The sequence below is a fragment of the Streptomyces sp. GB4-14 genome (assembly GCF_022696125.1).
GTDB lineage: Bacteria > Actinomycetota > Actinomycetes > Streptomycetales > Streptomycetaceae > Streptomyces > Streptomyces werraensis.
The window spans coordinates 4,718,303-4,944,714 of the sequence record NZ_RZHO01000002.1 but is presented as its reverse complement, the minus strand read 5'-3'; the positions used below and the strand labels follow the sequence as shown (position 1 = coordinate 4,944,714).

The window sequence follows — 226,412 nt, the reverse complement described above, 5'->3', positions numbered from 1 at the left end:
GCGGCCGGGCACGCCCGGCACGGCGGCGACGCCGTCGGCGGCGGCCTGCGGGTCGAGTCCGGCGGCGGCCAGCGCGACGATCGCGGCCAGGGAGTTCGCCACGTTGAACGGGCCGGGCAGCGGCGAGCGGGCGGTGATCCGCTCGCCCTCCGGGCCGGCCACGGTGAACGTCGAGTCCAGCGGGCCGACGTGGACGTCCTCGGCGCGCCAGTCGGCGTCCGGGTGGCCCTCGGCGGAGTAGGTGACGACCGGGACGCCGGCCTCCTTCACCAGGCGGCGGCCGTACTCGTCGTCCACGTTGACCACGCCGAGCCGGCTGCGGGCGGGCGTGAAGAGCTGCGCCTTGGCCTGGAAGTAGTCCTCCATCCCGGAGTGGAACTCCATGTGCTCCGGGCTGAGGTTGGTGAAGACGGCGATGTCGAAGACGCAGCCGTCGACCCGGCCGAGGACCAGGGCGTGGCTGGAGACCTCCATGGCCACGGCCTCGGTGCCGCGCTCGCGCATGACCGCGAACAGCGCCTGGAGGTCGGTGGCCTCGGGCGTGGTGCGCTCGGACTTGATGCGCTCGTCGCCGATGCGCATCTCGACCGTGCCGATCAGTCCGGTCCTGCGGACGGTCCGCAGACCGCCCTCGACGAGGTAGGCGGTGGTGGTCTTGCCGGAGGTGCCGGTGATGCCGATCTGGAGCAGATCGCGACCGGGGTGGCCGTAGATGGTGGCGGCCAGTTCGCCCATCCGCGCCCGCGGGTCGTCCACCACCAGCGCGGGCAGCCCGGTCGCGGCGACGCGTTCGGCGCCGGCCGGGTCGGTGAGCACCGCGGCGGCGCCGAGTCCGGCGGCCTGGGTGACGAAGTCCGCGCCGTGGGCGCGGGCGCCGGGGAGCGCGGCGTACAGGTCCCCGGGCCGGACGGCGCGCGAGTCGTGGGTGATGCCCGTGACCTCGGCGGCCTGCTCCGGAGCGGGGACACCCAGCTGACCGGCGAGTTCCGCGAGGGTCGTGGCGGAGACCCGGTCCGGACGGGGCGGTCCCGGATATGTCACGGGTTGGCCCTTCTGGGTGGTTTGGGACTGATCAGCGTGTGGCACGGCGGTGAGCGTACCGGGCGTACCGCTCGGCGGGCCAAGCGAGGGGCCGCGGGGGCTCTGGTTCCCGGGGTCGGGGGTGATCGTTGTCACGAGGTGGTTCCTGGTGGCTCGGTGCTCGGTACGGGGTCAGGGCTTGAAGGTGACCGGCAGGGCGGCGGGGGCGGCTCCGGTGGGCGGCACCTGGAGGCTCTTCAGGGAGAACTCCATGACCTCCTTGAAGACGGGTCCGCAGATCTGGCCGCCGAAGTAGCTGCCCTGGGTGGCGTTCTGGATGACGCAGTAGACGGTGATCCTGGGCTTGTCGGCTGGGGCGAACCCGGCGAAGGACGAGGTGTAGCCGTGGTACTTGCCGGTGGCCGGATCCACGCGGTTCGCCGTACCGGTCTTGCCCGCGACCCGGTACCCCGGAATCCGGGCTTTGGTACCGGTGCCCTCCTCGTCGTCGACGACCGACTCCAGCATCTGCGCGAGGGTTTTCGCCGTCTTCTCGCTGACGACCCGTGTCTTCTCGGGCTTGGGGGCGGGTGTGAAACGCCCGTCGGGTCCCTTGGAGCCGCGGACGAGGGTGGGCTCGATACGGACGCCGCCGTTGGCGATGGTCGAGTAGACGGAGGCGGCCTGCATCGCGTTGACGGACACGCCCTGGCCGAAAGGAATCGTGTACTGCTGCGAGGTGGACCACTGGTCCGGCGGGGCCAGGATGCCCTTGGTCTCGCCCGGGAAGCCCAGCCCGGTGTGGCTGCCGAGGCCGAACTTGCGAAGGTAGTCGTACAGCACCTTGTTGGCCTGGCCCTGGGTTCTGCCCAGCTGGCCGGTGGCGAGGATGGTGCCGATGTTGCTGGACTTGGCGAGGACGCCGTTGAGCGTCAGGTACCAGGTCGGGTGGTCGATGTCGTCCTTGAACAGCCGGTCGCCGCGGTGCAGCCGGTTGGGCACCACGACATGGGTGCCGGGGGTGGCGGCGTTCTCCTCCAGCACGGCCGCCATGGACAGCACCTTGGCCGTGGAGCCCGGCTCGAAGGCGTCCTGGAGGGCCGCGTTGCCGAGCGTCCTGGGGTCGGCGTCGGACAGGTCGTTGGGGTCGAAGCCGGGGGCGTTGGCCATGGCCAGGACCTCGCCGGTGCGGGTGTCCTGCACGATGACGTAGCCGCGGTCGGCCGCGGACTCCTCCACCTGCCTGCTGATGGCGTTCTGCGCCGCCCACTGGATGTCGCGGTCGATGGTGAGCTCGATGTCGTCGCCGGGCACGGCCGGGGTCTCCGTGGAGCCCGCGGTGGGCACCAGACGGCCGCCGGACTGGGCGTAGCGGATCTTGCCCTCCTCGCCGGCCAGCCGGTCCTCGAGCTGGAGCTCGACGCCGCCGCTGCCCTTGCCCTCGGCGTTGACCCAGCCCAGTATCCCGGCGGCGAGCTCGTTGTTCGGGTACACCCGCTTGCTGGTCGGCACGGAGAAGATGCCGGCCAGCACGTTCACGGTGGACCCGTCGGTCTCGGACTTGGTGGCGAGGGCGGACCTGAGGTCCTTGATCTGCTTCCAGACCTGCGGGGTCTGCCGCCCGGCCAGCTTCACGTAGCGCAGCGACGGGTTGTCCGGCCGCAGCTTGCGGACCAGGTCCTCCTGGTCGGCGCCGAGGATCGGGGCGAGCAGCGCCGCGGCCTGCTCGGGCCCGTCGTCGATCTTCAGCTCGTCCGGGGCGAACATCGTGGGGTCGGCCGTGATGTCGTAGGCGTCCTCGCTGGTGGCGAGGGCCACGCCGTTGCGGTCGGTGATCTCGCCGCGTTCGGCGGCCAGCACCTGCCCCACGTAGCGGTTGCGCTCGGCCTTGCCGGCGTACGTGCTCGCGTCGACGGCCTGGACCTGCACCAGGCGGACGACGAACGCGAGCATGACGAGGGTCAGGCCGACGCCGACCAGGCGGAGCCGGGGGCGCGGGCTGCCCAGCCGGATGGTCTTCGGGGCGCCGGGGCGCGGTCCGCCGGGCCTGCGGGCCGGGCGGGCGCCGGGGCCGGGGCCGGTGCGGCCGCGGGCGGCCGGGCGGACGGGCCGGGCGGGTCCCGGCACCCGGCGGCGGGGCGGTTGCCTGTCGGACACTTCCGTCACCTGCCGGGGGTCGGGGCGTGCGGGGAACGGGGGGCGGACTGCGGCGACGGCGGGGCCGTCGCCGTGGCCAGCGCCTCGGGCGCGAGGACGAGGGGGGCGCGGGCCGGGGAGGCCTCGCCGGGCACACCCTTGACCTTGCCGTCGGGGCCGAGGAAGGCGGGGTCGCCGCCGGGCACCATGCCGAGCTCGCGGGCGCGGCGCTGGAGGGCGTCGGGAGCGGAGTAGGCGTCGATGTCGCGCTGCAAGGCCTGTTCCTCGTCCGTGAGCTCCTTGGTCTCGCGCTGGAGGTCGTCGAGGTGGAACGCGCCCTCGCTGAGCGCGGAGTTCAGCACCAGCAGGCCGATCAGACCGCCGCCGAGGAGCAGGACCACGAGGAGCACGAAGGGGGTGCGGGCCGCCTGGGCGCGGCCGGTGGGCAGGAGGTGCGCGAGCCGGGCCGCCCGCCCCCGCAGCTCGGGCCGCCCCTTCAGTTCGGGTTTACTGGTCACTCACGCTCCCCTGAGTTCGCTCGTCCCGTCCGTTCACCCGGCCGTCACCAGTCTCCTGGCCGGCCCGTGCCTCACCCGTGCCTCACCGGAGCCGCCTCACCCGACGTCCTCCCGGATGCGCTCCGCGCCGCGCAGCCGCGCGGGAGCCGCACGGCGGTTCTCGGCGATCTCCTCCTCGGTGGGAAGTTCGGCACCGCGCGTGAGCAGCTTGAGCCGCGGCTGGTACTGCTCGGGGACGACCGGCAGGCCGGGCGGGGCGGTGGTCGCGGCTCCCGCCGCGAACACCTGCTTGACCAGCCGGTCCTCCAGGGAGTGGTAGGACAGCACGGCGATGCGGCCGCCGACGTCCAGGGACTTCACGGCCGCCGGGACGGCGCGCTCCAGCACCGACAGCTCGCCGTTGACCTCGATCCGCAGGGCCTGGAAGGTGCGCTTGGCCGGGTTGCCGCCGGTGCGCTTGGCGGCCTGCGGCAGCGCGTCGCGGATCAGCTCGACCAGACGGGCGCTGGTGGTGAAGGGCTCCTTCTCGCGCTCCCGGACGACGGCGGCCACGATCCGCTTGGCCTGCTTCTCCTCGCCGTAGGCGCGCAGGATGCGGACCAGCTCGCCGGGCGGGTAGGTGTTGAGGACCTCGGCGGCGCTGACGCCGGCCGTCTGGTCCATGCGCATGTCGAGGGGGGCGTCCTGGGCGTAGGCGAAGCCGCGGTCGGCCTCGTCCAGCTGCATCGAGGACACCCCGAGGTCGAACAGGATCCCCTGCACGCGAGGGATGCCGAGCCGGCCGAGGACGTCGGGAAGCTCGTCGTAGACGGCGTGCACCAGGGTGGCCCGGTCGCCGAACGGGGCGAGCCGCTCGCCGGACAGGCGCAGCGCCTCCTTGTCGCGGTCCAGGGCCACGAGCCGGGCCTCGGGGAAGCGGCTGAGCAGCGCCTCACTGTGGCCGCCGAGGCCGAGCGTGCAGTCGACGACCACCGCGCCGGGCCGCTCCAGGGCGGGCGCCAGCAGGTCCAGGCACCGCTGGAGCATCACCGGGACGTGTCGGCCACCGCCCTCCCGTCGCCCGCCACCGCCCTTGTTCGGAAGCGCTTCGCGCCCGTTCACTTCGGCCCTCTCAGATCCGGCGTGACGCTCACGCACCGCCGGTTCCCCGCCCTCCCCGGTGAGGGGGCGGCCGGCGCCGGAGGCGTCGGCCGGGCGGCGGCGGGAGAAGGCCGAGCCGTACGTACGCGCCGCGCACGCGGGGAGATCCCCCGGTCGGCGCCGGGGGATCCGGGGGAGTCACTGCAGCGGGCGGTCTCACCTCCCGCTTCGCGTCACTTTAGTCCACGGTCCGGCCCGGTCAATCAACCGGACTGCGCGTCGTGGCCCGCGCGGGTCAAGAGGCGGATCGGGCACATCACCCGTAGGCAGGGGGTCACACCACTCCTGTGGGTTACCTCACACCCAGCGCCGTCGGCGTTCTTTGTCCCCTCTCACAACGGGCTCGGCGCCTTCCTGACCAGTACCGTCAGGAGTATGACGACTTCTGCATCCGTACCCGCGGGTTCCGGGAACGCCGCCGTCGGCTCCGGCACCGTGACCGACCGCCTGATCGAAGCCAACGCGCGCTATGCCGCCGCGTTCGCCGATCCGGGCATGGACGCGCGCCCGGTGCTCCACGTCGCCGTGGTGGCGTGCATGGACGCCCGCCTCGACCTGCACGACGCGCTCGGCCTGTCGCTCGGCGACTGTCACACCATCCGCAACGCCGGCGGTGTGGTCACCGACGACGTGATCCGCTCGCTGACCATCAGCCAGCGGGCGCTGGGTACCCGCAGCGTCGTCCTCATCCACCACACCAACTGCGGTCTGGAGTCCCTCACCGAGGAGTTCCGGCACGAGCTCGAGATGGAGGTGGGACAGCGTCCGGCGTGGGCCGTCGAGGCCTTCCGGGACGTGGACCAGGACGTCCGCCAGTCGATGCAGCGGGTGCGGACCTCGCCGTTCCTGCTGCACACCGACGACGTGCGCGGGTTCGTCTTCGACGTGAAGACGGGTCTGCTGCGTGAGGTCGACCCCGCCTGACCGGCCCCGTCCCGGGCCGGCCGTACCCGGAGAGCCGTCGAACGTCGTAAGAGCTGACATATCGCTGTCAGTTGTCCACAGGCGAGTGACACGAAACGGTAACGGCGGCAAGAATGCGGAAGTGGTGTCACGCGGAACTGTTCCCTCGTGACATCCGTGATTCGGGGTGGGCCGGTCCGCGGGGTACGGGATCGGCCGGCACATTTGGGGAACCCCCCGCTCATCGCGGAGCGTGGGTAAGGCCGAGGAGGGCCGGGTGACGACCTATGACGATCGTGCAAGCCATGGGGGCGCCCCCGACCGGGCATACGGGGCGGTCGGGGAGGACCTGACCGCCGTCGTGGAGCGCGTGCGTGGTGCGGTGGAAGGCGTGATCGAGGGGAAGCCCGAGGTCGTACGGCTTTCGCTGACCGTGCTGCTCGCCGAGGGACATCTGCTCATCGAGGACGTCCCGGGAGTCGGCAAGACGATGCTGGCGAAGGCACTGGCGCGGTCGATCGACTGCTCGGTGCGGCGCATCCAGTTCACACCGGACCTGCTGCCCTCGGACATCACCGGTGTGTCCATCTGGGACCAGCAGCGCCGTGACTTCGAGTTCAAGCCGGGCGCGATCTTCGCGCAGATCGTCATCGGCGACGAGATCAACCGCGCCTCGCCGAAGACGCAGTCCGCGCTGCTGGAGTCGATGGAGGAGCGCCAGGTCACCATCGACGGCAAGACCTACGAACTGCCCAGCCCCTTCATGGTGGTGGCGACGCAGAACCCGGTCGAGATGGAGGGCACCTACCCGCTGCCGGAGGCCCAGCGCGACCGCTTCATGGCCCGCGTGTCGGTCGGCTACCCGAGCGCGGAGGCCGAGCTGCAGATGCTCGACGTGCACGGCGGCGTCTCCCCGCTGGAGGACCTCCAGCCGGTGGCGCACGCGCACGACATCGTGAAGCTCATCGAGGCGGTGCGCGGCGTGTACGTGGCCGAGCCGATCCGGCGGTACGCCGTCGACCTGGTCGCCGCCACCCGCACGCACCCCGACCTGAGACTCGGCGCGTCGCCGCGCGCGACGCTGCACCTGCTGCGGGCGACGAAGGCGGCGGCGGCCCTCGCGGGCCGTGACTACGCGCTGCCGGACGACGTGCAGGCGCTCGCCATGGCCGTGCTCGCCCACCGTCTGCTGCCCACCGCCCAGGCGCAGCTCAACCGCCGCACCGCCGAGCAGGTGGTGCAGGAGATCCTGCAGCGCACCACGGTGCCCGCGGCGGCCGGCCAGCCCGCCGGGCTCGGCCTGGGCCGCGGAGGCTACGGCCGGCAGCCGTCCCGGAGGCTGTGATGAGCACCGCCGGCGCGGTCCACGCCGACGACGACCGGGGCGACCGGAGCGGGCTGAGGACCGCCCTGGCGGGGCTCACCACCCGGGGGCGCTCCTTCCTGGCGGCCGGGATCGCGGCCGCGGTCTGCGCGTACGTGCTGGGGCAGAGCGACCTGCTGCGGGTCGGCCTGCTGCTGGCGGTGCTGCCGCTGGTGTGCGCGGCCGTGCTCTACCGGACCCGCTACCGGGTCGCGGGCAGCCGCCGCCTCTCCCCCGGCCGGGTGCCGGCGGGCACCGAGGCGCGCGTGCACCTGCGCATGGACAACGTCTCCCGGATGCCCACGGGCCTGCTGATGCTCCAGGACCGGGTGCCCTACGTGCTCGGCCCGCGCCCGCGGTTCGTGCTGGACCGGATGGAGGCGGGCGGACGCCGTGAGGTGTCCTACCGGGTCCGCTCCGACCTGCGCGGCCGCTACCCGCTGGGCCCGCTCCAGCTGCGGCTGTCCGACCCGTTCGGGATGTGCGAACTGAACCGCTCGTTCTCCTCGTACGACACGCTCACGGTGACGCCCCGGGTGGAGGCGCTGCCACCGGTGCGGCTGAGCGGCGAGTCCAAGGGGTACGGCGACGGGCTGCAGCGCTCGCTGGCGCTGGCCGGCGAGGACGACGTGATCCCCCGCGGCTACCGCTACGGCGACGACCTGCGCCGCGTCCACTGGCGCTCCACCGCCCGCTACGGCGAGCTGATGGTGCGCCGCGAGGAGCAGCCGCAGCGCGCCCGCTGCACGGTGCTGCTGGACACCCGCGCCATCGCCTACGAGGGCGCCGGGCCGGACTCGGCGTTCGAGTGGGCGGTGTCGGGCGCGGCCTCGGTGCTGGTGCACATGCTGGAGCGGGGCTTCTCGGTGCGGCTGGTGACGGACACCGGCGACTCGGTGCCCGGAGAGGGCGCCGACGGCTTCTCTGGGGTGCACCAGGAGTCGGCGGACGCGGCCGGGCTGATGATGGACACGCTGGCCGTGGTGGACCACTCCGACGAGGAGGGCCTGTCCCGCGCCTACGACGTGCTGCGGTCCGGCAGCGAGGGCCTGCTGGTGGCGTTCCTCGGCGACCTGGACGACGAGCAGGCCGCCGTGCTGGCCCGGATGCGGCAGCGCAGCGGCGGCGCCGTCGCGTTCCTGCTGGACAGCGACGACTGGCTGCGGGAGCCGTCCGACGTGCCCGGCCCCGACGCGCGGCCGGGCGAGGAGCACCTGCGGATGCTGCGCGAGTCGGGCTGGACCGCCGTGGGGGTGCCGCGGGGCGCCTCGCTGGAGCGGCTGTGGCGGCAGGCGGACCGTGAGCGCTCGGGCCTGGTGGCGGCGAGCGGTGGGGAGGGACCGTGATCAGCTCACTGGCCAGGCTCACCGTGCGCGCGTGGGCGGCCACCCTGCTGGCGGCCTGCGCCCTGCTGCCGCTGGTGGAGTCGACCGCCTGGATCCTCCAGGCGGCGCTGCTGCTGGGCGTGCAGGCGGGCGTGGGCGCGGCGGCGAGGCGGGTGCCGCTGGCGCGGCCGCTGACGGTGACGGCGCAGGTCGTCGTCACGCTGATGCTGCTCACGCTGCTGTTCGCGCGGGAGCACGCCGTCGCCGGGCTGATACCCGGCCCGGACGCGCTGCGCTTCTTCGGGCAGCTGCTGGAGCAGGGCGGCCAGGACGTCAACCGGTACGCGATACCGGCGCCGCTGAGCGACGGCATCCGGCTGATGCTGGTCGGCGGGGTGCTGGTCATCGGCCTGCTGGTGGACGTGCTCGCGGTGACCTTCCGCAGCGCGGCCCCGGCCGGACTGCCGCTGCTCGCCCTGTACTCGGTGGCCGCGGGCCTGACGGACAACGGCATCGAGTGGCTGTGGTTCCTGCTGGCCGCGGCCGGTTATCTGATGCTGCTGCTCGCCGAGGGCCGGGACCGGCTCTCGCAGTGGGGCCGGGTGTTCGCCGGGCCGCCCCGCGGCCGGAGCCGGGAGATGCCCGGCGCGCCGGCGCCGGCCCGGTTCGGGCACCGGATCGGGGTGGTGGCGCTGGGCATCGCCCTGGTGGTGCCGCTGGCGCTGCCCGCGATGGACGGCGGCCTGCTCGACCCGAACGGCCGGGGCGTGGGCGCGGGCGTCGGCGGGGGCGGCACGATCTCCGCGGTGAACCCGCTGGTGTCGCTGCGCGACTCGCTGAACAACGACGACGACCGCGCGGTGTTCTCGGTGCGCACCGAGATGGAGAACACCTCGGACCTGTATCTGCGCATCGTGTCCCTGGACGACTTCGACGGCACCACGTGGAAGCCGTCGAAGCGGGCGATCACCCAGGTGCCCGAGGGCTTCCCGGCCCCGCCGGGACTCGGCCCGGACGTGGAGTTCACGGAGGTCGGCACGTCGGTCTCGGTCGCGAAGTGGTACGGCCAGACGTGGCTGCCGATGCCGTACCCGCCGAGCCGGGTGAGCGTGCAGGGCGACTGGCGGTACGAGCCGGTCGGTATGACGCTGGTCGGCGACCACGGGCAGAACACGCGCGGCCTGACGTACGAGGTGCGCAGCCTGGACGTGCGTCCCACGGCGGAGCAGCTGGCCGAGGCCCCTGAGCCGCCGGCCGATCTGCTGCGCGAGTACACCGACCTGCCCGACTCGCTGCCCTCCGTGGTGGCCGAGACCGCCCGTGACGTGACGGACGGCGCCAAGAGCGACTACGACCGCGCGGTGATGCTGCAGGACTGGTTCACGCTGAGCGGGGAGTTCCAGTACGACACCCAGGTCGACGTCGGCAGCGGCTCGCAGGCGGTCGCCCGCTTCCTGAAGGACAAGCGGGGCTTCTGCGTGCACTACTCGTTCGCGATGGCGTCCATGGCGCGGTCGCTGGGCATCCCGGCGCGGATCGCGGTGGGCTTCGCGCCCGGCACCCCGCAGGCCGACGGCACCGTCTCGGTCGCGATGCGGGACGCCCACGCCTGGCCCGAGCTGTACTTCGAGGGCGTGGGCTGGACGCGGTTCGAGCCGACCCCGACCCGGGGATCCACGCCCGACTACACCGTGCAGGACGTCGAGGACAACGGGCCCGCGGATCCGGCCCGGCCCTCGCAGGCCGCGCCCGCCGACCCGTCGGCGCAGCCGTCGCAGAGCACCGACTGCCGGGCGGACGGCGGTGACCCGGGGTCCTGCGAGAGCGAGTCGCCGCAGGCGGCCCTGCCGACGGACGGCGACGGCCCGAAGTGGCACGTGGTGCTGCTGTGGGCGCTGGCCGGACTGCTGGTGCTGGCCCTGCCGCTGTCGCCGCTGCTGTGGCGGACGCGGATGCGCGCGGTCCGGCTGGGCGGCCACGGCCGCACGGAGGAGGACATCGCTCCGAGTGTGCTGGCCGCCTGGGAGGAGCTGACGGACACGGCCTGGGACCACGGGATCGTGCCGGACGAGTCGCTGACCCCGCGCGGGGCCGCCGACCGCATCGTGCGGACGGGCGGGCTCGAAGGGGACGCGGCGGCGTCGGTGCGGAGGCTGGCGGGGGCGGTGGAGCAGGTGCTGTACGCGCCTCGGCCGCTGCCGGCTGAGGGGCTGGCGGAGGATGTGTGGCGCGCGTCGGGGGCGTTGCGGGACTCGGCGTCCCGGGCGGGCCGTCTGCGGGCGGTGCTGGCGCCGCGGTCGGCCGTGCGGGTGGTGTGGGCGGTGTCCGACCGCTGGGTGTCCCTCCGGGACCGTGTGGTCGCCCTCCGCCCTGACTGGCATCTGCCTACGCGCCAGCGCGGCTGAGGTCTCACCGGCGGCCGCGGACCGCCCCGGGCCGTCCGCGCGGTTCCCCGCGCCCTTGAAGGCGCCGGCAGCGACAGCGCCCCGTAGGGGCGCGGGGAACTGCGCGAGAAACCACGACGTGCCCGCAGACACAACTCGGGAACGCGTGGAACACACCCCAGGGGCGCGGGGAACTGCGCGAAGAAACCGCCATGCACCCGCAGGGTTTCGCAGGGACGACTCAGGGGTGCCCACCCGTGCGGGTGGACACCCCTGAACCGAAGACTACGCAGGCCTCAGTGGCCGCCGCCCTGCTCGTCGCGCCGACGCTGCCACCGCTCCTCGATGCGGTCCATCATCGAGCGCCGCGCTCTCCCCTGGCGGCCCGCCCGCGGGGCGGCTGCCGCCCCCGGGGCCTGCTCACCCGGCTTGGGCGCCTTGCGCCACCCGGTCACCGCGAGTACGGCGCACCCCAGCATCACGAGGAAGCCCACGACGCTGAGCCACACCTGCTGGGCGACCATACCGGCCATGAGGAGCGCAATACCTACGAGGAAGCCCGCGACCGCCTGGTAGACCCGTCGCCGGGTGTACGTACGCAGCCCGCTTCCCTCGAGCGCCGTCGCGAACTTGGGATCTTCGGCGTACAGCGCTCGCTCCATTTGCTCGAGCATGCGCTGCTCGTGCTCCGAGAGCGGCACGGAGTCCTCCTCATCGTGCAGTCGCCGGGGCGACCCGGGGGGTCCCTTCAGGATAGGCAGGGAATCGCCCCCGTGAAACCCGCCCCTCTGCGCCAATTGCCGACCGGTGTCCGCCATCACGCACCGGTCCGCTGAGGCTGTCATTCCCCGGCGGCCGACCCGTCATGCCGGGCGGTCTCCCTCGATCATACGGCTCCGAGCCGCCATTCGGGGGGCCTGTGGCACAGTCCATGCGCCCCGGGGCCGCCGGGCGCGCCGCTGATCAGCGCCGTGTCACGGCGGCCGCTCAGGCCCCGGCGGCCTCGCCGGCCTCACCGAGCACATGAAGCTGCGTGGCGACGGAGTGGAACGCGGCGAGCTCGGCCGCGGCGGCCTCCAGCTTCAGCAGCGCCTCCATCGCCCCGGGCTCGGTGTCGACCAGGACGCCCGGGACGAGGTCGGAGAAGACGCGGACCCCGTGCACCGCGCCGACCTCCAGGCCCGCGCCGCGCACCAGTCCGGTGAGCTGCTCGGCGGTGAAGCGGCGCGGTACCGGGTCGCCTTCGCCCCATCGGCCGTTCGGGTCACCGAGGGCCTGCCGGGCCTCCGTGAAGTGGCCGGCGAGGGCACGGGCGAGGACCGCGCCGCCCAGGCCCGCGGCGAGCAGGCTGAGGACGCCGCCGGGGCGCAGGGCGGCCACCGTGTTGCGCACGCCCTCCGCCGGGTCGTCGACGTACTCCAGGACGCCGTGGCACAGCACGACGTCGTAGCCGCCGCGCTCGGCGACGTCGAAGAGGCCGCGGGCGTCGCCCTGCACGCCGTGCACCCGCTCGGCGACGCCCTCCTCGGCGGCGCGGCGCTCTAGGGCGAACAGGGCGTTGGGGCTGGGGTCGACGACGGTCACCCGGTGACCCAGCCGGGCCAGGGGAACGGCGAAGTTGCCGCTGCCGCCGCCGGTGTCGAGGACGTCCAGGGCCTGCCGTCCGGTGGCCTTGACCCTGCGTTCCAGGGCGTCCTGGAGGACGTCCCAGACAACGGCGGTACGGAGAGCGGCGCGGGGGCGCATCGGGTCCGACACGGTGGTGACTCCTCGGCGGGGCACCGCCTGGGGTGGGGCGGGGCGATCGGGTTTCAGGCGCTGTCCACCCTATGGCCTGCGCCGCGGCCCGCCGTCACCCGGTGGCCTCCGGGTCAGCCCGCGTCGGGCAGGCCGCCGCGCGGGGCGGTGTCCGGGCCGTCGTCCTGGTCGGGGCGGGGCTGGGGCAGCACCGGCTGGAGCACCAGCATCCGCTCGACCAGGCGCAGGAACATCGCCACGTCCCGGATCAGGTCGTCGGCGTCCCGGACGGTCGCCGCGCCCTGGATGCCCGCCTCGGCCCTGGCACGGCGCCGGGCCCCGGAGGCGAACAGGGCGCTCCACTCGGCGAGTTCGGGCGCGATCTCCGGGAGCACCTCCCACGCGCTTCGTATCTTCGCCCGGGCCCGGGGCGAGGTCTCGGGCCTGCCCCGGGCGGCGAGCACGGCGGCGGCGGTGCGCAGGGCGGCCAGGTGGGCCGTCGCGTAGCGCTCGTTGGGGGTGTCGAGGACGGCGGCCTCGTCGAGTCCGGCACGGGCCTGGGCGAGCAGGTCGAGGGCGGCGGGCGGGGCCGCGGCGCGGCGCAGCACCGGGTGGATGTCGCCGGCCGGGCCGTTGTTCAGTGAGGGGGCAGGGCCGGCTGCGCGGCGCCGACGGGCGGCGGCTGCGGACGAGTGGGCCATGACGAACCTCCTGTCGTCTTCGTGACGGCACGCCATGAGGCAAGTGCCGTATGTGCACATCGTGCGGTATGGCACTGACAATCCGTTCTGACCTGCGGCGTTGCCTCGTCCGCCCGTTCGAGCTAACTTTTGCACTGACCAGTCAGTTCAAAAGATGTTCCCGCACGTTCAGGGGGATTCGTGGACGATCCGAGCGGACTCGCCGTCGTGGCCGACGGCCTCGGCCTGAAGGGACCACGGGGGTGGGCCTTCCGCGACGTGTCGGCCGACGCCGGGCCCGGCGCGCTGATCGCGGTGGCCGGGCCGTCCGGCACGGGCCGCACCTGTCTGCTGCTCACGCTCACCGGACGCATGAGGCCGACGGAGGGGCGGGCCGTCGTCGGCGGTCTTGAACTGCCCCGGCGCATGGCCGCCGTGCGGCGTCGCAGCGCCCTGGCGCACGTGGCCGGGGTGACCGACCTGGACCCGGCGCTCACCGTGGCCGAGCATCTGCGCGAGCAGGAGCTGCTGCGGCGGCGCTTCGGGGGCGCGCTCCCCCGGCCCCGGCAGTTGCTGCGGCCGCGCGCCGAGCGGCGGCGGGAGCGGCGCCGGCACATCGACGGGGCGCTGGCCACCGCCGGGCTCGACCTGTCCGCCCTGCCCAAGGGCGGGCGGACCGCGGTGCGGGACCTGGAGCGGCTGGAGGCGCTGCGGCTGTCGCTGGCGCTGGCGTTGCTGGGGCGTCCCCGGCTGCTCGGGATCGACGACGCCGACCTGAAGCTGTCGGCCGGCGAGCGGCAGGAGATGTGGGAGCTGCTGCGGTCCGTCGCCGGCACGGGGGTCACGGTGCTGGCCGTGTGCAGCGAGCCGCCGTCCGACGCGGTGGTCGTCCGCACGGGCGCGGACCGGTCCGGCGGCACGGGGACCGACGGGCCCGCCGCCAGCACCGGCGACGGCACCGACGCCTCCCACGCCGGCGACGAGCCCGGCGACTCCCCCGCCGGCACCGGCACGGAGACCGGCGTCGCCCCGGCGGCGGACCCGGCCCGTACCGCGGACGGCCCCGACGCCGTCCCGCACGAGACCGGTGAGTCCGACGAGGCCGTGGCCACCGGCCGGGCCGCCGGCGCCGAGTCCGCCACCGACGGGTCCGCCGACCGGGCCACCCACCACGGAAAGGAGGCCGCCGACGATGCGATCGCCGCGACTGGCCGCTCTTGAGCTGCGGCGCTTCGGCCGCGGCACCCTCCCGCGCGCCGCGCTCGTCGCCCTGCTGGTGCTGCCCCTGCTCTACGGCGCCCTGTACCTGTGGTCGTTCTGGGACCCGTACGGCCGTCTCGACCGGATCCCCGTGGCCCTCGTGAACGCGGACGAGGGAGCAACGGCGAACGGCAAGCGGATCACGGCCGGGGACGACATCGCCGAGGGCCTGCACGACAGCTCCGCCTTCGACTGGCGGGAGGTGGGCGAGGAAGAGGCCCGGCGGGGGGTCGAGGACGGCACGTACTACCTGTCCCTCACCGTGCCGGCCGACTTCAGCCGTCGTATCGCCTCCAGTTCGGGCGACTCGCCCGAGACCGGCGCCCTCCAGGTGCGCACCAACGACGCGAACAACTACATCGTCGGGCAGATCTCCCGGACGGTCTTCGGCGAGGTGCGGCGGGCCGCGTCCACCAAGACCTCCCGGTCCTTCCTGGACCAGATCTTCGTCTCCTTCTCCGACCTGCACGGAGAGACGGTGAAGGCGGCCGAGGGCGCCGACAGGCTGAACGGCGGCATCGGCAAGGCGGAGGAGGGCTCCAAGGACCTCGTCGACGGGCTGAAGGACGCCCGCGCGGGCAGCGGCAAGCTGGCCAGGGGCCTGAAGGACCTGCACAAGGGCGCGGGCACCCTGGAGGACGGCTCCGGGAAGGTCGCGGACGGCACGCGCCGCCTCGCCGAGAAGGTGAACGCGCTGAACGCGGAGGCGGGCCCGTTCCTGAAGAAGAACGAGAAGGCCATCGGGGAGACGGCAGGCTTCGTCGCCGACACGGCGGGACAGCTGCGGGACGACCTGGACGCGCTGACGGAGAAGGCGCCCGCCGCCGCGAAGGACGCCCGTGAGGCGTCCGGCACCCTGGACACGCTCCACCGCGAGCGCTGCGAGGACGCCGGCGAACCCGACCCGGCCTGCCCGGAGCTGAAGAAGGCCAAGGAGGCGGCGGCGACCGCCTCGTCCGTCGCGGACGACGTCAGTGACCTGGTCACCGGGCACCGCGCGGACCTGAAGAAGCTCGACGGGCACCTCGCCACCCTGGAGAAGCAGGCGCGTGCGCTCGCCGGCCGCGCCCCGCACCTCTCCGAGGACCTCGACGACGCCGTCAGCCGTATCAACAAGCTCAACACCGGCGCCGGCAAGGTCGCGGCGGGGGCGAAGAAGCTCAACAAGGGTCTTGCCACCGCCGAGACGGGCGCCCGGGACCTGGACAAGGGCGTCGGCAGGCTGAAGACGGGCGCGGACGACCTGAGCGGCGGACTCTTCAAGCTGGTCGACGGCTCCGAGGAGCTGGCCGGCGGTCTGCACGAGGGCGCCGGGCAGATCCCCGACTACGACGAGGCCGAGCGCGACGAGCGCACCGAGGTGATGGCCGACCCGGTGCGGCTGGTCTCCCGCGACCTGCACAAGGCGCCCAACTACGGCACCGGTTTCGCCCCGTACTTCATCCCGCTGTCGCTGTGGGTGGGCGCGATGGTGGCGTACATGCTGATCGCGCCGATGAACCGGCGGGCGCTCGCGGCGGGGGCGTCCGCCTGGCGGATCGCGCTGGCGGGCTGGCTGCCGGTGGTGGCGATCGGGGTGCTGCAGACGGTGGCACTGATGTCGGTGCTGCACTGGGGGCTCGGGCTGCAGATGGCGCGGGCGGCCGGGACGGTGGGCTTCCTGTTCCTGGTGACGGCGTGCTTCGCGGCGCTCGTGCAGTGGCTGAACGCCCGCTTCGGCGCGGCCGGCCGGATCCTGGTGCTGGCGCTGCTGATGCTCCAGCTCACCTCGGCGGGCGGCACGTACCCCGTGCAGACCAGTCCGGGCTTCTTCAACGCGCTGCACCCGTTCCTGCCGATGACCCATGTCGTGGAGGCGCTGCGGCGGCTGATCTCGGGCGGCGGGCTCGGGCCCGTGTGGACGGCCTGCGCGGTGCTGGCGGCCTTCACCGCCGGCGCGCTCGCGCTGACCGCGCTGTCGGCCCGCCGCCGGCAGGTGTGGACGCTCGACCGGCTGCACCCGGAGCTGAGCCTGTGAACCGGCCGGCCGGAGCTCCTGTGAGAATCGGGGCCATGGAACGCAGCAGCACCACGCCGGGCGGCAGCGCCCGCCGCGAGGCCACCCGGCAGAAGCTCTACGAGGCGGCCGTCACGCTCATCGCCGAGCAGGGGTTCTCCGCCACCACCGTGGACGAGATCGCCGAGCGGGCGGGCGTCGCGAAGGGCACCGTCTACTACAACTTCGCGAGCAAGTCGGTCCTCTTCGAGGAGCTGCTGCGGCACGGGGTCGGCCTGCTGACCGCCTCGCTGCGGGAGGCGGCCGAGCGGACGGAGCGGGAGGGCGGCAGCAAGGTCGACGCCCTGGACGCCATGATCCGGGCGGGGCTGGTGTTCATCGACCGCTACCCGGCCTTCACCCAGCTGTACGTGGCGGAGCTGTGGCGCACCAACCGGGCCTGGCAGTCCACGCTGATGGTGGTGCGGCAGCAGGCCGTGGCGGTGGTCGAGGGGGTGCTGCGCGAGGGCGTGGCGGCCGGGGAGTTCAGCGAGGAGATCGACGTGCCGCTGACGGCGGCCGCGTTGGTGGGCATGGTGCTGGTGGCGGCGCTGGACTGGAAGTCGTTCCAGCCGGAGCGGTCCCTGGACGACGTGCACGCGGCGCTGTCGCGGCTGCTGCAGGGCCGGGTCAGCGGCCGCGGGTAGTCCGCCGGGCGCCGGACACGCGAAGGCGCCGGTCGGTCGGTGGCCGCGTCCCCCGCGGGCCACCGGCCGGGCCGGCGCCTCCCTGTTCCCCCGTGTCCCCCGTGATCCCCCGTACGTCCCCCCGTTGAACCCCCGTTGCGGTCGTTCCCCCGGGTCCCCCGTGCCTCGCTCCCGCCGGCGGCGCCGGCGGAAGGAGCGGATCGCGGGCCGGTCCCCGCTCCGGCGCCCCGTGTCGCCGGTGCCGTGGGCCCGGGCCCCCTCTCCGTGGTCTCCACTCTCCCGTTCCCGCTGGTCCGGGCCCATCCGCCGCCGTACTCATCTCGCCGGCTAGGTACCTGTACTCACGCCTGCGCACCCGGGCCCACCACGGCCTGCGCCCGCACGGTCACGCCACGGGGGCGCGGATACTCGGGAACGAGCCCCTGCCGGCGGCGGATAAAGTCCCTGACATGGCACGGATTGCGGTGATCGGCGCCGGCGCGGGCGCGCTGGCGGCCGCCGCCCGGCTGGCCGTCGCGGGCCACCGGGTGGCGGTGTACGAGCGGACGGAGACGTACGGCGGTGCGCTGCGCCGCCGGGAGCGGGATGGGTTCGCCTTCGACACCGGGCCCGGGCTGCTGCCGCTGCCGGCCGTCTACCGGGACCTGTTCGTGAAGACGGGCCGGGAGCCGTTGGAGGAGTGCGTCGAGCTGGTGCAGGCCGACCCGTCGTCGCACCACGTCTTCGCCGACGGCACCCGGGTGTCCCTGCCGAACGCCTCCCGGGCGGGTGTGGTCTCCGCCGTGGAGCAGGCGCTGGGCGCGGACGCGGCGCGGCGCTGGGGCGACTTCCTGGTGCGGGCCCGCGAGGCCTGGGACCGGGCTCGCCGCCCGCTGCTGGAGGAGCCGCTGTGGCCCAACTGGCAGGTGCTGGCCGAGCGCGAGCCCTACCCGGCGGTCCCGCACCGGCGGCTGCTGCGCCTGCGCAGGGCGGCCACGCTGTCGGAGGTAGGCGACTGGGAGCTGCGCGACCCGCGGCTGCGGGCTCTCCTCGAGAGCCACGCCCTGGCGTTCGGCCTGGACCCGCGGGCCACTCCGGCGAGCGCGGCGGTGCTGCCGTACATGGAGCACGCTTTCGGCACCTGGTACGTGCGCGGCGGGCTGCGGGAGCTGGCGCGGGCGATGTACGAGCGGTGCCTGGCCCGCCGGGTGGAGTTCCACTTCGGCGTGGAGGTCACCGCAGTGCGGGAGAAGGACGGCCGGGCGGCGGGCGTGGAGCTCGCCGACGGCACGGCGGTGGAGGCGGACCTGGTGGTCGCGGGGGTGGGCCCCGGGCTGCTGGAGCGGATGTGCGGCACGCGGCCCCGCGGGGAGGGCGAGGCGCCCGCCCGGCGGGAGGGGGCGAGCCGGACGACGGTGCTGCTGGCACTGCGCGGGGCCCGCCCGGAGGGCACCCCGCACCGGACGGTGGTGCACACCCGGGACCGTACGGCGGAGCTGGACGCGCTGTCAGGCGGCGGACTGCCCGCCGAGCCGACGGTGACGGTGCTGCGGCCTGACGACCCGGCGCTGGTCCCGGACGCCGCGCACGAGGCGGTGACGGTGACGGCGGTGACGCCCGCGGGGGCGGAGGGCGTCGAGGAGTTCGCGGAGCGGATGGTGACGGCCGCCGCGCGGGCGGTGCCGGATCTGCGGGACCGGCTGCTGTGGCACGAGGTGCGCACGCCTCAGGACGTCGCGCGGGAGACGGGCGCGGAGGGCGGCGCGGTGCCGGCGCCGGCGCTCGCCGCGGCGGACGGCCGGTTCCTGCACGCGTCCAACACCACACGGCTGCCGGGGCTGTTCACCGTCGGCGGCTGGTCGCACCCCGGCGGCGGCCTGCCGCATGCCGGGATGTCGGGGGCGCTGGTCGCCGGACTGATCGTGGAGGGGCCGGAGTTCCGCGGCTCGCAGTGAACGCGGGCCGCGGCGCGGGCGGTTGAGGAGACCCTCGGCCGTCCGTGACCGCCCGCCCGCTCAGTAGCGGTACTGCTCGTCGTACCCGTTGCCCTGGGTGCCCTGCTGCCGGCCGCCGTCCTGGTACGGGTACTGCTGCTCCGGCGGGAGCTCGCCGCCGTACGGGTCGTCGGCGCTGCGCTGCTGCGGCACCCACAGACCGCCGGCGGGGGTCTCGCCGCCGTAACCGCCCGTCGCGTAGGGGTCCTGGGCCGTGTAGCCCTGCTGGGCGTACTGCTGGTCCGTGTAGCCCGTGTCGTACGTGCCGCCGCCGTAGGTGGTGTTTCCGATGTACGGGTCGGAGTACGCGGCGTACTGCTGGCCGGTGTCGTAGCCCTGCTGCTGCCCGTAACCGGAGTAGTCGTAGGCGTAGTTGGGGTCGGCGGTCTCCGCGGCCGCGGCGTACTGGTCCTGGCCCGCGTACTGGTTCTGGTCCGCGTACTGGTTCTGGCCCGCGTAGCCCTGCTCACCGTAGACGCCGTAGGAGCCGGTGTCGTCGGGCAGGGGCTGCGGCTCGTAGACGGCGGTGGACTCCGCGGCCGTCTGACGGTCGGCGGCGGGCGTGAAGACGTCGTCGCGGTCGTAGTCGTCGTCGGCGCCGTAACCGGCCGTCACGGGGCCGGTGTCGGACGCGTCGGCGCGGTCGCCGGACGCCTCGAGGTCGGTGACCTCCAGGGTCGGTTCGTCGCGACGCCTCTTCACGGCGGACAGCATCGGCGCGTTGACCGCCCAGCCGGCCTGGAAGCCGCGGCGGAACGACAGCGTGACGTAGGTCTGCCCGACGGCGAAGGCCGCGGCACCCAGTCCGATCACCACCACGGACGGGATCAGCACGCCGAACACGACGCCGAGGAACCCGACGAAGGCGAGCAGCCGCCAGCGCAGGCGCGCCTTGTACTGCAGCAGCACCTCACCCAGCAACCACAGCGCGACGATGCCGAACGCGATGTAGAGGACCGTCCAGCCCATGTACGCCCCTCTCCCAGTGGTCGTTACGCAGTGTGTCGTATGCGCGTGCGACCGGTCTAGGCCTGCGGCGGGTGGTGCAGACCCAGGTTCTCGTAGATTTCCAGCGTCGCCGTGGAGTTGTTGAGCGTGATGAAGTGCAGACCGGGCACTCCTTCGGCCAGCAGCCGCGCACAGAACTCCGTGGCGAAGTCGATACCGATGGAGCGTACCGCCGCCGGATCGTCCTTCGCTGTGAGGATCCGCTCTTTCAGGGCGTCGGGGAACACCGCATTACTGAGCTTTGGCAACCGTTCCAGCATCTTCACGCTGGTCACAGGCATGACCTCGGGAATCACAGGCGTGTCGCAGCCCGCCGCGTCGACTCGGTCACGCAGCCGCAGGTACGACTCGGGCTGGAAGAACATCTGGGTGATCGCGTAGTCCGCGCCGGCCCGGCACTTGTCCACGAAGTGGGCGACGTCGGTGTCCCAGTCCGCGGACCGCGGGTGCATCTCGGGGAAGGCGGCGACGCCCACGCAGAAGTCGCCCGACTCCTTGATGAGACGCACCAGTTCGGCCGCGTAGGTGAGGCCCTGGGGGTGCGGGACCCACTCGCCCATCGGGTCGCCGGGCGGGTCGCCGCGCACGGCCAGCATGTTGCGGATCCCGGCGTCGGCGTACTGGCCGATGATGTTGCGCAGTTCGGCGACGGAGTGCTCCACCGCCGTGAGGTGCGCGACCGGGGTGAGCGTGGTGTCGGCGGCGATCTGCTCGGTCGCCTTCACCGTGCCGGCCCGGGTGGAGCCGCCTGCGCCGTAGGTGACGGAGACGAAGCTGGGCGCGACGGCCTCGATCCTGCGGAGCGCGTTCCAGAGGTTCCGCTCGCCCTTCTCCGTCTTGGGGGCCCAGAACTCGAAGGAGTACGTCGTCTTCCCGCCGGCGAGCATGTCGCGCACGGTGCGTGCGCGGTCCGTCCTGGTGGATGCGGTTCCGAGGGCCATAGGGGCAGCGTAGCCACGGGTGGACGGCTCCCCCACCAGAAGCGGGATATTTGTCTGATTTGCCGACTTGCTGTCCACAGTGTGGACAAACTTGAGACGCCGGGGCCGGGCGCCGGTGACGCCGGTCAGCCGGCGTCCGCGGCCTCGCGTACGCGCCTGGCCAGCTCGGCGGCCGCGGCGGCCGGGTCGTCCGCCTCGGTGAGGGCGCGGACCACGACCACCCTGCGGGCTCCGGCGTCCAGCACCTGGTCGAGGTTGGCGAGGTCGATGCCGCCGATCGCGAACCACGGGCGGTCGGTGCCGAGCCCGGCGGTGTACCGGACGAGGTCCAGGCCGGGCGCGGGGCGGCCGGGCTTGGTGGGGGTGGGCCAGCAGGGTCCGGTGCAGAAGTAGTCCACGCCGGGCTGGACGGCGGCCGCGGCGGCCTCGTCCTCGGCGTGCGTGGAACGGCCGATCAGTGGTCCGTCGCCGAGGATCGCGCGGGCGGCGGGCACGGGCAGGTCGCCCTGACCCAGATGGAGGACGTCGGCGCGGGCCGCGTGGGCGACGTCGGCGCGGTCGTTGACCGCGAGCAGTTTGCCGTGCCGGGCGCAGGCGTCGGCGAGGACCGCCAGGTGCTCCAGCTCCTCGGCGGCCTCCATGCCCTTGTCGCGCAGCTGCACGATGTCCACGCCGGCGGCGAGGACGGCATCCAGGAACTGGGGCAGGTCGCCTTGGCGCCTGCGGGCGTCGGTGCAGAGGTAGACGCGGGCGTCGGCGAGGCGGTCGCGCGGGCTGTCGGTCGCGGCGGTCATGGGTTTCCCCCGGGGTCGATCGCGTCGGCGGGGCCGGACGAACCCGCGCCGTCGGCGGCCCCGGCCCGCCCGTCACGGCCCGAGCCCGCCGCCCGGAACCCTATGCGGTGCCTGTCGGCACGCGAGCCCCGGGAGCGGCGGCTCGCCGCCTCCGGGCGGGTCGGGGCTGTCCCCTGCGGGTGCACGGGGGCTGGGCGCGCAGTTCCCCGCGCCCCTGAGGGTGTCACCTGGACGTCCCTCGGGCCGTGCGGGCTTCGGCGGCGCACGGCCCGTCGGCTGCGGGTGCATGGGGGCTGGGCGCGCAGTTCCCCGCGCCCCTGAGGGTGTCACCTGGACGTCCCTCGGGCCGTGCGGGCTTCGGCGGCGCACGGTCCGTCGGCTGCGGGTGCGCGGGGTTGAGCACGCAGTTCCCCGCGCCCCTCAGGGAGTGGGGGCGCCGCGTCCCTGAGGGGTTACGGGAACGTCGGTCAGACCGCGAGGGCCTGGGCCCTGCGCTTCACCTCCGTGCCGCGGTTCTCCGCGAGGGCCTGCGCGGGCGTGCCCGGCAGGCTGGGGTCGGGGGTGAAGAGCCACTCCAGCATCTCTTCGACCGTGAAGCCGTCGTCCCGCAGGAGCGTCAGGGTCCCGGTCAGGCCCTTGACGACCTTGTCCCCGTCGATGAAGGCGGCGGGGACGTGCAGCGCGCGGTTCTCACCCCGGCGCACGGCGATGAGCTGGCCCTCCTTGACCAGCTGCCGGACGCGCGTCACCTCGACGCCGAGCTTCTCGGCGATGTCGGGGAGGGTGAGCCAGGCGGGGACGAGAGCATCGATCTTTGCGTCAATCTCGGTCACGGGACAAGCCTGCCACCTGGCACCGACAGTCGGAAGCCAGCCCCGTCCCACCACGCGGGCGAGTCGGTCAGACCGTCGCCGACTTCAGCGGCCGCGCCGGGTCCGCCACCCGCTCCGGGTCCAGCGCGGCGCCCGACTCGATCAGCCGCCTCCCCTGCGCCAGGTCCCGGGGCCGCCCCACCGCGAGCAGCGCGACCAGCCGGCCTCCGCGCAGCCAGCACACGCTCCACGCCGGGCCGGCCGGGCCGCCGCGCCACACCGTGCGGTCGGCGTCCGCGTGGTGTCCGGCGTACTGCACGAACCGGCCGAACTGCTCGGACCAGAAGTACGGCACCGGGTCGTACGCCTCACGCTCCTCAGGCCCGCCGACGATGTTCGCGGCGACCGTGCGCGGCCCCTGGAGGGCGTTGTCCCAGTGGTGGACGAGGAGGCGCTCGCCGTAGCGGGCGGACGGGAAGGACGCGCAGTCGCCGACGGCGTACACGTCAGGCAGGGAGGTCGCCAGGTGCGCGTCGGCGACGACCTCGCCGTGCGTGCCGAGGGCGATCCCGGACCCGGCCAGCCAGGCGGTGGCGGGGCGGGCGCCGATGCCGACGACGACCGCGCCGGCGGGCAGCCGGGTGCCGTCGTCGAGGAGCACGGCGCCGGGCTCGACGCGCGCCACGCGCGCGTGGGTGCGCAGCGTGACGCCGGCCTCCGCGTACCAGCCGGTCATCGGCGCGGCCACCTCCGCGGGCAGCACGCCCGCCAGCGGCCGTTCCTCGGCCTCCACGACGGTGACCGCGCAGCCCGCCTCCCGGGCGGCCGTGGCGAACTCCGCGCCGATCCAGCCGGCGCCGACGACCACGATGTCGTGCCGGCCGGCGAGCACGGGCCGCAGCCGTTCGGCGTCGTCCAGGGTGCGCAGCAGGTGCACGCCGGGCACGCCCTCCGCGCCGGGCAGCCGCAGCGGTTCCGCGCCGGTGGCGATCACCAGCACGTCGTACGGGACGGGCCCGGCCTCCGTGTCCAGCTCGTGGTCGCCGGGGCGCAGGCCGGTCACCTCGCAGCCCAGCCGGAGCTCGATCCCGAGCTCTTCGAAGTCCACGTCGAAGGCGGAGCTCTCGGCGGTGCCCAGCAGCACCGCCTTGGACAACGGCGGCCGGTCGTACGGCTGGTGGGGCTCCGCGCCGATCAGCGTCACCTCGCCGGCGAAGCCGCGCTCCCTCAGCGCCGCCGCGGTCTGCACACCCGCCATGCCCGCGCCCGCCACCACGACCCGGCGTGGCGCGGCCCCTCCCGGTTCCTGCGTCTGCTCGCTCACCCGCTCACCATAGACACCCGTGCCCGCCGCGCCGGACCGCTGCCGCGCGGGGTCCCTTACGGGTGCGGCACGGCGCGGGCTAGGGTGGCTCGCGTACACGCACTCGCGGGAGCCCGGACGCACCGGGCTGAGAGGGAGGCTGGCGGCCTCCGACCGTACGAACCTGATCCGGGTCATGCCGGCGAAGGGAGGGGCTGGACGCCCATGTCGCCCACGCGTACCGCAGACGTCCTCGTCGTCGGGGGCGGGATCATCGGTCTGGTGACGGCCTGGCGGGCCGCGCAGGCCGGTCTCGCCACGACGGTCGTGGACCCCGAGCCGGGCGGTGGCGCCGCCCGGGTGGCGGCCGGGATGCTGGCCGCCGTCACCGAGCTGCACCACGGCGAGCAGACGCTGCTCGGCCTCAACCTGGCTTCGGCGCGCCGCTATCCCGACTTCGCGGCCGAGCTGTCCGACTGCACCGGCCAGGACCTCGGCTACCGCCGCTGCGGCACCCTGGCCGTGGCGCTGGACGCCGACGACCGCGCCCATCTGCGCGAGCTGCACGCCCTGCACGAGCGTTCAGGGCTGGACTCGCAGTGGCTGACCGGACGCGAATGCCGGCGCCTGGAGCCGATGCTCGCGCCGGGTGTGCGCGGCGGGCTGCGGGTGGACGGCGACCACCAGATCGATCCGCGCCGGCTGGCGTCCGCGCTGCTGACCGCCTGCGAGCGGGCCGGCGTCACGCTGCACCGCGCCCGGGCCGAGCGGCTCGTCGTCACCGGCGGCCGCGCCGCCGGCGTGGTCACGGCGGACGGCGGCGAGCTGGGCGCGGAGCAGGTGGTGCTGGCCGGCGGCAGCTGGAGCGGGCGGCTGGCGGGCGTCCCAGCGGACGTACTGCCGCCGGTGCGGCCGGTGAAGGGGCAGGTGCTGCGGCTGACGATGCCGGACCGCCCCGAGCCGTTCCTGAGCCGCACGGTGCGGGCGGTGGTGCGCGGCAGCCATGTCTACCTGGTGCCGCGCGAGAGCGGCGAGCTGGTGATCGGCGCGACCAGCGAGGAGATGGGCTGGGACACCACGGTCACCGCGGGCGGCGTCTACGAGCTGCTGCGCGACGCCCACGAACTGGTGCCCGGCCTCACCGAACTGCCGCTCACGGAGACACTCGCGGGACTGCGCCCCGGCTCCCCCGACAACGCGCCGCTGCTCGGCCCGACCGGCCTCGACGGGCTGCTGCTCGCCACCGGGCACCACCGCAACGGTGTGCTGCTGACGCCCGTCACGGGCGACGCCATGGCGCGGGTGCTGACCACCGGCGAGCTGCCCGACGAGGCCCTCCCGTTCACCCCCCGGCGCTTCGGCGCCCCCGTCCTCGCGGAGCAGTCCGTATGAACGCCCCGGTCACCACGGTCACCGTCACCGTCAACGGCGAGCCGCGGGAGTTCCCGTCCGGCACGGCCCTCGACCTCGTCGTGAGGTCGCTCACCGCGGCGCCCTCCGGGGTGGCCGCCGCCGTCAACGAAACCGTCGTCCCGCGCGCGCAGTGGCCCGCCACCCCCCTGTCCGAAGGGGACCGGGTGGAGGTCCTCACCGCCGTCCAAGGAGGCTGACCATGGCCGACGATCCCCTTGTTCTCGGTGGCCGGACCTTCACGTCCCGGCTGATCATGGGCACCGGCGGGGCGCCGAGCCTCGACGTGCTGGAGCGGGCGCTGGTGGCGTCCGGCACGGAGCTGACGACCGTCGCGATGCGGCGGGTGGACCCCTCGGTGCAGGGGTCGGTGCTGTCGGTGCTGCGGAAGCTGGGCGTGGAGGTGCTGCCGAACACGGCCGGCTGCTTCACCGCGGGGGAGGCCGTGCTCACCGCGCGGCTGGCCCGGGAGGCGCTGGGCACGGATCTGGTGAAGCTGGAGGTCGTGGCGGACGAGCGCACCCTGCTGCCGGACCCGGTGGAGCTGCTGGACGCGGCGGAGACGCTGGTCGACGACGGGTTCACGGTGCTGCCGTACACCAACGACGACCCGGTGCTGGCGCAGAAGCTCCAGGACGTGGGCTGCGCGGCCGTGATGCCGCTGGGCTCGCCGATCGGCTCGGGCCTCGGCATCCGCAACCCGCACAACTTCGAGCTGATCGTGGAGCGCGCGGGGGTGCCGGTGATCCTGGACGCGGGCGCCGGCACGGCGTCGGACGCCGCGCTGGCGATGGAGCTGGGCTGCGCGGGCGTGATGCTGGCGTCCGCCGTGACCCGTGCCCAGGAACCGGTGCTCATGGCGTCCGCGATGCGGAGCGCGGTGGAGGCGGGGCGGCTCGCGCGGCGGGCCGGGCGCATCCCCCGGCGCCACTTCGCCCAGGCGTCCTCGCCGGTCGAGGGCCGGGCCGAGCTGGACCCGGAACGGCCCGCGTTCCGATGACGGACGAACGGGTTCCGGGTGCGCTCCCGGCCCGCGCGCCGGTCGCCCTTCGGACGCGGTCGGGTAACACAGGTCACAGGTCCGCTCCAACGGCGGTTGAACGGGCCGGGGCTGTCGTCGCGGACTCGTAGACTCGCTGCGTGGACACGACCCTTCAGGACCCGCTGGTCGGGCAGGTGCTCGACGGCCGCTACCGCGTCGAGGCGCGGATCGCCGTCGGCGGGATGGCCACGGTCTACCGGGCCCTGGACACCCGTCTCGACCGCATCCTCGCGCTCAAGGTGATGCACCCCTCGCTGGCCTCCGACGCCGGCTTCGTGGAGCGCTTCATCCGCGAGGCCAAGTCCGTCGCCCGGCTGGCCCATCCCAACGTGGTCCAGGTGTTCGACCAGGGCGCCGACGGGGGGTACGTCTATCTGGCGATGGAGTACATCCCGGGCTGCACCCTGCGGGACGTGCTGCGGGAGCGAGGGGCGCTGCAGGCGCGGGCCGCGCTGGACATTCTGGAGCCGGTGCTGGCCGCGCTGGGCGCCGCCCACCGCGCGGGGTTCGTGCACCGCGACATGAAGCCGGAGAACGTGCTGATCGGGGACGACGGCCGGGTCAAGGTCGCCGACTTCGGACTGGTCCGCTCGGTGGACACGGTCACCAACAGCACGGGCACGGTGCTGGGCACCGTGGCGTACCTGGCCCCGGAGCAGATAGAGCACGGCACCGCCGACCCCCGCGTCGACGTGTACGCCTGCGGCATCCTGCTCTTCGAGATGCTGACCGGCGAGAAGCCGCACGACGGCGACTCCCCCGCGATCGTCCTCTACAAGCACCTGCACGACGACGTGCCGCCGCCCTCCGCGGTGGTGCCCGGTCTGGCGCCGGCGCTGGACTCGCTGGTCGCGGCGGCGACCGCGCGCGACGCCGAGGTCCGCCCGGCCGACGCGGTGGCGCTGTTCGCCCTGACCCGCGAGGTGCGCGGCCGGCTCACCGACGAGCAGCTCGACGCGATGCCCCCGCAGGCGCTGTCCGCGGAGCACGACAACGCCGACGACCGCACCAGCGTCATCCCGCGCTCCCTCACCGTGCCGCGGCCCCTCCCGGTGAACGAGGACGACGACGGCGCGGACCGGGCGCACCGCACCAGTCGCTTCCGGTCCCCTCCCCCGCTGCCGCCCCGGCGCCGCACGGCGCTGCACCGCGGCCCGGCGGCGATCGTCGTGGCCGTGCTGCTGGTGTTCGGCCTGGGCGCGGGCATCTGGTACATCAACTCCGGGCAGTTCACCAAGGTCCCGCCGGTGCTGTCGAAGACCGAGCAGGAGGCCCGTGACCGGCTCGCCGAGACCGGACTGGACGTCGGCGAGGTCAAGGAGGAGTACAGCGACACCGTCGAGCGGGGCAAGGTGATCAGCACCGACCCGGCGGCCGGCGCCCGCGTCCGCGGCAGCGCCTCGGTGTCCCTGACCGTGTCGAAGGGCCCGCAGACCGTGCGGGTGCCCGACCTGGACGGTTACCGGCTCGACGAGGCCCGGTCGCTGCTGGAGGACGAGGGCCTGGAGCCGGGCATGGTGACCCGCGAGTTCAGCGACTCCGTGCCCAGGGACGCGGTGATCTCCACCGAGCCGGGCAAGGGCACCAAGGTCCGTGCGGGCACCGCGGTGAAGCTGACGGTGAGCAAGGGCAGCCCCGTGGACGTGCCCGACGTGACCGGCGACGACCCGGAGGACGCGCGCGCGGAACTGGAGGAGGCCGGGCTGAAGGTGGAGATCGCCGACGGTCGGGTCCACTCCGAGCACGACGCGGGCAGGGTCGCCCGGCAGGCCCCGGGCGCCGGCGGTGAGGCCGCGGAGGGCGACACCGTCACCCTCACGCTGTCCAAGGGCCCGGAGATGGTCGAGGTGCCGGACGTCGTCGGCGACAGCGTGGACGAGGCACGGGACAAGCTGGAGGGTGCCGGGTTCGGGGTGAAGGAGGACCGCGGTCTGCTGGGCCTGTTCGGCGACACGGTCAAGGACCAGTCGGTGGACGGCGGCGAGACCGCGCCCAAGGGCTCGACGATCACCCTCAAGATCAGGTGACGGAGGGGGCCGTCCGGGTGACGCACGCGTCCGTGACACCCTTGACGGGTGAAGAGTCACCCGTCCGGCCCCGCCCGCAACCCGATCGGCAGCCACGTCCCCGTGGCCGGCGGTCTGCATTCCGTCGGTCTGTCCTACGCCCGTGACCTGGGCGCGGAGACCGTGCAGGTCTTCGTCGCCAATCCGCGCGGCTGGGCCACCCCCGCCGGCAACCCGCTCCAGGACGAGGCGTTCCGCGCGGCCTGCGCCGAGGCGTCGATCCCGGCGTACGTGCACGCCCCGTACCTGATCAACTTCGGGTCCCACACCCCGGCGACCGTCGAGCGGTCGGTGGAGTCCCTGCGGCACTCGTTGCGCCGTGGCCGGGAGATCGGCGCGCTGGGCGTGGTCGTGCACACCGGCAGCGCGACCGGCGGACGGCAGCGCGCGGTGGCGCTGAGGCAGGTACGGGAGCACCTGCTGCCGCTGCTGGACGAGCTGACCCGTGACGACGACCCGTACCTGCTGCTGGAGCCGACCGCGGGCCAGGGCGCCTCGCTGTGCTCCCTGGTGGAGGACCTGGGGCCGTACTTCGAGGAGCTGGACGCCCATCCGAGACTCGGCGTCTGCCTGGACACCTGCCATGTCTTCGCGGCCGGGCACGACCTTGCCGGACCCGGCGGCGCGCACCGCACCCTGGACGAGCTGGCCTCGACCGTCGGCGCGGGGCGGCTGAAGCTGATCCACGCCAACGACTCCAAGGACGTCGTCGGCGCGCACAAGGACCGCCACGCGAACATCGGCGCAGGACACATCGGTGAGGACCCGTTCCGGGCGCTGATGACGCACCCGGAGACCGCGGGTGTGCCGCTGGTGATCGAGACGCCCGGCGGCAAGGAGGGGCACGCGGCGGACGTGGAGCGGCTGAAGAAGCTCCGCGACGGCTGAGCGCCGGCGGGGCGGGTCAGAGCTCGGGGCCGTCCCCGGGCTCCTCCTGGTAGGAGTAGCGCTGCTCCTTCCAGGGGTCGCCGACGTTGTGGTAGCCGCGCTCCTCCCAGAAGCCCCGGCGGTCGGCGGTCATGTACTCCACACCCCGGACCCACTTGGGGCCCTTCCAGGCGTACAGGTGCGGCACGATCAGGCGCAGCGGGAAGCCGTGCTCGGCGGTGAGCAGCTCGCCGTCCTTGTGGGTGGCGAAGAGGGTGCGGTCGGACGTGAAGTCCTCGAGCCGCAGGTTGGAGCTGAAGCCGTACTCCGCCCACACCATCACATGGGTGACGTCCGGTGCGGGCGGGGCGATCTCCACGACCGTGCGCGCCGGGATCCCGCCCCACTCCGCGCCAACCATGCTGAACTTCGTCACGCAGTGCAGGTCGGCCTCGACCGTCGTGTACGGCAGCGCCGTGAACTCCTCGTGGGTCCAGCAGTGCTTGCCGCCGTCGGCGGTGGCGCCGAAGACCCGGAACTCCCAGCGCTCGGGGCGGAACTTGGGGACGGGGCCGTAGTGGGTGACCGGCCAGCCCTTCTGGAGCCGCTGTCCCGGCGGGAGCTGGAGATCCGCCGCTCCTCGTGTCGCGCGCTCCCCCGATTCGCGTTCCGCCGGCTGACCCATGTCTCCATCCTGACAGACCGGTGGCCATGCTCCTGAACCGGGCCCCGCACATACGGACATTCATGGCCTGAACGGGCTAAGTATGGGATTACTTACTAAGTCCAGACTTACTGGACGATCTTTCGCACCGGTGCAATCATGCGCCCCGACCCGCACATTCCCCCCACGCGGAAGGAGCCGTGCCATGCAGGGCGATCCCGAGGTCATCGAGTTCCTCAACGAGCAGCTGACCGCCGAGCTGACGGCGATCAACCAGTACTTCCTGCACTCCAAGCTCCAGGACCACAAGGGCTGGCACAAGCTCGCCAAGTACACCCGCGACGAGTCCTTCGACGAGATGCGTCACGCCGAGCTGCTCACCGACCGGATCCTGCTGCTGGACGGCCTGCCGAACTACCAGCGGCTGTTCCACGTCCGTGTCGGGCAGACCGTCACCGAGATGTTCCAGGCCGACCGCGAGATCGAGCTCGAGGCGATCGACCGGCTCCGCCGGGGCGTCGAGGTCATGCGCAACAAGAACGACATCACCTCGGCCAACATCTTCGAGGCCATCCTGGCCGACGAGGAGCACCACATCGACTACCTCGACACCCAGCTGGAGCTGATCGACAAACTGGGCGAGGCGCTCTACCTGTCGACGGTGATCGAGCAGACCCAGCCGGACCCCTCGGGCCCCGGGACGCACGGGTTCACGACGCCCTGACGGCGCCGGGGAGCCGCCTAGGCGGCTTCCGGGACCTCCGCCGCGACCTCTGCCACGAGCGGCTGCCCGCCCTGGTCGATGACCTGCCGCCGGGGGCAGGCGCCGCGGCCGAGCAGCGCCTGGATGCGCCGGACACAGCCGCCGCAGTCCGTGCCGGCCTTGCAGGCGGAGGCGATCTGCCGGGGCGTGCAGGCACCGGCTTCCGCGTGGCTCCTCACCTGTTCCTCGGTCACGCCGAAGCAGCTGCAGACGAACACGCGGGTCACCTCCCGACGAAGATCTGGGTCGTGCCGTACCGACCCTCTGTCGGTGAGGCTAACCTAACCTTACCTGCGCACTTCGAAGGCGAAAAAGGGGGGTGGGGCGTGATCCCGTGTGAGACACGCCCCACCCCCGACGGCTGCCGGCCGGACCGGCCGGTCACTGGTCCCGGTACATCTCCGCGACCAGGAACGCCAGGTCGAGCGACTGGCTGCGGTTCAGCCGCGGGTCGCACGCCGTCTCGTAGCGCTGGTGCAGATCGTCGACGAAGATCTCGTCGCCGCCGCCCACGCACTCGGTGACGTCGTCGCCCGTGAGCTCCACATGGATGCCGCCCGGGTGGGTGCCCAGCTCCTTGTGGACCTCGAAGAAGCCCTTCACCTCGTCGAGCACGTCGTCGAAGCGGCGGGTCTTGTGCCCGGACGCGGCCTCGAAGGTGTTGCCGTGCATCGGGTCCGTCACCCACGCCACGGTCGCGCCGGACGCGGTCACCTTCTCCACCAGCTCCGGGAGCTTGTCGCGGATCTTGTCCGCGCCCATCCGCACGATGAACGTCAGCCGGCCGGGCTCCCGCTCCGGGTCGAGGCGGTCGATGTACTGCAGCGCCTCCTCGGCCGTCGTGGTCGGGCCGAGCTTGATGCCGATCGGGTTGCGGATCCGCGAGGCGAACTCGATGTGCGCGTGGTCCAGCTGCCGGGTGCGCTCACCGATCCACACCATGTGCGCCGACACGTCGTACAGCTGACCGGTGCGGGAGTCCACGCGGGTGAGCGCCGACTCGTAGTCGAGCAGCAGCGCCTCGTGCGACGAGAAGAACTCGACGGTCTTGAACTCCTCCGGATCCGCGCCGCAGGCCCGCATGAAGTTCAGCGCCTGGTCGATCTCCCGCGCCAGCTGCTCGTAGCGCTGGCCGGACGGCGACGACTTCACGAAGTCCTGGTTCCAGGCGTGCACCTGGCGCAGGTCGGCGTAACCGCCGGTGGTGAAGGCGCGCACGAGGTTCAGCGTGGACGCCGACGCGTGGTACATCCGCTTCAGCCGCTCGGGGTCCGGGATCCGGGCCTCCTCGGTGAACTCGAAGCCGTTGACCGAGTCGCCCCGGTACGTCGGCAGCGTCACGCCGTCGCGGGTCTCGGTCGGCTTGGAGCGCGGCTTGGAGTACTGCCCGGCGATCCGTCCGACCTTCACCACGGGCACGGAGGCCGCGTAGGTGAGGACGGCGCCCATCTGGAGCAGCGTCTTCAGCTTGTTGCGGATGTGGTCGGCGGACACGGCGTCGAAGGCCTCGGCGCAGTCGCCGCCCTGGAGGAGGAACGCCTCTCCCTTGGCGACGGACGCCATCCGGGCGCGCAGCTGGTCGCACTCGCCCGCGAAGACGAGCGGCGGATACGACTCGAGGTCCGCGATCACTGCGCGCAGAGCCTCGGGGTCGGGGTACTCGGGCTGCTGCGCCGCGGGCAGGTCTCGCCAGGTGTTGCCAGCGCTCGCGCTGGTCTTAGCGTTCACGGTCACGCATCCCACATTACGGGGTCGGAACGGCCGTCCATCCCGACGCCCAGCAAATGAGACAGGGTCCGCACCGGTGCGCGATGCGCTATGGTCGGGGCCATGTTCGCGCACTCGACCCGCACCTGGTGGTGGACCGCTCATCCGGCGGCCCACTGACTGCGCGTACGCACCGACTTCGCGAAGGCCGCCCGAGGGGCGGCCTTCGGTGGTTTCCGGGGCCGTTCCTCACCGCTCACGACAGCGACGAAACGAGGAACGCCCCATGGACCTGGCACGGCTCCCGCACGACGACCGCCCCTTCGCCCTGCTGCGCCGCCGCACCCCCGGCCACGACCACGACACGGTGGAGCTGCTGATCGGCCCGGTCACCTCCCACGACCGTCTGGCGGACCTGCCCGACGAGGGTCTGGCCCTGGTGCCCTTCCGGCAGATCCGCGAGCGCGGCTTCGACGTACGCGACGACGGCACCCCGCTGCTGGTGCTGACCCCCGAGGAGCGTCACGAGATCCCGCTCGACGAGGTCCTGGCGGCGCTCCCGGCGCACGACGTGCGGGTCGAGGGCGGCGGCTTCGACGTCGGCGACGAGGAGTACGCGCGGATCGTCGGCCGGGTCCTCGACGAGGAGATCGGCCGCGGCGAGGGCGCCAACTTCGTGATCCGCAGAACGTACGAGGGTGAGATCCCCGGGTTCGGGCGGGCCGACGCGCTCGCGCTGTTCCGGCGGCTGCTGGAGGGCGAACGGGGCGCGTACTGGACGTTCGTCGTGCACACCGGGGAGGAGAAGGGGCCCGAAGGGCCTTCCCCGGAAGGGCGGGGGCGGAAGACGGGTGGGCGGACGCTGGTGGGCGCGAGCCCCGAGGTGCATGTGCGCGCGTCCGGCGGGACCGTCGTGATGAACCCGATCAGCGGGACCTACCGCTACCCCGCCGAGGGCCCCACCCCCGAGCACCTGCTCCGCTTCCTCGCCGACGGCAAGGAGATCGAGGAGCTGTCGATGGTCGTCGACGAGGAGCTCAAGATGATGTGCACGGTCGGCGACATGGGCGGCGTGGTGATCGGCCCCCGGCTGAAGGAGATGGCGCACCTCGCGCACACCGAGTACGAGCTGCGCGGCCGGTCCTCGCTGGACGTGCGCGAGGTGCTGCGGGAGACGATGTTCGCGGCGACCGTCACCGGCTCACCGGTGCAGAACGCCTGCCGGGTGATCGAACGGCACGAGGCCGGCGGGCGCGGCTACTACGCGGGCGCGCTGGCCCTGCTCGGACGGGACGAGGGCGGCGCCCAGACGCTGGACTCCCCCATCCTGATCCGCACCGCCGACATCGACGCGGCCGGACGGCTGCGGGTGCCGGTCGGCGCCACGCTGGTGCGCGGCTCGGACCCGGCCGGCGAGGTGGCGGAGACCCACGCCAAGGCCGCGGGTGTTCTGGCCGCGCTGGGTGTGCGCGCGGGGCGGCCGCGTGCGGAGGCCGTGCGGCCGAGGCTGGCGGACGACCCGCGGGTGCGGGCCGCGCTGGACGGGCGCCGGGCCTCGCTCGCGCCGTTCTGGCTGCGGATGCAGGAGCGGTCGGACGCGCTGACCGGGCACGCGCTGGTCGTGGACGCGGAGGACACCTTCACCGCGATGCTCGCCCATGTGCTGCGGGCGGCCGGACTCGACGTCACCGTGCGCCGCTACGACGAGCCCGGACTGCGGGAGGCGGCCCTCACCCACGAGGGCCCGCTGGTGCTGGGCCCCGGCCCCGGCGACCCCTCGGACACGGACGACCCGAAGATGCGGTTCCTGCGCGGGCTGACCGCCGAGGTGATCGCGGCCAGCCGGCACGGCGTGCTCGGCGTCTGCCTCGGCCACGAGCTGATCGCGGCCGAGCTGGGCCTGGACATCGTCCGCAAGGAGGTGCCGTACCAGGGGGCGCAGACGGAGATCGACCTGTTCGGGCGGCCGGAGACGGTCGGCTTCTACAACAGCTTCGTCGCGCACTGCGACGACGAGGCCGCGCGGGAGCTGGCCGCCCACGGCGTCGAGGTGAGCCGCGCGGCGAACGGCGAGGTGCACGCGGTGCGGGGCCCCGGGTTCGCGGGTGTCCAGTTCCACCCCGAGTCGGTGCTGAGCCTGGACGGGGCGTCCGTGGTGCGGGAGCTGGTGGGTCAGCTGCGCGGCACCAGCACGTTCTCGGAGCGGCGGCCGGCGGTGTAGTCGAGGACGTTGTCGACCGTCGTCGCGACGATCTGGGTGACGGCGTCCACGGTGTAGTACGCCTGGTGGGACGTGACCAGGACGTTGGGGAAGGTGACGAGGCGGGCCAGCGTGTCGTCGTCGACGGCCTCCAGGGACTTGTCGAGGAAGAACAGGCCCGCCTCCGCCTCGTACACGTCCAGGCCGACGCCGGTGAAGCGGCCGGCGCGCAGTTCGTCGACGAGGGCCGCGGTGTCGACCAGGCCGCCCCGGCTGGAGTTCACCAGGATCGCGTCGTCCCGCATGGACTTCAGCGCGGTCGCGTCGATCAGGTGCCGGGTGCTGGGCAGCAGCGGCACGTGCAGGCTGACCAGGTCGGACTCGGCGAGCAGGCGCTCCTTCGGGACGTACGTCATGCCCAGCTCGCGGCAGGCCGGGTTCTCGGCGACGTCCCAGCCGAGCAGCCGCATGCCGAAGCCGTGGGCGATGCGGGCGAACGCCTCGCCGATCTTCCCCGTGCCGAGCACACCGGCGGTGCGGCCGTGCAGGTCGCGGCCCATCAGCCCGTCGAGGCGGAAGTCGAAGTCGCGGGTGCGGGTGGAGGCGCGGACGATGCGGCGGTTGACCGCCATGGCGAGGGTCCAGGCGAACTCGGCGACCGAGTACGGGGAGTAGGAGGAGACGCGGGCGACGGTGATGCCGAGGCGTTCGGCGACGTCCAGATCGACGTTGTTGAAGCCGGTGGAGCGCTGGGCGACCATCCGGGTGCCGCCGGCGGCGAGGTTCGACAGGACGTCGGCGCCGAGGTCGCAGTTGACGCTGGTGGAGATGATCTCGTGGCCGGCGGCGATGGGGGCGGTGTCGGTGTTCAGGAAGACGTCGAGGGTGCGGACGGGGTGGTGGGGGGCGAAGGCGCGCTCGACGAGGGGCTTCTCGTCTGCCTGCACGCCGAAGGCGAGGATCTCCACGGGCCCCTCCGGGGGTTTGCGGCGGTCTGCTTCCCTGCGGGGAGCTTACGGGGCCGTCGGTGAGCTCGACGTGGGCCGAAGGGCCCTCGGTGTCGGCGCGAGGGCCGGGGGGGGTGCGCGGCCCGGCGTTCGCGGGGTGCCGCCGCGGGCAGTCGGGGGCGCGGGGAACCGCGCGACCAGCCCCGACGGGCTGCACCCGGCGGACGACCGTGCGAGGCACCCCATGAGCCGCGGGCAGGGCGCTGACGCCGAGGCTCCGCGGGGTGCCGCCTGCGCCCACCCGTGCCGCCCTGAGCGGCACGACTGCCCGCAGCCGCCGGCGCCCTGCGCGGCCGGCGCTACCCGAAGAAGACGCCCACCTCCTCGTAGAGGGACGGCGGAACCGTCTTCAGCCGGGCTGTCGCGTCCGCCATCGGGACGCGGACGATGTCCGTGCCCTGAAGGGCGACCATCGTGCCGAAGTCTCCGTCGCGGACGCAGTCGATCGCGTGGAGGCCGAAGCGGGTGGCGAGCCAGCGGTCGTACGCGCTGGGCGTGCCGCCGCGCTGGACGTGGCCCAGGACCGTGGTCCTGGCCTCCTTCCCCGTGCGTTTCTCGATCTGCTTGGCGAGCCATTCGCCGACCCCGGACAGCCGGACGTGTCCGAACGCGTCCAGGGACTGGTCCTTGAGCACCATGTCGCCGTCGCGCGGCACCGCGCCCTCCGCGACGACCACGATCGGCGCGTACGAGGCGCGGAACCGTGAGGTCACCCACGCGCACACCTGGTCGACGTCGAAGGGGTGCTCGGGAATGAGGATGACGTTGGCGCCGCCGGCCAGGCCCGAGTGGAGCGCGATCCAGCCGGAGTGGCGGCCCATCACCTCGACGACCAGGACCCGCATGTGGGACTCGGCGGTGGTGTGCAGCCGGTCGATGGCCTCGGTGGCGATGCCGACGGCGGTGTCGAAGCCGAAGGTGTAGTCGGTGGCGGACAGGTCGTTGTCGATGGTCTTCGGCACGCCCACGCAGGGGACGCCGTACTCGTCGGCGAGGCGGGTGGCGACGCCGAGGGTGTCCTCGCCCCCGATGACGACGAGGGCGTCCACGCCGAGCGCGGCGAGGTTGTCCTTGATCCTGCGGATGCCGTCCTGCTCGTTGAGCGGGTTGGTCCGTGAGGAGCCGAGGACGGTGCCGCCGCGGGGCAGGATGCCGCGCACGGCGGGGATGCCGAGGGGGACGGTGACGCCGTCGAGGGGCCCGCGCCAGCCGTCCCGGAACCCGGTGAACTCGTAGCCGTACTCCTGTACGCCCTTGCGGACGACGGCCCGGATGACGGCGTTGAGCCCGGGGCAGTCGCCGCCTCCGGTCAGTACTCCGACCCGCATGGAAGTGTCCCTTCGCCATGGTCGACGCAATGCCGTTCGTTCCCACCTGGCACGGTAAGGGTGACTGGGGTCACATCGACATGGCCGGGACGGTAAATACCGGGAAGCGTCCGGGTGTTGGGACGGGACCGAGCGGGACTACTCGTCGTCGAGGCCGCGCTCGATGGCGTACCGGACGAGTTCCACGCGGTTGTGGAGCTGGAGTTTTCCGAGGGTGTTCTGGACGTGGTTCTGCACGGTGCGGTGGGAGATGACGAGGCGTTCGGCGATCTGCTTGTAGCTCAGGCCCTTGGCGACCAGGCGCAGCACCTCGGTCTCGCGCTCGGTGAGCCGGGGCGCCTTCTGCTCCTCGCCGCCGGCGGCGGGAGCGGCCGGTTCGGAGGCGAGGCGGCGGTACTCGCCGAGGACCAGTCCGGCGAGGCCCGGGGTGAACACCGGGTCACCGTCGGCGGTGCGGCGCACGGCGTCGCGCAGTTCCTCGGTGGAGGCGGACTTCAGCAGATAACCGGTGGCGCCGGACTTCACGGCCTCCAGGACGTCGGCGTGCTCGCCGCTCGCGGAGAGCACCAGCACCCGGACGGCCGGGTCGGCGGCGACGACCTCCTTGCACACCTGCACGCCGGGCTTGCCGGGCAGGTTGAGGTCGAGGACGAGGACGTCGGGCGCGGCGGCCTTGGCGCGGCGCACCGCCTGGTCGCCGTCGCCGGCCGTGGCGACGACCTCGAACCCGGACTCGGAGAGGTCGCGGGCGACGGCGTCCCGCCACATCGGGTGGTCGTCGACCACCATCACCCTGATCGGTGTCGTCCCGGTCATCGCTGTTCCGCCTTCCCCCGCGGGTCGTTCGTCTGCTGACGGTGCTTCGGCACCCGGAGTTCGACCTCCGTGCCCTGTCCCGGCACGGAGATCACGTCGGCGCCGCCACCGAGGTCGCGCAGCCGGCCCCGGATGGACTGGGCCACACCGAGCCGCCCCTCCCCCTCGGCCTGGGCGAGCCGTCCTTCGGGGATGCCGGGGCCGTCGTCGCGGACGGTGACGATCACCTCGTCCGGCTCGTCCTCGACCAGGATCCAGGCGCGGGCGTGCTCCCCGGCGTGACGGCGGACGTTGTCCAGGGCGGCGGCGACGGCGGCGGCCACCTCGCGCGCGGCCTGCGGGGCCAGCGGCACGGGCGCGCCGGGTTCGGCGAGGCTGACCCGGGACCCGGCGTGCGGGGCGAGCAGGGACCGCAGATCCACCGGCCCGTCGTCGTCCGGCTCGTCCACCTCCACGCTGCGTACGACGGCGCCCTGGGCGGCGTCCTCGCTGGCGCGGGAGACGGGGACGAGGCCGCCGGAGACCAGGGTGCGCAGCGCCACCTCCTGCTCGCCGGCCAGGCGGCCCAGCTCGGCCGCCTCGCCGCCGATGACGGCGCCGCGCCGCTGCACCATCGCCAGCACCTGGAGCACGCCGTCGTGGATGTCGCGGGCGAGGCGCTCCCGTTCCCGGGTGGCGGCCTCGATCTCCAGGGCGCGGGCGAGGGTGCGTTCGGAGGCGCGGGCGACCTCGACGACGTAGCCGATGGCGATGGAGGCGACCCAGACGAGGACGACGTTGTGCACGGTGTCGCGGGCGGGGGAGCCGCGCTCGACCATGTTGGCGACGGCGACCAGGGTGGAGGCGAGGGCCGCCCAGCGCCAGCCGCCCTTGACGGCGAAGGCGAGCACGGACCCTGCGGTCCATATGGACGGCAGGGTGGGTCCGCCGTCGTGGACGCGCTGGGCGGCGTCGGCGAGCGGGGTGATCAGGATGCCGGTGAGCGCGACGGTGAGGTCGGCGGCGAGGAACGGCTTGGTGCAGGCGGCGGCGCTCGCGACCTTGGGGAGGGTGGCGAGGGTCCACGCGCCGAGCACGACGAAGTAGGCGACGGCGAGCCAGGGGCGGGTGAACCCGTCGTGGGCGGCGGCGAACAGCCCGATCGCGTAGATCATGGTCAGGACGCGGTAGCCGGCGAGCGCGCGCCACAGCGGCTGCTCGACCGACATGCGCATGACTCTGTCGCGCTGGGCCATGTTCCCCCCACTCCCCCAGGTGCGTGCCGGGCCCGGCTACCGCTCGGACGGTCCCCCGGACTGTCCCCGGTCCGCCTGCTCCATGGCCGCCTTGACCTTCTCCGCCTGCTCCTTGTCGGCCCGGGCGACGGCGGCCCTGGCGGCCTTCTCCGCTTCCTTCTCGGCCTTGGCCGCCTCGGCGAGCTGCCGCTTCATGGCGGTGGCGTACATGTCGACGTACTCCTGGCCGGACAGCTTCATGATCTCGTACATGACCTCGTCCGTCACCGCGCGGAGCACGAAGCGGTCGTGCTCCATGCCCTGGTAGCGGGTGAAGTCGAGGGGCTTGCCGATCCGGATGCCCGGACGCATCAGCTTGGGCATGACCTGGCCCGGTGGCTGGATCTTCTCCGTGTCGATCATGGCGACCGGAATGACCGGCGCCCCGGTGGCGAGCGCCACGCGCGCCAGGCCGCCCGGCTTGCCGCGGTAGAGGCGGCCGTCGGGCGAGCGGGTGCCCTCGGGGTAGATCCCGAACAGCTCGCCGCGCTCCAGCACCTCTATGCCGCTCCTGATCGCCGCCTCGCCGGCGCCGCGCGCCCCGGAGCGGTCCACGGGGAGCTGGCCGACGCCCTTGAAGAACGCCGCCGTCATCCTGCCCTTGACGCCCGGGGTGGTGAAGTACTCCGCCTTCGCGATGAAGGTGACCTTGCGGTCGAGCACCGCGGGGAGGAAGAAGGAGTCCGAGAACGACAGGTGGTTGCTGGCCAGAATGGCGGGGCCCTCGGCGGGGATGTTCTCCAGGCCCTCCACCCAGGGCCTGAAGGCGAGCTTCAGCGGCCCTCCGATGGCGACCTTCATCGTGCCGTACAACAACCGAGTGCCTCCTGTGCGTGTTGGTCAGACCATATCCCGGAGCGGCGCCGAAGGGCCCGACGGCCCTGGTCGGTGTCAGTGCCGTCGCGTACGGTGAAGGTCCTGCATTCCCCGTGCCGGCCCCCGCCGTCCGAGACGACGTGCCGGACCGTCCACGAGTCCCAGGAAAGTCCCAGGAACAGGAGGCCGAAGGTGCCGCTGCTGACGGGAGCCGAGCCGTTCCGCCACGAGGGCGGGGAGACCGCCGTCCTCCTCTGCCACGGCTTCACCGGTTCGCCGCAGTCCATGCGCCCGTGGGCGGAGCATTTCGCCGAGCGCGGACTGACCGTGTCGCTGCCGCTGCTGCCCGGGCACGGCACCCGATGGGAGGATCTGCGGGTGACCGGCTGGCAGGACTGGTACGCGGAGGTGGACCGCGAGCTGCGGCTGCTGCGGGACCGCTCCGCGCGGGTGTTCGTGGCCGGGCTGTCGATGGGCGGTGCGCTGGCGCTGCGGCTGGCTGCGCTCCACGGTGACGCGGTGAGCGGGGTGATGGTGGTCAACCCGGCGAACAAGGTGCACGGGGTGGCGGCGCACGCCCTTCCGGTGCTGCGTCATCTCGTCCCGGCGACCAAGGGCATCGCGAGCGACATCGCCAAGCCGGTGACCCGGGAGCTGGGGTACGACCGGGTGCCGCTGCACGCGGCGCACTCCCTGCGGAACTTCTTCCGGCTGGTCGACCGTGAGCTGCCGCAGGTCACGCAGCCGCTGCTGCTGATGCGCAGCCCGCAGGACCATGTGGTGCCGCCGGCGGACTCGGCGCGGATCCTGTCCCGGGTGTCGTCGGCGGACGTGACGGAGGTCCTGCTGGAACAGAGCTACCACGTGGCGACGTTGGACCACGACGCGGAGCTGATCTTCCGGGAGAGCACCGCGTTCATCGGCCGGCTCGCACCCGGCGCCGTCAGGGAGCCCGGTCTCGGCAAGGAAGGGACGACCGCAGGTGGCTGAGCACGACTCGGACCGTGAAGGCCGCGAGCCGGAGGAGAGGGGCGTCCCCTTCGACGAGGCCGCCGCGTGGGAGGCGATCGTCGCCGGGTACGGCGAGGAGCCGCCGGACCCGCCGGGCGCCAAGCCGTTCAAGTCGGTGGAGGACCTGGCGCTGCTGGAGCCCGAGACCAACGACGAGGACGGTACGGACGCCGTCGGGACCAAGGCGCCGCCGCGGAAGGCGGAGGAGGAGCCGCCGGCCAGGCCGCTGGGCGGCTCGGTGGCGTTCGCCCCGGGGGTCGGGCCGCGTGACTACAGCGTCGCGGAGCCGGCGGAGGAGGACCTCGACGAGAGCGACGAGGGGCACTTCGTGCCGCCGGAGCCGCCGCCGCTGCCGGAGGCGGACGTGACCTCCAGGTTCGCCTGGCTGGGGGTGCTGGGCGCCCCGGTGCTGCTCCTGCTGGCGATACTGCTGGGCTGGGAGATGACCTGGTGGCTGACCACCGCGTGCATCGGCGGCTTCCTGGGCGGCGCGGTCACGCTGGTGATGCGGATGCGCACGGACGACGAGGACGACGACGACCCGGGCCGCGGCGCGGTGGTCTGACCGCCGTCACACAGCCGCCGGGACCTTGAGGGCGGCCAGCACGGGCAGATGGTCGGTGGCCGCCCTCAGGTCCCCCTCGGTGACTCCGGGCTGGCCGTAGGGGACGCCGCAGCCCAGCACCTCGACGCCGTCGGTGACGAACAGGGCGTCGATGCGTTTGGGTGGTGCGCTGCGCACCCAGGTGTGCTCGCCGCCCCAGGGCGCGGCGGTGCGGCAGTCCGTCAGGGTGCCGGCCAGCCGCCGGAAGGTGCGCCCGGACGGCTCCTCGTTGAGGTCGCCGCCCGCGACGGCGTGGTCCACGCCCATCCCGGCCACCCGGTCCAGCAGCATGCCGCCCTGCTCGTGGCGCTCGCCCTTCTCCAGGGAGAGGTGGCAGCTGAGCACGCCGAGCCGGGCGCCGCCGAACCGTACGACGGCGGTGGCGAAGCCGCGCCGGTGCTGACCCGGGGTGAGCGGCAGCAGGACGTCCTCGGTCCGTTCGACGGTGGCGCGCAGGGAGCACAGCAGGGCGGGCCCGGCGGCGGTGGCGCCGCCGGAGAGGACGACCAGTCCGGAGTCGGAGGCGAGCCGGGCGAGTTTCTTGCGCCAGCGGAAGAAGCGCGGCGCCTCCTGGAGCAGCACCAGGTCGGGCGCGCAGGCGCCGATCACCCGGGCGAGGGCGGCGGTGTCGTCCTTCATCGAGCGGATGTTGTAGCTGAGCACCCGGACGACGGCCGAGCCGTCGGCGTCGGTGCGGGACCCTGGCAGCAGCTCGGTCGTCGCCATGCGGATCAAGATACGCCGCGGGCGCCTCCCGGGAACGGCGACGCCCGCCGTTCCCCTGCGCGGGGTCGGGCGGGCGCCGCCGAGTGCCGAGGGGGCCGTCACATGATCGGGTCGGGCTCCCGGGCCAGGTCGGCCGCGCCGACCAGGCCGGCCTTGTTGCCGAGCTGGGCGCCGAGGACCTCGGCGACGGGACGCCAGTTCCCGCCGACGAGCCAGCGCCGGTACGACTTGCGGATCGGGCCGAGGACCAGCTCGCCCTCGTCGGAGAGGCCGCCGCCGACGATGAAGGCGGACGGGTCGAACAGGGAGGCCAGGTCGGCGAGGCCCGCGCCGACCCAGCGGGCCAGCTCGCGGTAGGAGTCGACGGCCACCCGGTCGCCCTGGCGGGCGGCCATGGAGACGTGCTTGCCCTCGATGCCCTCCGGGGAGCCGTCGCCCAGGGAGAGCAGCGTCTGGGCCTGCTCGGGGGTGGCGTTGGCGCGCTGCTTGGCGTAGCGGACGAGGGCGCGGCCGGAGGCGTACTGCTCCCAGCAGCCCTGCGAGCCGCAGCCGCACAGCAGGCCGTCCGGCACCATGCGGATGTGGCCGAACTCGGCGGCGACGCCGAAGTGGCCGCGGCGCAGCTTGTTGCCGATGATCACACCGCCGCCGAGGCCGGTGCCCAGGGTGATGCAGATGACGTTGCGGTGGCCCTTGCCCGCGCCGAACTTGTACTCGCCCCAGGCCGCCGCGTTGGCGTCGTTCTCCACCACGACCGGGAGGCCCACGCGGGCCTCGACCTTCTCCTTGAGCGGCTCGTTGCGCCAGTGGATGTTGGGGGCGAAGTAGACCTCGGAGCGCTGGCGGTTGACGTATCCGGCCGCGCCGATGCCCACGCCGACGATGTCGTGTCCGGCGCGCGCTCCTTCCACCGCGGAGGCGATGGCGTCCACGATCTCCTCGGGCGTGCCCGGGGTCGGCACCTTGTGGGTCGAGAGGATGGTGCCTTCCTCGTCGACCACGCCGGCCGCGATCTTCGTGCCGCCGATGTCGACGCCGATGGTGAGTCCCATGAATCCCTCAGTTTCGGTCGAGCCCCGCTACGCCAACGGTACCCGAGGTGACGGGCGCGCCGTCCCTGTGTCCGCAGGCCGGGCGGCCCGCAGCGGCCGAGGGGGTCCGGGCGGCGCTCAGTCCAGGTCGATGCGCTCTCCGGGGCCGGTGCCGGGGTCGTCGCCGGGGTCGTCGCCGGGGTCGCGGCGCTCTTCGGGGTCGCGCGGCGGGGTGTCGCGCGCCGTCCAGCGGCGCTCCTGGTCCTGCACGGCGGAGCGGTAGGCGGCGAGGAGTTCGCTGCCGGCGGCGGCGAGGTGGTCGAAGACGTCCGGGTTGCGTTCGATGACGGGTTCGACGGCGGCCTTCGCCTGCTGCACGACCTGGCGGACGACCTGCTGGGCGGCGGGTCCTGCGACCCCGCCGAGCAGCGGCGGCCGGAGGTCGGAGAGTTTGTCGGCGACCGCGTCGACGAGCTTCTTGAACTCTTCGGCGGCGGAGCCGGGGGGCGGGCCGTGGCGGGCGCGGCGGCGGGCCCGCTCGGCCTCGAGATCCTCGGCGGCCGCGGTGGCCCAGGCGTCGTCGTGGACCTCGGAGGGGGCTTCGGCGGGCGCCTCGGCGCGGGCGTCCCGGGCGTCGTCGGCCCGCTTGCCGAAGGTCTCGTCCCCGGCCTCGTTCCCGGTGTCGTCGGGCGGGGGGAGCTGTTCGCTCATGACGGACTCCTTGACTGCGGGTGGCCCCCTCGACGGTACCCGAACGGCCGTCCTGGCTTCACCGGGTGCGCGGCCAGAGCTCCGGATCGGGCCGGAAGCGGATGCGCAGCTCGCCCTCGCGCAGGGCGGCGCCGTCGACGGTGCAGCGGCGCAGCGCGGAGGGCAGCGGGACGACGCGGCGGAACGGCCCGGCAGTGACGGTCAGTTCGTCGCCGCGGCGGACGAGGTCGAGGGTGTCGCGGCGGGCGCCGGGCAGGGGGAGGTGCCAGACCAGGACGCCGTCCTCGGCGGTCCGGTCGGCGACCGGCCAGCGGACCGGGTCGGTGAGGGCGGGGGCGGCGGGGGTCGCGAGGACGGCGAGGTCGTCGGCGCCGCGCGGGTCGTGGCCGAGGTGGGCGACGGCATGCACGGTGTGCTCCTCACGCCATGCGTCGAGCGCCTTGCGCTGCTGGGCGACGGGCCCGGCGAGCCAGCCGGCCGCCTCGCTCTCCGGCAGGACACGGTTGGCGACGACCGCGTCCAGGCGCAGCCCGCGCAGGGCGGCGCCGAGGGCGGCGGTGCGCAGGGCGTCGGCGCCGGCGGGTCCCGGTTCGGCGACCAGGCGCAGGGCGGTGCCGCGATCGGCGAGGAGGGCCTCGACGGCAGCGAGCTGCAGGTCGAGGCGGGCGGCCGTCTCGTAGATCCACTCCGCGGGCATGGGGACGCCCGCGAGCCGCCCGAGCACCGGGCGCAGCGCGCGGGCGGCCTGCCGCTCGGGCGGCAGCAGGCGGCGCAGGACGCGCCGGAGCTCCTCGGGCAGGGCGAGCAGGGCGAGCGCGCGGGGGATGGCGGGCAGATCGACGACGAGGAGGTCGTAGGCGTCCTCGGAGGCGGCGGCGTCCCGCAGGGCGCGCAGCACGGCGAGTTCCTCGGCGCCGGGAAGGGGACCGGTCTCCTCGGGCACCAGACGGGAGGCGCCGAGCAGGTCGAGGGCACCGCCCGCGCGCTCCTGCAGCGCGGCGAGGTCGGCCCGGAACCCCGCGTCGGGGTCGACCCGCCGCACGGTGAGCCCGGGCGCGTCCGCGTCCCCGAGCACCGCGCCCAGGGTGTCCGCCGGGTCGGTCCCGACCAGCAGGGTGCGGGAGCCCTCACGGGCGGCGGCGAACGCGGTGGCAGCGGCGATCGTGGTACGGCCGCTGCCGCCGGGGCCGGTGATCAGGAGGGTACGCATGGAACCGCACGCTACCGGCCGCCCGTGCGCCCGGGACGCGAGCGTCGGCGTACCCGGCCCCTCCTGCGGCGCGGGGCACCGCTCGTGCCGGCGGACCGCACGGCAACGGAACGGCGCCGGCCGTCCCGGGGGCTCCGCCCCGGACCCCGCTCCCGGACACCGGGCGTCCTACTTCGCGCCGGACTCCACGCGCTTCTTCAGGCCCGCCAGCGCGCGGTCGATGATGACCTTCTCCGCCTTGCGCTTGATCATGCCGAGCATCGGGATCTTGACGTCGACGGTCAGGCGGTAGGTGACCTCGGTGGTGTCCGCGCCGGCGGGGGTGAGGACGTAGGTGCCGTCGAGGGAGCGGAGCATCTGGGACTTCACCAGGGTCCAGGAGACCTCGTGCGGGCCGCTCCAGGTGTACGCCAGGGTCTGGTCGTCCTTGATCGCGCCGGCGTCCATGACCAGGCGCACCTGCTCGGCGCGGCCCTCGGCGTCGGTCTTGAGGACCTCCGCCTCCTTCACCTCTCCCGTCCACTCGGGATAGCGGGCGAAGTCGGCGATCACCCCCATCACGTCGGCCGGTGCCGCCTCGATGGTGATGCTCGAGCTGGTGTGTTCCGCCATCGCCGTGGCTCCTCCAGATGCGGGCCGGTAGGTCGTCCTCGCCGTGCGTGGGCCGGACAGCGCACGCGCGTGCAGCGGAAGGCTACCGCGCACCGCGTGTACCGAGATCACCCGACCTGGGCGTCGGCGTCCGGGGGCGTCTCAGAACTCCAGCGCCCAGGGCCGGCCGGTGGACGCGAAGTGCCCCACGTTGACGCATTCGGTGGCGCCGATCCTCATCCGCCGCACCAGCGGCTGGTGGACGTGTCCGAACAGCGAGTAGCGGGGCCGGGTCCGGCGTATCGCCTCCAGCAGCGCCGTGCTGCCGCGCTCGAAGCGGCGGGCGACGGTGTCGTAGACCAGCTCCGGGACCTCCGGCGGGATGTGCGTGCACAACACGTCGACCTCGCCGACCGCTTCGATCTTCGCGGCGTACTCCTCGTCGTCGATCTCGTACGGCGTGCGCATCGGGGTGCGCAGGCCGCCGCCGACGAAGCCGAACGTCCAGCCGCCGATCTCCACCCGCTGCCCGTCGAGCACGGTGGTGCCGGGCCCGGCGTACTCCCGCCACAGGGGCGGCACGTCGACGTTGCCGTAGGTGGCGTACGTAGGAGTGGGGAAGGCGGCGAACAGCTCCGCGTACTGTTTGCGCACCGCCGTCTCGATCGCCGTCGCGCGGTCGACGCCGATGCCCGCCCACAGCCCGCGCTGGAAGTCGCGCGCCTCCTCGAAGCGGCGGGCGGTGCGCAGCTCCACGATGCGGTGGGCGTTCTCCGTGCCGAACAGGTCGGGGAAGATGCCGCGCGAGTGGTCGGCGTAGTCGAGGAACAGCACCAGGTCACCGAGGCAGACCAGGGCGTCGGCGCCCTCCTTGGCGCGGGCGAGGCCGGCCGCGTTGCCGTGTACGTCGCTGACCACGTGGACGCGGGTGCGCGGGCCGCCGCCGGGTGAGGATGCCATGGCGATCAAGCCTAATCGTGTGCGGCGTACGTGAACAACGGCAGCCCTACCTGCGGTTACTGGCTCGCTGGTTCGGCTGTGGACTACTGTGCGCAATGAAACACCAACCTGTGTGACGCAGCGAACATCTGGCAGGGCCCCCTGTCGTGACAGCCATACCGGCGGGTAACGTCCGGGCAGTCCAGTCGTGCTCGGGATTTCAACCAGTGAATTCGCGAGCACCCGCCCGAGCCTTGGACCGCACCGTCGCATCGCACAACGTCGTGGCGCCGGCGCCCTAAGAGGAGCAGCAGTCTTGCGCGAGTTCAGCCTTCCGGCCCTGTACGAGGTCCCCGCGGACGGCAATCTGACCGACATCGTCCGCAGAAACGCCGCGCAGCATCCTGATGTCGCCGTCATGGCCCGCAAGGTCGGTGGGACGTGGCAGGACGTGACGGCCACCACCTTCCTCGCGGAGGTGCGGGCCGCCGCCAAGGGCCTGATCGCGGCGGGCGTGCGGCCCGGCGACCGGGTCGGACTGATGTCCCGCACCCGTTACGAGTGGACGCTGCTCGACTTCGCGATCTGGAGCGCCGGCGCGATCACCGTGCCGGTGTACGAGACCAGCTCGGCGGAGCAGGTCGCGTGGATCCTCGGCGACTCCGGCGCCACCGCCTGCCTGGTGGAGCTCGACTCCCACACGGCGACCGTCGAGTCCGTGCGCGACCGGCTGCCCGCGCTGAAGAACGTCTGGCAGATCGAGGGCGGCGGCCTGGACGAGCTGGGCCGCCTCGGCGCGGACGTCGGCGACGACACGGTCGAGGAGCGTTCCTCGGCCGCCAAGGCCGACGACCCGGCAACCATCGTCTACACCTCCGGCACCACCGGCCGCCCCAAGGGCTGCGTGCTCACCCACCGCAGCTTCTTCGCCGAGTGCGGCAACATCGTGGAGCGGCTGCGTCCGCTGTTCCGCACCGGCGAGTGCTCGGTGCTGCTGTTCCTGCCGCTCGCCCACGTCTTCGGCCGGCTGGTGCAGATCGCGCCGATGATGGCGCCGATCAAGCTCGGCTGCGTCCCCGACATCAAGAACCTCACCGACGAGCTGGCCGCGTTCCGCCCGACGCTGATCCTCGGTGTGCCGCGGGTCTTCGAGAAGGTCTACAACTCGGCGCGCGCCAAGGCGCAGGCGGACGGCAAGGGCAAGATCTTCGACAAGGCGGCGGACGCCGCGATCGCCTGGAGCCAGGCGCTGGACTCCCCGTCGGGTCCGTCCTTCGGCCTGAAGGTCAAGCACAAGGTCTTCGACAAGCTGGTCTACGGCAAGCTCCGCGCGGTGCTGGGCGGACGCGGCGAGTACGCCATCTCCGGCGGCGCCCCGCTCGGCGAGCGCCTCGGCCACTTCTTCCGCGGCATCGGCTTCAGCGTGCTGGAGGGCTACGGCCTGACCGAGTCCTGCGCGGCCACCGCCTTCAACCCGTGGGACCGCCAGAAGATCGGCACGGTCGGCCAGCCGCTGCCCGGCTCGGTGGTGCGCATAGCGGACGACGGCGAGGTGCTGCTGCACGGCGAGCACCTGTTCAAGGAGTACTGGAACAACCCCGGCGCGACCGCCGAGGCGCTGGCCGACGGCTGGTTCCACACCGGGGACATCGGCACTCTGGACGAGGACGGCTACCTGCGGATCACCGGCCGGAAGAAGGAGATCCTGGTGACGGCCGGCGGCAAGAACGTCGCCCCGGCGGTCATCGAGGACCGCATCCGGGCGCACGCGCTGGTCGCGGAGTGCATGGTGGTCGGCGACGGGCGGCCGTTCGTGGGCGCGCTCGTCACCATCGACGAGGAGTTCCTGGGCCGCTGGTGCGCCGAGCACGGCAAGCCGGAGGGGTCGACGGCGGCGTCGTTGTGCGAGGACCCGGATCTGCTGGCGGCGATCCAGGCGGCGGTGGACGACGGGAACGCGGCGGTGTCCAAGGCGGAGTCGGTGCGGAAGTTCCGTATTCTTCCGGCGCAGTTCACGGAGGAGTCGGGGCACCTCACGCCTTCGCTGAAGCTGAAGCGGAATGTGGTGGCCAAGGACTACGCGCACGAGATCGAGGCGATCTACGCCAAGTGATGTGCGTGCAGCAGCGCCGACCGGGGTGCTTGCGCCCGCCGTCGGCGGATGCCGGTTCGTGGGGGCCGGTCGCGCAGTCCCCACGCCCCTGAAGCGAAAAGCCGCCCTTTTCGAGGGCGGCTTTCGCGTTACAGCAGGGTCTTCAACTCGTCGGCGAGAAGGTCCCAGCGCCATTTCTCCTCGACCCATTCCCGGCCGCGGCGGCCCATGCTCGCGCGGAGCTCGGGGTCGGCGAGGAGCGTGGTGACGCGGTCGGCCGTGTCGGCCGGGGACGTGCCGGGGACGACCCAGCCCGTCTCGCCGTCGAGGACTGCGTCCGGGGCGCCGCCCGAGTCTCCGGCGACGACGGGGAGGCCCGTCGCGGACGCCTCCAGGTAGACGATGCCGAGGCCCTCCACGTCCAGGCCGCCGCGCCGGGTCCGGCAGGGCATCGCGAAGACGTCGCCGGCGCCGTAGTGGGCGGGCAGTTCGGACCAGGGGACGGAGCCGGTGAAACGGACGGAGGCGGCGACGCCGGTGTCGGCGGCGAGGCGGCGCAGGTCCTTCTCGTAGGGGCCGCCGCCGACGATCAGCAGGACGGCGTCCGGCTCGGCGGCGAGGATCGCGGGCATCGCCCGGATCAGCGTGTCCTGGCCCTTGCGCGGCACGAGACGCGAGACGCACACGACCACCGGGCGGTCGGTCAGCCCGAGCCGCGCGCGCACCTCGTCCCCGCCCGAGCCGGGGTGGAAGGTCTTCTCGTCGACCCCGGGCGGCAGTTGCACCATGCGGGCGGCGGCCTGCGGGGTGAGGGCGCGGGCGATCCGGGAGCGGGTGTACTCGCCCAGGTAGGTGATCGTGTCCGTGGACTCCCCGATGCGGCGCAGCAGCTGCCGTGCGGCGGGCAGCTGGGCCCAGCCGGCCTCGTGGCCGTGGGTGGTGGCCACGATCCGCTCGGCACCCGCCCGTCGCAGCGCGGGCGCCATCAGGCCGAGGGGCGCCGCCGCCCCGAACCACACCGAGGTGCAGCCGTGCTCGCGCAGCAGGCCCACGGCCCGCCGGGTGGCGGCAGGGGTGGGCAGCAGCATCGTCGTGCGGTCGCGGACGACGGTGAAGGGCTGCTCGGCGTCGAAGGCCGCGGTCGCCTCGAGGCCCTCCCGGTTGCGCTTCCAGGTGGAGGCGTAGACGACGACGCGCTCCGGGTCCAGGCGCAGCGCCATGTTGTGCAGGAAGGCCTGGATGCCGCCGGGACGGGGCGGGAAGTCGTTGGTGACGATCAGGGTCTTGTGCATCGCCGCCGACCCTACCGAACGGCTGTCGCGCGTCCGCCACGGCGCTGCTCGGTGGCATGGGCACCGGCTTCCGGGACATCATGGCCCCTCATCGACCGCACACCGGACGGGCAGGAATCACGTGGAACCGAGGGCCGCACGGGGGTCTCTGGCAGGGCTGCTGGGGATCTGGGGCGCGACGCGCGCGGCGCTGCTGCTGTGCGTGCTGAAGGTGGTGGTCTTCCCGGGCCCGGACGTCACCAGCGACGTGTCGGTGATCTACCGGGGCTGGTACGACGTCCTCGTCACCGGAACGTTTCCCCAGGACGACGTGACCTGGCAGTACCCGCCCGCCGCGGCCCTGGCGGTCCTCTCCCCCGCCGTGCTGCCGTTCCTGGAGTACGCCACGGCCTTCTTCGTACTGGCGCTGGCGGCCGACGCCGCGGCGCTGGCGCTGCTGCTGCGCGGGGCGCGCGGCACGGGCCGCTCACGGCGCGGGGCGTGGCTGTGGGTGGCGGGCGTGCCGCTGCTCGGTCCGACGGTGTACGCCCGCTACGACGTGATGGTGACCGCGGTCGCGGTGGCCGCGCTGCTGGCGGCCGGCCGGCACCCCCGCGCGGCGGGCGCGCTGATGGCGTTCGGGGCGCTGCTGAAGGTGTGGCCGGCGCTGCTGCTGCTCGCGGTGCGCAGGCGGGCCGCGTGGGCGTCGGCGGCGGTGACGGGCGTGGTGGTGGCCGGGCTGTTCGCGGTGCTGATGCCGGGCGCGTTCGCGTTCCTGGGCTTCCAGCGGGACCGGGGCACGGAGGTGGAGTCGCTGGGGTCGCTGGTGTTCCACGTGGCGCGGCACCACGGCTGGGACGGCGAGGTGCTGCTGAACTACGGCTCGGTGGAGTTCCTCGGCCCGTACGTGAGCTGGGTGTCCACCGGGGCGCTGTTCCTGACCGGGGCCGCGCTGGCCTGGCTGGTGCTGTGGCGGCTGCTGGCGACCCGGTTCGCGCCGCACACCGGGGCGGACGCGGCGTTCACGGCGGTCCTGCTGTTCACGGTCACCAGCCGGGTGATCAGCCCTCAGTACATGGTGTGGCTGGTGGGGACGGCGGCGGTCTGCCTGTGCTTCCGGGAGAGCCGCATGGGCCGCCCCGCGGCCCTGGTGCTGGCCGCGTGCCCGGTCACGGTGCTCGAGTTCCCCGTGTGGTTCGGCCACGTGGTGGCGAGCGACGCGCTGGGCATCACCCTGCTGACGATCCGCAACGGCCTCCTGGTGGCGGCGTCGCTCCTGGCGGCACGCGCCCTGTGGTGCGCGACGGTGCCGGGCCGCCGCGAGATCCCGACAGCTCCGGGCCCCTCCCGGCCGGAACGCACACCGGTGTCGTCCTAGCGCCCCGAAGGGGCGCGGGGAACCGCGCGACCGGCTGAGGACGGCCCGCACCCGCCGACGAAACCCCACGTCACCGCAGCGCACCCCGCACGAAGTCCCGCCACTGGAGGGTGAACTCCTCCGGCGTGACGCCGAGGACGCGGCTCATCGCGTCCTCGACAGCCCCCTCCCGCTCCCGGTGCGCGCCCACGGCGCGATAGAACGCCCCCAGCCGCTCCTCCCCCCACCGCTCCGCGATCATCCGGCACGCCAGCCAGCTCCCCTCGTACGCACGCGCCAGCCCGTCCGCGTCGCCGGTGAAGCCGAACTCCTCGTCCTCGGGCAGCGCGTCCGGCACCTCGCCCCGCCCGACGGCGTGCGCGAGTTCCGGCGCGGCCTCGGCGGGGGTGCGGCCCGCGCCGCGGTAGCCGACCCAGTCGGCGTACCCCTCGGACAGCCACAACGGCGTCGCGGCGGAGGTGTGGGCGCGGGTGGCGACGTGCGCGGTCTCGTGCGTGAGGACGACCTGCCGTCCGGAATCGCCGAGCAGCCCGAAGGCGTCCGGGTTGACGATCACCCGGTCCGCGGGCGCCGTAGGCCCGCCTCCGGTCGCGCCGGTGGTGACGGCCGCGATGCCCCGGTAGGAGGACGGGGGCGAGCCCAGGAGGCCGGCCATGCCCTCCAGGGTCTCCGGGACGAGGACCACGACGCTGCGGGCCCACCGAGAGCCCCAGGCGTCGGAGACGGCGGGCACGGCGCGGTCGGCGAGGTCGGCGTAGTCGCGCAGCGTCTCCTCGGACTGCCCGACGCCCAGCACCAGGCTGCGCTCGCCGCGTACGGCCTGCGCCCTGCCCTGGTCCCAGAGCTGCTGGCCGGACTTCTCGGCGGGGCGGTCGGACTCCACCGACCATTGGCCGTCGCGGTCCCGGCTGAGGCTCAGGGTGCGGGCGGTGACGACCGGGGAGCGGTCGTGGCCGTCGACGCGGTAGCTCAGGTCGGCGGCGGCGGTGGCCCGGTCGCCGGTACGGTCCAGGGCGGTGACGCGGTACGACCAGTCGGCGAGGGGCACCGCGCGCAGGTTGTCGAAGCCGTCGCGGGTTCCGGTGCGGGCGAAGGCGGCGGCGTCACGGTCGAGGACGGCCTCGGCGCGCCGGTCGAGCAGCGCCTGCACCTCCGCGCGGGCGGCGTCCACGGCGGGGCCGCCGCCGCATCCCACGAGGGCGGCGAGCAGCAGGCACAACGCCGCCACCGCCGCCTGGGACACCCGCGTTCGACCGGCCACCATTCCGAGGGTACGGGCGCGGGCCCGCGGAGGTCAGACCCTGGTGACCGAGGAGACCGGCATCATGCCGACCGGGTCGTAGCGCACGGGCGCGCCGGGGTAGGGGGCGTGGATCACCTGGCCGTTGCCCATGTACATCGCCACGTGGGAGGCGTCGGAGCGGTAGAGGACCAGGTCGCCGGGGCGGGCCTCGGACAGCGGGACCTGCCGGCCGGCGTCACGCTGGGCCTGCGAGGTGCGCGGCAGCGCGACCCCGGCCTGCGCGTACGCCCACTGGGTGAGCCCGGAGCAGTCGAAGCCGGAGGGGCCGTTGGCGCCCCACACGTAGGGCCTGCCGAGGGCGGAGCGGGCGGCGGCGACGGCGGCGGCCGCGCGCCCGGAGGCCGGGGCGCCGGCGGGGCCGAGCAGGTCGGTGCGGCCGGAGCGGGAGGCGCGGTCCCAGGCGGCGCGCTCGCCGGCCGGGAGGGAGCCCAGCAGTCGGCGGGCCTCGGCGAGCTTGCGCTCCACGGTGCGTTTGTGGGTGGCGGCGGCCTCGCGGCTGCGTTCGAGGGCGCCGAGGCGTTCCGACGCCTCGGCGCGGTCCTGGGACAGGGAGCGCAGGGTGCCGCGGAGCTTCCTCAGTTCGGCGGTCTGGTGGACGCCGAGCCGGTCGAGGACGGAGGCCTTCCGGAGGTAGTCCTCCGGGTCCTCGGAGAGCAGCAGGGAGAGGGTGGGGTCGAGGCCGCCGGAGCGGTACTGGGAGCCGGCGAGCGAACCCAGCGCCTCCCGCATGGTGTTGACCCGCTGCTGCTTGCGGGCGATGCCGTCCTGGGCGTCGGCGATGTCCCGGCGCAGGGCGTCGGCGCGCTCGTCGGCCGCGTTGTAGGCCTCGGTGGCCTTCTCGGCCTCACGGTAGAGGCGGTCGACCTCGGCCCGGGTGTCCTCCTGGGGCGCGGCCGTGGCGGGTACCGCGCCGAGGGCGGTGGCGGCCGCGGAGAGCAGGCCCAGGGCGAGGGCGGTGCTCCGCTCGGACCCTGAGGACGGTGCGGTACGGCGATGGGACCCCACGGGAAGTCGCGCTCCTTCCGCTGGCGGACAGGGAAACGCGGCAGACAGTAGCCGTCGGGGCGGCCCGCGGAGCCACGGCCAGGGCGGCACGCACGGTGACGCCCCGCCGTTGACCTGGGTCGCGGCGGGGCGTGGAGGGGGTGCGGGGCCGTCGGGAATCCCCCGAACGGGGGCACCCGGGGCGGTGTCCGGTCGGGCGGACGCCGGTCGGGTCAGACGCGGACGCCGAACATGAAGGGGCCGCCGATGGTGTTCATCGACTCGTAGCGCACGACGGTTCCGGTGCGGGGGGCGTGGATGATCTGGCCGTTGCCCGCGTAAAGACCCACGTGGTGCAGGTCGTTGAAGAAGAAGACCAGGTCGCCGACCTTGAGCTGGTCCACCGAGTAGATCTTGGTGCCGGCGCCGGTCTGGGCCTCGGAGGTGCGCGGGATGCCGACGCCGGCCTGCGCGTACGCCCAGGAGGTCAGGCCCGAGCAGTCGAAGGAGGACGGGCCGGTGGCGCCGTAGACGTACGGGGTGCCGAGCTTGCTCTGCGCGGCGGCGAAGGCGGCGGCGGCGCGGCCGGAGCCGGCCGGGACGTTGACCGAGAGGGCGTCGCGCTCGCTGGCGCGGGTGGCGCGGTTCTGCTCCTCGGCGAGCTGCGCCTTCTCCGCGGCGGTGAGGCTGTTGAGCAGCTTCTGCGCGGAGGCGAGCTTCCCCTGGACTTCCTTCTTCTTCTTGCCGAGTTCCGCCCGGGTGGAGGACAGGTCCTTCAGCTTCTCGGCGGCCTCGGCGCGCTGCTGGGCCAGTTCGCGCTGCTTCTCCTGGATCTTCTTCAGCGAGTCGACCTGCTGGGCGCTCAACTGGTCCAGGGTGGACGCCTTGTCGAGGTAGTCGTCCGGGTCGGCGGAGAGGAAGAGCTGGACGGAGGGGTCGATGCCGCCGCTGCGGTACTGGGCGCTGGCCATCGAACCGAGGCCGTCGCGCAGGTCGTTGAGCTCCTGCTGGCCCTTGGCGACGTTGTCCTGGATGGTGGAGATCTCCTTCTGGAGCTTCTCCTGCTTCTCCTTGGCCCCGTTGTACTTCTCGGTGGCCTGCTCCGCCTGCTCGTAGAGCTTGTCGACCTTGGCCTTGACCTCGTCCTTGCTCGGCTTCTCGCCGGGGGCCGCGTTGGCGGCCTGCGAGCTCATGACGACGGCAGCAGCGGCGGCGGTGGTGAGCACAGTCACGCGTGCGCGGCTCGGCTGCTTGGGACGACGGTGGGACGCCACGGAGACGAGCTCCTTCTCGAGAGTGATCGCGCGAGCGAGGGTTCGAAGGCAGACCCTAGTGATTCTCTTGTGATCAGTTCAAATCCCCGGGCACAAAATCTCCGCTACAGCGCGTTTATTACGTGACAACTCACCTGCAGTGACGCTGTCTTGACGCTACGTTGCGTGACGGTTCCGTCAATTCAGGCATTACCCCTGTACGTTGCACGAGGGACGGATGCGCATCAGATACTAGGAAAGCCTTTTGAGGAGCACGGCGGATGCGACGGGGCGCGCGCCGGCGCGTGCGACCCCGTCGGCGACCTCGCGGTCGGTGGAGGCGACGATGACCGGCCGCCCCGGCGGCTCGGCGCGCACGAGCTGGCGGATGAGCTCGTCGGCGGTGACGCCCGGCTTGGAGAACAGCACCCGCACCCCGCGCGGCGGCGCCAGCAGCACCGGCGCGGCCAGTTCGGCGCCGTCGAAGACACAGGTGACCTCGGCGCCGGTCTGGGCGGCGAGCTGGGCCAGCTGGCCGAGCAGCCGCAGCCGCTGCTTCTCCAGCGGCATCTGCGGATAGCCGGTCTTGGTGACGTTGTAGCCGTCGACGACCAGATGCGCCTGCGGCAGGGCGAGGAGCTGGTCGAGGACGGCCGGGTCGTCCTCGGACAGCGCGCGGGCGGCGATGTCCTTGGGGGTCATCCGGCCCGGCTCCAGGGCGTCCACGGTCTCCGCGGGCCGCACGGACACGGGAGGCAGCGCCAGTTCGCGCCGGAGCCCCTGGGCGGCGTCCAGCACGGTGTCGAGCAGCAGCCGTACGCGCATGTCCTCGACGCTGCGGCCCTCGCGGGCGGCGCGGCGGGCGGCCTCCAGGGCGGCCTCGGTCTCGCCGAGCCGGGCCTTGAGGCGCCGGGTCTCGCTCTCGGCGGCGGACACCTGGGCCTGGCCCTCGGCGCGCACCGCCTCCATCTCGCCGCGCAGCTTGCGCAGGGCGGCCTCGCCGCGCTTGACGTCGGCGAGGGCGGACCGCAGCTTGCGGTGCAGGGAGTCGGTCTCCTTCTTCGCCGCGTCCAGATCGGCGCGCAGCCGCTCGGTCTCGGCGCGGGTGTGCTCACGGGCACGGTCCAGTTCGGCGCGCAGCCGCTCCAGCTCGGCGCGGGTCTCCTCGTCGGCGCGCTCGGCGTCGGCGCGCTGCGCCTCCTCACCGGCGGCGGTGACCAGCTTGACCCAGCCCGGCGGGCGGAGCACGTAGGCCGCGGCCGCCACGTCGAGCGGGTCCGCGGCCGGAGGCGGGGAGCCGGAGTCGAGGGCGCCGGTCAGTTCCGGCTCGGTCTCTCTGAGCTTCTCGCCGATCCGCTGCCGGAACAGCGGATCCGTCTCCAGCGCCGCCGCCATCGCGTTGCCGGCGAACTTGGCGCGGCGGTTCGGGGTGAACCGGGCGTACTGCCGCAGTTGCGCGGGGAGCTCGGCGACGGTGAGACCGCCGAAGCCGTCCGCGACGATCTGGACGACCTTGCGGCGCACCCCGTCGGGCAGCGGACGGTCGAGCACCTCGGCGGCGCCGTCCTGCGGCCCCCCGCCTGTGGTCTCCACCATCCGTCACACCCCAATGCCCGTGTGCGGCCCCGTCCGCGGGGTCGCCGTCAGCGGGGCCTTCCCCCACTCCCGACGTCGCCCGAGCGGGAGGGGCCCCCTTGTCTCAGGAACCGGCGCCCGGCCTGTCCACGAGTTCCACCTGGTCCACGGCGTTGCACCAGCGGCACCGCACCGACTCGATCGTCTCATCGAGCACCTCACGCTCCTCGACCTTGGGCTCTCCGGCCAGATCGAGGTGCACGTACTCGACGACCTTCGACGAGCGGGTGACGTCGAAGCGGGTGAGGTTGCCGCACAGGGTGCAGCGCCACCGCGTCGAGTCGGTCGGCAGGGGAACCGTCATCGTGGCTGTTCGCCTTTCTCCAGTGTCCTTGACGCACCGGGCGGCCGGTGCGTGTGGCTCGTAACCCTACGGCCTGCCGGGCCCGCGCCGCCCGCCCGTCCACGGCGGCGAGGCGATCCGCACGGTTGCGTCCGGTTACGTCATGCTCTGTACCCATGATCCGCAACTGGACCGCTGCGGCCGCCGGGGCGCTGAGGACCACGCCCGCCCCGGTCACCCGCACCCTGATCGTGCTGTGCTGCCTGGTCTTCCTGATCGGGCCGGCCTCGGGGCTGCACCCGGCGCACGGCTCCGGTGAGGAGTTGCTCGCCGCCCAGCGGGACTACTTCCGCCGCTGGGGAGTGATCCCCGCAGACCTGTTCGACGGGTCCCCCGCGGCCGTCCTCACCCCCGTCACGGCGCTCTTCGTGCACGGCAGCTGGGTGCATCTGCTGGGCAACATGCTGTTCCTCCACGTGTTCGGGCCGATGACCGAGGCACGGATGGGCCGGGTGCGGTTCGCCGTCTGCTACGCCGGCTGCGGCTACCTCGCCCTGCTGGGGTACGCGGCCGTCAACGCCGGCTCCGAGCGGTCCCTGGTCGGGGCCTCGGGGGCGATCTCGGCGCTGCTCGGGGCGTTCCTCTTCCAGTTCCCCCGCGGGCGGGTCACCAGTCTCCTGCCGTTCGCCTTCTTCCTGCCGGTACGGCTGCCCGCGTGGGCGGTGCTGCCGTTCTGGGCGGCCCTGCAGTGGGCGGCGGCCGGGCGCACGCCGGAGGGCGGGCCCGGGGTGGCCTATCTGGCGCACCTGATGGGCTTCGCGCTGGGGTTCGGCTGCGCGTGGGTGTGGCGCGGCGGGGCGACTACAGTGAAGTCCGCCCCTGCTCCGGCCCCCGAGGGAGAGAACCAGCCGTGATCACCGCGATCGTCCTCATCAAGACCAGCGTGGACCGGATCCCCGAGATCGCGGAACAGATCGCCGCGCTGGACAGCGTCAGCGAGGTCTTCTCCGTCACCGGCACGTACGACCTGATCGCCATGGTGCGGGTGCGGGAGCACGAGGATCTGGCCGAGGTCATCCCCGGCAGGATCAGCAAGATCCCGGGTGTGGAGGGCACGGACACGCATGTGGCGTTCCGGACGTACTCCCAGCACGACCTGGAGGCGGCGTTCGCCATCGGGCTGGACAACTGACCTTCCGGGGCCCCGCCCCGGACCCCGCCCCTCGAACGCCGGAAGGGCCGGTCCCATCCCGTCCGGCGTTCGCGGAGGGGGCCCGCCAGGGCCGGAGAAGGGTCAGGCGCGTCCCGAGGTGTCGGGCACGCACCGGCCGTCCACCGTCCGGTACTTCCACCGCGCCCCGTCCCGCACGAGCTCCCGCACCGCCCGCACGAACCGTGCGACGTGCTCCTCCGGCGTCCCGGCCCCGAAGCTGACCCGGATCGCGTTGAGCGCCCCCGCCTCCGGCGCCCCGCACTCCCCCGCGCCGCCCGTGTCGCCGCCCAGCAGCCTCCGCACCAGCGGGTGCGCGCAGAACAGACCGTCCCGTACGCCGATGCCGTACTCCGCGGACAGCGCCGCCGCGAAGTGGGAGCTGTTCCAGCCGTCGACCACGAAGGACAGCACCCCCACGCGCGGCGCGTCGTCGCCGAACAGGGACAGGAACCGTACCTCCGGCACGTCCGCCAGCCCCTCCCGCACCGCGCGCACCAGGGCGTCCTCCCGCGCGGCCAGCGCGTCGAACCCGGCTTCGGTGAGCGCCTTGCAGGCGGAGGCGATGGCGTAGGCGCCGATGACGTTGGGCGAGCCGGCTTCGTGGCGGGCGGCGGTCTCGTGCCACCGCACGTCCACTCCCCCGTCCGCGCGCCGGGCGACCGTGCGGCTGGCGCCGCCGCCGGCGAGGTAGGGCTCGGCCTCGCGCAGCCAGTCGGCGCGGCCGGCCAGCACTCCGGAACCGAAGGGGGCGTACAGCTTGTGCCCGGAGAAGGCGACCCAGTCGACGTCGAGGTCGCGCACGCCGACCGCGCGGTGCGGGGCGAGCTGGGCGGCGTCCAGCACGATCCGGGCGCCGTGCGCGTGCGCGGCGGCGGCGAGTTCGCGGACCGGCCACAGTTCGCCGGTGACGTTGGAGGCGCCGGTGACGCAGACCAGCGCCGGCCCGTAGGGGTCGCGGTCGGCGAGGGCGCGCTCCAGGGTCGCGACGGCCTGCGCGGGGCTGTCGGGGGCGTCGAGGACGGTCACCCGGCCCGCCCGCTGCCAGGGCAGCAGCGCGGCGTGGTGCTCGGTCTCGAAGACGAACACCTCGCAGCCGTCGGGCAGGGCGGCGGCGAGCAGGTTGAGGGAGTCGGTGGTGGAGCGCGTGAACACCAGGTGATCGTCGGCGCGGCAGTCCAGGAACTCGGCGACGGTACGGCGGGCGTTCTCGAACAGGTCGGTGGAGAGCTGGGAGAGATAGCCCGCGCCGCGGTGGACGCTGCCGTAGTACGGGGCGTAGGCGGCCACGTCGTCCCAGACCCGCTGCAGGGCGGGGGCGCTGGCGGCGTAGTCGAGGGCGGCGTAGGTGACCTCGCCGCCGGTGACGAGGGGGACGGCGACGTCCCGGCCGAGGACGGGCAGCGGGGCGCGGACGGACGGCTCGGCGGCGACGGTGGCGGCGGCGGCAGGCATGACGGGACTCCCGGAGGGCAGGGCGGATCCTCGCGCGGGCGGACGGCACGACGGCGGCGCTCCGGCGCGGAGGTGAAGAGTGGAAGGGGATGCGGAGGCGGGGCTCGACGCCCTAGCGCATTCGCTTGCTCACAGAAGACTCCTCGACGACCAGGACCCCTGGTGTGCGAGGGGTCCGCGCTTGCCGTGAGCCCTGCTGCTCACGGCCTGGTCCTCACCCGGGGCACCCCGCCACGGACGGAGGGTTGCCGGACAGCCGGCCGGGGCCTGATGGCTGTCACTCATGACCTGAGAGGGAACGTAACCGAGGCGACGGCCGCCCCGCAACCCGTATCCGGATGGCGGGACGGCCGTACGGCGCCTACGCGTTGGTGACGGCGACCCAGCGTTCGAGGACGCGCCTGGCGGCGCCGGAGTCGATGGACTCGGCGGCCTGCTCCATCCCGGCGCGGAGCTGCTCGGTGAGCGTGCCGGCGCCGGGCTCCAGGGCCACCAGCGCCGCCGCGGAGTTCAGCAGCACCGCGTCCCGTACGGGGCCCCGCTCGCCGTCCAGCAGCCGGCGGGCGACCTCGGCGTTGTAGGAGGCGTCGGCGCCGCGCAGCGCCTCCACCGGGACCAGCTCGATGCCGACGTCGCGCGGGTCGAAGGTCTCCTCGGTGACCTTGCCGTCGCGGACCACCCACACCTTGGAGGTGCCGGTGGTGGTCAGCTCGTCGAGGCCGTCGTCGCCCCGGAACACCAGGGTGGAGTTGCCGCGCCCGGCGAACACCCCGGCCATGATGGGCGCCATCCGTGCGTCGGCGACGCCGACGGCCTGCGCCCGGACCTTCGCCGGATTGGCGAGCGGGCCGAGGAAGTTGAACACGGTGCGGACGCCGAGCTGGCCGCGGGCGGCGGCCACATGGCGCAGCGCCGGGTGGAACCTCACCGCGAAGCAGAAGGTGATGCCGGCCTCCTCGGCGACCTCGGCGACCCGGCGCGGGGTCAGGTCGAGGTTGACGCCCAGCTTCTCCAGCACGTCGGAGGCGCCGGAGGCGGAGGACGCGGCGCGGTTGCCGTGCTTGACGACCTTCGCACCGGTGCCGGCGACCACGATCGAGGACATGGTGGAGATGTTCACCGTCCTGGCGCCGTCGCCGCCGGTGCCGACGATGTCGACGGTGGCGCCGGGCACCTCAATGACGTTGGCGTGGTCGTAGAGCGCCCGCACGCAGCCGGTGATCTCGTCGACGGTCTCGCCCTTGGCCCGCAGGGACACCGCGAACCCGGCGATCTGCGCGTCGGTCGCCTCGCCGCGCATGATCAGGTCCATCGCCCAGGCGGCCTCGTCGGCGGTCAGGTCCCGGCCGTCCAGGAGGGTGTTCAGCAGGGCGGGCCAGGAGCGGCCCGCCGCGGTGTCGCCTCCAGCGGGGGTCACAGCGCTCATGGTCGCTCCTGACGGTCGTAGCGGGTCCTCGGGGACCGGACGGGTCCCGCACCCACCCTATCCAGCCGCGAGCACGGCGAAGGGCCCCCGTCCGCAGAACGGACGGGGGCCCTTCGCTGTCGTGTGGCGACGTGTGGAGAAGCTCCGGGGATCAGTGGTGGCCGTGGCCGCTCGTGATCTCCTTGTACTCCTCGACGGTCGGCTTCGGAATCTGCGACTCCTCGCCGTAGAAGCCCTTGCTGAGCTTCGCGCGCAGCTTCTCGCTGGCCTTCACCTTGCGCCGGACGCCGTTCTCGTCGACCTCCGGACCGAGCTCGAGCGGCTTGGGCTGCTCGTGCGCGGTGAGGGTGTACAGCTGCTCCTGGCTGAGCGGCTCGTGGACCTCGATGAACTCACCGTGCGGCAGGCGCTTGATGATGCCCGACTCGCGGCCGTGCAGCACCTTCTCCTTGTCCCGGCGCTGCAGGCCGAGGCAGATCCGCTTGGTGACGACGAACGCCACGACCGGGGCGACGAAGAACGCGATCCGGACGAACCAGGTGATGGCGTTGATCGACAGGTGGAAGTGCGTGGCCCAGATGTCGTTGCCGCCGCCGATGAGGAGCACGAAGTACAGCGTCATCCAGGCGACACCGAACGCGGTGCGCGTCGGGGCGTTGCGCGGGCGGTCCAGGATGTGGTGCTCGCGCTTGTCGCCGGTGACCCAGGACTCGATGAACGGGTACACCGCGATGGCCACCAGGACCAGCGGGAAGATCATCAGCGGGATGAACACGCCCAGGACGAGCGTGTGACCCCAGAAGTTGATCTCCCAGCCCGGCATGACACGGACCAGGCCCTCGGAGAAGCCCATGTACCAGTCCGGCTGGGCGCCGGTGGAGACCATGTCGGGCCGGTAGGGGCCGATGGCCCAGATCGGGTTGACCGTGGCGATCGCGGCGACGGCCGCGATCACACCGAAGACCAGGAAGAAGAAGCCTCCGGCCTTGGCCATGTACACCGGCAGCAGCGGCATGCCGACCACGTTCTTGTTGGTCTTGCCGGGGCCCGGGAACTGCGTGTGCTTGTGGTAGAAGACCAGGATCAGGTGCGCCACCACGAGGCCGAGCATGATGCCCGGCAGCAGCAGGACGTGGATCGAGAAGAACCGGGCCACGAAGTCGTCGCCGGGGAACTCGCCGCCGAAGAGGAAGAACGACAGGTACGTGCCGACGATCGGCACGGACAGGATCGCGCCCTCCATGAAGCGGATACCGGTGCCGGAGAGCAGGTCGTCCGGGAGCGAGTAGCCGGTGAAACCGGTGAACATGCCGAGGACGAGCAGCAGGAAGCCGAACAGCCAGTTGATCTCACGCGGCTTGCGGAACGCGCCGGTGAAGAACACGCGCATCATGTGCACGAACATGCCGGCCACGAAGATCAGCGCGGCCCAGTGGTGGATCTGCCGGATGAGCAGACCGCCACGGACGTCGAAGCTGATGTCCAGCGTCGACTTGTACGCCTCACTCATCAGCTGGCCCTGCAGCGGGACGTAGCTGCCGTGGTACTCCACCTCGTTCATCGACGGGTGGAAGAACAGGGTCAGGTACACACCCGTGAGGATGATGATGATGAAGCTGTACAGGCAGATCTCACCCAGCATGAACGACCAGTGGTCGGGGAAGATCTTGCGCATGTTGGCCTTGGCCAGGGAGTAGATCCCCAGCCGGCCGTCGGCCCAGTCGGCGACCCGCTCGCCGGCCGGTGCCTTCCCGCGGGCGCGGGAATCGGTGCTGGTCGTAGTACTCATCCGCGCTCCCAGAAAGCAGGGCCGACGGGCTCTTCGAAGTCGCCGAGCGCTTCGAGGTAACCCTCGTCGTTCACGCCGATGCGCAGCTGAGGCAGCGGGTGACCGGCGGGACCGAAGATCACCTTGGCACCGTCGGCGAGGTCGAAGGTGGACTGGTGGCAGGGGCACAGGGCGTGGTGCGTCTGCTGCTCGTACAGGGAGATCGGGCAACCGACGTGGGTGCAGATCTTCGAGTAGGCCAGGATGCCCTCGTGCGACCACTCGAGCGCGCGCTTGTCCTTGATGTCGTCCGGCTGGATGCGGACCAGCATCAGGGCGGCCTTGGCGATCTCGTTCTGGAAACCGTGGTCGTGCTCCTCCAGGCCCTCGGGCTTGGCGAAGGTCAGCGAACCCACGATCAGGTCCGACGGACGCAGCGGCTCGTTGGTGTTCATGTTGACGAGCAGCTTGCCCTTGGACCACAGGGTGTGGCGCAGCTTCGTCCCGGGCAGCGGCCCGAGGTCGCGCAGCAGGACCACACCGGAGAGCGGGACCAGGGCGAGCGCGCCGAACATGGTGTTGCGGATCAGCTTCCGGCGGCCGATCACCGACTCCTTGGCGCCCTGGCGGAAGTCGTCCATGACCTTCGCGCGGACCTCGGGGGCGGCCTCGATCGGGTGACGCTCGTCGGCCAGCTCGTGGTCCGACATCAGCGTGCGGGCCCAGTGGACCGCGCCGGCGCCGATGCAGAACAGGGCGAGGCCGAGCGTCATGCCCAGCGCGAAGTTCAGCGCGCTGATGTGGCCGAGCGGCCAGATGTAGACCGCCTTGTCGACCGGGATGGTCACGTACGAGGCGATGAAGCCGACGGTGGCCAGCATCGACACCGTGAACAGCAGGGCGACCGTGCGCTCGGACCGCTTGGCGGCCCGCTCGTCGATGTCCTGCACCCGCGGCTCGTGGGGCGGGAGGCCCGGGTCGGCGAACGGGTTCTGCTCGTCCGCGAGCTTCACCGCTCCGTGGCTGGTGTCCTGCGCTGCGGGCAGGTTCTCTTCGGGAATGTCTTGGCTACTCATGACTTCTTGGCCTTTGCGGTCCGAGCGGCGACCCACACGGCGACCGCGATCAGCGCGCCCAGTCCGAAGATCCACGCGAACAGGCCTTCGGCGACGGGGCCGATACCGCCCAGCGCCAGGCCGCCGTAGCTCTCGGTCTCCTCGCCGTTGACCGCGTTCAGGTACGCGATGACGTCCTTCTTGTTCTGCTCCGACAGGGTGCTGTCGGGGAAGGAGGGCATGTTCTGCGGGCCGGTGAGCATGGCCTCGTAGATGTGCTTCGGCGTGACGCCCTCCAGGTCCGGGGCGTACTTGCCGTGCGTGAGCGCGCCGCCCTTGCCGGTGAAGTTGTGGCACTGCGCGCAGTTGTTGCGGAACAGCTCGCCGCCCTTGGCCGCGTCGGCGCCCTCGGGGCCGTACTGCTCCTCGGTCGGGACGGCCGGGCCGGCGCCCAGGGAGGCGATGTACGCCGCCAGCTGGTCGATCTCGGCCTGGGAGTAGATGTTCTTCTTGCGCGGGATCTGCGCAGCCTGCGAGGTGGCGGCCGGCATACGGCCGGTGCTCACCTGGAAGTCGACCGCCGCAGCGCCCACGCCCACCAGGCTCGGGCCGTCGGACGTGCCCTGACCGCCGGTGCCGTGGCAGCTCGCGCAGCCGACGGTGTAAAGCTTCTTGCCCTCCTCGATGGTGAGGGACTGGGCGGTTTCGTCGGCCTGCGCCTTGTCCGCGGGTGCGAACACGGCGTACAGCCCCCCGGTGCATGCCAGCGCGAGGAGTAGGACGACGAGCGCCGCCAGCGGATGGCGTCGTCGTGCGGAGAGCTTTTTCACGGATTACCCCGGTGTCAGGATCTTCTGCGTCGATGCTTCTGTTGGGTGCGCTGTGGTCAGCGCGCGCGGATGAGGCCCGCCTACTTGATCATGTAGATCGTGGCGAAGAGGCCGATCCAGACGACATCGACGAAGTGCCAGTAGTAGGACACGACGATGGCCGCGGTGGCCTGCTCGTGGGTGAACCTCCGGGCCGCGTAGGTCCGGCCCAGGACCAGCAGGAAGGCGATCAGGCCGCCCGTCACGTGCAGGCCGTGGAAGCCGGTGGTCAGGTAGAACGCCGAGCCGTACGGGTCGGAGGAGAGGGACAGGCCCTCGTGCTTGACCAGCTCGGTGTACTCGAAGACCTGGCCGCCGATGAACACCGCGCCCATGATGAAGGTGACGATGAACCACATCCGGAGCTTCTTCACGTCACCGCGCTCGGCGGCGAAGACGCCGAGCTGGCAGGTGAGCGAGGAGAGCACCAGGATCGTGGTGTTCGTCGCCGAGAACGGGAAGTTCAGCAGGTCGGCCTTCTCCGACCAGAAGTCGGGTCCGGTCACCGATCGCAGGGTGAAGTACATCGCGAAGAGGGCCGCGAAGAACATCAGCTCGGAACTCAGCCAGATGATGGTTCCGACGCTGGTGAGGTTCGGTCGGTTGACCGACGGGTGCGCGTGCCCGGTGTCTACTGTCGTTGCTGTCGCCACGCCGACATTATGTCGGTCGCTTATCCCGCCCTCACTCCCGGGGGTGCCGTTCGGTGTGTTCGCCCCTCCTGGACTGCCCGTATGGCCCAGGGGAGCCCCTTTCGAAGCCGTGTCCGAACCAGTGTTGACGGGCGGTCCGAGGGGGTAGCATCCGCGCCATCGGTACCCGAAGTTCCCGACAGAGCCGTGCCCTCTCTCTTACGCGTGGAGGAACAATGCAGGCGACCGCCACGGTGCTGGTCTACAGCGACGACGCCAACACCCGGGAGCAGGTGCGGCTCGCCACCGGGCGGCGGCCGGCGCCGGACGTGCCCCTCGTGGAGTTCGTGGAGTGCGCGACGCCGGCAGCCGTGCTCACGGAGCTGGACCGGGGCGGCATCGACGTGTGCGTCCTGGACGGCGAGGCCGTGCCGATGGGCGGCATGGGGCTGTGCCGGCAGATCAAGGACGAGATCTTCAACGCCCCTCCGGTGCTGCTGCTGATGGGCCGCCCGCAGGACGCCTGGCTGGCGACCTGGAGCCGCGCGGAGGCCGCGGTGACGCTTCCGGTGGAGCCGGTGGAGTTCGCGAACGCCCTGGCCTCCCTGCTGCGCCGGAAGGCGCTGGCGGGCGCCTGAGGCTTCGGCGCCGGCCCTGGCGGCCGGACGGGGCCGCCGGCCGCCCGTGGGCGTGCGCGGCGGCCCTGAGCTGTTTCACACGGCCGCGGGCCGCAGCCGTGCCACCTGCTGGGCGGTGTCGGGGGTCTTCCCGCTGCCCGTGAGGGCGCTGCCCTCGCGCCACTTGTCCCAGGTCAGGTTCCAGTCGCCGAAGCCGTTGCCGAACGGCTCCATGGTGTCGCCCTCCGAGTTCACGACCTCCACGAGGTCGCCCTGGCGGAAGGTGTCGAAGAACCACTCGGCGTCGGCGGTGCTCATCCCGACGCAGCCGTGGCTGACGTTGGCGTAGCCCTGCGAGCCGACCGACCACGGGGCGGCGTGCACGTACTCGCCGCTCCAGGTGACCCGGGTGGCGAAGTGCACGTCCAGGTCGTACGACTCGGACGAGCCCTCGGCGATGCCGACGGTGGTGCTGCGCATGCGTACGAAGCGTTCCTTGGCGAGCACCACCTTGACGCCGTTGCGGGTCTCGAAGCCCGGCTTGCCCGTCGTGACGGGGATCTGCTTGATCTCCTCGCCGTTCTTGTGGACCGTCAGCCGGTGCGCGGCGGCGTCCGTGACGGCTATCACACGGTCACCGGTGCGGATGGTGAGCGGCTTGGCCGCGTCGCCGCGCAGCCGGTCGCCGACCTTGATGCCCTCCAGGTTGCTGCGCACCTCGACGGTGGCGTTGGCCGGCCAGTACTCCTTGGGCCGGAAGTGCAGCTTCTTGTCGTCGACCCAGTACCAGGCGCCGGTGACGGAGGGCGTGGAGTCGACCTTCAGGCCGCGTTCCACGACGGCACGCTGCGCCGGCTCCTCGACGGGCTCGCTGAGCTCCGCGACGAGCGGCTGTCCGACGCCGTACGTGCCCGCCTCGGGGCCGAAGGTGATGCCCAGGCGCTTGGCGGCGCCGGGCTTGCCGGTGCTGAAGGTGAGGACCTTGCGGCCGGGCCTGCCGTCCTCGTCCTCGGTGCTCACGCGGACCGTGTACTGCGCGGAGGCGGCCAGCGGGGTGGTGCTGTGCCAGCGGCTGCCGTCGGCGGCCAGTTCACCCGCCAGGTGCCGTCCGGAGGCGTCCACGGCGACGACGTCGGTGATGCGCCCGTCGGAGTCCTCGGCGGTGATCTCGAGGGGCTTGTCGGGGTCGGCGGGCTTGCCCTCGTCGAGGGAGCCGCCGAAGGAGATCTGGTCCGTCGCGTCGTACGGCTCGGCGGACAGCGGGCTGCCGTCTGAGGAGCAGCCGGTGACGCCCGCGCCGAGGGCCGCCACCAGCAGCGCGCAGCCGGCGAGGCGGGCCCGCGTGCCGCGCAGGCCGGTGCGGGGGGACTCTGTGTCTCTCATGGCCTCACGCTAGGGAGCCCGGCCCCTCCCGGCTCACCGGGCGGCCCGAACGGGTGAGGCGGATGCGGCAAAGGCGGGAGCCCGGACCCTCCTGACGGAGTGTCCGGGCTCCCCGGTGCCTCGCGGCGTGTTACTGGGTGCGGTTCTCACCGCGGTAGTACTCGAAGACCCAGCCCCACAGGCCGATCAGCAGCAGCGGCGCGGAGAAGTACATCAGCCACCAGCCGATCGCCACGCCCATGAAGGCGAAGGCGCCGCCCGCGGCCAGGGCCAGGGGCTGCCAGCTGTGCGGGCTGAAGAACCCGACCTCGCCGGCGTCGTCGGCGACGTCCGCCTCCTTGTTGTCCTGGGCGCCCACGTCGACCCGCCGGGCGGTGAAGCCCAGGTAGAAGCCGATCATGATGCTCAGGCCGAAGGACAGGACGAGGGCAGTGGTGCCGACCGGCTCCTTCGACCACAGGCCGTAGACCACGGCCATGGCCAGGAAGAAGAGGCTCAGCCACATGAACATCTTGCCCTGGATCTTCACTTGCCGGCCTCCTTGCCGCCGGAGAGGGCCTTCTCGCCGTGACCGGCGTTCTCGAGCTCGTCGAGCGCGGCGATCTCCGGGTGGTGCAGGTCGAACGCCGGGGATTCACTGCGGATCCGCGGCAGGGTGAGGAAGTTGTGCCGGGGCGGCGGGCAGGAGGTCGCCCACTCGAGGGAGCGGCCGTAGCCCCACGGGTCGTCGACCTCGACCGGCTTGCCGTACTTGGCGGTCTTCCACACGTTGTAGAAGAACGGCAGCAGCGACATGCCGAGGAGGAACGAGGCGATCGTCGAGACCGTGTTCAGGGCGGTGAAGCCGTCCGCGGCCAGGTAGTCCGCGTACCGGCGCGGCATGCCTTCGACGCCCAGCCAGTGCTGGACCAGGAAGGTGCCGTGGAAGCCGATGAACAGCGTCCAGAAGGTGATCTTGCCGAGCCGCTCGTCCAGCATCTTGCCGGTGAACTTCGGCCACCAGAAGTGGAAGCCGGCGAACATCGCGAACACCACGGTGCCGAACACCACGTAGTGGAAGTGCGCCACCACGAAGTACGAGTCGGAGACGTGGAAGTCCAGCGGCGGCGAGGCCAGGATGACGCCGGTCAGACCGCCGAAGGTGAACGTGATGAGGAAGCCCAGCGTCCACAGCATCGGCGTCTCGAAGGACAGGCTGCCCTTCCACATGGTGCCGATCCAGTTGAAGAACTTCACACCGGTCGGGACCGCGATCAGGAAGGTCATGAAGGAGAAGAACGGCAGCAGCACACCGCCCGTGACGTACATGTGGTGCGCCCACACCGTCACCGACAGACCCGCGATCGCGATGGTCGCGCCGATGAGACCCATGTAGCCGAACATCGGCTTGCGGGAGAACACCGGGATGATCTCGGAGACGATGCCGAAGAACGGCAGCGCGATGATGTACACCTCGGGGTGACCGAAGAACCAGAAGAGGTGCTGCCACAGCAGCGCTCCGCCGTTCGTCGAGTCGAAGATGTGCGCCCCGAACTTGCGGTCCGCCTCCAGGGCGAACAGCGCGGCGGCCAGCACCGGGAAGGCGAGCAGCACCAGCACACCGGTGAGCAGCACGTTCCAGGTGAAGATCGGCATGCGGAACATCGTCATGCCGGGGGCGCGCATGCAGATGATGGTGGTGATGAAGTTGACCGCGCCGAGGATGGTGCCGAAGCCGGACAGGGCGAGGCCCATGATCCACATGTCGGAGCCGATGCCCGGCGAGCGGACCGCGTCCGACAGCGGCGAGTAGGCGAACCAGCCGAAGCTGGCGGCGCCGTCCGGCGTCAGGAAGCCGCCGACCGCGATGAGCGAGCCGAACGAGTAGAGCCAGTAGGCGAACATGTTCAGCCGCGGGAACGCCACGTCGGGCGCGCCGATCTGCAGCGGCATGATCCAGTTCGCGAAGCCGGCGAACAGCGGCGTCGCGAACATCAGCAGCATGATCGTGCCGTGCATCGTGAACGCCTGGTTGAACTGCTCGTTCGACACGATCTGCAGGCCCGGGCGGGCCAGCTCGGCGCGCATCACCAGGGCCATCACGCCGCCGATGACGAAGAAGACGAACGATGTCGCCAGGTACATCGTGCCGATCGTCTTGTGGTCCGTGGTCGTCAGCCACTTGACCACGACGCTGCCACGGTTCTGGCGCCTGACCGGCAGTTCGTCCTCGTAGTGGGACCCTGCTGCCGCGGCACCCTTGGGTTCGTTGAGGATGCTCACAGGATGTTCGACTCCCGGTTCTTCTCGGGGCCGGACTGCTCGATGCCCGCGGGCACGTAGCCGTTCTGCCCCTTCTTCGCGAGGTCCTTCAGGTGCTGCTCGTACCGCTCGGGGGAGACGACCTTCACGTTGAACAGCATCCGGGAGTGGTCGACGCCGCAGAGTTCGGCGCACTTGCCGAGGAAGGTGCCCTCACGGTTGGGGGTCACCTCGAAGGCGTTGGTGTGGCCCGGGATGACGTCCTGCTTCATCAGGAACGGCACCACCCAGAAGGAGTGGATGACGTCACGCGAGGTCAGCACGAAGCGGACCCGCTTGCCCTCGGGCAGCCACAGGGTGGGGCCCGGGTTGTTGGTCTGCGGGTTCCGGGTTCCGGGGATGCCGCAGTCGTGGACACCGCCGGCGTCGGCCGGGAAGGCCTCCTTGTAGCGGTCCGGAATCGCGTCGAGTTCCTTGGACGTCTTGGCGTCGCCCGTGGAACCCTCGACGTTCTCGACGTAGTTGAAGCACCAGCTCCACTGGAAGCCGACCACGTTCACCGTGACGTCGGGCTTCTTCTCGAGCTTCAGCAGCTCGGACTCGTCCCGTGCGGTGAAGTAGAAGAACACCGAGACGATGATGAGGGGGACCACCGTGTACAACGCCTCGATGGGCATGTTGTACCGGGTCTGCGGAGGTACCTCGACCTTGGTGCGGCTGCGCCGGTGGAAGAAAGCACTCCACAGGATCAGGCCCCACACCAGCACGCCGACGGCGAGCGCGGCCGCCCAGGACCCCTGCCACAGGGAGAGGATCCGGGGAGCCTCTTCCGTCGTGGGGGTGGGCATGCCAAGGCGGGGGAAGTCCTCCCATGTGCAACCGGTGGCGGTCGCCAGGACCAGGCCCGCGGTCAGTGCCTGCAGCAGCTTCCGCCGCATCGGGCGCCGCGGCTTGGGGGTACCGCCCACGCCTTCCAGGCCGTGGGGGAGGTCGGAGCCGTTGGGACTCACGTAGCGCCTTCCCGAGAGTCTCGCCCGCGCTGTTCGGCTGCGGCCTGGCCTTCTCGCTGGTCGGTCGCCGCCCTGCGTCGGGCAGGGGTTTGGATGTTTATGCGGACCAAACCCTAGCCGACGCTCTCCGAGGGGTCGCGGGGAGGGGTGCCGTACGCGCCGCGGGTTACGTCGGGCGCCTCGTCATCCGGGGGTACGGGCGTCGTGGCGGCTGCGGCGTCGCCGTGGCCGATCGCGCGGTTCCCCGCGCCCCTGAGGGGGTTAGCGTTGCCGTGTGCCCTACTTCGATGCTGCTTCCGGTGCTCCTCTTCATCCCGTCGCCCGTCAGGCTCTGCTGGCGTCGCTGGACGAAGGGTGGGCCGATCCGGCGCGGTTGTACAAGGAGGGGCGGCGGGCGCGGCTGTTGCTCGACGCCGCCCGGGAGGCGGCCGCCGAGGCCGTGGGGTGCCGGCCCGACGAGCTCGTGTTCACCCCGTCCGGGACCGCCGCGGTGCACTCCGGGATCGCGGGGGTGCTGGTCGGCAGACGGCGCACCGGTCGTCACCTGATCGTGTCAGCGGTCGAACACTCTTCTGTACTCCATGCGGCGGAAGTTCACCGGGACGGCGGCGGCACGGTCACCGAGGTCCCGGTGGACCGCACGGGCGCCGTACGCCCGTCCGAGTTCGCCGGGGCGCTGCGGCCGGACACCGCGCTGGCCTGTCTGCAGTCCGCCAACCACGAGGTGGGCACCCTGCAGCCGGTGGCCGAGGCGGCCGAGGCGTGCCGGGCCGCCGGGGTGCCGCTGCTGGTGGACGCGGCGCAGTCGCTGGGCTGGGGCCCCGTGGAGGGCGGCTGGTCGCTGCTCGCGGCGAGCGCCCACAAGTGGGGCGGGCCCTCGGGGGTCGGTCTGCTGGCCGTGCGCAAGGGGGTGCGGTTCGCGCCCCAGGGTCCGCGGGACGAGCGGGAGTCGGGGCGGGCGCCCGGGTTCGAGAACCTCCCCGCGGTCGTGGCCGCGGCGGCGTCACTGCGGGCGGTGCGGGCGGAGGCCGCCCAGGAGGCGGCCCGGCTGCGGGAACTGACGGACCGGATCCGGGCGCGGGTGCCGCGGCTGGTGCCGGACGTGGAGGTGGTCGGGGACCCGGAGCGGCGGCTGCCGGGCGTGGTCACCTTCTCGTGTCTCTATGTCGACGGGGAGACCGTGCTGCACGAGCTGGACCGGGCCGGCTTCTCCGTGTCGTCCGGCTCGTCCTGCACCAGCAGCACGCTGACGCCCAGCCATGTGCTGAGGGCGATGGGGGTGCTCAGCGAGGGCAACGTCCGGGTCTCGCTGCCGCCGGGCACCGAGGAGGAGGACGTGGAGCGCTTCCTCGACGTGCTGCCGGGGGTGGTCGCCGGGGTGCGGGAGAAGCTGGGCGCGCCGGTGTCCCGGTCGGAGACCGTCAGGCAGGAGCCGGACGAGGCGCTGGTGGTCGACGCGCTGGGACGGCGCTGCCCGATCCCGGTGATCGAGCTGGCCAAGGTGATCGGCGACGTGCCGGTGGGCGGCCTGGTGCGGGTCCTCGCCGACGACGAGGCGGCCCGGCTCGACATCCCCGCGTGGTGCGAGATGCGCGGCCAGGAGTACGTCGGCGAGCAGCCGGCGGACCGGGGCGCGTCCTATGTGGTCCGCCGGCTGTCGTGAGGTGACCTGGGTCAGCGAAGGTGCTCGCGCACCTCGGTGGCGGCGTCGTCGCCGTAGGCCTTGGTGAAGCGCTCCATGAAGTGGCCGCGGCGCAGCTGGTACTCCTGGGTGCCGACGGTCTCGATGACGAGGGTCGCCAGCATGCAGCCGACCTGCGCGGCGCGCTCCAGCGAGACGCCCCACGCCAGGCCGGACAGGAAGCCGGCGCGGAAGGCGTCGCCGACTCCGGTGGGGTCGGCCTTGCGCTCCTCGTCGGGGCAGGCGACCTCGACGACCGGCTCGCCGGCCCGCTCGATGCGCACGCCGCGGGCGCCGAGGGTGGTGACGCGGTGGCCGACCTTGGCGAGGATCTCCTCGTCGGTCCAGCCGGTCTTCGTCTCGATGAGGCCCTTCTCGTACTCGTTGGAGAAGAGGTACGTGGCCCCTTCCAGCAGTATCCGGATCTCCTCCCCGTCCATGCGGGCGATCTGCTGGGAGAAGTCGGCGGCGAACGGGATGCCCCGCGAGCGGCACTCCTCGGTGTGCCGGAGCATCGCCTCCGGGTCGTCGGCGCCGATGGACACCAGGTCGAGGCCGCCCACGCGGTCGGCGACGGTCTTCAGCTCGATCAGGCGGGCCTCGCTCATCGCGCCCGTGTAGAAGGAGCCGATCTGGTTGTGGTCGGAGTCCGTGGTGCACACGAAGCGGGCGGTGTGCAGCGTGTCCGAGATACGGACGGAGTCGGTGTCGACGCCGTGCCGCTCCAGCCAGGCACGGTACTCGTCGAAGTCGAACCCGGCCGCGCCGACCAGGATCGGGCGGGTGCCGAGCTGGCCCATGCCGAAGGCGATGTTCGCGGCCACCCCGCCGCGACGCACGTCGAGGTTGTCGACCAGGAAGGACAGCGAGACCGTGTGCAGCTGGTCCGCGACGAGCTGGTCGGCGAACCGGCCGGGGAAGGTCATGAGGTGGTCGGTGGCGATGGAGCCGGTGACTGCGATGCGCACGGCGTGGATTCTCCTGGGGGAGGGGGTTTGACACTTCACGCTACCGGGTGGGAACGGCCCGTAGAAGCAGCCGAAACTACCCGATAGTAGCTCTTTCTTCACGGCTGTCGGCGTGCATACGGTGCGGACATGACGAACATCAAGGTCCACACCTCCGCTCCGGTCGACCTCGAGGGCGACCTGACCTCGCTGCGCGGCGACTGTGCGCGCATGGTCCCGCACTGGGCGGCGCCCGAGCGGACGGCAGCCCGGCCGGTGTCGCCCTCCCTGATCCACGGGGTGGACGTGCCGCCCGCCTCGGCGCGGATGCTCGACGCCATGTCCGACTACGGCGACTGAGCGAACGCGGGGAACCGCGCGCTCCCCCACTGCGTCCCATCGCTGTCCCCCGTGAAGGGGATGCGGGACACGAACCCTCAGCAGCCCCGGCGCGACCGGGCAGGGTCCGCATGGGACAGCTGTGCAGGCGAAGGAGCGATGCGGTGAACACCGAGCGACCCGACCACGACGACGAGCCGCGCCCCGTCTCGGGCGACGCGCCCGACACGGAGGGCGCACGGCCGCGCACCGCCTCCTCGGAGGCGGCCGCATCCGGTTCCGGTGCCACGGGGACGCGTGGCGCGGGGGACGTCGAGGCATCCGCCCCGGCCGAGGACGCGGGGGCTCCGCGGTCCGAGGACGGCGGGGACGCCGCGTCGTCCGAGGCCGGGCGCGTCACACGGACGGGTGGATCCGGTGCGGCCGATCGGACCGAGGAGACGGAGCCGGACGCCGGCGCCTCCCAGGCGGAGGCAGGCGGGTCCGCCGGGCACCGGCCCGTCGCAGCGCCCGACGGGAGCACCGCGCCCGCGGCCCGCTCGGGAACGGCCGGGACCGGGGAGCCCGGCCGGACCGAACCGCGGGCGGCACCGGCCGACGCGTCCGCGACTTCGCGCCTGAGCGAGCCGGAGGCGGCAGGCCCGCAGGCCGCCGGCGGCGACACGCCTCGCGCCGAGGGGGGCGGGCCCGCGCGGGCCGACGCGTCCGCGGCCGGGACGGACGGGCCCGCGAGCACCGGAGTCCCCGCGGCCGAAGCCGCCGGCCCGGCAGCCGCAGGCGACGCGCCCGCCGAGCCCTCCGCCCCGCCGGACGGCGACGCCGCCGACGCGCACACGTACGCCGGACCCGAGCCCGTGGTCGGCGGGAGCCGGGACGCGGACCGTGGGTACGAGCGGCCGGCCCGCCGCCGCACACCGGCGTTGGCCGCCTCCGTCGCCGCCGCCGTGCTGCTGGTCGGCGGCGGCGGGGCGTATCTCGCGGCCGGGGCGGCCGGGGACGCCGGGGGCGGTTCGACGCCGGGGGCGAACGGTGACGCCACTCCCCCGCCGCTCGCCCTGGACGGCTACTCCGAGAGCGGCCCGAACGGCATCGCGCCGGGCGAGCCCAACCCGTACGGCGCGGCCTACCGCGCCGAGGGCGCCCTCCCCGACGGCCCGGACGCGGCGCCCGTCTTCCACGCGCGCGGCCAGGTCACCGAGGACCGGGTGGTCGCCCTTGCCGAGGCGCTGGGGATCGAGGGCAGGCCGTTCGCCGAGGGCGGCTCCTGGCGCATCGGCGGCCAGGACGGCTCCGGCCCGACCCTGCGTGTCGACAAGCAGGCCCCCGGCACCTGGACGTTCAGCCGGAACATCCCCGGCAGCGACAACTGCAAGGGAGCCACCTGCAAGGCCCCGACCGGCGCCGGGACGGCCGCGGTGAGCGAGGCCGCGGCGAAGAAGGCCGCCGCGCCGGTGCTGAAGGCGGTGGGCCAGGACGACGCCAAGCTGGACGCGAGCCAGGTGCTGGACGGCAGCCGCGTGGTGAACGCCGAACCGGAGGTCGGCGGGCTGCCGACGTACGGCTGGACGACCGGGGTGGTCGTCGGGGCGAGCGGCGAGGTCGTCGGCGGCAGCGGGCGGCTCGCGGAGCCGGTGAAGGGGGACGAGTACCCGGTGGTGAGCGCCCGCGAGGCGCTGGACGCGATGAACGGGGCGCCCGGCGCCGGCGACCGGGTGGAGATCGGCGGCTGCGCCGCCCCCGTGCCGCTGGACGAGGGGCAGCAGCAGGAGGAGCCGTGCGCCCCGGCGGCGAAGGAGCCGGCCGGTGACACGGTGTCGGTGGACGAGGCGGTGTTCGGGCTGGCCGCGCACTCGGTGGACGGGCGTCCGGCGCTGGTGCCGTCCTGGCTGTTCGAGGTGCGCCCGGCGGGCTCCGACAACCCGTTCACGGTGACGCATCCGGCGGTGGAGCCGGAGTTCCTCGCCGCGCCGACGGGGTCCGGGGAGCGTCCGGGCGAGGAGCCGTCGGGCTCCGGTGACGAGCCGACGTCCGCGCCGGCCACCCGTGAAGTCGAGGTGGAGGGCTACACGGCCCAGGGCGACGAGCTGACCGTGACGTTCACCGGCGGCGTCTGCGCCGACTACCGGGCGACGGCGAGCGAGAGCGACGGCAAGGTCACCGTGCGGGTGACCGAGACACCCTGGCCGGACAAGGTGTGCATCCTGATCGCCAAGCAGTACGAGCAGACGCTGCGGCTGGACGCTCCGCTCGGCGACCGCCAGGTGGTGACGGCGGACGGCGACCCGGTGCCGCTGCACAAGGGCGGAGCCCGCCTGCCCGCACCGCCCAGCGCGCGCTGAGCGTCGTACGCACCGCACGCGCCTACGACGAAGGCGGCGGTCCCGTGGTCACGGGGTCGCCGCCTTCGTCATGTGGTCCGTCGCACGGACCGGTGACGCTCAGCTGAACGAGTCACCGCAGGCGCAGGAACCCGTGGCGTTCGGGTTGTCGATCGTGAAGCCCTGCTTCTCGATGGTGTCGACGAAGTCGATGGTGGCGCCGCCCAGGTACGGGGCGCTCATGCGGTCGGTGACGACCTTCACACCGCCGAAGTCCTTCACCACGTCGCCGTCGAGCGAGCGCTCGTCGAAGAAGAGCTGGTAGCGCAGGCCGGAGCAGCCGCCGGGCTGGACGGCCACGCGCAGGGCGAGGTCGTCACGGCCTTCCTGGTCGAGCAGGGCCTTGACCTTGGACGCGGCGGCGTCGGTCAGGATGATGCCGTCGGTGACGGTGGTGGTCTCGTCCGATACGGACATCTACATCTCTCCCGGGTTGTACGGAGACTGCTTGCCGACGGTTGCAACCGACGGGGCCGCGGATTCATTCCGGGCCGGGCGCGTCTTTTCCTCGGCTCCCTCCTCATGCTCGCACACGCCGTGCGGAGCGGAAACCGTCGCCGGCCGGGGCCCGCGGGGAATGAACGGGCGGCCGCCGGGATTCACGTCACATGGACGCTATGGCCATCGTCAAAGTGACGTGAACCGGTTATGATAGATAGCGTCATTTCGACGAGAAGTCGCCAGAACAGAAAGGGTGCGTGTCGTGACCACCGCCCAGACCCCGGAGCTCGACGTCCAGCCGACGCCCCTCGCCCTGCTGCTCCTCGGCCGCGAGGCCGACCCGAGGAGCGAGCGCGGTGTGGAGTGCCCCGGCGACCTCCCCTCCCCCTCCGACCCGGACCTGGTGGAGCGCGCCCGCGCGGCCAAGGAGAAGCTCGGGGACAAGGTCTTCGTCCTCGGCCACCACTACCAGCGTGACGAGGTCATCCAGTTCGCCGACGTCACGGGCGACTCCTTCAAGCTGGCGCGGGACGCGGCCGCACGCCCCCAGGCCGAGTACATCGTCTTCTGCGGTGTGCACTTCATGGCCGAGTCCGCCGACATCCTCACCGGCGACGACCAGAAGGTGGTCCTCCCCGACCTCGCGGCCGGCTGCTCCATGGCGGACATGGCCACCGCCGAGCAGGTCGCCGAGTGCTGGGACGTGCTGACCGAGGCCGGGATCGCCGAGCAGGTCGTCCCCGTCTCGTACATGAACTCCTCCGCCGACATCAAGGCCTTCACCGGCAAGCACGGCGGCACGATATGCACCTCGTCGAACGCCAAGCGCGCCCTGGACTGGGCGTTCGAGCAGGGCGAGAAGGTCCTCTTCCTCCCCGACCAGCACCTGGGCCGCAACACGGCGGTGCGGGACATGGGGATGTCGCTGGAGGACTGCGTCGTCTACAACCCGCACAAGCCGAACGGCGGACTGACCGCCGAGGAGCTGCGCGCCGCGAAGATGATCCTGTGGCGCGGCCACTGCTCGGTGCACGGCCGCTTCAGCCTGGACTCCGTCAACGAGGTCCGTGAGCGCATCCCGGGCGTCAACGTCTTGGTGCACCCCGAGTGCCGTCACGAGGTCGTCGCCGCCGCGGACCACGTCGGCTCGACCGAGTACATCATCAAGACGCTGGAGGCGGCCCCGGCCGGCTCCAAGTGGGCCATCGGCACAGAGCTGAACCTGGTCCGCCGCCTGGCGAACCGTTTCGCGTCCGAGGACAAGGAGATCGTGTTCCTCGACCGCACGGTCTGCTTCTGCTCGACGATGAACCGCATCGACCTCCCCCACCTGGTCTGGGCCCTCGAGTCCCTCGCCGAAGGCACCCTGGTCAACCGCATCGAGGTCGACAAGGAGACCGAGGCGTTCGCGAAGCTGGCGCTGGAGCGGATGCTGGCGCTGCCGTAGCCGGCCGCCCCGCCCTCACCCCGGCACGGGCTCCCGGTCGGGGTGGTCGGGGTCCAGCGAGAACAGATCGCCCTCGGACGTGCTGACGACCAGGGCGCCGTCGTGCAGCAGCACCTGCGCCGACTCCCGGCCCAGGTTCTCCGCCCGCCGGGCACGCGGCAGGGTCTCCCACAGCGGGGTTCCCTTCGAGGCGTCGAGGGCCGCGACCCGGCCGCTGGCGGTGGAGAGGTAGACCACGCGGGCCCGCGGATCGTGGGTGACGCCGGAGGGCTGTTCCAGGCTGGTGCGGGTGGTCCACAGCCGTGCGCCGGTCCGGGCCGACACCGCGGTGAGCCGGCCGGAGGAGGAGGCGGCCCACAGGACGCCGTCCGCGAGCGTCACGTCCCCCTCCAGCTCGTGCGCGAGCCGGGTCGTCGTGGAGCGGCCCGTTCCGGTGTCGACCAGCCGGATGCGCGTGTACGCGTCCCCCTCCTCGGCCTCGGACCGGTCGAGCAGGAGGACGCGCCCGTCGAACGATCCGAGGGGCACGGAGTCGTAGGGCGCCTCGGCGGTGTGCGCCGTGCCGTCGGTTCCGTCCAGGGTCAGGAGCACCCGGTGCTCCGCGGGCTCATCGCCCGGCGCGCACACAAGGGGGACGTCGGTGCCCGAGCCCGCCCAGTGGCAGTACTGCCCTTCCGGCAGCGCGGCCGTCCAACGCTCGGCGCCGGTGCGTGCCGAGCGGGCGACGAGCGTCCGGCCGCTGTCGTCGTCCGGGACGACCACGAGGTCGCCGTGGAGGTGAGCGCGGGCCTGACCGGCATTCAGGCCGCGGTGCCACAGGCGCTTTCCGGTGCGCGCGTCGAGGGCGCTGACCGAGGTCCGGATCTCGCCGCCCTGGCTGGGGAGGTACTGCTGCTCGACCACCACCGTGCCGTCCACGACCCCGAGCACCGAGAAGCCGAACTCGCCCTCGGCCGCGGCGGACGGCACCCCGTCGGCGCGCCAGACGGCCCGCCCGGTGAGCGCGTCGATCCGCAGGGGCAGCGTCCCGTCGCCCGCGCAGAACACGGCGTTTCCCTCCACCGCGCACCACGGGGCGGAGAAGACGCCCACCCCGGCCACGTCGTACGCCCGCTTCACCCCGCTCGCGGCGGGCGCCTCCACCGTCGTCTGCCATGGCCGCCAGCCGTCCGGCGGGGCGGCCCACCGGGAGGGCGCGGCGACGTCCGTGCCCTTCCGCCCGTCGTCCCCGGGGCCTGAGAGGAGGTAGGCCGTCAGCCCGAGGGCGAGCGCGACGGCGGTCCCGGACACGGCCCACAGCCTGCGGGCACGGCCCCGGCGGCGGGCGGGCGGCTCGAGCGCGGACGAGGCGTCGGGGCCGAAGCCGGAGTCGGGGGGCCCGGCGGGCCGGGTCCGCACCAGGGCCAGCTCGCCGGCGCGCAGCCGGACCGTGGACGCCTCCTCGTCACCGGTCTCCAGGAGCGCGGCCATGAACTCGGCCGCGAGGGAGCCCGGTTCGGGCCGCTCCTCGGGGTCCTTGGCCAGGCAGCGTTCCAGGACCGGGCGCAGGAGGTCCGGCACGTCGTCCAGGGCCGGGGCGTCGTGCACCACCTGGTACGCCGTCAGATAGGGGCTGTCCGCGTCGAAGGGGCCGCGGCCTGTGGCGGCGAAGACGATCAGGGCGCCCAGGGAGAACACGTCGGAGGCCGGGCCCACCGAGCGGGCGTCGGTCAGCTGCTCCGGGGACATGAACGGCGGGGTGCCGATCATCTGGCCGGTCTCGGTGAGGGTGTTGTGGTTCTCGACCGCGCGCGAGATGCCGAAGTCGATGACCCGGGGGCCGTCGTCGGCCATCAGCACGTTGGCGGGCTTGAGGTCGCGGTGGACGACCCCGGCGCGATGGATGTCCCGCAGCGCCTCCACCAGGCCGAGCGCCAGCCGCCGCAACTCGGCGCGGTTCAGCGGGCCCTCGTCGCGGATCCGCGCGGCGAGCGAGGGGCCGGGCACGTACTGGGTGGCCATCCACGGGCGTTCGGCGTCCGGGTCGGCGTCCACGACGGGCGCGGTGAAGACACCGCTCACCTTGCGGACGGCGGCGATCTCCTGGCGGAAACGGGTCCGGAAGACGGGGTCCTCGGCGTACTGGGCGTGCACCACCTTCACGGCGACCTCGCGGCCGGACCGCGACCTGCCCCGGTAGACGGCGCCCATGCCGCCGGCGCCGAGCCGGTCGAGCAGCCGGTAGCCACCGACCGACTTCGGGTCGTCCTTGCGCAGCGGCACCCCGAGCCCCTCCCCCGTGAGCCAGTTCGAGGCCCCAGCATAGGTAACGGCGAAACGGCGACGGCCGGTTCCCGAACCGGTTGTTCCGGTTCGGGAACCGGCCGTCGCCGGTCACGCGGTCAGACGGACGCGGGCCGCGTCTCGTCCGAGGAGGCGTCCGGCGCCGGCTGCTCGGGCAGGTCCGCCTTCCCGGCCCGCTTCGCCGCCCTCTTCTTCGCCCGGCGCTCCTTGCGGAGTTCCAGCATCGCGTAGAGCGTCGGGACCAGGAGCAGGGTGAGCAGGGTCGACGTGATCAGGCCGCCGATCACCACCACCGCGAGCGGCTGGGCGATGAAGCCGCCCTCGCCGGTGACGCCGAGCGCCATCGGGAGGAGGGCGAAGATCGTCGCCAGGGCCGTCATCAGAATGGGCCGCAGCCGGTGCCGGCCGCCCTCCAGGACGGCGTCGATGACGCCGTAGCCCTGCCTGCGGTACTGGTTGATCAGGTCGATCAGCACGATCGCGTTGGTGACCACGATGCCGATCAGCATCAGCATGCCGATCATCGCCGGGACACCCATCGGGGTGCCGGTGACCAGCAGCAGGCCGATCGCGCCGGTCGCCGCGAACGGGACGGACACCAGCAGGATCAGCGGCTGGGCCAGCGACCGGAAGGTGCCGACCAGCAGCATGAACACGATGGCGATGGCGGCCAGCATGGCCAGGCCCAGGTTGACGAAGGCATCGTCCTGGTCCTCGGTCACTCCGCCGATCTCGGCCGTCGCGCCCGCGGGCAGTGTCAGCTCGTTGATCTTCGCCTGGAGCGCCGTGCCCACGGCGCCCGTGTTGTCGCCGACCGGGCGGGCGGTGACGGTGGCCGCGCGCTGGCCGTCGATCCGGGTCATGGACACCGGGCCGTCCACCTGCCGGACGGTGGCGATGTCACCCAGCTTCACCGGGCCGAGACGCAGGTCGCGCAGCTGCTCGACGGTCGTGGCGGGCCGCGCCGAGCGGATCACGACGTCCCGCTCGGTGTCGTCGAGGACGGCCTTGGCCACCGGGGTGCCCTTCACCGACTGGGCGACGGCCGTCCCGAGGGTCTGGGCGTCGAAGCCGGCCGCGGCGGCCTTGTCGTTCGGCGTGACGGAGATGCGGGGCACGCTCTGCGCCAGGTCGCTGGTGACGTCGGTGACGTCGTCCAGGGAGGCCACCGCCTCGCGGACCTGCTCGGCCGCCTTGTTCAGCACCTGCGCGTCGGCCGCCTTGACGACGACGCTGAGGTCCTGGCTGCCGAAGCCGTCGCCTGCCGCCACCGTGGTGGTGCCGATGCCGTCGAGTGCGGCGAGGCCCTTCTCGATGCCGGCGCGGACGTCGTCGGAGGACGCGGAGTCCTCCAGCATGATCTGGTAGGTCGCCTGGTTGGTGTCGGTGCCGCCGCCGAAGGCCGCCATGAAGCCGGACGAGCCGACGGTCACCTGGTAGTCCTTGACGCCCTCGGTGTCCGAGAGCAGCTTCTCCACCTTCTTCGCCTGGGCGTCGGTGGCGGCCAGGCTGGTGCCGGGCCCGAGCTTCTGCGTGACGGTGAGGACCTGCTGCTCCCCCGCGTCGAAGAAGTTGGTCTTCAGCAGCGGGGCCATGGCGAAGGTGGCGATCAGCACGACCACGGCGATGGCGACGCTGGTCAGCCGGCGCCGGGTGGCGAAGCGCAGCACGGGCACGTAGGTGCGCTGGAGGCGGCTCTTCGCCTCCTTCTCCTCGGCCTGCCTGCGGGCCTCCTCGGCGTCCTCCGGGGTGCCCTTCGGCGGCCGCAGGAACCAGTACGACAGCACCGGGACGACCGTCAGCGACACCAGCAGGGACGCCAGCAGCGCGGCGGTGACGGTGAGGCTGAAGGAGCCGAACAGCTCGCCCACCATGCCGCCGACCAGGCCGATCGGCAGGAACACGGCGACGGTGGTGAGGGTGGAGGAGGTGACCGCGCCGGCCACCTCGCGCACCGCGGTCATGATCGCGGAATGGCGTTCCTCGCCGTAGCCGAGGTGCCGCTTGATGTTCTCCAGGACGACGATGGAGTCGTCGACGACCCGGCCGATGGCGATGGTCAGGCCGCCCAGGGTCAGCATGTTGAGGGACAGGTCGCGGGTCCACAGCACGATCAGCGCCAGCACCACCGACAGCGGGATGGACACCGCGGTGACGAGGGTGGAGCGGACCGACGCGAGGAAGACCAGGATCACCAGCACGGCGAAGAGCAGGCCGAGCGCGCCCTCGGTGGTGAGGCCGTCGATGGCCTTCGAGACGGCGGGGCCCTGGTCGCTGACGACCGTGAGGGTGGCGCCGTCGCCGAGGTCCTCGCGCAGCCCGGGCAGCTTCTTCTCCACGGCCTCGGAGATGGCGACGGCGCTGCCGTCGTGGTCCATGGTGGCCATCACGGCGAGGCTGGGCCTGCCGTTGGTGCGGGTCAGCGAGTCGGAGCGCGCCTCCTCCTGCCGGACCGCGGCCACGTCGCCGAGGCGGACGGGCTTGCCCTGGCCGGGGGCGGCGGTGACCATCAGGTCCTGGATCTGCCGGACGGAGGTGAAGCCCCCGCCGACCTGGACGGTGCGGTTGGCGCCGTTCTCGTCGAAGGAGCCGGCCGGGACGGTGGCGCCGCCGGCCTGGAGGGCCTGCGCGATCGACGCGCCGGTCAGGCCCGCCTTCGCGAGCTTCGCCTCGTCGGGGACCACGGTGACCTGGAGGTCCCGTACACCGTCCACCAGGACCTGGCCGACGCCGTCGATGCTCTTCAGCGCGGGCACCACCGTGCGGTCCAGCTGGTCGGCGAGCGCCTGCTGGTCCTTGTCGGAGGTGACGGCGAGCACCACGGTCGGGATGTCGTCCGTGGATCCTGCGACGACCTGCGGGTCCACCCCGGACGGCAGCCGGGCGCCGGCCCGGTTGACGGCCTGCTGCACGTCGGCGACGAGCTGCTGGGTGTTGTTGCCGTAGTCGAAGGACGCCATGATCACGGCGTTGCCCTCGCTCGCCTTCGAGGTGACGCCGGAGATGCCGTCGACGGCCTCCAGGCTGTCCTCGATGGGTTCGACGACCTGCTTCTCCACCACGTCCGGGGAGGCGCCCTGGTAGGGCGCGATCACGGAGACCATGGGCAGTTCGATGGTGGGCAGGAGCTGCTGCTTGAGCTGGGGTATCGCGATCGCCCCGAAGACGAGCGCGATGATCGACATCAGTCCGATCAGCGCCCGTTGCGCGAGGCTGAATCTGGACAGCCAGGACATGGGTCAGGGTCTCTTTTCCGTGGAGCGGCGAAAGTCCGGCAGACGGGCGCACGCACAGTGGGCGGCCCGCTCTACACCCTGGGCCATGGCCGAGTGCCGATCCGTGGTCCCGAGGTCCGATTCTTCACACGGCGCCTACTCCCGCCGCAGTACTCCCGGCTACGCCTGGTCCGTCCTCGGACGGACCAGCCCGGACTCGTAGGCGATGACCACGAGCTGGGCCCGGTCGCGGGCGCCCAGCTTGGCCATGGCGCGGTTGACGTGGGTCTTCACGGTGAGCGGGCTGACCTCGAGGCGTTCGGCGATCTCGTCGTTGGAGTGGCCGCCGGCCACCTGGACCAGCACCTCCCGCTCCCGCACGGTGAGCGAGTCGAGCCGCTCGGCCCGCTCGGGGTCGCGGTCGGGGCCGGGCGGGCCGTCCTGGGCGAGGAAGCGGGCGATCAGGCCCTTGGTGGCCTGCGGGGACAGCAGCGCCTCTCCCCCGGCGGCGATGCGGACGGCGCTCAGCATCTCGCCGGGCTCGGAGCCTTTGCCGAGAAAGCCGGAGGCGCCGGCCCGCAGCGACTGCACCACGTAGTCGTCGACCTCGAAGGTCGTCAGTATGACCACCCGCACCCCGTCGAGCGCGGGGTCGGAGCTGATCTCGCGGGTGGCGGCGAGCCCGTCGGTGCCGGGCATGCGGATGTCCATGAGGACCACGTCGGGCCGGTGTTCGCGGGCCAGCCGGACGGCCTCGGCGCCGTCGGACGCCTCACCCACGACCTCCATGTCCGGCTCGGAGTCGACGAGGACGCGGAAGGCGCTGCGCAGCAGTGCCTGGTCGTCGGCGAGCAGGACGCGGATCGTCATGCGGGCTCCAGCGGGGCGTCGGTCACGGGCGGCCGCCGGGGGCGGCGGAGGTGCGGGGCTCGACGGGAAGGATCGCATGCACACGGAAGCCTCCGCCGTAGCGGGGGCCGGTGGTGAGGGTGCCGCGCAGGGCGGTGACGCGTTCGCGCATGCCGAGCAGTCCGTGCCCGCCGCCCGGGGCGGGATCGTGCCCGTCGTCGTTGCCGTCGTCGAGCACGGTGACCTCGATGTGCGGTCCGACGCGTACGACGCTGACCTCGGCGCGCGCGCCGGTCCCGGCGTGCTTCTGCACGTTGGTCAGCGCCTCCTGGATGATCCGGTACGCGGCCAGGTCGACGGCGGCGGGCAGTTCGGTGCCCTGGTCGGCGCGGGCGACCTCGACGCGGAGTCCGGCGTTGCGGAAGGTGGCGGCGAGCTCGTCGAGGCGGTCGAGTCCGGGAGCGGGTTCGGTGGGCGCCTCGGGGTCGCCGGACTGGCGCAGCAGGCCGACGGTGGCGCGCAGTTCGCCGAGGGCGTGGCGGCTGGCCTCGCGGACGTGGGCGAGGGCCTCCTTGGCCTGGTCGGGGCGCTTGTCCATGACGTGCGCGGCGACCCCGGCCTGCACGTTGACCAGGGCGATGTGGTGGGCGACCACGTCGTGCAGGTCGCGGGCGATGCGCAGCCGCTCCTCGGCGACCCGGCGGCGGGCCTCCTCCTCGCGGGTGCGTTCGGCCCGTTCGGCGCGCTCGCGGATGGCCTGGACGAAGGCGCGGCGGCTGCGGACGGCGTCGCCGGCGGTGGCGCCGATGCCGGTCCAGGCGAGGATCGCCAGGTTCTCCTGGGCGTACCAGGGCAGGGGTCCGGCGGCCATGGCGGCGCCGGTGAGGACGGTCATGGTGAGCAGGCCGAGCCGCCAGGTGGTGGGGCGGTCGGTGGAGGCGGCGACGGTGTAGAGGGCGATCACCGCGCACATGGCGACGGGGGCGCGCGGGTCGCCGGTGACGGACTCGACGACGGAGAGGCCGCCCGCGACGCCGAGCACCGTGCGCGGGGCGCGGCGGCGGAAGACGAGCGCGGCGGCGCCGAGCGACATCAGGACCAGGCTGAGCGGGTCGGGGGTGCGCAGCCCCCAGCTGACCCCCTCGGGGTCGTGCGGTTCGACGAAGGACCCGGCGACCATGCACAGCAGGACGCCGACGGCCAGCGCCGTGTCCACGGCGGCCGGGTGGGCCCGCGCCCGGCAGCGGACGCGTGTCAGGGTGCTCACGGCTGGTTGCGGCGACCGGGGCGGGCGCCCGTGCGGCGCGGCCCCGGCTCCCCCCTCTCTGCGGACTGCCTCTGCGTGGACGGCCGGACGCGATGGTCCCGGGGACGTCTCAGGTCCCCGGGATGAGGCCGTCGTCGGTGAGGAGGTCGCGGACCTCCTCGAGGGTGGCGTCGGGGGACGGGAGGATGAGGCCGGACGGCTCCAGGGAGTCGTCCGGCAGCGGCTCGCCCAGCTCGTGCACCTTGTCCAGCAGGGCCTGGAGCGTGGCGCGGAAGCCGGGACCGTCGCCGTTCTCCATCTCGGCGAGCAGTTCCTCGTCCAGCTTGTTCAGCTCCGGCAGCCGGCTCTCGTCCAGTGTCAGCTGCCCCTCCCCCATGATCCGTACGATCATGTCGCCCTCCTCGGCGTGGGCTACTGCTTGTCGAAGCGCGGGGTGTCCTGCGGCTGCTGCTGGGTCTGCGGCTGCGCCTGGTCCTGGCCGCCCTCGAGGGCCTGCCGGTCGCCGGAGGAGCCCCCGGCCAGCTCGGCCTTCATGCGCTGCAGTTCGAGCTCCACGTCCGTGCCGCCGGAGAGGCGGTCCAGCTCGGCCTGGATGTCGTCCTTGTGCATGCCGGACTGGTCGTCGAGGGCGCCGGAGGCGAGCAGCTCGTCGATCGCGCCGGCCCGCGCCTGGAGCTGGGCGGTCTTGTCCTCGGCCCGCTGGATGGCCAGGCCGACGTCGCCCATCTCCTCGGAGATGCCGGAGAACGCCTCGCCGATCCGGGTCTGCGCCTGGGCGGCCGTGTAGGTGGCCTTGATGGTCTCCTTCTTGGTGCGGAAGGCGTCCACCTTGGCCTGGAGGCGCTGCGCGGCCAGCGTCAGCTTCTCCTCCTCGCCCTGGAGCGTGGCGTGCTGGGTCTCCAGGTCGGTCACCTGCTGCTGGAGCGCGGCACGGCGGGACAGCGCCTCGCGGGCCAGGTCCTCGCGGCCCAGCGCGAGCGCCTTGCGGCCCTGGTCCTCCAGCTTCGACGACTGGGACTGGAGCTGGTTGAGCTGGAGCTCCAGGCGCTTGCGGCTGGTCGCCACGTCGGCGACGCCACGGCGGACCTTCTGGAGCAGTTCCAGCTGCTTCTGGTACGAGTAATCGAGGGTCTCGCGCGGGTCCTCGGCCCGGTCAAGGGCCTTGTTCGCCTTCGCGCGGAAGATCATCCCCATACGCTTCATGACACCGCTCATGGGCTTCGCGCGCCCCCTTCTGACGGACTCCAGCTCCAGTGACTGCCTCAGAACCCACAGTACGGGCCCTGCATCCATTACCGCACTGTCCGGGGACGGATGCGCTCATCCCCAAGGACGACTGAGTACCCTCCTGATCCGGCGTAGGGAGTAGGTGGCTCCCGGGGTGGCGGCCGACGGTCGTCCCGTAAGGCCCCCCGCTACGTCCCCATCTGTCCTAGGAGAGACGTCCGGTGTTGCCGGATCGTTCCCCGCGGGGCTGTGGCCCAACCCCGGCCACCCCGTACCCTTGGGTTTTGTGTTCCGTAGCCGCTCCAAGGAAGAGAAGGCACCGGGCGCCGACAAGGCGACGGTGACCGACTCCCATCAGCCCCGTCACCCCGAGGCCCCCAAGGGCCGCCCCACACCCAAGCGCAGCGTGGCCCAGTCGCAGCGCCGCAGCGTGGCCAACACGACGATGTCGCGCAAGGAGGCCGCCAAGCGTCAGCGCGAGGAGCGCCGTGCCGCACTGGAGCGTCAGCGCCAGGCGCTGGCCAGCGGCGACGAGCGGTACCTGCCCGCGCGCGACAAGGGTCCGGTGCGCCGGTTCGCCCGTGACTTCGTGGACTCGCGCTTCCACATCGCGGAGTGGTTCCTTCCGATGGCCGTGGTCATCCTCGTGCTGAGCATGGTCCAGGTGGCGCAGCTGCAGAACATCGCGCTGCTGCTGTGGCTGGTCGTCATCGTGATGATCGTGCTCGACTCGGTCGTGACGGGCTTCCGCCTGAAGAAGACGCTCGCCGAGCGCTTCCCCGACGAGAACCGGCGCGGCGCGGTGGCCTACGCGCTGATGCGCACGCTCCAGATGCGCCGGCTGCGGCTGCCCAAGCCCCAGGTGAAGCGCGGGGAGCGGCCCTGAGCACCACCCCGTTCGCGCACGGTACGACGGCGCCGGGTCCGCCGACCGGACCCGGCCGTCTGCGTGACGTCGTCCGTGAGGAGCTGGTGGCCCGCCAGCTCGAGGAGCAGATAGTCGCGCGCTTCCCGGTGGGGAAGCGGCTTCGGGTGCTCGACGTGGGCATGGGCCGGGGCGCGCAGGCGCTGCGGCTGGCCCGGGCCGGCCATCAGGTGACGGGCGTCGAGCAGGACGCCGCCTCGATCGCGGCGGCCCGCGAGGCGTTCGCCGGGGAGCCCGAGGGCATCCGGGAGCGGATGCGGATCATCGAGGGGCACGCCGGGGACACCGGTGTGCACTTCCTGCCGGGCAGTTTCGACGTCGTGCTCTGTCATGGCGTGCTCATGGACGACGTCGAGGAGCCGGACGCGCTGCTCGCGGGGGTGGCCCGGATGCTGGCGCCCGGCGGGATGCTGTCGCTGCTCGTGCGCAACGGCGACGCGGCGGCGATGCGGGCGGGTCTGTCCGGCGACTGGGCGGGGGCGCTGGCGGCGTTCTGCCCGCCGACGGCGTCGTACGGGCTGAAGCGGCTGACGTCGACGCTCGCCGGGATCGGTGCGCCGCTGCACACCTGGTACGGCGTGCGGGTCTTCACGGACACGGCGGCGGACGACGCGGTGCTGCCGGACGACCTGGACGCGGTGCTGGCGGTCGAGGACCGGGCCGGGCGGACGGACCCGTACCGTGGGGTCGCGGCGCTGCTGCACCTGTGCGGGGTCCGGGGCTGAGGGGTCAGCCCCGGAGAATCTCGGCCGCGGACACTCCGGTCCCGGTGTCACCGGTCCCGGTGGCGTCGGCTCACGCTCCTTCGCCGGCGCTCCCGCTCTCCGCCGCCGCGGCCCCGTCCGCGTGCAGGCTCATCGGGCCGTAGATCTCGGTGTCGTCCTCCAGCAGCCGCACCTGGTCCGCGCCGCCCTCCAGAAGGGCCTTCCAGTTCTCCCCGATCCAGGACTCGGCGTCCCCCTGCGTGGTGAACTCCTCCGGCGCCACCGCGGGCTCGACCTGCGTCCCGTCGGCCTTCTCGAACCGCCACGTCCATGCCGCCATGTACGCCTCCCAAGCGTGTGAGCTCACTGCACAGCAGGAGCCGGATCTTGGTCCGGCTCCTGACCAAGAGCGTAGTCGGACGGGCATCGACTGTGGGGAAAGGCGAGAATCGGGGCGTGGAACTGACTCTGCTCGGCACCGGCGCCCCGGCGGGACTGCCCCGCCCCGACTGTCCCTGCGCGGCGTGCGCGTGCGCGCTCGGACCGGACGCACGGGCGGCGACCTCGCTGCTGGTGGACGGCGCGCTGCTGCTCGACCTGACCCCCGGCGCGGCCTTCGCCGCGGCCCGTGCGGGGCGTTCACTGGGCGGGGTGCGCCAGGTGCTGCTGTCGCACCCGCACGACGGGCCCGCGGTGGAGGTGCCGGCCGGACTGCCGCAGCCGGGGCGGGTGCCGGACGGGCGTGAGCTGGCGCTGCTGACGGGGCATCGGGTGCGGGCGGTGGCACTGGACGCGCCCGGCACCGGGTACGCGGTGACCGGCCCCGACGGGCAGCGGCTGCTGTACCTGCCGCCGGGCGGCGCCCCGGCCGGTCTCGAGGCGCCCGCCGAGCCGTACGCGATGGTCGTGCTGGACGTCGTGGGCCGCCCGGACGCGCTGGCGCGGCTGCGGGAGACGGGCGCGGTGGTGCCGACGACGGACGTGATCGCGGTGCACCTGGACCACGACGTGCCGCCGGGCCCCGAGGTACGGCGCCGGCTCGCGGCGGCCGGGGCGCGCGCCGTGCCGGACGGGACGACGCTGGAGGTCGGGGCGTACGAGGACGTGCCCGACGTGCCGCGCCGCACGCTGGTGCTGGGCGGGGCGCGGTCCGGCAAGTCGGTGGAGGCGGAGCGGCGCCTGGAGTCCTTCCCCGAGGTGCTGTACGTGGCGACCGGCGGCTCGCGCAACGGCGACACCGAGTGGGCGGCGCGGGTGTCCGCGCACCAGGAGCGGCGGCCGGGATCCTGGCGGACCGTGGAGACCTGCGACCTGGTGCCCCTGCTCAAGGACGACGGCCCGCCGCTCCTGGTGGACTGCCTGTCGCTGTGGCTGACGGACGCGATGGACGCGGTGGGCGCCTGGGACGACGCGGAGTGGGCGGACGGCGGCGAGCGCGCCCTCCGTGACCGCGTGCGGGCCCTCACGGACGCGGTCCGCGAGACCCGCCGCACGGTGGTCGCGGTCTCCAACGAGGTCGGCTCCGGCATCGTCCCCGCCACCGCGTCGGGCCGTCGCTACCGCGACGAACTCGGCCGTCTGAACACGGCGTTCGCGGCGGAGTGCGAGCAGGTGCTGCTGGTGGTGGCGGGTCAGGCGCTGGTGCTGCGGGGCTGAGCCGGCGGGGACCGCCGGCCATCACGCCACCGGCTCGCCGGCACCCGACAGCGGCTCGTCGAGCCCACGGCTCCAGGCGCGCCGCCGGTACTCGGCACGGCTCTTCGGTGCGCACGGGCCGCGAAGCCGCGGCCGGGCCGGCTCGCGCGCCGCGTCTCCCGGGTGACGGGCTGTCAGTGCCGCGCGCGGGACGGCGCCGAGGGCCGCAGCTCGCTCCCGTGTCTTCGCGCGTGGCGACCGGGCGCTGTGGCCCTCCCGCCGCCCGCGTGCGAGGCGTCCACGGCGCCCGGGGCCGCCACCCGGGCTTCCGGCCGGCCGCCAGGCGCACGGCCCTCGCACAGGACCGGCGAACGGGCAGCGGGCGGCTTGGACATGGCCTGGGCGGTGAGGGGGACGGCCGGGTGCGGGGGCACGGGGTGCCGCAGGAGGCTTTGTGACGCACCGTGTGCGGGGCGCGGGCGCGCGTGCGTCACCGTTTCGGTTTGCGGGCGATCACGCGGTAGCTGTTGGCGAGCGGGGTGTGGCGGGCCAGGGGGGAGAGGGCCAGGTCGGCCATGGCGGCGGCGATCACCAGGGGGGTGCCGGCGCGCAGCAGTGCGGTGCGCAGGCGCTGCTCGGCCGGGGAGGGCGGGATCGCCCGCCAGGGGGTGTCCGGGGCGGGGAGGGCGTGGGAGAGGGCGAGGGCCGTGAGGCCGGCCAGGTCGTGGGGGACGTGGGCGGCGCGGTGGCCGGCGGTGACGATCTCGCAGCCGCGCGCCTCGAGTTCCTCGCGGAGGTTGCGGCGGGGCAGCAGGTGCAGCCGGCGGGGCTGGTCGTAGGGCAGCCACCAGCGGCCGAACAGGGCGGCGTACGCACAGCGCGGGTCGAGGGTCTCGATCAGCAGGTGCCCGCCGGGGCGCAGGGCGTCGAGGGCGGCGTGCAGTTCGGCGCGCGGGTCGGTGGTGCGCTCCAGGTGGTGCAGCAGGCTGACGACGTCGTAGCGGCCGGCCAGCCGGGCCAGCACCCCGGGGTCGGCGAGCGGCCCCACGTGCGCCTCCTCGATCCGGCCGAGTTCCCGGGCCCGCTCGACGCGGGGGGTGAGGTCGGTGCCGTCGAAGGCCGTGTAGGGGAAGAACTCCCGCGCGGTGTCCGGGAACCGGGCGAGTCCCGTGCCCACGTCCAGCCAGCTCTCCGGTTCGCCGAACGGCAGCATCGCGCGGGCCGTGGCGCGGCGGCGGTGGCGTACGGCGTGCAGGGCGAGGACCCGTTCGGTGGCGGGGTCGCGGGGGGCGCCGCGCACCGCGCGCCGGTAGAAGGCCAGGCCTTCGGGGGTGAGCCGGGGGTTCTGGAAGGTATGGCCGCAGTCGCGGCACTCGTCGACGGTGAACAGCCCGGGCCGGTGCCGGCGCAGGTCCCCCGTTCTCAGCCGGGTGCGCAGCCGCGCGGACCCGCACCAGGGGCAGTCGGGGCGGCGCGGTTCGTGCACGCGGGCGGAGCCGTGCGGGGCGGGGAACGCGGTGTCGGGGGCGGTGGCGGGCATGGGCGGCTCCCGGCGTGAGGTCGTACGGCACGCGGGTGGCGCGACGTGCGGGGACGGTCGGGGACGGACGGAGGGATCTCCGGCATTCCCGAGCAAAACGTTACGTACGGGAAGGCCTCACGGGGTGGATCACGGCCGGGGTGGCGTGGTGGGGGTGAGGGCGCGAACGCGGGGACGACCGGCGCTCCGGGGTGTTCGACGAGGGCCGGTACTGTTCGGCGAATGAGCTCGCTTAATCTCGACGACTTCACCGATCTGATCGAGCGTCCGGACGGCGGGGTGCGCCGTGACGCGGAGGAGCACCGGGCCCGTCTGGCGGTGCCGCCCGGGTCGCTGGGCCGCCTGGACGACCTGGGTGAGTGGCTGGCCGCGGCGCAGTCCTCGGTGCCGGTGCGGCCCGTGGAGCGGCCGCGGGTGGTGCTGTTCGCGGGCGACCACGGGATCGCCGAGCGGGAGGTCTCCGCGCGTCCTGCGGGCACCGCCGTGGAGCTGGTGCGGGACGTGCTGGAGGGCGGCCGGCCGGTCTCGGTGCTGGCGCGCCGGCTGGACGTGCCGGTGCGGGTGGTCGACATGGCGCTGGACTGCGACCCGGCGTCGCTGCCCGAGGACGTCGTACGCCACCGGGTGCGGCGCGGCAGCGGGCGCATCGACGTCGAGGACGCGCTGACCCTGGAGGAGGCCGAGGCGGCGTTCCGCGCGGGGATGGCCGTGGCGGACGAGGAGGCCGACTCGGGTACGGATCTGGTGGTGCTGGGCGACGTCAGCGTCGGCGGCACGACCGCGGCGGGTGTGCTGGTCGCGGCGCTGTGCGGGACGGACGCGTCGGTGGTGACCGGGCGCGGCGGTCTGCCGATCGACGACCTGGCGTGGATGCGCAAGTGTGCGGCGATCCGGGACGCGTTGCGCCGGGCGCGGCCGGTGCTGGGGGACCAGCTGCGGCTGCTGGCGACGGTGGGCGGGGCGGACCTGACCGCGATGACCGGGTTCCTGCTGCAGAGCGCGGTGCGGAAGCTGCCGGTGCTGCTGGACGGGGTGGTGACGGCGGCGTGCGCGCTGGTGGCGCAGCGGGTGGCGTTCCGGGCGCCGGATTGGTGGCTGGCGTCGCACGCGAGCGGGGAGCCGGGTCAGGCGAAGGCGCTGGACCGGATGGCGCTGGAGCCGGTGCTGACGCAGGGGGTCGCGGTGGGGGAAGGTGCCGGGGCGTTGCTGGCGTTGCCGCTGGTGCAGGCGGCGGCGGCGCTGGCCGCGGAGTTGCCGGTCCGGCAGGAACTCGTCAAGGACGCGTGAGGGTGACGCCCTCAGGGGCGGTCCGGTTTTCCGCCCAGCCAGTCCTGGACCGCCCGCGCCGGGCGCGACCACCGTCGGTCGTGGCGGTAGGCCCGGAGGATGGCCTTCGCCCGGGCGCGGTGCCGGTGGCGGTAGAAGCGTCTGGCCCACGGCGAGCCCGGCCGGGCCAGCCGCAGGGATCCGACGAGCGCCACCACCGGGACGATCACCCCGAAGACCGCGAGCCGCACCTTCCCCTTGCTCAGCGCGATCAGCGCGAAGCCGGAGTTCACCGCGACACCGGTCAGCGCGCCCGCGCGGTTCTGGAGTTCCTGCTGGGAGAGGTCGTTGACGCCGAACGGCGCGAACCCCGCCAGCAGCAGCACCACCAGCGCCGCCGTGATCACCACCATCTCCACGCTCTTGCGTCCGGCCTCGGACCAGTACACGTCGTCCAGGTGCAGGATCAGCGCGAACTCGTCCAGCACGAGCCCCGCGCCGGTCCCGAACAGCACCGCGCTGAGGTACGCACCGAAGCCGTGCCCCCCGCCCGCGACCGCGCCGAAGCCGCCGACCAGGGTGAGGATGACTCCGGGCACCACGTGGTGGATGTGCACCGAGCCGGCGGTGACGTTGCCGAAGGGGCCCTTGCCGGCCCGGATCAGGCGGGTGATGATCCGCGTGACCACGAAGGTGAGGACGAACGCGGCCAGGGCGAGGAGCAGCGGGAGCTTGCCCGGCTCGATGACGTTCCGCTCCAGCCACTGTCCCATATGCGTACTTTATTCATGCCTCCGCCCGACGCCCCGGTGACCGCCGGGTAATCTGCGCCGGTGCCCGAGCCCTCCCCCGCGTCCCCCGCGGTTCCCGCCTCCCCCGCCGACGGCCTCCGCTTCGCCTTCGGCACCCTCACCGTGCTCCCGGCCGGGCCGACCCGCTGGGACCGCCCGGCCGCGCGGGCGGGCATGCTGTGCGCGCCCGTGGTCGGCCTGGTGGTGGGCGCGCTCGCCGCCGCGACGGGACTGGTGCTGCTGTTCCTCGGGGCGGGGCCGCTGCTCGCCGCGGTGGCCTCCGTCGCCGTGCCGGCCGCGCTGACGCGGGGGCTGCACCTGGACGGGCTGGCCGACACCGCGGACGGTCTGGGCAGCGGCAAGCCCGCCGAGGACGCGCTGCGGATCATGAAGCAGTCGGACGTCGGACCGTTCGGGGTGCTCACGCTGGTGCTCGTACTGCTGGCGCAGGTGGCCGCGCTGGCGCAGGCGTACGGCGGTTCCTGGGCGCGGGGCGCGCTGGCCGCCGTGACGTCGGCGGTCGCGGCGCGGGTCGCCCTCACCCTGGCCGCGCGCACCGGTGTGCCGGCCGCACGGCCGGAGGGGCTGGGCGCGGCGGTCGCCGGCGTGGTGCCGGTGCGGGGCGCGGCGGCCGTCGCGGTCCTCGCCGCCGGGCTGCTCGCGGGCGCGGGCGCGGCGCTGGGCACGTACGACGCGGTGCGCGCCGGGCTCGCGGTGGCCGTGGCCGCCGGGGCGGCCGAAGTGCTGCTGCGACACTGTGTGCGGCGGTTCGGCGGGGTGACCGGCGACGTCTTCGGCGGGGTCGCGGAGACGGCGGCGACGACCGCGCTCGTCGTCATGTCACTGGGCTGAAACGATCGTCGTACCGCCCGGTGGACACTCCCGCCCCGCCACTGCCCTGTGGGTCGAATCGGCAGACTGACGGGGGCGTTGATGCCGGCATTGCGTCGTGCCACGGGCCGGCTGATCGACTTCGCGCTGGTGGTGACGGCGGCCGCGCTGCTGGCCGTGCTCACCTTCGACCGGATGTCCGCGCTGGTGACCGACGTGCCCGAACTGGCCGCGCGCGGCGGCTTCGACCTGCTCACCTCGCGCGGCGACGTGCTGGACGCGTCCGCCGGCCTCGGCACGTCGCTGTGGGACAAGTCGGTGGGGTACGTCCGGCAGGCGTTCGCCCTGCTGGTCGTCGCCGCCTTCCTCTACCAGTGGGCGTGCCTCGCCCCTCGCCGGGCGGACCGTCGGCAAGGCCCTGACCGGGCTGAAGGTCATGCCGCGCGCACCCGGCCGGGCGGCGCTGCGCGCGGCGGTGACCACGGCCACCGACGTCGCCGTGTAAGCGGTGGCGTGCGTGCTGCTGGTTCAGGGCGAGGTCCTGCTGTCGGTACTGGTGTGGCTGGTCGCGGTGGCGCTGTTCCTGCTGAACGCGCTGCCGGTGCTGGGCGGGCGGCGGCGCTCGCTCGCCGACCGGGTCGCCGGGACGTCGGTGGCCTCCGTGCGGCTCAGCAGGTTCGCCGCCACGCGTCGAGTGGGTACCTCTTGAGCAGCGAACTCAGCCGGAGACGGCGGGAGTCGGCGCAGAAACGGCCGGTGGGCAGCTCGTACTCGGCGTGGAAGACGGCCTTGCCCGCCTCCACGAAGGGGGTGAGCCGCTCGCACTCGCCGTACTGGGCGCACTGCTCGTTGACGGCGAAGTCGAAGTCGCCGACCAGCTCCGGGATCTGGTCCAGGTCGTTCTTCAGGCCGACGGCCATGCCGCGCTCGTGCGCGAGCCGGGCGATCAGCCGGTTGTAGCGGAGCTGGTCGGCGGCGGTGAGCGGGAAGCCGGTGCGGTTGCGGTAGCCGTCCATGTTGTCCGGCTCCACCGCGTCGAAGCCCTTGTCCCGGCACATGTCGAGGCGTTCGGCCATCAGCGGCTCCAGGACGTCGGTGCGGCGGATGTCGAGCCAGCGCTCGCCCTCCCAGCCGTTACTCCTGCCGATCACGGACCCGGGGAAGTCGCCGGCGTCCGGGCGGAAGTCCTCCCAGGCCCCGGTGGACAGGTAGCAGACGACCTTGCGGCCGTCACGGTGCAGCGCGTCGACGGTCTCCTTCGAGTGGTGGAAGCCGTCGATGTCGTACACGGGGACGTCGACGGAGGTGTCCAGGCGGCCGGTGAGCTGCCACTGCCAGTCCAGGCCGGGCCGCGGCCGCCACCACTCCCCCGACGCTTCTCCCGACGGCCCCGCGTCCGTGCCGCCGGAACCGCCGGAACACCCCGTCAGCACCAGGGCCAGCAGGACGACAGCCACGCACGCTCTTCTCACCGGACGCTCCCCACCTCACGGCCGCCGCACCCCTGCGGCACGACGGCACCCCCATGATCGCGCGGGCATCCCCGGGCCGTCGCGGGGCACCCGCCGCGCCGGGACGTGCGCGCACCGGCCATGAGTGCGTGCGCACACGCGCGTAGGCTCGGGGCCGAGTGTTTCGCCGCACCGGGGGCGCCCCCGCCGGGAGCGCACCCGGACGTCACGATTAGGGTCGGCTGCCGGGCCCGGTCGACCCACACCCTTCGGCCACTGAAACTTCACATCGGAAGCGAGAATTCACCACCGTGACTGCTCTGACTCTCAGCACCGCCGCGGTCGCCGGCCTGCGCGCCGACGCGATCGTGATCGGTGTCGCCAAGAGCTCCGCGTCCAAGCCCGGAGGACCCGTCGTCGCTCCGGGCGCCGAGGCCGTGGACCAGGCGTACGACGGCAACCTGGCCGGTGTCCTGGAGACCCTCGGCGCGTCCGGTGCCGAGGGCGAGGTGACCAAGCTCCCCGCGCCGGCCGGCTTCAAGGCCCCGCTCGTCGTGGCGGTGGGCCTGGGCGCCCAGCCCCGGGAGAACTCCGGCTACGACGCCGAGGCGCTGCGCAAGGCGGCCGGCGCCGCCGCCCGCGCCCTCACCGGCACGAAGAAGGCCGCGTTCGCGCTGCCCCTGGCGGACGCCGCCGACGCCGGCGCGGTCGCCGAGGGCGTGCTGCTCGGCGCGTACTCCTTCGACGCCTACAAGGACAAGGGCGACGCGAAGAACGGCAAGAACGGCAAGGCCCCGCTCGCCGAGGCCGCGCTGCTCGGCGGCAAGCCCCGCGACAAGGCGTACAAGGCGGCCGTCGAGCGCGCCGTCGCCGTGTCCGAGGAGCTCAACCGGGCCCGCGACCTGATCAACACCCCGCCGAACGACCTCAACCCCGAGGCGTTCGCGGCGATCGCGCAGGCGGCGGCGAAGGAGCACGGCATCAAGGTGCAGGTGCTCGACGAGAAGGCCCTCGTCAAGGGCGGCTACGGCGGCATCCTCGGCGTCGGCGCCGGCTCGGCGTCCGGTCCGCGCCTGGTGAAGCTGTCGTACACCTCGTCCAAGGCGAAGAAGCACCTCGCGCTGGTCGGCAAGGGCATCACCTACGACTCGGGCGGCATCTCGCTGAAGCCGGCCGGCCACAACGAGACGATGAAGTGCGACATGAGCGGCGCCGCCGCCGTGTTCGCCGCGGTCGTCGCCGCCGCGCGTCTCGGCCTGGAGGCCAACGTCACCGGCTGGCTGGCGCTGGCGGAGAACATGCCCTCCGGCTCGGCGACCCGCCCGGGCGACGTGCTGCGCATGTACAGCGGCAAGACCGTCGAGGTGCTCAACACCGACGCCGAGGGCCGGCTGGTCCTGGCGGACGCGCTGTGGGCCGCGTCGCAGGAGAAGCCGGACGCGATCGTGGACGTGGCGACGCTGACCGGCGCGATGGTGCTGGCGCTGGGCAGCCGGACCTTCGGCATCATGGCCAACGACGACGACTTCCGCGCCGTGGTGCAGGAGGCCGCCGAGGAGGCGGGCGAGCCGGCCTGGCCGATGCCGCTGCCGGAGCACCTGCGCAAGGGCATGGAGTCGTCGACGGCCGACATCGCCAACATGGGCGAGCGGATGGGCGGCGGCCTGGTCGCCGGCCTGTTCCTGCGTGAGTTCGTCGGCGAGGGCATCACCTGGGCCCACCTCGACATCGCGGGCCCGGCCTTCAACGAGGGCGGTCCCTTCGGCTACACCCCCAAGGGCGGCACCGGATCCGCGGTGCGCACCCTGGTGCGGCTCGCGGAGCGGGCCGCCGCGGGCGAGCTGAGCTGACACGTCCTCGGGTGACGGGCCTCGTACGCGGGTGCGACGGGGCCCCCTCACCCGGGAGTGGGACGTCTCACACCACGGCCCGGCGTCTCGTACGGCCCCGACAAGTGCGAGGATAGGGCTCGGCAGGACAGGGCCCCACACAAGGGCCGAGAACATAGAGCGGCCGGACACCAGCCGCCGACCGGTCACTGGAGACCGGCGTGGCGCACATGCATGGAGGACGTGACGTGGCGAACGACGCCAGCACCGTTTTCGACCTAGTGATCCTCGGCGGTGGCAGCGGTGGGTACGCCGCGGCCCTGCGCGGGGCTCAGCTGGGCCTGGACGTCGCCCTGATCGAGAAGGGCAAGGTCGGCGGTACCTGCCTGCACAACGGATGCATCCCCACCAAGGCCCTGCTGCACGCGGGTGAGATCGCCGACCAGGCCCGCGAGAGCGAGCAGTTCGGTGTGAAGGCCACCTTCGAGGGCATCGACATCGCGGCCGTCCACAAGTACAAGGACGACGTGATCGCCGGCCTGTACAAGGGTCTGCAGGGGCTGATCGCCTCCCGCAAGATCACCTACATCGAGGGCGAGGGCCGGCTGTCCTCCCCCACCTCCGTCGACGTGAACGGCCAGCGTGTCCAGGGCCGCCACGTCCTGCTGGCGACCGGCTCCGTGCCGAAGTCGCTGCCGGGTCTGCAGATCGACGGCGACCGGATCATCTCCTCCGACCACGCCCTGGTCCTGGACCGCGTGCCCAAGTCCGCGATCGTCCTGGGCGGCGGCGTCATCGGGGTCGAGTTCGCGTCCGCGTGGAAGTCGTTCGGCACCGACGTCACCATCATCGAGGGCATGAAGCACCTCGTCCCGGTCGAGGACGAGAACAGCTCCAAGCTGCTCGAGCGCGCGTTCCGCAAGCGCGGCATCAAGTTCAACCTGGGCACCTTCTTCGAGAAGGCCGAGTACACCCAGGACGGCGTCAAGGTCACCCTGGCGGACGGCAAGACGTTCGAGGCCGAGGTCCTGCTCGTCGCCGTCGGCCGCGGCCCGGTCTCGCAGGGCCTGGGCTACGAGGAGGCCGGGGTCGCCATGGACCGCGGCTACGTCCTGGTCGACGAGTACATGCGCACCAACGTCCCGACGATCTCGGCCGTCGGTGACCTCGTCCCGACGCTCCAGCTCGCGCACGTCGGCTTCGCCGAGGGCATCCTGGTCGCGGAGCGTCTGGCCGGTCTGAAGACCGTCCCGATCGACTACGACGGCGTCCCGCGGGTGACGTACTGCCACCCCGAGGTCGCCTCCGTCGGCATCACCGAGGCCAAGGCCAAGGAGATCTACGGCGCGGACAAGGTCGTCGCTCTGAAGTACAACCTCGCGGGCAACGGCAGGAGCAAGATCCTGAAGACCGCGGGCGAGATCAAGCTCGTCCAGGTCAAGGACGGTGCGGTGGTCGGCGTCCACATGGTCGGCGACCGTATGGGCGAGCAGGTCGGCGAGGCCCAGCTGATCTACAACTGGGAGGCGCTGCCGGCCGAGGTGGCCCAGCTCGTCCACGCCCACCCGACGCAGAACGAGGCGCTCGGCGAGGCCCACCTGGCCCTGGCCGGCAAGCCCCTCCACTCCCACGACTGAGCCATCGGTCACCGGGCGCGACGACACAGACTTCCGCACTTCTAAGGAGCAACCGAAACCATGGCGGTTTCCGTAACCCTTCCGGCGCTCGGCGAGAGCGTCACCGAGGGCACTGTCACCCGCTGGCTGAAGGCCGAGGGCGAGCGCGTCGAGGCCGACGAGCCGCTGCTCGAGGTGTCGACCGACAAGGTCGACACCGAGATCCCGGCCCCTGCCTCCGGCGTGCTGTCCTCCATCAAGGTCGCCGAGGACGAGACGGTCGAGGTCGGCGCCGAGCTGGCCCTGATCGACGACGGCAGCGGCGCCCCCGCGGCCACCGAGGCCCCGGCCGCCGAGCAGGCCGCCCCGCCGGCCCCCGCGCCGGAGCCGCAGGCCCAGCCGTCCACCGAGCAGGCCGCCCCGGCCCCCGCCCCCACCGCCGAGGCCTCGGCCGGCGGCGGTTCGGCGCAGGGCACCGATGTCGTCCTGCCGGCGCTCGGCGAGTCCGTCACCGAGGGCACCGTCACCCGCTGGCTGAAGTCGGTGGGCGACACCGTCGAGGCCGACGAGCCGCTGCTCGAGGTGTCCACCGACAAGGTCGACACCGAGATCCCCGCCCCCGCGTCCGGCACCCTGCTGGAGATCGTGGTCGGCGAGGACGAGACCGCCGAGGTCGGCGCGAAGCTCGCCGTCATCGGTGAGGCCGGCGCCGCTCCGGCCGCCGCCCCCGCCCAGGAGGCCCCGGCCGCCCCGGCGCAGCCCGAGCCCGCCCCGGCCCCGGAGCCCACCCCGGCCCCGGCCGCCCAGGCTCCGGCCGCCCCGGCTCCGCAGCAGGCTGCCCCGGCTCCGGCTCCGCAGCAGGCCGCCCCGGCTCCGGCCCCCCAGCCGGCCGCCCCGGCGCCCGCTCCGGCTCCTGCCGCCCAGGCCACGGACGACGGCGCCTACGTGACCCCGCTGGTGCGCAAGCTCGCCGCCGAGAACGGCGTCGACCTGTCCACCGTCAAGGGCACCGGCGTCGGCGGCCGTATCCGCAAGCAGGACGTGCTCGCCGCCGCCGAGGCCGCGAAGGCCGCGGCTCCGGCCCCGGCCCCCGCCGCCGCCGCGCCCGCCGCGAAGAAGGCCCCCGCCCTGGAGGCGTCCCCGCTGCGCGGCCAGACCGTGAAGATGCCGCGGATCCGCAAGGTCATCGGCGACAACATGGTCAAGGCCCTGCACGAGCAGGCCCAGCTGTCCTCGGTCGTCGAGGTCGACGTCACCCGTCTGATGAAGCTGCGCGCCCGCGCCAAGGACGCGTTCGCGGCACGCGAGGGCGTCAAGCTCTCCCCGATGCCGTTCTTCGTCAAGGCCGCGGCCCAGGCGCTGAAGGCCCACGCGCCGATCAACGCCCGGATCAACGAGGCCGAGGGGACCATCACCTACTTCGACACCGAGAACATCGGTATCGCGGTGGACTCCGAGAAGGGCCTGATGACCCCGGTCATCAAGAACGCCGGCGACCTCAACATCGCCGGTATCGCCAAGGCCACGGCGGAGCTGGCGGGCAAGGTCCGCGGGAACAAGATCACCCCGGACGAGCTGTCCGGCGCGACCTTCACCATCTCCAACACGGGGTCGCGCGGCGCGCTCTTCGACACGATCATCGTGCCGCCGGGCCAGGTCGCGATCCTCGGCATCGGCGCCACGGTCAAGCGTCCGGCCGTCGTGGAGACCGAGGACGGTCCCGTCATCGGCATCCGCGACATGACGTACCTGACCCTCTCCTACGACCACCGTCTGGTGGACGGCGCCGACGCGGCCCGTTACCTGACGGCGGTCAAGGCGATCCTGGAGGCGGGCGAGTTCGAGGTCGAGCTCGGTCTGTGAACCGGGCGGTGACCACGGGCCGCTGATCAGGTCCCTCGGTGCCCCCGTCCGGAAGCCCTCGCGGCTTCCGGACGGGGGCACCGTCACATGGGGCGTGTAAGGCTCGTCTCACCTGGGCGAAAGCGCCCCCGCGCGCCCTACCCGGGCAGGCTCCCGGCCGTATTGTCTATTCGTCAAAGCCCCCCGGGGGCCCGCGGGCCCCGCTAAGGAGCCCGTCATGACCGCGCCCGTCGTCCACTCGCTGCGCGAACAGATCCGCGAGCACATCCTGGAAGGGATCATCAGCGGGCGCTGGAAGCCGGGCGAGCGGATCGTGGAGCGGCGCATCGCGACCGAGCTGGAGGTCAGCCAGACACCCGTGCGGGAGGCGCTGCGCGAGCTGGAGTCGCTGCGGCTGATCGAGTCGGCGCCGAACAAGGGCGTGCGGGTGCGGAACCTGACGGCCGCGGACCTGGAGGAGAGCTACCCGGTCCGGGCCGGTCTTGAGGCGATCGCCGCGGAGCTGGCGGCGGCGCGGCTGGCGGAGGACTGCTCGGCGCTCGAGCCGCATGTCGCCGCACTGTACGAGGCGGACCGGCTGTCGGACGGGACCGCGCAGGTGCGGCACACGGTGGGGTTCCACCGGGAGCTGGTGCGGGCGGCGGGGAACTCGGTGCTGCTGCACACGTGGGAAGGGCTGGGGATCGAGGTGTTCACGGCGCTGTCGATACGGTGGCTGGGGACCGTGCAGCAGTCGTACGCGGAGGAGCACGAGGAACTGGTCGCGGCCTTCCGCCGCCGGGATCCGCGTATCGCGGAACTGGTCAAGTCGCATGTGCTGGGGTGTGCGCCGCGGGCCTGAGGGAGTTCGCCCCCGCCGCCCCTTCCCGTCCCGTCCCGGGGGCTCCGCCCCCGGACCCCCTTCGCGCCCACGCGACGGAGCCGCACATGGGGCACAGCCCCGCGCCCTTGCAGGGGCGCGGGGAACTGCGCGGTCAGCCACGGATGACCCGCGGTCGCCATCTCACCGCACCCCCCGTGCTCTTCCGCGCGTCAACCCCCTCACCTGCGCTAACGCGCCGAATCGCCGTCACCGCGTGCCACTGCCGGAGGCACCCCGTGCCGACTTTCTCCGGATCAAGGGATTTTGCCCCTCAACCCTTTGATCGATCATCGATCACGGAGTTATTGTCGCCTGCGGACTTCCACCGAAGTCCACAGCCCTGTCCTGCCAAAGACCAAGGGCACCCCCGAACCCTTCTGAGGGCACCCCCTTCGACTGAGGAAGGCGGCGACATGACCGACCCCAACGCCATCCAGCCGAGCGAGCTCGACCAGCTCCCGGACCGCGACCCCGAGGAGACCGCCGAGTGGCAGGCCTCCCTGGACGCCGTGACCGCGGCGGCCGGGCCGCACCGTGCCGCGTACCTGATGCGGCGCACGCTGGAGCGTGCCGAGGGCGCCGGCGTCGCGCTGCCCAAGCTGCTCGAGACCGACTACGTCAACACCATCCCCACCGCGGCCGAGCCCGCCGTGGACGGCGACGAGGCGATGGAGCAGCGCATCACCGCCTGGAACCGGTGGAACGCGGCGGCGATGGTGACGCGCGGCAGCAAGTACGGCGTGGGCGGCCACATCGCCACCTTCGCCTCGGCCGCGTGGCTCTACGAAACCGGCTTCAACCACTTCTTCCGCGGCAAGGAGGGGGACGGCTCCGGCGACCAGCTCTACATCCAGGGCCACGCCTCCCCCGGCATCTACGCCCGCGCGTTCCTCGACGGCCGGATCAGCGAGGAGCAGCTCGACAACTTCCGCCGTGAGGCGGGCGGCAACGGCCTGCCGTCCTACCCGCACCCGCGGCGTCTGCCCTGGCTGTGGGAGTTCCCCACGGTGTCGATGGGCCTCGGCCCGATCTCCGCGATCTACCAGGCGCGCTTCAACCGCTATCTGACCAACCGCGGGATCAAGGACGTCTCCGACTCCCACGTGTGGGCGTTCCTCGGCGACGGCGAGATGGACGAGCCCGAGTCGACGACCGCGCTCACCCTGGCCGCCCGCGAGCAGCTCGACAACCTGACCTTCGTGGTCAACTGCAACCTGCAGCGCCTCGACGGCCCGGTCCGCGCCAACTTCAAGATCGTGCAGGAGCTGGAGGCCCAGTTCCGCGGCGCCGGCTGGAACGTCATCAAGACCCTGTGGGGCACGGCGTGGGACGAGCTGTTCCAGCTCGACACCACCGGCGCCCTCGTACGCCGCCTCCGCGAGGTGCCCGACGCGCAGGTGCAGACGTACCAGACGCGCGACGCCGCCTACATCCGCGAGGACTTCTTCGGCAAGGACCCGGCGCTCGTCGAGATGGCGAAGCTGCTGAGCGACGACAAGATCCTCGAGTGCTTCCACCTCTCGCGCGGCGGCCACGAGTCCCGCAAGGTCTACGCCGCCTACAAGGCCGCGCTGTCCCACAAGGGCGCGCCGACCGTGATCCTGGCGCAGACCGTCAAGGGCCACACCCTCGGTGAGGGCTTCGCCTCGAAGAACGCCAACCACCAGATGAAGAAGCTGACGGTGGACGAGTTCAAGGCGATGCGCGACCGCCTGGAGCTGCCGATCCCGGACTCGGCGTTCGTCGACGGCGTGGTGCCCTACGCGCACCCGGGCGCCGATTCCCCCGAGGTCCGCTACCTCCAGGAGCGCCGCGCCGCCCTCGGCGGCCCCGCCCCGGCCCGCCGCGTGCACCCGGTGGCGCCGCTGCCGCAGCCCGCGGACAAGGCGTTCACCGCCTTCGACAAGGGCTCCGGCTCGCAGAACGTGGCCACCACGATGGCGTTCGTCCGCCTGGTCAAGGACCTCGTCCGCGACAAGGAGACCGGCAGGCGCTGGGTGCCGATCGTCCCCGACGAGGCGCGCACCTTCGGCATGGAGAGCCTCTTCCCGTCCCTCGGCATCTACTCGCCGATGGGCCAGACGTACGAGCCGGTCGACCGCGACCAGCTGATGTACTACAAGGAAGCCAAGAACGGCCAGATCTTCAACGAGGGGATCACCGAGGCCGGCGCCATGGCCGAGTTCATCGCCGCGTCGACGTCGTACTCGACGCACGGCGAGACGATGATCCCGTTCTACATCTACTACTCGATGTTCGGCTGGCAGCGCACCGGCGACCAGATGTGGCAGCTCGGCGACCAGCTGGGCCGCGGCTTCCTGGTCGGCGCCACCGCGGGCCGCACCACGCTGACCGGTGAGGGCCTCCAGCACGCCGACGGCCACTCCCCCGTCATCGCGGCGACCAACCCGGCCGCCCTGACGTACGACCCGGCGTTCGCGTACGAGATCGCGGTCATCGTCAAGGAGGGTCTGCGCCGGATGTTCGGCGAGGCCAAGCCGGACGAGGACCAGAACGTCTTCTACTACCTGACGGTCTACAACGAGCCGCTGCCGCAGCCCGCGAAGCCGCAGACGGCGGGCGTCGACGAGGGCATCGTCAAGGGTCTGTACCGCTTCAACACGGCGGAGTCCGCGGGCCTGTCCCCCGCCGCCAACGCCCCGCGCATCCAGCTGCTGGGCTCCGGCACGGCGATCCACTGGGCGCTGAAGGCGCAGCGGCTGCTCGCCGAGGAGTGGGGTGTGTCCGCCGACGTGTGGTCCGCCACCTCGTGGACCGAGCTGCGGCGCGACGCGATGGAGGCCGACGAGGCCCTGCTGCGCGGCGAGGACCGGACGCCGTACGTACGGCAGGCGCTCCAGGGCGCCGAGGGCCCGGTGCTGGCGGTGTCCGACTACATGCGCCAGGTCCCGGACCAGATCGCGCAGTGGGTCGAGCAGGACTACACCTCGCTGGGCGCCGACGGCTTCGGTCTGTCGGACACCCGTGAGGCGGCCCGCCGCCACTTCGGCGTGGACGCCGAGTCCATCGTCGTCGCCGCCCTGGCCCAGCTCGCCCGCCGCGGCGAGGTGAAGGCCACCGCGGTGAAGGAGGCCCGGGAGAAGTACGGGCTGTAGGGCCCGAGTTGCGGGGAGGCCCCCGTCGTCACGCGTGTGCGCGTGGCGACGGGGGCCTTGTGCATGATGGGCGCATGCGTGCTGCCCGGTTGATCAAGATGGTGCTGCTGCTGCAGTCCCGGCCCTCCATGACCGCCGCCGAACTGGCCCGGGAGCTTGAGGTGTCGGAGCGTACGGTCACCCGTGACGCGCAGGCGCTGTCGGAGGCGGGCGTGCCGGTGTACGCGGACCGGGGGCGGATCGGCGGCTACCGGCTGGTCGGCGGGTACCGGACCCGGCTGACGGGGCTGGCCCGCAGCGAGGCGGAGGCGCTGTTCCTCTCCGGGGTGCCGGGCGCGCTGCGCGAGATGGGCCTGGAGGACGCTGCCTCGGCGGCCCGGCTGAAGGTGTCCGCGGCGCTGCTGCCGTCGCTGCGGGACGCCTCGCGGACGGCGGCGCAGCGGTTCCACCTGGACGCGCCGAACTGGTTCCGGGAGCCCGAGACGCCGGAGCTGCTGCCGGCCGTGGCGGACGCGGTCTGGGACGACCGGCGGATCACCGCACGCTACCGGCGCGGGTCCGGGGAGCGGCGGCACGAGGTGGAGCGGGAGCTGGAGCCGTACGGGCTCGTGCTGAAGGCGGGCGTCTGGTACCTGTGCGCGCGGGTCACGGGGCGGGACTCCTTCCGGGTGTACCGGATCGACCGGTTCACGGCGGTGGAGCCGCGCGAGGAGCGGTTCGAGCGGGCGGAGGACTTCGATCTGCCGGCGTTCTGGGAGGAGCGGGCGGAGCAGTTCGCGCGGTCGATCCTGCGCGCGGAGGTGGTGGTGCGGCTGTCGGCGGAGGGGGTGCGGAGACTGCCGTACGCGGTGGACGCGGGGGCGGTGCGGGAGGTGCTGGCGGGGGTGGCCGAACCCCGTGACGGGGAGTGGGTCACCGTGACGCTGCCGGTGGAGTCCGAGGAGGTGGCCCGGACGCAGCTGGCTTCGCTGGGGGCGGAGGTGGAGGTGCTGGAGCCGCTGTCGTTGCGGGAGTGGTTCGCCGCCGAGGCGGAGCGGCTGGTGCGGTTGTACCGGGGGTGAGGGGGTGTGGGGGTGCGTCCGGGTTTCTCGCCCCCGCCGCCCCTTCCCTTCCCGTCCCTGGGGGCTGCGCCCCCAGACCCCCCTTTTGCGCAGTTCCCCGCGCCCCTTGGGGGTGCTTGGGTCGATGCTTGTTCCGTGATGGACGAGACGGAGTTCTGGGCGTTGGTGGACGGGGCTCGGGAGGATGCCGAAGGGGATCCCGAGGAGCAGGCCGATCTGCTCGTGGAGCGGCTCGTGCTGCTGGACCCCGAGGCCGTGCTGGACTTCGCCCGTCACTTCGAGGCGCGCTACCAGCGCGCGTACCGCTGGGACCTGTGGGGGGCCGCGTGGGTGCTGCTGGACGGGGCCAGCGACGACGCCTTCGACTTCTTCCGGTGCTGGCTCATCGGCCAGGGCCGTGAGGTGTTCGAGGGCGCGCTGCACGACCCGGACGCGCTCGCCGAGCTGCTCGACGACTTCGACGAGGAGATCGACGGCGACGGGGAGGACCTGGGCTACGCGGCCGACGAGGCGTACGAGCAGCTCACCGGACTGGTGATGCCCGACCTCGGCCTCCCTCCGGCACCCGCGGAGCCGGAGGGCACACCGCTCGACTTCGAGAACGAGGCGCGGCTCGCCGCGCGCTATCCGCGGCTGTGGCAGAGGTTCCGCGGGGACTGAGCCGCGGGGCGCGGGCGCCGGGCGCCGGTCACAGGCGCCGGTGCGGGCTCTGCGCCTGCCGCAGGGGGGCCGCGTTGGCCTGCATGAGGGCGGAGGCCGTGGAGGCGGCGGGGCCGAGGACGACGGCCGCCGCGGCGCACAGGGCGGTCCAGGGGCGTCGCAGGGCGTCCGCCCAGGTGGTACTTCGGGCAGGGGTGTCTCTCATGGGCTCAGCTCTTCGTTCCGTGCGTCGTCTTCGACAGTGACGCGCTGTGTGTCGGTGCCGGTGTCCCGGCCGGGGCCGGTTCCGGCGTCGCGGCCCTGGAGGCGGGCCGCGAGGTCCCTGATCTCCGGGAGCCGCGCGTGCAGGGCGGCGCCCGGGCAGTCGGTCATGTAGCCGTCGCTGTGCCCCGCGACGGCGGGCAGGGTGGCGGTGGCGCCGGCCGCGTAGCGGCTGCCGCCGTTGCTGGAGACCAGCCGCACCTCGGAGCGCGGGTCGGTGCCGGAGGGGCCGAGCTTCCAGGCGGTCACGGCGGCGATCGAGCGCAGCATCTCGTCCGGCACCTCCACGCCCTCGGTGAAGGTGCCGAGGGCGGCGATGCCGGCGGTGCGGTGGTTGAAGCCCTGGGTGTGGGCGCCGGTGACGGGCCGGTCGGCGCCGCCGGCGCGGCCCTCGTAGACGGTGCCGCAGCGGTCGACGACGAAGTTGTAGCCGAGGTCGTCCCAGTCTCGGCCCTGGGTCTGCCCCTCGTACAGCGCCCGGATGATGCCGGGGGCGTCGGCGCAGTCGTACCCGCCCGGCGAGTCGGTGTGGTGGATGAACACGGCGACGACCTGGTCGTCGTAGCGCGGCGGGGGCTGGTCGCGGGCCGCGTCGCCGAGCCATGCCGAGCGCGGCACGATGTCCGGCCGGGGGGCGTGGAAGGCGGGCGCGGGGCGGGCGGCGGCCTGGGCGTCGGAGGACTCGGCGGCCCGTTCGACGCCGTAGGCGCTCAGCACCAGCGCGACGGCCGCGGCCGCGCCCGGCACGAAGCCGAGGGGCACGGTGACCGTTCTCGGCAGCCGCGTGGAGCCGGGCCGGCCGGGTATCCGGGCCGGGCGGGGCTTCCGCGCGCCGCGCGGTCTCCTGGGGACACGCATGGTCCCACTGTGGGGCGGGCCACAGCGGGACGCGACGTCTGCTCCGCCAGTCGGTGGACGGCCGGTGGAACCATCGTCCGGGTGCATGACGTTTCCCCCAGTGCACGCGCGCCTCGCGGGCTGCTTTCCCGCGTCCGGCGGGCGTGTGGCTGATCACGTGGCCCCCGGGCCCCGTACTGAGGGTCGTGGTCCGAAGAGAAAGGCGGCGTGCGTGGATCTGCTCGACATCCTGCTGATGCTGGTCGTCCTGGCCTATGCGGCGTCCGGTTACCGGCGCGGACTGGTCGCCGGCTGTGTGTCCCTGGCCGGTTTCGTGGGCGGCGCGGTCGTCGGCGTGTGGATCCTGCCGTGGGTGATGGACCTGGTGACGCCGGGGACCACGCGGGCGACGGTGACCGCGGTGTTCACGGTGCTGCTGCCGGCCGTCGTGGGGCACGAGCTGGCGGGGCGGCTGGGGCTGCGGCTGCGCCGGGAGCTGGACCGGGGCCCGCTGAGGGTGGCGGACGGGGTCGGCGGGGCCGCGGCGAACGCGGTGGCGGTGCTGATCGTGGCGTGGGTGGCGGCGAGCGTGCTGGGCGCGTCCTCGTCGCCGCTGGTGACGTCGGCGATCCGGGACTCACGGCTGCTGGGCGCGGTGCAGGACGCCATGCCGGACACCACGCCGGCCTGGTTCTCGCGGGCGACGTCGGCGCTGACCGAGGCGGGATTCCCACAGGTGTTCAACCCGTTCGAGAACGAGTCGACCGCCGATGTCGCCGCGCCGACCGGGGACAACGTGACGGCGGCCGCCACCCGCGCCGCGCAGCGCGGCACGGTGAAGGTCGAGGGTGTGGCGGGCACGCAGGGCCGCGAGGGCAGCGGCTTCGTGTACGCGCGGGAGCACGTGATGACCAACGCGCACGTGGTGGCGGGCATCGACGAGCCGACCGTGCGGGTGGGCGGCGTCGGGCAGGCGTACGAGGCGCGGGTGGTGCTGTTCGACGCGCAGACCGACGTGGCCGTGCTGTACGTGCCGGATCTGACGGCGCCGGTGCTGGCCTTCGACGACGACGCGGAGCGGGGCGCTGCGGCGGTGGTGGCGGGCTATCCGCAGGACGGCGACCTGAACCTGCAGGCGGCGACGGTCGCGGCGCGGGTGCAGGCGCTCGGGCAGAACATCTACAACGACGCGCCGGTCACCCGGGAGATCTACTCGATCCGCTCCACGGTCCGCCCGGGCAACTCGGGCGGACCGCTGCTGACCACCGACGGGCGGGTGTACGGCGTGGTGTTCGCGCGCTCCACGTCGGACGCGGAGACGGGGTACGTGCTGACGGCGGACGAGGTGGCCGACGAGGCCGCGCGGGCGGCGACGGCGACCACGCCGGTGGACACGGGGCAGCCGGTGATCTCGTAGGGGCGGGCCGCCGTCACAGGAGGCTCCGGCCCATCAGGACGTCGTCGACGTAGCGGCCGTCCAGGTGGAACTCGCCCGGCAGGACGCCCTCCACGACGAAGCCCTCGGACGCGTAGAGCGTGCGGGCGACGGTGTTGGGGCCGAGGACGCGCAGGGTGATACGGCGGGCTCCCCGGCGGCGGGCCTCCTCGACGGCGGCCCGCACCAGGGCGCGGCCGGTTCCCTTGCCGCGTGCCTCCTCGGCGACGGCGAGGCCGCGGATCTGCAGGACGTGCGCGTTGGTCGGCATTCCGGTGGGGTGGCCGAGGCGGACGTAGCCCACGACCCGTCCGTCGTGCTCGGCGACGAGATGGGCGTCCGGGCCGCAGGTCGGGTGGAAGAAGGGTTCGTCGGGTCCGGGCGGCTCGGGCCGGACCTCGTGCAGCGGCGACCAGGTCTCGCGGTCCAGGCGGGCCAGGGCGGCCTCGTCGTCGGGGCGGGCGGGACGTATGAGGGGTTCCGGCATACGCGTCACTCTAGGACTCCAGGTGCGCTCCTCACCGTGAATATCGCCGTGACCCGGGCAGGATGGACGCCATGGAACATGCGCGGATCGCGGTGGCCGGGGCGTCCGGACTGATCGGCTCCGCCCTGGTGCGGTCACTGGCGGCGGACGGGCACACGGTGCTGCGGCTGGTGCGCCGGGAGCCCCGGTCGGCGGACGAGGTCCGCTGGGACCCCGCCCGCGGGACGGTGGACGCGGCGGGGCTCGCCGGGTGCGACGCGGTGGTGAACCTGGCGGGCGCCGGAGTCGGCGACCGGCGCTGGACGGACGCGTACAAGGAGCTGATCCGCTCCAGCCGGGTGCGGGGCACGACCGCGCTCGCCGAGGCGGTCGCCGGGCTGCCCGAGGACGCCCGGCCGCGGGTGTTCCTGAACGGCAGCGCGATCGGCTACTACGGCGAGACCGGCGACCGTGCGGTGGACGAGAACGCGCCCGCGGGCGAGGGGTTCCTGCCGGAGGTCTGCGTGGCGTGGGAGGCCGCCGCGGCGCCGGCCCGGGAGGCGGGCGTGCGGACGGTGTTCGCGCGCACCGGGCTCGTGGTGGCGCCCGGTGGCGGCGCGTGGGGGCGGCTGTTCCCGCTGTTCCGGGCCGGTCTGGGCGGGCGGCTCGGGGACGGGCGGCAGTACTGGTCGTACATCGCGCTGCACGACGAGGTGGCGGCGCTGCGGCATCTCCTGGACACCGAGGGGCTGTCGGGGCCGTTCAACCTGACGGCGCCCGAACCGCTGACGAACCGTGAGATCACCGCCGCGATGGCGCGCGTGCTGCGCCGGCCCGCCGTGTTCGCGGTGCCCGCGCCGGTGCTGCGGACGGTGCTCGGCGAGATGGCGGGGGACGTGCTGGGCAGCGCGCGGGTGCTGCCGGCGCGGCTGCTGGAGTCGGGGTTCCGGTTCGCCTTCCCGCGGATCGAGGGGGCGATCAGGGCGGCGCTGTAGGGGGCGGCGGGCAGGAGCGGCGGGCGACCTCTTCTGACCCCTCTGCGACCGCGTCCTGTCCGTCGGGGCGCGTATGCGACCGTCGTGCGCCCGTGCACTGTGCGTGCGCGCCTGACCCGGGGGCAGAGCACGGACCTAACCTCGAGCCGAACTCGGGTATCCCTGGGGCCTGTTGAGGGCATGACGTCTCCAGCGCCCGCGCAACCTCGAGGAGGGGCACGTGCTAGAGCCCACGTACCAGGCGGACGTCGTCGTCGTGGGAGCCGGTGTGGCCGGACTCTCCGCGGCACGTCGACTGACCAGCGCAGGAGTCTCCACCGTGGTCCTGGAGGCCGCCCATGAGGTGGGGGGCCGCATGGCGACCGAGAAGGTCGACGGCTTCCGTCTCGACAGACTCGGCCGGCTGCTGTCCACGGCATGCGCCGAACTGCACGTCACCCCGGGGCTGGAGGACCTGGTGCTGCGGCCGTTCGCGCCCGGTGTCCTGCTGCACAGCGACGGGCGACATCATCGCGCCGGCGTGCAGCCGGGCAACCGGCGCGCCCGTGGCGCACGGAGCGCGAGGGGCGCACTTCACGCGGTGCGTGCCCTGGCGAGCGCCCCTCTGCCGGGGCCTCGCAGGCCGGCCGCGGTGCCCGGACGGCAGGTGTCCCTGCCCCGCCACCGGGTGGGCGCCCCCTTGGGCACGGCGCTGGACCAGGCGCGGCTGGGCGCCGCGCTGAACCGGCTGGCGGGCACGTCGGTGGAGCGGCTGCTGGCCCGCCCGGAGACGACCGCCGCCGAGGCGCTGCACGGCCGGGGGCTGCCCGCCCGCACCGTCGACGGCTTCCTGCGCCCGCTGCTCGCCGCCCTGTTGTGCGATCCCGAGCTCACCACGTCCAGCAGGCCGGCGGACCTCGCGCTGCGGGACTTCGCGAGCGGGCGGCTGTGTCTGCCGGAGGGCGGGGCGGAGGCGCTGCCGCAGTTGCTGGCGCGGTCGCTGCCGCCGGGCACGGTGCGCACGGGCGTACGGGTCACCTCGGTCTCGACGACCTCGGTGACCACCGCGGAGCACGGGGAGCTGCGGTGCGCGGCCGTGCTGGTCGCGACCGGCGCGCGGGACGCGGCGGAGCTGCTGCCGGGGCTGCGGGTGCCGGACTTCCACCCGGTCACGGTGGTGCACCACACCACCGACGAATCGCCGGCCACGGACGCCTCCCTGCTGCTGGACGCGGACCGGGGCGGGCCGGTGGCGCACACCGCGGTCGTCAGCGCGGTCGACCCGTCCCGCGCACCGGCCGGCCGCACGCTGGTGACCTCCACGGTCCTCGGCCCGGCCACGGCGGACACCGACACGGCCGTGCGGGCGCACCTGGCGCGGCTGTACGGGGTGCCGACGACGCGCTGGGAGACGCTGGCGGTACGGCACACCGCCGACGCGGTCCCCGCGATGCGTCCCCCGCACGACCTGCGCCGTCCGGTGCGGCTCCTGGCCGGCCTGTACGTCTGCGGCGACCACCGCGACAGCGGCGCGGTCCAGGGCGCCCTCCGCTCCGCCGACCGGGCGGCCACGGCCCTCCTGACCGACCTGGGAGTGGGCCGCCCGATGCACACGGCCGACCCCGTCCCCACAGCCCGAGCGGCCTGACCCCACAGACCGGCGCCCGCCGACGGTGAACACACCCTCGGCGGGTGCCTTCCACACGCCCCACTCGGGCGGCACCTCCACAGCGCGGCGCGGGCGGTCCGTGGCTGAGCGCGCGGTTCCCCGCGCCCCTGAGGGGCGCTACCGGCACCTCGTCAGTGCCGAGGTGCGCGACACCCCGTCACGCGAACGTGGTCGCCACCTTGTCCCGGTACGTACGGACCGGCCCCGCGTCCCGGTACGGCTCCAGCCGCCGCTCGAAGTCCCGCACGTACTCCACCGCCCGCACCGACCGCATCTCCGCCGCCTGCGCGGCAGCCTCCGCCGCCAGCTGGCACGCCTGGTCCAGCTCCCCCAGTCCGAGCCGCGCGGTGGCGAGGACGACCCGGCAGAACAGCCGACTGCGCGCATAGCCCGGCGCCCGCAACTGCAGCGACCGCTCCGCGTGCTGAGCCGCCGCCCGGAACTGCTGCAGATCCCGGTGGCAGTGCCCGAACTCGTCGGCCAGCTGGGCTTCGTCGAAGAACCGCGCCCAGTGCGGCACCTCGTCCCCGGGCCGCGCCGCGTCCAGCGCGCGTTCCGCGCGGACCAGCGCGGCCGTGCAGGCCCGCACCTCCCCGAGCACCCCGTGCCCGCGCGCCTCGGCGGCGTGCAGCAGGGCCTGGACGGCGGGCGGGGCCGAGCTTCCCATGCCCTGCTGGGCGACCCGGGCGAGCTGCACGGCCTCCCGCCCGTGGCCGAGGTAGACGGCCTGGCGGCTCATGGTGACCAGCACGTACGCCCCGTAGGCCCGGTCGCCTGCCGCCTGCGACAGCCGCAGGGCCTGGACGAAGTACCGCTGGGCGAGCCCGTGCGCGGCGATGTCGTACGAGGTCCAGCCGGCCAGCCGGGTCAGGTCGGCCGCGGCGGCGAACAGCCGGCGGCCCATCTGCTCGCCGTAGGTGCCCCGCAGCATCGGCTCCAGCTCGTGCTCCAGGTAGCGCACGAGGGCCTGGCGGGCGTGCCCGCCACCGTAGGCGTCGTCCAGGGTGCGGAACAGCTCGCCGACGGAGCGCAGCGCGGCGATGTCGCCGCCGGTGACCCGGTAACCGGGCGCGCGGTCCGCCGCCCCGCGCCGGCGGGCGGCGATCTCGGCGGGCGTCACGGGCCGCACCGGCGGGCGGCCCTGGGCGGGCACCCGGACCGGCTCGGCGCGGGCGACCTTCTCGTCGGGCCGTCCGATGAGCCAGTCCCGGCTGGGCACCACGAGACCCGCCGAGGTGAACGCGATCTTCCGCAGCTCGGCGTGGCTGCCGGAGTCCTTGCGCCACAGCCCGCTGACGATGTCGACGGCCTCCTCGGGGGTGGCCGCGAACTCCAGCCCCGCGTAGACCGGCGCGCAGGCGTCCAGTCCGAGGTCCTGGGCGGTGAGCCGACGCCCGAGGCGCCGGGTGAAGACCTCGGCGATGAGCGCCGGGGTCGTCCCGCGCGGCTGCTGTCCGCGCAGCCAGCGGGTGACCGAGGTCTTGTCGTATCTCAGGTCGAGCCCGTGTTCGAGACCGAGCTGGTCCACGCGACGGGCGAGTCCCGCGTTGGAGAACCCCGCTTCTGCGATGAGCGCGGCGAGCTGTCGGTTGGGGGTGCGCTGCGCGGGTCGTTCCGTCATCTGCGGTGCGGTCTCCTGCCTTCCGGCTGTTCGTCTGTCGGATTGCCTGTGAGCAGCCCTTATGGACTCGCGGTCGGCGCGAATGTAGCGGAGAGTGAGCACCCGATCGCAGAGATCAACGGGCATTCATCCGATCGTGTGAGGATTGGTCCGAAGCTGACGACTGGGGGCGGACAGCACTGGCGACGGCCGACAGCCGGAGGTCCGTCGAACGGTCGTACAGTGGCGTGGGCGCGTTTCGCGCCTGACGACCTTCGAGGGAGGCGTTTGCCGTGGGTGAGTTGCGGTTCGTCCGGATGGGCTTCGGCGACGAGGCGGTGGACTACCAGGTGGCCTGGGACGAACAGCGCCGGGTGCACGCCGCGCGGTTCGCCGACGAGGTGCCCGACACCGTGATCCTGCTGGAGCACCCGCCCGTCTACACCGCCGGGCGGCGCACCGAGGACAGCGAGCGGCCCCTCGACGGCACCCCCGTCATCGACGTGGACCGCGGCGGCAAGATCACCTGGCACGGTCCCGGCCAGCTGGTGGGCTATCCCATCCAGAAGCTGCCCCGCCCGGTGGACGTGGTCGCGCACGTCCGCCGCCTGGAGGAGGCCCTGATCCGCACCTGCGCGGAGTTCGGCCTGGAGACCACCCGGGTCGAGGGCCGCAGCGGCGTGTGGGTGCTGGGCGACCCGGTCGAGCAGCGCCCCTCCCTCGGAGGGCTTTCCCTGGACTTCGACCCGCGGCTGCACGACGAGGAGTTCGACCCCCGGCTCAACGGCCCGGAGTACGCCCCCTCCAACGCCGGCCAGCGCCGCGAGGACCGCAAGATCGCCGCCATCGGCATCCGGGTCGCCAAGGGCGTCACCATGCACGGCTTCGCGCTGAACGTGAATCCCGACAACAAGTGGTTCGACAGGATCATCCCGTGCGGCATCCGGGACGCGGGCGTCGCCTCCCTGGCGAACGAGCTGGGACGCGACGTCACGATCGAGGAGGTGCTGCCCGTCGTGGAGCGCCACCTGAAGGACGTGCTGGAGAACGCCGACCTGAGGCCGCGCGTGGTCGAGAAGGCCCCGGCGGCCGTCACCGCGTCCGGCGTCTGAGGGCCGTCCGGGCTTTCACATCCACGGGCGTACGCTTGACGACGCCGAAGAATCAATCGCTAGGAGCCGGTCGTGTCCGCAGTCGCACCCGACGGACGCAAGATGCTGCGCCTGGAGGTCCGCAACAGCCAGACCCCCATCGAGCGCAAGCCCGAGTGGATCAAGACCCGGGCGAAAATGGGCCCCGAGTACTCCAAGATGCAGAACCTGGTCAAGAGCGAGGGTCTGCACACCGTCTGCCAGGAAGCCGGCTGCCCCAACATCTACGAGTGCTGGGAGGACCGCGAGGCGACCTTCCTCATCGGCGGCGACCAGTGCACCCGGCGCTGCGACTTCTGCCAGATCGACACGGGCAAGCCCGAGGCCCTGGACCGGGACGAGCCGCGCCGCGTCGGCGAGTCGGTCGTCACGATGGACCTGAACTACGCCACGATCACCGGCGTCGCCCGCGACGACCTGGAGGACGGCGGCGCCTGGCTGTACGCGGAGACCGTGCGCCAGATCCACGCGCAGACCGCCGACCGCGCCGAGGGCCGCACCAAGGTCGAGCTGCTGGCCCCGGACTTCAACGCCGTCCCCGAGCAGCTCGCGGAGGTCTTCTCCTCCCGCCCCGAGGTGTTCGCGCACAACGTGGAGACGGTCCCCCGGATCTTCAAGCGGATCCGCCCCGGCTTCCGCTACGAGCGCTCCCTGAAGGTCATCACCGAGGCCCGTGACTTCGGCCTGGTCACCAAGTCCAACCTGATCCTCGGCATGGGCGAGACCCGCGAGGAGGTCAGCGAAACGCTGAAGCAGCTGCACGACGCGGGCTGCGAGCTGGTCACCATCACCCAGTACCTGCGTCCCTCCGTGCGCCATCACCCCGTGGAGCGCTGGGTGAAGCCGCAGGAGTTCGTGGAGCTGAAGGAGGAGGCCGAGCAGATCGGCTTCTCCGGTGTGATGTCCGGGCCGCTGGTCCGCTCCTCGTACCGCGCCGGCCGCCTGTACCGGATGGCGGTCGAGAAGCGCGGCGCCTTCGTCGCCTCCCAGGCGGTCTGAGCACGGCGACGGCGGGGCCGCGCGGGGCCTTCCCCCGCGGGGCCTCCCCCCGCGGTCCCGAGGGGCCTGCCCGCACGCCCGCGGGCCTGCCCCGATGTGCCGCCGCCACGCTGTGAATTCACACACAAGGCCCTACCGGCGGGTAGTGGCCGAGAGAACGCGGTCCCGGCCGTCCTCCCAGTTGAGGGCACAGGCCGGGGCCGCGTCGGCGTTCGGGACCCCGGCGCGAAGGCTTCATGCCTGTTTGACCGGTCGGTCACGCCCTGGTAACACCAGGCAGTGACCCTGGTATCACCGCACGCCACCATTGCCCGCCGGCATCGAGGGAGACCGTCACCATGCAGGCCGCGCCCGTCCGCGCCACCGCCATCCCGTCCCTCACCACCGCTCTGCGCGCCGTCGAGTCGCTGCTGATGAGCAGCGGCCAGCGCACCGCACGGCGCAACGCCTGGACGTCCGTGCTGGAGGACCGCCGCCGCGCCAAGGACCGGGTCGAGGCGCAGCGCGTCCTCGACCAGAGCCTGATCGCCCGCCCCTGAACCAGGCCGGTCCGGCCGGTCCGGGCCGACCCCGGCACTGCCGTCGAACGCGCTCCGGGGGACACGTAGACTTCATGCCATGGCGAGGAAGGAAACCGCAGCGGACGCTGCGAACCCCGGGCGACTGAAGCAGATCGCCCTGACCTACAAGATGACCCGCAGGGCCGACAAGAAGATCGGTCTTGTACTCGCGGCTGTCGGAATCGTCACCTTCGGTGTCTTCCTCGCGATCGGTTTGTTGATCGGGCACCCCATCTATCTCGGCCTCCTGGGCTTCCTGCTCGCCTTCCTCGCGACGGCGATCGTGTTCGGCCGCCGTGCCGAACGGGCGGCCTTCGGACAGATGGAGGGACAGCCGGGCGCCGCCGCGGCCGTGCTCGACAACATCGGCCGAGGCTGGACGACGACCCCGGCGGTCGCGATGAACCGCAACCAGGACGTGGTGCACCGCGCGGTCGGCAAGGCCGGCATCGTGCTGGTCGCCGAGGGCAACCCGAACCGGGTGAAGAGCCTGCTGGCCGCCGAGAAGAAGCGGATGAACCGCATCGTCGCGGACGTGCCCGTGCACGACCTGATCGTGGGCACCGGCGAGGGCCAGGTGGAGCTGAAGAAGCTCCGCACCACCATGCTGAAGCTGCCGCGCGTCCTCACCGGCCCGCAGGTCACCGCGACCAACGACCGGCTGCGCGCGCTGGGCGACCTGATGAGCAACATGCCGCTGCCGAAGGGGCCGATGCCGAAGGGCATGAAGCTGCCGAAGGGCGGCGGTCAGCGGGGCCGCTGAGTCCCGCGGGACATGACACGACGAGGACGGGGCGCCGGAATGTGGATTCCGGCGCCCCGTCCTCGTCGTGTGCGGTCGTGCGCGGGCCGGGTCAGAAGCGGATCTCGACCGTGCGGGCCAGCCGGTCGTGCAGGCCGCGGCCGTCGCGGTCCCAGACGAGCGCGGGGATCGCGAGGCACAGCAGCACCGAGCGCAGCAGGCCGCGCAGCGGCTGGACCCGGCCGGTGTCCAGGGCGACCACGCGCAGTCCGAAGAGGCGCTTGCCGGGCGTGAAGCCGACGGTGCCGACGGTGAGCACGCTCAGCACCAGGAACACCAGCAGCGCCCAGTTGCCGGTGCGGGCGTCGTAGCCGTCGGTGAGCAGGCCGTATGCGATCAGGAGGCACAGGCCCCAGTCCACGGCGAGGGCGCCGATCCTGCGGCCGGGGCGTGCGATCGACCCCGGTCCCTGTTCCGGCAGCCCCAGCTGCTCGCCCCGGTAACCGAAGTCGGCACCGGCCTCCTCCATGGCCGCGCGCGGGCCGGACAGCCATGATCCGATTGCTTGCCTGTTGTCCACCCGTCCACGGTACTGCGGCCGGATATGACCGGGAGACGGCGGGGTGCGCCGGAGCTACCGTGGAAGAGGCGCCGGTTAACTTGTGCGAAACAAACGGGTCACGCCCGAGAAATGACCCGTCCCTAGGGTCGGATGCAGCGTGTGCCCCCCGCACTGGCCGCACGAACGATCTACCACCCCGGCGGGACGGTCGGGAGTAGGAGGAGCTGGATGTTCCAGAACGCCGACGAGGCCAAGAAGTTCATCGCGGACGAGGACGTCAAGTTCATCGACGTCCGCTTCTGCGACCTGCCGGGCGTGATGCAGCACTTCACGATCCCGGCGTCGGCCTTCGACCCGGCCGAGGAGCTGGCCTTCGACGGCTCCTCGATCCGCGGCTTCCAGGCCATCCACGAGTCCGACATGGCGCTGCTGCCCGACCTGTCCACCGCGCGGGTCGACCCCTTCCGCCGTGACAAGACGGTCAACATCAACTTCTTCATCCACGACCCGATCACGGGCGAGCAGTACTCCCGTGACCCGCGCAACGTGGCGAAGAAGGCCGAGGCGTACCTCGCCTCCACCGGCATCGCCGACACCGCGTTCTTCGGCCCCGAGGCCGAGTTCTACGTGTTCGACAGCGTGCGCTTCAAGACCTCGGAGAACGAGTCCTTCTACCACATCGACTCCGAGGCGGGCGCCTGGAACACCGGTGCGCTGGAGGACAACCGCGGTTACAAGGTCCGCTACAAGGGCGGCTACTTCCCGGTCCCGCCGGTCGACCACTTCGCCGACCTGCGCGCCGAGATCTCCCTGGAGCTGGAGAAGGCGGGCCTGCAGGTCGAGCGCCAGCACCACGAGGTGGGCACCGCCGGCCAGGCGGAGATCAACTACAAGTTCAACACGCTGCTCGCGGCCGCCGACGACCTGCAGCTCTTCAAGTACATCGTGAAGAACGTCGCCTGGCGCAACGGCAAGACCGCGACCTTCATGCCGAAGCCGATCTTCGGTGACAACGGCTCGGGCATGCACGTCCACCAGTCGCTGTGGGCGGGCGGCGAGCCGCTCTTCTACGACGAGCAGGGCTACGCCGGCCTGTCGGACACCGCCCGCTACTACATCGGCGGCATCCTCAAGCACGCGCCGTCGCTGCTGGCCTTCACCAACCCGACCGTGAACTCGTACCACCGTCTGGTGCCGGGCTTCGAGGCGCCGATCAACCTGGTGTACTCGCAGCGCAACCGCTCCGCCGCGATGCGCATCCCGATCACCGGTTCGAACCCGAAGGCCAAGCGCGTGGAGTTCCGCGCCCCGGACTCCTCCGGCAACCCGTACCTGGCCTTCTCGGCGCTGCTGCTGGCCGGCCTGGACGGCATCAAGAACAAGATCGAGCCGGCCGAGCCGATCGACAAGGACCTCTACGAGCTGGCTCCCGAGGAGCACGCCAACGTGGCCCAGGTCCCGACCTCCCTCGGCGCCGTGCTGGACCGCCTCGAGGCCGACCACGAGTTCCTCCTCCAGGGCGACGTCTTCACGCCGGACCTGATCGAGACGTGGATCGACTACAAGCGCCAGAACGAGATCGCGCCGCTGCAGCTGCGTCCGCACCCGCACGAGTTCGAGCTCTACTTCGACGTGTGACCGGACTCCCGCGCGTCCGACGCGTCGGTTCTCGCGCCGCCCCCGTCCCTGGTCCGTCCAGGGGCGGGGGCGGTGGCGTTGGCCGGAAAGCTTCCCTCCGGGCGGGTGGGGAGGGATCCTGAGGGTGACACGGTTGTTCGAGAGAAGGTCACGGGGATGTCCGAGCGGGACGACGAGGAGCGCGAGTTCGATCTGCGGTGGGCGGACGGCGCCGCGCACAAGGAGCCCTCGGCCCGCGCGCGGATGCTGGCCGCCCGCTGGAAGGAGAACCCTCCCGGACCGGTGCCGTTCCGCGCCGAGCCCGAGTACCGGGGGCCGGCGGTGCGCCGCCCGTGGGTGTCCACGGTCGTGGTGCTCGGCTGTGTCGTCGCGGTGATCCTTCTGCTCGGGTACGCCGGCGTCGGCCCCTACTGACCCGGGTCAGTCGCCCTGGGCGACGGCGACCGTCGGCGGGGTGCGGGAGGCGCGCAGGGCGGGGACCGTGCCCGCCGCCGCGGTCACCAGGACGAGGGCGGCGAGGACCGCCGCGAGCTGTCCCGCCGGCACCGTGAACGGGGCGCTCACCTCGGCGACCCGCACCACCAGCCACGAGTACGGCACTCCGAGCGCCAGACCGAGGATGCCGCCCAGGACGCCGTGGAGGGCGCACTCCAGCGTGACCGTACGGCGCACGGCCGCCCCGCCGAGGCCCAGGGCCCGCAACAGCCCGAACTCCCGTCGGCGCTCGACCACGGTGAGGCTCGCCGTGGTGGCGACGCCCGCGACCGCGACCAGGACGGTCAGGCAGAGGAGCAGCACCACCGTGGTGGCCGTCGTGCGCAGGTCGTCGTCCGAGCCCGTGCGGGTGGCCGCGTCCTCGGCGACGATCCGGCCGTCGCCGCGTCCCGGTCCGGTGAGCGTCGCGGTGACGGCCCGGTGGGCGCGGGCGCGGCCCTCGGCGCCGTCCTCCGCCGCGTCGGCGGTGATCAGGGTGGGCGCGGGGCCCGCTCCCAGGCGCGTGAGGTCGGCCGGGGTCACGAAGAAGTCCGCGCCGTAGGGTCCGGCGCCGGGCAGCGTCGCCGCCACCGTGAGCCGGACGGGACGGCCCTCCGGCTCCAGCGTCACGCGGTCGCCCGCCTCCACGCCGAGGCGGTGCGCGTGCTCGGCGTCCACGACGACGTGCGCGGGGCCGAGCCGGCCGAGGGCGCCGGTGCGGGCGGTCAGGCCGGTGCCGGAGCGGACGGTGGTGAGGTCCAGGTCGGAGACGGTCGCGCTGCGGCCGTCGTCGACCACTTCCGCCGTACGGGACGCGGTCACGCCGGCCAGCTCGGGGCGGGCGGCCAGGTCGGCGACGAGCGTCCGGTCCAGTGTCCCGCCCTCCCCCGCGTACAGGTGGAAGTCCGCGGGCGCCTCCAGCGTCCGCTGGTACCGGTCGTAGGTGTCCAGGCTCGCGAGGCAGGTCAGGGTCGAGCCGACGAGGCAGACGCCGAGCGCCACCACGACCGAGACCGAGGCGGCCCGGCCGGGCGCTCCCCCGACGCCCGCCACCGCGAGCCGGCCCGCCGCACCGGTACGGCGCAGCGGTACCGCGAGGGCGGACAACACCGGCCGGACCAGCAGGGGGCCGAGGGCGATCAGCGCGAGGAAGGCGAGTCCGCCGGAGACCACCACGAGGGTCAGCGCCGCGAACCGGTCGTACGCCGTGTCGCCCGGCTCGGGCAGTCCCGCGTACTGCTGCCGGGCGAGGAGCACGGCGCCCGCCGCGCAGAGCACGCCCAGCAGGGTCCGCCCGGTGCCGCTGACCGTGCTCTCCCCCGAGGTGGCGGTGCGCAGCGCCTGGAGCGGGGAGACACGGGAGGCGGTGAGGGACGGGGCGAGCACCGCCAGGACCGCGAGGAGTCCGGTGCCGAGCACGGTGAGGGCGGCCTGCGGCAGCGGGAGCGCGGCGGGGGCGGACAGGCCGTGCCCCAGGCGGGCGGCGACCGGCGGGACGAGCCGGGCGCAGCCCCACGCGGCGAGCACGCCGGCCGCGCCGGCCAGCAGGCCGACCACCGCGCCCTCGGCGACGAGGGCCGCCGCGAGCCGCCTCGACGTGGCGCCGACGGCGCGCAGCAGTGCCAACTGCCGTACACGGCGGGCGAAGACGATGCGGAAGGTGGAGGTGGAGACGAGCACGGCCGCGCCGACCGCGACAGCGAGGAAGACGCCGGCCAGCTCCAGGGTGTCGCTCGCGTCGGCGACGGCCGCGCGGGCCTCCTCGTCACGCACCTCGTCCCCGGACCGTACGACCGCTCCGGGCACCGCCCGCCGGATCCGCTCCGCCGCCTCCGTTGCCGCGGCGGGGGTCTTGGTGCGGACGTCGACGCGGGAGTAGCCCGGCATGCCGAGCAGCCGCACCAGGTCCGGGCCGGGCGCGTACCCGGTGGGCTCCCCGGCGCCGGTGGCGGCGGAGCGGACGACGCCGGTGATCTCGACCGGGACGCGCCGGGTGCCCTCACCGTCGGGCGCCGGGAGCAGCAGGGTGAGCGACGACCCCGGGGCGAGTCCGTACGCCTCGGCGGCCCGGGTGTCGACGGCCAGCCGGCGCGGGCCTGAGGGGTACGCGCCCTCGACGGCCCGTACCTGGGCGAGGGCGCCGGAGCCGGGGTCCGCGGCGAGGGCGAGGTAGCGTGCGGCGGCGCTGCCGCCGACCGGGGTGCCGCCCTCGGCCCGGCCGGCGGCCTCGGTGACCCCGGGCGTCCTGCGGATCGCGTCCAGTCCGGCCTCGCCGATGCCGGCCGCGTCCTTCCGCGTGACGACGAGCGACACCGCGTCGGGGGTGCCGCGGAACCGGTCGACGACGGTCGCGGTGACGATCTGCTGGGCCATGACGGCCCCGAAGACGACGAACGCGGCGATCAGCAGCGACAGGCCGGTGGCCGCGAACCGGCCCGGTCTGCGCAGGAGTTCGGCCATCTGGGAGCCCAGGACGGTCGCGCGCCAGGGGCCTCTCATCGCCGCCTCCCGAGGGTGTCGTCGGGGGTGGTGCGCTCGTCCCCCACGACGCGTCCGTCGGCGAGGGTCAGCACGCGGTCCGCGTAGCGGGTGGCGGCGGGGTCGTGGGTGACCATCACGACCGTCCGGCCGAGTTCGTCGACGGCCCGGCGCAGCATGGTGAGCACCTCGGCGCCGGCCCGGGAGTCGAGGTTGCCGGTGGGTTCGTCGGCGAAGACCACGGCGGGGCGGGCGACCAGCGCGCGGGCGACGGCGACCCGCTGCTGCTGCCCCCCGGACAGTTCGGCGGGGCGGTGGGTCAGCCGGTCGGCGATGCCGAGGACCTCGCACAGGTGGTCCACGCGTTCGCGGTCGGGGCGGCGGCCGGACATGGTGACGGGCAGCACGATGTTCTCGTAGGCGGTGAGCTGCGGCAGCAGGTTGAACGACTGGAAGACGAAACCGATGCGTTCGCGGCGCACCCGGGTCAGCTGCCGGTCGGTCAGCCCGGTGAGCTCCGTGCCGTCGAGGACGACGCTGCCGGAGGTGACGGTGTCGAGTCCGGCGACGCAGTGCATGAGGGTGGACTTGCCGGACCCGGAGGGGCCGACGACGGCGGTGAACCGGGCGCGGCGCACGGCGACGGACACCCCGTCGAGGGCGCGGACCTCGTCGGCGCCCTGGCGGTAGGTCTTCACCAGGGCGGTGGTGGTGATGACGTCGTCGGGTGCGGGGCCGCGCGCGGCGGCGTGGGCGGTCATGGTGACGCTCTCCCCGGCCCGGTCAGGAGCCGAGCGGCGGCAGGGTGAGGGTGACGCCGGAGTCCACGCAGTGGCCCCGCGCGTCTTCCTGGAGGCTCTTCACGTCCTTCGCGGACGGCGCCTCGGCGGAGTTCTTCGCGGTCTCCAGCGCCCAGCCCTCGTAGCGGGAGATCTTCGCCCCGAGGTAGCCGTCCTCCATCGTGGCGCGGCGTTCGTCGCCGGTCTCCTTCCACCACTTCTCCGCCTCCGGCACCGGCCCGGCGGCGATCCGCGCGCCCTCGGTGACGATGCGCTGCGCCGTCCTGCAGTCCTCGGCGGACGCCTGGCTCAGCTCCTGGCGGTCCTGCCACCAGTACGCGCCCCCGGCGGCCAGGGCGGCGACGACCGCGCCGGCGAGGGCGCCGAGGATCAGGCGGTCGCGCGTGCGGTTGTGCTTGTTCGTGGGCGTGCCGGTCATGGTGGTCATGGGGTCCCTCCCGTGTCTTCTCGGCCGCGTCCTGCGACACCGAGAAGTCTGGGATCCGGGGGCCCTCGGCGGATCGGTCACGGATCCGAGATCGCGGGCGGCTCGTCCGGTACGCCGGGCGGGCGCGCTCTGCGCCTGTGGGGGCAGAGGGCGGGTGAGCCTCTGCCCCCTCAGGAGGAGGCGGCTCAGGGGGACGGACGCACCAGGCCGGACTCGTACGCGAAGACGACGGCCTGGGCGCGGTCCCGCAGATGCAGCTTGGCCATCAGGTTGCCCAGGTGCGTCTTCACCGTGGCCTCGGCGACGTACAGTTCGGCGGCGATCTCGGCGTTGGACAGGCCGCGGGCGACCAGGCCGAGCACGTCCCGTTCGCGGCCGGTGAGCAGACCGAGGCGCTCCGACTGCCCATTGGCCGGGGAGAGCCGGTCCGAGACGCGGTCGAGCAGCAGCCGGGTGATGCGCGGGGCCACCACCGACTCGCCGGCGGCCAGGACGCGGATGGCGTGGACGACCTGGTCGGCGGGGGCGTTCTTCAGCAGGAAGCCGCCTGCTCCCGCGCGCAGGGCGGCGAAGGCGTCCTCGTCGTCGTCGAAGGTGGTGAGGACCAGGACGCCGGGCGGGCTGTCGCGGCGCATCAGCCGCTCGGTGGCCCGGATGCCGTCCATGACCGGCATGCGGACGTCCATGATGACGACGTCCGCGTCGACCTCGTCGAGCAGGTCGAGGGCCTGCTGTCCGTTCTCCGCCTCGCCGACGACCTCGATGTCGTCCTGGCCGGCCAGCACCATGGAGAAGCCGGCCCGGATGAGCGGCTGGTCGTCCACCACGGCCACCCGGATCGGCCTGTCGGTCCCCGTCATCGCTCGGTCCTCACGGAAGTCCTCGTCGCCTCTGGATGCCCGGTGCCCGCCGAAGTCCGCGCGGCCACCGGCGTCTTCGTCCGCACCGGCATCGAGGCCCGTACGTGCCATCCGCTGCCGAGCCGGGGGCCGGCCTCGAAGGCGCCCCCGGCGAGTTCCACCCGCTCGCGCATCCCCACCAGCCCGTTGCCCCCTGACTCCCCGACGGTGGCCCGGCCCGCGAGGGCGCCCCCTCCGTCGTCGGTGACGTCGATCAGCAGCGTGCCGTCCTTCTCGCGGACGCGGATGTCGACGCGAGCCCCGGAACCGGCGTGCCGGAGGGTGTTGGTGAGGCACTCCTGGACGATGCGGAACGCTGTCATCTCCTCCGCCGGCGACAGCCTTCCCTGGTCCACGTCGACGGAGAGGTCCACGGTCAGCCCGGCGGTCCGCGCGCGGTCCGCGACGGTCTCGATCTCGTCGAGGGTGACCAGCCGCCGGTCCTCCCCCGCGCCCTGGGTCCCGGGCCGGCCCTCGCGCAGGACCCGCACGATGCGGTGCATGTCGTCGATGGCGTCCCGGCCGGTCGCGGCGATGGTCTTCAGCGCGGACTCCGCCATGTCGGGCGACGTGCGCAGCACGGCCCCGGCGCCGTCGGCCTGGAGGATCATCACGGCCAGGCTGTGCGCCACCACGTCGTGCAACTCGCGCGCGATCTCGGCGCGTTCGCGGACCGCGGCGAGCCGGGCGCGCTGCTCCTGCTCCCGCTCGGCGTGCCGGGCGCGGGCGGCCTGGCTCTCGGCGTAGAGGCGGCGGGTGTGCAGGGCGAAGGCGGTGAGCCAGACCGTCAGCGTCAGGCCCCAGAAGATCAGCAGGGACTGGCCGTCGCCGAATCCGTCGAGGCCCAGGAACGGCACCCCGAACGAGGCCGCCCCGGTCGCCAGCAGCACCGCGCCGCCCGCCGCGTACGGCATCCACGGGGTCCGGGAGTGGTGGACGACCGACATCATGGCGAACAGCACGGCCACGTCGTACGCGGCGGGCGCGTGGGCGGGCGGGGGGTCGACGGCCGGGTCGTGCAGCAGGAACTGCACGAGGGCCAGCGCCATCACGACCGCCATCACCGTGCCGGGCCGCTTCCTGCGGGCCAGCAGGGCCAGGGCCATCAGGGCGCCCAGCATCAGGTCGTGGTCGCCGGCGTAGTCGTACGCCGCGACCAGGACCGCCAGGGCGAGCGCGACGTCGACCGCGCGGCCGAGGACGCGTGCGTACCGGCCGGACGGCGCGATCCACGGAACCGGGACCCTGCTCTCCTCGGTCAACCGTCCTGCCTCTCTCCTCCACCAGGCACGGCTGCCGGGCAAGTGCCGTGCGATGCCCACGACTTCGGGGTGTGCGACACCTCGCCGCCCATACTGCCTCAGCTCGCTCCCGGACCGGACACGACGGTGCCGGGCGCCCCCGCGCGGGGGCGCCCGGCACCGGACGCGGGATCGGCGGCCGCGGCTCAGCGGCTGTAGCGCATGAGCGCTCGCACCATGTGGCACGTGGTGTCCGACGGCGGGTGGACGCCGATCAGCTCGGCGGCGCCGCGGATCGTGTCGTTGCGCGCCTGGCTCGGGTGGTACACACCGGAGTCGAGCAGGGCGATGGCGAGACGCATCGCCTTCAGGCGGCGGTTGTGGGTGACGTACCACTCGCGCGGGCGGCCCGGCGGCAGCGGGCGCTTCTCCACCGGGGCGCAGGGCAGTTCGAGCAGGACGGGTCGCTTCGCGGTGGACTGGACGGGCAGGGGCTTCGGCTTGAGTGCGGCAGCGGGCACGGGCATCCTCCTGTCGCGGTCGGGGCCGTCGTCCGGGGTCCACGGCGACCTCGGCGATTCCCTCGAACACTACGTCCATTCTACGGGGCGGCACCGACAATCGGCAGGCTCGCTTCGGCCATCAAATGCGCAGGTGGGATTGGTTTTTGAGGCTTCGGGACGGGTGGTGCGGGAGGGACACGCGGGCGGCCCATAAATCGAACAAGCAGGGGTGCGGCGTACCGTGTGCCCCATGGAGATCTGGATCAACCCCGCCTGTTCCAAGTGCCGCAGCGCGATCAGCGTGCTCGACGCGGAGGGGGCGCAGTACACCGTCCGCCGTTACCTGGAGGACGTGCCGGCCGAGGACGAGATCCGGGAGGTGCTGGAGCGGCTCGGTCTGGAGCCGTGGGACATCACCCGGACCCAGGAGGCGGCGGCCAAGGAACTGGGGCTCAAGGAGTGGCCGCGGGACGCCGGGGCACGGGACCGCTGGATCGCGGCGCTGGCCGCGCATCCGAAGCTGATCCAGCGGCCCATCATCACGGCGGACGACGGCACGGCGGTGGTGGCCCGCACGGAGGACGCGGTACGGGACGCGCTGTCCCGCTGAAGCCCGTCCCGCCGGCAGCGCCCCAGCTCGAGACCCTGTGACGCAGGCCACTTGGGCGACTTGGGCCGGCCGCTGAGCAACTGCGTTCGGTATCTCGTACATAGCGGCGTACGCTCCCCCGATCCATTGGAGGCGCGCATGTCGCGCAGGAGAAGTCTCGGCCCGAAGAAGAAGCTCGCGCTGCTGTTGAGCGCGGCCACGGTGGCGGGCGGCGGCGCCTTCGTCATGGCGGCCACGTCCAACGCCAGCCCGCCGGCCGCCACCACCAAGTCGGCGGCGAACTCGACGGTCTGCCAGGGGCTGGCCACCGCGCTCGGCAACAACGAGCGGTTCATCGCGGACCAGCGGGCCAACCCGGACGCCCAGTCCCAGGCGCGGATCGCCAACCGCGAGGCCGTCATCGCGCAGATCAAGGTCCAGCAGGAGGCGTCCGGGTGCGCGGTGGGGGAGTCGGCTCAGGGCTCCCAGCCGGCGCAGCCGGAGCAGCCCGCCCCGTCGCAGCCCGCCGCGGGCGGCCAGGAGGGACAGGCGGGCCAGGACGGTCAGGCGGGCCAGGACGGCCAGGCGGGCGGCGGCGCCGCGGCCGGTGAGCAGGTGTGCAACGGCTCGACCGTCACCCTGTCCGGCGAGGCCGGCGCCCCGGCCGCGTCCAGCAACCAGTTCCCGGCCGGCACCAGGCTGAAGGTCACCAACCTGGACAACAACAAGTCCACGACGGTGGAGGTCACCTCGGTGTCCGGGAGCTGTGTGCTGCTCAACAACGCCGCCTTCGAGCAGGTCCGCGAGCCGGGCAAGTTCCTGATCCGCCGGGCCGTGATCGAGAAGGTGGGGTGAGGTCCACGCACGGGTGAGGTGCCGGGGGCCCGCCGCTCAGGAAGGGAGCGGCGGGCCCTCACACGTCGTCACACCTTCACGTCCCATCGCATACACCCGGCCCCCTCCCCCGCACCCTCACGGAGTGGCGCCGGGCACACGGGCGTCCGGTAACACGGGGTTCACACATGGGCAATGGACGGGAAATCGCCCGTTGACAAGCTGCGGGGCATCGACGGCGGCGCCCCAGTGCCGCAGCGCCGCAGCATCCGCACCGAGCGCCCAGACCCACCCCGAAGGATGTGGACCGTGAGCTTCAAGGCCGAGTACATCTGGATCGACGGCACCGAACCGACCGCCAAGCTGCGTTCCAAGACGAAGATCCTGGGCGACGACGCGAAGGGCGCCGAGCTGCCGATCTGGGGCTTCGACGGGTCCTCCACCAACCAGGCCAAGGGCCACGCCTCCGACTGCGTGCTGAAGCCGGTCTTCGTCTGTCCGGACCCGATCCGCGGCGGCGACGACGTCCTGGTGCTGTGCGAGGTCCTGAACACGGACATGACGCCGCACGAGTCCAACACCCGCGCCGCGCTGGCCGAGGTCGCCGAGAAGTTCGCCGCGCAGGAACCGATCTTCGGCATCGAGCAGGAGTACACCTTCTTCAAGGACGCCTACCCGCTGGGCTTCCCCAAGGGCGGCTTCCCGGCCCCGCAGGGCGGCTACTACTGCGGTGTCGGCTCCGACGAGATCTTCGGCCGTGACGTCGTCGAGGCCCACCTGGACAACTGCCTGAAGGCGGGTCTGGGCATCTCCGGCATCAACGCCGAGGTCATGCCCGGCCAGTGGGAGTTCCAGGTCGGCCCGCTGGCCCCGCTGGAGGTCGCCGACCAGCTGTGGGTGGCCCGCTGGCTGCTCTACCGCACCGCCGAGGACTTCGGCATCGCCGCCACCCTCGACCCCAAGCCGGTCAAGGGCGACTGGAACGGCGCCGGCGCGCACACCAACTTCTCCACCAAGGCGATGCGCGAGTCCTACGACGCGATCATCACCGCCGCCGAGTCGCTGGGCGAGGGCTCCAAGCCGCTGGACCACGTCAAGAACTACGGCGCCGGCATCGACGACCGCCTCACCGGCCTGCACGAGACCGCCCCGTGGAACGAGTACTCCTACGGCGTGTCGGACCGCGGCGCCTCGGTCCGCATCCCGTGGCAGGTCGAGAAGGACGGCAAGGGCTACATCGAGGACCGCCGCCCCAACGCCAACGTCGACCCGTACGTGGTGACCCGTCTGCTGGTCGACACCTGCTGCACCGCGCTGGAGAAGGCCGGCCAGGTCTGATCCGCACCGTACGACTCCCGAGGGGCGCCCGCCGGACGGTGGGCGCCCCTCGCGCCGTCTGCTTCAATGGACCCATGGCCGGCTTCCGCACCCACGACGCGACGGGTCGACGTGACCTGGAGCCGTTCTGGCCCTCCCGTCAGCACCACGACTTCGACCGGGTGTGTTGTCGCGCGACGAACGCGCCGGCCCTGTAACGCCCGGAGTTCCTCCCGGCCTTCGGCCGCCGCGCACCGCGTACGTCCCTCGACGAACCCTTCGCGCGAAAGAGCTGACGTCCCATGGCGACCACCCCTTCCCTCTCCACCCCCGTTCCCGCCGCCTCCGTCCCGCCCGCCCGTGCCCGGCTGCATGCCGTCGACCGGGACGACGTGGCGGCCGTCGCACGGCTGCTGCCGCCCGGCGCCACCTTGCTGCCCGCCCCGCCGGACGCGGTGCCCGTGCTGCCCGGCCGTCCGCCGATGGTCGGCTACCTGGTGCTGGTCCCCGCCGACCGGCAGCCGCCGTACCCCGCGCCCGCACCCGTCGGCGCGGCGGAGGACACCGACGCGCTGATCCGGGTCGACCCGGTACGCCGCACCGCCGAGGTCGACGGCCGCCGGCTCGACCTGACGTACCTGGAGTTCGAGCTGCTCGCCCATCTCGTTTCGCACCCGGACCGGGTCCACACCCGGGACCGTCTGGTGTCCACGGTGTGGGGGTACGGCCATGTCGGCGACGGGCGGACCGTCGACGTCCACATCGCCCGGCTGCGCCGCAAGCTCGGCCCGGAGTTCCGCGACGCCATCCGCACGGTGCGCCGCGTCGGCTACACGTACGTGCCGCCCGTGCGGCGCTGAGCGCGCGGCCCGGTCTGCCGACAGCAGATCCTCCTTCCCCCGTGCCGCCCGGCGGGGCAGAGTCCCGGTATGAGACTTCTGATGCTGGGTGGTACGGAGTTCGCGGGCCGGGCGGTCGTCGAGGCGGCCCTCGGACGGGGCTGGGAGGTGACCGTCTTCCACCGGGGACGGCACGCGGCGCCGGACGGCGTCCGCCTGCTGCTCGGCGACCGCACCGCGGTGGACGGGCTGGCGGCGCTCGACGAGGACCCGGGCACCTGGGACGTCGTCGTCGACACCTGGTCGTCCGCCCCGCGCGCGGTGCGGGACACGGCGCGGCTGCTGCGGGACCGCGCCGGGCGGTACGTGTACGTGTCCAGCCGCTCGGTGTACACCTGGGCGCCGCCCGCGGGGTACGACGAGGAGGCCCCGGTGGTGGAGGGCGCCTCCCCGGACGCCGGGCCGACGGACTATGCGCGGGACAAGCGGGGCGGGGAGCTGGCCGCCGAGGAGGCCTTCGGCGCGGACCGCTCGCTGCTGGTGCGGTCCGGGCTGCTGCTCGGGCCGTACGAGAACGTGGGACGGCTGCCCTGGTGGCTGAACCGCATGGCCCGCGGCGGTCCGGTGCTCGCCCCCGGCCCGCGGGACCTGCCCCTGCAGTACGTCGACGTCCGCGACCAGGCGGAGTGGATCCTCGACGCGGCCGAGCAGGGGCTGGCCGGGCCGTACAACCTCACCTCGCCGTCGGGGCACGCCACCATGGGCGAGCTGCTGGAGGCCTGCGTGCGGGTGACCGGGGGTCCGGCCGAGCTGCGGTGGACGGCGCCCGAGGTGATCCTCGACGCCGGGGTGGAGCCGTGGACCCAGCTCCCGGTGTGGGTGCCGCCGCACAGCGACCTGCACGACACCCTGCACGCGGCGGACGTCTCCCGGGCGGTCGCCGCCGGGCTGCGCTGCCGCCCGGTCGCGGAGACCGTCGCCGACACCTGGGCCTGGCTGCGGGAGATCGGCGGCACGGCCCCGCAGCGCCCGGACCGCAACGCCAAGGGGCTGGACCCGGAGGTCGAGGCGAGGGTGCTGGCCGCGGCCTCGGGGGTGTAGGGAGCCCTACCCCCGGACGGGGGCCGGGCCCGGTGTGCGGGCGGCCGACGACGGCGAGGCCGGGCCCATGACGACCGGGCCGTCATGACCGGGACGGACGGACACGGCAGGGTGAGCGCGGCGCCGGGCTTCCCGCTCGCGGCGGTACGGGGGCCCGCGCCGGCGCCGAGGTCGCTGCCGGACGCGGTGCGGCGGTGGTGGCGGACGGCACGGCGACCGGCCCGCAGGTGATCCGGCGGCTGCCTGCGCGGCGGTCCGCCGGGGACCGGCCGCCAGAGCACCGGACGCCCCGGGAGCGGGAGGTGCCGGAGCCGATGGCGCAGGGGCGGACCCATGCGGCCGTCGCCGCGCGACCGGTGGTGAGGGAACGGGCCGTCGCCGAGCACACCGCGACCGTCTTCGCGAAACCGGGCCTGGAGGTGCCGGACGACGACAACCGCCGCGAGCCGGCGGTTCTCGCGTGTCCCGGCCACGGCCGGTGAAACCGGACGCCGGGCTTCACGCCGGGTGGAGGAGCGGCAACTCCCGGTGTGGGTAAGCGTGTTGAAACCTACGGAACCGCACTGACTTCGCACCGATTCCTGTGACGGGTGAACACCCGTGGGGCGAGCCGCGTACTCATGGGCGCCGCTTCCCCTCACGGGCGCCTCGATGCCCCGCACAGGGATGCCCCGCAAGGAAGTCAGAGGAGTTCCATGGGACGCAACACAAGAAAACGCCGTACACCGCTGGCCACCAAGGTGATAGCCGGGGCGGCGGCCCTGGCGATCGGTGGGGGCGGTCTGGTCTGGGCCAACTTCTACGCCTCGGCGCACGAGGAGGACGGGGGGCACAACGCCACCAAGTCGGGGCAGGTCCGGGTCGCCACGATCAACTGTCCGGACGTCGGCCAGAAGCTGACCAAGGTGCCCCGCAAGGCGCGCTGGGGCGTCGCGCGTGAACTGGCGCGGCTCGACCGCCAGATCACCGACGCGTACACACGCCTCGCCGAGACGCGCCAGGCGCAGGCGGGCGACGCGAGCTACGTCGACAACGCCATCCTCGGTCCGCTGAAGGACAAGCGCAGGGCCACCCTGGACCGCATCAACATCAACATCAAGCGGGCCGGCGGCCAGGAGCGCGACCTCGGCCGGTTCGCCCGCTGCCAGGGTGTGCCCGCCGAGCAGCCCGGCAACGGTGACGGCGGTCAGGACGACGGCGGCCAGAACGACGGCGGCGGCCAGGACGGCGGCCAGAACGGCGGCGGCCAGGACAACGGCGGCCAGGCGGGGAACGGTCCGGTGGCGGACGACTTCATCCGCATCGAGGACGTCCAGCCGGGCACCCGCAACCTGCCCAACGGCCTCGCCGCGAACGGCGACACCGGCTCGACCGGCAGCTTCACCACCGTGTGCGGCACCAACGAGAACGCGCTGCGCAACTCGGACAACGTGATCGTGGCGCCCGGCGTCAGCAACGGCGCCCAGCACCAGCACGACTACGTCGGCAACCAGGCCAACAACGCCTTCGCGAGCGACGAGGACCTGGCAGGCGGCGACACGAGCTGCCAGAACCAGGGCGACAGGTCGTCGTACTTCTGGCCGGTGCTGCGGATCCAGGACGGCACGCAGGACATCGACCAGGACCAGCCGGGCGGCGGCCAGGACGGCAACGTGGGCAAGATCGTCGCGCCCACCGAGGTGAACCTGAAGTTCGTCGGCAACCGCACCAGCGAGGTCGTCGCGATGCCGCGGGCGCTGCGCATCATCACCGGTGACGCCAAGGCCTTCACCAACGGCCTGGGCAACGCGAACACCGCGTGGAGCTGCACCGGCTTCGAGGACCGCCAGGTGACGGACAAGTACCCGGTCTGCCCCGAGGGCAGCGGCGTGGTCCGTACGACCAGCTTCCAGAGCTGCTGGGACGGCCAGAACACCGACAGCGCCAACCACCGCACGCACGTCGCCTTCGTCGGCGAGGACGGCAGCTGCCCGAACGGCTTCCAGGCCATCCCGCAGCTCCAGGTCCGCCTGGTGTACGACAACATCCCGGCGCCGCAGATCGACAACGGGCAGCTGGTGAACCCGTACGCGGTGGACACCTTCCCGGAGCAGCTGCACAAGCCGATCACCGACCACAACGACTTCATCAACTTCTTCGACGAGGACCTGATGAACGAGATGGTCCAGTGCATCAACAGCGGCCAGGACTGCCAGTAGGCGGCAGGGCCCGCTGAGGGACCCGAGGGGAAGCTGAAGGAACCGAGGGAAAAGGGAGAAGGCCGGCGGTGGGGGAACCCACCGCCGGCCTTCTGCCGTGCCGGGCGTCCGGGCGGCTCAGCCGTGGTGACCGCCCTTGTTGTGGCTGCCGCCGGGATTCATGTGCTCGGAGCCCTCCTCCAGGTCGCCGCCGAGCTCGGTCCGCAGCGCCTCGACCGTCCTCTCCTCGCCGACGGCGACCCACTTGCGGCCGACGAGGTAGTAGCCGCCGTAGTCCTTGGCCGTGTTGAGCCACTCGGCCTGGCCGCGGTCGGTGGAGAAGGTGGCGAGGACGTACTTCTCGTCGCCCTTCTCGCACAGCGCCTGGCGGATGGTGTCGGCGTCGGTCTGCATGTCGGGGTCGCACTTCACCTCTGCGGCCAGCTTCTCCAGGCTGCCCGTGGCGGTGGGCGGCACCGCGTGCTCCCCGTGGCCGCCGGACCCGCAGCCCGCAAGCGCCAGGGCCGCCACCGCGCAGGTCAGCGCGAGCTTCGGTCGGGTCACCCTCATGTGTTCCTCCGGTCTTGACGGCGACATCGTGGGGCGGCGACATGCCGCTCGGAGCCCCGGCGCGGGGCCCTCGGCATTCGATACGGCTGCGGCGCGCCCGGCGCTCAATCGCCGCGCCGGGTCCGTGCGGACGGTGGCCGGAAGGGCGCGGGTGTCAGGTGACCATCGACTCGTTCGCTCGTTCTGCTGAACGTGCAGTCACAGGATGCCGCCGCCCAGTCCCCCGCGCTCTCCTCCCCGGCCGGTCCGGCCGTGGACGTCGAACAGGCCGAGGCCGCGCTCGTCGAGCACTATCCGCGGCTCGTGCGGCTCGCCTACCTGGTGCTGCCGTCCCGCATGGGCCGTACCCGGCGGGTGCTCACCGCGCACGCCCTGGTCCAGCGGGCGCTGCCCCGGGGCCGGGCCGACGCGCCGGTCATCCCCGCGCAGAGCGCCGGCCGGGACGGCGACCCCGGTTACACGCTGGTGCGGCTGCAGGTGGTGCGGTCGGCGCTGGAGGCGGGACTGCCGCTGCGTCGCCGGGGTCTGCCGAAGCGGTCCCAGCTGCCGCCGCTGCTGCCGCAGGTGTGGGGCCTGCAGGTGTTCCCGCGGCCGGGCGGCGCCGACGAGTTGACGCTGGACCAGCGGCTGTCGGCGCTGTCCGGTCCGGCCCGTGCCGCGCACGCGCTGCGCGGTCTGGAGCGGCTGCCGAACGCCGACGTGCGCCGGGTGCTGGACGACGCGGGCGTCGCGGACCCGGACGCCGCCCTCGCGGAGGCCGACGGCATCCCCGACCCGTACCGGCTGCTCGAGTCCCCCGAGTTCGACCCCTGTTCGCTGCAGGCCCGGCCGACGGACCTGCTGCGCCGCCGCCGGCATCTCAAGGCCGGGCTGGTCGGGGCGGCGGCGCTGGCGGTGTGCGGGGCGCTGCTGTCGCTGCCCGGTGACGGCTGGGGCGCCGACGGCCCGGCCGCTCCCCCGTACGCGCGCAACGCCGCCGCGCAGGCCGCGCTGGACCCCGCGAAGCTGACCCGGGTGCCGGCCTCGGCGTGGAGGACGTCGGCGCGTACGGACTTCTCGGTGTGGCCGGCGCGCGGCGCGCTCACCGGCGACCGCGCGCTGCTGCGCCGCGCGCTCGCCGTGTGGGCCCGCCCGGGTGAGGGCGTCACCGCCTCGGCCACCCCGGGCACCCCCAGGGGCGGGCCGGCCGGACCGCCCCAGCTGCTGTACGCGGGGACGGTGGACGCCGCGCGCGTGGTGATCCTGTACGACGGCTGGCGTCTCGCCCGGTACGCCGAGCCGGAGGAGGGCGCCCGGGGCGCCGTCCTGGACCTGGCGCGGGTCGACGGGGCCGGGCGGGCCGGGGCGAGCGCGGTGGTGCTGAGCCGCTCGGACGGCAACGTCCGCTTCCTGCTGGCCCCGTGGGTGCGGGATGCGGGCGAGCGGGACCTGCGAGAGCCGGACGAGGGCGCGCGGGAGCTGCCTCTGGAGGACGGGGTGACCGGGCCGTTCGTCTCGGGGCAGGGACGGGAGCCGTGCACGGTGTGGAACGCGCTGGAGCTGTCCGACGGCACCGGCACCCGGCTGCTCACCGACCTCGGCGAGCTGGTCCCGGCGCGGCTGACCACCGGGCGTCCGGGCGAGGTGAAGGACGTGTCCGGCGCGAAGGCGCTGCGCACCTGGCAGCCGTACTCCTGCTCGCTGGCGGCGATGCGGTCGGCGGGCGTGCGCAGCGTCAACGCCTGGGCGTACGCGGACCAGCCGCTGCCCGGCGGCGACGGACGGGCCGAGTGGCTGTGCACGCGCGGGGAGACCTGGCGAGGCACGGGGGCGCGGGTGCTGGCGCAGTTCCACTCGCCGGGCGCGCGGTACGGGGCGGTGGCGGCGCGCGCGGAGAACGTGCCGGCCTGCGGGGAGCGGCAGCCGGACGTGCTGGCCGGGGTGTTGTGGAAGTCGGCCGGCGGCTCCTGGTACCTGCTCGCCGCCGGCAGCGACGGGGTGGAGTCCGTGGAGGCGACCGGGGGCATCGAGGGCGAGGCGGAGGACCGGCTGCTGTCGGTGCGCGCCGAGAAGGGTGCGCGGGCCGACCTCAAGGGCACACTCGAGGACGGGGGGTCGGTCGGCGGGCTGCGGTGATCCGGGGGAAAACCGGCGCGCGGTCCGGTCCGTGGGAGGCCGGAATCGATCGGTAAGGTGTTCGTATGAGTACCGGGGTGCGTCGGAGGATGGGAGTCGAGGAGCGCCGGCAGCAGCTGATCGGCGTGGCTCTCGAACTGTTCAGCAAGCGTTCCCCGGACGAGGTCTCGATCGACGAGATAGCGTCCCGTGCGGGCATCTCGCGCCCGCTCGTCTACCACTACTTCCCCGGCAAACTGAGCCTGTACGAGGCCGCGTTGCGGCGGGCGGCGGAGGATCTGTCGTCCCGGTTCTCCGAGCCGCACGAGGGTCCGCTGGGCTCGCGGCTACGGCGGGTGATGGCGCGCTTCTTCGACTTCGTGGAGGAGCACGGCCCCGGTTTCTCCGCCCTGATGCGCGGCGGCCCCGCCGTGGGCTCCTCCACCACCAACGCGCTGGTGGACTCGGTGCGTCAGGCCGCCTACGAGCAGATGCTGGCGCACATGGGCGTGGTGGGCCCGGCGCCCGCCCGGCTCGAACTGGTGGTGCGCTCCTGGATCTCGCTGGTGGAGTCGACGGCGCTGATCTGGCTGGACGGGCGGCGGGTGCCGCGCGAGGAGCTGGAGGCCCAGCTGGTGCAGGACTTCGCGGCCCTGGCCGCCGTCGCCGCGGCCCGCGACGAGGAACTCGCCACGCTGCTGCGGGGACTGGTCAAACAGGAGCCGGGCGACGGCCCGTTCACCGATCTCGCCGCCCGGATGATCTCCCTGGCCGAGGAGTAGGCCTGCCTACTCGCCCTCGGACTTCCGGTAGGACGGGTCGAGGTCGCGGATCTCCGCGGAGGCGTGCAGCATCTGCCCGCCGGCCGGCTTCGCGTGCTGCCGCAGCAGGCCGACCACCGTCTCGCTGAGCCTCGCCTTGGTCTCGTCGGTGCGGCCGGACAGCAGGGCGATGTGCACGTGCACCAGCGCGTGCCCCTCGGTGTCGGGGCCGACCACCGGGTCCTCGGTGCGCCGGAACCGCGTCTTGCACGCGGGCGGTTTCGCCGCCGCGATCTCCACCACGGCCAAGTGCAGGTCCCGCGCGAACGCGGGCCGGTCGAAACCGTCCGCCAGGTTGTCCGAGTAGTCGACGGTGATCTGCGGCATGGGCCCTCCTGTTCCAGGTCAGGAGGGCCCACCCTAGCCGCAGCCGGTCACTTGGCGGTGAACACCGCCACCGTGCGGGCCGGCACGGTGAACGTGCCGGTCGCCTTCGCGTACGACGCGGTCCTCACGACCGCGTCCCCGCCCGCCGCCTGCACCGGGTGCAGACGGTGGTCCGTCCCGGCGAGAGCGGCGACGCGCTGCTGCTGCCGTTCGGGCGTGGCGTTGAAGACCACGACCAGGTCGCCCAGCCTCATGGTGATCACGCCGGGCGTCTCGTGCTTGCCGGACAGCGGGAACGACAGCCGCGACTGCACCTGGTCCGCCGTGTCGAGGGAGAACACCTTCTCCGTGGTACGGATCCGCAGCAGGTCCCGGTAGGCGGCCGAGGCGCCCTCGATCTGCGGGCAGCCCACCGTGACGGAGCCGAGCAGCGGCTTGGCGTACGGCCACTTGTCCTTGTTGTCGGCGGCCGGCGGCAGACCGCGGCCCATGCCGTTGCCGTCCGCGCAGTTCCAGTGGATCGCGTTGAACCAGTCGCCGCTGTCGTAGGAGTTGCGGTCCAGGGACTTGGAGCGCAGCAGGTCGGTGCCCGCCTGGGAGAGCGCCGGGCCCTGGGAGAGGGCGGCGGTCGCCATGGCGAGGACCTGCATGCGCGCGCGGTCCGCGGCCGGGGTGTCCTTCGGCAGCTTGAAGGCGAGCGCGTCGAACAGCGACTCGTTGTCGTGCGCGTCCGCGTAGGCGAGGGCGTCGCCGGGGGCGGCCGCGTATCCGGCGGGTGCGCCGTTGTAGTCGACCTGGGAGCCCTTGACCTGCTTGCCGCTGGTGTCGGTGAACGTGTAGTCGGCGAGGTTGCCACTCAGACCCACCTTGATCAGGTCCTGGTAGTGCAGCAGCCGGGCCTTCTGCTCGGCCGGAGTGCCGCCCGCGGCCGAGGAGTTCGGGTCGGTGTAGAGGCCGGAGGCGAAGCCCTGCACGCCGGGGTCCTCGTCGAACGGTCCGCCGCCGCGCACGGCGTCGCGGGCCCGGTCGGAGAAGGTGGCGATGCCGGTGCCGGCCATGTTCAGCTGCGTGGCCTGGACGAAGCGGGCGTCGTCGGCGATCTCGCCGAAGTTCCAGCCCTCGCCGTACAGGATGATCTTCTTGCCGTCGACGCCGTCCTTCTTCGGCGTGAGGGCGTCGAGGGCCTTGCGGACGGCGAGGATGTTCGCCTTCGGGTGGTGGCCCATGAGGTCGAAGCGGAAGCCGTCGACCTTGTACTCCTTGGCCCAGGTGACGACCGAGTCGACGACCAGCTTGCCCATCATGGCGTTCTCGGGCGCCGTGTTGGAGCAGCAGGTGCTGTTGGCGACGGAGCCGTCGGCGAGGAGCCGCTGGTAGTAGCCGGGGACGATCCGGTCGAGCACGGAGGTCTTCGCCTGGCCGTGGGCGGCGGTGTGGTTGTAGACCACGTCCATCACCACGCGCAGGCCGTCCTCGTTGAGCGCCTTGACCATCTCGCGGAACTCGGCCGTGCGGGCGGTGCCGTCCGGGTCGGTGGCGTAGGAGCCCTCGGGGACCGTGTAGTGGTACGGGTCGTAGCCCCAGTTGTAGGCGTCCTTGGCCGCGGCCTTGGCGACGCACTCCTGCTGCTTGTCGGAGTCGGCCGGGTAGGAGGCGAGGTCGCAGTCGGCGGTCGCCTGGTCCGACTTCCGCTCGGGGATGGTGGCGATGTCGAAGGCGGGCAGCAGGTGCACGTACGACGTGCCGGCCCGCGCGAGCTTGCGCAGGTGCCTGCTGCCGTCGCTGTCCTTGTCGGTGAAGGCCAGGTAGGTGCCCCGGTGCTTCGCCGTGCGGTCCTCGACGGAGAAGTCGCGGATGTGCAGCTCCTGGATCTGCGCGTCCTTCAGCGGCACCGCCTTCGGCTTGGTGTAGCTGTCCCAGCCGCGCGGCTTCAGGGACCGGTCGGCGAGGTCGACGACGAGGCTGCGCTCGGAGTCGGTGGTGAGGGCGGTCGCGTAGGGGTCGGTGACCTTGTTGGTGACGACCTCGCCCGCGGCGGGCGCCCACACCGTCACGGCGTACCGGTACTCCTCGCCCTTCCAGGAGGCGGGGCCGGTCACGGACCAGACGCCGGTGGCGTCGTCGCGGCGCATGGCGACCGTGCGGCCGCCGATCTCCAGGGCGGCCTTCCGCGCGGTCGGCGCCCACACGGACAGGGTGGGCCGGCCGTGGCGGAACACCGGGCCGAGCCGCGCCTCGGTGGCGCCGACGGCGTAGAGGTCGTCCAGGACGCCGGCGATCTGCACGCCGGTGGCGGCGAGCACGGCGCCGTTGGCGGCACGCTGGGTGGCGACGACCTGGCCGCGCAGGGCCTCGCGCACCCGGTCGCGGTCGCGCGGGTCGACGGTCCAGGCGGTGCCCGTGGCGAGGTGCGGGAACTTCGCCTTCTGGGCGTCGGTGAGGGCCGACTTCGTCAGGCGGAGCCAGCGGGCGTCGCCGCTGTCCAGCTTCCCGTCCCTGACCGTGACCGAGCCGGTGCGGGAGGCGAGGAGCTGGGTGGAGGCGGCCGCGGCGGAACCGTCCCAGACGAGGGTGGAGCGGTCGATCCAGACCGCCTTGGAGGTGGTCAGGTCGAGGGCGGCCGCGGACCCTGCGGGCTGGGGCAGCAGGTACTTCTCCTGCCCGCTCACCAGCCACACCTCGTGCCCGTTCGCCCTGAGGTCGAGCGACTGGTCGGAGGGGAGGTCCTTCTCGTCGCCCTTGTGGAGGATGTAGCTGAGGCTGGTGGCACCCTCGGCGAGCGGCACCTCGAAGACAGCGCCATAGGAGTCAGTCTTCACCGGTTCCAGGGGCTTCGACCAGTCGGTGGGGTTCGCGGCGCCGGTCCAGGTGTGCAGGCCCCAGCCGTCGTAGTTCCCGTCGGCGCGGTGGTAGTGCAGGACGGCCTTGCCGGTGTCCTGCGCCGGGTACTCGGGCCGTTCGGTGGTGACCGTGTCGTCGCCCTGCTTGATCCAGACCTCGCCGGTGCGGGTCACGTCGATGGTGCGGTCGGTGGCGACGTCCTTGTTGCCGTCCTTGTCGACCACCAGGAAGCCGACGTCGGAGGCGCCCGGCTTCAGCTTGACCCAGGCGAAGGCGCCGTAGGCGTCGCGGCCGGTGAAGGCGTGGCCCGTGGGCCATTCGGTGGCCTCGCCGTCCGCCAGGTCGCCCCAGGCGTACAGGCTCCAGTCGTCGTAGTCGCCGTCGGGGCGCTGGTAGTGGACGATCGCGTAGTCGCGGGAGACGGCGGTGGGCTCCTCCTCGGCCGGCGGGGTGCCGGTCGTCGAGGCGGCCAGGGCGCTCGCGGTACGGCCCGCCGAGTCGATCACGACGGCCTTGTAGCGCAGGGCGGTGCCCGCGGGGACGTCCGCGCCGATCGTGTGGGTGACCTTGTAGGGGGCGTGGTCGGCGGAGCCGAGCGTCTGCCACGTCCCGTTGCCCGTCTGGGCGGCGAAGACGACCCGGTTGAGCTGACCGCCCTGCACGTCGGCGGTGACCTCGACGGTGCCGGTGGCGCCCGCCTCGGGGGCCTTCAGGGTGAGCGCGGGCTTCGCCTCGGGCTTGCCGAGCGGGGCGGCGGCCTTCAGGACGATCGCGGAGCGGGCCGGGACGGCGACCGTGATCTTCTTGTCCGCGTCGCTGGCCACGGTCGCGTCGGTGCCGTGGATGCCCTCGAAGGTCATCCGGGCGGAGCCGGTCGCGAAGGTGGCCTTCTTCGTCTCGGCGGCGTTGTTGAAGGCGACGACGTACTCGGTGGTGTCCTTGCCGGTGGCGGTGCGTGAGAAGGCGTAGACGCCGGGGCCGTCGTCGGCGTGGCGCTCCTGCTGGACGCCGTCGGTCAGCGCCGGGTGCGCCTTGCGGAGCTTCGCGAGGGCGCTGATCTGCCGGTAGAGCGGGGAGCGGGTGTCGTAGGTGTCCTCGGCGTGGGTGCGGTCGCTGCCGATCAGGTCGTCGTCGAGGTAGTCGGCGGTGCGGGACGCGAAGAGGGTCTGGCGGGCGTCCTTGTCGCCGCCGGCGCCGGTGAAGCCCTGCTCGTCGCCGTAGTAGATCACCGGGTTGCCGCGGCCGAGGAACATCAGCTCGTTGGCGAGCATGTCCCGCTTCAGCAGCTCCGCGTCGGACGCCTCGGGGTTGTCCTGCTTCAGGAACGTCCCGATGCGGCCCATGTCGTGGTTGCCGAGGAAGGCGACCTGCTCGTACGCGTTGGCCTTGTCGGTCGTGTACTTGTAGTCGTCACCGAAGACCGAGGCGAGCTTCCTGGCGCTGCCGCCCTGGGAGGCGTACGCGCGGGCCGCCTCCTGGAAGGGGAAGTCGAGGGTGGCGTCGAGCCGGCCCCGCGTGACGTAGGGGGCGGTGACGTCCGTGTCGGAGGAGTACACCTCGCCGAACATGAAGAAGTCGTCCCGGCCGCGCTTCGCCGCGTAGGCGTCGAGGGCGGTGGCCCACTGGGTCCAGAACTCCATGTTGACGTGCTTCACGGTGTCGATCCGGAAGCCGTCGATGTCGAAGTCCCGCACCCAGCGCTGGTAGATCTTCTCCATGCCGTCGACGACCTCGGGACGCTCGGTCCACAGGTCGTCGAGCCCGGAGAAGTCGCCGTACTCGGCGGACTCGCCGGCGAAGGTGGAGTCGCCGCGGTTGTGGTACATCGACGTGTCGTTGAGCCAGCTCGGCACCTTGAGGCGCTTCTTCGCCGCGGGCACCACGGGGGTGCGCGGGAAGGTGCCGGAGTCCACGCGCGGGAACGTCTTCGCGCCGTCGGCGTAGTCGGAGTCGTCGAAGGGCACGCCGTCCTTCGTCAGGTACGGGAAGGCGCCCTTGGAGAGGTAGTCGTAGGACTTCTCCTCGTAGTCGACGACGTCGGCGGTGTGGTTGGTGATGACGTCGAAGAAGACCTTCATGCCCTTGGCGTGGGCCTTGTCGATGAGGGTCTCGAGGTCCTCATTGGTGCCGAAGTGCGGGTCGACCTGGGTGAAGTCGGTGATCCAGTACCCGTGGTAGCCGGCGGAGGCGTCCTTGCCGGTGCCCTGCACGGGCTGGTTCTTGAAGATGGGCGCCAGCCAGATGGCGGTGGTGCCGAGCCCCTTGATGTAGTCGAGCTTCTGTGTGAGGCCCTTGAGGTCGCCGCCCTGGTAGAAGCCCTTGTCGGTGGGGTCGTACCCGTGGATGAGGCGCGAACCGGTCAGTCCGCCGCGGTCGTTCCTGGTGTCCCCGTTGGCGAAACGGTCCGGCAGGACGAAGTAGAACTGCTCCCGCGTCAGATCGTGGCGCGCCGGGGAGGAGGCGAGCTCGGCGTCCGAGGGGGGCGCGGGCGGGGTGGCGGCTCGGGCGGCGACCGGCTGCACGAGTGCCGCGGCGAGCGCGGCCACCGTGACGGCGGCGACGCGGCGGCCCCGCGCGGTGCGGCGCCCCGGGGGCGCGGGCCATCTGGGTATCAAGGCGTGAACTCCTTGCGCTTACGGCTCATTGGGTCTGACCCACGCCCCGGCGGGGACTGTTTCGGCCACATCACCGGAGCGTCGGCGTGACCGTACCCTCGTTGAAAGCCTTACAGCAATAGTCGTGAAAGCGTCGGCAAGAACTTCCAGTGGGAGCTTTCCGTCAGGTGCGGACGAGTCCGGCACACAGGTGCGCCGCCGGTCGTCGGTGGGGCGGCGCGTGTACTTCGGCGAGGGACCCGTCGGCTGACGTCCGGCGGCCACGGAACCGGCCGCCGGACGTCACAGTCGTGCTTCAGCAACCGCTCTTGCCGGCGTACACGGCGAGGGCGGTGTTGCTGCCGAGGGTCGCGGTGAGCCGGCCCGAACCGTCCACCGTCACCTGCTTGTTGCTCTGCACGTCGCAGTACGTGCCCGCCGGCAGGGAGGTCTGGAAGGTGCGGGTCAGCGAGCCGGACTCGTGGTTGACGGCCACGAAGCCCTTGCTGCCCCGGCCGAAGGCGATGGCGTCGCCGCCGTTGTCCCACCAGTCGGTGACGGCCTGGCCGCGGGTGGCGTTGCGGAAGCCGACCATCGACTTGATCTCGGGCCAGTTGTGCTGGCACTTCCAGCCGCTCTGCCAGCAGGCGTCCACGCGGCCGCCGCCCGGAGGTCCGGCGTCGTGGTCGGTGAACTCGTAGCCGGAGTTGATGTCCGGGGCGCCGTAGGGCCAGGCCAGCATGAAGACGTTGGCCAGGGTGTAGGTGGCGTTGTCCTTGTAGCTGAGCGTGGAACCGTTGCGCTCGGTGTCGTGATTGTCGACGAAGACGCCGGCGGAGCCGCTCTTCAGGTAGCCCCAGCCCTCGCCGTAGTTCTTCAGGTAGGCGAGGTTCTCGTTGTTGAAGACCCGCTTGAGGTCGTAGGCGTAGCGGAACTCCTGGACGTCGCCGGTGCCGGTGTACTCGGTGGGCTGGACGGCCTCGCCGGCGCCGTGGATGACCTCCTGCTTCCAGTAGACGGAGGGGTTGGCCAGGCGGGACTTGATGTCGGCCAGGTCGGCGGCGGGGATGTGCTTGGCCGCGTCGATGCGGAAGCCGTCCACGCCGAGGGAGAGCAGGTCGTTCATGTACCCGGCGATGGTCCTGCGGACGTACTCCTCGCCGGTGTCGAGGTCGGCGAGGCCGACCAGTTCGCAGTGCTGGACGTTCCAGCGGTCGCCGTAGTTGTTGATCTCCGACGTGCAGTTGTCGAAGTCGTAGGAGGAGTACAGGCCCGGGTAGGTGTACTTCGTGTACGACGAGCCGCCCGTGCCCGTGCCGTTGCCGGCGGACATGTGGTTGATCACGGTGTCGACGACGACCTTCACACCGGCCGCGTGACACGTGTCCACCATGCTCTTGAAGGCGGCGCGGTCGCCGAGACGCCCGGCGATCCTGTAACTGACGGGCTGGTACGACGTCCACCACTGCGAGCCCTGTATGTGCTCGGCGGGCGGGGAGACCTGCACGTAGCCGTAGCCCGCGGGGCCGAGGGTGGTGGTGCACTCACGGGCGACCGAGGCGAAGTTCCACTCGAAGAGGACGGCCGTGACGTCCTTGGAGCCGGGCGGGGACGCCTCTGCAACTGTCGGGGTCATGACAGCCGAGGCGGCCGCGAGAGCGGCGATCCCGGCGAGGGTTCTGCGTGCCATGTGGGCATCCTTCTTCATCGAAGGGTGTGGGGAGTGCCGGCACAGGTTGGTTGAATCTTCTTGCAGAAAGGTTCAGCAACCTTGCGGCAACGCAGATGTTAGAGGCCCGCAACCCGAAAGGGCAGCGGGCCGTACCAACTTGAAGGAAAAAAGTTGCGAGGCGTACGACCGTCAGGCCGTCGTCCACCACACGGTCGTGTCGGCCGCGACCACGGCCTCGCCGCCCGTCTCCTCCACCTCGCCGCTGGTGATCAGCACCCGTCCGTGGGCGGGCACGGTCACCGGAGCGCCCGTGGTGTTGGCGACGCACACGAAGTCACCGCGCCGGAAGGCCAGCACGCCCTCGGGCGCCGTCAGCCACTCCACCGCGTCGCCCGCGCCCAGGTCCGCCTGCTCGCGGCGCACGGCGAGCGCCGAGCGGTACATCTCCAGCGTGGAGCCGGGCACGCCGGTCTGCGCCTCGACGCTCAGCTCTCCCCAGCCCTCCGGCTGCGGCAGCCAGCTGCCACCGTCGCCGAAGCCGTAGCTGGAACCCTCGCGGGTCCACGGGATCGGCACGCGGCAGCCGTCGCGGAAGCCGTCCTGGCCCGCGCCGCGGAAGTACGCCGGGTCCTGGCGCACCTCGTCCGGCAGGTCGACGACGTCCGGCAGACCGAGCTCCTCGCCCTGGTAGACGTAGGCCGAGCCGGGCAGCGCCAGCATCAGCAGGGTCGCCGCGCGGGCGCGGCGCAGGCCCAGCTCACGGTCGCCGGCCTCGCGGATCTGGGTGCCGAGCCCCGCCGGGTTGGCGAAGCGGGTGGCGTGCCGGGTGACGTCGTGGTTGGACAGCACCCAGGTGGCCGGGGCGCCCACCGGGCGCATCGAGTCCAGGGTGCGGTCGACGACCTCGCGCAGCTCGGCCGCGTCCCAGTGGGTCGCCAGGTACTGGAAGTTGAACGCCTGGTGCAGCTCGTCCGGGCGGACGTAGTTGGCGGTGCGCTCGACGGTCGGCGTCCATGCCTCGGCCACGAAGATCCGCTCGCCGGAGTACTCGTCGAGGATGAGGCGCCACTGCCGGTAGATGTCGTGCACGCCGTCCTGGTCGAAGAACGGGGTGACATCGTTGCCCAGCAGCCGCATCTCGTCGTGCGAGCCCAGGTCCGGCAGGCCCTCGGCCTTCACCATGCCGTGGGCCACGTCGATGCGGAAGCCGTCGACGCCCATGTCCAGCCAGAAGCGCAGGATGGAGCGGAACTCGTCGCCGACCGCCGGGTGCTCCCAGTTGAAGTCGGGCTGCTCGGGCGCGAAGAGGTGCAGGTACCACTCGCCGGGGGTGCCGTCGGGCTCGGTGACCCGGGTCCAGGCCGGACCGCCGAAGATCGACTCCCAGTCGTTGGGCGGCAGTTCGCCGTTCTCGCCCTTGCCGGGGCGGAAGTGGTAGCGCTCGCGCAGCGGCGAGCCGGGACCCTCGGCGAGGGCGCGCTTGAACCACTCGTGCTGGTCGGAGGAGTGGTTGGGCACCAGGTCGACGATGATCCGCAGCCCCAGCGCGTGCGCGTCGCGGATCAGCGCGTCCGCGTCGAGCAGGGTGCCGAACATCGGGTCGACGGCGCGGTAGTCGGCGACGTCGTAGCCGGCGTCGGCCTGCGGGGAGGCGTAGAAGGGGCTCAGCCACACGGCGTCCACACCGAGGTCGCGCAGGTACGGCAGACGGGAGCGGATGCCTTCCAGGTCGCCCATGCCGTCGCCGTTGCTGTCGGCGAAGCTGCGCGGGTACACCTGGTAGATCACCGCGTCCCGCCACCAGTCACGGCGCCGCGCGACGGTGGCGACGGCCGAGTCGGTCGTGGGGGTCGGGGCCGGGGCGGCGGAGTGCTGGCTCATGTCGTCCTTGGTACGAGTTCGGGCAGGGAAGCGGAGTGGAGGCGGCCGCGATGACAGCGGGGTCGGATGGCCACGCGGCCGCCTCGGACCCAGGGAGGGGCGAACGCCCCCAGGGGCGCGGGGCTCTGCGCGACCGGCCACGACGATGCCGCAGCCGGCCGACGGCAGTCACCCCGAACGGCGTTACCCCTTGGTGCCACCGGCCGTCAGGCCGGCGACGAGGTTCTTCTGCACGAGGTAGAAGAACGCGGACACGGGTATCGCGATCAGCACCGCCGTCGCGGCCATCAGGTTCCGCTGGGCGTCGTGCTCACTCACGAAACTCTGCAGACCCACCGCCAGCGTGTACTTCTTGTCGTCCAGCATGAACGTCGTGGCGAACGCGACCTCGCCGAACGCGGTGATGAAGCTGTAGAACGCCGCGACCGCGAGCCCCGGCTTGGCGAGCGGCAGGATCAGCCGCGCGAACGTGCCGAACGGGGTCAGTCCGTCGACGCGTCCCGCCTCGTCGATCTCGAACGGGATGGTGTCGAAATAGCCCTTCATCAGCCAGGCGCAGTACGGCACCGCCGTGGAGCAGTACACGAGGATCAGGCCGAGGTAGCTGTCGATGAGCCGCAGGTCCGACAGGATCTGGTACATCGGGACCATCAGCACGGCCACCGGGAACATCTGGGTGACCAGCAGCACCCACATGAACTTCTTGTAGCCCGGGAAGCGCATGCGGGAGACCGCGTAGCCGGTGGTGGCCGCCACCAGGACGCCGATGACCGTGGTGCCGAGCGAGACGATCAGCGAGCTCTTCAGCCAGTCGAAGAAGTTCGTGTTCTGCAGCACGAACGAGTAGTTGTCCAGTGTCATTTTGCCCCAGATCCCACCGGGACGCAGATAGTCGTCCTTGTCGGGGCCCAGGGACAGGAAAACCAGCCAGGCGACCGGGAACAGCGCGATCAGGCTGGCCACGATCAGGATGCCGTGGGAGGTGAGACGGCCCAGGGGGCTGACCTCACCGCGCCGGCGGCCCTTGCGGGGCGCGGCGGTCGGCGCGTCGGCCGGCCCGCCGGCCTCGGCGGCGGTGGGGAGGGTCGAGGTGCTCATGAAGACTCCCGCCTCAGATCGCGAGCTGCTGGTCGTTGCGGTTCAGCCAGCGGCGGTAGAAGGACGTGAAGACGATCAGGATGGCCAGCAGCAGCATGCCGTAGGCGGCGGACTCGGCGAACTCGCGCGGCTGCTGTCCGAAGCCGAGCTGGTAGGCCCAGGTCACGAGGATCTGCGCGTCCGGCGCGGTGTTGCCGAACAGCAGGAAGATGATCGCGAACTGGTTGAACGTCCAGATGATGCCGAGCAGCACCACGGTGGAGCTGACCGAGCGCAGGCCGGGCAGGGTGACATGGCGGAACCGCTGCCAGGCGCTCGCGCCGTCCATCTCGGCGGCCTCGTAGAGGCTGCTGTCGATGGACTGCAGTCCGCCGAGCAGGGAGACCATCATGAACGGCACACCGCACCAGGTGTTGACCATGATCGCGGCGAACCGCTGCCAGAAGGAGTCCTCCAGCCACGCCGGGGTGGGCAGGCCGAGGAGGTCGAGGCCGGAGTTGATGATCCCGGCGTCGGCGAGCATGAAGCGCCAGCCGAAGACGGTGACGAAGGTCGGCACGGCCCACGGCAGGATGAGGATCAGCCGGTAGAAGGTGCGGCCGCGCAGCTTCTGGTTGAGCAGCAGCGCGAGGCCCAGGCCGATGCCGTAGTGCAGGGCGACACAGGCGGCCGTCCACACGATCGTCCAGATGAAGTGCGACCAGAACCGGTCGTAGGCGGTCTCGCCCCACAGGATGTCGGCGTAGTTGTCGATGCCGATGAACTTGTAGGTGGCCTCGATCTCGTTGACGCCGATGGTGCGCGCCGAGTTGAGGCTGTCCGCGTCGGTGAGCGTGAGGTAGAAGCCGTAACCCAGGGGGTACAGGACGATGACGCCGAGCACGACGGCCACCGGCGCGATCATGGCGTAGGCGTACCAGTGCTTCTGGTAGGAGTGCTTCAGGCGCTGGCCCAGCCCGGGGCGGGGCGCGCGGTCACCGCGGCGCTTGCCGGTCGCGCGGTCGATGGCGACTGTCATGGTTCGGCACCTTCTGGATGATCAAGGAGTACGGCACACAGGCCGGCGGCCGCCGGACCCTCCCCTCCTGGAAGCGGGTCCGGCGGCCACACGGGCATTACTTGGAGAAGTCCGGCACCAGCTTGGTGAACGCGGCCTCCGCGTCGCTCAGACCCTTGTCCAGGGACTCCTTGCCGCTGGCGATCTGCGGCAGCTCGTCGTCCATCGGGCCCCACAGGGAGCTGTACTCGGGCAGCGCCGGGCGCGGCTGGGCGGCCGAGAGGACCGTCTGGTAGCCGGCGATGCCGGGGTCGGCCTTGACCTGCTCGGTGTAGGCGTCGTCGCGCGTCGGCAGCGTGGAGTTCTTCAGCGCGATGGTCTCCTGGGCCTTCGCCGAGGTCATGAACTTCACGAACTTCAGCGCGGCCTCCTGCTTCTCCTTGCTGGAGCCGGCGTAGACCGAGAGGTTGTGACCGCCGGTGGGGGCGCCCGCCTTGCCCGCGGAGCCGGCCGGGACGGTGGCGATGCCGAGGTTGTTCTTGTCCTTGAAGGCGGAGCCCTTGTAGAAGTTGGTGATCTCCCACGGGCCCTGGATGATCGAGGCGACCTTGCCGTTGACGAACGCGTCCTGGATGTGGGCGTAGGCGTCGGCGGTCACGTCGGCCTTGTGCAGGCCCTTGCCCTCGAAGAGGCTCAGCCAGGTGCCGTAGCCCTTCTTGGCCTCGGCGGACTTGATCGTGATCTTCTTGGCCTCGGCGTCGACCATGTCGGTGCCCTCGCCGTAGAGGAACGGCTGGGCGTAGTAGCCGGCCGTGGAGCCCCAGTAGCCGTCGACGCCGGTCTTCGCCTTGATCGTGGCGGCGGCCTTCTTCAGGTCGTCCCAGGTCTTGGGGGCCTCGACGCCGGCCTTGGCGAACAGCGCCTTGTTGTACACGAAGGCGAGGGTGTCCGTGGTGAACGGGACGCCGTAGGTCTTGCCCTCGTACTTGGCCTGCTCGAGCAGGTTGGGCTTGAACTTGTCCTGCTCGGCGAGCGCCTCGGTGCCGTCGAGGGGCAGGAAGAAGCCCTTCTTGGCGAACGCGGGGGTCCAGCCGACCTCGGAGCGCAGCACGTCGGGGGCGCCCTTGGAACCGGCGGCGGTGTCGAACTTGTTCTGCGCCTGGTCGAACGGGACGTTGACGAAGTTGACCTTGATGTCCTTGTTGGCGGCCTCGAACTCCTTGACCAGGGCCTTGTAGGTCGGCGCCTCGTTGGTCGCGTTGGAGGTGTCCCACCAGGTGATGGTGACCGGGCCGCCGGCCTTGTCGCCGCTGTCGCTGTCGCCGCCGCAGGCCGTCGCCGCGAGGGCGAGGGACGCCACCAGCGCGGTGGCCGCTATGCCACGCCGCATGAGGTTCTCCTTGAGGGTTAAGCCCGTGAGGCGGGAACGGCCCCGTCTGCCGTCCCGCGAGGTGCCGACTGCGCCGTTGCGGCGGCCGGGCGACGTGAACGTAACAGCGTTGGAACGTTTCCGAAAGACCTTGCAGAAAAGTTTTGCAAGGACCCTCGACAGTTATGTCGCCGTGACCCGTTCTCGACCGTCGCGCAACCCTGGTTTGCGCCCGTACGCCGGGGGTTCGGACTGTTGTGCAAGACTCTGCAAGCACTTGCCATCCGTTGCCGCCGGGGGAATCATCCCTTGCGGAGCGGACGCCGACCATGACTTGAGGGATCGCGATGAGCCAGCAGCCCACCACGGGCCGTCCCGCGGCGCGCACCAGGCGTCCGATCGGTGTGCAAGGCGACAACCGGCAGATACAGTCCGGTCCTGTGACCACACGGCTTGCTGATATCGCTGCTCAGGCGGGGGTGAGCGAGGCGACCGTCAGCCGGGTCCTGAACGGGAAGCCGGGCGTCGCCGCCACCACCCGCCAGTCCGTGCTCGCCGCCCTGGACGTGCTGGGCTACGAGCGCCCGGTGCGGCTGAGGCAGCGCAGCGAGGGTCTCGTCGGGCTGATCACGCCCGAGCTGGAGAACCCGATCTTCCCGGCGCTGGCCCAGGTGATCGGGCAGGCGCTGACCCGCCAGGGCTACACCCCCGTGCTCGCCACCCAGACCCCCGGCGGGTCCACCGAGGACGAGCTGACCGAGATGCTCGTGGACCGCGGTGTCGCCGGCATCATCTACGTCTCCGGCCTGCACGCCGACACCACCGCGGACATGCAGCGCTACGAGCGGCTGCGGGCGCAGGGCGTGCCGTTCGTGCTCGTGGACGGTTTCTCGCCGAAGGTGCAGGCGCCGTTCATCTCCCCCGACGACCGGGCCGCGATGGCGCTGGCCGTCACCCACCTCGCGTCCCTCGGGCACACCCGGATCGGGCTGGCGCTCGGGCCGAAGCGGTTCGTGCCCGTGCAGCGCAAGATAGAGGGCTTCGTCCGGGCCGTTCAGGAGCAGTTGGGACTGAGCGCGGAGACGGTCGAGACCGAGCTGGTCCAGCACTCGCTGTACACGCTGGAGGGCGGACAGGCCGCGGCCAGCGCGCTGATGGACCGGGACTGCACGGCCGTGGTGTGCGCGAGCGACATGATGGCGCTGGGCGCGATCCGCGCGGCCCGGCAGCGCGGCCTGGAGGTGCCGGACGACATCTCGGTGGTCGGCTTCGACGACTCGCCGCTGATCGCCTTCACCGACCCGCCGCTGACCACGGTGCGCAAGCCGGTCCCGGCGATGGGACAGGCCGCGGTGCGCACGCTGCTGGAGGAGATCGGCGGAACGCCCGCGCCGCACAGCGAGTTCGTGTTCATGCCCGAGCTGGTGGTGCGCGGTTCGACGGCGTCGGCGCCCGGGGACCGCAATCGTCCCTGAGGGGGAGAGCGGACGCCGGTGCGCCCTGCCGGGGGAGGAGACGGAGGGCCTGTTCCCGGGGCAGAACATGCGGGCCGGACCCGCCCGGGGGATGATCTGACCGAGAGGTCTTATCTGGCAGACTCTGTGCCCATGGGTGACTCGACCGTGACCACGCTGGAAGGCCGCGAGGCGGCCGCAGCGAGCCCCGTCGAGGAGACGGCGGCGACGGGTCGGCTGCGCCGTCTTCGCGCTCCTCGCCGGCCCCGGCTCTGGTTCGAGATCCTGCTGATCGCGGTGAGTTACGCCACGTACTCGCTCGTGCGCAACGCGGTGCCCGAGCAGCGGGCGGAGGCGCTGCGCAACGCCGATCTGATCTGGCGGCTGGAGGGCCGACTCGGCGCGGCCTTCGAGGAGTCCGTGAACCACGCGGTGAACTCGGTGACTTGGCTCGTCGTCGGGATGAACTACTACTACGCCACCCTGCACTTCGCGGTGACGCTGGGTGTGCTGGTGTGGCTGTACCGCAGACACCCCGGCCGGTACGCGGCGACCCGGCTGGTCCTCTTCGTCACCACGGGTTTCGCCCTGGTCGGCTTCTACCTCTTCCCGCTCGCCCCGCCGCGGCTGATGAACGGCCAGAACTTCATCGACACCGTGCTGGTCCACCAGACCTGGGGTTCGATGGCCTCGGGGGACATGAAGAACGTCTCCAACCAGTACGCGGCGATGCCGTCCATGCACATCGGCTGGTCGCTGTGGTGCGGGCTCACGCTCTTCGCGCTGGCCTCGGTGCCGTGGGTGCGGGTGCTGGGCCTGGTGTACCCGGTCCTCACCCTGGTGGTCATCGTCGCCACCGCCAACCACTTCTGGCTGGACGCGGTCGGCGGCGTCCTGTGCCTCGCCGTCGGCTACGGCGTGGCCCACGCCTGGTACGGCCGCCGTCCCTCCGCCCTCCCCCGCCACCTCCCGGACCCGGCCACGAGACGGCCGGAGCCGGCCGCCCCGGAGCGTGTTCCCTTGCAGAAGCAGGTCTGACACCCGGGCCCGGGGCCCCGGCGCGCCGCGCCGTAGGAGCGCGGCTCGGCCCCGCCGACGCGGAACTCGCGAAAAACTCACGAACGCCCCGCGTCGCTGTGGAGCGCGGCTCGTCCCCGCGGGCGCGGCACGCGCAGGGGCTACAGCCCGCCGTAGAACAGCTGCTCCACCACCCCGCGCGCCCGCCGGGCCGTGCGGCGGTAGGCGTCGAGCATGTCGCCGGCGTGGCCGGGGCCGTAGCCCAGGTAGCGGCCGACGGCGGCCAGCTCGCGCGGCACGGTGGGGAAGGTGTCCCCCGCCCGGCCCCGGACCAGCATCACCGCGTTGCGGACGCGGGTGGCCAGCACCCACGCCTCGTCGAGGATCTCCGCGTCCTCCTCGGACACCAGCCCGGCCTCACGCGCGGCGGCCAGCGCCTCCCGGGTGCGGGTCGTCCGCAGCCCCGGCACCTGAGCCGCGTGCCGCAGCTGGAGGAGCTGCACGGTCCACTCCACGTCGGACAGTCCGCCCGGCCCCAGCTTGGCGTGCAGCTTGGGGTCGGCGCCGCGCGGCAGCCGCTCGGCCTCCATACGGGCCTTGAGCCGCCGGATCTCCCGCACCGCGTCCTCGTCCAGCCCTCCGGCCGGGTACCGCAGCGGGTCGATCAGCTCCATGAAGCGGCGGCCCAGGTCCTCGTCCCCGGCGACGGGCTCGGCCCGCAGCAGCGCGTGCCGCTCCCATGTCAACGCCCAGCGCCGGTAGTACGCCTCGTAGGAGCCGAGGGTGCGCACCAGCGGGCCCGACTTGCCCTCCGGGCGCAGGTCGGCGTCCACCAGCAGCGGCGGGTCGGCGCTGGGCACCTGGAGCAGCCTGCGCATCTCCGCGACCACCTTGTTCGCGGCCTCGGACGCCTCCCGCTCGCCCACGCCCTCGCGCGGCTCGTGCACGAACAGGACGTCCGCGTCTGAGCCGTAGCCCAGCTCGTGCCCGCCGAAGCGGCCCATGCCGATGACGGTGAACCGGGTGGGCAGTGTGTCGCCCCAGCCCTCGCGGACCACCGCGCGGAGCGTGCCGGCGAGGGTGGCGGCCGTCAGGTCGGACACGGCGCCGCCCACCATGTCCACCAGGGCGCCCTGGTCGGCCTCGGCGGGCTGCGACTCGGTGCCGTAGGAGCCGACGATGTCCGCGGCGGCCGTGCGGAACAGCTCGCGGCGGCGCACCCCGCGGGCGGCGGTGACGCCCTGCACGGCGTTGTCGGCGCGGCGGACGGCGGCGAGGACCTCCTGCTCCAGGGAGGCGCGGGAGCGCGGGGTGAGGCCGCCGCCGTCCCCGTCGCCGAGCAGGGCGACCGCCTCGGGGGCGCGCATCAGCAGGTCGGGGGCGAGCCGCCCGGCGGACAGCACCCGGGCGAGGTTCTCCGCGGCGGCGCCCTCGTCGCGCAGCAGCCGCAGGTACCAGGGGGTCTTGCCGAGGGCGTCGGAGACCTTGCGGAAGTTCAGCAGGCCGGCGTCGGGGTCGGCGGAGTCCGCGAACCAGCCGAGCAGCACCGGCAGCAGGGTGCGCTGGATGGCGGCCTTGCGGGTGACTCCGGAGGCGAGGGCCTCCAGGTGGCGCAGCGCGGCGGCGGGGTCGGCGTAGCCGAGGGCGACCATGCGTTCGCGGGCGGCCTCGGCGCTGAGCCGGGCCTCGCCGGGGGCGAGCGCGGCGACGGCGTCGAGCAGCGGCCGGTAGAACAGCTTCTCGTGCAGCCGCCGCACCACGGTGGTGTGGCGCCGCCACTCCCGGGTCAGTTCGGCGACCGGGTCGGTGCGCAGGCCCAGGGAGCGGCCGAGGCGGCGCAGGTCGGCCTCGTCCTCGGGGACGAGGTGGGTGCGGCGCAGCCGGTGGAGCTGGATGCGGTGCTCCAGGGAGCGCAGGAAGCGGTACGCCTCGTCGAGCTGGGCGGCGTCCGCGCGGCCGACGTAGCCGCCGGCGGCGAGCGCCTTGAGCGCGTCGAGGGTGGTGCCGCTGCGCAGGGAGGCGTCGGCGCGGCCGTGCACCAGCTGGAGCAGCTGCACGGCGAACTCGACGTCCCTGAGGCCGCCGGGGCCGAGCTTGAGCTGGCGGTCCACCTCGGCGGCGGGGATGTTCGCCACGACCCGGCGGCGCATCTCCTGCACGTCGGCGACGAAGTTCTCCCGCTCGGCGGCCTTCCACACCAGCGGCCGGAGCGCGGCCGTGTACTCCTCGCCGAGCGCGAGGTCGCCCGCGACCGGGCGGGCCTTGAGCAGCGCCTGGAACTCCCAGGTCTTGGCCCAGCGCTGGTAGTAGGCGAGGTGGGAGGCGAGGGTGCGGACCAGCGGGCCGTTGCGGCCCTCGGGGCGGAGGTTGGCGTCGACGGGCCAGATGGAGCCCTCGACGGTGGTCTCCGAGCAGATCCTCATCATGTGCGAGGCCAGCCGGGTGGCTGCGCGCAGCGCCTTGTCCTCGTCGGCGCCGCCGGCCGCCTCGCCGACGAAGATGACGTCGACGTCGGAGACGTAGTTCAGCTCGTGGCCGCCGCACTTGCCCATCGCGATCACCGCGAGCCGGCACAGCGCGGCGTCCTCCGGCGCGTCGGCCTCGGCCAGGGCGAGGGCCGCGCGCAGGGTGGCGGTGGCGAGGTCGGCGAGCTCGGCGGCGGTCTGGGAGACGTCGACGGTGCCGCAGACGTCCCGGGCGGCTATGGACAGCAGGCAGCGCCGGTAGGCGACGCGCAGCGACACCGGGTCGGTGACGTCGGCGAGGCCGCGTTCGAACTCCTCCACACCGGGGTGCAGGTCGCGCGGCTCGTAGGTGACCAGGGCCTGCCAGTCGCGCGGGTGCCGGGCCAGGTGATCGGCGAGCGCCGCGGAGGCGCCGAGCACCCCGAGCAGCCGGTCGCGCAGCGGCTTGGCCGCTATCACGGTGTCCAGCAGCTCCTGGCGTGCGGTGGCCGTCTCCTGCGCCTCCAGCAGCCGCACCAGCCCGTGCAGCGCGAGGTCGGGGTCGGCGGTGCCGCCGAGGGCGTCCAGCAGCACGGGGTCGTTGCGCACGGGCGCCAGTTCGGGGCTGTCGAGGAACCGCTCTGCGTCCGACGGATCGGTGAAGCCGTGCCGCAGCAGCCGTGTGAAGGTGCTGCTCCTGCGCCCCGGCGCCGACGTCATCCCCGGCCTCCCTCGTGCCTCGGATCAGGGTCGTACGGCCCTGAGCCTAACCGGAGGACGCGAGCACGGCCCCGGAGCGGCCCGCGGTGAATTCCGGGGCCGGGCGGGGTCTGATGAGGAGAGCGCGGCTGCGCGGTCGCGTCCTTCCGACCGTCGAGGAGTTCCCATGACCGACGTTCCCGACACCCCCGCCCCGCCGGAAGGCCGGGTCGACCCCCGCTACAGCGACCAGCGGGCCGGAGCGCCGCCCTGGCCGGAGGTGGAGCGGCTGATCTCGGAGGCGGAGCTGTTCTGGATCTCCACGGTGCGTCCCGACGGCCGGCCGCACGTCACCCCGCTCCCGGCGGTCTGGTCGTCCGGCGCCCTGCACTTCTGCACCGGTCCCGAGGAGCGCAAGGCCCGCAACCTCGCCGAGAACCCGCACACCGTGCTGACCACCGGCGTCAACACCTGGGCGCGGGGCTACGACGTGGTCGTGGAGGGCCGCGCGGAACGCGTCACGGACGACGCGCGGCTGCGCGGTCTGGCCGCGCTGTGGGAGGAGAAGTACGGCGACTTCTGGCGCTTCGAGGTCCGGGACGGCCATTTCCACCACGGGCCGGGCCGCGCCGTGGTGTTCTCGGTGGCGCCGCACACCGTTTTCGGATTCGGTAAGGGGGAGCCGTTCAGCCAGACCCGGTGGCGGTTCGTCTGACGCTGTACCCGACAAGGAGCCGGAGGCTCACATGGACATGACCCTCGAAGTGATCCCGCTGCCGGTGAGCGACATCGACCGGGCCCGGGACTTCTACCGGGACAAGGTCGGCTTCCACGTCGACATCGACCAGGAGGTCATGCCGGGCATGCGCATCGTCCAGCTGACCCCGCCCGGCTCCGGCTGCTCTATCGCCCTCGGCGAGACGCTCTGGGAGATGACCCCCGGCCCCACCCCGGCCCCCGGCGCCTACCAGGGCCTCCAGCTCTGCGTCGCCGACATCGGGAAGGCCCACGCGGAGTTCGTCGCGCGCGGCCTGGAGATCTCCGAGCCGGTCCGCTACGCCGACTCCGACGGCGCCACGTTCATGCACTTCACGGACCCCGACGGCAACGGCTGGGCGGTCCAGGAGTACCGCCGCCGCGCGACGGAGCCGCTGCACAAGCTCCTGTCGGAGCAGGCGCAGCAGTAGGTGCCGCCGCCGCTTCCCGGTGGGTTCCGCCCGGTGACGGGCGCCACGACATCAATCTCCTCAAAGTGTGTCAAACCGACTTAAAGGGCCACCCGTGCAGTGAACGGACGGCCACGTGTGCGGCCCGGAGCGCGACCTCCGGCCCACACCGGGCCCACGGGGGGGCACGGGCCGCACGCACACACTCGATGAGGGGAACACGCCGATGAGTGAGTCCGTAGGAACCGGCTCCGGCAGCACCGGGGAGAAGGTGAAAGCAGAGACCTCCGCGACGGCCGGACAGGCCAGGCAGGCCGCCGGACAGGTCGCCGGGACCGCGGCGGAACAGGCACGTGCCGTCGTGGGCGAGGCACGGGACCAGGCCGGCACGGTCGTCCAGGACCTGCGGACCCGCGCCGTCGAGGAGGCGGACGGGCAGACCCGGCGGGCCGCCGGCACGCTGCGGCAGTGGGCGACCGACCTCACCGAGCTGGCCGCGCACGCCGAGAGCGACTCCCCCGCCCGCAGCCTGGCGGCCAGGGCCGGGGACCGGGGACAGCGTGCGGCCGACTATCTGGAGCGGCAGGGCGTCGAAGGTCTCGTCACCGACCTGCAGAGCTTCGCCCGACGGCGTCCCGGCGCCTTCCTCGGCGGTGCTCTGCTCGCGGGACTGGCCGTGGGACGCCTGGCGAAGGTGACACAGGCGGCATCGCAGAGCGGGAACGGCCGGGCCCAGGCCGACGCGGCGCCGGGCCAGGGCGAGCTGACACCGCCGGTCGGGACGGTACCGGCCATGACGCCGCCTCCCGCAGCGTCCGCTCCGAGCCTGGGCACGCCGCCCGCCGGCACCCCGGGCCGTACCTTCCCGGAGGCGTGAGATGGCCACGATGTCACCCCTGTCCCGGGCCCGCACGGCCGAACCGGCGGCGGTTCCGGAGGAGTCCACGGGCCAGTTGCTCTCACAGATCACCTCCGACCTCCAGACGCTCTTCCGTCAGGAGCTGGAGCTGGCCAAGGCCGAGCTCAAGGAAGAGGGCGTCAAGGCCGGCAAGGCTGCCGGGATGTTCGGCGGCGCCGGTTTCGCCGGCTACATGGTCCTGCTGTTCCTGTCGCTGGCGGCCGTGTTCGGCCTGGCCCAGGTGATGGACGAGGGCTGGGCCGCGCTGATCGTCGCCGCGCTGTGGGCGATCGCCGCGGCCGTGCTGTTCCAGAAGGGCCGCACGGGGATGCGAACCGTCTCGCCGAAGCCCGAGTACACCGTCCAGACGCTGAAGGAGGACGCGGAATGGGCACGTCACCCGACCAAATGAGGGCCGAGATAGCGGCCACGCGGAACCAGTTGACCGCGGACGTGGACCGGCTCGCCGACCGGGCCAGCCCGCGTCGCATGGCCCACCGTCGCAAGGCGAGGGTGCGCCGTACGGTGACGGGCATGCGTGACCGCGTCATGGGCACGGCCTCGAACACGGCACACGGCATGGCCGGCACCGCCCGGTCCGCGGCCGGCTCGGTGCAGTCGGCGGCCGGCTCGACGGCCGGAACCGTGCAGTCGGCGGCGGGCTCCGCGGCCGCCACCGTGCAGGAGGGCACCGAGCGGGCGGCGGACACGGCGCGCGAGGTGGCCGAGCAGGCCGGACAGGCCGTCCAGCAGACGCCCGAGGCGGCCCGGCGTCAGACGCAGGGCAACCCGATCGCCGCGGGGCTGGTCGCCTTCGGCCTCGGCCTGCTGGCCGCCTCGATGGTGCCCGCCTCCGAGAAGGAGCAGCAGAAGGCGTCCGAGCTGATGGAGCGCGGCGCCGAGGCGCTGGAACCGGTGAAGGAGGCAGCCACGGAGTCGGCCCAGCACTTGAAGGAAGGTGCCGTGGAGGCCACCCAGAGTGCCGCCGCGGAGGTCAAGGGCACCGCCCAGCAGGCGGCCCGCACCACCCAGGAGGAGGCACGCGGCCAGGCCGGCCAGGTCACCGAGCAGGCGCAGGACTCCGGCCGCGCCCTCAAGGACGAGGCGCAGAACCGCTCCCGCCCGCCCGGCTGAGCCCGGCACACCACGGAGCAGGCGTCTGCCCCGGCCGCGCGGCCGGGGCAGACGCCTGCTCGGGTGCGTTCCGTGTCGCGGGCGCACGGGACGCAGCCGGGTGGGCAGGGCGGCATCGGGCCGCCCGCGGGTCAGAGGACGAAGATCAGGACCAGTACCAGCGTGGCCACCAGGCTGATGGCCAACGACCCGAGACAGCCGACCCGGTTGCTGAAGAAGAAGAACATGTTCTCCGAGTACCCCGTCGTGTCCCCTCACGCAGACGCGTCAGGAGCCGGGGCGTTCCGGGGGCCGCCGCCGTCGCGGCCGCCCCCGGGGGGGGGATCAGTTCGCGTACGTCTCGAACTCCGCGATGCGCGGGGTGCCGGAGGCGTTGGTGATCTCGAGGGTGATCTTCTTCAGGGAGGCCGGGGAGAAGCTGACCGTCCCTGCTCCGCTGCCGGAGGCCAGGACCGCGCCCGTGTCGTGGTTGAGCAGGCGGTACGCGCCGATGGTGCCGGAGCCCGAGGCCAGGCGGATGCCGGCCTTCGACACGGTGGTGGCGGAGCCCCACTTCACCGATACCGAGCCGGTCGAGCCGGACGGCGACCAGTAGGTGCTCGTGTTGCCGTCGATCACGTTGCCGTAGCTGGTGCCGGAGGCCTTGGAGGAGCCGTCGGCGCCCGCGCCGAGGCTCAGGTTGGCGCCGGCGGGCGGGTCGGTGGGACCGGGGTCGGTCGGCTCACCCGGGTCCGTCGGGCCGGGGTCGGTCGGGTCCGGGCTCTGCGGGGTGCAGCTGCCGTCCGACACCTTCAGGCCCTTGCCCGCGCCCGCCGTCTGCGCGACCACGCCCGGCACGCAGTTCGCCCCGTCCAGGGTGAAGTCGTACGGGATGCTCACCGAGGTGTTCGACGTGGGGTTCGGGCCGGCCGGGTTGTGGTCGCCGCTGCGCGAGGACCAGGTGACGTTGTCGAAGACGTTGCCGCCGACCTGCCAGTAGCCGGCCTCGCTGGTGTAGAAGGTGCCGAGGACGTCCTTGGAGTCCTCGAAGTAGTTGTTGTCCACCTTGGCGCGGGCGCCGGCGCGGGAGTTGATGCCGGACTCGTTCAGCCGCTTGTAGTGGTTGTTGTACATGTGCGCGATGCCGCCGCGCAGCAGGGGCGCACGGGAGTCGATGTTCTCGTACAGGTTGTGATGGAAGGTCACGTACCCGTTGGAGCGGTCGCTCTCGCTGGAGCCGATGAGGCCGCCGCGCCCGGAGTTGCGCAGGACGCTGTACGAGAGCGTCACGTACTGGGTGTTGTCCTTCATGTCGAACAGGCCGTCGTAGCCCTCGGACTCACCGCCGGACGCCTCCAGCGTGACGTGGTCCACCCAGACGTTCCTGACATCGCTTTCCATGCCGATGGCGTCGCCGCCGTTCGACGTGGGCGAGCCGGACTTCTTGACGTTCCTGACCGTCACGTTCTGGATGACGATGTTGGCGGCCTCGCGGATGTGGATGCCCAGCTGGTCGAAGACCGCCCCGTTCCCGACGCCCACGATGGTGACGTTGCTGATCTGCTTCAGCTCGATCCTGTCGGCGGCGGTGTTGCAGCTGGAGCCGGACACCTTGGTGGTGTTGCCGTGGTTGATCGTGCCCTCGACCTGGATGGTGATCGGGGTGGAGCTGCTGGCCCGGCTGCAGAGAGCCTGGTGGATGGCGGTGCCGGTGGTGGCGCGGACCGTCTGCCCGCCCGCCCCGCCGGTGGTTCCGCCGTTCTGGGTCGCGTAGCCGGTCACCCCTCCGGTGGCGGCGGACGCGGTGGTCGTGGACAGCGCCACGCCGGCGGCGGCCGTGAGGGCCCCGGCTGCCAGTAACGCGGAGAGCCGCACGGCGACTGCTCGTCTCATGGTCGTTTCGCCTTTCGTCGTTCACTGTCACGGGGAACTGTCATGGGCATGTCAGTGAGATCGATGAGGGAGGACGGGGTGGGCCTGACCCATCGATTGAGAAAGCGCTTTCTGTCTGTGTGTCGCGACAGTAGAGGCGCGGCAGCGGGCTGGCAAGGTTCCGCACGAGAACGGAGCGGAGGCTTCCGGATGACGTCTCGGCGGACGCCGTGACTAGGACCTGATCTGACCTACATGGCTCCTAACGTGTCTCTCGTCGCGCCGGACGCGTACGGCACGCAGCGCACGAGATCACCGAACTGACCGATGAAGGCGGAGACCATGACCGTGAACCAGCCGACCACCGACCAGTCCGCCGAGGCCCCCGCCGTCGCGGACGAGCGCGCCGACCTGCTGGTGGTGCTCGCCAGGCACCGGGAGTTCCTGCGGCTCACCACCCGCGGCCTGACCGACGAGCAGGCGGGCCTGCGGACGACGGTGAGCGAGCTGTGCCTGGGCGGCCTGATCAAGCACGTCGCCGCGGCCGAGCGGAGCTGGGTGGACTTCATCCTGGAGGGACCCTCGTCGAGGCCCGACTTCAACGACATGACGCCGGAGGACTGGGCGCGCCGGGCCGACGAGTTCAAGATGCTGCCCGGCGAGACGCTGGCCGGCGTCCTGGACGCGTACGCGGAGGTGGCCCGCCGCACCGAGGAGGTCGTCGCCGGCCTCCCCGACCTGAACGCGTCGTGGCCGCTGCCGAAGGCGCCGTGGTTCGAGGGTCAGCCCGAGTGGAGCGCGCGCCGGGTGCTGCTGCACATCCTCGCCGAGACGTCCCAGCACGCGGGCCACGCGGACATCATCCGGGAGGCGCTGGACGGGGCGAAGACGATGGGGTGACGACCCGGGTCGTCGGGTACACGAACGGGGCCGGCGGTCGTGTCGACCGTCGGCCCCGTGGCGTCCGTCCCGAGGAGGGTGCAGGCCTCAGCCTGCGCTCACAGCACCGGCAGCAGGTTCTTCAGCTCGAACGCCGTGACCTCCGAGCGGTACGCCTCCCACTCCTGCTTCTTGTTGCGCAGGAAGAAGTCGAAGACGTGCTCGCCGAGGGTCTCGGCGGCCAGGTCGCTGCGTTCCATCAGGGTGAGCGCCTCGCCCAGGTTCTGCGGGAGGGGCTCGATGCCGAGGGCGCGGCGCTCCGCGTCGGAGAGGGCCCAGACGTCGTCCTCGGCGCCCGGCGGGAGCTCGTAGCCCTCCTCGATGCCCTTGAGGCCGGCCGCGAGAAGCAGGGCGTAGGCCAGGTACGGGTTGGCGCCGGAGTCGAGGGAGCGGACCTCCACGCGGGCCGAGCCGGTCTTGCCGGGCTTGTACATGGGCACGCGGACCAGGGCCGAGCGGTTGTTGTGGCCCCAGCAGATGTACGAGGGGGCCTCGCCGCCCGCGCCGGCCGTGCGCTCGGTGCCGCCCCAGATGCGCTTGTAGGAGTTGACCCACTGGTTGGTGACCGCGGAGATCTCCGCCGCGTGCCGCAGCAGCCCCGCGATGAAGGAGCGGCCCACCTTGGAGAGCTGGTACTCCGCGCCTGACTCGTAGAAGGCGTTGCGGTCGCCCTCGAAGAGGGAGAGGTGGGTGTGCATGCCCGAGCCGGGGTGCTCGGAGAACGGCTTCGGCATGAACGTCGCCTGCACGCCCTGCTCCAGCGCCACCTGCTTCATGACCAGGCGGAACGTCATGATGTTGTCCGCCGTGGACAGCGCGTCCGCGTAGCGCAGGTCGATCTCCTGCTGGCCGGGGGCGCCCTCGTGGTGGGAGAACTCCACCGAGATGCCCATCGACTCCAGCATGGTGATCGCCTGGCGGCGGAAGTCCATGCCGACGTTCTGCGGGGTGTGGTCGAAGTAGCCGGAGTTGTCCGCCGGGGTCGGACGGCTGCCGTCGACCGGCTTGTCCTTCAGCAGGAAGAACTCGATCTCCGGGTGGGTGTAGAAGGTGAAGCCCAGGTCGGAGGTGCGGGCGAGGGCGCGCTTGAGGACGTAGCGCGGGTCCGCGAAGGACGGGGAGCCGTCCGGCATGAGGATGTCGCAGAACATCCGGGCCGTGCCGGGCGCCTCGGCGCGCCAGGGCAGGATCTGAAAGGTCGACGGGTCCGGCTTGGCGATCATGTCGGACTCGTGCACGCGGGCGAAGCCCTCGATGGCGGAGCCGTCGAAGCCGATGCCCTCGTCGAAGGCCTGCTCGAGCTCGGCCGGGGCGACGGCCACGGACTTGAGGAAGCCCAGGACGTCGGTGAACCACAGGCGTACGAACCGGATGTCGCGCTCCTCCAACGTCCGGAGCACGAACTCCTGCTGCTTGTCCATCTTCCGCTTCCCCATTCCTGCCGGTCAGGCCGCCCGTTCCTCCCGGCCCCCGGGAGACGGTCCGGCACTCGTGCATCCCACCACACCAGCGTTTCATACGCGTTGCCGGGCCCGGTCGGGCGACCGGCCGCGGCCTGAACCGCCGGGGCCGTCGGACGCACGGCTCCTCCGCTCATCTTGCCCGGTCGGAGCGGCCGCCACGACAGCGGGCGGGCTCCGGATCCCTCCCCCGGGGCCGGCCGGCCCCCCTCCCCCCGGTCCGGCCGGTCCCCTCCCCCGGTCCGGTCGGCCCGTCCCGTGAAACACCCCCCCGCTCAAATTGGAGTCTGTGATGCAAGTTTAATGAGGGCACAGGCGTCCGAGCCACGAGGAGACCCGATGCTGTCCGAGCAGTCCGCCGCCACCGTCCGCGCCACCCTTCCCGCCGTGGGCGCGTCCCTCGGCGAGATCACCGAGCGCTTCTACGCCGGGATGTTCACCGCCCGCCCCGAGCTGCTGCGCGACCTGTTCAACCGCGGCAACCAGGCCGCCGGCACCCAGCGCCAGGCCCTCGCGGGCTCCATCGCGGCGTTCGCCTCGCACCTGCTGGACCACCCCGACGGCCGGCCCGACGCGATGCTGTCGCGCATCGCCCACAAGCACGCCTCCCTCGGCGTCACCCCGGACCAGTACGCGATCGTCCACGAGCACCTGTTCGCCGCCATCGCCGAGGTGCTGGGCGACGCGGTCACACCCGAGGTCGCCGCCGCCTGGGACGAGGTCTACTGGCTGATGGCGAACGCCCTGACCGCCGTCGAGAAGCGGCTCCACGAGGAGAGGGGCGGGGCGGCCTGGCGGCCCTGGGAGGTCGTCGAGCGGGTCACCGAGACCGCCGACGTGGTGACCTTCCGGCTGCGTCCGGCCGACGGAGGCCCGGTGCGCGGCTTCCGTCCGGGCCAGTACGTCTCCGTGCGGGTCCCGCTCGCGGACGGCGCCCGCCAGATACGGCAGTACAGCCTCTCCGGCGCGCCCGGCCCGGACCTGCGGCAGTTCAGCGTCAAGCGGGTCCACGAGGGCCCGGCGCCCGACGGCGAGGTGTCCTCCCACCTCCACGCGCGCGTCCGCGTGGGCGACGTCCTGGAGCTGTCCGAGGCGTACGGCGACCTGGTGCTGGACGCCGACGACGACACCCCGCTGCTCCTGGCCTCCGCCGGGATCGGCGTGACCCCGATGGTCGCGATGCTCGGGCACCTCGCGAACTCCGGGCACCGCGCCCCGGTCACCGTCGTGCACGGTGACCGCTCCCCCGCCGACCACGCCCTGCGCACGGACCACGAGGCCTACGCGGCGAAGCTGCCGGACGCCACCGTGCGGTTCTGGTACGAGCGGGACGTCCCGGCGGGCGCGGGCGCCGGGTACGTGGACCTCGCGGACGTGCCGGTCGCGCCCGGCACGCGCGCGTACCTGTGCGGTCCGCTGCCGTTCATGCGCGGGGTCCGCGAGCAGCTGATCGCCAAGGGGGTGGCCCCGGCGGACGTGCACTACGAGGTGTTCGGACCGGACCTCTGGCTCGCGCGGTGAGCGGGCGGGCCGTCAGCGGACGCGCGGGACGCCCAGCAGCAGGGGTCCGGTCGGGTCCGCGGTGAGGTCGGCGACCGTCAGCGGGTCCAGCGAGACGTAGAACGCCTCCTGGGCCCGCCGCAGCGCGCCGCGCAGCCGGCAGTCGGAGCGCAGGGGGCAGGGAGCGGTGGAGGCGGCGCCGTCGCAGTCGACGACGTCCCCCTCGCCCTCGAAGGCGCGGACCAGACCCCCCACGGAGGCCCCGCGGCCCTTCTCGGTGAGGGACAGGCCGCCGCCCCGGCCGCGCCGGGCGGTGAGCAGCCCCATGTGCTGGAGCTCGGCGACGACCTTCGCCGCATGGGTGTACGGCACGTCCATGGCCGCCGCGACGTCCCGGGTGGTCGGATTGGTGTCGCCGGCCACGGCGAGGCGCATGAGGACCCGCAGGGCGAGGTCGGTGGAGCGCAGCAGCCGCATACCGGCAGCGTAGGTAATCGGAATCCTGGCTCAAAATTTTCGGCCGGACCTGGACCGGATCCGCCCGGGCCCGTCCGGTCGCCGCCGCCCCCTACGACTCTCCCGGCTCCCCCATTACGATCAGCTGACCCGATCACCACTCCGGCCCCCTCTCCTCCGACCCGAAGGGCACCTCCATGGGCTCCGCCAAGAAGAGCAGCGCGGCACGCACGGCACGCATAGAGGAGATGCGGCGCGCCGAGCAGGCCCGCGAGCGCCGCAACCGGATACTCGTCGTCGCCGCCTCCGTGGTGGTCGTCGCGGGCCTGGTCGCCGGCGGGGTGGTGCTGGTCCGGTCGCAGTCGGACGACGGCGGCAGCAGCGCGGCGGACGACGCGAAGAGCGCGGGCAAGTTCGTCACGGACGCGGACGGCGTGCGGGCGTGGAAGGGCACGCTGGGCCGCGAGCACGTCACCAGGTCCGTCGACTACCCGGTGACGCCTCCCGTGGGCGGCGACCACAACCCCGTGTGGATGAACTGCGACGGGGACGTCTACGAGGACGAGATCAACGCGACCAACGCGGTCCACTCCCTGGAGCACGGCGCGGTGTGGGTGACGTACAACGGCGACGCGCCGAAGGCCGACGTGGAGGCGCTCGCGGCGAAGGTGGAGAAGACGCCGTACACGCTGATGAGCCCGGTCGACGGGCAGAAGGACCCGATCGTGCTGACCGCGTGGGGGCACCAGCGCACGGTGACCGGCGCCGCCGACCCGGCCGTGGACGCGTTCCTGGAGAAGTTCGTGCAGGGGCAGCAGACGCCCGAGCCGGGTGCGGCCTGCACGGGCGGGCTGTCGAAGTGAGACGCCCCGCCCTGGCCGCCGGGGCGGTGGCGGCGGTGCTCGCCGTCGGCGCGGCTGCCGGGTGGGCGGTGGCCTCGGCGGCCGGCGAGGAGGAGCGCGCCCTGCCCGTCCCGGCGGCGGACTCCGCGGACGCCGGGTTCGCCCGGGACATGGCGGTCCACCACCAGCAGGCCGTGGAGATGTCGTACGTCGTGCGCGACCGCACCGACGACGAGGAGGTGCGGCGGCTCGCCTACGACATCGCCCAGACCCAGGCCAACCAGCGGGGCATGCTGCTGGGCTGGCTCGACCTGTGGGAGCTGCCGAAGGTGTCCGCCGACCCGCCCATGACCTGGATGGGGATGGGTGACGCGGCGGCCGGCGAGGACGGCGCGCTGATGCCGGGCATGGCGACGGACGCGGAGATGGAGCGGCTCGGCCGGCTGAACGGCAGGCAGGCGGAGGTCTTCTACCTCCAGTTGATGACGAGGCATCACCGGGGCGGTGTGCACATGGCGGAGGGCTGTGTGCGCGCCTGCGAGGTGGACACCGGCAAGCGGCTCGCGAGCGGGATGGTCGAGGGCCAGGAGTCGGAGATCCGGCTGATGGCGGGGATGCTGAAGGCGCGGGGAGCGGCCGCGCGGCCGTGACGGAGGGACGCCGGACGGGCCGGGGCGGCGGATCCGCGGTCCTGCCGCCCTACATCGCGTCGCTCTGACGATTACACTGGCCGGGTGCCTCAACTACGACTCGCCCTGAATCAGATCGACTCGACCGTCGGCGATCTCGCCGGCAACGCGGAAACGATTGTCCGCCGGACCCGGGAGTCCGCCGGGCGGGGGGCGCACCTCGTGGCGTTCCCCGAGATGGCGCTGACCGGGTATCCGGTCGAGGACCTCGCCCTGCGGTCGTCCTTCGTGGAGGCCTCCCGGGCGTCCCTGCGCGCCCTCGCCGCGCGCCTCGCGGACGAGGGCCTCGGTGACGTGCCGGTGGTCGTCGGCTACCTGGACCGCAGCGCCGCCGCCCAGCCGAAGTACGGCCAGCCCGCGGGCGCCCCGCGCAACGCGGCGGCCGTGCTGCACCGGGGCGAGGTGGTGCTGAGCTTCGCCAAGCACCACCTGCCGAACTACGGCGTCTTCGACGAGTTCCGCTACTTCGTGCCCGGCGACACCCTGCCGGTGGTGCGGGTGCACGGCGTGGACGTCGCCCTGGCCATCTGCGAGGACCTGTGGCAGGACGGCGGCCGGGTGCCGGCGGCACGTTCGGCGCGGGCCGGGCTGCTGCTGTCGGTGAACGCCTCGCCGTACGAGCGGGACAAGGACGACACACGGCTGGAGCTGGTGCGCAAGCGGGCGCAGGAGGCCGGCTGCACCACCGCGTACCTGGCGATGATGGGCGGGCAGGACGACCTGGTCTTCGACGGCGACTCGATCGTCGTCGACGCGGACGGCGAAGTCGTCGCGCGCGCCCCGCAGTTCTCCGAGACGTGCCTGCTGGTCGACCTGGACCTGCCGGCCGCGGCGGCCGACGCGCCTCAGGGCGTGGTGGACGACGGGCTGCGCATCGAGCGGGTCGTGCTGTCCGAGGACCCGGTGCCCGCGTACGAGCCGGAGCACACCGGCGGCTACGCGGAGCGCCTCGACGACGACGCGGAGGTCTACTCCGCGCTGGTCGTGGGCCTGCGGGCGTACGTGCGCAAGAACGGGTTCCGTTCGGTGCTGATCGGGCTGTCCGGCGGCATCGACTCGGCGCTGGTCGCCGCGATCGCCTGTGACGCGGTCGGCCCGGAGAACGTGTACGGCGTCTCCATGCCGTCGAAGTACTCCTCCGACCACTCGAAGAGCGACGCCGCGGAGCTGGCGCGGCGCACCGGGCTGAACTTCCGCACGGTGGCGATCGAGCGGATGTTCGACGCGTACATGGGGTCGCTGGAGCTGACCGGCCTGGCGGAGGAGAACCTCCAGTCGCGGCTGCGCGGCACGATGCTGATGGCCATCTCCAACCAGGAGGGCCACATCGTCCTGGCCCCGGGCAACAAGTCCGAGCTGGCGGTGGGCTACTCGACGCTGTACGGCGACTCGGTCGGCGCGTACGGGCCCATCAAGGACGTGTACAAGACGGTGGTGTTCCGGCTGGCGCGGTGGCGCAACCGCGCGGCCGAGGAGCGGGGCGAGACGCCGCCGATCCCGGAGAACTCGATCTCCAAGCCGCCGAGCGCGGAGCTGCGTCCGGGCCAGGTGGACACGGACTCGCTGCCGGACTACCCGGTACTGGACGCGATCCTGGCGCTGTACGTGGACCAGGACAAGGGCGCGGACGAGATCGTCGAGGCCGGTTACGACCGCGAGCTGGTCGAGAAGACGCTGCGGATGGTGGACCGGGCGGAGTACAAGCGGCGTCAGTACCCGCCGGGCACCAAGATCTCACCGAAGGGCTTCGGCAAGGACCGCCGTCTGCCCATCACCAACGGCTGGCGCGAGGGTCTGCCGCCCGAGGTGTAGGTCCGGTACGACGACGGCGGGCGGGGTGCGGTGTTCCGCGCCCCGCCCGCCGTCGTGTCTCCGGGTCCCGGCCCGCGGGTCACTCCGCGGTGCCGGTGATCCGCAGCCGTGCCGCTATCGGCAGATGGTCGCTCGCCGTCGGCGGGAGCGTCCAGGAGCTTTCCGGCTCGGCGCCCCTGACCAGGATCTGGTCGATCCGCGCCATCGGGAACGATGCCGGCCAGCTGAAGCCGAATCCGCTGCCCACCGCGCCCTGGGTGGAGCGCATCTGGGAGGTGACCGCCTTCAGGGAGCGGTCGTTCATCGTGCCGTTGAGGTCGCCGAGCAGGACCACGTTGTCCAGCGGCTCGTCCGCGATGGCCTCGCCCAGCGCGTCGGCGCTCTTGTCGCGCTGACGGGCCGTGAACCCGGCCTCCAGCTTCACCCGCACCGACGGCAGGTGCGCGACGTACACCGCGACCCGGCCGGCCGGCGCGTCCACGGTGGCGCGCATGGCCCGCTGCCAGCCCAGCCGGATGTCCACCGACCGCACGTCGCTCAGCGGGTACTTGGACCACAGGCCGACCGTGCCGACCACCGCGTGGTGGTCGTACGTGTCCGACAGCGCCGCCCGGTAGGCAGGCACCTCGGAGGCCTTCAGCTCCTCCAGCGCCAGCACGTCCGCGCCCGCGGCGGCCACCTCGCGGGCGGTGCCGGACGGGTCCGGGTTCTCGGCGTTGACGTTGTGCGTGGCCACCGTCAGATCGCCGCCGGAGGCGTTCTTGTCGCTGAGCAGACCGCCGAACAGGTTGAGCCACACGACCACCGGGAGGACCGTCGCGACCATCGCCGTCGCCGAGCGGCGGACGAGGGCCAGCACCAGCAGCACCGGCACGAACAGGCCCAGCCACGGCAGGAACGTCTCCAGCAGGCTGCCCAGGTTGCCGACGGCGTTCGGGACGTGCGCGTGGGCCAGCATCAACACCGCCAGCAGGAGCGCGCAGACGGCCACCACCCAGCCCCGGCGCCAGATGCCGCGGTCGCCGCGCAGGGCGCCCAGCCGATGGAGCAGGCGCCGCAACCGGGAGGCCGGGGTCCGGGGGCCCTGGCGCCCGTCGTCCGTCTCCGTCATGTACGCCTGCTGCGCCATTTCGTTGCCTCACAAACTGCCGTGCACACACCGTCGCCCCCGTAAGACCCTAGGGGATGATCGGTTCCGTTCCTGCCGCCGCCCGGCGGCCCTACGGAAGCGATGACGTGCAGGGCCGCGCGAGCAGTTCCTCGAGCGCGTGACCGGGGTGGCGTCTGTGACGAAACCCGCACATCCCGGCCCGTCATGACGGGCGCAGGCCCTCCAGGAGGGTGTCCACCACGCGTTCGGCGAGGTCGTCCGGGAGGCCGGCGTCGGGGGTCAGGACCGTGCGGACGAGAAGAGGGCCCACGACGATGTCGTTGAGCAGCTCCAGGTCGACGTCGTCGCGCAGTTCGCCGTTCTCCCGGCCCCGGCGCAGCACCTCCAGGCCGAGCCTGCGGCGCGGCTGGAGGACGGTGTCGTGGTACGCCGCCCAGAGGACGGGGCTGCTCTTCATCTGGGCGTGCACGTTGTGCAGGAGTGCCGGGCTCCTGCCGGCCAGGCCGCGCAGTCGCAGGGACTCCAGCAGGACGACGAGGTCGTCACGCACGGAGGTGCCGGGCAGGTCGGGGTCCGGGGGTTCCGCGGCGCGTATGACGTCGACGAAGAGTTCCTCCTTGCCGATCCAGCGGCGGTAGATGGTTGCCTTGCCGACGCCCGCGGTGCGGGCGATGCGCTCGATGGAGAGCTCCGCGAGGGGCACGCCGTCCTCCAGGAGCCCCATCACCGCCTCGATGATCGCGCGCTCGGCCGCCTTGCTGCGGGGACGGCCCCGCGCGGGCACCTGATACGGAGGGCCGGTACCGGCCGGGCTCACGTCGTCGGATCCTCTCGCTGGGTTGTGGTGATTCTCCCCTGTGGGCGGCGGCGACGGTCCGCCGGCCCGTGGCTTCTCAGTCCGCCGCCGTCACCAACGCCCGGTCCCGGCCGTCGCCTTCCGGCGCCGGTGTGCGGCCTGGCAGGAAGACAGCGACAACGACCGCGCCCAGCACCGCCACGGCCGCCCCCCACAGCGCAGTGACGTGCATGGCGTACAGGAAGGCGTCGGCGGCCGCGTCGGCCAGGGGCTCGCCGCGCGGGCCCAGCCGGTCCGCCACGGCCAGGGTGGCCTCGATGGACTCGCCGGCCGCGTGCCGGGCTCCGGGCGGCACCGGGCCCAGCGCCCCCTCGATGTCGGTGCGGTAGGCGGTGGACAGCACCGAGCCGAGGACGGCGATGCCGAGGGCGCCGCCGACCTGGCGGAAGGTGTTGCTGAGCGCGGAGGCGGAGCCGGCCTTCTCGCGCGGCAGGGCCTGCATGACGACGACGCTCACCGGCGTCATCACGTAGGCCATGCCGGTGCCCATCAGGAAGAAGACGACCTCCAGGAACCAGAGGGGCGTAGCCCTGTCCAGGAGCGCGAACGCGGCCAGCGTCGCCGCGAGCACCACCAGGCCAGCGGCCGTGGTGATCCTGCTGCCGACGCGGTCCACCATGAGGCGGGCACGGGGCGCGAAGAGCAGCTGGGTCGCGGCCAGCGGCAGCATCAGCAGGCCGGTTTCCAGCGGCGAGTGGCCGCGCACGCTCTGCAGGTAGAACACCGTGAAGAAAGTCACGCCCAGGAGGGCGAAGAAGACCAGCGCGATCGCGGTGATCGAGGCGGAGAACACCTTGTTCCGGAAGGCCGAGATGTCGACGGACGGGTGATCGCTGCGCTTCTCGAACACCACGAACGCGGACAGCACGGCGAGACCGGCGCCGGTCGTCGCCAGCACGGTGACGTCGGTGAAGTCGGCCAGCTGGCCGCCCCTGATGATCCCGTACACCAGCAGGACCAGACCGGCCACGGACAGCACGACACCGACGGGGTCGATCCGGCCGGGCTTCGGATCACGGGAGTCGGGGACCAGCCACAGCATCAGGGCGACGGCGAGGGCGACGATGGGCACGTTGACGAGGAAGACCGAGCCCCACCAGAAGTGGTCGAGGAGCAGTCCGCCGGTGATCGGGCCGATGGCGATGGCCAGGCCCACTCCGCCGGTCCAGATGCCGATGGCCCTGGGCTGCTCGTCGCGCTCGAAGACGTGCATCAGGACGGCCATGGTGGCCGGCATGACAAACGCCGCGCCCAGGCCCATCACCGCGCGGAAAACGATGAGCTCGGCGGGGGATCCGGAGAACGCGGCGAGGGCCGAGCCGGCGCCGAACACAGCGAGACCGCCGATCAGCACCTTCTTGCGGCCGAGCCGGTCACCCAGCAGCCCTGCGGTGAAGAGCAGCCCGGCGAAGACGAGCGTGTAGGCGTTGATGGCCCACTCCAGCTGGCTCTGGGTGGCACCCAGGCCGGTGGGGGCGGGGGTGGAGATCGTCTTGATGGCGACGTTCAGGATCGAATTGTCCAGGACGACGATCAGCAGGCTCATCATCAGCACGCCGAGAATCACCCAGCGGCGCCGGTGCACGGCTTCCGGGATCCGGCGGGCTGGGGCGGCAGGAGAAGTCATGCGGCCCAGCGTAGGAAGTTCCGATACGAGACCGTCTCGTATCGAGGGTGTGTTGTCCGAGTTTGCCCCAGTGTGATGGGGCACGCCGGGTGTGGGCGGGTGCGCCGGGCCGCCTCTGGCCCTCCGCCGGGAGAGGTGCCACCATGGACGTGGTCCGGGGACGCCGTCAGGGCGCCTCGAGATGACGTGTTGGGAGACGGATCCATGACGCAGCTTTCGGCTGCCCAGACCGGGACGCCCGGTTCCTCCTCCGGCGGCAAGACGCTGTACGGGGGCAAGGGCACGCGCCGCATCACTGTCCGGGACATCGCCCTCGCCAAGGAACGCGGCGAGAAGTGGCCCATGCTCACCGCGTACGACGCGATGACCGCCTCCGTGTTCGACGAGGCCGGCATCCCGGTGATGCTGGTCGGCGACTCCGCGGGCAACTGCCACCTCGGGTACGACACCACCGTGCCCGTCACCCTCGACGAGATGACCATGCTGGCCGCCGCCGTCGTCCGGGGCACCTCGCGCGCCCTGATCGTCGGCGACCTGCCGTTCGGCTCCTACCAGGAGGGTCCGGTGCAGGCGCTGCGCTCGGCGACCCGGCTGGTGAAGGAGGCCGGGGTCGGCGCCGTGAAGCTGGAGGGCGGGGAGCGCTCGCACCGGCAGATCGAGCTGCTGGTGGAGTCCGGTATCCCCGTGATGGCCCACATCGGGCTGACCCCGCAGTCGGTGAACGCCATGGGCTACCGGGTGCAGGGCCGTGGCGAGGAGGCCGCGCAGCAGCTGCTGCGGGACGCGAAGGCCGTGCAGGACGCGGGCGCGTTCGCGGTGGTCCTGGAGCTGGTACCGGCCGAGCTGGCCGCCGAGGTGACCCGCACGCTGCACATCCCGACGGTCGGGATCGGCGCGGGACCCGAGACGGACGCCCAGGTGCTGGTGTGGACCGACATGCTGGGGCTGACCGGCGGCCGCGTGCCGAAGTTCGTCAAGCAGTACGCGGACCTGCGGGACGTGATGACCGGGGCGGCGAAGGCGTTCGCCGAGGACGTGGTCGCCGGGTCCTTCCCGCAGGAGGAGCACTCCGTGCACTGACCCGCGCCCGGGTGGCGTGAGCCACCGCGTACACCCCTGTGAGCCACTGCCGCACCACCACGACGGCCCGCCGATCTTCCCCCGTCGGCGGGCCGTCGCCTTTCCCGGGCCCGCGCCGACACCGCGCCGACACCGCGCCGACAGGCGTCCGCGCGCCGTGCCGGCGGGGTGTCGGCGCTCTGTCGGGGCTTTGTCGGCGGGCGCTGGGATCGTCGGGGACATGACGCGATACGACGAACGAACGGGGGGCGCGGGGAGCGCCGTGACCGTCCGGGGGCTGGTCAAGCACTACGGGGAGACCAAGGCCCTCGACGGGGTCGACCTGGACGTGGCCGAGGGGACCGTGATGGGGGTGCTCGGGCCGAACGGGGCCGGCAAGACCACGCTGGTGCGCGTCCTGTCCACGCTGCTCGCCCCGACCGCCGGGCACGCCACCGTCGCCGGGTACGACGTGGTCCGCCAGCCCCGGCAGCTGCGCCGGGTGATCGGGCTGACCGGACAGTACGCCTCCGTGGACGAGAAGCTGTCCGGCTGGGAGAACCTGTACCTGATCGGGCGGCTGCTGGACCTGCCGCGCAAGGAGGCACGGCGCCGCGCCGACGAGCTGCTGGAGCGGTTCTCGCTCACCGAGGCCGCCCGGCGCCCGGCCGGCACCTACTCCGGCGGTATGCGCCGCCGGCTCGACCTGGCCGCCTCGATGATCGGCCGCCCGGCCGTGCTGTACCTGGACGAGCCCACCACGGGCCTGGACCCGCGCACCCGCAACGAGGTGTGGGACGAGGTGAAGCGGCTGGTCGGCGACGGAGTGACGGTGCTGCTGACCACCCAGTACATGGAGGAGGCCGAGCAGCTCGCCTCGGAGCTGACCGTGGTGGACCGCGGCAAGGTCATCGCCGGCGGCGGCATCGAGGAGCTGAAGGCCCGGGTGGGCGGCCGCACGCTGCGGATCCGCCCGGCCGACCCGCTCCAGCTGCGCCCGCTCGCCGCCGCCCTCGACGAGCTGGGGATCACCGGCCTGGCCGGCACCACCGTGGACGCCGAACGGGGCGCGGTGCTGGTCCCCGTGCTGAGCGACGAGCAGCTGACCGCCGTGGTCGGCGCGGTCACCGCGCGCGGCGTCACGCTGAACTCCGTCACCACCGAACTGCCCAGCCTGGACGAGGTGTTCCTGTCGCTCACCGGCCACCGCGCCAGTGCCCCGCAGGACACCCTGCCCGCCGACACGTCCGAGGAGGCCGTCGCCGTATGAGCGCCGCCACCGCTGCTCCCGCCGCCGGCGTCCGCTCGGACGCGCGGATCTCGCCGCGGGCCCATCTGCGTCACACCGGGGCGCTGGTCCGCCGCAACCTGCTGTGGATCCGGCAGGACCCGGAGTCGATGTTCGACGCCGTGCTCTTCCCGGTCGTCTTCACCCTGCTGTTCGTGTACGTCTTCGGCGGCTCGATCGGGCAGGCCCTGGGCGGCGGCCAGGAGGCGTACGTGCAGTACATCGTGCCCGGCCTGATGGCCATGATGGGCATGAACATGGCCCAGGGGGTGGGCACCGGGTTCAACCAGGACTTCAACACCGGCGTGATGGACCGCTTCCGGTCGCTGCCCATCGGGCGCGGTTCGGTGCTGTTCGCCAAGATCTCCGTCGAGCTGGTGCGCATGCTGATCGCCACCACGATCCTGATGGTCGTGGGGGTGCTGGTCGGGTTCGACATCACCAACTGGCCGGGGCTGTTCGCCGCCGTGGGCCTGTCCACGGTGTTCGGCTCGGCCCTGATGTGGATCTTCCTCACGCTGGGCGTGGTGATGAAGAACGCCCAGTCGGTGCAGGCGATGGGCTTCCTGGTGCTGATGCCGCTGCAGTTCGGCTCGTCGATCTTCGCGCCGACGCAGTCGATGCCGGGCTGGCTGCAGAACTTCACCGAGTACAACCCGCTGTCCGCGCTGGCCGACTCCGCCCGCGGGCTGATGGTCGGCGGCCCGGTCGCGCACGACCTGTGGATGGTGCTCGCCTGGTCCGTCGGGATCACGGCGGTGATGGCGCCGGTCGCCATCCACAAGTTCCGTACGAAGACCTGATCTCACGCCGGGTCGAGCAGGGCGACGGCCTCCTCCGGGGAGAGGCCGTCGCCCTCCGCGTACGCGGCCTCGTAGACGGCCTCGTCCAGTGCCTGGCGGATCCGGGCCTCGGCGCGGGCGCGGGCCGTGCGCTCCACGAGGCCGGGCGCGTGTCCCTCGGGCAGCCAGGAGTCGGCGGCGCCCAGGCAGCGGGCCGCGTCCCGGGCGTGCCGGCCGCCGTCCAGCCCGGCGAGGGCCGCGGCGGCCAGGACGACGTACGAGGCGCGCAGGTGCGGGGCCATGGCGGCGACCAGCGGGTCGTTCGCCTGCCGCATCGCCTCCCTGACGGTGTCGAGCCCCCGCTCGTCGTCGCCCTCGGCCACCTCGATGTAGGCCTCGGCGCCGAGGATGAACGCGTCGAAGACCACGTAGTGGGCGAGGCGGAACTCCTCTCGCAGCGCCCGCAGATGCTCGCGGGCCTCCGCCGTGCGTCCGCTGACGCACAGCCAGCCGACGAGGAACAGCCGGGCGGCGGGCAGCGCCTCGACGTGCCGGCCGCGGGTGCTGTCGATGACCTCGCGCAGCAGCCGCTCGCCCCGCTCGGTGTCGCCCGCCTCGATCAGCGCGTCGCCGAGCCGGGCGGTGAGCACGGCCGTGTGGGAGCGGGCGCCGAGGCGTTCGGCGTGCTCGATGGCCGCCTGGTAGTCGGCGGCGGCCTCCCGGTAGGCCCCCGCGCGTTCCTGGGCCTCGCCGCGCGCGGAGAGCGCCTCGGCGACCCCCCACGTGTCGCCGAGACGCCGGTGGATCTCCAGGGCCTCGTCGGCGTCGCGGCGGGCGTCGCCGGCCCAGTCGCTGCGGTTGGCGAGGAAGTTGGCGCGCAACTGGAGGTTGCAGGCCAGTTCCCACTCGTAACCGGGGGTCTCGCGGCAGGTCCGGATCGCCGCGTCCACCACCTCGCGCAGCCGCTCCATGTCGCCGGTGAGCATCACGGCGAACGTCCACAGCAGGCCGGGCGGGCGGCACACCTGCGGCAGTCCCGGCTCGTACGTCGCGGAGACCAGCCGCAGCCGGTGCTGGGCCTGCGGGGTCTGCCAGTCGTCCAGCTCGGTGTCCATCTGGGCGAGATGGGCCAGGTGCGCCCCGCGGCGGGCCTCGGCGAGGACCTCGCCCGACATCGGGGGCGGCTGGTCGGTGCAGCGCTGCCACAGCGGTGCGGCCGGCCGCACCGGTTCGGTGAACGGGTCGGGGGCGAGCGCCATGACCTCCCTGCACCAGTTGCGGGCCTCGATGCGCAGGTCGCGCATCTGCCAGTACCAGACCAGGGACAGGACGATGCAGAGCGCCTCCTGCTCGTCTCGCCGGGCGACGGCGTGCCGCAGCGCGGTGCGCAGGTTCTCGTACTCGCGCTCCAGTCTGGCGACGGCCTCCACCTGGCGCGGGCCGCGCAGCAACGGCTCGGTGGTGCGGGCGAGTTCGCGGTAGTACGTCAGGTGGGCGCGTTCGGCGTCGTCGCGTCCGCCGGTCTCGTCGAGGCGTTCGCCCGCGTACTCGGCGACCGTCTCCAGCAGCCGGTAGCGCATACCGCCGTCGCCCGACGGGGCGGCCACCACCAGGGACTTGTCGACGAGGGAGCCGAGCGCGTCGAGGGCGGCGGGGCCGCACACGGCCTCGGCGGCGGTGAGGTCGCAGCCGCCCGCGAAGACGGACAGGCGGCACAGCACGTCGCGTTCGCCGGCGTCGAGCAGTTCCCAGGACCAGTCGACGACGGCCCGCAGGGTCTGCTGGCGGGGCAGGGCGGTGCGGCTGCCGGAGGTGAGGAGGCGGAAGCGGTCGTCGAGCCGGTCGGCGATCTGGCGCGGGGTGAGCATCCGCAGCCGGGCGGCGGCGAGTTCGATGGCGAGGGGCAGGCCGTCCAGGCGGCGACAGATCTCGGCGCAGGCTTCCGGGTCGTCGTCGGTGCGGAAGCCGGGGCGGGCGGCGGCCCCGCGCTCGGCGAGCAGGCGCAGCGCGACCGGTTCGGGCAGCGGCTCCACGGGGCGCAGCGACTCGCCGCGCACGCCGAGGGGTTCACGGCTGGTGGCGAGGACGGTGAGGCCGGGGCAGCGTTCGAGGAGCGTCTCCACCAGGCGTGCGGCGGCCTCGACGACGTGCTCGCAGTTGTCGAGGATCAGCAGCATCCGGCGGGGCTCGCAGTGCTCGGCGAGCCGGTCCACGGGGTCGCTGAGCCGGTCGGTGACGGCCCGCATGCCCTCCGCGCCGGTGCCGTACAGCACGGTCTGGCGGGCGCCGACGGCGGTGAGGACCGCCTCCGGCACGGCGCCGGGGTCGTCCACGGGGGCGAGTTCGGCGAGCCACACGCCGTCGGGATGGGCGGCCCGTACGGTCTCGGCGGCCTCCTGGGACAGCCGGGTCTTGCCCGCCCCGCCCGGGCCGAGGAGCGTCACCAGACGGGCGGCCGACAGGTCGGCGCGGATCGCCTCGATGTCCGCCTCCCGGCCGACGAACGAGGTGAGCCGGGCGCGGAGGTTGCCGGGCGTGCCGCCGCCCGGCCGCGCGGGCGGTTCGGGCGTCCCGAGCCTGAGCAACTCGGCGTGCAGTGCGCGCAGTTCCGCGCCGGGGTCGGAGCCGAGGCGGTCGGCGAGCAGCCGGCGCACCTCCTCGTAGGCGGCGAGCGCCTCGGCGGTGCGGCCGGTGTCGCGCAGGGCGCGCAGCCGCAGCGTCTGGAGCGGTTCGTCCAGGGGGTGGCTGTCGCAGAGGGCGGTGAGCTCGGGAAGGGACTGCTCGGCGTCGCCGAGGGCCAGGGCGGCGGTGTGGCGGGCGCGCAGCACGTCCAGGTGCCGGGTCTCCGCACGGGCCGCCTCGGCGGTGCGGTCGGGCAGGCCGGGCAGCGCGGGGCCGCCGTGCCACAGGGCGAGGGCGTCGTCGAGCACGGTGGCCGCCTTGGCGGGGTCGCCGTCGCCCAGGGCGCGCAGGCCCTCGCCGGCCAGCCGCTCGAAGCGGTGCAGGTCGACGTCGTCGGGGGCGGCGGTGAGCCGGTAGCCGCCGTCGGCGGAGGCGACCGCGTCCGCGCCCAGCACCCGGCGCAGCCGTCCCACCAGGGCCTGCACCGCGCCGGTGGCGTCGGCGGGCGGGTCGCCGTCCCAGACCTCCTCGACCAGCAGGCCCACCGGCACGGTGCGGCCGGCCCGCAGGGCGAGCACGGTCAGCAGGGCGCGCAACCGTGCCCCGCCCACGGGGACGACGGTGCCGTCGGGGCGGACTGCCTGGGTGGTGCCGAGGATGCGGTAGCGCACGGGGTCCATTCTCTCCGGTGCCGGACGCCGGCGACGCGCGGGCCGGGTGCAGGGGCGTCCTCACCCTGCACGGAACCGGGCCCCCGCGCGAAGCGTTTTCCTGGCGCGGCGGGTACGGGTACGGTCGGGCAGGCCCGCGCGCTCTTCTCGGTACAGGGAGTTCCATGACCACCGCCGCCACCCGTCCCAGCGACCGGAGGGTCAGTCCGGTCTTCCTGGGCATCCTGGCCGTCTCGGCGGTCACCGGCTGGGCCACCTGGACGGGGTTCGCGGCCGAGCCGGGGCTCGCGGTGTTCCTGTTCGTGACGTCCGCGTGGGTCGTGTCACTGTGCCTGCACGAGTACGCGCACGCGCGCACCGCCCTGCACGGCGGGGACATCTCGGTCGGCGCGAAGGGCTATCTCACGCTGAACCCGATGAAGTACACGCACGCGCTGCTGAGCATCGTGCTGCCCGTGCTGTTCGTGATCATGGGCGGGATCGGTCTGCCGGGCGGGGCGGTGTTCATCGAGCGCGGCCGGATCCGGGGGCGGTGGCGGCACAGCCTGATCTCGGCGGCGGGGCCGCTGACCAACGTGCTGTTCGCTGTGATCTGCACGGCGCCGTTCTGGCTGGGCGCCCTGGACGGCGTGCCGCCCGCCTTCCGGTTCGCGCTGGCGTTCCTCGCGCTGCTGCAGGTCACGGCGGCGATCCTGAACTTCCTGCCGGTGCCGGGGCTGGACGGCTACGGCGTGATCGAGCCGTGGCTCTCCCACGCGGTCCGCCGCCAGGTCGAGCCGTTCGCCCCGTTCGGGCTGCTGTTCGTGTTCGCGTTGCTGTGGGTGCCGTCCGTGAACGGCGTCTTCTTCGACATGATCGACTCGGTGCTGGGCTTCCTGTGCATCGAGGAGATCGACACGTACTGCGGCTTCAACCTGTTCCGCTTCTGGCAGGGGGCGGACGAGTTCTGCGGGGTCTGACAGGGGCGGCACCCCTCGAACTCCCCCGTGGGGCGGCACCCCGCCCCCACGGCCGCCGCTGCGGGCGGTCGCGCGGGCGCAGCCCCACCTCCGCCGCCGCTGGGCCGCCTCGCCCCCGCCGCTGCGCCCACCCGTGCCGCCCCAGCGGCACGACTGCCCGCAGCTCGGTCGAGCTGACGACTCCGGGGTCAGTTGGCGGCCGGGGTGTCGGCTCGGGAGGCTCGGGCCCGGCGGACGTAGTACCACGTCATGTTCGACGACAGCCCCGCCAGGAGGACCCAGACGACGCCGATCAGCACGCTGCCCTCCACGAACGAGACGACGGCCGCGGCGACGGCGAGGAGGCACACGACAAGGGCGTAGACGGCGAGGCGGGGCATGGCGGGGGGCTCCTGTCGGGGGACACTGCTTGCGCTCCAGTGTCCCCCATCGCCTCATACGTCCGTGACGCGGAGCCCCGCGTGCGCCTTGTAGCGGCGGTTGACGGAGATCAGGTTGGCGACGAGCGACTCCACCTGGTGGGCGTTGCGCAGCCGCCCGGCGAAGATGCCCCGCATGCCGGGGATGCGCCCGGCCAGCGCCTGGACGATCTCCACGTCGGCGCGGACCTCGCCGAGGACCATGACGTCGGTGTCGATCTCGTCGGTCCCGGGGTCCTGGAGCAGCACCGCCGACAGGTGGTGGAACGCGGCGGTGACCCGGGAGTCCGGCAGCAGCGCGGCGGCCTGCTGGGCGGCGCTGCCCTCCTCCGGCTTCAGCGCGTAGGCGCCCTGCTTGTCGAAGCCGAGCGGGTTGACGCAGTCCACGACGAGCTTGCCGGCCAGTTCCTCGCGGAGGGACTCGAGGGTCTTGGCGTGCCCGTCCCACGGCACGGCGACGATGACGACGTCGCTGCGCCGCGCGGTCTCGGCGTTGTCGGCGCCCTCGATGCCGTGCCCGAGCTCCTCGGCCGCGGCCTGCGCCCGCTCGGCCGCGCGGGAGCCGATGATCACCTTCTGGCCGGCCTTGGCGAGCCGGTAGGCGAGGCCCTTGCCCTGCGGTCCGGTGCCGCCGAGCACGCCGACGACGAGGCCCGAGACGTCGGGCAGGTCCCAGGGGTCCTTGGCGGGGGCCTTCTTCGGGGGCTGCTGTGCGCTGTCGGTAGAGGTCATGGCCCGACTCTACGGCGGCGGTCGCCCCCGCACCGGTCGGGCGTGAGGCCCGTCACGCGGGGCCCCGCCGGTGTCGGCCCCATGTCCCCGGGTCGGGCGAACCCTCCCGGAACACCGGGACGCGGGCGTGCCGTTGGGGGCAGGATGCGGCGGCATGGATGCCGTACGGGTGGCGCTGCTGAGGGAAGTGCTCGCGGGGACGGAGTGGCTGGGGGCGACCCGGCACTTCGCGGGGACGCTGCGGGGGTCGGTGGTGTCGCACGGCGGCGGGCTGCTGCTGGTGGGCACGCCGGAGTACGAGCCGTGGCACCTGGCCGCGCATCTGGTGGACGAGGCGGCCTGGTCGGGCACCCCGGAGCTGGCGCCGACGCTGGTGCGGCACGACGCGCGTGCCACGGACCCGGCGCACCTGTCGGTGGGTCTCGGCCGGCTGGAGGCGGCGCGGCGGGGCGAGACGCTGCTGGTGGTGGCGCCCGGCGAGCCGCCCGCGGCGCTGCTGGAGCGGGTGTCGGACGCCCGCCGCGCCGGGGCGACGCTGCTGTCGCTGGGTCCGGAGGCGGGCGAGCTGCCGGCGCTCGCGCACGAGGTGCTGCCCGTCCCGGACGGATCCGAGCTGGACCTGGACACCGTGCAGCACCTGGTGAGCGCGGCGGCCGGGGAGAACGCGCTGCCCGCCCGCCGGGGCCGCCGCCGTTTCCGGGACCGGCTGTCCCGGCTGGCCGACCTGCTCACCGCCCCGCCGCCGACCCGCTGGTGACGCGTGCGGCTCAGTCCTCGTCGCGGCCCTTCGGCGCGTCGTGCCACGCGGGGTCGTTCTCCCACTGGAGGTTGCGCTCGCGGGCGGTCTCCATCGCGTGCTCCGCCTCGGCACGGCTCGCGTACGGACCGAAGCGGTCCTTGGCCGGGCACTCGGGCCCTTCCTCGACCTTCTTGTGCTCCAGGCAGTAGTACCACTCGCCGGGTTTGCCGGCGGCGCGCTTCTTGAACAGGGGCATGACGTCTCCTCTCGCCACGGAAGATGGTCCCCCATCGCCGCTGAATTAGACTCGCGGCATGTCTGGCCAGTCACTCCTCGTACCGGGGAAGCTCTCCCCCACCCGCTCCGTGCCCGGGAACATCCGCCGTCCCGAGTACGTCGGCAAGCCCGCTCCGACCCCGTACACCGGGCCGGAGGTGCAGACGCCCGAGACGATCGAGGCGATGCGGCTCGCCGGCCGGATCGCGGCCCGCGCGATGGAGGAGGCCGCGAAGCTCATCGCGCCGGGCGTGACGACGGACGAGCTGGACAAGGTGGCGCACGAGTACATGTGCGACCACGGCGCCTACCCGTCGACGCTCGGCTACCGCGGCTTCCCCAAGTCGCTGTGCACCAGCGTCAACGAGGTCATCTGCCACGGCATCCCGGACTCGACGGTGCTGCGCGACGGCGACATCGTCAACCTGGACGTGACCGCGTACATCGGCGGGGTGCACGGCGACAACAACGCCACGTACCTGGTCGGCGACGTGGACGAGGAGAGCCGCCTGCTGGTGGAGCGGACCCGGGAGGCGCTGAACCGCGCGATCAAGGCGGTGAGGCCGGGCCGCCAGATCAACATCATCGGCCGGGTGATCGAGTCGTACGCCAAGCGGTTCGGCTACGGCGTGGTCCGTGACTTCACCGGTCACGGCATCAACTCGTCCTTCCACTCGGGCCTGATCGTCCCGCACTACGACAGCCCGCACGCGACGACGGTGATGCAGCCCGGGATGACCTTCACCATCGAGCCGATGCTGACGCTGGGCACCCACGAGTACGACATGTGGGACGACGGCTGGACGGTCGTGACGAAGGACCGCAAGCGCACGGCGCAGTTCGAGCACACGCTGGTGGTCACGGACACCGGGGCGGACATCCTGACCCTGCCGTGACGCCCGCGCGTCCGCGCCACGCCTTCGAGGGCCCGCCTCCTCCGGGAGCGCGGGCCCTTCCGCTTGCCCGGGAGGTCCGCTCCCCGGCCGTTTGCCCGGCGCATGGAGGGGAAGTTCCCGACAAGCCGTCGGCAAGACATTGACTTAGGTTAGCCTAACCATAGAAGATCGGCGCATGGACTCCTTCTCGACCCTGATCCGCACCGCCTCCCACGAGCAGCACGTGGAGGCGGAGACCTCGACCTTCATGGCCGATCTGCTGGGCGGACGGCTGAGTGTGGACGCCTTCGCCCGCTACACCGAGCAGCTCTGGTTCGTGTACGAGGCACTGGAGTCAGGCGCGCAGGACCTGGCGTCGGACCGGGTGGCGGGCCCGTTCATCCGCCCGGAGCTGTTCCGGCTCGCCGCCCTGGAGCGTGACCTGGAGCATCTGCGCGGCCCGGACTGGCGCGCGACCCTGACCGCCCTGCCCGCGACGCGGCTCTACGCGGACCGGGTGGCGACCGTGACCCGCGAGTGGCCGGCGGGGTACGTCGCGCACCACTACACCCGTTACCTGGGCGACCTCTCCGGCGGTCAGATCATCCGCGACAAGGCGGAGCGGACCTGGGGCTTCGCCAGGAAGGGCGACGGCGTCCGCTTCTACGTCTTCGAGGGGATCCCCAACCCGGCCGCGTTCAAGCGGGAGTACCGCGCGCTGCTGGACGGGGTGGCCGTGGACGACCTGGAGAAGCAGCGCATCGTGACCGAGTGCAAGCGGGCGTTCTCGCTGAACTCGGACGTGTTCCGCGCGCTGGGCGAGGAGTTCCCGCTGTCGGCGTGAGCCGGATTGCGATACGCCGGGCGGCACCCTCGACGGCGCCGCCCGCTCCTCGTGCCGGTCAGCGCTCCAGGTGGACCCGGCCTCCGACCTCCGTCCAGCCCTCCGGCTGCGGCGCCGTGAGGATCTGCGAGCCGGCGCCCTGGGTGATGTTCAGGGCACGGCCCAGCCGGTCGGTGAGCAGCAGCGCCGCGGCGCCGGTCGCCTCGTCCTCGTCGATGCCGTCGTCCCGGCCGGGGAAGGCGCGGGCCCGGATCCGCCCGGCCGGCTCGTCCAGCCAGGCCCAGGCGTAGATCCACTCGCCCTTCGGGGGCACGGGCAGTTCGTCCACCTCGGCGGCGGTGGCGTACTGGCGCAGGGTGCGCGGCGGCACCCACTCCGCGCGTGCCTCGATCCAGCAGAACTCCCCGTCCTGCCGGGCGCCCACGACCCCGGCCGGCGTGACGAGTTCGGGCACGTCGAGCAGCCAGGCGGCGCCGACGCAGGGGTGGCCCGCGAAGGGCAGGCGGGTGGTGGGGGTGTAGATGTCGATCACCCCGCGCTCGGGGTCGTCGACGAACACGGTCTCGCTGAAGCCGAGTCCGGCGGCGAACTCCTGGCGCCCGGCCGGCTCGGGCAGGACCGAGCCGTCCCGGACGACGCCCAGTTCGTTGCCGTATCCGCCGCGTGGGCCGCAGAAGACACGCAGCACGTCATAAGCAGTCACGGGGGCATTCAAGCACCGTCCCCGGACCCCGGCCGCCCGCGGTCCGGGCGGCCGGCCGTCTCAGGGTCACGGCCCGGGGAAGTCCCCTACGGCGCAGGTCAGTTACTGAGGGGCGGGTCAGGGGCGGGCCTCGTCACCGCGTACGATCCCGGCGCCGCCCTTGATCACCAGGATGGTTCCCGTCCGCAGCACCCACCGCCGCGATCGGAGCCCCTCCATGACCTCAGGCACCACCGCCCGTGCCCGCGCCACGGCCGTGTCCGCCCTGCTGGCCACGTCCCTGCTGCTCGTGCCCCTCGCCGGGACGGCAGCCGCCCATCCCGCGCGGGTCTCCCCCGCCGTCTCCGCGCCCCGCACCGCCGACTTCGACGCGACCGCGCTGGAGCGGGCGCTCGCCGAGGTCCCCGACGGGGACGTCTCCGCGGCCCTGATCCGGGTCGGCGGCAAGGGCCGCTGGACGGGCGGTGCGGGCGTCCGGGACCTGCACACGGGAGCGCCCGTGCTGCCGCAGGCCCGTTTCCGGGCCGGCTCCACGACCAAGGTGGTGACCGCGGCGGTCGTGCTCCAGCTCGTCGCGGAGAAGCGCGTCGCTCTCGACGCACCCGTCAGCCGCTATCTGCCTGACCTGCTCCCGCCGTCCTTCACCGAGCCCCCGACCGTGCGCCAGCTGCTCACCTACACCAGCGGGCTGCGCCCCGGCGCGAGCCTCGGCTCGACGACCGAGGAGATGTACGCCCACCGGTTCGAGACGCTCACCCCCGAGGAGGTGGTGGCCGCGTCCGTCGCCCAGGGGCCGGCGCACGCCCCGGGCGAGCGACAGGTGTACGGGAACATCCACTACACCGTGCTCGGCATGCTGATCGAGAAGGTGACCGGCGACAGCTACGAACACCAGGCGGCCGTACGGGTCTTCCGTCCCCTCGGCATGCGGCACACCGGCTTCCCCGGCGGCTCCGACCCCCGCGTCCACGGGCCGCACAACCGTGCCTACGCCGACATCGGCGGCCGGACCACCGACGTCACCGAGTGGAACATGTCCGACCGCTGGGCCGTCGGGGACATGATCTCCACCACCGCCGACCTGGAGCGCCTGGTGTTCGGCCTGTTCGGCGGCAAGGTCGTCCCGCGGCCGCTGCTGGACCAGATGCTCACCGTGCCGGACGTCGACGGCGCCACCTACGGGATGGCGCTCCAGCGGTTCGTGATCGACGGCCGGGAGATCTGGGGCAAGACCGGCTCCCGGCCCGGCTACCACACGGTGCTGGGCGCCACCCGGGACCTGTCCCGCACGGTCGTCTACTCGGTGAACGCCAAGAGCGCGCGCGACGACGCCTTCCCGCTCGTGCAGCGGTTCGCACTGCCGGCCTTCGCGAGCTGATCGGGGTACGCGGAGAGGGCGCCCCCGGGGTGAGGGGCGCCCTTCCGTATCGCGTGGCGACGCGTCGCAGGGGGACCGTATGCGTCCCCGTGGCTCACTCGGCCGCCGGGCGTCTCCGGCGCAGGGCGAGTACCACGCCCGCTCCGGCGGCCACGGCCGCGCCGGCCGCCGCGCCGAGGGCGCCGACCGGGACGTCGGAACCGGTGTCGGCGAGGCTGCCGCCCAGGTCGCCGCCGATGGTCGAGCCGACACCGCCGGTGGTGGAGCCGGAGGCGTCCGAGCCGCCGTCCGTGCCTGCGCCGCTGCCGCCGCCGCCCGTGCCGGCGGGCAGCTCCGCGCCCTCGGTGAGGGCCACGGCCAGGCTCACCGGGTCGAGTTCGGCGCCGGCGGCGTAGAACCCGCCGAAGGCCTCGGCGCCGGCCTCGGTGAGGGTGGCGGTCACGCCGTCGAGCGTGATGACGTCGTCCTTCGCGGTGAGCGCGGCCGACGGGGCGGCCAGGTCGGCGAGGACGACATCCTGGGAGGTCTCGTCGTGATCGGCGACGTCGGCGGACAGCGTGCCCTCGCCCTTCGTGAGGCTCACCCGCAGATCGCTGAGAGTGAGGTCGAGGCTGTAGGCGCCGTCGTGCTCGTGGCCCTTGAAGCCGACCGCGCCCTCGAAGGCGGCCTCGAGGGTGCCGGCCTCCGTGTCGTAGGCGCCGGTGGCGTCGGGGAAGGTGAAGGCGCCGTTGCCGGAGGCCTGGGCGGCCCCGTCCGAGGCGGTGATCGTGCCCTTGGCGACGGGACCGGTGACATAGGTGCGGAAGGACTGCTTCACGCCCCAGTCGAGGGTGCCGTCGGCTATCTCGCCCTTGGTGGCGGGCGCGCTGGACTGCGAGGCGGTGGCGCTCGGGGCGGGCGTCGGGGCCTGCGTGGTGGGCGAGGCGGTCGGACCGGCCGTCGGGGTGGCCGGACGGGTGGGCCCGGGCTCGGTGGTGGGGGTCGCCGGAGGGGTGGTGGCGGGCTCGGTGGTGGACGGCTCGGGCTCGGGCTCCGCCTTCTTCACGATGCTCAGCGGGTCGCCCTCCGCGCCCGCGTAACCGGCGCTGCCGAAGACCTCGCCGGCCTCCTTGGTGAGGGTGGTGGCCATGTCGGTCATCGCGCGGGTGACCGTGACGGTGGCGAGCGGGACGTCGTCCTCGGTGGTGCCGTTCCGCTCGACGTCGGCGGTGATCTCGCCCTTGCCGCTGTCGAACCTCACGTCGGAAAGGCCGATTTCGAAGCCGTGCTTCTCCGACTTGACGAGCAGCTCGCCCCGGAAGCCGAGCGACATGACGTGAGTGGTGGAGTCGTAGGTGCCCGTGCCGCCGGTGAAGGTGAACGCACCGTTGTTCTCGGCCTGGCCCGCACCCTCGGTGGGCGTGAAGGTGCCCTGCGCGAAGTTGACGACGTAGTTGCGGTAGCTCGCCTTGATGCCCCAGGTCAGTTCGTAGCCGTTGAGGGGCACCTCGGCGGCGGAGGCGGAGGGGGCGGCGGTGGCGCCGAGGGCGGCCGCCGTGGCCACCGCGGCGGCGAGAGCGAGGGAGCGGCGTCGTCTTGCGGACATGGCGGGGGTGCCTCCTTGGAGGTGAACGGAATCAGTGGTCCTGCGGGGTGTCCGCGGCGTCCTTGCCTGCGCGGCGCCTGCGTACGAGGAGCGCGGCCGCGCCGGCGAGCACCAGCAGGGTTCCGGCCGCGAGGGAGAGGGGAAGTACGGGGGACGTGCCGTCGTCGTCCGTTCCGGTGTCCTGCGCGACCGGCTCGGGCGAGGCGTCGGAGGGGGACGGGGACGCCGTCGGGGTGGTGGTCGGGGCGCTGCCGAGATCGGGGAGGGCGGGGAGTGCGACGGTGCCGGTGAGGGCGACGGCCAAGGAGACCGGGTCCATCGCCGTGCCCGCCGGGTACATCCCGCCGAAGGCCTGCGCGCCCCGCGCGGTGAGCTTCGCGGGGGCCTCGGTGACGGTGACGAGGCCGTTATTCGCCTCGAGGTTCCTGGCGGTGAAGGTGACCAGCGGGACCTTGCGGCCGGAGTGCTCCGAAGACGTGATGTCGGCGTAGAGGGTGCCCTTGCCGTCCTCGACGGTGACGCGGACGCCGGCGATCCTCAGATCGAGGCCGTGGCGGCCGGTGAAGCGGACGGTTCCGCGGAAGGCCGCGGTGAGGTCGCGGTGCTCGAACGTCCCCTGGCCGCCTGGGAAGCGGAAGACGGCGCCGCCGTCGAGGGCTCCGGAGGTCAGGGTCCAGCTGCCGCGGGCGATCTCCCCGGTGACGTACTCGCGGAAGGTGCGGCGCACGCCCCAGTCGACGGCTCCGTCGACGAGCGCGGTGTTGTTCGCGGCCTTCCCCGCCTTCTCGCTCTTCGTGGGCCGCGGGCTCTTCGTGGCGGGGCTCTTGGTCGCCGTGCTCCGCGCCTGCCGGACGTCGGCGGAGAGGCTGACCGGGTCGAGGGCGGTGCCGGCCGTGTAGTAGCCGGCGAAGGAGGTGGCGCCCTGGGCGGTGAGGGTGGCGGGCAGGTTGTCCAGCACGACGGAGGTGCCGCCGCCGCGCATGTCCACGCCGCCGAGGGAGAGGGAGGCGAAGGGCACCTGACGGGACGTCGTGACCGCCCCGGTGTCCTTCGCCTTGCTGGTGATGTCCACGTAGAGCGTGCCGGAGCCGCCCGATACGGACACGGTGGGATTGCTGAGGGTCAGGTCGAGCTGGTGCGCTCCGCTGTCGGTGCGGTGCCCCACGAAGTGCACCCCGCCGGAGAAGGCGGCGCGGAAGGCGCCTGTGTCGCCGTCGTACGTCCCGGTCGCCGAGTGGAAGCGGAAGCCGCTGCCGCCGACCGTGGCCGCGCCCCCGGTGAGGGCGTAACTGCCCTGCGCCACGGGGCCGGTGACGTAGCGCTGGAACGACGTCTTGATGCCCCAGTCGAGCCTGCCGCCCTGGACGGTACGGCTCTCGGCGTGCGCCGTCGTGGCCGGGACGAGCGCGCCCAGGAGGGCTGCGCAGAGCACGGTGACCAGAGCGCGAAGACGCGTGGGCATGGCAGGTCCTCCCGGAAGCCGGGCCGGTAGCGAACGAAGGTAAGGCTAACCTAAGCTGCACCTCGGTCGACATCCACCATCGCCGGAAAGAACGGACGGACCCGTGCGACGCTTGCGCACACAACTGGCGGGAGCACTGCTGTCCGTGCTCGCCCTCTCCCTCACCACGACCGCGTGCGGAGGCTCCTCCGACGCGGCCTCCCCCTCCCCCGCGGCCGCCCCCGCGGGGACGGCCGACCGCGTCGAGCCCCTGCCCTCCACCCCCCGGCCGAGGCTCCCGGTGACCGTCCGGTCCGCCGACGGCCGGAAGGTGACGGTGGCGCAGGCGGAGCGGGTCGTCCCGCTGTCCGGCAGCCTCAGCGAGATCGTGTTCGCCCTCGGCCTCGGTGACCGGGTCGTCGCCCGCGACGTCACCGCCACCTTCGAGCAGGCGGCCGCTCTGCCGGTCGTCACCCGGGGCCATGACGTCTCCGCCGAGGGCGTGCTGTCCCTGCGCCCCGACCTGGTCATCGCCGAGTCCACCACCGGCCCCGACGAGGCCGTGGAGCAGATCCGGGCGGCCGGCGTGCCCGTCCTCGTCGTCGAGGGCGCCACCGGGCTCGACGACGTCGGCCCGCGTATCGAGGCCGTCGCCGAGTCGCTCGGTGTGCCGTCCGCGGGCGAGGAGCTGATCCGGCGTACGGAGGAACGCATCGCCACCGTCGCAGAGTCCGTACCGGCGGAGAAGGAGAAGCCACGGGTCGCCTTCCTGTACCTGCGCGGCTCCGCCTCCGTGTATCTCATCGGCGGCAAGGGCTCCGGCGCCACCTCGCTCATCGAGGCGGCCGGGGCGGTGGACGCGGGCGCCGCGTCCGGCCTGGAGAAGGACTTCACCGCCATCACCAGTGAGGCCCTCGTCAAGGCGGCCCCGGACGCGCTGCTCGTGATGTCGAAGGGACTGGAGTCGGTCGGCGGCGTCGACGGGCTGGTGAAGATCCCCGGCATCGCCCAGACCCCGGCCGGGACGGACCGGCGGATCGTCTCCGTCGAGGACGGCGTGCTGCTCAACTACGGCCCGCGCACCGACCAGGTGCTCGCCTCCGTCGTGGAGCAGCTCCACGGCGACGGCGGTGCGCGGTGAGCGTCCTGGCCAAGACACCGTCCGGCACAGGACCCCAACGGCAGGCCGATACGCCCGACCGGCGCCGCGGCGTCCCCTGGCTGCTGACGGCCGGGCTGATCGCGGCTCTCGTCGTGCTGGTGCCCGTGGCGGCCCACACCGGCGCCTACCCCGTGCCCGTCGGGGACGTGCTCGCCTCCGTGCAGCACCGGACGGGCCTGGGCGGCACGGAACTGGACCGGGTCGCCGAGTCGGTGCTGTGGAACGTGCGTTTTCCGCGCATCGTGCTCGCCCTGCTGGTCGGGGCGTCGCTGGGGTGCGCGGGCGCGTTGATGCAGGGCGTGTTCGGCAACCCGCTCGCCGAGCCGGGTGTCATCGGCGTCTCCTCCGGCGCGGCGGTCGGCGCGGTGGCCGCCATCGCGCTCGGGCTGAACTTCGCCGGCAACTGGACGGTCTCGCTGCTCGCGTTCGTCGCCGGACTCGCCACCGTGCTGCTCGTGTACGCGATGTCCCGTTCGGGCGGGCGTACCGAGGTGGTGACGCTGATCCTCACCGGTATCGCGGTGAACGCCTTCGCGGGCGCGCTGATCGGGCTGTTCCTGTTCTTCGCGGACACCGCCGCCGTCAACCAGATCACCTTCTGGCAGCTCGGCTCGCTGTCCCAGGCGACCTGGCCGAAGGTGCTGGCGGTGCTGCCGTGCGCGGTGCTCGGGCTGGGCGTCGCGCCCCTGTACGCCCGCCGTCTGGACCTGCTGGCGTTGGGCGAGCGGCCCGCCCGCCACCTGGGCGTGGACGTGGAGCGGCTGCGGATCGTGCTGGTCCTGGTGATCGCGCTGCTCACCGCGGCCGCGGTGAGCGTGTCCGGCATCATCGGCTTCGTCGGTCTGGTCGTCCCGCACCTGCTGCGGATGGTGGCCGGACCCGGGCACCGCTTCCTGCTGCCGGGCAGCGCGCTGCTGGGCGCGCTGGTGCTGCTGGCGGCGGACCTGACGGCCCGTAGGGTCGCCGAACCGGCCGAACTCCCCCTCGGTGTCCTCACGGCGCTGCTCGGCAGCCCGTTCTTCTTCTGGCTGCTGCGCCGTACCCGGCGCAGGCAGGGAGGCTGGGCATGAGGTCCCTGGGCATGATCCGTCTGCGTCATCGTCCCGTCCCGCCGGCCCCCGCCGCGCCCGGTGACGTCCTCGCCGAGGCCGAGGGCGTGTCCGTACGGCTCGGCGACCGCCAGGTGCTCACGGACGTGGGCGTGCGGGTCCGCGCGGGCGAGGTGCTGGCGCTCGTCGGGCCCAACGGGGCGGGCAAGTCGACCCTGTTGAGCGTCCTGGCCGCCGATCTGCCGCCCGCCGCGGGTGCCGTACGCATCCACGGCCGGGAGACCGCGGAGTGGTCCGCGCCCGAACTCGCCCTGCGCCGCGCAGTGCTGCCGCAGTCGACCAACCTGTCCTTCCCGTTCACGGTCGAGGAAGTGGTGCGGATGGGCCGGGCGCCCTGGACCGGCGCACGGCCCGAGGAGGACGAGGCGGCCGTCACCGAGGCGATGGCCGCGACCGAGGTGACCGCGTTCGCGGCGCGCCCGTTCTCCGCGCTGAGCGGGGGAGAACGGGCCCGGGTGGCGCTCGCCCGGGTGCTCGCGCAGCGCGCCCCGCTGCTGATGCTCGACGAGCCGACGGCCGCGCTCGACCTGCGCCACCAGGAGTTGGTGCTGCGACTGTGCCGGGAGCGGGCGCGGGCCGGGGACGCGGTGGTGGTGGTCCTCCACGACCTCGGCCTCGCCGCGGCCTACGCCCACCGCGTGGCGGTCCTGCGCGCGGGCCGCGTCGCGGCGGACGGCCCTCCGGAGGAGATCTTCACGGGGTCCCTCCTGTCGGAGGTCTACGACCAGCCGGTCGAGGTTCTGCCGCATCCGCGGACGGGGGCGGTGCTGGTGCTTCCCGTGCGGGAGCGGTGAGGACGTGCGGCGCCGCCCGGTGGGCAAGGTCACGGAGTGGCTGCTCTGACCGGTCCCCGCGTCCGGCGGTGCGGGCGTCCCGGTAGGGTTCGCCTCCGGGAAGGGGAAGGTGAAGCAACCGGATGAGCAGGGATCTTCGTAGGCTCCACGGACTCCGCGGGCCCCGCCGTACCGCGCTGGTCGCGGCCTCCGTGACCGCGCTGTCGCTCACGGCGAGCGGCTGTGTGGTGGTGCACGGCGAGCGCGAGGTGCTCCCGGCGGTCACCCGCGCCGAAGCCGCCGAGGCGCTCAAGGAGTTCACGGCCGCGTACAACGCCGCCGACAAGGCGTACGACTCCTCCCTGGACGCCGACCGCACCACCGGGGCGCTCGCCGACATCGACGGGGCGCGGCTCAAGGCGGGCAAGGTCAACCACCCGGACGGAAACCCGGCTCACGCCCCGCTGGAGCTGACCGACGCGAAGTTCACCATCCCCGCCAAGGCGGGCTGGCCGCGCTGGTTCCTCGCCGACACGGCCGCCAACAAGGGCGGTGACGTCCGCTGGCTGCTGGTGTTCACCCGCGACGCGCTGGACGACCCGTGGGAGGTGGCGTACCTGACGCTGGTCTCCCCGGACGACGTGCCGGAGTTCAAGACGGACGAGGACGGCTGGGCCGAGGCCGTCCCCGCGAACTCCACCGATGTCGCCGTCGCGCCGGGCGAGTTGAGCCAGAAGTACGCCACGTACCTGAAGGACGGCGGGGACGCTTTCGGGGAGGGGCCGCACACCAGCGGGTGGCGGGACACCCGTAAGCAGAAGTCGGTGCGGCCGGGTCTGGCGACGCAGTACATCGACGAGCCGCTGGTGAACGGCGACTACGCGCCGCTGGCGCTGCGCACGGCGGACGGCGGGGCGCTGGTGTTCTTCACGACACGGCACTTCGAGAAGCAGACGGCGGCGGCCGGGGCGACGGTGCCGACGCCGAACGCGGACGTGCTGGCGCTGACCAGCGGAGAGATACGCCAGTCGCTGACGATGGAGTTCGTCTCGAACGAGGTGGCGCTGGACCCGGCGGACGGTCCGGTGGAGGTGCTGGGGCGGATCCAGGGGCTGACGTCCGCGAAGGGCGAGTAGCGGCGGCGTCGCGGGCCGGCGTGCGTCAGTGGTTCAGTGGCGGAGGGGCCAGGCGGTCCCGGTGGGGTCGGGCCGGCCGTCCGCGTACCGGGCGCAGGCGTCCGTGAGGTACTCCAGCAGGGTCAGCGGGTCGGGCAGCGGATGCTCGGGGCCGCGTACCCAGCGGACCGACGGGTCGTCGTCGCCGGGGAGGCGGGCGGGCGGGACGAGGACGTAGGAGCCCCGGCAGTGCCAGCGCAGTCCGGGATGCTCGTCCATGGTCTCCGGATGGCAGTCCAGCTCGCACGGCCACCACTCGTCCTCGTCCTCGGGGGTGCCCCGGGTGAGGGTGAAGAACAGCAGGCGGCCGTCGTCGCTCTCGGCGACCGGGCCGACGTCGACCCCGGCCTCCAGCAGGCGGTCCAGGGCCTTGCGGCCCGCGTCGAGGGGGACGTCGAGGACGTCGTGCACCATGCCGGTGGCGGTGATGAAGTTGGCCTGCGGCTGGTGGCGGGCCCAGCGCTCGATCTGGGCGTGGTCGGTGGTCGACTGGGTCTGCCAGGCGAAGGACACCGGGTGCCGGGCGGGGGTGGGACAGCCCACGCGGTCGCAGGAACAGCGGTAGCCGGCGGGGTGCGCGGCGGGCGCGAGCGGCAGTCCCGCCCCGGCGGCGGCGAGCAGCAGGGCCTCACGGCCGCCGTCACCGGCGGCCTGCTTCGGGCGGCGTCCTCGCAGCCACTGGGAGAGTTTGCCCTGCCGGCCGCTCCGGCCGCCGAACTCCGCGCTCATCTATCCCCTCGCCTCGCCGTCGTGCGCTCCAGCATGCCCTATGGTCCCACGATCGTGCGCATCGGGGGCCCGGAGCCCGTAATCACCGCAGGTGGGACGAGGGTGACGGCACCGGGCGCAAGCTGACCGGTGGGGCGAACAGGACATCCCCCGGGAGGCCGCGGAACGGGTGTCATTGCACGGTTCGCCCTGATGAGCCCGCCTACCGTGGCGCCATGGTCATGTGGATCGCGTCGTCGGCGCCGGCCGCCCTGGTGTCCGTGGTGTCCCTGGCCGCGATGACGCTCACCGGGCACGGCGGCTCGCACCCGCTGGAGTGGGGCGACGGCCCCCTGACGGTGGACTCGCTGCCCCGGGTGACGTACGTGGCGCATCGCGGCGGGGCGCGCGAGGTGCCGGAGAACAGCATGTCAGGGCTGATGGCGGCGTACCGGCGCGGCACGGCGCAGGTGCTGGACTTCGACACCCGGGTACTGCGGGACGGCACGCCGGTGGTCTTCCACGACGCGACCCTGAACCGGACGACCTTCCTGGGCGGGGAGGTGCGGAAGCTGGACGCGGAGGAGTGGAAGGGGGTGCGGCTGCGCCCGCGCGACCGGCTGCCGGGGAGCTGGCGGTCGGAGCGGCCGCCGACGGTCGAGGAGGTGCTGGACCGGCTGGGCGGGCGGATCCTGCTGATGCTGGAGCTGAAGGATCCGGCCGGTCTTGAGCGGGTGGCCGGGATGATCCGGGCGCGGGGGCTGACCCGGTCGGTGTTCGTCAACACCAACGACCCCCGGGTCGCGGACCGGGTGCACCGGCTGGGGCTCCCGGCCCAGCTGTGGCGCTCGGCCGAGCAGATGCGCACCGACCGGCCGGAGCGGTGGCGTTCCTTCGTGGACGTGCTGGACGTCGACGTCCGCGCGCGGGACGCGGATGTGCGGCGGGCGGTGCGGTCGGGGATCCCGCGGGTGTGGGCGCACACCGTCGTCACCCCGGCCCAGCGCGACCGCGCCCTGGCGCTCGGCTGCGACGGCGTCCTCACGGACGCGCCGGGGCGGCTGGCACGGTACCGGACGCGGGTGCCGGGGCCGGTCAGCTCGGTGACGGGGCGGTGAGGGCGGGCCTCAGCGGGGGGCGAGGCCGTGCAGGGCGTAGTCGACGAGGGTGTCGGTGTACTCGTAGGTGATCGGGCCGGTGTACTGGAGCCAGCGCTGGGCGAGCGGGGAGACGAAGAGTTCCAGGGCGATGCGCGGGTCGATGTCGGGGCGGACCTCCCCGGTCTCCTGCGCGGTGCGCAGCCGGTCGACGTAGAGCTGGAGCTGGGGGCCGAGGAGCTGGGCGACGAAGCGGCGGCCGAGTTCCTCGTTGACGACGCCCTCGGCGGCCAGGGCGCGGGAGGGCGCCTCGAAGGCGGGGTTGCCCAGCTCGTCGACCGTGGCGCGCAGGACGCTCTTCAGGTCGGCGGCGAGGTCCCCGGTGTCCGGGATGGTGTACGGCACGTGTCCGGCGGCCTCGGCGGCCTGGTTGCCCAGGTCGAGGAACGCCTCGAGCAGCACGTCCGCCTTCGACGACCACCAGCGGTAGATCGTCTGCTTGCCGACGCCGGCGCGGGTGGCGATCCCCTCGATGGTGGTCTTCGGGTACCCCACCTCGGCGACGAGGGCGAGGGCGGCGTCGTAGATGGCACGACGGGACCGCTCGCTGCGGCGCGAGGTGTCGGGGGCGGACGACTGGTTCTGGGCCATGGCCCGAATTTATCAGGTTGACAAGACGCCGCGTCTCGCCGGACGCTGGTACGGCTGGAAAGCGAGACGAACCGTCTCGTTTCGTTACCGTCGACTGTCGGGCGTCTGTCGTGCGCTTCGACTGTCGGAAGGGAGCTCCTCATGGCTCGAGGCGGAAACATGCTGGGCGTCGGTGGCACCCGGCAGCACCTGGGCCGCAAGGCCCTGCGCGGCGGAGGCCCGGCCGGCCGCATCGGCGGCGGCATGGACCCCCAGGCCCAGAAGCGCGCGCTGCTGCGCAAGCTCCAGGAACAGCGCGACGCGCGCCAGGAGGGCGAGGCGGGTCAGGAGAAGGAGCAGGGCTGACGGCCGTCAGTCCTGCGCGGACCGCGGCGGCCACGGGTCGCCCCAGTCCGTGTCGCGCGCGGCGCGGTAGAGGGCGCCGTGGCGCTTGGTGACCGTGGTGCGCCGCAGGGCCGGGTCCGTCTCGCAGAGGTCGAGGAGGACCTGCCCCTTGCGGATCTGCGGCTTGCGGACGACGCGGGCGGAGGCCGGGGTGACCGGCAGCCGGGTCGCGGCGACGTAGCTGAACTTCTCGTCCTCGTAGGCCAGGGTGCCGCCCTTGATCTGGCGGTGCAGCGAGGAGCGGCTGACGCGTGCCGAGAAGTGGCACCAGTCCGTGCCGGGCACGATCGGGCAGGCCGCGCTGTGCGGGCAGGGCGCGGCCACGCGGAATCCGGCGGCGACCAGACGCTCGCGGGCCTCGATCATGCGGGCGTAGCCGTCGGGGGTGCCGGGTTCCACGATCACCACGGCCCGCGCGGCGCCGGCGGCGGCGTCGACGAGCGCCGCCCGGTCGGGGGCGGTGAGTTCGTTGAGCACGTAGGAGACGGTGACGAGGTCGGCCGGCTCCAGGGTGAGCGCGGACCCGATCCGGGCGCGCTCCCAGCGGGCGCCGCGCAGGGCGGGGTGACCGGCGGCCAGTTCACGGCCGAGGTCGAGCGCGGGCGCGGCCCAGTCCAGCACGGTCACCGGACGCTCCCCGTCCCACGTCGCGCTCACCGCCCACGCCGCCGCGCCGGTCCCGCCGCCCACGTCGACATGGCTCCCGGGCGCCCACCCGGGCACGGCGTCGGCGAAGGCCCGCAACGCCGCGTGCACCGCCTCGAAGGTGGCGGGCATCCGGTACGCGGCGTACGCGGCCACGTCGGCGCGGTCGCGCAGGATGGGGGCGTCGGTGGGGGTGGCGCCCCGGTAGTGACCGATCAGCCGCTCGACGGCCTGACCGGCCTGCCGCGCCGGAATCCCGTCGAGCAGCCCGCTGAGGGCGGCACGCAGGGAGTCGGCGGTGGGGAGGGGGGCGGGGGCGTTCACCCGGAGATTCTATTGCCCCCTCCGGGGGCCTCTGTCCCGCGCGCGGCCCCGCGGGCCGGGGGTACGCAGCTCGTCGCGGCGAGGGGGCGGGGCAGGCGCCGCTCGATGCGTCGGTGCCGAGTGGCCAACTCCCCCGACGAGGGGGCGGGGCGCCCGTACGCCCGGTCCTCGACCCACGAGAGCCCCAGGACCACATCGGTACCCCCGGCGGAGCGCGCACCGCACCCCCCGCAGGCAGAAGGGCCCACTCAGCCGGGGCCGAAGCCACCAGCACCGGGGGCCACCCCCCAGCCTTCGGCCCGTGCGGCCCCGAACCACGGCGACGCCTGGAGGGTGTGTGCCGACACGCCCCCTCGGAAGCGGAGCCGCGGGCGCGCAGGCCCGGGCACCCCGCGCGCTGCGGGGTGGGGCCGGCAGCCGCCGCGAGGGCGGCACGGCGTCACCGCGTCCACGACGTGCGGACTCCGGAGCCGCGGCGTCACTCGTGACCGGGGCCGCCCGCAGAGGCAGGCGCCGTCACCTCCCCCGCACCGCCCGTGCCACCCGCGTGGCCGCCTCCGCGCGGGGTGTGCTGTCGGGTGGGGTCGGGCGGCGGGGGTGGACCGTGTTGGCGAGGAGGACGAGGAAGGTGTCCGTGGCTCGGTCCAGGACCACGGACGTGCCGGTGAAGCCCGAGTGGCCCGCCGCGCCGTGGCCTGCCAGGGCGCCCATGAAGGAGGGCTGGTCGACGGCGAAGCCGAGGCCCGGGGCCCGGAGCATGAGGTCCACGTGGTCCGGGCCGAGGACGCGGGCCGGGCCGTACGAACCGCCCGCCAGCAGGGCGCGGCAGAAGACCGCCAGGTCGCCCGCCGTGGAGAAGAGGCCGGCGTGGCTGGCGACCCCGCCCAGCGCCCAGGCGTTCTCGTCGTGCACCTCGCCCCGCAGCATCCCCCGGTCCGCCTTGGCCCAGGGCCGCCGCTGGTCCTCGGTCGCCGCCGCGGACGGGCACGGGCCGAAGCCGGTCGCGTCCATGCCGAGCGGCCGGGTGATGCCGTCGCGCACCAGGACGTCGAGGGTGCGGCCGGTGAGCCGCTCCAGGACGTGCTGGAGCAGCAGCATGTTGAGGTCGGAGTAGCAGTACGTGCCGGGCGCCGCGACGGGCCGTTCCGCGCGCAGCATCGCCAGGCGTTCCGCGTCGTCGGCACAGTCGTGGAGGGGCAGTTCGGGGCGCAGCCCGGAGGTGTGGGTGAGCAGGTGGCGCACGGTGACGCCGTGCCGTACGGCCCCCGTGAAGTCCGGCAGGTACGTGCCGACGCGCGCGTCGAGCCCCAGCGTGCCCCGCTCGATCTGCTGCACCGCGGCCACCGTGGTGAACAGCTTGGTCACGGAGGCCAGGTCGAAGGGGGTGTCCACGGTCGTCGGCACCCGCTGCTCCGGCGGGAGCTCGACCGGCGCGTCCGTCCGCTCGTCGTGGCGGGCGTACCGCACCGCCCAGCCCGCCGCCTCCTCCACCGCGATCACCGGACCGCGACCGACGACCACCACCGCGCCCGCGGCCCAGGGCCGTGGCCCCTCGGTGCGGGCGCGTACCTCCTGGACCAGACGCCGCAGTTCCCCGGCGTCCAGCCCGGCGCGTTCCGGGGTGCCCCGGCGCAGTCGCGGGGTGCTCAGACGCCCCCGCCCATCGTGCTCGTCCCGCTCTTCCACGGGCGGCACATTCCCAGGAAGCAGGCCGTCGCCACCAGGGCGGAGGCCAGCTGGACGACGGCCATCGGGACGGCGGTGTCCTCACCGGCGATGCCGACCAGCGGGGAGGCGATCGCGCCGATGAGGAAGGACGTCGTGCCGAGCAGGGCGGACGCGGAGCCGGCCGCGTGCCGGGCCCGCATCAGCGGGAGCGTCTGGGTGTTGGGCATGACGACGCCCATGGACGACATCAGCACGAACAGCGCCACGGCGACCGGCACCAGGCCCGTCTCGCCGAACACGCCCAGCGACATCAGCAGCAGCGCGGTCGCGGCGGCGACCACGACGGCGAGTCCCGCGCCGAGCGCCTTGTCCAGCCGCACCCGTCCGACCAGGATCTTCCCGTTGACCTGGCCCATGATCATCAGGCCGATCGAGTTGAGCCCGAACAGCAGGCTGAAGGTCTGCGGGGAGGCGCCGTAGATCTCCTGCATGACGAACGGGGAGGCCGCGACGTACGAGAAGAGGGAGGCGAAGGCGAAGCCGCCGGTGAGCATGTAGCCGGTGAAGACCCGGTCGGCGAGGAGCCGGCGCATCGGCGCGAGGGCCTCACGGACGTTGCCGCCGTGCCGGTCGGCGAGGGCCAGCGTCTCGGGCAGTCTGGTCCACACCAGCGCCGTCAGCAGCACGCCGAGGACGGTCAGGACGACGAAGACGCCCCGCCAGTCCGTGAACCGCAGCACCTGACCCCCGATCAGCGGCGCCAGGATCGGCGCCATGCCGGAGATCAGCATGAGGGTCGAGAAGAAGCGGGCCAGGGCGACGCCGTCGTACAGGTCGCGGGCGACCGCCCGCGCGATGACGATGCCGGCCGCGCCCGCGAGCCCCTGCGCCAGCCGGCAGGCGACGAGGAGTTCGACGGTCGGCGCGAAGGCGCACAGCGCGGTGGCCACGACGTAGATGACGAGACCGACGAGCAGCGGCCGGCGCCGGCCCCAGCGGTCGCTCATCGGGCCGACCACGAGCTGCCCGAGCGCCATGCCGGCCAGACAGGCGGTGAGAGTGAGCTGGACGGTCGCGGCGGGCGCGCTCAGCGACCGGGTGACCTCCGGCAGGGCAGGGAGGTACATGTCCATCGCCAGCGGCGTCACGGCGGTGAGGCCGCCCAGTATGAAGGTGACCAGCAGACCGGCCCGCGACGCCCCGCCGCCGGTGCGCCGTCCCGGCGGAGCCGCCGCCGCGCCCGGAGGGGCCACTGCCCCCGCCCCCGGTGCCCCGTCATGGGTCGATTTCGATATGGACGCCCCGCCCTCGGGCATGTGCCCCTCCCTTTTCACGCCGACAGCTCCCTATGCTCTCAGCTCGTACGGAGTGCTCGGCGTCGACGGCGATGTCATGGGAGCGCTTCCATCGGCCATCGTCGACGATACGGCGAACGACACGATCAGGGTGGGACGGATGACAGAGCAGAAGGTGCGCTGGGGGATCCTGGCGACCGGCGGCATGGCCGCGACGTTCACGGCGGACCTGGTGGACATGCCCGACGCCGAGGTCGTCGCGGTGGCGTCCCGCTCGGTGGAGTCGGCGAAGACCTTCGCCGACCGGTTCGGCATACCGCGCGCCTACGGCGACTGGGAGGCGCTCGCGGCGGACGACGGTCTCGACGTCGTCTACGTCGCCACCCCGCACTCGGCGCACCGCGCGGCCGCCGGGATGATGCTGGAGGCCGGACAGCACGTGCTGTGCGAGAAGCCGTTCACGCTCAACGCGCGCGAGGCGGCCGAGCTGGTCGCGCTGGCGCGGGACGGCGGACGCTTCCTGATGGAGGCCATGTGGATGTACTGCCACCCCATGGTGCGCCGCCTCAAGTCCCTGGTCGCCGACGGCGCCATCGGCGAAGTACGGCACGTGCAGGCGGACTTCGGCCTCGCGGGCCCGTTCCCGGCCACGCACCGGCTGCGCGACCCCGCGCTCGGCGGCGGCGCGCTGCTGGACCTCGGGGTGTACCCGGTGTCGTTCGCCCAGCTGCTGCTCGGCGAGCCTTCGGACGTGGCGGCGCGCGCGTCGCTGTCCGAGGAGGGCGTCGACCTGCAGACGGGGGCGCTCCTCTCCTGGGAGAACGGCGCCCTCGCCTCGGTGCACTGCTCCATCGTGGGCGGTACGGCCACCTCCGCTTCGGTCACCGGGTCGGAGGGCCGCATCGACATCCCGGACGGCTTCTTCTTCCCGGAGCGGTTCGTGCTGCACCGGGACGGGCGGGACGCCGAGGAGTTCGCCGCCGACCCGGCCGACGGCCCGAGGGCCAGCCTCAAGCACGAGGCGGCGGAGGTGATGCGGGCGCTGCGGGCCGGGGAGACGGAGTCGCCGGTGGTCCCGCTGGACGGCACGCTCGCCGTGATGCGGACGCTCGACGCGATCCGGGACCGCGTCGGCGTCCGCTACCCGGGCGAGGACACGAACGGCGCGGCGGTCACGCCGGCTTGAGCCCCGGGTCCCCCGCCTCCGTGACGAAGGAGGCGGCGGTGGTGAGCGGCGCGCCCTGCGTGGTGACGTGGGAGACCGTCTTGAAGTCGGCGCGCGCCCGCTCCGGGCCGAGGGTCACGGTCGTGTAGCCGCGCAGGCCGTTGTAGAAGCGCATGTGCGGGTTGGCGGCGGTCAGGTTGTCGTAGTTGGCGGGCCTGGCCGACCCGTTGCCGCCGCTGGTGACCGAGGTGGTGACGATCTCGGTGCCCACGGTCTTCGAGCCGGGGTCGGCGAAGTCCCGCTTGATGTCGAAGCCGTAGTGGACGTGCACGTCGCCGGTGAGGACCATCAGGTTCTCGACGCCGGCGGCCTGCGCGCCGGCCAGGACGCGCTCGCGGGAGGCCGGATAGCCGTCCCAGGAGTCCATGGAGACCTTGGCGGGCGGGGTGGGCGTGTCGAGCCGCCGGGAGAAGGTGACCTGCTGGGGCACCACGTTCCACACGGCGTCGGAGCGGCGCCAGCCGTCGAGCAGCCAGCGCTCCTGGGCGGCGCCGGTGAGGGTGCGCGAGGGGTCCTCGGACTCGGGGCCGGGGTGCTGCCAGCCGTCGCCGTAGGCCTGGTTGGAGCGGTACTGGCGGGTGTCGAGCACGTCGAACTGGGCGAGCCTGCCCCAGTGCAGCCGGCGGTACAGCTTCAGGTCGGGGCCCTCGGGGCGCTGGGGCCGGCGCAGCGGCATGTTCTCCCAGTAGGCGCGGTAGGCGGCGGCCCGGCGCAGCAGGAACTCCTCCGGCGGGACGCTGTTCTCGGGGGTGTCGCCGGCGTAGTTGTTCTCGGTCTCGTGGTCGTCCCAGGTGACGACGAAGGGGTGTGCGGCGTGCGCGGCCCTGAGGTCGGGGTCGGACTTGTAGAGGGCGTACCGCAGCCGGTAGTCCTCCAGCGTCACGGTCTCATGGTTGAACAGGCCGGAGGGCAGGGTGCCGGCCGGGTAGGCGCGGGCGCCGGCGGCGTCGTTCACCGCGTACTCGTAGAGGTAGTCGCCGAGGTGGAGGACGACGTCGAGGTCCTCCTCGGCGAGGTGCCGGTAGGCGGTGTAGTAGCCCTGGTCGTAGCGCTGGCAGGAGACGATGCCGAAGGAGAGTTCGGCGGCGCGGCTGCGCGGCGCGGGGGCGGTGCGGGTGCGGCCGGCGGGGCTGACGAAGCGGCCGGCGCGGAAGCGGTAGTGGTAGACGCGGCCGGGGGCGAGCCCGCCGGCCTCGACGTGCACGGTGTGGTGGAACTCGGGGTGGGCGGTGGCCTTCCCGCGTCTGACGACACTGCGGAAGCGGGTGTCGAGGGCGAGTTCCCACTCCACGGTGACGCGGCGGGCGGGCAGCCCGCCGTCGGCCTGGTACGGGACGGGCGCGAGGCGGGTCCACAGCAGCACCGAGTCGGGGTGCGGGTCGCCTGAGGCGACGCCGAGGGTGAAGGGGTCGTCCGTGAGCTGCGCGGTGTCCAGTTCGGCGGCGGCCGCGGTGCCCGCGCCGGGCACGCCGACGGCGAAGGCGAGCGCGGCGGCGGCGCCGGTGGCGGTCAGGAAGCGGCGGCGGCCGATGTGGCGGGCGACGGCGCGGAGTTCGGGGGCGTGGGACGGGCAGGCGTGGGGTGTCGTGAGGTCCTGCGTCATGGGTCCTCCCCTGGCGGACGAGTGGGTGCGGGAGGAATTGCAGTGGCCGGGGACGACGCAGTGTTGACGCGTACACAGCATCCGGGTGACGGTCGTATGAGGTCCGCATGGCGAGCCCTCGCCTACGCTGCGGTGCCATGAACGCCAAGGAAACGGACGGACGGGGCGGACGGACCGGGGTCGCGGTGGTCACCGGGGCGGGCTCCGGCATCGGACGCGCGGTGACCCGTGAACTGCTGCGCGGGGGCTGGTCGGTGGTGCTGGCGGGGCGCAGGTCGACGACGCTGGAGGAGACGGCGGGGGCGGCCGGCGGGGAGACCCTGGTGGTGCCGACGGACGTGTCACGACCGGAGGACGTGGAGGCGCTGTTCGCGGCGACGGTCGGGCGCTTCGGGCGGGTGGACCTGCTGTTCAACAACGCCGGTACGTCGGGCCCCGGCGGGGTGCCGGTGGAGGAGCTGCCGTACGAGGCGTGGCGGCACGTGGTGGACACCAACCTCAACGGGGCGTTCCTGTGCGCGCAGGCGGCGTACCGGCAGATGAAGGGGCAGACCCCGCAGGGCGGCCGGATCATCAACAACGGGTCGGTCTCCGCGCACGTCCCGCGCCCGCGGTCGGTCGCCTACACGGCCACGAAGCACGCGTTGACGGGCCTGACCAAGTCGCTGGCGCTGGACGGCCGTCCGTACCGCATCGCGGTGGGCCAGATCGACATCGGGAACGCGGCGACGGAGATGACGGAGCGCATGCGGACCGGGGTGGTGCAGGCGAACGGGGAGATCGCGCCGGAGCCGGTGATGGACGTCGCGGACGTGGCGCGCACCGTGCGGCACATGGCGGAACTGCCGCTTGAGGCGAACGTGCAGTTCGCGACGGTGCTGGCGACGGGGATGCCGTACGTGGGGCGGGGCTGAGGCGTGCGCACCGGCGGCGCGCCGCTCGGCGCACCGCGATCCCCACAACCGGAATTAATACATCCGCACCATTGCGGCCGGTGGAGAACCTATGCTCAACTTCTCTGCACCAAAGCTTCACAGTTGAGGTAGCGGTCTTCCGTTGAGCCACATCCAGGGGGGAGGCGGCAGCCGTTCCACACCGCCGGCTGGGGGTGGCCCCGCGCGGGACCGCGGGTGCACACCGGCGGGTGGAACGGCTGCCGCACGTCTCACGCGGCCCCTGTCGCTTGCCGCTTGCGCTGGAGGATGTGCTCGACCTCCGCCATCTGCTGTCCGGTCAAGGGCCCCTTGGCGAGCGCGCCGGCGTTCTCCTCGGCCTGGGCGACGGAGCGGAAGCCGGGGATGGGCACGGTGCGCGGACTGCGGCCCCACAGCCAGGCCAGGGCGCCCTGTGCGAGGGTGCGGCCGCCGCTGGTGAGGACGTCCCGCAGCGCGTCGACGCGGGCCAGCCACTCGGGGTCGGCGCCCCTGCCGTCGCCGAACCCCTGCAGCCAGGCGGGCGGACGGCTGCGGATGTCCCCGGCCTCGAGCGGCCGGCCGCTGCGGTGCTTGCCGGTCAGCAGGCCCATGGCGAGCGGGCTGCGGTTGACGGACGCGAGATCTGCCTCCTCGCAGAGCTGGAGCATCTCGGGGGCGTCGTCGAGGACGTTGAGCGCGTGCTGCACGGCGGCGCAGTGCGGCCCTTCGGCGAAGACGGCGGCGCGTGCGGGGTCGTCGGTGCTCCAGGCGTACGCCCGGACCAGTCCCTCCGCCACCAGCTCCTCGCACGCGTCCCGCAGCCGGGCCGCCCGGCCGGGGTCGGCGTCGGCGAGGTGCAGCTGGTAGAGGTCGACGTGGTCGGTGCCGAGCCGGCGCAGGGAGGCGGTCAGGGCACGGCGGAGGTGCTCCGGGGAGTCGTCGGAGCCGGTGAGGGTGCGGGTGCCGGGGTCGAAGAGGTTGCCCCACTTGGTGGCGACGACGACGTCGTCACGCCGCGAGCCGAGCGCCCTGCCGAGGACCAGCTCACTGTGCCCGGTGCCGTAGACGTCGGCGGTGTCGAAGAAGGTGACACCGAGGTCGAGGGCCCGCCGGATCGCCCGCACGGACTCCTCGTCGTCGACCTTCCCCCACCCGAGCGGCTGCCCGGCCCGGTCCTGCCACTCCCCACCGATCGCCCAGCACCCGAACCCGAGCGCGCTGACCTGGATACCACTGCGTCCCAGTGTGCGTGTGAACTCCATGCGGGGGACGGTAGGAGTTGGAGTGCGCGCCAGGGCAAGGGGGTCGTCGAACTCCGGCGGGAGACGGGACGCGGGGAGTCACTCGTCCGTTGTCACCGCCCGCTCGACGCTCCCGGGGGTCGCCCCCACCGTGACCGGTACCGCGAAGCCGTACGTGTCGTCGCAGAAGATCAGCTCCTCCGTCGCCGGGACCAGACGCCGGTACCAGCACGCGAAGCGCACCGCGAGGTGCAGTGGGCCTTCGAGGTAGAGGCAGGTGCCGTCGGCGTGGGAGCGGCCTTCGAGGCGGTCGCCCGCCTCCTCGTACTGCCACGTCACGTCCCGTACTTCGCGTCCGGGTGCGCCGGGGCTGGTCACGGAGATCCGCGCGTCGGGCCAGTGCATGCGGAGGGCTCGCGTCAGATCGTCCCGGTCGACGGCCTGGCCGGCCTTCTTCCCGAACACGGCGAGGTAGGTCACGAGCCCACCCTCCCGTGGGGTCACGACGTGGCGGAGCCCGGGAGTCGTATCCAGCTCCCGGGCCCCTGGGGATGCCACCCAATTCGCACGCCGGCGGCGCGTGAGAACGGATCAGTCGTCAGGCCGTCGTGTTCTTCCTTTGAACTACCGCGCCGTGACAGAGGCGCAGGCGAGAGTCGAACTCGCATCCGACGGCGTTCGTCCGTCCCCGTTCGGTCCGGCGATCGGCGGCGATGCTGAGACTGGAGCGAGAGTCTGAGATTGACCGCGGCCGCCTCTGCGACGGACCGCTCTTCAGGCTGAACTTCAGTTTCAGCTTGCGCTCCTGACACGAACCGGTCCTCACCCGGCCCGCGCCCCGTAGCGCACCCCCGCGCTCGCACGCGGGGGCGATCGTGGATGCCACCTGTGGCCGCGCCGCGCGTCAGCCGAACAGGTAGCCGAAGACCGCGTCGCCGACCCGCTGGTCGGTGACCTCGGCGCCGTTGGCCTCCTCACGGGCGAACTTCACGGCCTGCTGGAGCTTCTCGACGCGCTCCAGCAGCTCGTTCACCCGCCGCGCCGGAAGGGCGCCGGAGAACTTCACGGTGGTCCAGTATCCGATCGGCACGTCCTCGTAGTACACCTCGACCTGCGCCGGGTGCTTCTCCGTGGCCTCCGCCTTGACGTGATTGCGCGGCACCTTCTTGGTGCGGATCGTGCGTACCGGGTCGGTCTTCCACCAGTCCGTGGACGGGTCGAGGGACCAGGACTCGGCGGCGTCCAGCGTCGGCAGCTTCTTGACGAAGCCGTGCAGTTCGGCGAGCTGCTTCTCGAGGAAGAGCAGATAGCTGACGGGGACGTCGGCGACCAGCGTCCGCCCGTCGACCGTGACGTCCGCGCGGGCCCGGCAGTTGGCCCAGTCCTTGGTCGCGGTGACGTCGAACAGCCGCGTCAGCGAGGCGGACACGTCGCGCAGCACGTCCTCGGCCTGCACCTGCACCCGCGTGGACTCGGGCGGCAGCTGCTCGCCCTCCTCGTCCTTCGGCTGGTACGTGCGCGAGATGCCGGCCAGCAGCGCCGGCTTCTGCACCTTGGCGTGCGCGGCGTTGATGTCCTGGAGCGACTTGCTCTTGACACCCTTCTCGACCGCGATGATCTGGTTCAGCTTGGTCACGGGCTCCCCCTTCGAACAGCGGGAACCTACCGCGGGCGGCGGGGGCCCGTCGCCGCATTTTCCGCGTACGACTCCCGGGCGGGTGACGTCGGACCCCAGGCCGCGGCGGACCGGGGGGCCGGGTTCGGCCGGCGCGAACGTCGTCGTCAGGTATCTCGGCCTTCATGTCGCGCACTGCCTGTCCGGCGAACGCCCCTCGGCCTCACTGGTCGTCGGGCCACAGGCGGAACGCGGTGTGCCCGGTCAGGGGGCGCACCATGCGGAAGTGCCGGCGGTCCAGGGTGAGGATCGCGTCCGTGCGGTATTCGGCCGCCATCACCACGTTCATCGTGTCCGTGAGGCCGATCTGCGGATACCTGCGCATGGTGACGAGTGCCGTCGACAGGTGCGGTTCGATCTCCGGGACCGCGTACCGGCGTACGGCTGCCTGGTCCCGGACATGGCCCAGCGCCAGCCGCGCGGCCTCGGGCCCGATCCGGGTACTCAACAGGTAGTCGAGCTCGGCCAGGACCAGCGGACTCACCACCAAATGGGAGGCGTCCGCCACGGCCTTGCGGCAGGCAGCATGCTCGGGGGCGTCCGCGTCGAACAGGGAGAACAGACCCGAGGTGTCGGCAATGAGCACGGTCACGCGCCGAAGCCTTCCAGATACGAGCCGCGACCCTGGGACCAGTCGATCCTGGTGCCGCTGTGGAACACAGGGATGTCGTCGTCGCCCATCGGGTCCGTGGGGTGATCGGGCACCGGCTCCTCCGTGACCGGCGACAGGACGGCGACCGGGCGCCCGTTCTTGGTCACGGTGATCCGCTCGCCCCGCTCAGCCGCGGCGAGAATCTTTGAGGCGTTCTGATTGAAGTCACGCGCGGTCGTCTCCATGTACTACAGAGTACTACGCCCACGAACGCGGGCGACGCGAAGTTTCCTGCCCTTCGGTCTCGGCGTCGTCGGCCAGCCCGTTGAGCCACCCGTGTTCAGCATGCTCGGCGATGCGGCGCACCTCGGCAGGGGCCGTGATCTCGTACTCCGCCCGGACCGTCTTGCCCGGGCCGTCCGGCCGTGGGCGCCAGTCCCAGCGGGCGGCCGGCGCGGCGACCAGGAGGAGGCCCGGCCGGTTCCACCGGCGGCGGGGATTCCGGGCCCAGGGCCGCCCGGCCGGGCTGGGACCCGCTCGCCCCGGGTGTCGGCGACCTCGACGCGGACGGTGGCGCAGCGGGGTCCGGTGGGGAGGAGGGCGAGACGAATGCGCGGAGGTTGCCGCCGCTACGGCAGGTGCGCACATCCGAGACTCCAAGAACGCCGCCGGGCCCGTCGTCACGGTGTCGCGTGACGCGTGGGCGGGGTTCCTCGGGCTGCTGGCCTCCTCGGAGCGGAGCGTCTGACACTCGTACTGTCACGAGAGCGCGGCCCTTCCGGACGGCAGGGATCTCGTGCGGGAGCGCCGTGACGGGAGCCCTCCGAGAGGGCGCCGCAGGGGCGATTTTCGGTCTGTTCATCGTTCAAGCGGATCCGGTCATCGGGCGGTCTGTCGCCGCTGACAGATGATCAATAACCTTGTGCGGTACACGAGTCACGATCGCAGGGAGCCCCATGTCCACCGCCCAGCAGGTGCCCGACATCCTCTCGCCCGAGTTCGCCGCCGACCCCTACCCGGCCTACCGCGTGATGCGGGAGACCGCGCCCCTCCTCTGGCACGAGGCGACCAAGAGCTACATCGTCTCGCGCTACGAGGACGTCGAGCGCGTCTTCAAGGACAAGGCCGGCGAGTTCACCACCGACAACTACGCCTGGCAGCTCGAACCGGTGCACGGCAGGACGATCCTGCAGATGAGCGGGCGGGAGCACGCCGTCCGCCGCGCCCTCGTCGCGCCCGCCTTCCGCGGCAGCGACCTGGAGCAGAAGTTCCTGCCGGTCATCGAGCGCAACTCCCGTGAACTGATCGACGCCTTCCGCCACAAGGGCTCGGCCGACCTGGTCGACGACTACGCGACCCGCTTCCCGGTCAACGTCATCGCCGACATGCTGGGCCTGGACAAGGCCGACCACCCCCGCTTCCACCGCTGGTACACCGCCGTCATCGCCTTCCTCGGCAACCTGGCGGGCGACCCCGAGGTGACGGCGGCCGGTGAGCGGACCCGCGTGGAGTTCGCCGAGTACATGCTGCCGATCATCCGCGAGCGCCGGGAGAACCCGGGCGACGACCTGCTGTCCGTGCTGTGCAGCGCCGAGGTCGACGGCGTGCGGATGAGCGACGAGGACATCAAGGCGTTCTGCAGCCTGCTGCTGGCCGCAGGCGGCGAGACCACCGACAAGGCCATCGCCGGCATCTTCGCGAACCTGCTCGCCCACCCCGACCAGCTCGCCGCCGTCCGCGCCGACCGTTCGCTGATACCCCGCGCCTTCGCGGAGACCCTGCGGTACACCCCGCCGGTGCACATGATCATGCGGCAGTCCGCGACGGAGGTCACCCTCAGCGGCGGCTCCATACCCGCCGGCGCCACCGTCACCTGCCTGATAGGCGCGGCCAACCGCGACGAGCGCCGTTACGCCGACCCGGACCGCTTCGACATCTTCCGCGAGGACCTCGCCACCACCAAGGCGTTCTCCGCCGCCGCCGACCACCTGGCCTTCGCGCTCGGCCGGCACTTCTGCGTCGGCGCGCTGCTGGCCAAGGCCGAGGTGGAGACCGGCATGAACCAGCTCCTCGACGCCATGCCGGACGTCCGTCTCGCCGACGGGTTCCGGCCGGCCGAGCAGGGTGTGTTCACCCGCGGCGTGCAGAGCCTCCCCGTCCGGTTCACGCCGGTCCAGGGCTGACCCGGTCAGCGGTCCGCGACCCCCTTTCGCACGCGCCGCCCCCGCCCCCCGGCCGGTTCCGTCCCGGCCGGTCCGCCGCGGGGGCAGCGCCCGTCGTCATACCGCCTGCCGCCCGGTGCGGGCTACTGCACCACCGGCGTGAACTGCACCGGCAGTTCCATCAGGCCCCGCATCCAGATCGACGGACGCCAGACCAGTTCCTCCGGCTCGACGGACAGCACCAGGTCCGGCAGCCGCTCCAGCAGTGTCTCGACCGCCGTCCGCGCCATCACGTCCGCCAGCAGCGGGGCCGGGTACGGGCAGCGGTGCTCGCCGTTGCTGAAGGACAGGTGCGCGGCGTTCTCCGCGCCGACGTGGCCCTCGGGCCAGATCTGCGGGTCGGTGTTGGCCGCGGCCAGGCCCAGGACCAGGCAGTCGCCCTCCCTTATCTGCCGGCCGCCGAGCTGCACGTCCCGTACCGCCCAGCGCCCGATGAAGTTCTGCGTCGGCGTGTCCAGCCACAGCACCTCGTTGAGCGCCTCGCCGACGCTGAGCCGGCCGCCCGAGACGTTCACGGCGAAGCGCTCGTCGGTCAGCAGCAGACGCAGCGTGTTGCAGACCCAGTTGGACGTCGGCTGCTCGCCCGCCGAGATCACGGAGATGAGGTCCTGGACGATCTCCTCGTCCGAGAGCCCCGCCGGGTGCATCACCATGCGCGAGGTGACGTCCGGGCCGGGAGCCGTCCGCTTCTCCTTGACCAGCTGCCGCAGCCGCTCACCCACCCGGTTGTACCCGGCGACCGGGTCCTCGCCCTCCGCCGCGTCCAGGGAGATGCGCAGGTCGTCGACCAGCCGGCGGGTGTCCTCACCGGTCGCCGGCATGCCGCACATCTGCACGACGGCGCGCATCAGGAGGGGGTGCACGTAGTCGGACATCAGCTCGGCCTGGCCGCTGCCGGCGAACCGCGCGATGAGGTCGTCGGCGATCAGCAGGCACTCGTTGGCCAGCTCGAACTGGTCGACGCCCTCCAGCGCGTCGGTGATCACACCGGCCCGCCGCCGGTGTTCGTCGCCCTCGGCGAACAGCACCGACGGCTGGTAGCCCACGTACGGCAGCAGCGGCCAGTCGGACGGGATGTTCTCCCACTGGTTCCAGCGCCGGGAGTCCCGCGCGAACAGCTCGTCGTGGCTGGTCACGTAGGAGAGCTCGGTGTAGCCCAGCACCAGCCAGGCCGGGACGCCGCCGTCGAGCAGCACCGGCGCGACGGGGCCGTGCTCGCGGCGCATCGTGCGGTACAGCTCCGAGGGCGTCTGCTGGAAGTCCAGCCCGGTCAGGCTGACCGCGCCGGCATGCGCGGGGCACCCCGGGGGCGGCCCGTCTCCGGGGCGGGCCTGCTGCGCGAAGGGATCGGCCGGATCGGTCACAGTGTCGCCTCCTTGGCGGTGGCCAGGTCGTGGAGGTGGTTCACGAGGGTGATCAGCACGTCCTTGCCGGAGGCCCGGACCCGGGCGTCGCAGTCGACCATCGGCACGTGCGCGGGAAGGGCGAGCGCCTGGCGTATCTCGTCCAGGGAGTACCGGACGCCGTCGTCGTCGAACCGGTTGACGGCGACCACGAACGGTGTGCCGTGGTGCTCCAGCCGGTCGATGGCGTACCAGGAGTCGTCCATCCGGCGCGTGTCGACGAGGACGACGGCGCCCAGGGTGCCGGAGAACAGCCGGTCCCACAGGAACCAGAAGCGTTCCTGCCCGGGCGCGCCGAACAGGTACAGCACCATGCGGTCGTTGAGGCTGATCCGCCCGAAGTCGAAGGCGACCGTGGTGGTGGTCTTCGCGGGCAGCCCGTCGGTCTCGTCGACGCCGACGCCGGCCTGCGTCATCACCTCCTCGGTGTTCAGCGGCCGGATCTCGCTCACCGAACGGACCAGGGTCGTCTTGCCCACGCCGAACCCGCCCACGACGACGATCTTCAGTCCCGTCTCCGCGGTGTCGCGCAGCGGTGTGCGGTGGGTGGGCAGCTCAGAGGTTGCGGAGTCCATGGAGCACCTCTTGGAGTAGGGCGGAATCGGGCAGGGAGGCGACGGACGCCGCCGCGCGCGGGTGGCGCGCGGTGATGCGCCCGGTGTCCAGCAGGTCACCGAGCAGGATGCGGACGACCGTGACCGGCAGCCCGAGTTCCGCGGCGATCTCGACCACGGCGACGGGGTGTTCGCACAGCTCGAGGATCCGGGCGTGCTCCGACTGCATCCCCGGCGTCGGCGCGCTCTCGCTGACGATCAGGGTGACCAGGTCGAAGGACTCGTCGGCGCGGCTGCGGCCGCCGGTGACGGTGTAGAGCCGGTCCGGGTCACCCGTGTCGACGGGTTTGCGGGGGGTCACGAGGTGCCGCTCCCCGGGGCCTCGGTTCGGGGTTCGGCCCGCAGGTGGTCGCCGATCTGCTCGACCAGCTCCATCATCTGGTGCCCGACCACGCCGGGGTCGGCCTCCTCTCCGGCGACGACGGCGAGGTGCGCGCCCTCGCCGGCCTCCACGATGAACAGCAGACCGCCGTGGAACTCGGTCATCGACTGCCGTACGCCGCCGGTGCCGTCGCCGAACTCCATGGAGGCGCCCTGGGCGAGGGCCTGGATGCCGGAGCAGATGGCCGAGAGCTGGTCGGCGAGGTCGAGGGTCAGGTGCTCGCTCCAGCAGAGCTTGAGGCCGTCCCGGGAGAGGACCAGGGCGTGCCGTGCGCCGGGGGTCCGTTCCAGGAGACCCTGCAGGAGCCAGTTGAGGCTGTTGTCGGTGGTCGTGGTCTGCATGGTGGGTGTTGGGACGGTGGTGTCCGGCCTGGCCGGTCACCGGCCCGTTCCTCCTATCTCACGTGCTCGAGCGGGAAGGGGCGCCGTCGCCCCGGACGCCGTACGGGGCCGGGCCGCGGCGCCGTACGGGAGGGGTGGACTAGGGAGCCGCGGGGGGCAGGGGTGCGGTGCCGGAGTCGCCGGGCGTGCCGGTTGCGCCGTTGCCGGACTGCCGTGCGCCGCGGTGGAAGGCGCCGAACCGTGAACCGGCGTCGCGCGCACCGCGCCGGCCCGACGTGTCGCCGGAGCGGGCGGCCGCCGACTGGCGCTGCTCACGCTCGCGTTCGGCCTCCGCCATGGTGCGGCCGGGGGCGCGGACCGGGAGGCCGTTCGGGGTGGTGCTCGCCGGCTGCCGGTGCCGTCCCTGGCCGGGGACCGAGGGCGTGCCGGACCGCTCGGTGCGGGCGGAGGACTCGGAGGCGGAGGGCAGCGAGGCGGCCGCGGGGCGGGCCCCGGCAGCGTTGTCATGGTCGCCGTGGGAGCCGCGAACGGGCAGGGCGTCGGCGTCGCGGGAGCTGCGGCTGGGCAGCGCGTCCGCGTCGCTCCGGGAGCCGGCGGAGGACAGGGCGTCCGGGTCCCGGGCGGGGAGCGAGGACGCGCGGGACGCCGACGGGGACTGCACGGGCACGCCCCTGGCGGCGGCGCCGCGCCCGGCCAGGGACTCGCCCCGCCCGGATGTCTCGTGCGGGGCCGGCTCGCGGTGCTGGGCGAGCAGGTGCAGGGGCAGCAGGACGACGACGCCGGTGCCGCCGCGGGAGGACGGGCGGTAGTTGACGCTGATGCCGTACTTCGAGGCGAGCCGGCCGACGACGGCCAGGCCGAGCCGGGTGCCCTGGAGGGAGGCGAGGTCGGTGACGCGGCCGGTGACGGCCTCCTCGGCGCGCCGCATCGCCGCGTCGGCCATCTTCAGGCCGCTGTCCTCGATGGTGACGACGATGCCGGCGCTGCGGTCCTCGACGTAGACGTGCACCTCGTCGATGGGCGGGGAGAAGTTCGCCGCGTTGTCCATCAGTTCGGCGAGCAGGTGCATGACGCCCTCGGCGGCGAACCCGGCGACCGCGGTACGGGTGGAGCAGTGCAGGCGCACCCGCTGGTAGGCGGCGATACGCCCGGCGGCGCCGCGCAGGATGCTCTCCATCTTGATCGGCTTGTTCCAGGCCCGGCTGGAACGGCCGCCCATGAGCAGCGCGAGACGGTCGGTCATCAGGCCGAGCTGGGAGGTGCTGTGGTCGAGCTTGAGCAGGTCGCCGAAGACCTCCTCGCCGTGCCGCTCCTGCATCTCGCGCAGGTCCGCGAGCATCTGGACGGCCTTGGCCTGGACGCGGCTGAGCGCCTTGGCGGAGGCGGCCTGGGCGGCGGCGGCACGCCGCTCGCTGTGGGCGAGTTCCCGGATGAACGATTCCGCCGGGGCGCGCAGGGCGGGGTGGTGCGGCAGCTCGATCTCGGCGAGCACGGTGTCGGCGGAGCGGCCCTCGCGGAGCCGGCGGATCGCGGCCGGCATCGTCTCCCGTGCGAACCGGTCGTGTTCGGTCGCCGCCTGGTCGAGTTCGTCCCGGACCGCGCGGTACTCGTCCTCGAGCGTCAACACGCGCCGCACGTCCTCCTCGACGGTGGCGGCGAAGACGTGCGTGACACGGGAGAGCTGCGGGTCGGAGGGCGGGGGCACGGCGGCCAGCACGTCGGCGGCGCTCGTGCCCTCACGGAGCCGCTCGGCCACGGCGGGCAGGGTGGCTCCGGCCAGGTGGGAGATCTCGGCGGAGCGGCGGGCGGCCTCGGCGCGCAGGCGGCTCACCTCGGACTCGCGCTCGGCGGCGGCGGCGCGGGCCTTCTGGACGAGGCGGTGGTCGACGAGGACGGCGACGGCCACGCACGCCCATCCGGCCAGCACCACGGCCAGGGTCCACGGGGCGGCGCCGGACGGCGCCAGGGCGAGCGCCGCGCCACCGGCGGCGGCGGTCACCACCAGCACGGCCGCCCGTGCGGCGAACGAGGTGCGCGGCGCCCCCGCCGGTGGGTGCTGGCTGGGAGAAGCAGGCACTGGCATGGAGCGGTCCCTCGGTCGGTGAGAGCAGGGGAAGGGGGCAGCCGCACGACGACGGCCGCGGGCCGGAGAGGGGATCCGCCGACAGAAGGCGATCTTCCGACCACGTACGGCTCATGCTAATCACCCCGATGCGCGCGGAAGCCCCGCTTGCTGAACAGGGCGTCAGCAAAATGAGTTCGTCGTGAACCCATCGCTCGTACGTTCCGCTGTGGTAGCTGTGACGAGGCCGGACGAGCCGGGCCTGAGTGCGACAACGCGCCCGCCGCCCCTCCTGATGCATCGTCACATTCGCCTCACGGCACGCCTCTCACCGCTCCCCTCACTCACGTGAGGCATCGATTTTCGGTCAACTGCGTTTATGCCAGAGGTCTTTCACACCCGGCCACGGTGACGGGGGCGCCATGAAGGTGAAGGATTCCCGCCACTCGTGAAGCTTCGGTGACGACGGCTCGCGCCGGGCCGCGTCAACCCCGGACCGGCTCCGTCACGCCCGGTGAGCCGTGTGCCGCCCCGCGTCCACTGCCGCGTACAGGTCGCGCCACGCGGCCGTCAGTCCTTCGACGCTCTCGGCCTCCAGCTTCCTGGCGACCTCTTCACCGTCGACGCCGAGGCCCTCCAGTCGTCTCCAGACCTCCTCGGCCGCCTCGTGACGGCCCATCAGAGTGTCGCCGCACATGTCGAGCCGGCGGGCGGCCGCCTCCAGGGTGGGCAGGGTCATCAGGGTGATCGTGCCCCAGGTGACGAGCTGCTCGACATAGCGGGTGAGGGACGACGAGGGGTCGGTAGGTGTCGTGGCCGTCCACATCAGCCGCTGCGGGTGGCCCCCCGCGGTGGCCAGGGCCCGCCAGTCGGCGCCGCCGAACCAGTCGTCGTACATCCGGTAGAGGTGGCGGGCCCGTGCCACAGCGGCTTCGCCGCGCAGCGCCAGGGCGTCGGGGGTGCCCAGGTCCTCCAGCCGCGCGTCCACCTCGGCGTCCAACAGGCCCACGGGCAGGGAGACGACCGAGGCCAGCGCCGGCAGTCGCCGGCCGTCGGCCAGCGCGCGCCGGAGGCCCTCCGCGTAGGCATCGAGGGCCTCCCGGTAGCGCGAGGCCGAGAAGACCGCGGTGACATGAACGGGGAAGCCCGCACCGACGCACTCCCTGATCGCGGCGATCCCCTCCGTGGTGGCCGGCAGCTTGACCATCGCGTTCGGCCGGTTCACGGCGCGCAGCGCCTGCTCCGCCTCCGCCACGGCCGACTCGACGTCGTGGGCGAGGCGCGGATCCAGGTCCATCGACACCAGGCCGTCCAGGCCCCGTGTGGCCTGGTACACCGGGCGGAGTTCGTCGCAGGCCCAGCGGACGTCGTACGCCGCCACCGCGCGCACCGCGTCGGCGGCGCAGATGTCGTCGGAGGCCAGGCCCGCGAGCTGTTCGCGGTAGGCGTCGTCGCTCTCCACCGCCGCCGCCAGCGCGGCCGGGTCGGACGTGGCGCCCCGGACGCCGGTGCGCGCGATGAGCCGGGTCAGGCATCCGGAGGCGAGGTGACCGCGGGTGAGTCCGTCCAGCCAGGGCGAGACGCCCTCCGCGACCAGTTCGTCCAGCTCCAGCACGCCCGGTTGCCTCAGCCGGTCCGACATGGCGGCTCGTCACTCCTTGCTAGTCCATGCGAGTTCAAGCGTCAACGTCAGGTTATTCGCATGCACCCGCGATGAACTACGGGTGTCGTGCCACATTGGCGCAAAGTGGTTCCGACATCGACTTGATGAAGTAGCGGCTATTTGACGAAGTGCGTCGATCGCCATTGGGCCTCCCTTCGCTTTCGATACAGGATCGGAGCGAACAGCCGGCCCGAGGTCCGGCACGGCCACTCCGTCTGCCGAGGAGCACCGCATGCACGACCCACATCGCCGTCCTCGACGGCCCTGCACGGGTCTTGTCCGCACTCCGGACGCCGACCGGCACCGGGGTGCCCGCCACCTGGGCGAACGACCTGTTTTCTCCCGCCGCGCCCCGTCGCGGCTCCCCCGGGGCCGACGCTCGAACGGCCCTTCGGACCGGGACCGGGCCGCGCGCGGCCCCGTGCCGGCCGTGCCGGTTTCCCGGCCCGGCACGGGAACCGGAACCGGAGCCGGTTGAAGCGGAAAGCATCACCTCCGAGCCGGTAACGCATTTACGGGGCAGCTTCATTGCGTGCCCCGGCGTCCGGGCCCGCCGCAAAGCGAGCAATTCCCGGCCGCGGCGTTCCCGCCGCCTATCGCATGAGCGGAGCTGTCACCCGAGCTATTACGCGTGCCGGACGAAGTGGCGGTCGTCGCGCCTCCGACGCGCGGACGGGCACCACCGCCACGGCCCGCGGCGGTGCCGCTCGTGCGGCTTGTCCGATGACCGGCGACCCTCGGCACACCCCCCGGTGCGCCGGGCCCCGCCGACCCACGTCCGAGACCCGCACGGCCGCGCGGTCACGGGGTCCTCCCTGCCCCGGCGATGGCGCGCCGCAGTCACGCCCTTCGCCAAAGGAGACACCAGTGGACGACGCTCTGCTCGACATCAAGGACAAACCGGCCAGGCAGCAGCCCGAGTGGGGTGACGCGGCGCGGGTGCGGCAGGTCACGGACACCCTGGCCCGCCACCCGGCCCTCGTCGACGCGGCGGACGTCGACACGCTGCGTTCGCTGCTGGCCCGGGTCGCCTCGGGCGAGGCCCTGGTCGTCCAGTCCGGCGACTGCGCCGAGGACCCCGCCGAGTGCACGCCCGGCTATGTCGCCCGGAAGACCGCGGTGCTGGACCTGCTGGCCGGCGCGCTGAAGATGATCACGCACAAGCCGGTGATCCGTGTGGGCCGGATAGCGGGCCAGTTCGGCAAGCCCCGCTCCAGCCCGACCGAACTGGTCGGCGGTACGGAACTGCCCTCCTACCGGGGCCACATGGTCAACGGCCCGGAGCCCGACCCGGAGAGCCGGCGCCCCGAGCCCGGCCGCATGCTGGACTGCTACCGGGCGGCCCGCGAGATCATGACCCATCTCGGCTGGCGGGGCGCCGGACCGCGGCAGGCCGTCGAGCCGCCGGTGTGGACCAGCCACGAGGCACTGATCCTGGACTACGAACTCCCCATGGTCCGCCGGGACGACCGGGGCCGGCTCGTCCTCACCTCCACGCACTGGCCCTGGATCGGCGAGCGCACCCGCCAGCTCGACGGCGCGCACGTCGCCCTGCTGTCCCAGGTCGCCAACCCGGTCGCCTGCAAGATCGGGCCCACGGTGACGGCCGACGAGCTCCTCGGGCTGTGCGAACGGCTCGACCCCGACCGGGAGAAGGGCCGCCTGACCCTCATCGCCCGGATGGGAGCGTCCGCGGTCGGCGACCGGCTGCCGGGACTCGTCGCCGCGGCCCGCGAGGCCGGGCACCCCGTGATCTGGCTGACCGACGCCATGCACGGCAACACCGTCGCCCTGCCGGGCGGCCTCAAGACCCGCTACCTGGAGTCGATCGAGCGGGAGATCCAGGAGTTCCAGGAGGCGGTGCGCTCCGAGGGCGGCATCATCGGCGGGCTGCACCTGGAGACCACGCCGGACGACGTCACCGAGTGCGTCCCCAACGACGCCTGCGTCGATCACGTCGCGGACAAGTACACGTCCTACTGCGATCCGCGCCTCAACCCGAGCCAGGCCGTCGCCGTGGCCTCGGCCTGGCTCGGCTGACAGTTCCGCCACCCACCCCGACCGGCACGCGGCACGGCCGTCGGGCAGACACGCAGATGAGGAGGTCCTGACAATGGACGGAAAGGTCGCACTCGTCACCGGGGCGGCGGGCGGCATCGGCGAGGCGGTGGCCCGCGCCCTCGGCGCTCGCGGCGCGGTGGTGGGAGCCGTGGACCGCGACGCCGACCGGCTGCGGCAGGTGGTGGACAAGCTGCGCGCGGACGGTCTGGAGGCGCAGGCCCTGCCCGCCGACGTCACCAGCGCCGCCGACGTCGACGCCGTGGTCCGCACGGCCGAGGAGCGCCTCGGCCCGCTGGAGTACCTGGTCAACGGGGCCGGCGTGCTGCGCCTGGGCACCGTGCGCAACCTCACCGACGAGGACTGGACGACGACGTTCGCCGTCAACGCCACCGGTGTCTTCCTGATGTCGCGGGCCGTCGTCAACCGCATGCTGCCGCGCCGGCGGGGCGCGATCGTCACCGTGGCGTCCAACGCCGCCTCCACCCCGCGGGTGCAGATGGCCGCCTACGCCGCGTCCAAGGCGGCGGCGACCATGTTCACCAAGAGCCTGGGCCTGGAGGTCGCCCGGGACGGCATCCGCTGCAACGTGGTGGCGCCGGGCTCCACCAGCACCCCGATGCTCACCTCCATGTGGCACGACGAGTCCGGCCCGCAGCACACGATCGAGGGGCGGCTGGACGCGTTCCGGGTCGGCATCCCGCTGGGGAAGGTGGCCCGCCCCTCGGACGTCGCCGACGCCGTCGCCTTCCTGCTGTCCGACGAGGCCTCCCACATCACCCTGCACGAACTCACCGTCGACGGCGGCGCCGCGCTCGGCGCCTGAGCCCCGACCCCCCCCCACCGACCTGAGGCGACCAGGAGAGCACCTCATGCCAGGCATACCGGAGATCACCCCCTACCCGATGCCGACGGCCGGCGACCTGCCCGGCAACGTGGCCCAGTGGTCCGTCGACCCGGACCGCGCCGTCCTGCTGCTGCACGACATGCAGCGCTACTTCCTGCGGCCCCTGCCCGACGGCCTGCGGGAGGAACTCGTGAGCAACGCCCGGCAGGTGCGCGAGCACTGCGCCGGACTCGGCATGCCGGTGGCGTACACGGCGCAGCCCGGCGGCATGACCGACGAACAGCGGGGCCTCCTGAAGGACTTCTGGGGCCCGGGCATGCGCACCGCCCCCGCCGACCGGCAGGTCGTCGACGAACTGGCCCCGGCCCCCGGCGACTGGCAGCTCACCAAGTGGCGTTACAGCGCGTTCTTCCGCTCCGACCTGCTGCAGCGGATGCGCGCCGCCGGCCGGGACCAGCTGGTGCTGTGCGGCGTGTACGCCCACGTCGGCGTGCTGATGACCGCCGTCGAGGCGTTCACCCACGACATCCGGCCGTTCCTGGTGGCCGACGCCGTGGCCGACTTCTCCGAGCACCACCACCGGCTGGCCCTGGAGTACGCGGCGCAGCGCTGCGCCGTCGTCGTCACCACCAAGGAGGTCCTGGCATGACCGGCACCGCGAGCGGCGACCTGCTCGGCCGGATCCTGGGCGACCGGCCACCGGCCGCGTACGCCCTGCTGCACCGCCCCGGGACGACGGGTCCGGGCGTGCTGGACGTCGTCGTCGGCGAGGCGTCCGAGCCGCGCACCCTGGCCGAACTGCCCCTGCCCGACACCGCGGAGACGTCCGGCGGTCCCCGCCACGAGGTCCTGGCCCTCGTGCCCTACCGGCAGATCGCCGAGCGCGGATTCGACTGCCCCGACGACGGCACGCCGCTGGTGGCCATGACCGTCACCGGCCAGGCCGCCGTGCCCGTCGCCGAGGTGCTCACCCGCATCCCCGACCTGCCCGTGGAGCTGTCCGGGGGCCGCTTCGACGTCCCGGACGAGGAGTACGCCGCCACCGTCCGCCGGGTCGTCAAGGACGAGATCGGCACCGGGGAGGGTGCCAACTTCGTCATCAAGCGCACCTACACCGCCGACATCACCGGCTACACCCCGCGGCACGCGCTGGCGGTGTTCCGGCGTCTGCTGCAACGCGAGAGCGGCGCCCACTGGACGTTCCTGGTGCACACCGGCTCGCGCACGCTCGTCGGCGCCACTCCCGAGCGGCACATCAGCCTGCGCGAGGGCCGGGCGGTGATGAACCCGATCAGCGGCACCTACCGCTACCCGTCCACGGGTCCCGCCCTGCCCGAGGTGCTCGACTTCCTCGCCGACCGCAAGGAGGCCGACGAGCTGTACATGGTCGTGGACGAGGAACTGAAGATGATGGCCCGGATCTGCGAGGAGGGCGGGCGGGTGGTCGGGCCGTACCTCAAGGAGATGGCCCGGCTCGCCCACACCGAGTACTTCATCGAGGGGCGCAGCACGCGGGACCCGCGCGACATCCTGCGCGAGACGCTCTTCGCCCCGACCGTCACCGGCAGCCCGCTGGAGAACGCCTGCCGGGTGATCAACCGGTACGAACCCGAGGGGCGCGGCTACTACAGCGGTGTCGTCGCGCTGATCGGCCGTGACGAGCACGGCGGTCGGGCCCTGGACTCCTCCATCCTGATCCGCACCGCCGACATCGACGCCGCCGGACGGCTGCGGATCGGCGTCGGCGCCACGCTCGTACGGCACTCCGACCCGGAGAGCGAGGTCGCCGAGACCGCGGCGAAGGCGGCCGGTCTGCTCGCGGCCTTCGAGAGCCAGGGGCCGGCCCGCTTCGCGGACCATCCGCAGGTCCGGTCGGCGCTGGAGCAGCGCAACGCCACCCTCGCCGGCTTCTGGCTGGCCGGTCACGGCTCCGCGGCGCGACCCGGTCCTGAGCTGAGCGGACGCCGTGTGCTGGTCGTCGACGCCGAGGACACGTTCACGTCCATGCTCGACCACCAACTACGCTCCCTCGGGCTGCGGGTGACGGTCCGCCGCTTCGACGAGCCCTACTCCACGGACGGCTACGACCTGGTGGTGATGGGGCCCGGTCCGGGCGATCCGCGCGACGTCGGGCACCCGAAGATCGCCCACCTGCGTGCCACGGTGCGCGCCCTGCTCGACGAGCGGCGCCCGTTCCTCGCCGTCTGCCTCAGCCACCAGACGCTGTGCACGCTGCTCGGGTTCCCGCTGGTGCGCCGGGCGGTGCCCAACCAGGGCGTGCAGCGGGAGATCGACCTGTTCGGGGCCCGGGAGCGGGTCGGGTTCTACAACACGTTCGCCGCCCGCGCCGAGGAGGACAAGGCCGAGTGCGAGGGGGTGGGCGTGGTGGAGGTCAGCCGCGATCCCGACACCGGTGAGGTGCACGCGCTGCGCGGCCCGCACTTCGCGTCGATGCAGTTCCACCCCGAGTCGGTGCTCACCCAGGACGGCGTGCGCATCGTCGGCGACCTCGTCAGGGAGGTTCTTCCCCACGCGACGGGAAAGGAGCGCGGCGCCGTTGAGCAGGTTGCGCTGGCTGACCGCGGGTGAGTCCCACGGTCCCGCACTCGTGGCGACGCTGGAGGGCCTTCCCGCCGGCGTGCCGGTCACCACGGACATGGTGGCGGACCACCTGGCGAGGCGGCGGCTCGGTCACGGCCGCGGTGCCCGGATGACGTTCGAGCGGGACGAGGTCACGTTCCTGGGCGGCGTCCGGCACGGACTGACCCTGGGCTCCCCGGTCGCCGTCATGGTGGGCAACACCGAGTGGCCCAAGTGGGAGCGGGTCATGGCGGCCGACCCGGTCGACCCCGGCATCCTCCGGGGGCTGGCCCGCAACGCCCCGCTGACCCGTCCGCGTCCCGGCCATGCCGACCTCGCCGGCATGCAGAAGTACGGCTTCGACGAGGCACGCCCGGTCCTGGAGCGCGCCTCGGCACGGGAGACGGCCGCCCGGGTGGCGCTCGGCGCGGTGGCCCGGTCGTACCTGAAGGAGACCACCGGCGTCGAGATCGTCAGCCACGTCGTGGAGCTGGCCTCGGCCAAGGCGCCGAAGGGCCTGTACCCGACGCCGGCGGACGTGGAGCGGCTGGACGCGGATCCCGTGCGCTGTCTGGACGCGGACGCGTCGAAGGCGATGGTCGCCGAGATCGACCAGGCCCACAAGGACGGCGACACCCTCGGGGGTGTGGTGGAGATCCTGGCGTACGGCGTGCCGGTCGGCCTCGGCTCGCACGTGCACTGGGACCGCAGGCTCGACGCCCGGCTCGCCGGCGCGTTGATGGGCATCCAGGCCGTCAAGGGCGTCGAGGTGGGAGACGGTTTCGCGTTGGCGCGGGTGCCGGGTTCCGAGGCGCACGACGAGATCCTCCCGACCGCGGACGGCGTCAGACGGGCCTCGGGCCGCTCCGGCGGCACGGAGGGCGGTCTGTCCACCGGGGAACTGCTGCGGGTGCGGGCCGCGATGAAGCCGATCGCGACCGTGCCCCGGGCGCTGCGGACCGTGGACGTCTCCACGGGCGAGGCCGCCCAGGCGCACCACCAGCGTTCGGACGTGTGCGCGGTCCCGGCGGCCGGGATCGTGGCCGAGGCGATGGTGGCGCTGGTGCTGGCGGACGCGGTGGCGGAGAAGTTCGGCGGCGACAGCGTCGCCGAGACCCGCCGCAACGTCGCCTCGTACCTCGACCACCTCACCGTGCGATGAGCGGGCCGCTGGTCGTGCTGGTCGGCCCGACGGGCGTGACAAGTCCACCGTCGGGACCGATCGGCCGGGACCCCGGCCGGCCGCTGCCGGCGGGTGATTCGCACCGGCGGTGGCGTGCGCCGGCCGGGGCACGCCGGCCGCTCCGCACGGAGGTCGCCCGGGCGGTCGTCGACACGAGCGGACGCAGCCCGGTCGGTGTCGTGGAGGCCGTGCCGGCGGCGCCGGCCCCGCGAGGGGTGCGGAGCTGAGGCCCTCATACGAGAACTCCCCGCCCGGAAGGCGGGGAGTTCTCGTAGGGCCGGGCGCCCGTCACCGCCGGGCGGCGAGGAAGTCGTGCAGCAGCCGTTCCTCCTCCTCGGTGAGCGGCAGCCCGAACGTGGTGCGCACGGCGTCCACGGTCTCGTGCGGGCGCAGGAGGCGCACGCGCTGCTCGCCGCCGCGGTACTCGGTCATGAACTCGTTGTTCTTGAGCCGGTACCGCTCCTCGTCGTTGGCCCGCTGCACCACGAGCTGCCCGACGAAGGGCGAGCCGGGACGGGTGGAGCTGACGTAGTGGGCGGCGTGGAAGTCGACGGCGTACTGGGGTTCGGTGCGGAAGGCGTAGAGGTCGAACCAGCCTTCGGGCCGCCGGTACTGCAGGAGCCAGTGACCGTCCTCGGTTGTCAGCCGCCACGACCAGCCGGCGACGGTGCTGACCGCTTCGGGCCGCAGGGCGACGGGTTCGATGAGCGCGGCATAACCGTAGCCCGGGTCGGCCAGCCACACGGTGTCGTCCGCGCGCACCAGCAGGGCCGTGTGGGAGCGGAACCGGCGCTTTCCGCTGCCCTCGCGGATGCGGACCAGCAGCCGCGTGACGGGGAAGCCGAAGCGGTCCAGCGCGGCGGCGAACAGCAGGTTCGTCTCGTAGCAGTAGCCTCCGCGGCCCGCCTGGACGATCTTGCGCTGGACGGCGTCGATGTCGAGGGAGACCGTGCGCCCCAGGGCGATGTCGACGTTCTCGAAGCAGACGGAGTCCCGATGGGCGCGGTGCAGGGCGCGGAGCGCCGCGAGGGAGGTCTCACGCGGCCCCCGGTAGCCGACGCGGGCGAGATAGGCGTCGAGGTCGAGCCGTTTGCTGCCCCACTCCGGGGAGTCGTCGACCACGAGGGGCAGACCTGAAGTGTCCATGAGCGTCCTTCCGCCGGTGCGAGAGGGGGGGGTCGGATCGCGCGGCGGTGCGGCGCGCCGCCCGTCCGGGTGCCGCGCCGCACCGCCGTGCCGGTGGGAGTGTCACCACTCCACGCGGACGTCGTACTCCTTCACCCACGCGTCGAACTCGACCAGGCGCTCCATCACGGCCCGCATGCCCCACAGGCCGCCGAGGCCGGCGTAGGACTCGACGGGCTTGTCCAGCAGCTTGCGGATGCCCTCGGCCGGCACGAGGTCGAGCACGGGGGAACCGTCCAGCAGGGCCTCGACCTTGGCGCGCAGGGCCCGCACGTACTCCACGTCCTGGGTGGACGGGTAGGGGCTCTTCTTGCGCTCCAGCACCGACTCGGGCAGGACGTGGCTCGCGGCGGCGCGCAGCAGGCTCTTCTCACGGCCGTCGAAGGTCTTCATGGCCCACGGCACGTTGAAGACGTACTCCACCAGCCGGTGGTCCGTGAACGGCACCCGCACCTCCAGGCTCGCGGCCATGCTGATGCGGTCCTTGCGGTCCAGCAGGAAGTTCTCCCAGCGGCTGATGTTGAGGTACGACAGCTCCCGCATCCGCGCCTCGTCGGCGGACTCGCCCTCCAGGCGCGGGACCTCGGCGAGCGCCTCGGCGTACCGCTTGGCGACGTACTCGTCGAGGCCGAGCCGGTCCCAGAGGCCGATCTCCTTCATGGTGTCCAGGCCGCCGAGCCGGCGCCAGGCGTCGTACCAGGGGAAGGTGTCGCCCTCGACGGCCTCCTTGTCGAAGAACCAGTTGTAGCCGCCGAAGAGTTCGTCCGCGGTCTCGCCGGACAGGGCGACCGTCACCTGCTCCTTGAGGGCCTTGCACAGGTGGTACAGGGAGTGCTCCATGTCGCCGGTGGAGATGGGCAGGTCCTGGGCGCGCAGTACCCGCATGCGCACGTCCTCGTCGAGGACGTGGTGGTTCTCCAGCTCGACGACGACGTGCTCGGCCCCGGACTGCCGGGCGACGTCGATCGCGTACGGCGTGTCCGGGTCCATCCAGATGCCGTTGCCGCGGAAGTTCTCCTCGTTGTTCTTGAAGTCGATGGAAAAGGCCTTGATGCGCTCCTGCTTGCCCTGGTCGCGGAAGACCTTCGCGGCGAGCGCGGTGATGGCGCTGGAGTCGAGGCCGCCGGAGAGCAGGGTGCCCACCTTGACGTCGGCGACGAGCTGGCGTTCGACGATGTCCTCGAGGAGTTCACGGATCCGCGTGATGGTGGTGTCGAGGTCGTCGGTGTGCGGACGGGCCTCCAACTGCCAGTAGGTGCGGGTGGTGTGGCCGCCGCGGTGGAAGCGCACGACGGTGCCCGGCACCACCTCGTGCATGCCCTTGAAGACGGCGTGGCCGGGAGTGTTGATGATGGCGAAGATCTCCGCCAGGCCCTCCCGGTCGACGACCGCCTCGGCGTCGGGGTGCGCCAGAACGGCCTTGGCCTCGGAGCCGAAGAGCACCCCGTCGGGCGTGGGGTAGTAGAAGAGGGGCTTGACGCCCATGCGGTCGCGGACGAGGAGGAGTTCCTCGGTGCGCGGGTCCCACAGGGCGAGGGCGTACATGCCGTTGAGGCGTTCGGCGAAGTGCTCGCCCCACTCCAGGTACGCGTGCAGGACCACCTCCGTGTCACTGGAGGTGCGGAAGTCATGGCCGAGGCCGACGAGTTCGTCCTTCAGCTCGCGGTAGTTGTACACCTCGCCGGTGTAGACGAGGACGGGGAGGCCGTCGCCCTCGCCGGTGACGTGCATGGGCTGGCGGCCGCCCTCCAGGTCGATGATGGAGAGCCGGCGGTGCCCGAGGATCGCGTGGGGCGAGATCCACACGCCGCGGTCGTCGGGACCCCGGCACGCGAGCGTCTCCGTCATGGCCGACGCCGTCCCGCCGTGTGCCGACAGATCGTGGTCGTAGGCGACCCAGCCTGCGAGTCCGCACATCGAAGTCCCAGTCCTTTCGTTGCTGTCGTGGTGTATGGCCGGGGATGTTCAGGGCCGCGGCACCCAGCCGGCGCGGTCCCAGTACGCGAGGTGGGCCTGGGCCGACACCGTGCCGATCCGGGCCACCCGCTCGCCGCCGAGGACCATCACGCTGGGCCGGTCCGGGGTGAACACCGGCCAGGCGGGCGCGTGTTCGCTGCTCGGCGGTTCGCCGCGGGCGAAGGTTGCCACCAGGTCGATCAGCGTGTCCGAGATCCGCCGCTCCAGCGGTCCGTCCCCGTAGAAGGGTGCGTTGACCGGCAGCCTGAAGGTGCCGAAGAGGAACTTCGCGACGGCCTCGTGCGGGGTGGTGCCGGCGTACGGCGGCCTGAGCGGGTGGGAGAACTCCATCAGGTACTGCGGTGAGGCGGCGGGGTCGCGCTCGCGGGCGTGCCGTTCGGCCAGCCGCACGATCAGGTGGCGGAACAGCCCGTCGCCCCACACCTGTGTCCACACCGACACCGGGTCGACGGGCAGCCCTTCCGTCCCGGACGCCCGCCGGTAGTGGGCGATGCACTCCGCCACCTGCTCGTCGGTGACCTTGACGGCGCCCTTCTCGAGGACCTCGCGGACGGCGGCGCGCAGTCCTGCCTCGTCAGCCGGGTGCGGGCCGGGGTAGGGGTAGCCGGGGCCGGTGGTGAAGAAGGAGCCCTCGGTGCGGCAGTAGATCGGCATCATGGGGATGCCGGGCGTGGGCAGTGCGTGGTCGTAGCCGCGCATCCACCGTCCGTCGACGACCGGGCCCCGGTACTCCCGGCCGCCTTCCACGAACCGCTCGGCGGGGCTGCCCGCGTACACCTCGTCCCAGGCGTCCCGCAGGTCGGCGGCCGGCACTTCGCGCAGGCCGGGCACGGTGGTGCCGAAGCGGCGGGCCAGGTGCTCGTAGACCCGGCGGGACTCCTCGGGGGTGGTGGAGCTGGCCGGTTCCCACACGTGCTTGACGCTGACCGGGACGATCCTCTTGATGACGCCCCGCAGTTCGGGCAGCAGGGCGAGCTGCCAGGTGCTGGAGCCGCCCGCCGAGGTGCCGCAGACGGTGATGTTGTCCGGGTCGCCGCCGAACGCGGCGGCGTTGTCGCGGACCCAGCGCACCAGCGCGGCCTGGTCCTGCAGGCCCCAGTTCGCGCAGGATCCCGTACGAGGGTCGGTGAGGTCCTCGTGCAGGCCCCAGCCGAACACGCCGAGGCGGTAGTTGAAGTTGACGACGACCATGCGGCCGTGGACGGCGGTGCGGGCACCGTCGTAGTCGGGCTCGCTGCCCGCGCCGAGCATCCAGCCGCCGCCGTGGATGTAGACGAGGACCGGCAGGCTGCCGTCCGTGTCCGGGGTCCACACGTTGGCGTAGAGGCTGTCCTCGCTGCTGTCGGGCAGGTAGTCGCCCTGCAGGGAGGGGGCCGCGAAGGCGGTGGCGTCCCGTACGCCCTGCCACGGTTCGGGCGGCCGGGGCGAGGAGAACCGCAGCGGGCCCACCGGCGGGGCCGCGTAGGGCACGCCCCGGAAGACGGTCAGTCCGTCGGTCCGCTCTCCGGCCACTCGTCCCGCCGTCGTCCGGACGACCACTGTGCGACTGGGCATCGGGTGAACCTCTCTTCCCGCCTCGGCGTTGTCGGGGGCGGCGCGGCGCGCACCGTGGGGCCACAGTGATCGTCGCCCCGGTGC

The 226,412-nt window shown here is 73.0% G+C and carries 200 protein-coding genes, 1 tRNA gene, 1 pseudogene and 2 riboswitches (1 of these 204 cut by a window edge); of the genes and pseudogenes, 93 read left to right on the top strand and 109 right to left on the bottom strand.

The window, feature by feature from the left end:
- The 4 genes from ELQ39_RS23820 to rsmH all read right to left on the bottom strand — a co-directional run.
- Positions 1-1,041, bottom strand: partial view of a UDP-N-acetylmuramoyl-L-alanyl-D-glutamate--2,6-diaminopimelate ligase gene (locus ELQ39_RS23820; protein ID WP_190000148.1) — the 5' portion only. Its footprint begins 480 nt before the window's first position; 1,041 of the gene's 1,521 nt are visible here — the first part of the coding sequence; its start codon is at positions 1,039-1,041; its stop codon lies beyond the left edge, outside the window.
- 171 nt (positions 1,042-1,212) lie between these two features.
- Positions 1,213-3,177, bottom strand: coding sequence for a peptidoglycan D,D-transpeptidase FtsI family protein (locus tag ELQ39_RS23815; protein WP_337663024.1), 1,965 nt, complete (start codon positions 3,175-3,177; stop codon positions 1,213-1,215).
- Positions 3,178-3,182: 5 nt separating this feature from the next.
- The gene (locus ELQ39_RS23810; RefSeq protein ID WP_225627000.1) at positions 3,183-3,674 is read right to left on the bottom strand and encodes a septum formation initiator family protein; all 492 of its coding nucleotides are present in this window, start codon (positions 3,672-3,674) and stop codon (positions 3,183-3,185) included.
- 96 nt (positions 3,675-3,770) lie between these two features.
- Entirely contained in the window at positions 3,771-4,775 is a 1,005-nt protein-coding gene (rsmH, locus tag ELQ39_RS23805) for a 16S rRNA (cytosine(1402)-N(4))-methyltransferase RsmH (protein WP_337662509.1), read from the bottom strand.
- Between the two features lie 414 nt (positions 4,776-5,189).
- Here rsmH and ELQ39_RS23800 point away from each other — a divergent pair, with 414 nt between their 5' ends.
- The 4 genes from ELQ39_RS23800 to ELQ39_RS23785 all read left to right on the top strand — a co-directional run bounded on the left by ELQ39_RS23800 (position 5,190) and on the right by ELQ39_RS23785 (position 10,810).
- A complete protein-coding gene (locus tag ELQ39_RS23800) occupies positions 5,190-5,738 on the top strand; it encodes a beta-class carbonic anhydrase (RefSeq protein WP_190000154.1) in 549 nt (182 codons plus the stop codon).
- Between the two features lie 256 nt (positions 5,739-5,994).
- Positions 5,995-7,062, top strand: a complete 1,068-nt coding sequence (locus tag ELQ39_RS23795) for an AAA family ATPase (protein WP_391664924.1) — start codon at positions 5,995-5,997, stop codon at positions 7,060-7,062.
- Positions 7,062-8,426, top strand: a complete 1,365-nt coding sequence (locus ELQ39_RS23790) for a DUF58 domain-containing protein (RefSeq protein ID WP_242593853.1) — start codon at positions 7,062-7,064, stop codon at positions 8,424-8,426. The genes ELQ39_RS23795 and ELQ39_RS23790 overlap by 1 nt, the downstream gene beginning before the upstream one ends.
- A complete protein-coding gene (locus tag ELQ39_RS23785) occupies positions 8,423-10,810 on the top strand; it encodes a transglutaminase TgpA family protein (RefSeq protein ID WP_242593851.1) in 2,388 nt (795 codons plus the stop codon). Before ELQ39_RS23790 ends, ELQ39_RS23785 begins: the two co-directional genes overlap by 4 nt.
- Before the next feature lie 275 nt (positions 10,811-11,085).
- Here the strand turns inward: ELQ39_RS23785 and ELQ39_RS23780 are convergent, their stop codons facing one another.
- The 3 genes from ELQ39_RS23780 to ELQ39_RS23770 form a co-directional block, all read right to left on the bottom strand.
- The gene (locus ELQ39_RS23780; protein WP_190000161.1) at positions 11,086-11,490 is read right to left on the bottom strand and encodes a DUF3040 domain-containing protein; all 405 of its coding nucleotides are present in this window, start codon (positions 11,488-11,490) and stop codon (positions 11,086-11,088) included.
- A 286-nt stretch (positions 11,491-11,776) separates the two neighbouring features.
- On the bottom strand, positions 11,777-12,547 hold the full coding sequence (locus ELQ39_RS23775; protein WP_190000163.1) for a methyltransferase: 771 nt from the start codon (positions 12,545-12,547) through the stop codon (positions 11,777-11,779).
- A gap of 113 nt (positions 12,548-12,660) precedes the next feature.
- Positions 12,661-13,227: an SAV_6107 family HEPN domain-containing protein gene (locus tag ELQ39_RS23770; protein ID WP_190000164.1), complete on the bottom strand. Its 567-nt coding sequence runs from the start codon at positions 13,225-13,227 to the stop codon at positions 12,661-12,663.
- A 180-nt stretch (positions 13,228-13,407) separates the two neighbouring features.
- Here ELQ39_RS23770 and ELQ39_RS23765 point away from each other — a divergent pair, with 180 nt between their 5' ends.
- From ELQ39_RS23765 to ELQ39_RS23750, 4 genes are all read left to right on the top strand, one after another.
- Positions 13,408-14,427 carry an ATP-binding cassette domain-containing protein gene (locus ELQ39_RS23765; RefSeq protein WP_242593849.1) on the top strand — a complete coding sequence of 340 codons (1,020 nt, stop codon included), beginning with the start codon at positions 13,408-13,410 and terminating at the stop codon, positions 14,425-14,427.
- Positions 14,399-16,483, top strand: coding sequence for a YhgE/Pip family protein (locus ELQ39_RS23760; protein WP_190000168.1), 2,085 nt, complete (start codon positions 14,399-14,401; stop codon positions 16,481-16,483). Before ELQ39_RS23765 ends, ELQ39_RS23760 begins: the two co-directional genes overlap by 29 nt.
- Positions 16,484-16,518: 35 nt before the next feature.
- On the top strand, positions 16,519-17,148 hold the full coding sequence (locus tag ELQ39_RS23755; RefSeq protein ID WP_048456806.1) for a TetR/AcrR family transcriptional regulator: 630 nt from the start codon (positions 16,519-16,521) through the stop codon (positions 17,146-17,148).
- 449 nt (positions 17,149-17,597) lie between these two features.
- Complete coding sequence (locus ELQ39_RS23750; RefSeq protein ID WP_242593847.1) at positions 17,598-19,082, top strand: phytoene desaturase family protein; 1,485 nt, start codon at positions 17,598-17,600, stop codon at positions 19,080-19,082.
- 60 nt (positions 19,083-19,142) lie between these two features.
- On the opposite strand, the gene ELQ39_RS23745 is transcribed toward ELQ39_RS23750, so the two are convergent.
- The 5 genes from ELQ39_RS23745 to ELQ39_RS23725 form a co-directional block, all read right to left on the bottom strand.
- A complete protein-coding gene (locus tag ELQ39_RS23745; protein WP_242593845.1) occupies positions 19,143-20,090 on the bottom strand; it encodes an SCO2102 family sporulation regulator in 948 nt (315 codons plus the stop codon).
- Positions 20,091-20,146: 56 nt separating this feature from the next.
- The gene (gene metF / locus ELQ39_RS23740) at positions 20,147-21,070 is read right to left on the bottom strand and encodes a methylenetetrahydrofolate reductase [NAD(P)H] (protein WP_190000174.1); all 924 of its coding nucleotides are present in this window, start codon (positions 21,068-21,070) and stop codon (positions 20,147-20,149) included.
- A gap of 125 nt (positions 21,071-21,195) precedes the next feature.
- Complete coding sequence (gene thiE, locus ELQ39_RS23735; RefSeq protein WP_190000176.1) at positions 21,196-21,864, bottom strand: thiamine phosphate synthase; 669 nt, start codon at positions 21,862-21,864, stop codon at positions 21,196-21,198.
- A 467-nt stretch (positions 21,865-22,331) separates the two neighbouring features.
- Positions 22,332-22,697, bottom strand: a complete 366-nt coding sequence (locus ELQ39_RS23730) for an Rv2175c family DNA-binding protein (protein ID WP_006131264.1) — start codon at positions 22,695-22,697, stop codon at positions 22,332-22,334.
- Between the two features lie 67 nt (positions 22,698-22,764).
- Entirely contained in the window at positions 22,765-24,000 is a 1,236-nt protein-coding gene (locus ELQ39_RS23725; protein WP_242593843.1) for an NAD(P)/FAD-dependent oxidoreductase, read from the bottom strand.
- Positions 24,001-24,095: 95 nt separating this feature from the next.
- Positions 24,096-24,207: riboswitch (TPP riboswitch) on the top strand.
- Here ELQ39_RS23725 and thiO point away from each other — a divergent pair.
- From thiO to ELQ39_RS23700, 5 genes are all read left to right on the top strand, one after another.
- Positions 24,205-25,371, top strand: coding sequence for a glycine oxidase ThiO (gene thiO, locus ELQ39_RS23720; protein WP_225628968.1), 1,167 nt, complete (start codon positions 24,205-24,207; stop codon positions 25,369-25,371). Its footprint overlaps the riboswitch before it by 3 nt.
- Positions 25,368-25,589: a sulfur carrier protein ThiS gene (gene thiS / locus ELQ39_RS23715; RefSeq protein WP_190000181.1), complete on the top strand. Its 222-nt coding sequence runs from the start codon at positions 25,368-25,370 to the stop codon at positions 25,587-25,589. The genes thiO and thiS overlap by 4 nt, the downstream gene beginning before the upstream one ends.
- 2 nt (positions 25,590-25,591) lie before the next feature.
- A complete protein-coding gene (locus ELQ39_RS23710; RefSeq protein ID WP_225641295.1) occupies positions 25,592-26,389 on the top strand; it encodes a thiazole synthase in 798 nt (265 codons plus the stop codon).
- 140 nt (positions 26,390-26,529) lie between these two features.
- Positions 26,530-28,458: a Stk1 family PASTA domain-containing Ser/Thr kinase gene (gene pknB / locus ELQ39_RS23705; protein ID WP_242593840.1), complete on the top strand. Its 1,929-nt coding sequence runs from the start codon at positions 26,530-26,532 to the stop codon at positions 28,456-28,458.
- Positions 28,459-28,506: 48 nt separating this feature from the next.
- Entirely contained in the window at positions 28,507-29,385 is an 879-nt protein-coding gene (locus ELQ39_RS23700) for a deoxyribonuclease IV (protein ID WP_242593838.1), read from the top strand.
- 16 nt (positions 29,386-29,401) lie between these two features.
- Here ELQ39_RS23700 and ELQ39_RS23695 read toward each other — a convergent pair whose 3' ends face one another.
- Entirely contained in the window at positions 29,402-30,049 is a 648-nt protein-coding gene (locus tag ELQ39_RS23695) for a sulfite oxidase-like oxidoreductase (RefSeq protein WP_242593836.1), read from the bottom strand.
- Between the two features lie 184 nt (positions 30,050-30,233).
- On the opposite strand from ELQ39_RS23695, the gene bfr reads away from it, so the two are divergent.
- Positions 30,234-30,752, top strand: coding sequence for a bacterioferritin (bfr, locus tag ELQ39_RS23690; protein ID WP_190000191.1), 519 nt, complete (start codon positions 30,234-30,236; stop codon positions 30,750-30,752).
- Between the two features lie 17 nt (positions 30,753-30,769).
- Here the strand turns inward: bfr and ELQ39_RS23685 are convergent, their stop codons facing one another.
- Together ELQ39_RS23685 and ELQ39_RS23680 are read right to left on the bottom strand one after the other, a co-directional pair.
- A complete protein-coding gene (locus tag ELQ39_RS23685) occupies positions 30,770-31,009 on the bottom strand; it encodes a (2Fe-2S)-binding protein (protein WP_225641289.1) in 240 nt (79 codons plus the stop codon).
- A gap of 163 nt (positions 31,010-31,172) precedes the next feature.
- A complete protein-coding gene (locus ELQ39_RS23680) occupies positions 31,173-32,525 on the bottom strand; it encodes a class II 3-deoxy-7-phosphoheptulonate synthase (RefSeq protein WP_190000196.1) in 1,353 nt (450 codons plus the stop codon).
- A gap of 84 nt (positions 32,526-32,609) precedes the next feature.
- Between ELQ39_RS23680 and ELQ39_RS32735 the strand changes: the two genes are divergently transcribed.
- The gene (locus ELQ39_RS32735) at positions 32,610-32,678 is read left to right on the top strand and encodes a trp operon leader peptide (RefSeq protein WP_078895054.1); all 69 of its coding nucleotides are present in this window, start codon (positions 32,610-32,612) and stop codon (positions 32,676-32,678) included.
- A gap of 106 nt (positions 32,679-32,784) precedes the next feature.
- The gene (locus ELQ39_RS23675) at positions 32,785-34,719 is read left to right on the top strand and encodes a chorismate-binding protein (protein WP_242593834.1); all 1,935 of its coding nucleotides are present in this window, start codon (positions 32,785-32,787) and stop codon (positions 34,717-34,719) included.
- Here ELQ39_RS23675 and ELQ39_RS23670 read toward each other — a convergent pair.
- The 5 genes from ELQ39_RS23670 to ELQ39_RS23650 all read right to left on the bottom strand — a co-directional run bounded on the left by ELQ39_RS23670 (position 34,671) and on the right by ELQ39_RS23650 (position 39,924).
- Positions 34,671-35,666: a 2-hydroxyacid dehydrogenase gene (locus ELQ39_RS23670; RefSeq protein ID WP_225628963.1), complete on the bottom strand. Its 996-nt coding sequence runs from the start codon at positions 35,664-35,666 to the stop codon at positions 34,671-34,673. The two genes, ELQ39_RS23675 and ELQ39_RS23670, sit on opposite strands and share 49 nt — an antisense overlap.
- Before the next feature lie 338 nt (positions 35,667-36,004).
- On the bottom strand, positions 36,005-37,033 hold the full coding sequence (locus ELQ39_RS23665) for a 6-phosphofructokinase (RefSeq protein WP_242593832.1): 1,029 nt from the start codon (positions 37,031-37,033) through the stop codon (positions 36,005-36,007).
- Between the two features lie 138 nt (positions 37,034-37,171).
- Positions 37,172-37,849, bottom strand: a complete 678-nt coding sequence (locus ELQ39_RS23660) for a response regulator (protein WP_190000204.1) — start codon at positions 37,847-37,849, stop codon at positions 37,172-37,174.
- Entirely contained in the window at positions 37,846-39,084 is a 1,239-nt protein-coding gene (gene macS, locus ELQ39_RS23655) for a MacS family sensor histidine kinase (RefSeq protein ID WP_242593830.1), read from the bottom strand. The genes ELQ39_RS23660 and macS overlap by 4 nt, the downstream gene beginning before the upstream one ends.
- A 36-nt stretch (positions 39,085-39,120) precedes the next feature.
- Positions 39,121-39,924 carry a 1-acyl-sn-glycerol-3-phosphate acyltransferase gene (locus ELQ39_RS23650; RefSeq protein WP_190000928.1) on the bottom strand — a complete coding sequence of 268 codons (804 nt, stop codon included), beginning with the start codon at positions 39,922-39,924 and terminating at the stop codon, positions 39,121-39,123.
- Between the two features lie 207 nt (positions 39,925-40,131).
- On the opposite strand from ELQ39_RS23650, the gene ELQ39_RS23645 reads away from it, so the two are divergent.
- Positions 40,132-40,929 carry an alpha/beta hydrolase gene (locus ELQ39_RS23645; RefSeq protein WP_190000208.1) on the top strand — a complete coding sequence of 266 codons (798 nt, stop codon included), beginning with the start codon at positions 40,132-40,134 and terminating at the stop codon, positions 40,927-40,929.
- Positions 40,922-41,515: a hypothetical protein gene (locus ELQ39_RS23640; protein ID WP_190000210.1), complete on the top strand. Its 594-nt coding sequence runs from the start codon at positions 40,922-40,924 to the stop codon at positions 41,513-41,515. Before ELQ39_RS23645 ends, ELQ39_RS23640 begins: the two co-directional genes overlap by 8 nt.
- A 6-nt stretch (positions 41,516-41,521) precedes the next feature.
- On the opposite strand, the gene ELQ39_RS23635 is transcribed toward ELQ39_RS23640, so the two are convergent.
- The 6 genes from ELQ39_RS23635 to ELQ39_RS23610 all read right to left on the bottom strand — a co-directional run bounded on the left by ELQ39_RS23635 (position 41,522) and on the right by ELQ39_RS23610 (position 46,783).
- Entirely contained in the window at positions 41,522-42,280 is a 759-nt protein-coding gene (locus ELQ39_RS23635) for an endonuclease/exonuclease/phosphatase family protein (RefSeq protein WP_242593828.1), read from the bottom strand.
- A 98-nt stretch (positions 42,281-42,378) separates the two neighbouring features.
- Positions 42,379-43,332, bottom strand: a complete 954-nt coding sequence (locus tag ELQ39_RS23630) for an ROK family glucokinase (RefSeq protein ID WP_190000214.1) — start codon at positions 43,330-43,332, stop codon at positions 42,379-42,381.
- A 117-nt stretch (positions 43,333-43,449) separates the two neighbouring features.
- A complete protein-coding gene (locus ELQ39_RS23625; RefSeq protein WP_225641277.1) occupies positions 43,450-44,022 on the bottom strand; it encodes a DUF5304 domain-containing protein in 573 nt (190 codons plus the stop codon).
- Between the two features lie 58 nt (positions 44,023-44,080).
- On the bottom strand, positions 44,081-45,232 hold the full coding sequence (locus tag ELQ39_RS23620) for an ArsA family ATPase (protein WP_242593826.1): 1,152 nt from the start codon (positions 45,230-45,232) through the stop codon (positions 44,081-44,083).
- Positions 45,233-45,400: 168 nt separating this feature from the next.
- Entirely contained in the window at positions 45,401-45,844 is a 444-nt protein-coding gene (locus tag ELQ39_RS23615) for an SRPBCC family protein (RefSeq protein ID WP_190000220.1), read from the bottom strand.
- 141 nt (positions 45,845-45,985) lie between these two features.
- Entirely contained in the window at positions 45,986-46,783 is a 798-nt protein-coding gene (locus tag ELQ39_RS23610) for a metallophosphoesterase family protein (RefSeq protein WP_190000222.1), read from the bottom strand.
- A 295-nt stretch (positions 46,784-47,078) separates the two neighbouring features.
- Between ELQ39_RS23610 and ELQ39_RS23605 the strand changes: the two genes are divergently transcribed.
- Positions 47,079-48,875, top strand: a complete 1,797-nt coding sequence (locus ELQ39_RS23605; RefSeq protein ID WP_190000224.1) for an AMP-dependent synthetase/ligase — start codon at positions 47,079-47,081, stop codon at positions 48,873-48,875.
- Between the two features lie 128 nt (positions 48,876-49,003).
- On the opposite strand, the gene ELQ39_RS23600 is transcribed toward ELQ39_RS23605, so the two are convergent.
- Complete coding sequence (locus tag ELQ39_RS23600) at positions 49,004-50,146, bottom strand: glycosyltransferase family 4 protein (RefSeq protein WP_242593824.1); 1,143 nt, start codon at positions 50,144-50,146, stop codon at positions 49,004-49,006.
- 121 nt (positions 50,147-50,267) lie between these two features.
- Here ELQ39_RS23600 and ELQ39_RS23595 point away from each other — a divergent pair, with 121 nt between their 5' ends.
- Positions 50,268-51,503, top strand: coding sequence for a glycosyltransferase 87 family protein (locus tag ELQ39_RS23595; RefSeq protein ID WP_242593822.1), 1,236 nt, complete (start codon positions 50,268-50,270; stop codon positions 51,501-51,503).
- A gap of 70 nt (positions 51,504-51,573) precedes the next feature.
- Here ELQ39_RS23595 and ELQ39_RS23590 read toward each other — a convergent pair whose 3' ends face one another.
- The 5 genes from ELQ39_RS23590 to ELQ39_RS23570 all read right to left on the bottom strand — a co-directional run bounded on the left by ELQ39_RS23590 (position 51,574) and on the right by ELQ39_RS23570 (position 56,982).
- Complete coding sequence (locus ELQ39_RS23590; RefSeq protein WP_391672483.1) at positions 51,574-52,767, bottom strand: hypothetical protein; 1,194 nt, start codon at positions 52,765-52,767, stop codon at positions 51,574-51,576.
- A 30-nt stretch (positions 52,768-52,797) separates the two neighbouring features.
- Entirely contained in the window at positions 52,798-53,811 is a 1,014-nt protein-coding gene (locus ELQ39_RS23585) for a C40 family peptidase (RefSeq protein WP_242593818.1), read from the bottom strand.
- Between the two features lie 212 nt (positions 53,812-54,023).
- Positions 54,024-55,064, bottom strand: coding sequence for a C40 family peptidase (locus ELQ39_RS23580; RefSeq protein ID WP_242593816.1), 1,041 nt, complete (start codon positions 55,062-55,064; stop codon positions 54,024-54,026).
- Between the two features lie 231 nt (positions 55,065-55,295).
- Positions 55,296-56,639, bottom strand: coding sequence for an NYN domain-containing protein (locus ELQ39_RS23575; RefSeq protein WP_225641263.1), 1,344 nt, complete (start codon positions 56,637-56,639; stop codon positions 55,296-55,298).
- A 103-nt stretch (positions 56,640-56,742) separates the two neighbouring features.
- Positions 56,743-56,982 carry a hypothetical protein gene (locus ELQ39_RS23570; protein WP_019522002.1) on the bottom strand — a complete coding sequence of 80 codons (240 nt, stop codon included), beginning with the start codon at positions 56,980-56,982 and terminating at the stop codon, positions 56,743-56,745.
- Positions 56,983-57,137: 155 nt separating this feature from the next.
- On the opposite strand from ELQ39_RS23570, the gene ELQ39_RS23565 reads away from it, so the two are divergent.
- Entirely contained in the window at positions 57,138-57,875 is a 738-nt protein-coding gene (locus ELQ39_RS23565; protein ID WP_242593814.1) for a rhomboid family intramembrane serine protease, read from the top strand.
- The gene (locus tag ELQ39_RS23560) at positions 57,872-58,153 is read left to right on the top strand and encodes an Lrp/AsnC family transcriptional regulator (protein WP_019522004.1); all 282 of its coding nucleotides are present in this window, start codon (positions 57,872-57,874) and stop codon (positions 58,151-58,153) included. Before ELQ39_RS23565 ends, ELQ39_RS23560 begins: the two co-directional genes overlap by 4 nt.
- A gap of 102 nt (positions 58,154-58,255) precedes the next feature.
- Here the strand turns inward: ELQ39_RS23560 and ELQ39_RS23555 are convergent, their stop codons facing one another.
- From ELQ39_RS23555 to ctaE, 6 genes are all read right to left on the bottom strand, one after another.
- The gene (locus ELQ39_RS23555) at positions 58,256-59,626 is read right to left on the bottom strand and encodes an aminotransferase class V-fold PLP-dependent enzyme (protein ID WP_242593812.1); all 1,371 of its coding nucleotides are present in this window, start codon (positions 59,624-59,626) and stop codon (positions 58,256-58,258) included.
- Between the two features lie 172 nt (positions 59,627-59,798).
- Positions 59,799-59,915: riboswitch (SAM riboswitch) on the bottom strand.
- Positions 59,916-59,987: 72 nt separating this feature from the next.
- On the bottom strand, positions 59,988-61,052 hold the full coding sequence (gene trpD / locus ELQ39_RS23550; protein ID WP_242593810.1) for an anthranilate phosphoribosyltransferase: 1,065 nt from the start codon (positions 61,050-61,052) through the stop codon (positions 59,988-59,990).
- Between the two features lie 151 nt (positions 61,053-61,203).
- Positions 61,204-62,841, bottom strand: coding sequence for a cytochrome bc1 complex cytochrome b subunit (gene qcrB, locus ELQ39_RS23545; RefSeq protein ID WP_190000240.1), 1,638 nt, complete (start codon positions 62,839-62,841; stop codon positions 61,204-61,206).
- On the bottom strand, positions 62,838-63,896 hold the full coding sequence (gene qcrA, locus ELQ39_RS23540) for a cytochrome bc1 complex Rieske iron-sulfur subunit (protein WP_190000242.1): 1,059 nt from the start codon (positions 63,894-63,896) through the stop codon (positions 62,838-62,840). Before qcrA ends, qcrB begins: the two co-directional genes overlap by 4 nt.
- Entirely contained in the window at positions 63,893-64,705 is an 813-nt protein-coding gene (qcrC, locus tag ELQ39_RS23535; RefSeq protein ID WP_190000244.1) for a cytochrome bc1 complex diheme cytochrome c subunit, read from the bottom strand. Before qcrC ends, qcrA begins: the two co-directional genes overlap by 4 nt.
- 80 nt (positions 64,706-64,785) lie before the next feature.
- The gene (gene ctaE / locus ELQ39_RS23530; RefSeq protein ID WP_031019600.1) at positions 64,786-65,397 is read right to left on the bottom strand and encodes an aa3-type cytochrome oxidase subunit III; all 612 of its coding nucleotides are present in this window, start codon (positions 65,395-65,397) and stop codon (positions 64,786-64,788) included.
- Positions 65,398-65,612: 215 nt separating this feature from the next.
- Here ctaE and ELQ39_RS23525 point away from each other — a divergent pair, with 215 nt between their 5' ends.
- The gene (locus ELQ39_RS23525) at positions 65,613-66,014 is read left to right on the top strand and encodes a response regulator transcription factor (RefSeq protein ID WP_190000246.1); all 402 of its coding nucleotides are present in this window, start codon (positions 65,613-65,615) and stop codon (positions 66,012-66,014) included.
- A gap of 75 nt (positions 66,015-66,089) precedes the next feature.
- On the opposite strand, the gene ELQ39_RS23520 is transcribed toward ELQ39_RS23525, so the two are convergent.
- From ELQ39_RS23520 to ctaC, 4 genes are all read right to left on the bottom strand, one after another.
- Positions 66,090-67,376 carry a L,D-transpeptidase gene (locus ELQ39_RS23520; RefSeq protein WP_242593809.1) on the bottom strand — a complete coding sequence of 429 codons (1,287 nt, stop codon included), beginning with the start codon at positions 67,374-67,376 and terminating at the stop codon, positions 66,090-66,092.
- A 130-nt stretch (positions 67,377-67,506) separates the two neighbouring features.
- Entirely contained in the window at positions 67,507-67,905 is a 399-nt protein-coding gene (locus ELQ39_RS23515) for a cytochrome c oxidase subunit 4 (protein ID WP_189896723.1), read from the bottom strand.
- Positions 67,902-69,638: an aa3-type cytochrome oxidase subunit I gene (gene ctaD, locus ELQ39_RS23510; protein ID WP_190000250.1), complete on the bottom strand. Its 1,737-nt coding sequence runs from the start codon at positions 69,636-69,638 to the stop codon at positions 67,902-67,904. The genes ELQ39_RS23515 and ctaD overlap by 4 nt, the downstream gene beginning before the upstream one ends.
- A complete protein-coding gene (gene ctaC / locus ELQ39_RS23505) occupies positions 69,635-70,627 on the bottom strand; it encodes an aa3-type cytochrome oxidase subunit II (protein WP_386063219.1) in 993 nt (330 codons plus the stop codon). The genes ctaD and ctaC overlap by 4 nt, the downstream gene beginning before the upstream one ends.
- 274 nt (positions 70,628-70,901) lie before the next feature.
- Between ctaC and ELQ39_RS23500 the strand changes: the two genes are divergently transcribed.
- On the top strand, positions 70,902-72,290 hold the full coding sequence (locus ELQ39_RS23500) for a cysteine desulfurase/sulfurtransferase TusA family protein (protein ID WP_242593808.1): 1,389 nt from the start codon (positions 70,902-70,904) through the stop codon (positions 72,288-72,290).
- A gap of 11 nt (positions 72,291-72,301) precedes the next feature.
- Here the strand turns inward: ELQ39_RS23500 and ELQ39_RS23495 are convergent, their stop codons facing one another.
- A complete protein-coding gene (locus tag ELQ39_RS23495) occupies positions 72,302-73,276 on the bottom strand; it encodes a carbohydrate kinase family protein (protein WP_190000255.1) in 975 nt (324 codons plus the stop codon).
- A gap of 129 nt (positions 73,277-73,405) precedes the next feature.
- On the opposite strand from ELQ39_RS23495, the gene ELQ39_RS23490 reads away from it, so the two are divergent.
- Both ELQ39_RS23490 and ELQ39_RS23485 read left to right on the top strand, forming a co-directional pair.
- Entirely contained in the window at positions 73,406-73,615 is a 210-nt protein-coding gene (locus ELQ39_RS23490) for a hypothetical protein (RefSeq protein WP_225628949.1), read from the top strand.
- A 143-nt stretch (positions 73,616-73,758) separates the two neighbouring features.
- Positions 73,759-75,933, top strand: a complete 2,175-nt coding sequence (locus ELQ39_RS23485; RefSeq protein ID WP_337663023.1) for a hypothetical protein — start codon at positions 73,759-73,761, stop codon at positions 75,931-75,933.
- A 99-nt stretch (positions 75,934-76,032) separates the two neighbouring features.
- On the opposite strand, the gene ELQ39_RS23480 is transcribed toward ELQ39_RS23485, so the two are convergent.
- A complete protein-coding gene (locus ELQ39_RS23480; RefSeq protein WP_190000258.1) occupies positions 76,033-76,389 on the bottom strand; it encodes a HesB/IscA family protein in 357 nt (118 codons plus the stop codon).
- A 286-nt stretch (positions 76,390-76,675) separates the two neighbouring features.
- Between ELQ39_RS23480 and nadA the strand changes: the two genes are divergently transcribed.
- Complete coding sequence (nadA, locus tag ELQ39_RS23475) at positions 76,676-77,860, top strand: quinolinate synthase NadA (RefSeq protein WP_190000259.1); 1,185 nt, start codon at positions 76,676-76,678, stop codon at positions 77,858-77,860.
- Between the two features lie 15 nt (positions 77,861-77,875).
- Here nadA and ELQ39_RS23470 read toward each other — a convergent pair whose 3' ends face one another.
- The 6 genes from ELQ39_RS23470 to ELQ39_RS23445 all read right to left on the bottom strand — a co-directional run bounded on the left by ELQ39_RS23470 (position 77,876) and on the right by ELQ39_RS23445 (position 86,677).
- Positions 77,876-80,122, bottom strand: coding sequence for a protein kinase domain-containing protein (locus ELQ39_RS23470; RefSeq protein WP_242593807.1), 2,247 nt, complete (start codon positions 80,120-80,122; stop codon positions 77,876-77,878).
- Positions 80,123-80,241: 119 nt separating this feature from the next.
- On the bottom strand, positions 80,242-83,379 hold the full coding sequence (locus tag ELQ39_RS23465; protein ID WP_190000261.1) for an efflux RND transporter permease subunit: 3,138 nt from the start codon (positions 83,377-83,379) through the stop codon (positions 80,242-80,244).
- Positions 83,380-83,538: 159 nt separating this feature from the next.
- Positions 83,539-84,228, bottom strand: a complete 690-nt coding sequence (locus tag ELQ39_RS23460) for a response regulator (protein ID WP_190000262.1) — start codon at positions 84,226-84,228, stop codon at positions 83,539-83,541.
- A 22-nt stretch (positions 84,229-84,250) separates the two neighbouring features.
- Complete coding sequence (locus tag ELQ39_RS23455; RefSeq protein ID WP_190000263.1) at positions 84,251-85,474, bottom strand: sensor histidine kinase; 1,224 nt, start codon at positions 85,472-85,474, stop codon at positions 84,251-84,253.
- Positions 85,475-85,583: 109 nt separating this feature from the next.
- On the bottom strand, positions 85,584-85,865 hold the full coding sequence (pspAA, locus tag ELQ39_RS23450) for a PspA-associated protein PspAA (protein ID WP_190000264.1): 282 nt from the start codon (positions 85,863-85,865) through the stop codon (positions 85,584-85,586).
- Positions 85,866-85,885: 20 nt separating this feature from the next.
- Entirely contained in the window at positions 85,886-86,677 is a 792-nt protein-coding gene (locus ELQ39_RS23445; protein WP_277994725.1) for a PspA/IM30 family protein, read from the bottom strand.
- 310 nt (positions 86,678-86,987) lie between these two features.
- Here ELQ39_RS23445 and ELQ39_RS23440 point away from each other — a divergent pair, with 310 nt between their 5' ends.
- Together ELQ39_RS23440 and ELQ39_RS23435 are read left to right on the top strand one after the other, a co-directional pair.
- Positions 86,988-87,587, top strand: a complete 600-nt coding sequence (locus ELQ39_RS23440) for a DUF3043 domain-containing protein (RefSeq protein WP_337662551.1) — start codon at positions 86,988-86,990, stop codon at positions 87,585-87,587.
- A gap of 86 nt (positions 87,588-87,673) precedes the next feature.
- Complete coding sequence (locus tag ELQ39_RS23435) at positions 87,674-88,351, top strand: methyltransferase domain-containing protein (protein WP_190000265.1); 678 nt, start codon at positions 87,674-87,676, stop codon at positions 88,349-88,351.
- A 70-nt stretch (positions 88,352-88,421) separates the two neighbouring features.
- On the opposite strand, the gene ELQ39_RS23430 is transcribed toward ELQ39_RS23435, so the two are convergent.
- Complete coding sequence (locus ELQ39_RS23430; protein WP_190000266.1) at positions 88,422-88,670, bottom strand: hypothetical protein; 249 nt, start codon at positions 88,668-88,670, stop codon at positions 88,422-88,424.
- 116 nt (positions 88,671-88,786) lie between these two features.
- Between ELQ39_RS23430 and ELQ39_RS23425 the strand changes: the two genes are divergently transcribed.
- Positions 88,787-89,986, top strand: coding sequence for a bifunctional adenosylcobinamide kinase/adenosylcobinamide-phosphate guanylyltransferase (locus tag ELQ39_RS23425; protein WP_190000267.1), 1,200 nt, complete (start codon positions 88,787-88,789; stop codon positions 89,984-89,986).
- Positions 89,987-90,455: 469 nt separating this feature from the next.
- On the opposite strand, the gene ELQ39_RS23420 is transcribed toward ELQ39_RS23425, so the two are convergent.
- Positions 90,456-91,505: a class I SAM-dependent methyltransferase gene (locus tag ELQ39_RS23420; protein ID WP_190000268.1), complete on the bottom strand. Its 1,050-nt coding sequence runs from the start codon at positions 91,503-91,505 to the stop codon at positions 90,456-90,458.
- A gap of 222 nt (positions 91,506-91,727) precedes the next feature.
- Between ELQ39_RS23420 and cobT the strand changes: the two genes are divergently transcribed.
- The gene (gene cobT, locus ELQ39_RS23415) at positions 91,728-92,792 is read left to right on the top strand and encodes a nicotinate-nucleotide--dimethylbenzimidazole phosphoribosyltransferase (protein ID WP_242593806.1); all 1,065 of its coding nucleotides are present in this window, start codon (positions 91,728-91,730) and stop codon (positions 92,790-92,792) included.
- Between the two features lie 11 nt (positions 92,793-92,803).
- Here cobT and ELQ39_RS23410 read toward each other — a convergent pair whose 3' ends face one another.
- Positions 92,804-93,544: a hypothetical protein gene (locus tag ELQ39_RS23410; protein ID WP_242593805.1), complete on the bottom strand. Its 741-nt coding sequence runs from the start codon at positions 93,542-93,544 to the stop codon at positions 92,804-92,806.
- A gap of 60 nt (positions 93,545-93,604) precedes the next feature.
- Here ELQ39_RS23410 and ELQ39_RS23405 point away from each other — a divergent pair, with 60 nt between their 5' ends.
- Positions 93,605-94,414, top strand: coding sequence for an adenosylcobinamide-GDP ribazoletransferase (locus ELQ39_RS23405; protein ID WP_242593804.1), 810 nt, complete (start codon positions 93,605-93,607; stop codon positions 94,412-94,414).
- Here ELQ39_RS23405 and ELQ39_RS23400 read toward each other — a convergent pair.
- Positions 94,403-94,882 (bottom strand): hypothetical protein, encoded by a 480-nt coding sequence (locus ELQ39_RS23400; RefSeq protein WP_242593803.1) that lies wholly within the window; start codon positions 94,880-94,882, stop codon positions 94,403-94,405. The two genes, ELQ39_RS23405 and ELQ39_RS23400, sit on opposite strands and share 12 nt — an antisense overlap.
- Before the next feature lie 28 nt (positions 94,883-94,910).
- On the opposite strand from ELQ39_RS23400, the gene ELQ39_RS23395 reads away from it, so the two are divergent.
- A complete protein-coding gene (locus ELQ39_RS23395) occupies positions 94,911-95,102 on the top strand; it encodes a hypothetical protein (protein WP_242593800.1) in 192 nt (63 codons plus the stop codon).
- Here the strand turns inward: ELQ39_RS23395 and ELQ39_RS23390 are convergent.
- The gene (locus ELQ39_RS23390; RefSeq protein WP_242593799.1) at positions 95,062-95,850 is read right to left on the bottom strand and encodes an endo alpha-1,4 polygalactosaminidase; all 789 of its coding nucleotides are present in this window, start codon (positions 95,848-95,850) and stop codon (positions 95,062-95,064) included. The two genes, ELQ39_RS23395 and ELQ39_RS23390, sit on opposite strands and share 41 nt — an antisense overlap.
- Positions 95,851-96,155: 305 nt before the next feature.
- Here ELQ39_RS23390 and ELQ39_RS23385 point away from each other — a divergent pair, with 305 nt between their 5' ends.
- The 7 genes from ELQ39_RS23385 to ELQ39_RS23355 all read left to right on the top strand — a co-directional run bounded on the left by ELQ39_RS23385 (position 96,156) and on the right by ELQ39_RS23355 (position 106,851).
- Positions 96,156-97,694, top strand: coding sequence for a leucyl aminopeptidase (locus ELQ39_RS23385; RefSeq protein WP_190000274.1), 1,539 nt, complete (start codon positions 96,156-96,158; stop codon positions 97,692-97,694).
- A gap of 227 nt (positions 97,695-97,921) precedes the next feature.
- A complete protein-coding gene (gene lpdA / locus ELQ39_RS23380; RefSeq protein WP_190000275.1) occupies positions 97,922-99,310 on the top strand; it encodes a dihydrolipoyl dehydrogenase in 1,389 nt (462 codons plus the stop codon).
- A gap of 60 nt (positions 99,311-99,370) precedes the next feature.
- Positions 99,371-101,152, top strand: a complete 1,782-nt coding sequence (gene sucB / locus ELQ39_RS23375) for a 2-oxoglutarate dehydrogenase, E2 component, dihydrolipoamide succinyltransferase (protein WP_242593797.1) — start codon at positions 99,371-99,373, stop codon at positions 101,150-101,152.
- A gap of 217 nt (positions 101,153-101,369) precedes the next feature.
- On the top strand, positions 101,370-101,993 hold the full coding sequence (locus ELQ39_RS23370; RefSeq protein ID WP_225626688.1) for a GntR family transcriptional regulator: 624 nt from the start codon (positions 101,370-101,372) through the stop codon (positions 101,991-101,993).
- A 434-nt stretch (positions 101,994-102,427) separates the two neighbouring features.
- Entirely contained in the window at positions 102,428-105,130 is a 2,703-nt protein-coding gene (gene aceE / locus ELQ39_RS23365; RefSeq protein WP_190000278.1) for a pyruvate dehydrogenase (acetyl-transferring), homodimeric type, read from the top strand.
- A gap of 74 nt (positions 105,131-105,204) precedes the next feature.
- Positions 105,205-106,191: a helix-turn-helix transcriptional regulator gene (locus ELQ39_RS23360; RefSeq protein ID WP_242593795.1), complete on the top strand. Its 987-nt coding sequence runs from the start codon at positions 105,205-105,207 to the stop codon at positions 106,189-106,191.
- A 138-nt stretch (positions 106,192-106,329) separates the two neighbouring features.
- Complete coding sequence (locus tag ELQ39_RS23355; RefSeq protein WP_190000933.1) at positions 106,330-106,851, top strand: DUF4240 domain-containing protein; 522 nt, start codon at positions 106,330-106,332, stop codon at positions 106,849-106,851.
- Positions 106,852-106,879: 28 nt separating this feature from the next.
- Here ELQ39_RS23355 and ELQ39_RS23350 read toward each other — a convergent pair whose 3' ends face one another.
- Together ELQ39_RS23350 and ELQ39_RS23345 are read right to left on the bottom strand one after the other, a co-directional pair.
- Complete coding sequence (locus ELQ39_RS23350) at positions 106,880-107,056, bottom strand: hypothetical protein (protein ID WP_190000280.1); 177 nt, start codon at positions 107,054-107,056, stop codon at positions 106,880-106,882.
- Complete coding sequence (locus ELQ39_RS23345; RefSeq protein ID WP_242595649.1) at positions 107,053-107,874, bottom strand: peptidoglycan recognition protein family protein; 822 nt, start codon at positions 107,872-107,874, stop codon at positions 107,053-107,055. The genes ELQ39_RS23350 and ELQ39_RS23345 overlap by 4 nt, the downstream gene beginning before the upstream one ends.
- Positions 107,875-108,181: 307 nt before the next feature.
- On the opposite strand from ELQ39_RS23345, the gene ELQ39_RS23340 reads away from it, so the two are divergent.
- A complete protein-coding gene (locus ELQ39_RS23340) occupies positions 108,182-109,366 on the top strand; it encodes a MarP family serine protease (RefSeq protein ID WP_225642294.1) in 1,185 nt (394 codons plus the stop codon).
- Between the two features lie 13 nt (positions 109,367-109,379).
- On the opposite strand, the gene ELQ39_RS23335 is transcribed toward ELQ39_RS23340, so the two are convergent.
- A complete protein-coding gene (locus ELQ39_RS23335; RefSeq protein ID WP_242593793.1) occupies positions 109,380-109,871 on the bottom strand; it encodes a GNAT family N-acetyltransferase in 492 nt (163 codons plus the stop codon).
- 71 nt (positions 109,872-109,942) lie between these two features.
- On the opposite strand from ELQ39_RS23335, the gene ELQ39_RS23330 reads away from it, so the two are divergent.
- Entirely contained in the window at positions 109,943-110,845 is a 903-nt protein-coding gene (locus ELQ39_RS23330) for a TIGR01777 family oxidoreductase (protein ID WP_242593791.1), read from the top strand.
- 220 nt (positions 110,846-111,065) lie between these two features.
- Positions 111,066-112,472 (top strand): NAD(P)/FAD-dependent oxidoreductase, encoded by a 1,407-nt coding sequence (locus ELQ39_RS23325; protein WP_242593789.1) that lies wholly within the window; start codon positions 111,066-111,068, stop codon positions 112,470-112,472.
- 178 nt (positions 112,473-112,650) lie between these two features.
- Here ELQ39_RS23325 and ELQ39_RS23320 read toward each other — a convergent pair whose 3' ends face one another.
- A complete protein-coding gene (locus ELQ39_RS23320; RefSeq protein ID WP_242593787.1) occupies positions 112,651-114,114 on the bottom strand; it encodes a regulator in 1,464 nt (487 codons plus the stop codon).
- Positions 114,115-114,386: 272 nt separating this feature from the next.
- Between ELQ39_RS23320 and lipB the strand changes: the two genes are divergently transcribed.
- The 4 genes from lipB (at position 114,387) to ELQ39_RS23300 (ending at position 117,566) form a co-directional block, all read left to right on the top strand.
- On the top strand, positions 114,387-115,205 hold the full coding sequence (gene lipB, locus ELQ39_RS23315) for a lipoyl(octanoyl) transferase LipB (protein WP_242593785.1): 819 nt from the start codon (positions 114,387-114,389) through the stop codon (positions 115,203-115,205).
- 72 nt (positions 115,206-115,277) lie between these two features.
- Complete coding sequence (gene lipA, locus ELQ39_RS23310; protein WP_242593783.1) at positions 115,278-116,243, top strand: lipoyl synthase; 966 nt, start codon at positions 115,278-115,280, stop codon at positions 116,241-116,243.
- A gap of 338 nt (positions 116,244-116,581) precedes the next feature.
- Entirely contained in the window at positions 116,582-116,782 is a 201-nt protein-coding gene (locus tag ELQ39_RS23305) for an SCO2195 family GlnR-regulated protein (protein WP_242593781.1), read from the top strand.
- Between the two features lie 79 nt (positions 116,783-116,861).
- Positions 116,862-117,566 carry a DUF4191 domain-containing protein gene (locus tag ELQ39_RS23300; RefSeq protein WP_242593779.1) on the top strand — a complete coding sequence of 235 codons (705 nt, stop codon included), beginning with the start codon at positions 116,862-116,864 and terminating at the stop codon, positions 117,564-117,566.
- Between the two features lie 91 nt (positions 117,567-117,657).
- Here the strand turns inward: ELQ39_RS23300 and ELQ39_RS23295 are convergent, their stop codons facing one another.
- Positions 117,658-118,125, bottom strand: a complete 468-nt coding sequence (locus ELQ39_RS23295) for an RDD family protein (RefSeq protein ID WP_225626693.1) — start codon at positions 118,123-118,125, stop codon at positions 117,658-117,660.
- 210 nt (positions 118,126-118,335) lie between these two features.
- On the opposite strand from ELQ39_RS23295, the gene glnA (ELQ39_RS23290) reads away from it, so the two are divergent.
- Positions 118,336-119,745, top strand: coding sequence for a type I glutamate--ammonia ligase (glnA, locus tag ELQ39_RS23290; RefSeq protein ID WP_190000290.1), 1,410 nt, complete (start codon positions 118,336-118,338; stop codon positions 119,743-119,745).
- A 156-nt stretch (positions 119,746-119,901) separates the two neighbouring features.
- Positions 119,902-120,159, top strand: a complete 258-nt coding sequence (locus ELQ39_RS23285) for an SCO2583/SCO2584 N-terminal domain-containing protein (RefSeq protein ID WP_225626694.1) — start codon at positions 119,902-119,904, stop codon at positions 120,157-120,159.
- A gap of 6 nt (positions 120,160-120,165) precedes the next feature.
- Here the strand turns inward: ELQ39_RS23285 and ELQ39_RS23280 are convergent, their stop codons facing one another.
- The 6 genes from ELQ39_RS23280 to ELQ39_RS23255 all read right to left on the bottom strand — a co-directional run bounded on the left by ELQ39_RS23280 (position 120,166) and on the right by ELQ39_RS23255 (position 126,585).
- The gene (locus tag ELQ39_RS23280) at positions 120,166-122,718 is read right to left on the bottom strand and encodes an FtsX-like permease family protein (RefSeq protein WP_242593777.1); all 2,553 of its coding nucleotides are present in this window, start codon (positions 122,716-122,718) and stop codon (positions 120,166-120,168) included.
- The gene (locus tag ELQ39_RS23275; RefSeq protein WP_391665026.1) at positions 122,715-123,395 is read right to left on the bottom strand and encodes an ABC transporter ATP-binding protein; all 681 of its coding nucleotides are present in this window, start codon (positions 123,393-123,395) and stop codon (positions 122,715-122,717) included. Before ELQ39_RS23275 ends, ELQ39_RS23280 begins: the two co-directional genes overlap by 4 nt.
- An 85-nt stretch (positions 123,396-123,480) precedes the next feature.
- Positions 123,481-123,924: a hypothetical protein gene (locus ELQ39_RS23270; RefSeq protein ID WP_225642284.1), complete on the bottom strand. Its 444-nt coding sequence runs from the start codon at positions 123,922-123,924 to the stop codon at positions 123,481-123,483.
- A gap of 185 nt (positions 123,925-124,109) precedes the next feature.
- Positions 124,110-124,784 carry a response regulator gene (locus tag ELQ39_RS23265; protein ID WP_225626698.1) on the bottom strand — a complete coding sequence of 225 codons (675 nt, stop codon included), beginning with the start codon at positions 124,782-124,784 and terminating at the stop codon, positions 124,110-124,112.
- A complete protein-coding gene (locus ELQ39_RS23260; protein WP_242593773.1) occupies positions 124,781-126,085 on the bottom strand; it encodes a sensor histidine kinase in 1,305 nt (434 codons plus the stop codon). Before ELQ39_RS23260 ends, ELQ39_RS23265 begins: the two co-directional genes overlap by 4 nt.
- 185 nt (positions 126,086-126,270) lie before the next feature.
- The gene (locus ELQ39_RS23255) at positions 126,271-126,585 is read right to left on the bottom strand and encodes a hypothetical protein (protein ID WP_190000296.1); all 315 of its coding nucleotides are present in this window, start codon (positions 126,583-126,585) and stop codon (positions 126,271-126,273) included.
- A 232-nt stretch (positions 126,586-126,817) separates the two neighbouring features.
- Here ELQ39_RS23255 and ELQ39_RS23250 point away from each other — a divergent pair, with 232 nt between their 5' ends.
- The 7 genes and pseudogenes from ELQ39_RS23250 (at position 126,818) to ELQ39_RS23220 (ending at position 133,445) form a co-directional block, all read left to right on the top strand.
- Entirely contained in the window at positions 126,818-127,177 is a 360-nt protein-coding gene (locus ELQ39_RS23250; protein ID WP_190000297.1) for an ArsC/Spx/MgsR family protein, read from the top strand.
- A gap of 138 nt (positions 127,178-127,315) precedes the next feature.
- Positions 127,316-128,011, top strand: a complete 696-nt coding sequence (locus ELQ39_RS23245; RefSeq protein WP_242593771.1) for a septal ring lytic transglycosylase RlpA family protein — start codon at positions 127,316-127,318, stop codon at positions 128,009-128,011.
- A gap of 288 nt (positions 128,012-128,299) precedes the next feature.
- Positions 128,300-129,328, top strand: a complete 1,029-nt coding sequence (gene glnII / locus ELQ39_RS23240; protein ID WP_190000299.1) for a glutamine synthetase — start codon at positions 128,300-128,302, stop codon at positions 129,326-129,328.
- Positions 129,329-129,609: 281 nt separating this feature from the next.
- Positions 129,610-130,167: a winged helix-turn-helix domain-containing protein gene (locus tag ELQ39_RS23235; RefSeq protein ID WP_242593769.1), complete on the top strand. Its 558-nt coding sequence runs from the start codon at positions 129,610-129,612 to the stop codon at positions 130,165-130,167.
- Positions 130,168-130,236: 69 nt separating this feature from the next.
- On the top strand, positions 130,237-131,247 hold the full coding sequence (locus tag ELQ39_RS23230; protein WP_242593768.1) for an NAD-dependent epimerase/dehydratase family protein: 1,011 nt from the start codon (positions 130,237-130,239) through the stop codon (positions 131,245-131,247).
- Positions 131,248-131,441: 194 nt separating this feature from the next.
- A pseudogene (locus ELQ39_RS23225) lies at positions 131,442-131,729 on the top strand (DNA-binding response regulator); the annotation flags it as partial.
- 213 nt (positions 131,730-131,942) lie between these two features.
- Positions 131,943-133,445 (top strand): DUF1996 domain-containing protein, encoded by a 1,503-nt coding sequence (locus ELQ39_RS23220; protein WP_242593766.1) that lies wholly within the window; start codon positions 131,943-131,945, stop codon positions 133,443-133,445.
- Between the two features lie 117 nt (positions 133,446-133,562).
- Here the strand turns inward: ELQ39_RS23220 and ELQ39_RS23215 are convergent, their stop codons facing one another.
- Positions 133,563-133,994, bottom strand: coding sequence for a hypothetical protein (locus tag ELQ39_RS23215; protein WP_225626703.1), 432 nt, complete (start codon positions 133,992-133,994; stop codon positions 133,563-133,565).
- A 192-nt stretch (positions 133,995-134,186) separates the two neighbouring features.
- Here ELQ39_RS23215 and ELQ39_RS23210 point away from each other — a divergent pair, with 192 nt between their 5' ends.
- Both ELQ39_RS23210 and ELQ39_RS23205 read left to right on the top strand, forming a co-directional pair.
- Complete coding sequence (locus tag ELQ39_RS23210; protein ID WP_242593765.1) at positions 134,187-136,109, top strand: hypothetical protein; 1,923 nt, start codon at positions 134,187-134,189, stop codon at positions 136,107-136,109.
- 65 nt (positions 136,110-136,174) lie between these two features.
- A complete protein-coding gene (locus ELQ39_RS23205) occupies positions 136,175-136,870 on the top strand; it encodes a TetR family transcriptional regulator (protein WP_190000305.1) in 696 nt (231 codons plus the stop codon).
- A gap of 6 nt (positions 136,871-136,876) precedes the next feature.
- Here ELQ39_RS23205 and ELQ39_RS23200 read toward each other — a convergent pair whose 3' ends face one another.
- The 7 genes from ELQ39_RS23200 to ELQ39_RS23170 form a co-directional block, all read right to left on the bottom strand.
- Positions 136,877-137,236 (bottom strand): 5-carboxymethyl-2-hydroxymuconate Delta-isomerase, encoded by a 360-nt coding sequence (locus ELQ39_RS23200; RefSeq protein ID WP_242593763.1) that lies wholly within the window; start codon positions 137,234-137,236, stop codon positions 136,877-136,879.
- Positions 137,237-137,283: 47 nt separating this feature from the next.
- Entirely contained in the window at positions 137,284-142,692 is a 5,409-nt protein-coding gene (gene pulA, locus ELQ39_RS23195; protein WP_242593761.1) for a pullulanase-type alpha-1,6-glucosidase, read from the bottom strand.
- Positions 142,693-142,987: 295 nt separating this feature from the next.
- The gene (locus ELQ39_RS23190; RefSeq protein ID WP_242593759.1) at positions 142,988-144,361 is read right to left on the bottom strand and encodes an alpha-amylase; all 1,374 of its coding nucleotides are present in this window, start codon (positions 144,359-144,361) and stop codon (positions 142,988-142,990) included.
- Positions 144,362-144,532: 171 nt separating this feature from the next.
- Positions 144,533-146,224 (bottom strand): glycoside hydrolase family 13 protein, encoded by a 1,692-nt coding sequence (locus ELQ39_RS23185; RefSeq protein ID WP_242593757.1) that lies wholly within the window; start codon positions 146,222-146,224, stop codon positions 144,533-144,535.
- 183 nt (positions 146,225-146,407) lie between these two features.
- Positions 146,408-147,322, bottom strand: a complete 915-nt coding sequence (locus ELQ39_RS23180) for a sugar ABC transporter permease (protein ID WP_242593755.1) — start codon at positions 147,320-147,322, stop codon at positions 146,408-146,410.
- 13 nt (positions 147,323-147,335) lie between these two features.
- The gene (locus ELQ39_RS23175) at positions 147,336-148,340 is read right to left on the bottom strand and encodes a carbohydrate ABC transporter permease (protein ID WP_242593753.1); all 1,005 of its coding nucleotides are present in this window, start codon (positions 148,338-148,340) and stop codon (positions 147,336-147,338) included.
- Between the two features lie 97 nt (positions 148,341-148,437).
- Positions 148,438-149,709 (bottom strand): extracellular solute-binding protein, encoded by a 1,272-nt coding sequence (locus tag ELQ39_RS23170; protein WP_225626710.1) that lies wholly within the window; start codon positions 149,707-149,709, stop codon positions 148,438-148,440.
- Between the two features lie 419 nt (positions 149,710-150,128).
- Here ELQ39_RS23170 and ELQ39_RS23165 point away from each other — a divergent pair, with 419 nt between their 5' ends.
- Both ELQ39_RS23165 and ELQ39_RS23160 read left to right on the top strand, forming a co-directional pair.
- A complete protein-coding gene (locus tag ELQ39_RS23165) occupies positions 150,129-151,163 on the top strand; it encodes a LacI family DNA-binding transcriptional regulator (protein WP_225626711.1) in 1,035 nt (344 codons plus the stop codon).
- Between the two features lie 132 nt (positions 151,164-151,295).
- Entirely contained in the window at positions 151,296-152,180 is an 885-nt protein-coding gene (locus ELQ39_RS23160; RefSeq protein WP_225642261.1) for a phosphatase PAP2 family protein, read from the top strand.
- A gap of 140 nt (positions 152,181-152,320) precedes the next feature.
- Here ELQ39_RS23160 and ELQ39_RS23155 read toward each other — a convergent pair whose 3' ends face one another.
- Positions 152,321-155,323 carry a bifunctional [glutamine synthetase] adenylyltransferase/[glutamine synthetase]-adenylyl-L-tyrosine phosphorylase gene (locus tag ELQ39_RS23155; protein ID WP_242593751.1) on the bottom strand — a complete coding sequence of 1,001 codons (3,003 nt, stop codon included), beginning with the start codon at positions 155,321-155,323 and terminating at the stop codon, positions 152,321-152,323.
- A 166-nt stretch (positions 155,324-155,489) separates the two neighbouring features.
- Here ELQ39_RS23155 and ELQ39_RS23150 point away from each other — a divergent pair, with 166 nt between their 5' ends.
- From ELQ39_RS23150 to ELQ39_RS23130, 5 genes are all read left to right on the top strand, one after another.
- Positions 155,490-156,017 carry a pyridoxamine 5'-phosphate oxidase family protein gene (locus ELQ39_RS23150; RefSeq protein WP_242593749.1) on the top strand — a complete coding sequence of 176 codons (528 nt, stop codon included), beginning with the start codon at positions 155,490-155,492 and terminating at the stop codon, positions 156,015-156,017.
- 31 nt (positions 156,018-156,048) lie between these two features.
- On the top strand, positions 156,049-156,489 hold the full coding sequence (locus tag ELQ39_RS23145; RefSeq protein WP_190000316.1) for a VOC family protein: 441 nt from the start codon (positions 156,049-156,051) through the stop codon (positions 156,487-156,489).
- Between the two features lie 205 nt (positions 156,490-156,694).
- Positions 156,695-157,345 (top strand): hypothetical protein, encoded by a 651-nt coding sequence (locus tag ELQ39_RS23140; protein ID WP_242593746.1) that lies wholly within the window; start codon positions 156,695-156,697, stop codon positions 157,343-157,345.
- A 1-nt stretch (position 157,346) separates the two neighbouring features.
- A complete protein-coding gene (locus tag ELQ39_RS23135) occupies positions 157,347-157,778 on the top strand; it encodes a phage holin family protein (protein ID WP_225626714.1) in 432 nt (143 codons plus the stop codon).
- Entirely contained in the window at positions 157,754-158,500 is a 747-nt protein-coding gene (locus ELQ39_RS23130; RefSeq protein ID WP_242593744.1) for a DUF3618 domain-containing protein, read from the top strand. The genes ELQ39_RS23135 and ELQ39_RS23130 overlap by 25 nt, the downstream gene beginning before the upstream one ends.
- A 324-nt stretch (positions 158,501-158,824) precedes the next feature.
- On the opposite strand, the gene ELQ39_RS23125 is transcribed toward ELQ39_RS23130, so the two are convergent.
- Positions 158,825-160,372, bottom strand: coding sequence for a pectate lyase family protein (locus tag ELQ39_RS23125; RefSeq protein ID WP_190000320.1), 1,548 nt, complete (start codon positions 160,370-160,372; stop codon positions 158,825-158,827).
- Positions 160,373-160,693: 321 nt separating this feature from the next.
- Here ELQ39_RS23125 and ELQ39_RS23120 point away from each other — a divergent pair, with 321 nt between their 5' ends.
- Positions 160,694-161,251 (top strand): mycothiol transferase, encoded by a 558-nt coding sequence (locus ELQ39_RS23120; RefSeq protein ID WP_190000321.1) that lies wholly within the window; start codon positions 160,694-160,696, stop codon positions 161,249-161,251.
- A gap of 98 nt (positions 161,252-161,349) precedes the next feature.
- On the opposite strand, the gene glnA (ELQ39_RS23115) is transcribed toward ELQ39_RS23120, so the two are convergent.
- A complete protein-coding gene (gene glnA / locus ELQ39_RS23115; RefSeq protein WP_190000324.1) occupies positions 161,350-162,711 on the bottom strand; it encodes a type I glutamate--ammonia ligase in 1,362 nt (453 codons plus the stop codon).
- Positions 162,712-163,089: 378 nt separating this feature from the next.
- Between glnA (ELQ39_RS23115) and ELQ39_RS23110 the strand changes: the two genes are divergently transcribed.
- Positions 163,090-164,271, top strand: a complete 1,182-nt coding sequence (locus tag ELQ39_RS23110; protein ID WP_242593742.1) for a globin domain-containing protein — start codon at positions 163,090-163,092, stop codon at positions 164,269-164,271.
- Between the two features lie 12 nt (positions 164,272-164,283).
- Here the strand turns inward: ELQ39_RS23110 and ELQ39_RS23105 are convergent, their stop codons facing one another.
- Positions 164,284-164,727 (bottom strand): RrF2 family transcriptional regulator, encoded by a 444-nt coding sequence (locus ELQ39_RS23105; protein WP_242593739.1) that lies wholly within the window; start codon positions 164,725-164,727, stop codon positions 164,284-164,286.
- A gap of 176 nt (positions 164,728-164,903) precedes the next feature.
- Here ELQ39_RS23105 and ELQ39_RS23100 point away from each other — a divergent pair, with 176 nt between their 5' ends.
- From ELQ39_RS23100 to ELQ39_RS23090, 3 genes are all read left to right on the top strand, one after another.
- On the top strand, positions 164,904-165,569 hold the full coding sequence (locus ELQ39_RS23100) for a DUF3105 domain-containing protein (protein WP_190000327.1): 666 nt from the start codon (positions 164,904-164,906) through the stop codon (positions 165,567-165,569).
- The gene (locus tag ELQ39_RS23095) at positions 165,566-166,198 is read left to right on the top strand and encodes a DUF305 domain-containing protein (RefSeq protein WP_242593738.1); all 633 of its coding nucleotides are present in this window, start codon (positions 165,566-165,568) and stop codon (positions 166,196-166,198) included. The genes ELQ39_RS23100 and ELQ39_RS23095 overlap by 4 nt, the downstream gene beginning before the upstream one ends.
- Before the next feature lie 84 nt (positions 166,199-166,282).
- Positions 166,283-168,049 carry an NAD+ synthase gene (locus ELQ39_RS23090; protein ID WP_242593737.1) on the top strand — a complete coding sequence of 589 codons (1,767 nt, stop codon included), beginning with the start codon at positions 166,283-166,285 and terminating at the stop codon, positions 168,047-168,049.
- Between the two features lie 79 nt (positions 168,050-168,128).
- Here ELQ39_RS23090 and ELQ39_RS23085 read toward each other — a convergent pair whose 3' ends face one another.
- From ELQ39_RS23085 to ELQ39_RS23075, 3 genes are all read right to left on the bottom strand, one after another.
- On the bottom strand, positions 168,129-169,178 hold the full coding sequence (locus ELQ39_RS23085; RefSeq protein ID WP_242593736.1) for an endonuclease/exonuclease/phosphatase family protein: 1,050 nt from the start codon (positions 169,176-169,178) through the stop codon (positions 168,129-168,131).
- Positions 169,179-169,362: 184 nt separating this feature from the next.
- A complete protein-coding gene (locus tag ELQ39_RS23080) occupies positions 169,363-169,977 on the bottom strand; it encodes a TetR/AcrR family transcriptional regulator (RefSeq protein WP_242593735.1) in 615 nt (204 codons plus the stop codon).
- Positions 169,978-170,053: 76 nt separating this feature from the next.
- Positions 170,054-171,643, bottom strand: coding sequence for a DHA2 family efflux MFS transporter permease subunit (locus ELQ39_RS23075; protein WP_190000332.1), 1,590 nt, complete (start codon positions 171,641-171,643; stop codon positions 170,054-170,056).
- A 204-nt stretch (positions 171,644-171,847) separates the two neighbouring features.
- Between ELQ39_RS23075 and panB the strand changes: the two genes are divergently transcribed.
- The 3 genes from panB to ELQ39_RS23060 all read left to right on the top strand — a co-directional run bounded on the left by panB (position 171,848) and on the right by ELQ39_RS23060 (position 174,793).
- Positions 171,848-172,723 carry a 3-methyl-2-oxobutanoate hydroxymethyltransferase gene (gene panB / locus ELQ39_RS23070; protein WP_242593734.1) on the top strand — a complete coding sequence of 292 codons (876 nt, stop codon included), beginning with the start codon at positions 171,848-171,850 and terminating at the stop codon, positions 172,721-172,723.
- Between the two features lie 220 nt (positions 172,724-172,943).
- A complete protein-coding gene (locus ELQ39_RS23065; protein ID WP_190000333.1) occupies positions 172,944-173,972 on the top strand; it encodes an ATP-binding cassette domain-containing protein in 1,029 nt (342 codons plus the stop codon).
- Complete coding sequence (locus tag ELQ39_RS23060; protein WP_190000334.1) at positions 173,969-174,793, top strand: ABC transporter permease; 825 nt, start codon at positions 173,969-173,971, stop codon at positions 174,791-174,793. Before ELQ39_RS23065 ends, ELQ39_RS23060 begins: the two co-directional genes overlap by 4 nt.
- 2 nt (positions 174,794-174,795) lie before the next feature.
- Here ELQ39_RS23060 and ELQ39_RS23055 read toward each other — a convergent pair whose 3' ends face one another.
- Positions 174,796-178,074, bottom strand: a complete 3,279-nt coding sequence (locus ELQ39_RS23055; RefSeq protein WP_242593733.1) for a BTAD domain-containing putative transcriptional regulator — start codon at positions 178,072-178,074, stop codon at positions 174,796-174,798.
- Between the two features lie 155 nt (positions 178,075-178,229).
- On the opposite strand from ELQ39_RS23055, the gene ELQ39_RS23050 reads away from it, so the two are divergent.
- The gene (locus ELQ39_RS23050) at positions 178,230-179,024 is read left to right on the top strand and encodes a site-2 protease family protein (protein ID WP_242593732.1); all 795 of its coding nucleotides are present in this window, start codon (positions 178,230-178,232) and stop codon (positions 179,022-179,024) included.
- 188 nt (positions 179,025-179,212) lie between these two features.
- Here the strand turns inward: ELQ39_RS23050 and ELQ39_RS23045 are convergent, their stop codons facing one another.
- Together ELQ39_RS23045 and npdG are read right to left on the bottom strand one after the other, a co-directional pair.
- Complete coding sequence (locus ELQ39_RS23045) at positions 179,213-179,404, bottom strand: hypothetical protein (RefSeq protein WP_225626722.1); 192 nt, start codon at positions 179,402-179,404, stop codon at positions 179,213-179,215.
- A 54-nt stretch (positions 179,405-179,458) separates the two neighbouring features.
- Positions 179,459-180,175: an NADPH-dependent F420 reductase gene (gene npdG, locus ELQ39_RS23040; RefSeq protein WP_242593731.1), complete on the bottom strand. Its 717-nt coding sequence runs from the start codon at positions 180,173-180,175 to the stop codon at positions 179,459-179,461.
- A gap of 154 nt (positions 180,176-180,329) precedes the next feature.
- Between npdG and ELQ39_RS23035 the strand changes: the two genes are divergently transcribed.
- Entirely contained in the window at positions 180,330-180,932 is a 603-nt protein-coding gene (locus ELQ39_RS23035; protein WP_225626723.1) for a hypothetical protein, read from the top strand.
- A 10-nt stretch (positions 180,933-180,942) separates the two neighbouring features.
- On the opposite strand, the gene ELQ39_RS23030 is transcribed toward ELQ39_RS23035, so the two are convergent.
- A complete protein-coding gene (locus ELQ39_RS23030) occupies positions 180,943-181,170 on the bottom strand; it encodes a hypothetical protein (protein WP_190000340.1) in 228 nt (75 codons plus the stop codon).
- 58 nt (positions 181,171-181,228) lie between these two features.
- On the opposite strand from ELQ39_RS23030, the gene map reads away from it, so the two are divergent.
- Both map and ELQ39_RS23020 read left to right on the top strand, forming a co-directional pair.
- Positions 181,229-182,086 carry a type I methionyl aminopeptidase gene (gene map / locus ELQ39_RS23025; RefSeq protein ID WP_190000341.1) on the top strand — a complete coding sequence of 286 codons (858 nt, stop codon included), beginning with the start codon at positions 181,229-181,231 and terminating at the stop codon, positions 182,084-182,086.
- Positions 182,087-182,261: 175 nt separating this feature from the next.
- Entirely contained in the window at positions 182,262-182,909 is a 648-nt protein-coding gene (locus ELQ39_RS23020; protein WP_225626725.1) for a biliverdin-producing heme oxygenase, read from the top strand.
- 58 nt (positions 182,910-182,967) lie between these two features.
- Here ELQ39_RS23020 and ELQ39_RS23015 read toward each other — a convergent pair whose 3' ends face one another.
- Entirely contained in the window at positions 182,968-183,612 is a 645-nt protein-coding gene (locus tag ELQ39_RS23015; protein ID WP_242593729.1) for a PhzF family phenazine biosynthesis protein, read from the bottom strand.
- A gap of 217 nt (positions 183,613-183,829) precedes the next feature.
- On the opposite strand from ELQ39_RS23015, the gene ELQ39_RS23010 reads away from it, so the two are divergent.
- Complete coding sequence (locus ELQ39_RS23010) at positions 183,830-184,990, top strand: serine hydrolase domain-containing protein (protein WP_242593727.1); 1,161 nt, start codon at positions 183,830-183,832, stop codon at positions 184,988-184,990.
- 94 nt (positions 184,991-185,084) lie between these two features.
- Here ELQ39_RS23010 and ELQ39_RS23005 read toward each other — a convergent pair whose 3' ends face one another.
- Entirely contained in the window at positions 185,085-186,575 is a 1,491-nt protein-coding gene (locus ELQ39_RS23005; protein ID WP_242593725.1) for an HtaA domain-containing protein, read from the bottom strand.
- Positions 186,576-186,606: 31 nt separating this feature from the next.
- On the bottom strand, positions 186,607-188,037 hold the full coding sequence (locus ELQ39_RS23000; RefSeq protein WP_242593723.1) for an HtaA domain-containing protein: 1,431 nt from the start codon (positions 188,035-188,037) through the stop codon (positions 186,607-186,609).
- 103 nt (positions 188,038-188,140) lie between these two features.
- Here ELQ39_RS23000 and ELQ39_RS22995 point away from each other — a divergent pair, with 103 nt between their 5' ends.
- The 4 genes from ELQ39_RS22995 to ELQ39_RS22980 all read left to right on the top strand — a co-directional run bounded on the left by ELQ39_RS22995 (position 188,141) and on the right by ELQ39_RS22980 (position 192,196).
- Positions 188,141-189,157, top strand: coding sequence for a heme/hemin ABC transporter substrate-binding protein (locus ELQ39_RS22995; RefSeq protein ID WP_242593721.1), 1,017 nt, complete (start codon positions 188,141-188,143; stop codon positions 189,155-189,157).
- Between the two features lie 5 nt (positions 189,158-189,162).
- Entirely contained in the window at positions 189,163-190,248 is a 1,086-nt protein-coding gene (locus ELQ39_RS22990) for a FecCD family ABC transporter permease (protein WP_391672745.1), read from the top strand.
- Positions 190,245-191,081 (top strand): heme ABC transporter ATP-binding protein, encoded by an 837-nt coding sequence (locus tag ELQ39_RS22985; RefSeq protein ID WP_242593719.1) that lies wholly within the window; start codon positions 190,245-190,247, stop codon positions 191,079-191,081. Before ELQ39_RS22990 ends, ELQ39_RS22985 begins: the two co-directional genes overlap by 4 nt.
- A gap of 122 nt (positions 191,082-191,203) precedes the next feature.
- The gene (locus ELQ39_RS22980; protein ID WP_242593717.1) at positions 191,204-192,196 is read left to right on the top strand and encodes a hypothetical protein; all 993 of its coding nucleotides are present in this window, start codon (positions 191,204-191,206) and stop codon (positions 192,194-192,196) included.
- 33 nt (positions 192,197-192,229) lie between these two features.
- Here the strand turns inward: ELQ39_RS22980 and ELQ39_RS22975 are convergent, their stop codons facing one another.
- Positions 192,230-192,964 carry a bifunctional DNA primase/polymerase gene (locus ELQ39_RS22975; protein ID WP_190000345.1) on the bottom strand — a complete coding sequence of 245 codons (735 nt, stop codon included), beginning with the start codon at positions 192,962-192,964 and terminating at the stop codon, positions 192,230-192,232.
- Positions 192,965-193,179: 215 nt separating this feature from the next.
- On the opposite strand from ELQ39_RS22975, the gene ELQ39_RS22970 reads away from it, so the two are divergent.
- Positions 193,180-194,061: a glycerophosphodiester phosphodiesterase gene (locus ELQ39_RS22970; RefSeq protein ID WP_225626733.1), complete on the top strand. Its 882-nt coding sequence runs from the start codon at positions 193,180-193,182 to the stop codon at positions 194,059-194,061.
- Between the two features lie 9 nt (positions 194,062-194,070).
- Here the strand turns inward: ELQ39_RS22970 and ELQ39_RS22965 are convergent, their stop codons facing one another.
- A complete protein-coding gene (locus ELQ39_RS22965) occupies positions 194,071-194,691 on the bottom strand; it encodes a TetR/AcrR family transcriptional regulator (RefSeq protein WP_190000347.1) in 621 nt (206 codons plus the stop codon).
- A gap of 141 nt (positions 194,692-194,832) precedes the next feature.
- On the opposite strand from ELQ39_RS22965, the gene ELQ39_RS22960 reads away from it, so the two are divergent.
- Positions 194,833-195,036 (top strand): DUF6243 family protein, encoded by a 204-nt coding sequence (locus tag ELQ39_RS22960; RefSeq protein WP_190000348.1) that lies wholly within the window; start codon positions 194,833-194,835, stop codon positions 195,034-195,036.
- A 6-nt stretch (positions 195,037-195,042) separates the two neighbouring features.
- Here ELQ39_RS22960 and ELQ39_RS22955 read toward each other — a convergent pair whose 3' ends face one another.
- The 3 genes from ELQ39_RS22955 to ELQ39_RS22945 form a co-directional block, all read right to left on the bottom strand.
- On the bottom strand, positions 195,043-196,044 hold the full coding sequence (locus ELQ39_RS22955; protein WP_242593715.1) for a small ribosomal subunit Rsm22 family protein: 1,002 nt from the start codon (positions 196,042-196,044) through the stop codon (positions 195,043-195,045).
- Positions 196,045-196,560: 516 nt separating this feature from the next.
- Entirely contained in the window at positions 196,561-197,730 is a 1,170-nt protein-coding gene (locus tag ELQ39_RS22950) for a serine hydrolase domain-containing protein (RefSeq protein WP_242593713.1), read from the bottom strand.
- Positions 197,691-199,028 (bottom strand): multidrug effflux MFS transporter, encoded by a 1,338-nt coding sequence (locus tag ELQ39_RS22945; RefSeq protein ID WP_242593711.1) that lies wholly within the window; start codon positions 199,026-199,028, stop codon positions 197,691-197,693. The genes ELQ39_RS22950 and ELQ39_RS22945 overlap by 40 nt, the downstream gene beginning before the upstream one ends.
- A 139-nt stretch (positions 199,029-199,167) precedes the next feature.
- Between ELQ39_RS22945 and ELQ39_RS22940 the strand changes: the two genes are divergently transcribed.
- The gene (locus ELQ39_RS22940; RefSeq protein ID WP_225626738.1) at positions 199,168-200,193 is read left to right on the top strand and encodes a Gfo/Idh/MocA family protein; all 1,026 of its coding nucleotides are present in this window, start codon (positions 199,168-199,170) and stop codon (positions 200,191-200,193) included.
- Here ELQ39_RS22940 and ELQ39_RS22935 read toward each other — a convergent pair.
- On the bottom strand, positions 200,180-201,835 hold the full coding sequence (locus tag ELQ39_RS22935; RefSeq protein ID WP_242593709.1) for an alkaline phosphatase D family protein: 1,656 nt from the start codon (positions 201,833-201,835) through the stop codon (positions 200,180-200,182). The genes ELQ39_RS22940 and ELQ39_RS22935 overlap by 14 nt on opposite strands.
- A gap of 137 nt (positions 201,836-201,972) precedes the next feature.
- Here ELQ39_RS22935 and ELQ39_RS22930 point away from each other — a divergent pair, with 137 nt between their 5' ends.
- A complete protein-coding gene (locus tag ELQ39_RS22930; protein ID WP_242593707.1) occupies positions 201,973-202,749 on the top strand; it encodes an SDR family oxidoreductase in 777 nt (258 codons plus the stop codon).
- A gap of 251 nt (positions 202,750-203,000) precedes the next feature.
- Here ELQ39_RS22930 and ELQ39_RS22925 read toward each other — a convergent pair whose 3' ends face one another.
- The 6 genes from ELQ39_RS22925 to ELQ39_RS22900 form a co-directional block, all read right to left on the bottom strand.
- Positions 203,001-204,011, bottom strand: a complete 1,011-nt coding sequence (locus ELQ39_RS22925; RefSeq protein ID WP_242593705.1) for an aldo/keto reductase — start codon at positions 204,009-204,011, stop codon at positions 203,001-203,003.
- Positions 204,012-204,089: 78 nt separating this feature from the next.
- A complete protein-coding gene (locus tag ELQ39_RS22920; protein WP_242593704.1) occupies positions 204,090-204,470 on the bottom strand; it encodes a hypothetical protein in 381 nt (126 codons plus the stop codon).
- Between the two features lie 161 nt (positions 204,471-204,631).
- Positions 204,632-204,754, bottom strand: a tRNA-OTHER gene (locus tag ELQ39_RS22915).
- A gap of 140 nt (positions 204,755-204,894) precedes the next feature.
- The gene (locus tag ELQ39_RS22910) at positions 204,895-205,626 is read right to left on the bottom strand and encodes a DUF7873 family protein (protein WP_190000357.1); all 732 of its coding nucleotides are present in this window, start codon (positions 205,624-205,626) and stop codon (positions 204,895-204,897) included.
- A gap of 202 nt (positions 205,627-205,828) precedes the next feature.
- Positions 205,829-206,257 carry a PIN domain-containing protein gene (locus ELQ39_RS22905; protein WP_242593703.1) on the bottom strand — a complete coding sequence of 143 codons (429 nt, stop codon included), beginning with the start codon at positions 206,255-206,257 and terminating at the stop codon, positions 205,829-205,831.
- The gene (locus ELQ39_RS22900; protein ID WP_242593702.1) at positions 206,254-206,502 is read right to left on the bottom strand and encodes a type II toxin-antitoxin system Phd/YefM family antitoxin; all 249 of its coding nucleotides are present in this window, start codon (positions 206,500-206,502) and stop codon (positions 206,254-206,256) included. The genes ELQ39_RS22905 and ELQ39_RS22900 overlap by 4 nt, the downstream gene beginning before the upstream one ends.
- A 110-nt stretch (positions 206,503-206,612) precedes the next feature.
- Between ELQ39_RS22900 and ELQ39_RS32730 the strand changes: the two genes are divergently transcribed.
- Positions 206,613-207,005: a DUF397 domain-containing protein gene (locus ELQ39_RS32730; protein ID WP_443334348.1), complete on the top strand. Its 393-nt coding sequence runs from the start codon at positions 206,613-206,615 to the stop codon at positions 207,003-207,005.
- Positions 207,006-207,213: 208 nt separating this feature from the next.
- Entirely contained in the window at positions 207,214-208,440 is a 1,227-nt protein-coding gene (locus ELQ39_RS22885) for a cytochrome P450 (protein ID WP_225642208.1), read from the top strand.
- A 122-nt stretch (positions 208,441-208,562) separates the two neighbouring features.
- Here ELQ39_RS22885 and ELQ39_RS22880 read toward each other — a convergent pair whose 3' ends face one another.
- The 6 genes from ELQ39_RS22880 to tal form a co-directional block, all read right to left on the bottom strand.
- Positions 208,563-209,843, bottom strand: coding sequence for a cytochrome P450 (locus ELQ39_RS22880; protein WP_242593701.1), 1,281 nt, complete (start codon positions 209,841-209,843; stop codon positions 208,563-208,565).
- Entirely contained in the window at positions 209,840-210,457 is a 618-nt protein-coding gene (locus ELQ39_RS22875; RefSeq protein ID WP_190000361.1) for a GTP-binding protein, read from the bottom strand. Before ELQ39_RS22875 ends, ELQ39_RS22880 begins: the two co-directional genes overlap by 4 nt.
- Positions 210,438-210,797, bottom strand: a complete 360-nt coding sequence (locus ELQ39_RS22870; protein ID WP_019522447.1) for a DUF742 domain-containing protein — start codon at positions 210,795-210,797, stop codon at positions 210,438-210,440. Before ELQ39_RS22870 ends, ELQ39_RS22875 begins: the two co-directional genes overlap by 20 nt.
- On the bottom strand, positions 210,794-211,219 hold the full coding sequence (locus ELQ39_RS22865) for a roadblock/LC7 domain-containing protein (protein WP_190000362.1): 426 nt from the start codon (positions 211,217-211,219) through the stop codon (positions 210,794-210,796). Before ELQ39_RS22865 ends, ELQ39_RS22870 begins: the two co-directional genes overlap by 4 nt.
- A 139-nt stretch (positions 211,220-211,358) precedes the next feature.
- Complete coding sequence (locus ELQ39_RS22860) at positions 211,359-213,302, bottom strand: sensor histidine kinase (protein WP_242593700.1); 1,944 nt, start codon at positions 213,300-213,302, stop codon at positions 211,359-211,361.
- A 484-nt stretch (positions 213,303-213,786) separates the two neighbouring features.
- The gene (tal, locus tag ELQ39_RS22855; protein WP_190000364.1) at positions 213,787-214,923 is read right to left on the bottom strand and encodes a transaldolase; all 1,137 of its coding nucleotides are present in this window, start codon (positions 214,921-214,923) and stop codon (positions 213,787-213,789) included.
- A gap of 888 nt (positions 214,924-215,811) precedes the next feature.
- Here tal and ELQ39_RS22850 point away from each other — a divergent pair.
- The 5 genes from ELQ39_RS22850 to aroC all read left to right on the top strand — a co-directional run bounded on the left by ELQ39_RS22850 (position 215,812) and on the right by aroC (position 221,591).
- A complete protein-coding gene (locus tag ELQ39_RS22850) occupies positions 215,812-216,984 on the top strand; it encodes a 3-deoxy-7-phosphoheptulonate synthase (protein WP_190000365.1) in 1,173 nt (390 codons plus the stop codon).
- A gap of 73 nt (positions 216,985-217,057) precedes the next feature.
- The gene (locus ELQ39_RS22845; protein WP_190000366.1) at positions 217,058-217,828 is read left to right on the top strand and encodes a 2,3-dihydro-2,3-dihydroxybenzoate dehydrogenase; all 771 of its coding nucleotides are present in this window, start codon (positions 217,058-217,060) and stop codon (positions 217,826-217,828) included.
- A gap of 46 nt (positions 217,829-217,874) precedes the next feature.
- On the top strand, positions 217,875-218,498 hold the full coding sequence (locus ELQ39_RS22840; RefSeq protein ID WP_225626748.1) for an isochorismatase family protein: 624 nt from the start codon (positions 217,875-217,877) through the stop codon (positions 218,496-218,498).
- Complete coding sequence (locus ELQ39_RS22835; protein WP_242593699.1) at positions 218,495-220,438, top strand: chorismate-binding protein; 1,944 nt, start codon at positions 218,495-218,497, stop codon at positions 220,436-220,438. The genes ELQ39_RS22840 and ELQ39_RS22835 overlap by 4 nt, the downstream gene beginning before the upstream one ends.
- The gene (gene aroC / locus ELQ39_RS22830; protein WP_242593698.1) at positions 220,407-221,591 is read left to right on the top strand and encodes a chorismate synthase; all 1,185 of its coding nucleotides are present in this window, start codon (positions 220,407-220,409) and stop codon (positions 221,589-221,591) included. Before ELQ39_RS22835 ends, aroC begins: the two co-directional genes overlap by 32 nt.
- 309 nt (positions 221,592-221,900) lie before the next feature.
- Here the strand turns inward: aroC and ELQ39_RS22825 are convergent, their stop codons facing one another.
- The 3 genes from ELQ39_RS22825 to ELQ39_RS22815 all read right to left on the bottom strand — a co-directional run bounded on the left by ELQ39_RS22825 (position 221,901) and on the right by ELQ39_RS22815 (position 226,328).
- Complete coding sequence (locus ELQ39_RS22825; protein ID WP_242593696.1) at positions 221,901-222,758, bottom strand: arylamine N-acetyltransferase family protein; 858 nt, start codon at positions 222,756-222,758, stop codon at positions 221,901-221,903.
- Positions 222,759-222,860: 102 nt separating this feature from the next.
- Positions 222,861-224,714: an asparagine synthase (glutamine-hydrolyzing) gene (gene asnB, locus ELQ39_RS22820; RefSeq protein WP_190000371.1), complete on the bottom strand. Its 1,854-nt coding sequence runs from the start codon at positions 224,712-224,714 to the stop codon at positions 222,861-222,863.
- A gap of 48 nt (positions 224,715-224,762) precedes the next feature.
- A complete protein-coding gene (locus ELQ39_RS22815) occupies positions 224,763-226,328 on the bottom strand; it encodes a carboxylesterase/lipase family protein (RefSeq protein ID WP_242593694.1) in 1,566 nt (521 codons plus the stop codon).
- Positions 226,329-226,412 lie beyond the last annotated feature (84 nt).

Excerpts from the sequence above, each read along its gene's own strand:
- ELQ39_RS23695 (WP_242593836.1), bottom strand. The coding sequence starts at position 30,049 with ATGGGTCAGCCGGCGGAACGCGAATCGGGGGAGCGCGCGACACGAGGA.
- qcrA (WP_190000242.1), bottom strand. The coding sequence starts at position 63,896 with ATGAGTAGCCAAGACATTCCCGAAGAGAACCTGCCCGCAGCGCAGGAC.
- npdG (WP_242593731.1), bottom strand. The coding sequence starts at position 180,175 with ATGACCTCTACCGACAGCGCACAGCAGCCCCCGAAGAAGGCCCCCGCC.
- ELQ39_RS23180 (WP_242593755.1), bottom strand. The coding sequence starts at position 147,322 with ATGAGCACCTCGACCCTCCCCACCGCCGCCGAGGCCGGCGGGCCGGCC.
- ELQ39_RS23750 (WP_242593847.1), top strand. The coding sequence starts at position 17,598 with ATGGCACGGATTGCGGTGATCGGCGCCGGCGCGGGCGCGCTGGCGGCC.
- ELQ39_RS23600 (WP_242593824.1), bottom strand. The coding sequence starts at position 50,146 with ATGCACAAGACCCTGATCGTCACCAACGACTTCCCGCCCCGTCCCGGC.
- ELQ39_RS23130 (WP_242593744.1), top strand. The coding sequence starts at position 157,754 with ATGGGCACGTCACCCGACCAAATGAGGGCCGAGATAGCGGCCACGCGG.
- ELQ39_RS23635 (WP_242593828.1), bottom strand. The coding sequence starts at position 42,280 with ATGGCGACGACCGAGCTGCTGCCAGGGTCCCGCACCGACGCCGACGGC.
- ELQ39_RS23675 (WP_242593834.1), top strand. The coding sequence starts at position 32,785 with ATGGACCTGGCACGGCTCCCGCACGACGACCGCCCCTTCGCCCTGCTG.
- ELQ39_RS23760 (WP_190000168.1), top strand. The coding sequence starts at position 14,399 with ATGCGATCGCCGCGACTGGCCGCTCTTGAGCTGCGGCGCTTCGGCCGC.
- ELQ39_RS23565 (WP_242593814.1), top strand. The coding sequence starts at position 57,138 with ATGATCCGCAACTGGACCGCTGCGGCCGCCGGGGCGCTGAGGACCACG.
- ELQ39_RS23355 (WP_190000933.1), top strand. The coding sequence starts at position 106,330 with ATGGACGAGACGGAGTTCTGGGCGTTGGTGGACGGGGCTCGGGAGGAT.
- thiE (WP_190000176.1), bottom strand. The coding sequence starts at position 21,864 with ATGACCGCCGCGACCGACAGCCCGCGCGACCGCCTCGCCGACGCCCGC.
- ELQ39_RS23300 (WP_242593779.1), top strand. The coding sequence starts at position 116,862 with ATGGCGAGGAAGGAAACCGCAGCGGACGCTGCGAACCCCGGGCGACTG.
- ELQ39_RS23800 (WP_190000154.1), top strand. The coding sequence starts at position 5,190 with ATGACGACTTCTGCATCCGTACCCGCGGGTTCCGGGAACGCCGCCGTC.
- ELQ39_RS23650 (WP_190000928.1), bottom strand. The coding sequence starts at position 39,924 with ATGAAGGTCGCCATCGGAGGGCCGCTGAAGCTCGCCTTCAGGCCCTGG.
- ELQ39_RS22885 (WP_225642208.1), top strand. The coding sequence starts at position 207,214 with ATGTCCACCGCCCAGCAGGTGCCCGACATCCTCTCGCCCGAGTTCGCC.
- thiO (WP_225628968.1), top strand. The coding sequence starts at position 24,205 with ATGTCGCCCACGCGTACCGCAGACGTCCTCGTCGTCGGGGGCGGGATC.
- ELQ39_RS32730 (WP_443334348.1), top strand. The coding sequence starts at position 206,613 with ATGCGGCGCACCTCGGCAGGGGCCGTGATCTCGTACTCCGCCCGGACC.
- panB (WP_242593734.1), top strand. The coding sequence starts at position 171,848 with ATGACGCAGCTTTCGGCTGCCCAGACCGGGACGCCCGGTTCCTCCTCC.
- ELQ39_RS23140 (WP_242593746.1), top strand. The coding sequence starts at position 156,695 with ATGAGTGAGTCCGTAGGAACCGGCTCCGGCAGCACCGGGGAGAAGGTG.
- ELQ39_RS22965 (WP_190000347.1), bottom strand. The coding sequence starts at position 194,691 with ATGGCCCAGAACCAGTCGTCCGCCCCCGACACCTCGCGCCGCAGCGAG.
- ELQ39_RS23575 (WP_225641263.1), bottom strand. The coding sequence starts at position 56,639 with ATGGTGGAGACCACAGGCGGGGGGCCGCAGGACGGCGCCGCCGAGGTG.
- ELQ39_RS23350 (WP_190000280.1), bottom strand. The coding sequence starts at position 107,056 with ATGAGAGACACCCCTGCCCGAAGTACCACCTGGGCGGACGCCCTGCGA.
- ELQ39_RS22970 (WP_225626733.1), top strand. The coding sequence starts at position 193,180 with ATGGTCATGTGGATCGCGTCGTCGGCGCCGGCCGCCCTGGTGTCCGTG.
- ELQ39_RS23555 (WP_242593812.1), bottom strand. The coding sequence starts at position 59,626 with ATGCCTGCCGCCGCCGCCACCGTCGCCGCCGAGCCGTCCGTCCGCGCC.
- ELQ39_RS23420 (WP_190000268.1), bottom strand. The coding sequence starts at position 91,505 with ATGCCCGCCACCGCCCCCGACACCGCGTTCCCCGCCCCGCACGGCTCC.
- ELQ39_RS22930 (WP_242593707.1), top strand. The coding sequence starts at position 201,973 with ATGAACGCCAAGGAAACGGACGGACGGGGCGGACGGACCGGGGTCGCG.
- glnA (WP_190000290.1), top strand. The coding sequence starts at position 118,336 with ATGTTCCAGAACGCCGACGAGGCCAAGAAGTTCATCGCGGACGAGGAC.
- ELQ39_RS23710 (WP_225641295.1), top strand. The coding sequence starts at position 25,592 with ATGGCCGACGATCCCCTTGTTCTCGGTGGCCGGACCTTCACGTCCCGG.
- ELQ39_RS23770 (WP_190000164.1), bottom strand. The coding sequence starts at position 13,227 with ATGGCCCACTCGTCCGCAGCCGCCGCCCGTCGGCGCCGCGCAGCCGGC.
- ELQ39_RS23035 (WP_225626723.1), top strand. The coding sequence starts at position 180,330 with ATGGATGCCGTACGGGTGGCGCTGCTGAGGGAAGTGCTCGCGGGGACG.
- ELQ39_RS22860 (WP_242593700.1), bottom strand. The coding sequence starts at position 213,302 with ATGCCAGTGCCTGCTTCTCCCAGCCAGCACCCACCGGCGGGGGCGCCG.
- ELQ39_RS23045 (WP_225626722.1), bottom strand. The coding sequence starts at position 179,404 with ATGCCCCGCCTCGCCGTCTACGCCCTTGTCGTGTGCCTCCTCGCCGTC.
- ELQ39_RS23220 (WP_242593766.1), top strand. The coding sequence starts at position 131,943 with ATGGGACGCAACACAAGAAAACGCCGTACACCGCTGGCCACCAAGGTG.
- qcrB (WP_190000240.1), bottom strand. The coding sequence starts at position 62,841 with ATGAGTACTACGACCAGCACCGATTCCCGCGCCCGCGGGAAGGCACCG.
- ELQ39_RS23030 (WP_190000340.1), bottom strand. The coding sequence starts at position 181,170 with ATGCCCCTGTTCAAGAAGCGCGCCGCCGGCAAACCCGGCGAGTGGTAC.
- ELQ39_RS23490 (WP_225628949.1), top strand. The coding sequence starts at position 73,406 with ATGACGAACATCAAGGTCCACACCTCCGCTCCGGTCGACCTCGAGGGC.
- ELQ39_RS23060 (WP_190000334.1), top strand. The coding sequence starts at position 173,969 with ATGAGCGCCGCCACCGCTGCTCCCGCCGCCGGCGTCCGCTCGGACGCG.
- ELQ39_RS23000 (WP_242593723.1), bottom strand. The coding sequence starts at position 188,037 with ATGCCCACGCGTCTTCGCGCTCTGGTCACCGTGCTCTGCGCAGCCCTC.
- ELQ39_RS23660 (WP_190000204.1), bottom strand. The coding sequence starts at position 37,849 with ATGACCGGGACGACACCGATCAGGGTGATGGTGGTCGACGACCACCCG.
- ELQ39_RS22875 (WP_190000361.1), bottom strand. The coding sequence starts at position 210,457 with ATGGACTCCGCAACCTCTGAGCTGCCCACCCACCGCACACCGCTGCGC.
- ELQ39_RS23445 (WP_277994725.1), bottom strand. The coding sequence starts at position 86,677 with ATGAAGCGTATGGGGATGATCTTCCGCGCGAAGGCGAACAAGGCCCTT.
- ELQ39_RS23105 (WP_242593739.1), bottom strand. The coding sequence starts at position 164,727 with ATGCGGCTGCTGCGCTCCACCGACCTCGCCCTGCGGGTCCTCATGCGC.
- ELQ39_RS23010 (WP_242593727.1), top strand. The coding sequence starts at position 183,830 with ATGACCTCAGGCACCACCGCCCGTGCCCGCGCCACGGCCGTGTCCGCC.
- ELQ39_RS22925 (WP_242593705.1), bottom strand. The coding sequence starts at position 204,011 with ATGGAGTTCACACGCACACTGGGACGCAGTGGTATCCAGGTCAGCGCG.
- ELQ39_RS22975 (WP_190000345.1), bottom strand. The coding sequence starts at position 192,964 with ATGAGCGCGGAGTTCGGCGGCCGGAGCGGCCGGCAGGGCAAACTCTCC.
- ELQ39_RS23620 (WP_242593826.1), bottom strand. The coding sequence starts at position 45,232 with ATGCGTACCCTCCTGATCACCGGCCCCGGCGGCAGCGGCCGTACCACG.
- ELQ39_RS23085 (WP_242593736.1), bottom strand. The coding sequence starts at position 169,178 with ATGGCGCAGCAGGCGTACATGACGGAGACGGACGACGGGCGCCAGGGC.
- ELQ39_RS23235 (WP_242593769.1), top strand. The coding sequence starts at position 129,610 with ATGGCGACCACCCCTTCCCTCTCCACCCCCGTTCCCGCCGCCTCCGTC.
- ELQ39_RS23020 (WP_225626725.1), top strand. The coding sequence starts at position 182,262 with ATGGACTCCTTCTCGACCCTGATCCGCACCGCCTCCCACGAGCAGCAC.
- ELQ39_RS23250 (WP_190000297.1), top strand. The coding sequence starts at position 126,818 with ATGGAGATCTGGATCAACCCCGCCTGTTCCAAGTGCCGCAGCGCGATC.
- ELQ39_RS23245 (WP_242593771.1), top strand. The coding sequence starts at position 127,316 with ATGTCGCGCAGGAGAAGTCTCGGCCCGAAGAAGAAGCTCGCGCTGCTG.
- ELQ39_RS23460 (WP_190000262.1), bottom strand. The coding sequence starts at position 84,228 with ATGACGATCCGCGTCCTGCTCGCCGACGACCAGGCACTGCTGCGCAGC.
- ELQ39_RS23125 (WP_190000320.1), bottom strand. The coding sequence starts at position 160,372 with ATGAGACGAGCAGTCGCCGTGCGGCTCTCCGCGTTACTGGCAGCCGGG.
- ELQ39_RS23480 (WP_190000258.1), bottom strand. The coding sequence starts at position 76,389 with ATGTCCGTATCGGACGAGACCACCACCGTCACCGACGGCATCATCCTG.
- ELQ39_RS23305 (WP_242593781.1), top strand. The coding sequence starts at position 116,582 with ATGCAGGCCGCGCCCGTCCGCGCCACCGCCATCCCGTCCCTCACCACC.
- ELQ39_RS23570 (WP_019522002.1), bottom strand. The coding sequence starts at position 56,982 with ATGACGGTTCCCCTGCCGACCGACTCGACGCGGTGGCGCTGCACCCTG.
- aceE (WP_190000278.1), top strand. The coding sequence starts at position 102,428 with ATGACCGACCCCAACGCCATCCAGCCGAGCGAGCTCGACCAGCTCCCG.
- ELQ39_RS23185 (WP_242593757.1), bottom strand. The coding sequence starts at position 146,224 with ATGAGCCAGCACTCCGCCGCCCCGGCCCCGACCCCCACGACCGACTCG.
- ELQ39_RS23790 (WP_242593853.1), top strand. The coding sequence starts at position 7,062 with ATGAGCACCGCCGGCGCGGTCCACGCCGACGACGACCGGGGCGACCGG.
- ELQ39_RS23270 (WP_225642284.1), bottom strand. The coding sequence starts at position 123,924 with ATGACCACCATGACCGGCACGCCCACGAACAAGCACAACCGCACGCGC.
- ELQ39_RS22945 (WP_242593711.1), bottom strand. The coding sequence starts at position 199,028 with ATGCCCGAGGGCGGGGCGTCCATATCGAAATCGACCCATGACGGGGCA.
- ELQ39_RS23610 (WP_190000222.1), bottom strand. The coding sequence starts at position 46,783 with ATGGCATCCTCACCCGGCGGCGGCCCGCGCACCCGCGTCCACGTGGTC.
- ELQ39_RS23410 (WP_242593805.1), bottom strand. The coding sequence starts at position 93,544 with ATGGGACAGTGGCTGGAGCGGAACGTCATCGAGCCGGGCAAGCTCCCG.
- ELQ39_RS23205 (WP_190000305.1), top strand. The coding sequence starts at position 136,175 with ATGAGTACCGGGGTGCGTCGGAGGATGGGAGTCGAGGAGCGCCGGCAG.
- ELQ39_RS23370 (WP_225626688.1), top strand. The coding sequence starts at position 101,370 with ATGACCGCGCCCGTCGTCCACTCGCTGCGCGAACAGATCCGCGAGCAC.
- ELQ39_RS23135 (WP_225626714.1), top strand. The coding sequence starts at position 157,347 with ATGGCCACGATGTCACCCCTGTCCCGGGCCCGCACGGCCGAACCGGCG.
- ELQ39_RS22980 (WP_242593717.1), top strand. The coding sequence starts at position 191,204 with ATGAGCAGGGATCTTCGTAGGCTCCACGGACTCCGCGGGCCCCGCCGT.
- trpD (WP_242593810.1), bottom strand. The coding sequence starts at position 61,052 with ATGAGCGCTGTGACCCCCGCTGGAGGCGACACCGCGGCGGGCCGCTCC.
- ELQ39_RS23230 (WP_242593768.1), top strand. The coding sequence starts at position 130,237 with ATGAGACTTCTGATGCTGGGTGGTACGGAGTTCGCGGGCCGGGCGGTC.
- ELQ39_RS22845 (WP_190000366.1), top strand. The coding sequence starts at position 217,058 with ATGGACGGAAAGGTCGCACTCGTCACCGGGGCGGCGGGCGGCATCGGC.
- ELQ39_RS23145 (WP_190000316.1), top strand. The coding sequence starts at position 156,049 with ATGGACATGACCCTCGAAGTGATCCCGCTGCCGGTGAGCGACATCGAC.
- ELQ39_RS23160 (WP_225642261.1), top strand. The coding sequence starts at position 151,296 with ATGGGTGACTCGACCGTGACCACGCTGGAAGGCCGCGAGGCGGCCGCA.
- ELQ39_RS22840 (WP_225626748.1), top strand. The coding sequence starts at position 217,875 with ATGCCAGGCATACCGGAGATCACCCCCTACCCGATGCCGACGGCCGGC.
- ELQ39_RS23175 (WP_242593753.1), bottom strand. The coding sequence starts at position 148,340 with ATGACAGTCGCCATCGACCGCGCGACCGGCAAGCGCCGCGGTGACCGC.
- ELQ39_RS23100 (WP_190000327.1), top strand. The coding sequence starts at position 164,904 with ATGGGCTCCGCCAAGAAGAGCAGCGCGGCACGCACGGCACGCATAGAG.
- ELQ39_RS23065 (WP_190000333.1), top strand. The coding sequence starts at position 172,944 with ATGACGCGATACGACGAACGAACGGGGGGCGCGGGGAGCGCCGTGACC.
- ELQ39_RS22900 (WP_242593702.1), bottom strand. The coding sequence starts at position 206,502 with ATGGAGACGACCGCGCGTGACTTCAATCAGAACGCCTCAAAGATTCTC.
- ELQ39_RS23055 (WP_242593733.1), bottom strand. The coding sequence starts at position 178,074 with ATGGACCCCGTGCGCTACCGCATCCTCGGCACCACCCAGGCAGTCCGC.
- ELQ39_RS23265 (WP_225626698.1), bottom strand. The coding sequence starts at position 124,784 with ATGACGGGGACCGACAGGCCGATCCGGGTGGCCGTGGTGGACGACCAG.
- ELQ39_RS23075 (WP_190000332.1), bottom strand. The coding sequence starts at position 171,643 with ATGACTTCTCCTGCCGCCCCAGCCCGCCGGATCCCGGAAGCCGTGCAC.
- ELQ39_RS23430 (WP_190000266.1), bottom strand. The coding sequence starts at position 88,670 with ATGGCGGCATGGACGTGGCGGTTCGAGAAGGCCGACGGGACGCAGGTC.
- ELQ39_RS23190 (WP_242593759.1), bottom strand. The coding sequence starts at position 144,361 with ATGGCACGCAGAACCCTCGCCGGGATCGCCGCTCTCGCGGCCGCCTCG.
- ELQ39_RS23215 (WP_225626703.1), bottom strand. The coding sequence starts at position 133,994 with ATGAGGGTGACCCGACCGAAGCTCGCGCTGACCTGCGCGGTGGCGGCC.
- sucB (WP_242593797.1), top strand. The coding sequence starts at position 99,371 with ATGGCGGTTTCCGTAACCCTTCCGGCGCTCGGCGAGAGCGTCACCGAG.
- thiS (WP_190000181.1), top strand. The coding sequence starts at position 25,368 with ATGAACGCCCCGGTCACCACGGTCACCGTCACCGTCAACGGCGAGCCG.
- ELQ39_RS23320 (WP_242593787.1), bottom strand. The coding sequence starts at position 114,114 with ATGACGGAACGACCCGCGCAGCGCACCCCCAACCGACAGCTCGCCGCG.
- tal (WP_190000364.1), bottom strand. The coding sequence starts at position 214,923 with ATGTCGGACCGGCTGAGGCAACCGGGCGTGCTGGAGCTGGACGAACTG.
- bfr (WP_190000191.1), top strand. The coding sequence starts at position 30,234 with ATGCAGGGCGATCCCGAGGTCATCGAGTTCCTCAACGAGCAGCTGACC.
- ELQ39_RS23630 (WP_190000214.1), bottom strand. The coding sequence starts at position 43,332 with ATGGGACTCACCATCGGCGTCGACATCGGCGGCACGAAGATCGCGGCC.
- ELQ39_RS23465 (WP_190000261.1), bottom strand. The coding sequence starts at position 83,379 with ATGTCCTGGCTGTCCAGATTCAGCCTCGCGCAACGGGCGCTGATCGGA.
- ELQ39_RS23335 (WP_242593793.1), bottom strand. The coding sequence starts at position 109,871 with ATGCCGGAACCCCTCATACGTCCCGCCCGCCCCGACGACGAGGCCGCC.
- ELQ39_RS23745 (WP_242593845.1), bottom strand. The coding sequence starts at position 20,090 with ATGGGCTGGACGGTCCTCTACATCGCGTTCGGCATCGTCGCGCTGTGG.
- macS (WP_242593830.1), bottom strand. The coding sequence starts at position 39,084 with ATGGCCCAGCGCGACAGAGTCATGCGCATGTCGGTCGAGCAGCCGCTG.
- cobT (WP_242593806.1), top strand. The coding sequence starts at position 91,728 with ATGAGCTCGCTTAATCTCGACGACTTCACCGATCTGATCGAGCGTCCG.
- ELQ39_RS23520 (WP_242593809.1), bottom strand. The coding sequence starts at position 67,376 with ATGAGAGACACAGAGTCCCCCCGCACCGGCCTGCGCGGCACGCGGGCC.
- map (WP_190000341.1), top strand. The coding sequence starts at position 181,229 with ATGTCTGGCCAGTCACTCCTCGTACCGGGGAAGCTCTCCCCCACCCGC.
- ELQ39_RS22865 (WP_190000362.1), bottom strand. The coding sequence starts at position 211,219 with ATGCAGACCACGACCACCGACAACAGCCTCAACTGGCTCCTGCAGGGT.
- ELQ39_RS22940 (WP_225626738.1), top strand. The coding sequence starts at position 199,168 with ATGACAGAGCAGAAGGTGCGCTGGGGGATCCTGGCGACCGGCGGCATG.
- ELQ39_RS23280 (WP_242593777.1), bottom strand. The coding sequence starts at position 122,718 with ATGAGAGGCCCCTGGCGCGCGACCGTCCTGGGCTCCCAGATGGCCGAA.
- ELQ39_RS22985 (WP_242593719.1), top strand. The coding sequence starts at position 190,245 with ATGAGGTCCCTGGGCATGATCCGTCTGCGTCATCGTCCCGTCCCGCCG.
- ELQ39_RS23120 (WP_190000321.1), top strand. The coding sequence starts at position 160,694 with ATGACCGTGAACCAGCCGACCACCGACCAGTCCGCCGAGGCCCCCGCC.
- ELQ39_RS23110 (WP_242593742.1), top strand. The coding sequence starts at position 163,090 with ATGCTGTCCGAGCAGTCCGCCGCCACCGTCCGCGCCACCCTTCCCGCC.
- ELQ39_RS23285 (WP_225626694.1), top strand. The coding sequence starts at position 119,902 with ATGTCCGAGCGGGACGACGAGGAGCGCGAGTTCGATCTGCGGTGGGCG.
- ELQ39_RS22935 (WP_242593709.1), bottom strand. The coding sequence starts at position 201,835 with ATGACGCAGGACCTCACGACACCCCACGCCTGCCCGTCCCACGCCCCC.
- pspAA (WP_190000264.1), bottom strand. The coding sequence starts at position 85,865 with ATGATCGTACGGATCATGGGGGAGGGGCAGCTGACACTGGACGAGAGC.
- ELQ39_RS23755 (WP_048456806.1), top strand. The coding sequence starts at position 16,519 with ATGGAACGCAGCAGCACCACGCCGGGCGGCAGCGCCCGCCGCGAGGCC.
- ELQ39_RS23050 (WP_242593732.1), top strand. The coding sequence starts at position 178,230 with ATGACCACCGCCGCCACCCGTCCCAGCGACCGGAGGGTCAGTCCGGTC.
- ELQ39_RS23590 (WP_391672483.1), bottom strand. The coding sequence starts at position 52,767 with ATGGTGGCCGGTCGAACGCGGGTGTCCCAGGCGGCGGTGGCGGCGTTG.
- metF (WP_190000174.1), bottom strand. The coding sequence starts at position 21,070 with ATGGCCCTCGGAACCGCATCCACCAGGACGGACCGCGCACGCACCGTG.
- ELQ39_RS22825 (WP_242593696.1), bottom strand. The coding sequence starts at position 222,758 with ATGGACACTTCAGGTCTGCCCCTCGTGGTCGACGACTCCCCGGAGTGG.
- ELQ39_RS23525 (WP_190000246.1), top strand. The coding sequence starts at position 65,613 with ATGCAGGCGACCGCCACGGTGCTGGTCTACAGCGACGACGCCAACACC.
- ELQ39_RS23665 (WP_242593832.1), bottom strand. The coding sequence starts at position 37,033 with ATGCGGGTCGGAGTACTGACCGGAGGCGGCGACTGCCCCGGGCTCAAC.
- ELQ39_RS23615 (WP_190000220.1), bottom strand. The coding sequence starts at position 45,844 with ATGGCGGAACACACCAGCTCGAGCATCACCATCGAGGCGGCACCGGCC.
- ELQ39_RS22960 (WP_190000348.1), top strand. The coding sequence starts at position 194,833 with ATGGCTCGAGGCGGAAACATGCTGGGCGTCGGTGGCACCCGGCAGCAC.
- ELQ39_RS23200 (WP_242593763.1), bottom strand. The coding sequence starts at position 137,236 with ATGCCGCAGATCACCGTCGACTACTCGGACAACCTGGCGGACGGTTTC.
- glnA (WP_190000324.1), bottom strand. The coding sequence starts at position 162,711 with ATGGACAAGCAGCAGGAGTTCGTGCTCCGGACGTTGGAGGAGCGCGAC.
- ELQ39_RS23150 (WP_242593749.1), top strand. The coding sequence starts at position 155,490 with ATGACCGACGTTCCCGACACCCCCGCCCCGCCGGAAGGCCGGGTCGAC.
- ELQ39_RS23330 (WP_242593791.1), top strand. The coding sequence starts at position 109,943 with ATGGAACATGCGCGGATCGCGGTGGCCGGGGCGTCCGGACTGATCGGC.
- ELQ39_RS23155 (WP_242593751.1), bottom strand. The coding sequence starts at position 155,323 with ATGACGTCGGCGCCGGGGCGCAGGAGCAGCACCTTCACACGGCTGCTG.
- ELQ39_RS23360 (WP_242593795.1), top strand. The coding sequence starts at position 105,205 with ATGCGTGCTGCCCGGTTGATCAAGATGGTGCTGCTGCTGCAGTCCCGG.
- ELQ39_RS22835 (WP_242593699.1), top strand. The coding sequence starts at position 218,495 with ATGACCGGCACCGCGAGCGGCGACCTGCTCGGCCGGATCCTGGGCGAC.
- ELQ39_RS23170 (WP_225626710.1), bottom strand. The coding sequence starts at position 149,709 with ATGCGGCGTGGCATAGCGGCCACCGCGCTGGTGGCGTCCCTCGCCCTC.
- ELQ39_RS23625 (WP_225641277.1), bottom strand. The coding sequence starts at position 44,022 with ATGAGCGAACAGCTCCCCCCGCCCGACGACACCGGGAACGAGGCCGGG.
- ELQ39_RS22815 (WP_242593694.1), bottom strand. The coding sequence starts at position 226,328 with ATGCCCAGTCGCACAGTGGTCGTCCGGACGACGGCGGGACGAGTGGCC.
- ELQ39_RS23005 (WP_242593725.1), bottom strand. The coding sequence starts at position 186,575 with ATGTCCGCAAGACGACGCCGCTCCCTCGCTCTCGCCGCCGCGGTGGCC.
- asnB (WP_190000371.1), bottom strand. The coding sequence starts at position 224,714 with ATGTGCGGACTCGCAGGCTGGGTCGCCTACGACCACGATCTGTCGGCA.